Source organism: Pedobacter riviphilus, assembly GCF_014692875.1.
GTDB lineage: Bacteria > Bacteroidota > Bacteroidia > Sphingobacteriales > Sphingobacteriaceae > Pedobacter > Pedobacter riviphilus.
In genome coordinates, this window is sequence record NZ_CP061171.1 from 4093021 (window position 1) to 4323706 (window position 230686).

At 37.7% G+C, this 230686-nt stretch carries 185 protein-coding genes, 2 tRNA genes and 4 pseudogenes (2 of these 191 running past the window's edge); 74 read left to right on the forward strand and 117 right to left on the reverse strand.

All coding sequences use genetic code 11. From position 1 onward, the window contains the following. From H9N25_RS16775 to H9N25_RS16795, 5 genes are all read left to right on the forward strand, one after another. Positions 1-188, forward strand: the 3' portion of a protein-coding gene (locus H9N25_RS16775; RefSeq protein ID WP_190326616.1) for a hypothetical protein. 79 nt of this gene lie to the left of the window's left edge; 188 of the gene's 267 nt are visible here — the last part of the coding sequence; its start codon lies off the left edge, out of view; its stop codon occupies positions 186-188. 172 nt (positions 189-360) lie between these two features. Further along, a complete protein-coding gene (locus H9N25_RS16780) occupies positions 361-1323 on the forward strand; it encodes a DUF2806 domain-containing protein (protein WP_190326617.1) in 963 nt (320 codons plus the stop codon). A gap of 256 nt (positions 1324-1579) precedes the next feature. After that, complete coding sequence (locus tag H9N25_RS16785; protein ID WP_190326618.1) at positions 1580-2218, forward strand: hypothetical protein; 639 nt, start codon at positions 1580-1582, stop codon at positions 2216-2218. 75 nt (positions 2219-2293) lie between these two features. Then, positions 2294-3415 carry an AbiH family protein gene (locus H9N25_RS16790; RefSeq protein ID WP_190326619.1) on the forward strand — a complete coding sequence of 374 codons (1122 nt, stop codon included), beginning with the start codon at positions 2294-2296 and terminating at the stop codon, positions 3413-3415. Positions 3416-3747: 332 nt separating this feature from the next. Then, a complete protein-coding gene (locus tag H9N25_RS16795; RefSeq protein WP_169502795.1) occupies positions 3748-4827 on the forward strand; it encodes an FISUMP domain-containing protein in 1080 nt (359 codons plus the stop codon). Positions 4828-5208: 381 nt separating this feature from the next. Here the strand turns inward: H9N25_RS16795 and H9N25_RS16800 are convergent, their stop codons facing one another. Beyond that, the gene (locus H9N25_RS16800) at positions 5209-5784 is read right to left on the reverse strand and encodes a dihydrofolate reductase family protein (RefSeq protein WP_190326620.1); all 576 of its coding nucleotides are present in this window, start codon (positions 5782-5784) and stop codon (positions 5209-5211) included. Between the two features lie 344 nt (positions 5785-6128). Here H9N25_RS16800 and H9N25_RS16805 point away from each other — a divergent pair, with 344 nt between their 5' ends. The 8 genes from H9N25_RS16805 (at position 6129) to H9N25_RS16835 (ending at position 12069) form a co-directional block, all read left to right on the forward strand. Next, entirely contained in the window at positions 6129-6734 is a 606-nt protein-coding gene (locus tag H9N25_RS16805; RefSeq protein ID WP_190326621.1) for a hypothetical protein, read from the forward strand. Positions 6735-6781: 47 nt separating this feature from the next. Then, positions 6782-7438, forward strand: a complete 657-nt coding sequence (locus H9N25_RS16810; RefSeq protein ID WP_190326622.1) for a hypothetical protein — start codon at positions 6782-6784, stop codon at positions 7436-7438. Between the two features lie 14 nt (positions 7439-7452). Continuing rightward, positions 7453-7839: a hypothetical protein gene (locus tag H9N25_RS16815; RefSeq protein WP_190326623.1), complete on the forward strand. Its 387-nt coding sequence runs from the start codon at positions 7453-7455 to the stop codon at positions 7837-7839. Position 7840: 1 nt separating this feature from the next. Continuing rightward, the gene (locus H9N25_RS16820) at positions 7841-8590 is read left to right on the forward strand and encodes a hypothetical protein (protein ID WP_190326624.1); all 750 of its coding nucleotides are present in this window, start codon (positions 7841-7843) and stop codon (positions 8588-8590) included. A gap of 66 nt (positions 8591-8656) precedes the next feature. Further along, positions 8657-10000, forward strand: coding sequence for a DEAD/DEAH box helicase (locus H9N25_RS24675; protein ID WP_223833418.1), 1344 nt, complete (start codon positions 8657-8659; stop codon positions 9998-10000). A 17-nt stretch (positions 10001-10017) separates the two neighbouring features. Then, positions 10018-11370, forward strand: coding sequence for a DEAD/DEAH box helicase (locus tag H9N25_RS24680; protein WP_223833419.1), 1353 nt, complete (start codon positions 10018-10020; stop codon positions 11368-11370). After that, positions 11361-11777, forward strand: coding sequence for a hypothetical protein (locus H9N25_RS16830; protein WP_190326625.1), 417 nt, complete (start codon positions 11361-11363; stop codon positions 11775-11777). The genes H9N25_RS24680 and H9N25_RS16830 overlap by 10 nt, the downstream gene beginning before the upstream one ends. Further along, complete coding sequence (locus tag H9N25_RS16835; RefSeq protein ID WP_190326626.1) at positions 11770-12069, forward strand: hypothetical protein; 300 nt, start codon at positions 11770-11772, stop codon at positions 12067-12069. Before H9N25_RS16830 ends, H9N25_RS16835 begins: the two co-directional genes overlap by 8 nt. 363 nt (positions 12070-12432) lie before the next feature. On the opposite strand, the gene H9N25_RS16840 is transcribed toward H9N25_RS16835, so the two are convergent. The 5 genes from H9N25_RS16840 to H9N25_RS16860 form a co-directional block, all read right to left on the reverse strand. Next, positions 12433-12795, reverse strand: coding sequence for a hypothetical protein (locus H9N25_RS16840; protein WP_190326627.1), 363 nt, complete (start codon positions 12793-12795; stop codon positions 12433-12435). Between the two features lie 106 nt (positions 12796-12901). Then, positions 12902-15349 (reverse strand): outer membrane beta-barrel family protein, encoded by a 2448-nt coding sequence (locus H9N25_RS16845; RefSeq protein ID WP_190326628.1) that lies wholly within the window; start codon positions 15347-15349, stop codon positions 12902-12904. 137 nt (positions 15350-15486) lie between these two features. Then, a complete protein-coding gene (locus tag H9N25_RS16850; RefSeq protein ID WP_190326629.1) occupies positions 15487-17940 on the reverse strand; it encodes an outer membrane beta-barrel family protein in 2454 nt (817 codons plus the stop codon). A 169-nt stretch (positions 17941-18109) separates the two neighbouring features. After that, positions 18110-19852 (reverse strand): PspC domain-containing protein, encoded by a 1743-nt coding sequence (locus tag H9N25_RS16855; protein ID WP_190326630.1) that lies wholly within the window; start codon positions 19850-19852, stop codon positions 18110-18112. A gap of 17 nt (positions 19853-19869) precedes the next feature. Beyond that, a complete protein-coding gene (locus H9N25_RS16860) occupies positions 19870-20205 on the reverse strand; it encodes a PadR family transcriptional regulator (protein WP_029275299.1) in 336 nt (111 codons plus the stop codon). 539 nt (positions 20206-20744) lie between these two features. On the opposite strand from H9N25_RS16860, the gene H9N25_RS16865 reads away from it, so the two are divergent. Beyond that, complete coding sequence (locus H9N25_RS16865; protein WP_190326631.1) at positions 20745-22193, forward strand: amino acid permease; 1449 nt, start codon at positions 20745-20747, stop codon at positions 22191-22193. Between the two features lie 213 nt (positions 22194-22406). Then, positions 22407-22571, forward strand: a complete 165-nt coding sequence (locus H9N25_RS16870) for a hypothetical protein (protein ID WP_167297083.1) — start codon at positions 22407-22409, stop codon at positions 22569-22571. 15 nt (positions 22572-22586) lie between these two features. Here the strand turns inward: H9N25_RS16870 and H9N25_RS16875 are convergent, their stop codons facing one another. The 3 genes from H9N25_RS16875 to H9N25_RS16885 form a co-directional block, all read right to left on the reverse strand. Further along, positions 22587-23483: an NAD(P)/FAD-dependent oxidoreductase gene (locus H9N25_RS16875; protein WP_190326632.1), complete on the reverse strand. Its 897-nt coding sequence runs from the start codon at positions 23481-23483 to the stop codon at positions 22587-22589. A 74-nt stretch (positions 23484-23557) separates the two neighbouring features. Continuing rightward, entirely contained in the window at positions 23558-24184 is a 627-nt protein-coding gene (locus tag H9N25_RS16880; RefSeq protein WP_190326633.1) for a class I SAM-dependent methyltransferase, read from the reverse strand. An 84-nt stretch (positions 24185-24268) separates the two neighbouring features. Next, positions 24269-25168 (reverse strand): UbiA prenyltransferase family protein, encoded by a 900-nt coding sequence (locus H9N25_RS16885; protein ID WP_223833420.1) that lies wholly within the window; start codon positions 25166-25168, stop codon positions 24269-24271. Positions 25169-25335: 167 nt separating this feature from the next. Between H9N25_RS16885 and H9N25_RS16890 the strand changes: the two genes are divergently transcribed. Next, entirely contained in the window at positions 25336-25752 is a 417-nt protein-coding gene (locus H9N25_RS16890) for a VOC family protein (protein ID WP_190326634.1), read from the forward strand. A 205-nt stretch (positions 25753-25957) separates the two neighbouring features. Here the strand turns inward: H9N25_RS16890 and H9N25_RS16895 are convergent. The 3 genes from H9N25_RS16895 to recO all read right to left on the reverse strand — a co-directional run bounded on the left by H9N25_RS16895 (position 25958) and on the right by recO (position 26984). Next, positions 25958-26035: transfer RNA gene (locus H9N25_RS16895), tRNA-Val, on the reverse strand. Positions 26036-26087: 52 nt separating this feature from the next. Beyond that, positions 26088-26164 (reverse strand) — tRNA-Val (locus H9N25_RS16900). A 94-nt stretch (positions 26165-26258) separates the two neighbouring features. Further along, a complete protein-coding gene (recO, locus tag H9N25_RS16905; protein ID WP_167297088.1) occupies positions 26259-26984 on the reverse strand; it encodes a DNA repair protein RecO in 726 nt (241 codons plus the stop codon). Positions 26985-27103: 119 nt separating this feature from the next. Here recO and H9N25_RS16910 point away from each other — a divergent pair, with 119 nt between their 5' ends. Then, complete coding sequence (locus H9N25_RS16910) at positions 27104-29455, forward strand: efflux RND transporter permease subunit (RefSeq protein ID WP_223833421.1); 2352 nt, start codon at positions 27104-27106, stop codon at positions 29453-29455. A gap of 85 nt (positions 29456-29540) precedes the next feature. Here the strand turns inward: H9N25_RS16910 and H9N25_RS16915 are convergent, their stop codons facing one another. The 8 genes from H9N25_RS16915 to H9N25_RS16950 form a co-directional block, all read right to left on the reverse strand. After that, positions 29541-31397, reverse strand: a complete 1857-nt coding sequence (locus H9N25_RS16915) for an STN and carboxypeptidase regulatory-like domain-containing protein (RefSeq protein WP_190326635.1) — start codon at positions 31395-31397, stop codon at positions 29541-29543. 6 nt (positions 31398-31403) lie between these two features. Then, complete coding sequence (locus H9N25_RS16920; RefSeq protein ID WP_190326636.1) at positions 31404-32354, reverse strand: FecR family protein; 951 nt, start codon at positions 32352-32354, stop codon at positions 31404-31406. A 63-nt stretch (positions 32355-32417) separates the two neighbouring features. Further along, positions 32418-32924: an RNA polymerase sigma factor gene (locus H9N25_RS16925; protein WP_223833422.1), complete on the reverse strand. Its 507-nt coding sequence runs from the start codon at positions 32922-32924 to the stop codon at positions 32418-32420. Between the two features lie 49 nt (positions 32925-32973). After that, on the reverse strand, positions 32974-33765 hold the full coding sequence (locus H9N25_RS16930; RefSeq protein WP_190326637.1) for an SDR family NAD(P)-dependent oxidoreductase: 792 nt from the start codon (positions 33763-33765) through the stop codon (positions 32974-32976). Between the two features lie 142 nt (positions 33766-33907). Continuing rightward, positions 33908-34912, reverse strand: a complete 1005-nt coding sequence (locus H9N25_RS16935; protein ID WP_190326638.1) for an NAD-dependent epimerase/dehydratase family protein — start codon at positions 34910-34912, stop codon at positions 33908-33910. A 1-nt stretch (position 34913) separates the two neighbouring features. Next, positions 34914-35579 carry a DUF6134 family protein gene (locus tag H9N25_RS16940; protein WP_190326639.1) on the reverse strand — a complete coding sequence of 222 codons (666 nt, stop codon included), beginning with the start codon at positions 35577-35579 and terminating at the stop codon, positions 34914-34916. 339 nt (positions 35580-35918) lie between these two features. Beyond that, positions 35919-36191: an isoleucyl-tRNA synthetase gene (locus tag H9N25_RS16945; RefSeq protein WP_190326640.1), complete on the reverse strand. Its 273-nt coding sequence runs from the start codon at positions 36189-36191 to the stop codon at positions 35919-35921. Further along, on the reverse strand, positions 36188-36376 hold the full coding sequence (locus H9N25_RS16950) for a hypothetical protein (RefSeq protein ID WP_113947778.1): 189 nt from the start codon (positions 36374-36376) through the stop codon (positions 36188-36190). Before H9N25_RS16950 ends, H9N25_RS16945 begins: the two co-directional genes overlap by 4 nt. Positions 36377-36460: 84 nt before the next feature. On the opposite strand from H9N25_RS16950, the gene ileS reads away from it, so the two are divergent. The 4 genes from ileS to H9N25_RS16970 all read left to right on the forward strand — a co-directional run bounded on the left by ileS (position 36461) and on the right by H9N25_RS16970 (position 41955). Further along, positions 36461-39862, forward strand: coding sequence for an isoleucine--tRNA ligase (gene ileS / locus H9N25_RS16955; RefSeq protein WP_190326641.1), 3402 nt, complete (start codon positions 36461-36463; stop codon positions 39860-39862). A 30-nt stretch (positions 39863-39892) separates the two neighbouring features. Continuing rightward, entirely contained in the window at positions 39893-40276 is a 384-nt protein-coding gene (locus tag H9N25_RS16960) for a TraR/DksA family transcriptional regulator (RefSeq protein ID WP_025144123.1), read from the forward strand. After that, positions 40276-40878, forward strand: coding sequence for a lipoprotein signal peptidase (locus H9N25_RS16965; RefSeq protein ID WP_167297096.1), 603 nt, complete (start codon positions 40276-40278; stop codon positions 40876-40878). The genes H9N25_RS16960 and H9N25_RS16965 overlap by 1 nt, the downstream gene beginning before the upstream one ends. Positions 40879-41274: 396 nt before the next feature. Continuing rightward, positions 41275-41955, forward strand: coding sequence for a 3-keto-disaccharide hydrolase (locus H9N25_RS16970; RefSeq protein WP_190326642.1), 681 nt, complete (start codon positions 41275-41277; stop codon positions 41953-41955). A gap of 88 nt (positions 41956-42043) precedes the next feature. Here H9N25_RS16970 and H9N25_RS16975 read toward each other — a convergent pair whose 3' ends face one another. The 4 genes from H9N25_RS16975 to H9N25_RS16990 all read right to left on the reverse strand — a co-directional run bounded on the left by H9N25_RS16975 (position 42044) and on the right by H9N25_RS16990 (position 48095). Beyond that, the gene (locus H9N25_RS16975) at positions 42044-42433 is read right to left on the reverse strand and encodes a ribosomal maturation YjgA family protein (RefSeq protein ID WP_190326643.1); all 390 of its coding nucleotides are present in this window, start codon (positions 42431-42433) and stop codon (positions 42044-42046) included. Positions 42434-42532: 99 nt separating this feature from the next. Beyond that, positions 42533-43762 (reverse strand): 2-oxoglutarate dehydrogenase complex dihydrolipoyllysine-residue succinyltransferase, encoded by a 1230-nt coding sequence (odhB, locus tag H9N25_RS16980; RefSeq protein ID WP_167297099.1) that lies wholly within the window; start codon positions 43760-43762, stop codon positions 42533-42535. A gap of 75 nt (positions 43763-43837) precedes the next feature. Beyond that, positions 43838-46633 (reverse strand): 2-oxoglutarate dehydrogenase E1 component, encoded by a 2796-nt coding sequence (locus H9N25_RS16985; protein WP_190326644.1) that lies wholly within the window; start codon positions 46631-46633, stop codon positions 43838-43840. 187 nt (positions 46634-46820) lie between these two features. Further along, positions 46821-48095, reverse strand: coding sequence for a DASH family cryptochrome (locus tag H9N25_RS16990; protein ID WP_190326645.1), 1275 nt, complete (start codon positions 48093-48095; stop codon positions 46821-46823). Positions 48096-48265: 170 nt separating this feature from the next. On the opposite strand from H9N25_RS16990, the gene H9N25_RS16995 reads away from it, so the two are divergent. Beyond that, complete coding sequence (locus tag H9N25_RS16995) at positions 48266-49168, forward strand: TIGR01777 family oxidoreductase (protein ID WP_190326646.1); 903 nt, start codon at positions 48266-48268, stop codon at positions 49166-49168. Positions 49169-49294: 126 nt separating this feature from the next. Then, complete coding sequence (locus H9N25_RS17000; protein WP_190326647.1) at positions 49295-50596, forward strand: cryptochrome/photolyase family protein; 1302 nt, start codon at positions 49295-49297, stop codon at positions 50594-50596. On the opposite strand, the gene H9N25_RS17005 is transcribed toward H9N25_RS17000, so the two are convergent. The 8 genes and pseudogenes from H9N25_RS17005 to H9N25_RS17040 all read right to left on the reverse strand — a co-directional run bounded on the left by H9N25_RS17005 (position 50586) and on the right by H9N25_RS17040 (position 59431). Next, positions 50586-51494, reverse strand: a complete 909-nt coding sequence (locus H9N25_RS17005; protein WP_190326648.1) for an FKBP-type peptidyl-prolyl cis-trans isomerase — start codon at positions 51492-51494, stop codon at positions 50586-50588. The two genes, H9N25_RS17000 and H9N25_RS17005, sit on opposite strands and share 11 nt — an antisense overlap. A gap of 3 nt (positions 51495-51497) precedes the next feature. Next, entirely contained in the window at positions 51498-51986 is a 489-nt protein-coding gene (locus tag H9N25_RS17010) for an FKBP-type peptidyl-prolyl cis-trans isomerase (protein ID WP_223833423.1), read from the reverse strand. A gap of 60 nt (positions 51987-52046) precedes the next feature. Then, positions 52047-52493: an FKBP-type peptidyl-prolyl cis-trans isomerase gene (locus H9N25_RS17015; protein WP_190326649.1), complete on the reverse strand. Its 447-nt coding sequence runs from the start codon at positions 52491-52493 to the stop codon at positions 52047-52049. Between the two features lie 299 nt (positions 52494-52792). Beyond that, complete coding sequence (locus tag H9N25_RS17020; RefSeq protein ID WP_190326650.1) at positions 52793-54586, reverse strand: acyl-CoA dehydrogenase family protein; 1794 nt, start codon at positions 54584-54586, stop codon at positions 52793-52795. Positions 54587-54727: 141 nt separating this feature from the next. Next, a pseudogene (locus H9N25_RS25490) lies at positions 54728-55077 on the reverse strand (four helix bundle protein). 110 nt (positions 55078-55187) lie between these two features. Further along, the gene (locus tag H9N25_RS17030; protein WP_108198048.1) at positions 55188-56363 is read right to left on the reverse strand and encodes an acetyl-CoA C-acyltransferase; all 1176 of its coding nucleotides are present in this window, start codon (positions 56361-56363) and stop codon (positions 55188-55190) included. A gap of 153 nt (positions 56364-56516) precedes the next feature. Then, positions 56517-58922: a 3-hydroxyacyl-CoA dehydrogenase/enoyl-CoA hydratase family protein gene (locus tag H9N25_RS17035; RefSeq protein WP_190326651.1), complete on the reverse strand. Its 2406-nt coding sequence runs from the start codon at positions 58920-58922 to the stop codon at positions 56517-56519. Positions 58923-58996: 74 nt separating this feature from the next. Further along, a complete protein-coding gene (locus tag H9N25_RS17040) occupies positions 58997-59431 on the reverse strand; it encodes a MarR family winged helix-turn-helix transcriptional regulator (RefSeq protein ID WP_167297109.1) in 435 nt (144 codons plus the stop codon). 124 nt (positions 59432-59555) lie between these two features. Between H9N25_RS17040 and H9N25_RS17045 the strand changes: the two genes are divergently transcribed. Next, positions 59556-60518 carry a hypothetical protein gene (locus H9N25_RS17045; protein ID WP_190326652.1) on the forward strand — a complete coding sequence of 321 codons (963 nt, stop codon included), beginning with the start codon at positions 59556-59558 and terminating at the stop codon, positions 60516-60518. A gap of 236 nt (positions 60519-60754) precedes the next feature. Here H9N25_RS17045 and H9N25_RS17050 read toward each other — a convergent pair whose 3' ends face one another. The 5 genes and pseudogenes from H9N25_RS17050 to H9N25_RS17070 form a co-directional block, all read right to left on the reverse strand. Then, positions 60755-62077, reverse strand: a complete 1323-nt coding sequence (locus H9N25_RS17050) for an OmpA family protein (RefSeq protein ID WP_190326653.1) — start codon at positions 62075-62077, stop codon at positions 60755-60757. A 385-nt stretch (positions 62078-62462) separates the two neighbouring features. After that, positions 62463-64172, reverse strand: coding sequence for a DUF885 family protein (locus H9N25_RS17055; protein ID WP_223833424.1), 1710 nt, complete (start codon positions 64170-64172; stop codon positions 62463-62465). Between the two features lie 116 nt (positions 64173-64288). Further along, on the reverse strand, positions 64289-66625 hold the full coding sequence (locus tag H9N25_RS17060) for a GAF domain-containing protein (protein ID WP_190326654.1): 2337 nt from the start codon (positions 66623-66625) through the stop codon (positions 64289-64291). An 83-nt stretch (positions 66626-66708) separates the two neighbouring features. Then, complete coding sequence (ggt, locus tag H9N25_RS17065) at positions 66709-68430, reverse strand: gamma-glutamyltransferase (protein WP_190326655.1); 1722 nt, start codon at positions 68428-68430, stop codon at positions 66709-66711. Continuing rightward, positions 68402-70176 (reverse strand): annotated as a pseudogene (locus tag H9N25_RS17070) (AMP-dependent synthetase/ligase). Before H9N25_RS17070 ends, ggt begins: the two are co-directional and overlap by 29 nt. 254 nt (positions 70177-70430) lie before the next feature. On the opposite strand from H9N25_RS17070, the gene H9N25_RS17075 reads away from it, so the two are divergent. Beyond that, positions 70431-70895 (forward strand): hypothetical protein, encoded by a 465-nt coding sequence (locus H9N25_RS17075; protein WP_167297115.1) that lies wholly within the window; start codon positions 70431-70433, stop codon positions 70893-70895. Between the two features lie 127 nt (positions 70896-71022). Here H9N25_RS17075 and H9N25_RS17080 read toward each other — a convergent pair whose 3' ends face one another. Both H9N25_RS17080 and H9N25_RS17085 read right to left on the reverse strand, forming a co-directional pair. After that, on the reverse strand, positions 71023-71448 hold the full coding sequence (locus H9N25_RS17080) for a hypothetical protein (RefSeq protein WP_190326656.1): 426 nt from the start codon (positions 71446-71448) through the stop codon (positions 71023-71025). A 116-nt stretch (positions 71449-71564) separates the two neighbouring features. Further along, positions 71565-73343 carry a M61 family metallopeptidase gene (locus H9N25_RS17085; protein WP_223833425.1) on the reverse strand — a complete coding sequence of 593 codons (1779 nt, stop codon included), beginning with the start codon at positions 73341-73343 and terminating at the stop codon, positions 71565-71567. Between the two features lie 425 nt (positions 73344-73768). Between H9N25_RS17085 and H9N25_RS17090 the strand changes: the two genes are divergently transcribed. The 11 genes from H9N25_RS17090 (at position 73769) to H9N25_RS17140 (ending at position 83139) form a co-directional block, all read left to right on the forward strand. Further along, positions 73769-74866, forward strand: coding sequence for an efflux RND transporter periplasmic adaptor subunit (locus H9N25_RS17090; protein ID WP_190326658.1), 1098 nt, complete (start codon positions 73769-73771; stop codon positions 74864-74866). Next, on the forward strand, positions 74863-75258 hold the full coding sequence (locus H9N25_RS17095; RefSeq protein ID WP_190326659.1) for an efflux RND transporter permease subunit: 396 nt from the start codon (positions 74863-74865) through the stop codon (positions 75256-75258). Before H9N25_RS17090 ends, H9N25_RS17095 begins: the two co-directional genes overlap by 4 nt. Beyond that, positions 75258-78368, forward strand: coding sequence for an efflux RND transporter permease subunit (locus tag H9N25_RS17100; protein ID WP_190326660.1), 3111 nt, complete (start codon positions 75258-75260; stop codon positions 78366-78368). Before H9N25_RS17095 ends, H9N25_RS17100 begins: the two co-directional genes overlap by 1 nt. A 1-nt stretch (position 78369) precedes the next feature. Beyond that, entirely contained in the window at positions 78370-79680 is a 1311-nt protein-coding gene (locus H9N25_RS17105) for a TolC family protein (RefSeq protein WP_190326661.1), read from the forward strand. Between the two features lie 16 nt (positions 79681-79696). Then, positions 79697-80581 (forward strand): N-acetylglucosamine kinase, encoded by an 885-nt coding sequence (locus H9N25_RS17110; protein ID WP_223833426.1) that lies wholly within the window; start codon positions 79697-79699, stop codon positions 80579-80581. A gap of 95 nt (positions 80582-80676) precedes the next feature. Beyond that, entirely contained in the window at positions 80677-81069 is a 393-nt protein-coding gene (locus H9N25_RS17115; protein ID WP_051691826.1) for a response regulator, read from the forward strand. 104 nt (positions 81070-81173) lie between these two features. Continuing rightward, on the forward strand, positions 81174-81716 hold the full coding sequence (locus tag H9N25_RS17120; RefSeq protein WP_190326662.1) for a DUF4241 domain-containing protein: 543 nt from the start codon (positions 81174-81176) through the stop codon (positions 81714-81716). A gap of 96 nt (positions 81717-81812) precedes the next feature. After that, positions 81813-82043, forward strand: coding sequence for a hypothetical protein (locus tag H9N25_RS17125; protein WP_190326663.1), 231 nt, complete (start codon positions 81813-81815; stop codon positions 82041-82043). 159 nt (positions 82044-82202) lie between these two features. Beyond that, a complete protein-coding gene (locus tag H9N25_RS25495; protein WP_407947458.1) occupies positions 82203-82262 on the forward strand; it encodes a hypothetical protein in 60 nt (19 codons plus the stop codon). 11 nt (positions 82263-82273) lie between these two features. Further along, entirely contained in the window at positions 82274-82498 is a 225-nt protein-coding gene (locus H9N25_RS25500) for a transposase family protein (RefSeq protein ID WP_190326664.1), read from the forward strand. Positions 82499-82806: 308 nt separating this feature from the next. Next, positions 82807-83139 carry an ISAs1 family transposase gene (locus tag H9N25_RS17140; protein WP_190326665.1) on the forward strand — a complete coding sequence of 111 codons (333 nt, stop codon included), beginning with the start codon at positions 82807-82809 and terminating at the stop codon, positions 83137-83139. Between the two features lie 332 nt (positions 83140-83471). Here H9N25_RS17140 and H9N25_RS17145 read toward each other — a convergent pair whose 3' ends face one another. Both H9N25_RS17145 and H9N25_RS17150 read right to left on the reverse strand, forming a co-directional pair. Continuing rightward, positions 83472-86570 (reverse strand): lantibiotic dehydratase, encoded by a 3099-nt coding sequence (locus H9N25_RS17145; protein ID WP_190326666.1) that lies wholly within the window; start codon positions 86568-86570, stop codon positions 83472-83474. Between the two features lie 95 nt (positions 86571-86665). Further along, positions 86666-87838: a lanthionine synthetase LanC family protein gene (locus tag H9N25_RS17150; protein WP_190326667.1), complete on the reverse strand. Its 1173-nt coding sequence runs from the start codon at positions 87836-87838 to the stop codon at positions 86666-86668. Positions 87839-88518: 680 nt separating this feature from the next. On the opposite strand from H9N25_RS17150, the gene htpG reads away from it, so the two are divergent. Next, positions 88519-90405, forward strand: coding sequence for a molecular chaperone HtpG (gene htpG / locus H9N25_RS17155; protein WP_223833427.1), 1887 nt, complete (start codon positions 88519-88521; stop codon positions 90403-90405). Between the two features lie 160 nt (positions 90406-90565). Here the strand turns inward: htpG and H9N25_RS17160 are convergent, their stop codons facing one another. Together H9N25_RS17160 and H9N25_RS17165 are read right to left on the reverse strand one after the other, a co-directional pair. Beyond that, positions 90566-91042, reverse strand: a complete 477-nt coding sequence (locus H9N25_RS17160; RefSeq protein ID WP_167297123.1) for a type I restriction enzyme HsdR N-terminal domain-containing protein — start codon at positions 91040-91042, stop codon at positions 90566-90568. 28 nt (positions 91043-91070) lie between these two features. After that, on the reverse strand, positions 91071-91445 hold the full coding sequence (locus H9N25_RS17165) for a hypothetical protein (RefSeq protein WP_167297124.1): 375 nt from the start codon (positions 91443-91445) through the stop codon (positions 91071-91073). A 377-nt stretch (positions 91446-91822) separates the two neighbouring features. On the opposite strand from H9N25_RS17165, the gene H9N25_RS17170 reads away from it, so the two are divergent. Together H9N25_RS17170 and H9N25_RS17175 are read left to right on the forward strand one after the other, a co-directional pair. Next, positions 91823-92566, forward strand: coding sequence for a LytR/AlgR family response regulator transcription factor (locus tag H9N25_RS17170; RefSeq protein WP_190326668.1), 744 nt, complete (start codon positions 91823-91825; stop codon positions 92564-92566). Positions 92567-93225: 659 nt separating this feature from the next. Continuing rightward, positions 93226-93975, forward strand: coding sequence for a sensor histidine kinase (locus H9N25_RS17175; protein ID WP_190326669.1), 750 nt, complete (start codon positions 93226-93228; stop codon positions 93973-93975). Here H9N25_RS17175 and H9N25_RS17180 read toward each other — a convergent pair. The 5 genes from H9N25_RS17180 to H9N25_RS17200 all read right to left on the reverse strand — a co-directional run bounded on the left by H9N25_RS17180 (position 93972) and on the right by H9N25_RS17200 (position 113543). Continuing rightward, positions 93972-96770 carry a lantibiotic dehydratase gene (locus H9N25_RS17180; RefSeq protein ID WP_190326670.1) on the reverse strand — a complete coding sequence of 933 codons (2799 nt, stop codon included), beginning with the start codon at positions 96768-96770 and terminating at the stop codon, positions 93972-93974. The two genes, H9N25_RS17175 and H9N25_RS17180, sit on opposite strands and share 4 nt — an antisense overlap. 268 nt (positions 96771-97038) lie before the next feature. Further along, positions 97039-99039, reverse strand: coding sequence for an OmpA family protein (locus H9N25_RS17185; RefSeq protein WP_190326671.1), 2001 nt, complete (start codon positions 99037-99039; stop codon positions 97039-97041). An 8-nt stretch (positions 99040-99047) separates the two neighbouring features. Next, positions 99048-100049 (reverse strand): PorP/SprF family type IX secretion system membrane protein, encoded by a 1002-nt coding sequence (locus H9N25_RS17190; protein ID WP_167297131.1) that lies wholly within the window; start codon positions 100047-100049, stop codon positions 99048-99050. A 37-nt stretch (positions 100050-100086) separates the two neighbouring features. Further along, a complete protein-coding gene (locus tag H9N25_RS17195; RefSeq protein ID WP_190326672.1) occupies positions 100087-113202 on the reverse strand; it encodes an Ig-like domain-containing protein in 13116 nt (4371 codons plus the stop codon). After that, positions 113178-113543: a hypothetical protein gene (locus H9N25_RS17200; RefSeq protein WP_190326673.1), complete on the reverse strand. Its 366-nt coding sequence runs from the start codon at positions 113541-113543 to the stop codon at positions 113178-113180. The genes H9N25_RS17195 and H9N25_RS17200 overlap by 25 nt, the downstream gene beginning before the upstream one ends. A gap of 239 nt (positions 113544-113782) precedes the next feature. Here H9N25_RS17200 and H9N25_RS17205 point away from each other — a divergent pair, with 239 nt between their 5' ends. After that, entirely contained in the window at positions 113783-116374 is a 2592-nt protein-coding gene (locus H9N25_RS17205; RefSeq protein ID WP_190326674.1) for a hypothetical protein, read from the forward strand. A gap of 478 nt (positions 116375-116852) precedes the next feature. Here H9N25_RS17205 and H9N25_RS17210 read toward each other — a convergent pair whose 3' ends face one another. The 26 genes from H9N25_RS17210 to H9N25_RS17335 form a co-directional block, all read right to left on the reverse strand. Next, on the reverse strand, positions 116853-117692 hold the full coding sequence (locus H9N25_RS17210; protein WP_190326675.1) for an OmpA/MotB family protein: 840 nt from the start codon (positions 117690-117692) through the stop codon (positions 116853-116855). 107 nt (positions 117693-117799) lie between these two features. Beyond that, complete coding sequence (locus H9N25_RS17215) at positions 117800-118459, reverse strand: DUF2461 domain-containing protein (protein ID WP_190326676.1); 660 nt, start codon at positions 118457-118459, stop codon at positions 117800-117802. Positions 118460-118602: 143 nt separating this feature from the next. Beyond that, positions 118603-119004 carry a DUF983 domain-containing protein gene (locus H9N25_RS17220; protein WP_167297136.1) on the reverse strand — a complete coding sequence of 134 codons (402 nt, stop codon included), beginning with the start codon at positions 119002-119004 and terminating at the stop codon, positions 118603-118605. A gap of 4 nt (positions 119005-119008) precedes the next feature. Continuing rightward, the gene (locus H9N25_RS17225) at positions 119009-119281 is read right to left on the reverse strand and encodes a hypothetical protein (protein ID WP_190326677.1); all 273 of its coding nucleotides are present in this window, start codon (positions 119279-119281) and stop codon (positions 119009-119011) included. 118 nt (positions 119282-119399) lie between these two features. Next, positions 119400-120752 (reverse strand): DUF4302 domain-containing protein, encoded by a 1353-nt coding sequence (locus H9N25_RS17230; RefSeq protein WP_167297138.1) that lies wholly within the window; start codon positions 120750-120752, stop codon positions 119400-119402. 10 nt (positions 120753-120762) lie between these two features. Beyond that, positions 120763-122148, reverse strand: a complete 1386-nt coding sequence (locus H9N25_RS17235; protein WP_190326678.1) for a substrate import-associated zinc metallohydrolase lipoprotein — start codon at positions 122146-122148, stop codon at positions 120763-120765. A gap of 5 nt (positions 122149-122153) precedes the next feature. After that, positions 122154-123623: a RagB/SusD family nutrient uptake outer membrane protein gene (locus H9N25_RS17240; protein ID WP_190326679.1), complete on the reverse strand. Its 1470-nt coding sequence runs from the start codon at positions 123621-123623 to the stop codon at positions 122154-122156. Between the two features lie 12 nt (positions 123624-123635). Then, complete coding sequence (locus tag H9N25_RS17245; RefSeq protein WP_190326680.1) at positions 123636-127259, reverse strand: SusC/RagA family TonB-linked outer membrane protein; 3624 nt, start codon at positions 127257-127259, stop codon at positions 123636-123638. A gap of 349 nt (positions 127260-127608) precedes the next feature. Further along, a complete protein-coding gene (locus tag H9N25_RS17250) occupies positions 127609-128769 on the reverse strand; it encodes a FecR family protein (protein ID WP_190326681.1) in 1161 nt (386 codons plus the stop codon). Positions 128770-128829: 60 nt separating this feature from the next. Further along, complete coding sequence (locus H9N25_RS17255; protein WP_190326682.1) at positions 128830-129429, reverse strand: RNA polymerase sigma-70 factor; 600 nt, start codon at positions 129427-129429, stop codon at positions 128830-128832. Between the two features lie 208 nt (positions 129430-129637). Further along, positions 129638-130183 carry a DUF420 domain-containing protein gene (locus H9N25_RS17260; protein ID WP_167297144.1) on the reverse strand — a complete coding sequence of 182 codons (546 nt, stop codon included), beginning with the start codon at positions 130181-130183 and terminating at the stop codon, positions 129638-129640. A gap of 66 nt (positions 130184-130249) precedes the next feature. Beyond that, positions 130250-130945 carry an SCO family protein gene (locus tag H9N25_RS17265; protein WP_190326683.1) on the reverse strand — a complete coding sequence of 232 codons (696 nt, stop codon included), beginning with the start codon at positions 130943-130945 and terminating at the stop codon, positions 130250-130252. Next, complete coding sequence (locus H9N25_RS17270; RefSeq protein WP_167297146.1) at positions 130945-131298, reverse strand: cytochrome C oxidase subunit IV family protein; 354 nt, start codon at positions 131296-131298, stop codon at positions 130945-130947. The genes H9N25_RS17265 and H9N25_RS17270 overlap by 1 nt, the downstream gene beginning before the upstream one ends. Before the next feature lie 25 nt (positions 131299-131323). Further along, positions 131324-132037, reverse strand: a complete 714-nt coding sequence (locus H9N25_RS17275; protein ID WP_167297147.1) for a cytochrome c oxidase subunit 3 — start codon at positions 132035-132037, stop codon at positions 131324-131326. 31 nt (positions 132038-132068) lie between these two features. Further along, positions 132069-132635: a cytochrome c oxidase subunit 3 gene (locus tag H9N25_RS17280; protein ID WP_190326684.1), complete on the reverse strand. Its 567-nt coding sequence runs from the start codon at positions 132633-132635 to the stop codon at positions 132069-132071. A gap of 15 nt (positions 132636-132650) precedes the next feature. Further along, positions 132651-133559: a heme o synthase gene (cyoE, locus tag H9N25_RS17285; protein ID WP_167297149.1), complete on the reverse strand. Its 909-nt coding sequence runs from the start codon at positions 133557-133559 to the stop codon at positions 132651-132653. 12 nt (positions 133560-133571) lie between these two features. Next, positions 133572-134630 carry a COX15/CtaA family protein gene (locus H9N25_RS17290; RefSeq protein ID WP_167297150.1) on the reverse strand — a complete coding sequence of 353 codons (1059 nt, stop codon included), beginning with the start codon at positions 134628-134630 and terminating at the stop codon, positions 133572-133574. Positions 134631-134711: 81 nt separating this feature from the next. Then, on the reverse strand, positions 134712-136592 hold the full coding sequence (locus tag H9N25_RS17295; protein ID WP_190326685.1) for a cytochrome c oxidase subunit I: 1881 nt from the start codon (positions 136590-136592) through the stop codon (positions 134712-134714). 23 nt (positions 136593-136615) lie between these two features. Beyond that, positions 136616-137845, reverse strand: coding sequence for a cytochrome c oxidase subunit II (locus H9N25_RS17300; RefSeq protein WP_167297151.1), 1230 nt, complete (start codon positions 137843-137845; stop codon positions 136616-136618). Between the two features lie 69 nt (positions 137846-137914). Continuing rightward, the gene (locus H9N25_RS17305; RefSeq protein ID WP_167297152.1) at positions 137915-139138 is read right to left on the reverse strand and encodes a quinol:cytochrome C oxidoreductase; all 1224 of its coding nucleotides are present in this window, start codon (positions 139136-139138) and stop codon (positions 137915-137917) included. Between the two features lie 14 nt (positions 139139-139152). Continuing rightward, positions 139153-139758 carry a c-type cytochrome gene (locus tag H9N25_RS17310; RefSeq protein ID WP_167297153.1) on the reverse strand — a complete coding sequence of 202 codons (606 nt, stop codon included), beginning with the start codon at positions 139756-139758 and terminating at the stop codon, positions 139153-139155. Beyond that, positions 139730-140266, reverse strand: coding sequence for a DUF3341 domain-containing protein (locus tag H9N25_RS17315; RefSeq protein ID WP_090498415.1), 537 nt, complete (start codon positions 140264-140266; stop codon positions 139730-139732). The genes H9N25_RS17310 and H9N25_RS17315 overlap by 29 nt, the downstream gene beginning before the upstream one ends. A gap of 2 nt (positions 140267-140268) precedes the next feature. Further along, positions 140269-141741 carry an NrfD/PsrC family molybdoenzyme membrane anchor subunit gene (gene nrfD, locus H9N25_RS17320; protein ID WP_167297154.1) on the reverse strand — a complete coding sequence of 491 codons (1473 nt, stop codon included), beginning with the start codon at positions 141739-141741 and terminating at the stop codon, positions 140269-140271. A 26-nt stretch (positions 141742-141767) separates the two neighbouring features. After that, positions 141768-144800, reverse strand: coding sequence for a TAT-variant-translocated molybdopterin oxidoreductase (locus H9N25_RS17325; protein ID WP_190326686.1), 3033 nt, complete (start codon positions 144798-144800; stop codon positions 141768-141770). A gap of 48 nt (positions 144801-144848) precedes the next feature. Continuing rightward, positions 144849-146144: a c-type cytochrome gene (locus tag H9N25_RS17330; protein WP_190326687.1), complete on the reverse strand. Its 1296-nt coding sequence runs from the start codon at positions 146142-146144 to the stop codon at positions 144849-144851. A gap of 255 nt (positions 146145-146399) precedes the next feature. Then, positions 146400-147380, reverse strand: a complete 981-nt coding sequence (locus H9N25_RS17335; protein WP_167297157.1) for a deoxyhypusine synthase family protein — start codon at positions 147378-147380, stop codon at positions 146400-146402. 620 nt (positions 147381-148000) lie between these two features. Here H9N25_RS17335 and H9N25_RS17340 point away from each other — a divergent pair. After that, on the forward strand, positions 148001-149131 hold the full coding sequence (locus H9N25_RS17340; RefSeq protein ID WP_167297158.1) for a BamA/TamA family outer membrane protein: 1131 nt from the start codon (positions 148001-148003) through the stop codon (positions 149129-149131). Positions 149132-149413: 282 nt separating this feature from the next. On the opposite strand, the gene H9N25_RS17345 is transcribed toward H9N25_RS17340, so the two are convergent. From H9N25_RS17345 to H9N25_RS17370, 6 genes are all read right to left on the reverse strand, one after another. Continuing rightward, positions 149414-151792 (reverse strand): outer membrane beta-barrel family protein, encoded by a 2379-nt coding sequence (locus H9N25_RS17345; RefSeq protein ID WP_190326688.1) that lies wholly within the window; start codon positions 151790-151792, stop codon positions 149414-149416. Between the two features lie 30 nt (positions 151793-151822). Continuing rightward, positions 151823-152626: a hypothetical protein gene (locus tag H9N25_RS17350; protein ID WP_190326689.1), complete on the reverse strand. Its 804-nt coding sequence runs from the start codon at positions 152624-152626 to the stop codon at positions 151823-151825. Positions 152627-152637: 11 nt separating this feature from the next. Further along, positions 152638-154197: an N-acetylmuramoyl-L-alanine amidase gene (locus H9N25_RS17355; protein WP_169502773.1), complete on the reverse strand. Its 1560-nt coding sequence runs from the start codon at positions 154195-154197 to the stop codon at positions 152638-152640. Then, positions 154194-154562, reverse strand: coding sequence for a BlaI/MecI/CopY family transcriptional regulator (locus H9N25_RS17360; RefSeq protein ID WP_167297162.1), 369 nt, complete (start codon positions 154560-154562; stop codon positions 154194-154196). Before H9N25_RS17360 ends, H9N25_RS17355 begins: the two co-directional genes overlap by 4 nt. A 694-nt stretch (positions 154563-155256) precedes the next feature. Beyond that, the gene (locus tag H9N25_RS17365; RefSeq protein WP_167297163.1) at positions 155257-155928 is read right to left on the reverse strand and encodes a DUF1345 domain-containing protein; all 672 of its coding nucleotides are present in this window, start codon (positions 155926-155928) and stop codon (positions 155257-155259) included. Between the two features lie 3 nt (positions 155929-155931). Then, positions 155932-156714, reverse strand: a complete 783-nt coding sequence (locus H9N25_RS17370; RefSeq protein WP_169502771.1) for an O-methyltransferase — start codon at positions 156712-156714, stop codon at positions 155932-155934. Positions 156715-156758: 44 nt separating this feature from the next. Between H9N25_RS17370 and H9N25_RS17375 the strand changes: the two genes are divergently transcribed. Both H9N25_RS17375 and H9N25_RS17380 read left to right on the forward strand, forming a co-directional pair. Next, positions 156759-157622, forward strand: a complete 864-nt coding sequence (locus H9N25_RS17375) for a transglutaminase-like domain-containing protein (RefSeq protein ID WP_167297165.1) — start codon at positions 156759-156761, stop codon at positions 157620-157622. A gap of 18 nt (positions 157623-157640) precedes the next feature. Beyond that, entirely contained in the window at positions 157641-158765 is a 1125-nt protein-coding gene (locus H9N25_RS17380) for a glycoside hydrolase family 18 protein (protein ID WP_169502770.1), read from the forward strand. Here the strand turns inward: H9N25_RS17380 and H9N25_RS17385 are convergent. The 7 genes from H9N25_RS17385 to H9N25_RS17415 form a co-directional block, all read right to left on the reverse strand. Further along, positions 158760-159242, reverse strand: a complete 483-nt coding sequence (locus H9N25_RS17385) for a CAP domain-containing protein (protein WP_169502769.1) — start codon at positions 159240-159242, stop codon at positions 158760-158762. The two genes, H9N25_RS17380 and H9N25_RS17385, sit on opposite strands and share 6 nt — an antisense overlap. 68 nt (positions 159243-159310) lie before the next feature. Then, on the reverse strand, positions 159311-160138 hold the full coding sequence (locus H9N25_RS17390) for a glycoside hydrolase family 16 protein (RefSeq protein ID WP_208399024.1): 828 nt from the start codon (positions 160136-160138) through the stop codon (positions 159311-159313). A gap of 343 nt (positions 160139-160481) precedes the next feature. Then, positions 160482-161282 (reverse strand): DUF4595 domain-containing protein, encoded by an 801-nt coding sequence (locus H9N25_RS17395; RefSeq protein WP_169502768.1) that lies wholly within the window; start codon positions 161280-161282, stop codon positions 160482-160484. A gap of 41 nt (positions 161283-161323) precedes the next feature. Further along, the gene (locus tag H9N25_RS17400; RefSeq protein WP_190326690.1) at positions 161324-162238 is read right to left on the reverse strand and encodes an alpha/beta hydrolase; all 915 of its coding nucleotides are present in this window, start codon (positions 162236-162238) and stop codon (positions 161324-161326) included. Between the two features lie 10 nt (positions 162239-162248). Continuing rightward, positions 162249-163323 (reverse strand): peptide chain release factor 2 gene (gene prfB, locus H9N25_RS17405; protein WP_167297170.1). Its coding sequence is split into 2 segments (ribosomal slippage): positions 162249-163262 and positions 163264-163323, totalling 1074 coding nucleotides; the frame shifts between segments, so codons are not numbered across the junction. Between the two features lie 154 nt (positions 163324-163477). Then, positions 163478-164782 (reverse strand): amidohydrolase, encoded by a 1305-nt coding sequence (locus tag H9N25_RS17410; RefSeq protein ID WP_190326691.1) that lies wholly within the window; start codon positions 164780-164782, stop codon positions 163478-163480. A gap of 242 nt (positions 164783-165024) precedes the next feature. Further along, complete coding sequence (locus H9N25_RS17415; protein WP_167297174.1) at positions 165025-165531, reverse strand: hypothetical protein; 507 nt, start codon at positions 165529-165531, stop codon at positions 165025-165027. Positions 165532-165687: 156 nt separating this feature from the next. On the opposite strand from H9N25_RS17415, the gene pgi reads away from it, so the two are divergent. The 3 genes from pgi to H9N25_RS17430 all read left to right on the forward strand — a co-directional run bounded on the left by pgi (position 165688) and on the right by H9N25_RS17430 (position 170354). After that, positions 165688-167334 carry a glucose-6-phosphate isomerase gene (gene pgi, locus H9N25_RS17420; RefSeq protein ID WP_190326692.1) on the forward strand — a complete coding sequence of 549 codons (1647 nt, stop codon included), beginning with the start codon at positions 165688-165690 and terminating at the stop codon, positions 167332-167334. Positions 167335-167594: 260 nt separating this feature from the next. After that, a complete protein-coding gene (locus tag H9N25_RS17425; RefSeq protein WP_190326693.1) occupies positions 167595-168908 on the forward strand; it encodes a M16 family metallopeptidase in 1314 nt (437 codons plus the stop codon). Between the two features lie 33 nt (positions 168909-168941). Further along, positions 168942-170354, forward strand: coding sequence for a M16 family metallopeptidase (locus tag H9N25_RS17430; protein ID WP_190326694.1), 1413 nt, complete (start codon positions 168942-168944; stop codon positions 170352-170354). A 54-nt stretch (positions 170355-170408) separates the two neighbouring features. On the opposite strand, the gene H9N25_RS17435 is transcribed toward H9N25_RS17430, so the two are convergent. Further along, the gene (locus H9N25_RS17435; RefSeq protein WP_190326695.1) at positions 170409-170801 is read right to left on the reverse strand and encodes a helix-turn-helix domain-containing protein; all 393 of its coding nucleotides are present in this window, start codon (positions 170799-170801) and stop codon (positions 170409-170411) included. Between the two features lie 149 nt (positions 170802-170950). On the opposite strand from H9N25_RS17435, the gene H9N25_RS17440 reads away from it, so the two are divergent. From H9N25_RS17440 to H9N25_RS17460, 5 genes are all read left to right on the forward strand, one after another. Then, a complete protein-coding gene (locus tag H9N25_RS17440; protein ID WP_190326696.1) occupies positions 170951-171133 on the forward strand; it encodes a bacteriocin-like protein in 183 nt (60 codons plus the stop codon). A 445-nt stretch (positions 171134-171578) separates the two neighbouring features. Continuing rightward, positions 171579-171947 carry a c-type cytochrome gene (locus H9N25_RS17445; protein ID WP_190326697.1) on the forward strand — a complete coding sequence of 123 codons (369 nt, stop codon included), beginning with the start codon at positions 171579-171581 and terminating at the stop codon, positions 171945-171947. 48 nt (positions 171948-171995) lie between these two features. Beyond that, entirely contained in the window at positions 171996-172538 is a 543-nt protein-coding gene (locus H9N25_RS17450; RefSeq protein ID WP_167297179.1) for a YceI family protein, read from the forward strand. Between the two features lie 6 nt (positions 172539-172544). Then, on the forward strand, positions 172545-173492 hold the full coding sequence (locus tag H9N25_RS17455) for a DUF5777 family beta-barrel protein (RefSeq protein ID WP_190326698.1): 948 nt from the start codon (positions 172545-172547) through the stop codon (positions 173490-173492). A gap of 32 nt (positions 173493-173524) precedes the next feature. Then, complete coding sequence (locus tag H9N25_RS17460) at positions 173525-173977, forward strand: QcrA and Rieske domain-containing protein (RefSeq protein ID WP_167297181.1); 453 nt, start codon at positions 173525-173527, stop codon at positions 173975-173977. A 60-nt stretch (positions 173978-174037) separates the two neighbouring features. On the opposite strand, the gene H9N25_RS17465 is transcribed toward H9N25_RS17460, so the two are convergent. From H9N25_RS17465 to H9N25_RS17475, 3 genes are read right to left on the reverse strand one after another with little or no spacing between them, the layout of a single operon-like run. Beyond that, positions 174038-175180: an ABC transporter permease gene (locus H9N25_RS17465; protein WP_190326699.1), complete on the reverse strand. Its 1143-nt coding sequence runs from the start codon at positions 175178-175180 to the stop codon at positions 174038-174040. Further along, positions 175180-176316: a glycosyltransferase family 2 protein gene (locus tag H9N25_RS17470; protein ID WP_190326700.1), complete on the reverse strand. Its 1137-nt coding sequence runs from the start codon at positions 176314-176316 to the stop codon at positions 175180-175182. The genes H9N25_RS17465 and H9N25_RS17470 overlap by 1 nt, the downstream gene beginning before the upstream one ends. Continuing rightward, a complete protein-coding gene (locus H9N25_RS17475) occupies positions 176294-177271 on the reverse strand; it encodes a lysylphosphatidylglycerol synthase domain-containing protein (protein WP_190326701.1) in 978 nt (325 codons plus the stop codon). The genes H9N25_RS17470 and H9N25_RS17475 overlap by 23 nt, the downstream gene beginning before the upstream one ends. Before the next feature lie 41 nt (positions 177272-177312). Between H9N25_RS17475 and ruvC the strand changes: the two genes are divergently transcribed. Next, a complete protein-coding gene (gene ruvC, locus H9N25_RS17480; RefSeq protein ID WP_190326702.1) occupies positions 177313-177900 on the forward strand; it encodes a crossover junction endodeoxyribonuclease RuvC in 588 nt (195 codons plus the stop codon). Positions 177901-178303: 403 nt separating this feature from the next. Here ruvC and H9N25_RS17485 read toward each other — a convergent pair whose 3' ends face one another. The 3 genes from H9N25_RS17485 to H9N25_RS17495 form a co-directional block, all read right to left on the reverse strand. Next, positions 178304-179194 (reverse strand): DUF4349 domain-containing protein, encoded by an 891-nt coding sequence (locus tag H9N25_RS17485; protein WP_190326703.1) that lies wholly within the window; start codon positions 179192-179194, stop codon positions 178304-178306. Positions 179195-180207: 1013 nt separating this feature from the next. Continuing rightward, complete coding sequence (locus H9N25_RS17490) at positions 180208-180426, reverse strand: hypothetical protein (protein ID WP_029278686.1); 219 nt, start codon at positions 180424-180426, stop codon at positions 180208-180210. 57 nt (positions 180427-180483) lie between these two features. Continuing rightward, positions 180484-181251 carry a 5'-nucleotidase, lipoprotein e(P4) family gene (locus tag H9N25_RS17495; RefSeq protein WP_190326704.1) on the reverse strand — a complete coding sequence of 256 codons (768 nt, stop codon included), beginning with the start codon at positions 181249-181251 and terminating at the stop codon, positions 180484-180486. A gap of 172 nt (positions 181252-181423) precedes the next feature. Between H9N25_RS17495 and H9N25_RS17500 the strand changes: the two genes are divergently transcribed. Further along, entirely contained in the window at positions 181424-182056 is a 633-nt protein-coding gene (locus H9N25_RS17500) for a PKD domain-containing protein (RefSeq protein ID WP_190326705.1), read from the forward strand. A gap of 344 nt (positions 182057-182400) precedes the next feature. Here H9N25_RS17500 and atpG read toward each other — a convergent pair whose 3' ends face one another. The 8 genes from atpG to H9N25_RS17540 form a co-directional block, all read right to left on the reverse strand. Further along, the gene (gene atpG / locus H9N25_RS17505) at positions 182401-183297 is read right to left on the reverse strand and encodes an ATP synthase F1 subunit gamma (RefSeq protein WP_190326706.1); all 897 of its coding nucleotides are present in this window, start codon (positions 183295-183297) and stop codon (positions 182401-182403) included. Positions 183298-183384: 87 nt separating this feature from the next. After that, positions 183385-184959, reverse strand: a complete 1575-nt coding sequence (gene atpA, locus H9N25_RS17510; protein ID WP_167297190.1) for a F0F1 ATP synthase subunit alpha — start codon at positions 184957-184959, stop codon at positions 183385-183387. 141 nt (positions 184960-185100) lie between these two features. Then, on the reverse strand, positions 185101-185640 hold the full coding sequence (gene atpH, locus H9N25_RS17515; RefSeq protein ID WP_190326707.1) for an ATP synthase F1 subunit delta: 540 nt from the start codon (positions 185638-185640) through the stop codon (positions 185101-185103). Positions 185641-185701: 61 nt separating this feature from the next. Continuing rightward, positions 185702-186196: a F0F1 ATP synthase subunit B gene (locus tag H9N25_RS17520; protein ID WP_190326708.1), complete on the reverse strand. Its 495-nt coding sequence runs from the start codon at positions 186194-186196 to the stop codon at positions 185702-185704. Between the two features lie 87 nt (positions 186197-186283). Continuing rightward, positions 186284-186499, reverse strand: a complete 216-nt coding sequence (gene atpE / locus H9N25_RS17525) for an ATP synthase F0 subunit C (protein ID WP_113947677.1) — start codon at positions 186497-186499, stop codon at positions 186284-186286. Between the two features lie 42 nt (positions 186500-186541). Then, complete coding sequence (gene atpB, locus H9N25_RS17530; RefSeq protein WP_190326709.1) at positions 186542-187711, reverse strand: F0F1 ATP synthase subunit A; 1170 nt, start codon at positions 187709-187711, stop codon at positions 186542-186544. A 14-nt stretch (positions 187712-187725) separates the two neighbouring features. Further along, complete coding sequence (locus tag H9N25_RS17535) at positions 187726-188115, reverse strand: hypothetical protein (RefSeq protein ID WP_167297193.1); 390 nt, start codon at positions 188113-188115, stop codon at positions 187726-187728. A 216-nt stretch (positions 188116-188331) separates the two neighbouring features. Next, entirely contained in the window at positions 188332-188556 is a 225-nt protein-coding gene (locus H9N25_RS17540; protein WP_167297194.1) for an AtpZ/AtpI family protein, read from the reverse strand. A 110-nt stretch (positions 188557-188666) separates the two neighbouring features. Here H9N25_RS17540 and porW point away from each other — a divergent pair, with 110 nt between their 5' ends. The 3 genes from porW to uvrC all read left to right on the forward strand — a co-directional run bounded on the left by porW (position 188667) and on the right by uvrC (position 195752). Further along, positions 188667-191432: a type IX secretion system periplasmic lipoprotein PorW/SprE gene (gene porW, locus H9N25_RS17545; RefSeq protein WP_190326710.1), complete on the forward strand. Its 2766-nt coding sequence runs from the start codon at positions 188667-188669 to the stop codon at positions 191430-191432. A 104-nt stretch (positions 191433-191536) separates the two neighbouring features. Continuing rightward, positions 191537-193756, forward strand: a complete 2220-nt coding sequence (locus tag H9N25_RS17550) for a transglycosylase domain-containing protein (RefSeq protein ID WP_190326711.1) — start codon at positions 191537-191539, stop codon at positions 193754-193756. 193 nt (positions 193757-193949) lie between these two features. Then, positions 193950-195752 carry an excinuclease ABC subunit UvrC gene (gene uvrC, locus H9N25_RS17555; RefSeq protein WP_190326712.1) on the forward strand — a complete coding sequence of 601 codons (1803 nt, stop codon included), beginning with the start codon at positions 193950-193952 and terminating at the stop codon, positions 195750-195752. A gap of 103 nt (positions 195753-195855) precedes the next feature. Here the strand turns inward: uvrC and porN are convergent, their stop codons facing one another. The 7 genes from porN to H9N25_RS17585 form a co-directional block, all read right to left on the reverse strand. Beyond that, entirely contained in the window at positions 195856-196770 is a 915-nt protein-coding gene (gene porN, locus H9N25_RS17560) for a type IX secretion system ring subunit PorN/GldN (protein ID WP_167297198.1), read from the reverse strand. Between the two features lie 7 nt (positions 196771-196777). Continuing rightward, on the reverse strand, positions 196778-197194 hold the full coding sequence (locus H9N25_RS25335; RefSeq protein ID WP_330221048.1) for a GldM family protein: 417 nt from the start codon (positions 197192-197194) through the stop codon (positions 196778-196780). Further along, a complete protein-coding gene (porM, locus tag H9N25_RS17565) occupies positions 197131-198309 on the reverse strand; it encodes a type IX secretion system motor protein PorM/GldM (protein ID WP_330221049.1) in 1179 nt (392 codons plus the stop codon). The genes H9N25_RS25335 and porM overlap by 64 nt, the downstream gene beginning before the upstream one ends. 42 nt (positions 198310-198351) lie before the next feature. After that, positions 198352-199155: a type IX secretion system motor protein PorL/GldL gene (gene porL / locus H9N25_RS17570; RefSeq protein WP_167297200.1), complete on the reverse strand. Its 804-nt coding sequence runs from the start codon at positions 199153-199155 to the stop codon at positions 198352-198354. 40 nt (positions 199156-199195) lie between these two features. Further along, a complete protein-coding gene (gene porK, locus H9N25_RS17575; protein ID WP_167297201.1) occupies positions 199196-200521 on the reverse strand; it encodes a T9SS ring complex lipoprotein PorK/GldK in 1326 nt (441 codons plus the stop codon). A gap of 224 nt (positions 200522-200745) precedes the next feature. After that, the gene (locus H9N25_RS17580) at positions 200746-201516 is read right to left on the reverse strand and encodes a uroporphyrinogen-III synthase (protein ID WP_190326713.1); all 771 of its coding nucleotides are present in this window, start codon (positions 201514-201516) and stop codon (positions 200746-200748) included. A 14-nt stretch (positions 201517-201530) separates the two neighbouring features. Then, entirely contained in the window at positions 201531-202508 is a 978-nt protein-coding gene (locus H9N25_RS17585; RefSeq protein WP_190326714.1) for a DUF4271 domain-containing protein, read from the reverse strand. Between the two features lie 117 nt (positions 202509-202625). Here H9N25_RS17585 and H9N25_RS17590 point away from each other — a divergent pair, with 117 nt between their 5' ends. The 9 genes and pseudogenes from H9N25_RS17590 to H9N25_RS17630 all read left to right on the forward strand — a co-directional run bounded on the left by H9N25_RS17590 (position 202626) and on the right by H9N25_RS17630 (position 211000). Further along, on the forward strand, positions 202626-202853 hold the full coding sequence (locus H9N25_RS17590) for a hypothetical protein (protein WP_190326715.1): 228 nt from the start codon (positions 202626-202628) through the stop codon (positions 202851-202853). A 231-nt stretch (positions 202854-203084) separates the two neighbouring features. Further along, positions 203085-204143, forward strand: a pseudogene (hemW, locus tag H9N25_RS17595) (radical SAM family heme chaperone HemW); the annotation flags it as partial. A 78-nt stretch (positions 204144-204221) separates the two neighbouring features. Continuing rightward, positions 204222-205004, forward strand: coding sequence for an SDR family oxidoreductase (locus H9N25_RS17600; RefSeq protein ID WP_167297206.1), 783 nt, complete (start codon positions 204222-204224; stop codon positions 205002-205004). A 316-nt stretch (positions 205005-205320) separates the two neighbouring features. Next, complete coding sequence (locus H9N25_RS17605) at positions 205321-205872, forward strand: fasciclin domain-containing protein (RefSeq protein WP_190326717.1); 552 nt, start codon at positions 205321-205323, stop codon at positions 205870-205872. A 256-nt stretch (positions 205873-206128) separates the two neighbouring features. Beyond that, a complete protein-coding gene (locus H9N25_RS17610) occupies positions 206129-207010 on the forward strand; it encodes a cupin-like domain-containing protein (RefSeq protein WP_167297208.1) in 882 nt (293 codons plus the stop codon). Positions 207011-207068: 58 nt separating this feature from the next. Beyond that, a complete protein-coding gene (locus tag H9N25_RS17615; RefSeq protein ID WP_190326718.1) occupies positions 207069-207854 on the forward strand; it encodes a DUF3050 domain-containing protein in 786 nt (261 codons plus the stop codon). Positions 207855-207982: 128 nt separating this feature from the next. Further along, positions 207983-208861: a cupin-like domain-containing protein gene (locus H9N25_RS17620; RefSeq protein ID WP_167297210.1), complete on the forward strand. Its 879-nt coding sequence runs from the start codon at positions 207983-207985 to the stop codon at positions 208859-208861. Positions 208862-208963: 102 nt separating this feature from the next. Further along, a complete protein-coding gene (locus H9N25_RS17625) occupies positions 208964-209578 on the forward strand; it encodes a sugar O-acetyltransferase (RefSeq protein WP_190326719.1) in 615 nt (204 codons plus the stop codon). A gap of 54 nt (positions 209579-209632) precedes the next feature. Beyond that, the gene (locus tag H9N25_RS17630; protein ID WP_190326720.1) at positions 209633-211000 is read left to right on the forward strand and encodes a S41 family peptidase; all 1368 of its coding nucleotides are present in this window, start codon (positions 209633-209635) and stop codon (positions 210998-211000) included. Here the strand turns inward: H9N25_RS17630 and H9N25_RS17635 are convergent. Beyond that, complete coding sequence (locus tag H9N25_RS17635; protein WP_167297212.1) at positions 210997-211422, reverse strand: YybH family protein; 426 nt, start codon at positions 211420-211422, stop codon at positions 210997-210999. The genes H9N25_RS17630 and H9N25_RS17635 overlap by 4 nt on opposite strands. A gap of 93 nt (positions 211423-211515) precedes the next feature. On the opposite strand from H9N25_RS17635, the gene H9N25_RS17640 reads away from it, so the two are divergent. From H9N25_RS17640 to H9N25_RS17660, 5 genes and pseudogenes are all read left to right on the forward strand, one after another. Then, positions 211516-212397, forward strand: a complete 882-nt coding sequence (locus H9N25_RS17640) for a carbohydrate kinase family protein (protein ID WP_190326721.1) — start codon at positions 211516-211518, stop codon at positions 212395-212397. Between the two features lie 309 nt (positions 212398-212706). Beyond that, positions 212707-213803: pseudogene (locus H9N25_RS17645) on the forward strand (vWA domain-containing protein). A 153-nt stretch (positions 213804-213956) separates the two neighbouring features. Next, positions 213957-215444: a sigma 54-interacting transcriptional regulator gene (locus tag H9N25_RS17650; RefSeq protein WP_190326722.1), complete on the forward strand. Its 1488-nt coding sequence runs from the start codon at positions 213957-213959 to the stop codon at positions 215442-215444. A gap of 6 nt (positions 215445-215450) precedes the next feature. Beyond that, positions 215451-216197, forward strand: a complete 747-nt coding sequence (locus tag H9N25_RS17655; RefSeq protein WP_190326723.1) for an AAA family ATPase — start codon at positions 215451-215453, stop codon at positions 216195-216197. 55 nt (positions 216198-216252) lie between these two features. Next, on the forward strand, positions 216253-217515 hold the full coding sequence (locus H9N25_RS17660) for a metallophosphoesterase (RefSeq protein WP_190326724.1): 1263 nt from the start codon (positions 216253-216255) through the stop codon (positions 217513-217515). A 99-nt stretch (positions 217516-217614) separates the two neighbouring features. Here the strand turns inward: H9N25_RS17660 and H9N25_RS17665 are convergent, their stop codons facing one another. The 3 genes from H9N25_RS17665 to H9N25_RS17675 form a co-directional block, all read right to left on the reverse strand. Further along, entirely contained in the window at positions 217615-218304 is a 690-nt protein-coding gene (locus H9N25_RS17665; protein ID WP_190326725.1) for a response regulator transcription factor, read from the reverse strand. 89 nt (positions 218305-218393) lie between these two features. Further along, a complete protein-coding gene (locus tag H9N25_RS17670; RefSeq protein WP_190326726.1) occupies positions 218394-220067 on the reverse strand; it encodes a sensor histidine kinase in 1674 nt (557 codons plus the stop codon). Between the two features lie 3 nt (positions 220068-220070). Further along, entirely contained in the window at positions 220071-221954 is a 1884-nt protein-coding gene (locus tag H9N25_RS17675; protein ID WP_167297218.1) for a S9 family peptidase, read from the reverse strand. A gap of 228 nt (positions 221955-222182) precedes the next feature. Here H9N25_RS17675 and H9N25_RS17680 point away from each other — a divergent pair, with 228 nt between their 5' ends. Further along, positions 222183-224006, forward strand: coding sequence for a tetratricopeptide repeat protein (locus H9N25_RS17680; protein WP_167297219.1), 1824 nt, complete (start codon positions 222183-222185; stop codon positions 224004-224006). Positions 224007-224143: 137 nt separating this feature from the next. Here the strand turns inward: H9N25_RS17680 and H9N25_RS17685 are convergent, their stop codons facing one another. Then, on the reverse strand, positions 224144-224698 hold the full coding sequence (locus tag H9N25_RS17685) for a GNAT family N-acetyltransferase (RefSeq protein WP_190326727.1): 555 nt from the start codon (positions 224696-224698) through the stop codon (positions 224144-224146). Between the two features lie 390 nt (positions 224699-225088). On the opposite strand from H9N25_RS17685, the gene H9N25_RS17690 reads away from it, so the two are divergent. Beyond that, positions 225089-225400 (forward strand): DUF4286 family protein, encoded by a 312-nt coding sequence (locus H9N25_RS17690; protein WP_167297222.1) that lies wholly within the window; start codon positions 225089-225091, stop codon positions 225398-225400. A gap of 45 nt (positions 225401-225445) precedes the next feature. Here H9N25_RS17690 and H9N25_RS17695 read toward each other — a convergent pair whose 3' ends face one another. The 3 genes from H9N25_RS17695 to dtd form a co-directional block, all read right to left on the reverse strand. Continuing rightward, positions 225446-225775, reverse strand: coding sequence for a nucleotide pyrophosphohydrolase (locus H9N25_RS17695; RefSeq protein WP_167297223.1), 330 nt, complete (start codon positions 225773-225775; stop codon positions 225446-225448). Beyond that, positions 225765-227306: a glycosyltransferase family 39 protein gene (locus tag H9N25_RS17700; RefSeq protein ID WP_190326728.1), complete on the reverse strand. Its 1542-nt coding sequence runs from the start codon at positions 227304-227306 to the stop codon at positions 225765-225767. The genes H9N25_RS17695 and H9N25_RS17700 overlap by 11 nt, the downstream gene beginning before the upstream one ends. 89 nt (positions 227307-227395) lie before the next feature. Next, positions 227396-227848, reverse strand: coding sequence for a D-aminoacyl-tRNA deacylase (gene dtd / locus H9N25_RS17705; RefSeq protein WP_190326729.1), 453 nt, complete (start codon positions 227846-227848; stop codon positions 227396-227398). 30 nt (positions 227849-227878) lie between these two features. Between dtd and H9N25_RS17710 the strand changes: the two genes are divergently transcribed. Next, positions 227879-228904: a hypothetical protein gene (locus H9N25_RS17710; protein WP_223833428.1), complete on the forward strand. Its 1026-nt coding sequence runs from the start codon at positions 227879-227881 to the stop codon at positions 228902-228904. Continuing rightward, positions 228870-230686 carry the 5' portion of a hypothetical protein gene (locus H9N25_RS17715; protein ID WP_190326731.1) on the forward strand. The gene runs 640 nt beyond the window's last position, so only the first 1817 of its 2457 coding nucleotides appear in the window; it begins with the start codon at positions 228870-228872; its stop codon lies beyond the right edge, outside the window. Before H9N25_RS17710 ends, H9N25_RS17715 begins: the two co-directional genes overlap by 35 nt.

Sequence of the window (230686 nt, forward strand, 5' to 3'; positions counted from 1 at the left end):
TTTTGGGTTATTATGACAACTTTACAAATACTGGTGAATCAAAGAAATATTTGCCAAATACAACATTATGGCACCCAAACAAATCATCTAACCAAGCAATTAGTGACTTAAAAACAGTTTGCAATAGTTTAGGGGTAATATTAGAAAAGGCAGTTGCCGTAAGAGCATCTGAATTTGTAGGAATCTAAACAAATTAAGCCAATTAGTAGTGTAGTATGGTTTTATTTAGTGTCCCTCCTACCCTATCGCAAGTTTTGGTGCTACAGGCCGGTGCAAAGGACTGACTTGTGCTTTAAAATAATCCTGGAAAGCACAAGTCAACCCGCCCCTGCTATCCCGCCCGCTAAGACTCGCGCTAGAATGGGAAAAGGGAACATGAAGATACCTAATAAAATATTTTTTGTCTATATTGCTGACAAAATATTGCTCTCGATAATGCAAAATCCCTTAATTATAACCGGAAAACCTCTTGAAAAACTTATTACACTCATTGGTGAGGGCATCGGTAGTTTATACGAACCAACAAAAATAAGACGCAAAGCAGATGCCGAAGCATATCGAATTGAAAAGATTGCAGAAGCTAAGGCAAAAGGTCTAATTATTTCATCTAAAGCTGAACTAACAATAGCAGAAAAGGCTCACAATAGGGTAGTGATTCAGGAGATAGATCGTCAAATAAATATCGAAGATATTGCACAAAAGACTGTAAAGTACCTTAAAGAATCGGATGTGCCTGAGGATATCGATCAAGATTGGAAAACCCGTTTTTTCAATAAGGCAAAAGATATTTCAAATGATGAAATGCAAGAGATATGGGCAAACATTCTCGCAAATGAAATAGATAAACCTGGAAAAACAAGTATTAGAACGCTAGAAGTTCTAAGTAATCTCTCTCAAAAAGAAGGTAAAATATTTGAAATGTTTTGCTCATTTTCTTTTGATCACGTTGGAATTTATCACCCTCCAGGAGGTGAAATTTACAAAAAATTCGGATTAAGATATTCTGATTTGCAAATCTTAAGATCGGCCCGTTTAATTCATTCAGCTGACAATCTCGTGTCTCTCCTACCCCTATATGAAGGTGTTAATGGCTGTTTTATTTCGCGTGGAGATAAGATGTATGTTCTTATTCCTGGCACTAATAAAGACTTAACTTTTGATGTTACACAACTAACTCAAGAAGGATTAGAATTAATGAACATCATTAAAACACCGAAAGATGATTCGTATTTTAATTCTTTTTTAGCTGATTGTAAAATAAGTCGGAAGATAGAATTCAGGGAAGCAACAGATGAGGATTTAAAATATTTAAACTTAGAATGATCTCCTACTGCCGCACGTCCTTTAGCTCCAAGCCCAAGTGAAGGCCTCACTTGTGATTTCGTTAAATTAATACATTAATCTCTTTTTAAAAAAATCATAACTAGTTAACTACTGTAAAGCACAAGTCATCCATACCACTGCCCCGCTAAGACTTGTGCAAGTAGCAGATAGACTGAAAAAACCTATTCCAACTTAGGTGCACGACTATATATTAATGACTAATTTTAATTAGTGACACACAATCTCTCGCAAAAAAATGAATACTTTAATAGAATTAGATAATATTTACTTAAAATCTTTCAATAAAATATTTGAAAAATTACAAGAGTCATATATCAATATTGAAAATAATTATCATTTTGACCTTAATAAAACTGAGGTAACTGAAGCTATTATTCAACGCTTGAAAGTATATTATTTAACGCAAGGAAAAATTAAAGATTTTTTAAATAAACGTTACTTAGCTGCTGCATCAGATTATTTCGTAGAAACAATACTCTTCTTTCTAAAACTCTATTTAAAAGAGCTTGGCAATAATTTAGAAGTACATTCAGAAAGACAAATTCGAAAAAATAAAAACTCTATTCGTCCTGATATTTCCATATGGAATGGAGATGAAGTTGTAGCTATTATAGAATGTAAGACACAGCTTGGTTGGAATCGTGATAACTGGGAACAACAATATTTGGATCGACACATTAAATTACAAACTGAATTCCCCAACGCTAAATCTTTATTGTTAGTAATGACCGGAGTTAATTGGGGAGGCTTTGGAAATCACATTGATTTGAGACAAAACTACTTCTGTTTGCTTAAAAACACTTGGCCAGTCGACTTTACTACTTCTGATCAAATTATGACACCTATTGAGGATATGTTTAAGCTTCTTAAGTAGAAAAAGTACAAAGATTAATAATGGAGGTGATTTTTCGGTAAACAAATTAAGTATGACGCAAGTGTATCAAACAGTATGAATAGATTAATTATAATTGGCAATGGATTCGACCTTGCCCACGGTCTAAAAACGAGCTATTGTGACTTCATTAATAATTACCTCACTAATGCCTTAAATATATTTGCAGAAAGTAGGTTTTACGATGATCCTTTGTTAGAGATCACTCATATTAATAAACATCGTTATTATACTAATATTTATCCAGTTCCAGTTACCATTGAAAGTGTTTATTATTCGCTTAGCCAGTTAGGTCCTTCTACCAATACACGCGTTAAGTATAAAAGTGCAATACTAGCTCATTCAATAAATAATACAAAATTCGGCAAGTGGGTAGATCTTGAAAATGAATATTTTGATCAGTTAAAATCATTAACTTCAAATGCTAAGCAAAACGGAGATTACAGCAGTATCTTAACATTAAATGATCAATTAAATTTCATAAAATTGAAGCTTCACGAATATCTATCGATGATTGAATTAGATCTGGAACATTTTGAGCCGTCCAAAGAAATCTTTGATCTTTTTCATGAACAGATAGATTCGGACGACATTGTATTAGAGTTATCAAGCACTGATATCAGCAAAACACTATTCTTGAATTTCAACTACACAAATACTGTAGAAAAATATAGAGGCAACCGTAATTACGGTGCTTCTGTTAGCAATAAAAGAGTGAAAATACCTGATGATATTAATTACATTCATGGCAGCCTAAATACCCCAGGCAATCCAATAATATTTGGATATGGAGATGAGTATGATGATGATTACTTATTATTTGAAAAACATAAGCAAAATCATCTATTTACGCATATAAAATCATTTTCTTATTTTAAAACTGTAAACTACCATTCTTTGATAAGATTTTTAGAAAATGACGATTACCAAGTATTCATAGTGGGTCACTCTTGCGGGCTATCTGACAGAACCATGTTAAAGGAAATTTTTGAACACAGCAAATGTAAATCTATAAAAATATTTTATTATAAACGTCAAGACGGGTCAACAGATTTTACTGAAAAGACTTATGATTTGGCAAGACATTTTACTAGCAAAGGTGAGATGAGAAAGAAAATTGTTTCAGAACCTAACTCGAAACCCTTTCCTCAATACACGAATCCTTCTGCAAAGAAATAACAGTAAAAAAACAGGAATCTGAATTAACATCTCCGCTAGCGCACATATGATGTATGTGAAATTTTGAGAATTGCTAAACACATGAATAAGTTCAAACAACTTTTTGAAAGTAAGAAAGATGAAGTGAATGGGCGTTTTTTTTTTAAAAAAAGACTGCTTCACGCCACCTCACAAACCTTGCCCTTTCGTTCGCAATGACGTACCGTTTCGCCTTATATACCAAAACTTCGCCTCCTAACTTCTCACTACCCTCATAAATATACCCATTAAGGGGTATTGTTTATTTCATATATGATTGGGAGATTTGGCAATAACAAACAAACAATTAAAGTATGAAAATAAACAAACTCCTACTAATGGCACCATTGCTTGTGCTATTGGCAACGGCATCTACTGTGATGGCGCAGGTAAAAAAATCGCCAGCCAAAGCGGCGGTTCCGGTTAAAACCAAATACGGCGCTTTAGCTATAGACCGATCTAATGGTTTTTATTATGGTTTTTCATTCGATCAGCCAAACTTGGCAGAAGCCGAGAAAAGAGCGGTTGACGAATGCAATAAACGTGGCGGATCTTGTAGCATTGTACTCACCTATTCGGGCACAGGTTGTGCAGCCTACCGCACCATAAATGGCAATGTAGGCACCGCATTTGGCTGGGGCATAGCAAAAACCAAAGAAGAGGCTGATGCAATAGCTACAAAAGAGTGTTTAAAAAGAAGCGGCGGCATACAACCTACCAACTTTGTTTGGAGCTGTAATGCAGCACAAGCGGCGCAGTTAAAAGAAATATACAATGCCTCACCTGAAATTACAGGTCCGGTAAAAATTGGCAACCAGGTGTGGACAAGTACCAATTTAAACGTGAGCACCTATAGAAACGGCGAGCAGATTTATTACGCGGCCAACCAAAAAGAATGGGAAAAAGTAAGCAGAGAAAAAATTCCGGCTTATTGTTATCTTAATTTCGATAGCAGTAATGAAAAGAAATACGGAAAGCTTTATAACTTTTATGCAGTTACCGATCGTCGTGGATTAGCACCAGCTGGTTGGCATGTACCTAGCAGCAATGAATTTTTAACACTTATTGCAGCTTTAGGTGGGGAAAAGGTAGCCGGTAAAAAAATGCGTGGAACTACCGGTTGGGACATAAAGGATTCGTACAAATTTGCGCATGGCAATGGCGATAACTCATCAGGTCTCAATTTACTGACCAATGGCAGTGCAGGTGGTGATGAATATGGCGGTGGCCAATCATTCAAATATGGCGTATGGTTAAGCTATTGGTGGTCGAGCACGACCAAATCAAGCGGCGACAGCTTTGCCTACTATCTTGATTTTAACAAATACAGCGAACCGCGTGTAACCGATTATAGTAAAACCACTGGCGCCGCGGTAAGGTTAGTGAAAGATTAATTTGCCCATATCAAATAATACTCATATTTCGGAACCTAAAGGTTAGAAATCACTTACTCAACCGGGAATAATCAAGATTTCCGGTTGATTTTGTTTAAGGGGAAATAGCTATCAAGATTTAGCCTCTCATTTTATCTGTTCTCGAGGTACAGCCCATGGTTAAATAGCCCTGATGGGAGTGCAACGGACAGCAGGACCGAAGCCTACCAAGGATCACTGCCCTTGCGCTCCAAAAACTTTTCCAAATTAATCCTCTTTTCCAAAATCCAAACTTTGGACTATTCCACAATACAGATTGCTTCACGCCACTTCACACCCCCTAGCCTTCAGTTCGCAATGACGTTCCGGCCTCCAAACTCCAAACGCTCAACTCCAAACTAATTAACTTCCCAGCTCTCCAACATATCGATAAGTGTTCAGCTGAACTCCTGTTGGCGTAGTTTTCGTGCTTACAAAAGCCAGCTCGCGTGCATCGGCAGTATCCGAAAAGAAACGTTTGCCCGTGCCCAGCAATACCGGGTATACCATTAGCACAAGCTCGTCAACCAGTCCCTGTTCCAATAACACAGCAACCACCGTCGAACTACCGTACACAATCAGGTCAGGCCCCTCTGTTAATTTGAGATCGCGAATACGCGTTACAATGTCTGTACCTAAATCTTCAACCGGGCCCCATTCGAGGCTCTCGGGCCTATGGGTAGCGACGTACTTTTTGCCATTATTTAAACTGTTTGCCATCGGATTATCGCCTGCTTTTGGCCAGTACTGGGTCCAGCTATCGTAGGTTTTGCGGCCCAACAGCAGATCGATGTGAGTACCCTGAGTTTCCAGTACTGCGGCTAAACCTTCTGCACTCCGGTAAGGTGTTGTCCATCCGCCATGTGCAAAATCCTCGCTGTTTTCGTGCTGCATCACACCATCAAGCGAGATGTGTTCCATTATTTTGATCTTTCTCATGTTATTTTCTATTGATTTGATGATGATAAAGTTACAACGGAAGAGCCACACGCATGAGGGGCAATCGTGACAATATAAAGGCGTTTTTATGACCATTTGCAATTTATTCGTAGGGTTTTCCTCAAGATTATGCGGGTTGAAACTAATCTCCGTTATGTTATAACAACACACTTTGCACTATTCTACATTATTCATATCTTCCCACCAGTTTAAGTAACCTGGATAATGCATCAGCTCTCAACCAACATGCCTGCGCAACTTCGGCAAATATGTATTGATCAAAAAATGATTAAGTCTAACCGCTTATACTTTGCACTAAGCATTAATGAAACAACCAAAAAAATATGAAATCAAAACCAGCGCTTTTTTCGATTATTTTATTGGCAACTGTTTTAATTAGTTTTAAAGACAAAAATGAAATTAAACAATGTTATATTTCATTTAAATCTGCTTCGGGTTTAGTGGCAGCCAATCCAGATCGTCTTCCTGAAGGCACAGAGAAATATAGAACGGTATCAACTGCAAATGGAGGCGTGAACGTAACCCGAACAGACGGTTATCGGATTTTATACAACAACGATAAGAAAGCCCCATTCGTAAACTTAAAAGTTGAGCTTTCTGAAGAAAAGAGTTATAACCTCGATAAAAAGAAGCTGCTCGAAAATTTAATTTTTTTAGCCTCGCACACAACGGGTATGGAAAGTAAGAACCTAATAGAACTTAAATTTAATGGTTATACAGTTTACGGAATTAACAGGGCAACAATTGAAACAGGCAATATACTAGGAACATTTATCTTGTTCCCCGGAAATAACACCACTATTTATTTCTACTTCAACAATATGGAACTCGAATATAGAAACTTTACTTCCCTTAGTGATTATAAAAAACAACGCGACAGGTTTATCAATGAGTATACTAAATATTTAAATACCTGCAAGGGTAAATAGGTACAACTGACTGCATAAAACTCGATACAGATTAAAATTAACGCTCAATGAATCCATTTTCTATTACATTAGTAGCGCTGTGGGCCTATCCTATTTTAAGCTTAATCTTTTTTGCATTAACTAAAAATAAGCCCAAAACAAGGCAATGGGTGGTTAAAATTTCAATTATATTAACCGTTTTAACCACTTTAGCTTTAGTATTTAAGCTTTCAACTATATCGATAATGGTAAACTGGTTATTGGTTTCGGGTTTTTACCTATACCTATCGCTTATATTGTGGTGGTCGCAATTTCAGCCGAATAAATTCTTAAAAATTATCGGCACTTTGCTTATGATAAGCACTTTTGGAATAGGTTATCTTTCGGGCACACTTGGCATTTTGGGCGTAGGATTTATTGTTGCAGATTTCGAAGCGGATGCAGAAAAAAAATTGAGCGATGATATAATTTATAGGGAACGTTCTATTGGTAATGCCATTTCCGATTACAGGGGCACACGTGTAGAAATTTATAAAACTGTTGCATGGTTACCTGTTTTCGAATACCGGATAACCCAAAAGGAATATTACAACGTAATTACCTATCCAAATGAGATAAAAGTTAATTACGAACCTAATAAACACATCATTCATCTATCTGCCCATATCTTTTCGCTAAAGAATGGAGGTAGAGAAAAATGGAGCGATAGCATAAAACTTAAATAACAAATAATAATAATATGAGTTGGGATATTGTAATATTCAGTTCGAAACAAAAAATAAGGGCTGTTGAAGAAGTAGACGAAGAGTTACTTGTAGCAATAGATTTTAACATTATTCTAGAAAAGCATTTTATCAATATTATCGCTAACAAAAATAATAGGGAAATAAAAGGTGAAGGATACATTATAGATTATTTTTTTGATAGCGAACCTGTAAGCAATAAGGTATTCAGCCTTTATGGCGAGGAAGCACTTTTTGTGCTAATAAACGTTGCAAAATTATACGATTGGCAAATATTTGATACGGGAAATGGAGAGATGCTAGACCTTGAACATCCTGAAAAAAACGGTTACAGTAATTTCCAAAGTTATTTACAACACGTTTTAAAAAATACAGGTAATTAATATGAGCAAAGTCAGAAGAAACCAACGACAACAACAGCGCAGTAAAGTTACCTTCTCTAAATTAACCTTCCATAAACTCAACTGGTTAGAATACCTGACCATTGGTTTAAGTGTATGGTTCTTATTTTTCCCAAAACCTTACGAGATCCTTTTTACAGTATTGCTCTGCATGCCAATTATTGGCCTTATATTAAATGGTTTAACAGGCAGGCCAAGTATTGCCAGTTTGGTAGAAATTTGGAAAGACAAGGATGGGAATGATAAATACGATGTAGCCGATTTTATCGACATTGCCGCCTGGGTTATCCTGTTCCGTGTAATTATCGATTATAAATTTGAAAGCTTTTATAGTTTGATCATCCCCGGTACCGTAGCCTTTGCAATCATGCTGATCATTCTTTTTGCTACACATAATCATATCATCAATACCGATAAAAGCAAAAACTGGATTTACCTATCGCTTATTGTTAATGTTTTTCTTTATAGTTATGCAGGCGCTTATGGGGCAAACTGTGTTTACGACAATTCGGAACCGACTGTTTATCAAGCTGAGGTTGTAAATAAAAGGATTAGCAGGGGTAGAAGAGGGTCGAAATCTTATATTCTAAAAGTTACGCCCTGGGGCCATCATTACGATCAGGAAGAAATTTCTGTTACAAGCGATCAGTACAACGGAATCCAGACCGGTCAAACCGTAAATATCGATCTAAAAGAAGGTTTATTTAATATCCCATGGTTTTATGTAGAGTAAGCTGTAACGGCCATGCTTCCATACCATCTAACAAACAAAAAAGCGTTATATTAATCCGTTTAAAAATTGACCTCCTATCCTGAAGAAATAAAATTTATATCCAGTTGGCGAAAGTATCAGCAACGGGTTCTCGATCAATTAGATGATTACATTGCCAATCGGCACCTACATATTATTGCGCCACCGGGTTCGGGTAAAACGGTTTTGGGGCTCGAAGTAGCTATCCGCTTAAACAAACCAACATTGATCCTCGCCCCTACCATTGCCATACGAAACCAATGGATACAACGTTTCTGTGATCTTTTTCTTCAGGTTGAAACCGTGCCAGACTGGATTTCGAAAGATATCAGGAACCCCAAATTTATGACTGTGGTTACTTTCCAGGGTCTCCATGCGGCCTGTAACAATTTACCTGTGCAGGAAGAAGAAATTGATGAAGAAGAAGAGGAAGAAACGATAAAATCATCTAATCCTAATCTTGATAATATAGTAAAGAGATTAAAATTGCAGAACATTAACACGATCGTAGTGGATGAAGCCCATCACTTAAAAAATGAGTGGTGGCAAACCTTAACCAAAGTAAAAGAAAAACTCGATCCAATTATTGTTGGCTTAACCGCCACGCCACCGTACGATGTTACACCAACTGAATGGTTACGCTATATCGAATTTAATGGTCCGGTTGATGCCGAAATATCAGTACCCGAATTGGTGATTGAGGGCGACTTATGCCCACATCAGGACTATGTCCATTTTACCTTTCCAACCGCGGCAGAAAATGAAAACATCATCAAATTCAGGGCAGATATCGAATTGCTGTTTCATGAAATTAAGCATGATGAAACGCTTATAAAAGCCATCGAAGATCATCCCATCTGGGTACATCCAACCGAACATCTCGAATGGATCTATACTAATCTTTCTTGCTATTCGGCCTGTTTAATTTTTCTTCATGCCAATGGCAGGGAAATCCATCAGCTCCATATCAAAGTGGTGGGCGATCAAAAATTAGAAATCCCACCATTGGATTACAATTGGCTGGAAACACTTTTAGATTTCTATTTATTTCAGGAAAAGGAACGTTTCAAGGCATTCGACGAACATCGGAAGCAACTGGAATCAAAGTTGAGGCGATGTGGTGCTATGGAGAAAAGACAGATCAATTTCTCTAACAATAAACGGATTACAAGCTTTTTAACTTCAAGCATAAGCAAACTCAGTGGAATTAGCAGCATTGTAGATTTCGAGTTTAAGCACTTAGGCCATCATTTAAGAATGGTCATCCTATCTGATTATATCCGCAAAGAATTCTATATCAACTCAACAGAGAATCAGCTCGAATTAACCAAAATGGGTGTAATTCCTATTTTCGAAAAACTAAGACGCGAAAACACAACCAATAAAAAATAGGTGTGCTTACCGGTTCGATGGTAATTATACCAAGAACCGCATGTAAAGCATTCGAAGCAAAAGCAGTTAAACTGGGTATTACAAAAATCAGCTTATCTCCTGTTCCTTTCGATCATGATTATATCATTATTGAGCAAACAGAACAGATTAAAAATGCCTTGATCCACCTCGTAACCGAAATTTTTGAGGGAGGAGAAATTGAAGTATTGATCGGAACAAAATCTTTACTCGGTGAAGGATGGGATGCCCCAGCCATCAATTCATTAATATTAGCGAGCTTTGTTGGCTCTTTTGTTTCTTCCAATCAGATGCGCGGCAGAGCCATCAGAACACAAAATGGAAATATGGGTAAGACCGGAAATATCTGGCATCTGGTTACAATCGATCCCACAGCCAAAACAGGAGGAGATGACTTCGCTCTCTTAAAAAGGCGCTTTAAAAGTTTCGTTGGCGTTTCCTTTAAACAGGAACCGGGTATTGAAAACGGGGTGAACAGATTAAATTTATCCGAAAACATTAGCCAGGTAGCAGAAGCAGAGAAAAAGAATATAGAAATGTTTGCCTATGCTGCCGATAGAGAAAATTTAAAACAACGTTGGAAGACTGCGCTCGAAGTGGGCTTAAATCTTGTTGAAGAAATTAAAATCCCATTTCGGGAAGAACAAGAATACCAAGAAGTTAAAGCCATGTACCTGAATAAAACAATTGCCAACCTTTTGGCTACTTTGGGCTCGGGTTTGGCTGGGTTTGGGCTGCAAAGCCTGGAAATCCTTCTTAGAGGAGGTAGGTATTTCAAATCGTCACATGATTTGTACACTCTGCTAGGCATTATTGGTACTATAGGGATGCTCATATTCGGTCGGCTAACCTACAAAACCCTAACACTTTATATTAAGTACCGCGACATTTCAAAAGATATTTATCAAATTGGACAAGCACTTTTGAGTGCATTAATTAAGGCAGGAGTAATCCAAACCGATACTTCACAAATTTATGTGCAAAGTGAGATAGACCAATATGGTGCCATTTTCTGCCATCTAGCAGGCGGAACCACTTTCGAAAAATCGACTTTTATTAATGCACTACAAGAAGTAATTGCACCTATTGATAATCCACGTTACGTAATTATCAGAAAAAACAAATTTATGCTGTTTGTAAAGCAGAAAGATTATCATGCTGTACCAGAGGTTATTGGAAGAAATAAAAACCTGGCCGAACACTTTAAATATCAATGGGAACTATGTGTAGGTGCTTGCGATTTAATATTTACCCGTAGCATCGAAGGCAGAAAATTGATCTTACAATCAAGAATAAAATCATTGGCAGCACAGTTTCAAAGTAAAGTAGAGCATGTAAATAAATGGAGATAGATCACGAAAAACCAATGTCCAAAATTGAAGCAATTTTAAACCCTATATTTTTGTTAAATCTTGTTTCGATTGAAACAATTCAATATTATTCTACAATCGACACATCCATTGAAGATGAAGGGATAGAGAGTAAGGTTGAATTAAAAGTAATGTTATTAAAACCAACAGAAAAAGAACATGAAGTAAACGAGCATTTTTACGAATTAATTTTAACGCATGTAACTAACTATCAGATCGATTTCATGAACGAAGATAATAGGACATTTGAATTTGATACGGATGAGGTACAATTAGAAAGGGATAGCAAATCCGAAGACATGTATATTCTAAGTTTTATAAATGCATCAGTAGATATACATATAAAGTTTAGGGGGTTAGCAATAAAACTTTTGACTTGTAATGAATAGAAATAATATCATGAACGACCCGCAAATAAAAAATTTCATAGAAAACTACAATGTATCTGATACCTTCATCAAATCTTTCAGCTCATTATTGGATCAAAATACGTGTGCAGATTTAGACATTAGTAACAAGAATATTTCTATAGAAATCGAAAAACTTGATTTTGAACTGCTTGATGGAGATGCGATTGCTTTCAAAAGCCAAATCGATCAGGATGGAAATAAAATAGGTTATTACAGATTGGTTTTTGCCTTGAATGGGGCATTAATAGATGATTTTTTTGTGATTTACTAATATAACAAAGACAACATCACAACTTTTGTTCTGCTCTCCAACTTTGCGTCCTCTGCGACTTTCTCTTTGTGTACTTTGCGGTTAAAAAGCCATGGAAGCGCACTGAAACAACTAAAACTAACATTAGCTTCGCTGAACACTACAGGGTTCCCACCTGCTCAGAAATAACCATCGCCTTTAACCTCTGCGCCCATCACCCTAAATCTGCGGGAGAAAAACCAAGAACATCTTAATCATTTCCCGCAGATCACACAGATATCCGCAGATATTTCTTTATAAATTGTCAGGATGAGCGTAGTAGAAAACCATCCAGCTTTGCACGCTCTGCGTCTTCTCTCTGTGATCTTTGCGGTTAAAACACGATTATTCCGTTAATTTCTGCTTAATCCCTTCCGTAAGTTTTTTCACTTTCATATAACCTGCCAAAGAACTGTTCCGTTTATCAAAGTCGATCACTAACCAGCCTTTTTTGGCCTTAAGGTTAAACTTATCGCTGCCATTTAAGTTCACAAATAGATCAATATTCTGATCCAGTGGTAGTTCATTGCTTAAAGCACTGTCCAGGTATTTTTCCAGCTTGCCTGTTTTATCTTCGGCGTACTTTGCTTCAAATTTGAAGTCGCTATTGGTATCTGTAGCACTTATTGATAAATAACCGCCACTATTATGGCATCCATAACCTAAAGTGGTAAATAAAATCGCGATACTGTATACTATATTTTTCATTGTTTTTTGGTTAATTGTTTGAAATGGTTAACTATTTAAACTGGTTATAATTGGGGATTTACCACCCAGACCTCGGACTTCTGACTCTAGACTGAGGACTAAAAAACTAGCCCCCTGCTCTACCTTTAATATCATCGGTAGCTGTATTCCTGGAACGGGCCGATTTCACATTCTGGTTTCCGAAATTGTAGCTGATGCTGAAATTTGCCCTTCGGCTGGTGTAACGGTTCACTACGTTCATATTAATGTTCTGATAAACCAGTTTCCCTTCCCAATGGTTGGTGAGTAAAATATCATCCATGTTTAAACGCAATTTAAGCTTTTTATCCATTAAAGTTTTCTGGATTCCGGCATTTAAAGCACCTTGATAAATGGTGGTTTGTTCTACTCCTGAAACCCTTGGTGAGTTTAGCCATGCACTAATTTCGATACTAAAATTTTGAGGCAGGGTAAAAGAATTAGAAGTAAAAATATTTACCGCAGCTTTACCTGCATTATAAGCAGCTCCTTCGATGTTACCGTCATTAAATTTGCTGTAATAAACGCTTACATTGTTCTGCAGGTTCCACCACTTCGCGATCTTTACCGGAAAATACAAGTCGGCAGAATAGTTCTGGAAACGACCCAGGTTCTGGCGGATTACACTGATCACCCGGGTAGCATCATCCTGCTTACTAATTTGTGTAATCATATCACGGGTATTCGAATAGCTCAACGACAAAGAAGCTTGTTTATAACTGTAACTGATCTGATAATTATCAGTAAACTGAGGCTTCAGATAAGGATTTCCCTGATCAACCGCCAAAGGATCCATATAAAATACAAATGGATTAAGCTGTTGATAATTCGGACGGTCTACCCTTCTGCCATAAGAGTAACGGATGTTATGGTTTTCACTGATCTTTTGGTTTACAAAAACAGTTGGGAATACCGAAAGGTAATTACGGTCTACTTCTTTCTGGTCAGTTACAGAAGTGCCATTAGAGTGTGTATGTTCTGCCCTTAAGCCCAGCTGAATCTGCCACACCTTCCATTCTTTAGAGAAACTACCATAAATGGCGTTAATATTTTCTTTGTACACAAAATTGTTCGATTTACCCAGATCATTTTGCCACACCCCACCAATCAACTGCTCAGAAATAAAATCGTTCTTCGTAACTACGTAGCTGCTTTTTAAACCGGTTTCAATCTTCATTGTTTTAGAAATTGGCAAAGTGAAATCCGTTCTGGCGGCATACACGTTAATCTCGGCATCCGTATTATTTCTTAAACTGGTTTTGTTGGTCGAACTGCCACCTGCATTTAAATAATTGGCTAAAAAATTTTCATCTTTTTTATTGCTGAAACCCGAATAATCTACATCGAAAGTAAGGCCCTTGCCTTTTTTATCGAAATCGTGTTTAATGTTAAAGTTTGCCGTTAAATTACCTACAGGAGAGCTCGAATTGGCATCCTGCAAAATATAACTCAGATTAGAAGCACCATTTTGCACCGCATTGATATTGGTATTGCTAAAGTTCGTCAGCCTGGTATTTACCGTATTGGCATCTAACATTACCCCAAAAACGGTTTTCTCAGAAGCATAATAATCTGCGCCTAATTTTCCCTGAAAACCGACCCCTTTATTTTTGCGGTCGAAATTTTGCGTAAGTGTACTGGCCAAACCTTCAGATAAGGTGGTACGGGTTAAAAAGGTATTGTTAAACTGGGCCTTGCGTGCCACAGCACCATTACCGAAAATATTCCATTTCCCCTGTCTGTGGTTTAAGTTCAGGTTTACACCAGCGCGGAATAAATCGCTGGGCGAATCGGGCATAATACCCTGCCCGGTGTTTAATGAAACTGTACCATTAGTACCATAAGCCTTATTACGTTTTAGTTTGATGTTGATGATCCCGGCATTTCCGGCAGCATCGTACTTGGCAGATGGATTGGTAATGAGTTCGATAGTAGCAATCTGATCGCTGCTCATATTACTCAACAAAGTGGTAACATCAGCACCAGAGAGGAAATTCGATTTTCCATCAATCATTACCATTACACCGCTTTTGTTATTCAGTTTAATCTTATCGTTTTGGCGGTCGATCTGCACGCCTGGGGCTTTCTCCAATACTTCTAAAGCTGTTCCTCCAGTTGCTATAATGCTATTTTCTACATTCAGTACCGTCTTATCAATCTGATGTTCAATAAAAGGTTTTTTGCCCTGAATGCTCACTTCTTGTAATTGTTTGCTTAAACTTTCGATGGTGATGGTCGGCAATTTTAAATCACCATTGACTGAAAGGTGATCCGTCTTTTTACTTTTAAAACCAACAATCGAGATCGACAGTATATACTCGCCACTTTTTAACTGGTCGATTGTAAAAGTACCTTCGATATTGGTGGATACACTTTTAACCACCGTGGTATCAGGATAATTTAAAACCCGAACAATGGCAAACGATACCGGAACAGTTTTTTCATCGACGATTTTCCCCGTCAATGTATTTAATTTTTGGGCAAAAGAAGCCCCACATGCTATTAAGCATGCAACTAGCGTAAGTAATGTTTTCATGGTTTCTTCTTTTTAGGTGTTCTATTTTTAATACTGAGACAAATCTGTTATCGCAAGGCACAGTCTTCCCGGAACTTCTTCCTCCAAGCTCAGCCCCTGGACTCTAAGCTGATGGCTTTAGGCTAAGGACTAAAAAACTACCCCCCAGCTCTTCCCTTCACATCATCAGCCGCTGTTTTCCTATCCTGGTTTGATTTTAAATTCTGGTTACCAAAACTATAACTGATGCTGAATGTCGCTCTTCTGCTGATATAATTGTTCTGCACCCTTAAATTCACATTCTGATAGTCGAGCGTTCCTTTCCAGTAGTTGCTTTGGAAGATATCATCAACATTTAATCTAAGTTTTAAAGCTTTGTTTAAGAAACTTTTTTGTACGCCCATATTTAAGGCCTTTTGGTAAATTATGGTGCGTTCTATCCCGCGCACACGCGGCGAATTTAGCCAGAAATTGGTTTCTAAAGTCCAGTTATCGGGTAAAGTTATAGAACTGTTAATGTTAAAATTGTACATTACTTTACTCAATGTAAAAGGGGCTCCTTCCAGGTTATCGTCTTTAAATTTATTATAAAAAAGATTAAAATTGTTTTGAAGGCTCCACCATTTAGCAATGGTAAGCGGAAAATATAAGCCTGCTGTATAATATTGTCCGCTGCCTATATTGCCCTGTCCAACCGTAACAATCCTGGTGCTATCGTTTTGTGCAGTTTTACTGTCTAAAATAAGATCTTTAGTTTTTGAATAACTTAAAGAAAATGACAATCCACTTTTATAATTATAGCTCACTTCGAAATTATTGGTAAACTGAGGCTTTAAATAAGGGTTTCCTTGCGCAATGGTATAAGGATCCATATAAAAATTAAATGGATTTAATTGCTGGTAATTTGGCCGATCTATCCTCCTGCCGTAGGAATAACGTAAATTACTGCTCTCCGAAATTTTCTGACTAACAAAAACAGTTGGAAATAACGATAAATAATGCTGTTTTACCGATGTATTATTGGTTACCGATGTTCCTGTAGATTGGGTATACTCTGCCCGTAAACCTGCCTGAACTTGCCACTTATCCCAATCTTTTGATAAATTGGCATAAGCTGCATTTACGTTTTCTTTATAAATAAAGTTATTGCTTTGCCCTACAACATTTTGCCATTCATTATTGACCAATGCCGAGGATAAAAAATCGTTATTGGTTTTAACATAAGCACTTTTCAAACCGGTTTCTATCTTTGCAGTTTTCGAAATCGGCCAGGTAAAATCAGTTTTTGCAGCATAAATATCAATAACTGTTTTACTATTATTTTTAATCACTGTATTATTATAAACAGCACCTTTATCATCGTAAAAATTGGTGTTAAAATTTTCCAGTCCCGAATAATCAAAGCCAGAGTAATCGGCATCAAAGTTTAAACTTGCGCCTTCTTTTTTAAAATCATGTCTGATATTAAAATTTGCACTATAATTTTTGTTTGGGGTATTCGCATCCGAATATTGGATTAACGAATTATTGCCGGCAACCGCACCCTTAATTTCGTTTATAAACGTTTGAGAGAAATTATCCAACTTACGTGTATTCGTACTGCCATCAAGCATAATACCAATGGTTGTTTTTTCACCTGCGTAATAATCGGCCCCGAGTTTTGCGGCTAACCGCGATCCTGTATATATTTTCCGAAAATTCTGGTTAAAGTTACTCTGTAAACCATTGGCATTGGTGCTCCGTTCTAAAAATAAATTTGAAAAATTATTGTTTTTTGAAGCGTTGGCATTGGTGAAAAAATTCCACTTTTCTACACGGTGATTTAGGTTGAAGTTAAGCTCCGATCCGTAAATATTGGTGGGTAAGTTAGCCCTTATTGCATTACGATAGGTTGATGAAACACTTCCGTTAGTACCAAATGCCTTATTCTTTTTTAGTTTGATATTGATGATACCAGCATTGCCAGCAGCATCATATTTAGCCGATGGGTTAGTGATAATTTCAATGGTAGCAATCTGGCTGCTGCTTAAGCCATTTAGATAAACCGTTAAATCGGCACTCGATAAAAAGTTGTTCTTTCCATCAATCATTACCATTACACCCGATTTATTGTTCAATAAAATCTGGTCATTTTGCCTGTCTAACTGTACACCAGGCGCCTTCTCTAAAATTTCGAGCGCCGTACCGCCTGTTGCAATAATGCTGTTCTCTACATTAAGTACCATTTTATCAATCTGATGTTCAATAAAAGGTTTTTTGCCCTGAACGCTCACTTCTTTTAATTGTTTGCTTAAACTTTCGATCGTAATGGCCGGTAATTTCAAATCTTCGCTAAGCGCAAAGTGATTAGTCTTTTTACTTTTAAAACCCACTATTGAGATCGATAACACATATTCACCACTTTTCAACTGATCGATTGCAAACTCCCCTTCAATATTGGTCGATACACTTTTAATCACTGTGGTATCAGGATAATTTAAAACCCGAACAATGGCAAACGACACCGGAACAGTCTTTTCATCAATAATTTTCCCTGTAAGTTTATTTAATTTTTGGGCAAAAGAAGCCCCACACACCATTAGGCATGCAATTAGCGTAAATAATGTTTTCATGGCTTCTTCTTTTTTAGGCGTTATTTTTTACGGAGATAAAATCAGTGATTGTCAGCTTTTTCACAGCAACGTGATCGTCTTTCCCGCGCAGGCAGGAACCACGTAGTGTTCAGCGAAGCTAATCTTAATGCCAATTTGCATGGGAATGATTAGGCTTCGCCGGCCAGGATTATTGCTCAGGCTCAATACCCAACTCTTTTCTAACTTCCTTAATCCGGTTTGAAACAGAATCCTGATAAAGGGTATCATTAGGTTTATCTTTGTGCAAATGGTCTAAATCACGTAACTCTTGCTCTAACTGTTCCTTTTTTAGGGCCTCTTCTTTCAATTTTGCAACACATTTCAAACCATCATCTGTCATCACCCATATACTAGAATCGTTATGGTCATTTTCGCTGTCGTTACATTCCCAGGTCCAGTAATTATTAACGTAACGGTAAGCATCCTGCTTTAAAATTAATTTTGTACCCACCGGAATTTCAAGATTTAGCCTTACTTCCTGGTTTCGCCAGATGGCTCCCTTTCTCAATTGAAACCTCGGACTAAAAATCAGTTCCGAATCTTTCATTACATAATTGTAGCTAATGTTCTGTGCATTTTGCAAGGCACTTTGAAAGGTTTTGCCCTGCGATTCATATTTCTGTGTTAAACGGGTAACACCAGTTTCGCTTTTATTAATATCAATACGGATACGGTTCGGCGAAACAAACGGTCCGTCTTCAAAATCATCAACTACAATCTGGTGGCGGTTGTTCGCATCAATGTGGTAAGCCACGCTATCCTCTTTACTGAAATATTTACTTTTATCGATATTGATGGTGTACACAGGATAAGCTTTCAGGTCGGTTGTTTGTGTTAACTCCGCATGTTGCTTAAATTCTGATAAAATCTTTGCAACCTGATAGCCTGTTACTGCTACACCTACCAACCAGATAATTAACAGGGCGAAAGAAAGTGTTTTATTAGTAGTCTGTTTGTTAAAGGCAATCCTGATCGAGAATAACACCAAAGCCAAAACCGGAACAAAACATACAATAAATGCACCAAACAAAATGATCCCTCTATTGCCTTCATTAACAATGGAGAATGGGAAATATTCATAAATACTTGCATCCCAAAATCCTTGAAATATAGCTGTGCCAGTAATTAGTGCCAGTAAAAAGAGTACGCCAAATACAACGATAACACCTGCAATTACTTTAAAAATTACTTTTCCGGTGCCCGATATAAAGCGGCCGAGCCATTCGAAAAACTCACCGATAAAATTACCTAGTCGGGCAAATATCGGTTGCGCATGTTTATTTACTTCCCCCAAACGCTCCTTAACTGCCAGCAATTCTTCATCCAGGTTCTTTTGAAAACCCTGAAGGTTGGCCGGCTCGCCTTTCATTTCCATACGCTCAATACGCGATTTGGCCTTCGGCATGATGATCCAAAGTAAGGCATACACTAAAATACCCGATCCACCTAAGAAAAAAGTAAGCACCGTTGCCACCCTGATCCATTTTGGATCGGCGTTTACATAATGTGCTATACCTGCACAAACGCCTGCTACTACGCGGTCGTCCATATCGCGGTATAATTTTTTCTCGGCATACTGGTGCTGATAAGTATTATTGATTACAGGCTCTTCTTCACCTTCTTCTACTGTATCAAAATCCTTTACCTTTCCCATTTGCGCAATAACAGAATTTACGTTGGCCGAATCTACCACTTGTTTTTTCTGCTCTTCCAATTGCTCGGTTAATAGTTCGGCAATCCGGTTTTCAATATCCGTTACAATTTCAAGGTCGTCTGCATGGTTGGCAAAATATTGCTTTACTTCGTTTAGGTAAGCCTTTAAGAGCTCGTAAGCACTTTCTTCAATGTGAATAATCGTGTTTCCTATATTGATGATGATGGTCTTTTCCATTTCCTTTTTACTAATGATTATGAATTGGCTCCTTTTTGTGAAATACCTACAGCATAAGCCAGCTCCTGCCAGGTTTGATCTAGTTGAGATAAAATGCCCCGACCATCTTCGGTTAAGGTATAATATTTACGCGGCGGGCCTGAGGTAGATTCTACCCAGTTGTAGCTTAACAAACCGTTGTTTTTAAGCCTTGTTAATAATGGATATAGTGTGCCCTCAACCACCAATAGCTTTGCCGTCCTTAATTCGGCAATAATATCCGAAGCATATATTTCGCCCCGCGAGATGATTGATAAAACACAGTATTCCAGAATTCCCTTCCGCATTTGTGTTTGCGTATTTTCTGCTATCATATAACAAAGATATATGTTTTATATACTACCATGCAATACATAGTACTAAAATAAATCAAAGTAAATTTGTAAATCAATGATTATCAATGAGATAATTTTAAATAAAATTTTGTGTTTAGGAAATAATTCCTTAAAAGCTGAAAATTTTTAATGTTTTTTTTAGAAAAGCAAGGCTTTGTAATGCTTCGGTTCCTACAGTCCTGCTATCACCTATAGTCCCGATTTAGATACCTTTTAAATATAAAATATTCAATAAAATCGGGAGCTATTTGGTTCTATCAGGTTTAAGATGGAGCGGGTTGGTGTTACTATTTGTGGTTTTGGAACAGTCCCCTGTAAATAAACCCCACAGAGCGGGACTGCTGTACCCATGAAAAGCAGCACGTGGTTTTCCTAAAAAGAAGAAATTCATCTAACCGTTTAGATTTTTGAAATCGGCCCGTACACACGATACCTAAACTTTATATTATCCTCTATAATATATAAATACTATAGATTTAATATATTTTAATAATTTTGCAGCGTCTTAACTTATTTTCATGAAAAAATCTATTGCCAGCATTGTTGCTGAGGCAAACGAAAGCGGCGAAGGAACGCTCAAAAGAACTTTAGGCCCTATCAATCTTATTTTAATTGGCGTAGGCCTAACGCTTGGTGCAGGTTTATTTTCGATTACAGGCTTGGCAGCGGCCAATCACTCTGGGCCAGCAGTTACATTATCTTTTGTAATCGCGGCATTGGGCTGTGGTTTTGCGGCCCTATGTTACGCTGAATTTGCATCCATGATTCCGGTTGCGGGCAGTGCCTATACCTATTCTTATGCAACCATGGGCGAACTTTTCGCCTGGATTATAGGCTGGGATTTAGTATTGGAATATTCTGTAGGCTGTGCTACTGTCGCCATTAGCTGGTCACAGTATTTAACCAAGTTTTTAGCCAGCTTGCATATTTATCTCCCTCCGCAATTAACCTTATCCCCTTTCGAAACTGCTAAACTTGCCGATGGCTCAACCGTTAATGGTATTATTAACATCCCCGCAGCATTGGTGGTGGTATTAATGACCGCCATATTGATCCGTGGTACCAAAGGATCAGCCATTGTAAATGGAATTATTGTATTTCTTAAAGTTGGTGTGGTATTGGTTTTTATTGCGCTGGGCTGGCAATATATCGATCCGGCAAACTACCATCCATACATCCCCGAAAATACCGGAACGTTTGGTCAGTTTGGATGGAGTGGTGTTCTACGTGGTGCGGGTTTAGTGTTTTTTGTATTTATAGGCTTCGATGCCGTAGCGGCTTCGGCACAGGAAACAAAGAATCCAGCGAGAGATTTACCAATCGGTATTATTGGATCGTTGGTGGTTTGTACGGTTTTATTTGGGCTGTTTGGGCATGTAATGACGGGCCTTGCCAATTATAAAGAATTTGCCAACAGCGGTGCCCCGGTAGCCATTGCCATCGAAAAAACACCTTACGCCTGGTTAAGTCAGGCTATTATTCTGGCTATTTTGATCGGTTATACTTCAGTAATTTTAATTGATTTAATGGCACAGTCGCGAATGTTCTACTCCATTAGTAAGGATGGCCTACTGCCAAAGATGTTTTCTGATGTACACGCAAAATTTAAAACGCCGTACAAATCGAACATTATACTTTGTGTATTTATTGGACTTTTTGCGGCATTTGTCCCCATGAATGTGGTCGGCGAAATGACAAGCATTGGTACATTGTTGGCTTTTTTAATGGTTTGTATTGGCATCTTGATCTTAAGAAAAACAAATCCCGAAGCTAAACGCCCATTTAAAGTTCCTTTCGTACCATTAATCCCTATTTTAGGCATTTTAACCTGTATTGCCATGATGGTATTCCTACCTTGGGAAACCTGGTTGAGGCTGGCCATATGGTTAATTATTGGCTTAGCCATTTACTTTTGGTACGGTAAAAAGAATAGCAAATTAAAAGCACTGAAAGATAAGGCAGAATAACAGGTAATAAACTCATTATTACATACATAGCATGATTAAGCTGTTTGATTTTCTAGACAGCTTAACCATCTGTTTCTCCTCTCAATTGTATTGATAAACTTATAAATATCAGTTGAATAACAGAAAAATGTAAGTTATTAACAATTCAACATTTTTCTTGATTTTTGGCTTGGGATTTGTCTTAAGAAAATTAACCTTATTAAACTCATCTCTATGCTTATTAAATTAGACACATCCGTTTTCAGGCTTTCCAGGCACAAAGCAGAAACGATAAAAAAAAGTGTTACACCACTTACTAGAGCGCAATGGATCACGGCCGATAGAATTGTGATTGCAGCTATATTTATTGCTACTATTGTTGGTGCGATCTTATTTTAAATTTCCGATGATTGATCAAAAATCTTCAGAAATCATTTCCTTATTCATGACCACTGCAGCCATTGTTCCTGCAGCTGTTACGATAGATAGCGACCTGAATAAGGTTGCACAATCTCCTGCGGCATAAACGCCTTTGGCAGTGCTTTGCTGCTGCTCATCTACTTTTATTGTTTTTAAATCTGTTAATTCAAATCCAAGTTGCTCGTTGAAGTTGTAATGTTGTTCAACATCCGATTTAACGTATATCGCCTTTAAGGCTATTTTTTCACCATTTTTAAAAACAACATGGTCGAGATAACCATTGTTGTGCAGTAGTTCAACAACTTCATCTTCTATAATGATGATGGATTTAGATCGCAGTTTTTCAGTCTGTTCGGCACTTAACTGCGATTTACCATTAGTTAAAATCGTTAAGTCTTTATTCCAAAGATGTAAATTTTTGGCCATCTCAAACGCATAATCACCATTCATTAACAGGCCTATTTTTTCATTCTTCACCTCGTAGCCATGGCAATAAGGACAGTGTATTGCAGAAATGGCCCAACAATCAGCTAAACCCTTAATATTAGGCAATACATCTTTTAAACCAGTGGCTAACAATATTTTCCGTGCAGTAAAATTTTCTCCATTTTCTACGCCAATACTAAAACCTCCATCTATTTGCCTGGCCAAAATAGCTTTTCCTTCTAAAAATCTGACTGTTGGGTATTTCAGCACTTCTACCTTCGCAGCTTTAGCAATATCGGCAGGTTTATCGCCATCGTGCGTTAAAAAATTATGTGAATGTGGGGTCTGCTTGTTGCATGGCTTACCAGCGTCGATTACCAAAACATTTCTGGTCGCCCTACTCAAAGCTAAAGCAGCAGATAAACCAGCGTAGCTCCCACCAATTATGATTACATCAAAATCCATATCTAAATCTTTTCATGCAAAGATCTAAAACGAATCATCAAACGCAACATTATTGCATTAAAATAAAGTCATTTTTATTTCCTGAAGATTGTTGCCTTGATAAAACCGCTATAATAGAGCCTTTCCTCAACAATCTGATAATTAGCTTTGAAAAAATAAGGGGGCATATCGATCAGTTTATCTGCCTCTACAATACCCAGCAATTTAAAAAAGCTATACATCAATCCGAGCATCAGTCTCTTCCACCAGTTTCCATTGACTTTATTGAGCGAAAAATCGACCAGAAACCATAGTCCGTTTTTCTTTAAATATTCATTTAACTGTCTAAACACCTTTGCAGCACGTTGCTCAGCAAAATTATCGAATAGAAAAGGTGTTAAAATTATATCAAATAACATGTCAGTTTTAAAATTCTCTATGCCAACATTCATAAATTCGACCTGGTTGTCTTTATAGTTTCGTTTTTGAGAAAGCGCAATCATTTTAGCAGATATTTCTACATAAACGATCTTTAAGCCATTGGTATAAATCTTCGCGAGTTCTTCCAAGATCCACCCGGTTCCACCACCTACAATTAGTACACGGCTATTTTCCTGAATGTACGGGAGTTGATTGATCTGTGCATTAACCTGGGATTTAAAAAACACCAAACGACTTAAAGTATCGTAATGATTGGCTATTTTATCGTAGTTGTTAAGCATAGTATCGGGTATTGAGTATCAAGTATTCAGAATTAGGTATCAAGACAGGGCTTTCAAATATAAAATTTGCTTAGATCTTTCAACCTACTGTACAAACTGCATCCCGATTATTCCACAGATGGCCTTAAACAGGATCAATCCATCAATTACCATCAGATAATAAAGGATATTTTTTCTGCGGTGCATGGAATAGGCCACGTAAATGGTCAGGATGAATGGCAACACATTAAATAAAACCTGTGGCACTCCAAATCCTTTGTAACTGGCAAATATACCTAAAGAAACTAAACCTATAATCAGCAATGGAATGAGGATACTGAAGATTGTTCTGCGCAAACCATAACGTACAACAAAGGTTCTTAAATGTTTATTCGCATCGGTTGGGTAATCTTTAATATCAAAAATGATTGCATTAACCGTGCAGAACATCCAATTTTTAATAAATAGCCAAGTCCACAATACAGAATCATGGTAACCCACTCCTGTCTCAATTTTAAGCATAATTAGCGGTAACACATTGGCACAACAGGCCCATACGAAACCGATTACAAAAGCTTTTAACCAGCCCGTATTCCGAAGATTAAATTTGAGGAAAGACCTGGGCAATAAACCGTAGTATAACCCTCCTGCAGTGATGATAATCAATATCGCTATCCAATAACTAAGCGGAAGGGCCAGAATATGCTGAAAGTTTTGGTAGAGGAGATTAATAGCCAACAGCATACAGCTTACAAAAAGTATTGCCTGGCTCCAATTGATAAATTGCTTATGCTTGAAATACCATTGATTGCGGGGATTGGTTGAGGATGGTGCAGTAGAAACTTTATTGTAGGCGTAAGTATAATAGATGGTTGGTGCCAGAAAAAGCAATAGGTAGTAATTTAATGAATTAAATGGTAGCCTTAGTTGGAAGGTAGCTTCGAGTGTTAGGGCAACAGCCAGAATACCCACGAAGTAGTTTCCAAAAAAAACGAACCTGATCATTTTACCCAACATTTGCTACTGTTTATCGACAGGCAATTTCGGATATATAATTGAATAAGGTAAATAATAAAGTTGATTTTCTATTATCTTAGAGTTAACAACAAAAGCGATTAATAAATAGCTATTGCCAATTGGTTAAATTTATAATTCAAAAAGCTAACAACGATATGGAAGATTTAAAAAACTCAACTTCAACTGCCGATACCACCCCAAAAGTAACAGGGATTGGTGGCATTTTCTTTTTCTCAGACAATCCAAAAGAAACAAAAGACTGGTATGCGAAAAACTTAGGGGTAGAAGTTAACGCATGGGGATCAGTGAGTTTTGACTCCAGGAATATCAACAACCCTGATGAAGTTGAAACCTTGCAGTGGAGTCCGTTTAAAAAAGGGGATGAATATTTTTCGCCATCAAAAAAGGAATTCATGATCAATTATCGTGTTCAAAATCTTGAGGCGCTATTGGAGAAACTTAAAGAAAACGGTGTAACCATACTCGATGAAGTTGCCACTTATGATTTTGGAAAATTTGTCCATATTATGGATGCAGAAGGCAATAAAATTGAGTTATGGGAGCCTAGATAACATGTTTAATCCATTTTATCCTCTGGTTGGATAGCTATCTGTTAAACCCAGCATTGCAAATAAGAGGTGAATGTATATTGAACTATTGGCTTTGAGTAGGAAATGACCACAATCTGAACAACGCTCCATGCGTAACTTAGCACTCGTAAACAAACCGAGTTAATTTTTTGGATATAAAAAAAGTCTTCCAATAAATTGAAAGACTTGGTGGGAAATGAGGGGTTCGAACCCCCGACCCCCTCGGTGTAAACGAGGTGCTCTGAACCAGCTGAGCTAATTTCCCTTCTTTGTATATGTAAGTTTGATAAAAAAGCCCTTCAGTTTCCTGAAAGGCTTGGTGGGAAATGAGGGTTCGAACCCCCGACCCCCTCGGTGTAAACGAGGTGCTCTGAACCAGCTGAGCTAATTTCCCTTTTTATATTTGTCAAACTTAATGCCCCATCCTCCGTTTGGGAATGCAAATATAGCGCTATAAAACTGTTCTGCAAATCTTTTTTTCTTTTTTTTCAACTTAACAAAGTTTCGAGGATTTTATGCGATTGTACTACCCCGAATGAGGCAGTGTGTAAGGTATAGAATACCAACACCTTATCTAACAAAAACCGGCGCTGTGTATTGCTCATTTTTATTTCGGAAATTTTTTCGAGTGGTGTATGAAAAAGCGAAATAAACCCGATAGCATCTTCCAATTGAAGGTAATTGGAATGAATGGGCAGTCTGGAGGTAAACTCTCCCTCCTGCAGATCGAAATAAATCTGATCATTTCTTCTTTTCTCATTAGGAGAAAAACCTAAAAACCGGGTAAGTTTCAATAAAAACGACAGGTGAAAATTCGGATTGATCTCTTCAACTTCATCAAACCAGGCGATAGAATTAAAAATATAATCGAATAGATGCTCATCGGCCGATTGTTGCCTGATACTTTTATACAGTACCTCATTTAAAAAAATAACGATACTGGTTTTAATCATATCATATGGGATACTTTTAAAAACTGGCGTTTGCCTAACTTCAGATACCCTTTGAATGTTGGTATTTGCTTTATGATAAACTACCATATCCAACAAATGGAGCGATTGCAGCATATTCATCTTAATCTTCGCCTTTGGCTTTTTAACACCATTAATGAGGTAAGACTGCATACCAAATTTATCAGTAAGCACCTGCACCACCACACTGCTTTCGCTGTAGTTTGTAGTCTTTAAAACTATGCCCCTAACTTTGTGCAACATCCAATCAAAACAATTTTTTCAAAAGTATGTTATTTGTGCAAATTTAATTGTGCAAAAAGTAATCACGTTTTACAAATAAGATTAGTTTTGCCATTAATATTATTAAAACTAAGCTGCACATGTGGGTTAAGCTATCGAGATTTATTCTTCAGAACCGTATCGCAATCATCGTATTTTTCGTATTAGGAACAATTTTTATGGCTTATCAGGCCAAAAATGTAAAACTCTCCTACACCGGGAGTAAAATCCTGCCTGTTACCGATAGCGCTTTCATCAAATACAATGCCTTTAAAAAAACTTTCGGGGAAGATGGAAGTGCGATGGTGTTAGGGATACAATCGCCTGATATTTTTAAAAAAGAAGTTTACAACCAATGGGTTCAGCTTTCGAACGAGATCCAGAAATTAAAAGGCATTAAGCAGGTTTTATCTTCAGGAAGGATTTTTCAACTGGAAAAAGATACTGTAAACCAAAAATTTATTTTAAAACCGTTACCTGGTGGCCTGGTTAAAACCAATACTGAGATGGATTCGATTAAGAACACCATTTATAGCAATCCTTTTTTTGAGGGGCTGGTTTACAACCGTCAGAATGCTACCTTAATGGCCATTACTTTTGATACCAAAATCTTAAATACTGCTGAGCGTAACCCTATTTTAAAAGAGATTGAGGCAAAGGCAAAGGCTTTTCAAACGACTACAAAAATTCAGGTGCATATTTCGGGCCTACCTTATATCCGCACTGCTGTAAGTAAACTGGTGAGTAACGAGTTTGTGTTGTTCTTAGGTTTATCAATATTGGTTTCTGCCCTGATCTTATTGTTTTTCTTCAAGAAATTCTATGCGGTGTTCTTTCCTATTTTAGTGGTAGTAATGGGGGTAATCTGGAGTATTGGCACATTGGTACTGTTTGGTTTCGAACTTACTATTTTAACAGGGCTGATTCCACCACTTATTGTAATTATCGGTATTCCAAACAGTATTTTGTTGCTAAATAAATATCAGAATGAGCTCAGAAAGCATGGCGATAAACAAAAAGCTTTAAGCATAACCATCGAACGGATTGCTATTACCACGCTGATTGCGAACATTACTGCGGCTATCGGATTTGGGGTATTATATTTTACCGGAAGTGAACTTTTGATGCAATTTGGTAGTGTAGCCTCTATTAACGTAATGGTTACCTGGTTAATGTGTTTATGTCTGATCCCGATTATTTTTAGCTACTTACCAGCGCCCAAACTTAAGGCACAAAACCACGTTGAAGAAGGCTTTTTGCATAAATTATTAGTCAAAACCGATACGCTGGTGCAGCATAAAAGTGGATTGATTTATATCGGAACGATTATCATATCCATCATTGCCTTTATTGGTGTGATGAAAATTAATGTTAATGGTTATGTGGTTGATGACCTACCTAAAAACTCGGAGATTTTAACGGATTTAAAGTTCTTTGAGAAAAATTTTGAGGGCATTTTACCCTTAGAAGTAAGCGTAGATACCAAGAAAAAGAATGGTGTTTTCAATTTAACCAATCTGAAAAGAATGGAGAAGCTGGAAAAGATGATTTCTTCCTATCCTGAGTTTTCGCGTTCTATTTCGGTAAACATGGGCTTAAAATATGCTACTCAAGCCTTCTACAATAACGATTCTACCTTTTTCCGTTTGCCGGATAATTTAGAAAAGAATTTTATTTTGGCCTATATTGCCAATGGCGGCAAAGGAAATGCAAGTTTGTTAACCAACTTTATCAGCAAAGGAAATCAAAGTACGAGGATCAGTTTTCAAATGGCTGATGTTGGCTCGAAACGTTTAGACGCTATAATGGCCGAGTTAAAACCGCGTATCGATAGTATCTTACCTCCATCTAAATTTGATGTAGAACTTACTGGCTCGAGCATTATCTTCTCGAAAGGGACTGATTATATGTTAAGGCATTTAGTAGAAAGCATTGCACTTGCTATTGTATTAATCTCTCTTTTAAGACTAGCACAGTTTAAGAGTTTGGGCATCATGTTTATTTCGCTATTGCCCAACATTGTTCCTTTAATTATTACCGCAGGGATTATGGGTTATTTTGGAATCTCCTTAAAACCTTCTACTATATTAATTTTTACCATCGCCTTTGGTTTAGCGTCCGATCAGACCATTTATTTCTTAACGCGTTATCAGCAGGAATTAAACCTGACCAATTTCAGTGTACCAAAAGTAATTACCGATACCATTACCGAAACAGGCGTGAGCATGACACATATCGCTTTAATCTTATTCTTCGGCTTCGGAATATTTACCGCCTCTACTTTCGGAGGAACGGTAGTACTTGGCCTGCTCCTATCCATAACCCTATTGGTGGCTTTAATTTTCAATTTAACTTTATTGCCAGCACTGGTATTATGGTTAGACAAAAAGAAAGTAAGGAAACTGGTATCTGATGAAGAATCCGCAAAAAATATTGGTGAGTTTGACCACTAATGAGTTGGCAGTTTGGGGTTCAGGGGCCTAACTTAAAACAGAATAAACATCATTCATAGCCTTGGGTTTAAACCCAAGGCTATTTTTATAAAACCACCAAGCCCACATTCCATCCTAGCCATCCTGTATATCTCGAATCGTTGAACGTGAAATCTTTATGTTTTTCCTGCAATAGTCCAAAATCACCAATTTTCGTATTTTGTTTGGTATGGTACACATTAACCGATGGGCCACCCTGAATGGCCAGCCATTTATTTAACCTGATGTTTATCGGGAGTTCAAATTTGTTTAGCAGATTAATATAATCCCAGCTGCCTTGGTATACAAATTGGCAGCTGATTTCGGGATTTAAGGAAACACTATTGAACAATTTCATTTCTTTTCCAAAACCCAGTCCACCGGTGTATATTTTTTCGACAGATTTTTTGTTCATACCGAACATCAGCATATTGTACAAACGTTTACTACCTCCTTTGTAGGTAAAGTTGTAAGTGGTACTTTCATTGGTACCAACACTAAATTTGTGATAGCCCTTTAATGCAACATTAATGAGCCCAATTGAATAGCCATCATTTTGATTTGAAATATTAAAAACTCCAAGCTGAACACCTTTTAAATTTTTAGCGTAATTGATTGCACCTGTTTGTAATCCACTTGCGGTATTTGCAGTATAATTTCCGAGTCCTGCTATATTTAATCCATTAGATTCTTTATTCAAGTTGACTATTCCGGCAATCTGCATACCATGCGATTCTCCGTTCACGATATTGCTGGCAAGCCCAATTTGAACGCCTTCCTGTTTTTCAGGGATAAGGTTTAGCGTCCCAATCTGAAAGCCATTAAAGTTTTTGCCAATATCATTTAAACCTAATGACACCTGCATCCCCCTGAAATCCTGATTCACTTTGTTATAAATCCCACCTATCTGAAAGCCTTCAAAACTCTTGCCTACACGGTTATAAGCTAAAGCAATCTGAGCGGCCTGGACATCGCCTATTACATCATTAAAAAAGCCAGCTATCTGTGCTCCGCGTACATTTCCCCCAACCAGGTTAAAAGCTCCGGCAAACTGGAAATACTGCACATTGCTTTTGTTGATATTGAAAATAAAACCAATTTCACCCCCATCTACCCCTGCGCTATAAGCGCCAATAACATTAAGCGAAAATTTGTTCACTACCTGACCGCTCAATGAGCCATGTGAGTTTAAACTAGGAATAAGCGAAAACTGAAACGGGGCTTTAGAGATAAAACCACCGATATTAATCGACTGGATTTTCTGTTGTGCCGTAACCAAAGTATTACCCAACCAGGTCCTTTCTACATCGCCCAAATTGCCACTCAAAAATCTTTCGTCAGAGTCTTCCTTTCTATTGGTAATGTTCACTTCAGCCAGGAAATGAGTAACAGTAGACTTATAATTTTCTTTACTTACCGTTAACGATATAGGCTGTGTGATGTTTTTTAACCGCATCAAAAAATAACCGTTCCCATCCGATATTTCGGAAACCAACAGATTTCGCTCGTAAATACTAGCATCTCGGATTGGTTTATTGGTCTGTTTATCTACCACCTGGCCCGTAATGGTATAATGCTCGGGGTTACCAACCGATTCGTTAACCAACAAAACCAGTTCGAGCGGCGCATACCTGATAATCACAAAATTACCAGATTGGCGGTATTCGAACTTATGATTTAATATTTTATCGAGCGTTTCGGCAATATTTAAGTTGTTTTCGTGAATACTGATTAAACTGTCTACAGGTAATATATTACTGTTGTAAGAAAATCTGAATCCGCCTCTCTCCTCTATCATCGCCAATACTGAACCTAGTTTTTGCTGCTCGATATTGAGGGAGATATTTCTGGATAAATTGGATTGTGCTTTTATGTTGGAACTGAAAAAAAGGAGAAAAATAACAGTGATTTTGAGCGTACGCATTGGTTTTTACTTAAGTTTAATTATACCCTGTCCGTATTCTACCTTAATCTTAAAAGTTTCGGCAATTACATTCAGGATTTCTTTAAGCGATTCGTTTTTAAATGTTGTACTGATTGGAAGCGACTTTAATGCAGGATTTACAATAACAATATTGGATTTAAATTTTTCATTAAGTACAGCCACAAGATCGTTAAGCGGCGTTCCATCGCAAACCAATTCATTCGAATAATAGTAATTGTACAGTTTGCCCTGATTTTCTCCCTTAGATAAATGCCGTTGATCTTCACTAACTTCTACCCGCTCTCCAGCAGTTAAACGTACACTATCATTTTGATTGTTTACCTTAACGATCCCGCTTTCTACAATTACTACAACATCTTTTCCGTTACTTTTCACATTAAACGCCGTACCTACAACAGTTACCTGAACATCGTTAACGCTGATGATAAAAGGCTTCGATTTGTCGGCACTGACCTTAAAAAAAGCCTCTCCTTTTAATTTCACGTCACGGGTTTTATTAAAAAATCCACCTACAAAAGAAAGTGCAGATTGTTTATTCAGTATTGCGGTAGAACCATCAGGCAGCGCTTGTGTTAAAGTGCTTTCTCCACTATTTACATTTATTTTATTACCGATTAAATTGTTGTAGAAAAATAAGCCGGCACTAAAAAATATAAATACCACAGCCACCCAACGTAAAATAAATGTATTGCTGATTGTTTTTTTTTCGGTTTCTAAACGAGCATTTAATCGTGCTAAAGCCTGCTGTTCGTCAATTTCAGGATCGATCTGAAGTTTGCTTTTCTCCAGTATTGTCTTAAAATCTTCTAGTTGCTTGCGGTTATCCAGATTTGATGCTGCCCAAGCTTCAACCTGCTCAATTTCGGGCACAGTAGCTTCTCCGAGCAAGTATTTTGCCAGTAAATCATCATTAATATTTGTATAATTTTTATTCATAAGCTTATTTCAATAAAATAAAAATGAGGATCAGAAAATCTACTACCCTAAGGCGCAAAATCTTTAAGGCTTCCCCATCTGGTTTTCTACCGTTTTGATAGAAATATTTAGTGCATCGGCGATTTCCTGATATTTCATCTGGTCGAACCTGCTCAACTGAAATACATTTCTGCATTTTTCGGGCAGCTCGTTTATTGCCGAATGGATATTTTTTTCCAGTTCTGTAGCCACAATCTCTGTATTTAAGTTTCCTATATCGTTTTTCACAGCATCGGCATAATGAATGTTAAAATTTGATCTTACTTTTTGATGTTTCAAATAATTTAGGCTTTCGTTATGCACCGAACGGTAGAGAAATGATTTTAAAAACCCATCTGTTTTAAGTTGCGCTCTTTTTGTCCATATGCGCACAAACACGTTTTGAACGATCTCTTCAGCATCATCTTTTTCTTTAATTATGGTAAAAGCATAGGCATGCAGGCTTTTGAAATGCTTCAAAAACACTTCGTCGAAAGCCTGTTTATTACCGCTTTTAATTAATCCGATAAGATGGGTATCGTTACTCTCCATAAAGCTAAACCTGCAAGATTTTTAAACCTTACAGATTTGGGGTTAAAATCTAAGTTGTTAAAATCGATTTCAATTTACGTCTAATTATAATTTCTTTTAAAAAGGCTGGTATAATTTTATCCAACACCAATAAAAAACGATTGGCCAACCCCGGTATAATTTCTTTCTTGCCTTTCAGCATACCATCCATGGCTATCTGGGCTACATAATCGGCTTCCAAAATTGTAGCTTTGGCAAAACCTTTCAGCTCATTGTTCATTACCAATAATTCTGGCTTGGTATTAATTCCGCCAGGACTAAGCAAACTGATGTGCACATTAGTGCCACTTAATTCAAGTTGTAAACAACGGGTAAAATAACCTATAAAAGATTTGGTAGCTCCGTAAACCTGTTTTTTTGGAACGATAAAATGTCCACCTAAACTCCCTACATTTAAAATATAGCTTGCCTTACTTTTATCGATATGGTTTAAAAATAACCGTGTAAGCAAAACCGTATTGGTAATATTAAGCTCGATCTGTGTTCTATAAAAATCGACATTTTTATCTTCAAACCAGCTCCAGTTTCCTAAGCCTGCATTGTTGATCAAAACATTAACCTCGATCTTGTTTACCTTTAATTTCTCAAATATTTCGGCAGCAGAAGTACTTTTAGTTAAATCTATTTCGATACAGAATACCTTACTGTTAAAGTTTACACGCAGATAATTTGCTAAATGTTCCAGTCCACTATTGGGCAAAGAGACTAATACCAAGCCAAGTCCGCGTCTGGCAGATTCGATGGCGAAAGACTTACCCAACCCCTCACTTGCACCGGTAATTAATGCTGTTAATTGTTTCATTTTTATATTTTCTATATATCGTCCCTTTTATAATGGGGATGTAGGAGAACGTCGATTGTATCGACTTTTAATAATCCTATAATCCACATTACAAATGTGGCTCTCAACCACCCTCGTTACAAACGAGGACGATAATTTTAACCTAATTAGATTTAAAGTGATTAATGGTTTTACCTAAACCTATTGCAAAAGGTGTTATCCGATAATTTAGTTCAGTAATGGCTTTATTGCTCGAATATTGTTGATTGCATTTCAACCTATCGGCAAACTCTGGCAGAAAAAATGGACTAAGATTAAAGAGTTTCGACTTTAAATATTCAAGCAAACTATACGTTTTAATAATGCTTACGGGAATTTTATACAAATTTCTTTGTTTACCCGTGATCCGTCTTAACATGCCGAAAAACCCATTAAAAGAAACATCAGCACCACCCAAAATGTATCGTTCGCCATTCCTGCCATATTGCATGGCCGCAATATGCCCATCCACCACATCATCTACAAAAGCATAGTTGGCAATTGCTTTTCCATCGCCCGGAATAAAATGCCAGGTACCCTTTATATAACCCGTAACCATTTTACTCACCGTATTACTATCCGTAATTGGTCCATCACCATATACTCTTGATGGGTTTACAATTACCACGTCCAATCCCTTTTTCACAAATTCTTTCACCTCTAACTCAGCCAGGTATTTTGTACGTTCATAACTGATGGGAAAACCAACTGCCCTTGGGTCGTTCTCCGAAATCGGTAAATTTAATGTTGGGCCCCACACACCACAGGTTGAGGTATGCACTACCCTTTCTACGCCTACTTTCAATGCACAATTGAGTACATTTCTTGTCCCAATTACATTTACATCGTAGAAATCCTGTTCGTTTCTGCACCACATTTTAGCCATCGCCGCGGTATGATAAACCTGATAACAATCTTTCATTGCTTTTTCTAAGCTTTCAGGATTTAAAACATCACCTTTTACAAACTGGATATTTCTGTGCTGAATAAGAAACGGATGATTGATATCTCTACAAAGGGCTACTACATCGTAGCCCATTTCTGCCAGGGCAAAACTTAATTTACGGCCGATAAAGCCTGATGCACCCGTAACCAAAACCTTAAGGTATTTATTTGCTACTGTTTCCATACTAAACCCTTTCCATTCTAATGGTGTACAATGAATGATTTACAACGACCAGTTTGCATATTCCGTTTTCGAAATAGTAATCGTTATAATTCCCGTCCGGAAGATTGACCCTGTACTGGTGGGCTCCATTTTTTTGAATGGGAATAAAACACTGAAAATTATCTGAATAAATTTCGGGGATATTAACTGGTTCTTTAACATATAAAAGCATCATATTATAACTGATGGATTGGGTTATTATACTTGCTTTATCGCCTGTTTTAAGCTGATAAACATTATTTACCCAACTTGTTTTCTTAGCTTCTTTGGTATTGCCATTTACCACTCTATTTACATTTGAACTGAGCAGCTTGCCATTCTTAAAATGTGCCAAATCTTCTGTTTCTACATTAATTTTGATTAGAAATCGGGTTTGAACCTTTGAAGTTATTTTTAGATAAACATCATCTCCCTCATCTTTCTGCTGAAAATGCATCTGACCAATTACTTCGCCATTGCGCTTAATGTTAAATTTACTTTGCTGTGCAAAAGCCGATGAAAATGAACAGATAAGAAAGAGCACCGAAGCAACACTTTTTGGATTGATTAGGCTTTTGGAGGAGAATGTTTTGTAGGTTTTTGGAGCAAAATATTTCTTGCAAAGCCAAATAATTAATGCAGGAATCATAGTTATCTCTATTTGTTATTTAGAGCTAATACAACTCACAGGAAATTTACCCCTACGTGGATTTTATTTTTTTTTAAAACATTTAATTGGCTTTGGAAAGGAGTGCCTTTATTTCTTACACAGGCCCAAGTTACCTAAACCTGATGGTAGCGACAGCCCCGAAGCATGAGGGCTACAGCGTACAGCAGGGCGAACATCAAAATAAATGCAGGCCTTGCTTTACAAAACCTCTCTCTATCCAAGTTAGTGGTTAAACGCAGAAACTACATCTCCCTCTCCTTGAGAAGAGGGCTCTAAGAGATAGATGATAAAGCAAAAAAGCGTAGATAGGGTGAGGGTTTATTCTGTAGCAGGTTTTTTCTCCTCTTCATCTACCGGAACTTCTACTGTTGGATCGGTAATGATTTCTGCATTGCCATCGTTATCTTTTTTGGCAAATAAAATTGGATATAACAGCCACAACGCACCAATAATAATCAGCACGCCCGCCAGCATTTGAAAATAGATACTTCCTTTTACCTCATTTGCATCTAAAATCTTGTAGGCGATAAAAGAAAGTACGCCAGCGATGAGGATGAAAACGGCTTTCTGCAATTTTAAGAGCTTAATCATGGGTTCTTTCTTTTAAGTGTAACAATATGTACTAAAACAAAGATGAGCCCGATTAGTTCGAGCAGGCCGCAGAAATAAAATGCATAAAGTACAAAATCGCGGTTTGCCGGACTGATCACCGCAACAATTGGCAGCGCAATTACGGCCACAATCATCAATGCAAGCCCGATATTAAATAATTTCACGTTAAAAGTATTTACATCAAAACTACCAAAATTCAGGCAAATCTGTTAACTTTGCAACCTTTAATTTTTTGAGGTACTTGATTGATGTATAGCGAATTTAAACAATTGGAACTTGCCAAAATAGGGCAAGAAATACTGGATTTTTGGAAAAAGGAAAATATCTTTGAAAAAAGTATTTCATCCCGTCCTAAATCTAATCCGTTTACTTTTTACGAAGGACCACCGTCTGCAAATGGCATGCCGGGCATCCACCACGTAATGGCGCGTGCAATTAAGGATATTTTTTGCCGCTATAAAACAATTAAGGGTTATCAGGTTAAAAGAAAAGCTGGCTGGGATACCCATGGTTTACCTGTTGAGCTTGGCACTGAAAAGGAATTAGGAATTACTAAAGAAGATATTGGTAGAACTATTTCTATTGAAGACTATAACGAAGCCTGTAAAAAAACAGTAATGCGCTACACTGACGTGTGGAACGACCTGACTGAAAAAATGGGCTATTGGGTAGATATGGATGATCCATATATTACCTACAAATCGAAATATATGGAGTCGGTTTGGTGGCTTCTGAAACAGATTTACGATAAAGGGTTAATCTATAAAGGTTACACGATCCAGCCCTATTCTCCAAAAGCCGGGACAGGATTGAGCTCGCATGAGGTAAACCAGCCTGGAGCTTACCGGGATGTTACAGACACAACGATTGTTGCTCAATTTAAAGCACTAGCCGATACGCTACCAAGTTTCTTACAGGGATTTGATGATATTTATTTATTGGCCTGGACAACAACACCCTGGACTTTACCATCAAACACGGCTTTAACGGTTGGACCAAAAATTGACTATGTTTTAATCAAAACGTTTAACCAATATACATTCTTGCCAACAAATGTAATTTTGGCAAAAAACCTGGTTGGAAAGCAGTTTAGTAAAACTTTCTTCGAAAGCAATGAAGTTGAAGATTTTACAAATTTTAAAGCGGGCGATAAAAAAATCCCTTATCAGATACTTGCCGAATGCAAAGGAAGTGAGTTGGTTGGAATTAAATATGAACAACTATTAACTTATGTATTGCCATATCAAAATGCTGAAAACGCATTTAGAGTAATTTCCGGAGATTTCGTAACTACTGAAGATGGTACTGGTATTGTTCATACTGCCCCTACTTTTGGTGCAGATGATGCTAAAGTAGCTAAAGAGGCCATTCCGGAAGTACCGCCAATGTTGGTATTAGATGAGAATGATACCCCCGTTCCATTAGTAGATTTACAGGGTAAATTCACTAAACATGTTGGTCCTTTTGCAGGCAAATATGTGAAGAACGAATATTACAATGCTGGCGAAGCACCTGAAAAATCGGTTGATGTAGAAATTGCTATTTTATTAAAAGAAGAGAACAAAGCTTTTAAAGTAGAAAAGTATGTTCACAGTTACCCACACAGCTGGAGAACTGATGAGCCACTTTTATATTATCCTTTAGATTCGTGGTTTATTAAAGTTACGGATGTTAAAGACAGAATGTTCGACCTTAATGAAACCATTAACTGGAAACCAAAATCAACTGGTGAAGGGCGTTTTGGAAACTGGCTAAAAAACGCTAACGATTGGAATTTATCACGTTCGAGATACTGGGGAATTCCTTTGCCGATCTGGAGAACTGAAGATAAAAAAGAGGAAGTGTTAATTGGTTCTGTTGAGGAACTTTATAACGCCATTGAAAAATCTATAGCAGCAGGTTTCCAGAAAGAAAATCCTTTTAAGGGATTTGAAATCGGGAACATGTCTGAAGAGAACTATGATTTGATCGACTTACATAAAAATGTGGTCGATAAGATTGTTTTGGTATCTCCATCAGGCAAACCGATGAGCCGCGAAAGTGATTTAATTGATGTTTGGTTCGACTCTGGTGCTATGCCTTATGCGCAGTGGCACTATCCTTTTGAAAACAAAGAAACCATCGACGGAAATGAAGATTTTCCGGCAGATTTTATTGCAGAAGGTGTAGACCAAACCCGTGGCTGGTTTTATACCCTGCATGCGATCTCTACATTGGTTTTTGATAAAGTAGCGTACAAGAATGTAGTGTCGAATGGACTGGTACTAGACAAAAACGGACAAAAAATGTCTAAACGTTTGGGTAATGCTGCTGATCCATTCCAAACCATTAATGAATATGGTGCTGATGCAACGCGTTGGTACATGATTTCTAATGCAAATCCTTGGGATAACCTAAAATTTGATATTGATGGAATTGCTGAAGTGCGCCGTAAATTCTTCGGAACACTTTACAACACCTACGCTTTCTTTGCCCTGTATGCCAATATCGATAAATTCGAGATCGATAAAAACAACCTGAGCAAAGTTGAAGACAGGACGGAATTAGACCGCTGGATTTTATCGTTATTGCAAACCTTAATCAACGAAGTTGATGAAAGTTACAATACTTACGAACCAACGAAAGCTACCCGCGCTATTCAGGCTTTTGTTGATGAACATTTGAGTAACTGGTACATCAGGTTAAGCCGCCGTCGTTTCTGGAAAGGCGAAATGACTGATGATAAACGTGCAGCTTACGAAACATTATATACTTGTTTAGAAACCTTAGCACAGTTGATGAGTCCGGTTGCGCCTTTCTTTGCCGACTGGTTATACAGAAACTTAACGATTACCGATGCGCATGCGGAACAATCTGTCCACTTAACCTTATGGAAAGAGGCTGACCAAAGTTTGATTGATACCGATTTGAATGAGCGTATGGTTTACGCCCAGGATATTTCATCGATGGTTTTATCGCTGCGTAAAAAATCGGGCATCAACGTGCGTCAACCACTTGAGAAAATCTTAATCCCATCTTTAAGTGGTGATTTCGAACAAAAAATCTCAAAAGTGGCCGATTATATCCTTTCTGAAACAAATGTAAAACATATCGAGTTCATTACCGATACACATGGCATTGTGAAGAAAAAGCTGAAACCGAACTTTAAATCGTTGGGTAAAAAAGTTGGAAAAGATATGAGCCTGGTTAAAGCGGCTTTAGAAAATTCAAATCAGGATGATATCCAGCGTTTAGAAAATGATGGCTTCATCATCGTAGTTGGCAATAATGGTGAAGAATTTACCATCAATTTAAATGATGATGTAGAAGTTTTTGCGGAAGATATTCCCGGATGGCAGGTAACCAACCTGGGCAGCTTAACCGTTGCTTTGGATGTTACCATTACCGAAGAGCTGAAACAGGAAGGTATTTCGCGCGAACTGGTTAACCGTATCCAAAATTTAAGGAAAGAATTAAATTTTGAGGTGACCGATAGGATTAAAGTTTCGTTACAAAATGATAACTTGGTGGCCGATGCAGTTGCAAAAAACAAGGGTTACATTTGCGCCGAAATATTAGCCGACGAATTTGAATTAACAGATACTGTAAATAATGCAAACAAAATCGTGATTGATGATGTTGAGTTAAGCATTTCAGTAACTAAAATATAAATCCATATATTAGAAAATTAGAAAAAGAACATGGAAAACAGCAACAAAACACGCTACTCAGACAGTGAATTACAAGAATTTAAAGAATTAATTCAAGATAAATTACGCATGGCGAAAGAGGAACTGAACTCTTTAACCACTTCTTTAAGTAATCCAAATGCCAATGGAACAGAAGATACTTCAGGTGCATACAAAACCTTAGAAGACGGTTCTGCAACAATGGAAAAAGAGCAAATCAATCAATTAGCTGCCCGTCAGAAAAAATTTATTGATAACCTGGAGAATGCTTTAGTGCGTATTGAGAACAAAACTTATGGTATTTGCCGTGAAACAGGTAAATTAATTCAAAAAGAGCGTTTACGTGCTGTACCTCATGCAACGTTAAGCATGGAAGCTAAATTAAAGCAAAGTTAATGAAAGGCTATACAAAACCTTTAATTGTTATCTTTTTAGTTTTACTGGCCGACCAGCTGGTTAAAACCTGGGTTAAAACACATATGTACCTTGGCCAGGAGTTTCATATCATTGGTAAATGGTTTATCATCCATTTTACCGAAAATAATGGGATGGCTTTTGGGATGGAGTTTGGTGGCGAATTTGGTAAATTAGCTTTATCACTTTTTCGTATTGCCGCCGTTGCAGGAATTGGTTATGGCTTACATTATCTAATTAAGCATAAATATCACCGGGGTTTAATTCTAAATGTTGCACTGATCTTTTCTGGCGCACTTGGAAACATTATAGATTCTGTATTTTACGGAAAGATTTATGGTTACGAAAGCTGGTTTCATGGGCGTGTGGTAGATATGTTCTACTTTCCAATTGCAGAAGGCCACTTCCCTACTTGGGTACCAATTTGGGGAGGCGAAGAGTTTGTTTTTTTCAGACCTGTTTTTAACCTTGCAGATGCTGCCATTTCAGTTGGCGTGATACTCATCCTCATTTTCCAGAAAAACTACTTTAAAGAAGATGTAAAGGATGATGTAAGCATCAACAGTGAGATTGTAGAAGATTAAATTTTGCGTCTCGTCATGCTGAACTTGATTCAGCATCTTAAACGTTTGAAATATACAAACCCATTTCTTAACTGAAATGGGCTTTTTTTTGTAAGATTATTACTGAAATTTGATTCCTGCTGTTATTTTGAACGCAGTGAAGAATATACCTATCTATCCGTAGAGTTCCGAAGGGCTCTACGGATTACAGCATGGAAAAGAGTCTCCGACTCGCTGTTGAGTTGCAAAATTTAATTCAACAATCCTCAATCTGAACGTAGTTTAGAATACAAGATAAAGAAAATACAAGCATCCGAAGTATAGAATAAAGATCATTCATTCCTTCAGGATCACAACCATCACTATGGTTTTCTAATTTTTTAAAATATATTTGGGATACGAAAAACCAAATATATCATGAAACGCTATTATGCCTTTTTACTGCTATTTATGATTAGCAGCTCAACATTTGCACAAAAAAGCCTTTTTAACGGAAAAAACCTAAACGGCTGGCATGTAGATGTACCTGCAATGGACAAAAAGCCTGACACCATTAATCCGTTTATTGTACGCAATGGTATGCTGGTGAGTTTAGGTACACCGGGCGGGCACTTAATAACCGATAAAATTTATAAAAATTACCAATTAACTGTACAATACCGCTTTGCTGGTAAACCAGGTAATTGTGGCGTTTTAGTTCATGCATCAACACCAAGAGCATTGTATGGCATGTTTCCAAAATCGCTGGAAGTTCAGATGCAACATAATGATGCTGGCGATTTCTGGTGTATCGAAGAAGATATTACAGTACCCGATATGCTTGCCAGACGTGGACCTCAAGAAAACTGGGGTATAAATGGGAATAAACTCCGCAGGATAAAAAATTTAACAGACGACAGTGAAAAACCTGTTGGCGAATGGAATACCATGATCATACAATGCCTAAATAACGAAGTTAAAGTTTGGGTAAACGGTACATTGGTAAACTATGGCACCAATTGTACAGCAAGTAGCGGGCAGATTGCCTTACAGGCAGAAGGTAGCGAGGTAGAGTTTAAACAGCTAGATCTAAAACCAATTAAAACGTTGTCTAAATAGCTTTATTTCTTTTAATTTATACTTATTTAGTCCAATGCGATCGTCATGCTGACCTGTAGCGCAGCGGAAAGCTACGCAGTAAATTTATTTAAGCATCTTTCCTGCTTGATAGCCCCTGAAATGAATTCAAGGTGACGACCACTAAATAACCTACAAAATAAGCGAGCAGATCATAAGCGCTAAAGGAGGTACCCAATATGGTGCGCATTAATTTGTTGTTTTCCCAACCAAACCAGGAAACATAATTTGCCTTTTGGAGAAACTCGATTGCGAAAGAAAAAATTAAGATGCCTAAAGCTAACTTCTTATTATCTGTTTTAAGGAAAATCCTAAAAAATACGTAAATCAAGATAACAACCAATACGTCGCCACCAAATGGGCGAATAAATGCATCATGAAGATATTTTGCGATTAAGATTTCAGTTAAGAATATCGCAAGAAAAATAAAGAGGAATTTTGAGTTAAACGTTAATTTCATTTTTCGGGTATAAAAAAGAAGTCAAGTTTTTATAGCACTGGCCATTAAAACTTGACTTCTTTAATAAATATATCTAAGTCCCTTTAGGGATTTAGGAGTCTAGACACCTAATAATAATCTAGCTGGATCTTCTAACAGTTGTTTTACACGAACCAAGAAACCAACCGACTCACGTCCATCAATAATTCTGTGATCGTAAGATAAGGCAACGTACATCATCGGACGGATTACCACTTCACCTTTTTCAGCGACCGGACGCTCAACGATGTTGTGCATACCTAAAATAGCCGATTGTGGCGCATTAATAATCGGTGTAGACATCATCGACCCAAATACACCACCGTTAGTGATGGTGAATGTTCCGCCAGTCATTTCTTCGATAGTTAATTTGCTATCACGTGCTTTCAAAGCCAATTCTAAAACTGATTTTTCAATCTGAGCTAAAGTCATGCTTTCTGCATTACGGATTACCGGAACGACTAAACCTTTTGGTGCAGAAACAGCAATCGAAATATCAGCAAAATCATTGTAAACCAATTCTTCGCCTTCAATACGGCCGTTAACCGCAGGAAAATCTTTCAAAGCTTCGGTAACGGCTTTAGTGAAAAAGCTCATAAAACCTAAACCAACACCAAATTTTTCTTTAAACTGATCTTTATATTTTCCGCGTAAATCCATAATCGGCTTCATGTTAACTTCGTTAAAAGTAGTCAACATTGCGGTTTCATTTTTAACAGCAACTAAACGTTTTGCAACCGTTCTACGTAGTGGAGACATTTTCTCACGACGCTCGCCACGGCTACCTGCAGGAGCAGCTGCTGCTGCAACCGGAGCACTCGCTTTTGGTGCTTCTGCTTTTTTACCAGCCTCTGCTTTAACAGCATCATCTTTGGTAATGCGACCATCAACACCAGTACCTTTTACAGCGCTAGCCTCAATCCCTTTTTCTGCAAGAATTTTACCGGCAGCAGGAGAAGGGGTTCCTGTAGCATAGCTTTCGCCTGATTTTTCGGCAACCGGAGCTGCAGTTTTATCTTCAGCAACAACAGCCTTTTCTTCAGTTTTTGGTGCATCAGCTTTCGCTGGAGCAGCGCCACCATCTTCAATTTTACAAACTACTGCACCAATGGCTAAAGTATCGCCTTCGGCTGCTATGGTTTTTAAAGTTCCAGCTTGTTCTGCAGTTAATTCGAATGTTGCTTTATCCGATTCTAATTCGGCAATAACTTCATCCATTTCAACAACATCGCCATCGTTTTTTATCCAACGTGATAAAACAACTTCGGTTATTGACTCACCTACAGGTGGAACTTTTATCTCTAAACTCATTTTTGTAATGTTATGTTTTTTATCTTCTAATAATCAATATCAAACGCTATGCGCCAAACGCTTAGCACAATGCACTTAATCGATCTGAACTAATTTTTTTGTTGCTTTTTTGGCAATATCCTTTACATCATCCGTTACCGAAATCTCTAAAGCTTTTGCTAAAATATAAGCCTGTTGGTTAGCATGTTGTTTTGCAAAACCTGTTGCGGTACTGCTGCTTTCTCTCCTCGAAATTACATCAATGCCCTTTAAAGCCGTTTTGTACAACTTACGGAACAGATATGGCCATGCCCCCATGTTTTCTGGCTCTTCTTGTACCCAGAAAACTTCTTTAGCGTTTTTATATTTCTTCTGGATGGCCTCCATCTGATCAACCGGAGTTGGGTACAACTGCTCTACACGAACCAAGGCTACGTGTTTCAATTTATCAGCCTGTTGTTTCTCCAATAACTCGTAGTAAATTTTACCGCTACAGAAGACAATACGTGTTACATCTGCAACTTTAACATTTACATCGTCAATTACTTCTTTAAAGCCACCTTCGGTAAATTCCTCTAATTTAGAAACACAGGCTGGGTGGCGTAATAAACTTTTAGGAGTAAATACAACCAATGGTTTACGGAAATCGCGTTTAAACTGGCGACGTAAAACGTGGAAGAAGTTTGCCGGAGTTGTACAGTTGGTTACCTGCATGTTGTAATCGGCACAAAGCTCCATAAAACGCTCAATACGTGCTGATGAGTGCTCTGGTCCCTGGCCTTCGTAACCGTGAGGCAATAACATAACCAAACCGTTTTCGCGTTGCCATTTGGTTTCGGCACTTGCAATATACTGATCGACAACAATCTGTGCTCCGTTAAAGAAATCGCCAAATTGTGCTTCCCAAATGGTTAATGCGTTTGGATTTGCCATAGCATAGCCATACTCGAAACCTAAAACGCCGTATTCTGATAAGTGTGAATTGTAAATATCGAAAGCAGCTTGTTGATCTGAAATGTTTGCCAACGGTACATATTCTTCCTCACTATCTTCTAACGTTAGTACCGCATGACGGTGAGAGAATGTTCCTCTTTCTACATCCTGACCGCTTAAACGAACACGTTTACCTTCTGATAACAAAGTACCATAAGCCAACTGCTCGCCCATTGCCCAGTCGAAAACATGTGTTTCGTTAACCATTTTGGTCCGCTCAAGAAATAATTTTTCAATTTTCTTGAAGAACTTTTTATTTGATGGTAAAGTAGTAATGCGTTTACCGATTTCTAATAAAGTAGATTTTTTAACCGCAGTAACCGGTGAAGATTCGAAATCTTTAGGTGTAGCCATACGCAAATCTGCCCATGCACCACCAAATTTAACTTCGGCATTACCCGCAACAAATTCTTTAGCTTCGTTTAAACGTTCCTGCAAAATATTACGGAAATCTTTTTCCATTTCTTTTGCCAAACCAGCTTCTAATTTACCTTCTTTGGTTAACTGATCGATATAGATTTCCCTTGGATTAGGGTGTTTTTCGATGGTTTTGTATAATAATGGCTGCGTGAACTTAGGTTCATCAGACTCATTATGCCCAAAGCGACGATAGCAAAGGATGTCAATAAAAACATCATTTTTATATTTCTGACGGTATTCCATTGCCAGGTTAATTGCATAAACCAAAGCCTCGGGATCATCACCATTTACGTGGAAAACCGGAGATAAAGTTACTTTAGCAATATCGGTACAATAGGTACTGGTACGGGCATCTTTATAATTGGTGGTAAAACCAATCTGATTATTAATTACCAAGTGAATAGTTCCACCAGTTTTATAACCTTCAAGACCTGCCATCTGAATTACCTCGTAAACAATACCTTGTCCGGCAACTGATGCATCGCCATGAATTAAAATTGGTGCTAAGCGACTATTATCGCCACCATATTTGAAATCGATTTTCGAGCGGCTCATTCCTTCTACCACACCGTCAACTGTTTCTAAGTGCGATGGGTTAGGACATAAACTTAAGTGAACGCTTTTGCCCGAAACGGTAGCAACATCTGTAGAGTAACCTAAGTGATATTTCACATCGCCACCAAATGGGGTATCTGGATTGTAGCTTTTACCTTCAAACTCAGCAAAAATATCTTTGTATGTTTTTTGCATGATATTGGCCAGCACGTTTAAACGACCGCGGTGTGCCATACCAATTACAAATTCTTCAATTCCCAGTTCAGCACCTTTTTCAATTACTGAATCTAAAGCAGGAATTAAAGCTTCTGCACCTTCTAATGAAAAACGTTTTTGGCCCAGAAACTTTGTACCTAAGAAATTTTCAAAACTTACTGCTTCGTTTAATTTCCGAAGAATACGTTTTTTCTCATCGATCGAGAAATTAGGGGTATTACGCGCACTTTCCATTTTTTGCTGAATCCAGTTCAACACTTCAGGTGTACGTAAAAACTTAAATTCGGCTCCGATAGAACCTGCGTATGTTTGTTTTAAAAAGGCTACAATATCTTTCAATTTTGCTGCACCGATACCAATTTCCACACCAGAGTTGAAAACGGTTTCCAAATCGGCATCAGATAATCCAAAATTTGCCAGATCTAATGTTGGTAAATGTTTACGTCTTTCGCGAACCGGATTGGTATGTGTAAACAAGTGACCGCGGCTGCGATAGCCATCAATCAGATTTAAAACATTAACCTCTTTTAAAAATTGTTCAGGAGTTTCTGCTGTTACTGCAGGGGCTTCTGATCCTCTTCCAAAATCGAAACCTTCGAAAAATTTCTGCCAACCAAATTCAACAGACTCAGGATCTTGTTGATAGGATTGATATAAAGACTCTATATATTCGGCGTTTGCGCCATTAAGATAAGATAATTTATCCATTATTAACTGTTTACTATAAGCATTACAAAATTAGAATTTTACCTTATATAAATGGCAAAAATCTCGATTAAAATGAGAATTATTGAGTGAGAGAATTATTGAATAAGAGAATGATAAAAATATGACTTGTATTAATCGATAAAATTTCAAATTCATTCATTCAGTGCTCAATCATCAATCATTACAACTATGATGCCCAAGTTAAGGAGTAATTGCCTTTTGGGTCGAGATTTTTGATATTTTTATCAAGGTCGAAAACACTTTTTGATTTCTGATCGTTACCTACACCGGCTACATTAGCCCAGTTCCCCCAATTACTTGCCGGGTTGTAATCGATCAGTTTTTCTTCGAAATATGCTGCACCAAAAACCCAGCTTACCTCTAAATTATTGATCAGATATAAAGCTGCTGTTTGCCTGGCGATATTCGAGATGAAACCGGTTTGATTTAGCTCTGTCATCACCGCATCTACCACAGCAAAACCTGTTTGCGCATTCTTCCATTTACTAAAGTTATCCTGCTCATTTACAACATCAATAAGCCCCTGGCTACCAAATCCATCCGGACTAAAAAACGTATTACCATATTTCTTAAACATGAAACGGAAGTAATCTCTCCAAAGCAGACCTAATAAAATATGATTGAACATGGCCTTGGTATTGGGCACACCTTCCATTTTTTTAATTTCCCAGTACACTTTTCGTGGCGATAAACTGCCCATGGCCAGCCATGCCGATAGTTTTGAAGCCAGAATTAAATTCTTGGTTGTTGCAGCCTGTTGCATAGCTACAATCACTTTTTGAAGATGGGCCAAACCCTCGGCCTCGCCACCAACAAATTCAAAATCAGCACGCTGATCTTTTTGTTGTGGCAAAAGGTTAAGTTCTTCTAGCGATGACAATACTCCCCAATCAATCACTTCGGCTACATTAATGCGGTCGGGCGCAGCAAAACAAGGTTTGATAATCGAATCGCGCTCAATCTTTTTCTTAAACTGATTAAAGGCATCTGGAATATCCTTAATTGGAAAAGGTAAATCTTCTTTATTATATAAGGTATGACCGATAAAATGTTTCAGGTTGATGCGTAATTTCCAAAGTGCATTTTCTACCAAAGTTGAAACATGCGTTTCTTCCCTTGCAACTTCGCGGTGATGGTAAACTTCGGTAATCTCATATTCCTGAGCAAGTTGCGGAATAATATCTTCGGGATTACCTTCGGCGATAAGCAAGTTACCCCCAATCTGCTTTAACGAACTGCGTAAACCTAAAACACTTTCTAAAATAAACTGCGCTCTAATATTACCCGTTTTTAGCGTACCGTATTTTGTTTCGCCAAAAGAACGGCGATCGAGAATGTAAACAGGTAAAATCGAATCAGACTTAGCAATCGCCTCAACCAGCATTTCGTTATCATGCAAGCGAAGATCATTTCTAAACCAGACTAAAATTTTTTTGGACATCTTTTATCGAAAAGGGTGTAAGAACGCGTTTACAAATTTATCTTATTTTTCTTCTTCATCAAACCCCTATATAATTCTTTACAAATAGGTAACAAAAGAATTAGAGCCGAATTAATATCGTTTTAAATGATAGCATAAAAACCCTTTTGTATCTTTGGTGTTTTAAAAAGATGGCAAAGAAGATTCTGATTACCGGGGCTACAGGACTTGTGGGTACTGCGCTGAAAAAACATCTGCTAAGCAAAGGTTATGAGGTGAATACACTTTCGCGAAAGAAAGACAATAATCCCAATAATTTTGTGTGGGATGTTTACAAAGGAACGCTTGATGCTGATTGTTTGAATGGTGTAGATGCCATTATCCATTTAGCGGGAGAACCAGTTGCCGATAAAAAATGGACCGATGAACGCAAAAAACAGATCATCGATAGTCGCGTAAAATCAACCGAATTACTCTTTAAAACCATAAAATCTAAACCCGACCATCAGCTAAAATCGTTCATTTCTGCTTCGGCAGTTGGTTTTTATGGCGATTGCGGTGATGAAATTTTAACAGAAGAAAGTTTAAACGGTTACGGATTTTTAGCCGAATGCTGTAAACTTTGGGAAGATGCAGTAGATCAGGGCAAAAAACTAAGCCTCCGGATTGTAAAACTCCGTACGGGAATCGTTTTAAGTAATCATGGAGGGGCTTTACCACAGCTCGATAAACCGGTAAAGTTATTTACCGGAGCCGCTTTAGGTACGGGCAAACAATGGACGCCCTGGCTGCACATTGATGATATGGTAGAAATGTACATTGAGGCCATTGAAAATCTTAAAATGGAGAATTCATATAATGCTTGCGCGCCGTTTCCCGTAACTAATAAAGCGTTAACCAAAGCCATTGCCAAAAGGCTACACCGACCTTTTTGGCCTGTTAAGGTCCCCAAAAAAGCATTGGAATTGTTATTAGGAGAGCGTGTTGAGGCCGTATTAATGAGCAACAATACTTCAGCCCAAAAAATTCTAGATGCGGGATTCAAATTTAAATTCACACATCTGGAGGACGCGTTGAAAGATTTATACAAATAGCTTAAATTGGATAACTGGCCGTCATCCTGAACTTATTTCAGAATCTTATCTCTATAACTGTACTACTATAAAAGATGCTGAAACAAGTTCAGCATGATGTAAATCATTAATTTGTAATCCCCCTCAATGACTTCAATATCAATTCTATGGTTCCGTCGCGATTTACGTTTAGCAGATCATGCTGCATTATATCATGCCCTTAAAAGCGATTATCCTGTTCTTCCGCTTTTCATTTTTGACCAGCATATATTAGATAAACTCCCGAAAGATGATGCCCGTGTAACTTTCATTTATCAAACCATTGAAGATTTAAAGAGAGAACTTCAGCAATATGGATCAGATTTATTGATTAAATATGGCAAGCCCGAAAAAATATGGCCTGAAATTTTAAAGGAATACGATGTTAAGGGCGTATATACCAATCATGACTATGAGCCTTATGCCTGCGAACGTGATGATAACATGGCCGAATTTTTAACCAGCGAAAAAATAATATTCAAAACATATAAGGATCAGGTTATTTTCGAAAAAAACGAAATTTTAAAAGCCGATAAAACACCCTACACTGTTTTTACTCCTTTTTACAAACAATGGCATGCCAAGTTAAACGATTTTTATGTAGAGGCCTATCCTACTCAAAAATATCTCAAAAATTTATTGCAAATCAAACATTTACCTTACCCAGGTTTGTATGAAATGGGCTTTGAAAAGCGTAAGCTGGATTTTCCGAAAATCAGTTATCAAAACAAACTTGATGATTATGCAAAAAAACGTGATTTCCCTGGACTTGATGGTACCACTCATATTGGACTGCATTTACGTTTTGGAACGTTAAGCATTAGGAAAGCGGTTAAGGATGCATTGGAAGCGAAATCGGATGTCTGGCTTTCTGAATTGGCATGGCGCGAATTTTATATGACCATACTTTGGCATTTCCCTCACTCAGCTTCCAATTCGTTCAAAAAGCAATATGATAAAATTAAATGGCAAAACAACGAAGATGAATTTAAAGCCTGGTGCGAAGGCAATACTGGTTACCCTATTGTAGATGCCGGCATGAGGCAGCTTAACCAAACCGGCTGGATGCACAACCGTGTACGCATGATCGTGGCCAGTTTTTTAACCAAACATTTACTCATCGACTGGCGCTGGGGAGAAGCGTATTTTGCAGAAAAGTTATTAGACTACGAAATGGCAAGCAACGTGGGTGGCTGGCAATGGGCTGCAGGATCAGGAAATGATGCCGCACCTTATTTTAGGATTTTTAACCCTGAACTCCAGACTAAAAAATTCGACCCTAAGTTCGAATATATTAAAAAGTGGGTACCAGAATTTGGAACAAAAAAATATGCCCAACCAATAGTTGAGCATACTTTTGCAAGGGAAAGGGTTTTAAAAGTTTTTAAAGAGGCTTTATCTAATTTGTAACCTTTACAATTTCAATATCGAAATCCAATACAGCATTAGGTGGAATAGAGGTATGTCCACCAGTTCCATAAGCGAGATCAGAAGGGATGAAAAGCCTAACCTTTGTTCCTGCTTTAAACTTAGTAAGTAATCCCCATCCAGCTATTACGCTATTCAATGTCGTTGAGAAAGTTCCATCTGTTGAAGAGTCAAAACTGGTGCCATCTAAAAATCTTCCTGTATACTTAAGTATGAGTGTACTTTCATTGGTGATTACATCCGAACCAGTGCCTTCGGTTCCAACAATATAGTATACTCTGCTTAAATCTTTAGTTGCTGTTAAATTTTTAGCAGTTAAATAACTTTGGATCTTTGCATCATCAAATAACCACTGTTTGCGGTATGGATAAGTTTTAACTATAAAATCAAGATTTTCGTTTGAGGGAATAGGACCAGCACCATTTTTACCAAAGCCTAAATAAGATGGCAACAAAATCCTAGCTGTACCTCCTGGTTTTAATTTAAGCACAGCTGTTCTTATAGCGGGTATATTATAGGTAATGGTTGTTGATAAAGAAGATTGGAAAAAGCTATTTAAATATCCAACATATGTACCCAAATTGCCGTTCGATGGAGACTGGAGATAAGTTGTGCCATTCGTCATAGATTTAACTGTTACATCATACAATACTGAATCTGTATTTAAGAAAAACGAACCATCAGTAGGGTTTGTAACCTGAAAATAAAATCCTGTTTTAGCAGAATCAGGTTGCATTTGAGTTAGATTGTTTTTTGATATATATGCTTTTATAGCCGCATCATCTATAGTTTGAGCAGAATCGTACTCTTTTTTACATGAGCTGAAGATTGTAGTAGCCAATAAAAGTGTGAATAGGCTAAGTTGAGTAAATTTGTTCATTTATTATTGTACGTCTGTAAGTGTTATGGTAAAATCAAGCACTGAATTTGCCGGAATTAATGCGGATGGCGACTGTGTTCCGTAAGCGAAGTAAGATGGGATAATTAACCTGATCTTTCCTCCTTTTTGTATTTTTTGAATCCCAAACTGCCATCCTAAAATTACATTTCCTAATTTAAAAGAGGTTGGGGTTCCTTTGGTGCTATCGAAAATAGTACCGTTTAATAATCTGCCTTCATAATCTGCAGTAATCACTGTAGAGGTGAGATAACTTACGTTTCCCGTCCCAGGAGTTATAATCTGATAAAAAATACCACTAGCATCTTTTGTTGCCGGGATATTATTGGTCTTAACAAAAGTGCTTATTGCAGCAGTATCGGCCTTAAATTGTGGAGTAGGATCGTAATCATCTACCGGCACATTTTTTTTACAGGCTGCTAAGCACCCTGCAAGGCAGATCATGAGTATAAAATATTTAAACTTAACCATCATCCGCAAAAATAAGCTTTTAATACGGATGCTACAATTTTTAACCTATTTTAACAAATAAGCTTATTGCGTATTCGAAAGCTGAATTGTAAAATCCAATACCGAATTACCTGGAATAGAGCCTACAGCACCACTTCCATAACCCAAGCTAGGCGGAACGATCAACCTGATTTCGCCACCTTTTTGAATTTTAGGAATACCGATTCTCCAGCCTTCAATCAACTCTGCAAGATTAAATGTTTGCTCTTTGCCACCGCCATTATCAAATACACTGCCGTTTAATAATCTTCCCTCATATTTAATGGTGATTTTAGTATTATTCGGATAAGTAAACGAGCCAGAACCAGGTTTTATAACCTGATAATATAAGCCAGAATCATCTCTAACGGCATTAATATTATTTTGTTTGATGAAATCGGAAATCTGTTTTTCAGGATCCTCATTCTTTTTACAAGATGAAAACGCAGCTAAACATAAAAAGAGTATGGTAAGAAATCTAAATTTAAACATGTGCGAAAATAAGATTTTAATAACATAAAGCTAATGGGTTATGTTTTTTTTGAAGCGCAATCTTCTACTGCTTGGGATGCGGTAGTCCTGCTTTGCACTTTTATCTTTTTTGTAGAATTATGTATAAAGAAAAATTTCCATCTACAAAAAAGGATAACGTTTCAATCAGGGCTAATTAGGCAAGTTCCGTGGTGCTGTTAACCTACATCGCCCAAACCTCATTTCACAAAACAAGAAAAGGGTTTAAAATCTGGATTATACACCCAAACCTTAAACCCTCAACTTTTTAAGCTTTACGCTTAAAAAATATACTTATTTGCCTCAATAAGCTGTTGGGCAACTCTTTGACGGGCATCTTTAACATTAAACGGTTCCACTTTTGTAAAGCGGCGTAAACCAACCAACATCATACGCTGCTCATCTCCTTCGGCGAAAGCCCAAAGTGCTTCTTTACCAGCTTTAGCAATACCATCAACCGCCTCTACCAAATAAATGCGTAATAAATCCAGCTGACCTGCTGCTGCTTCTTCTCCACGGGTGTGCACTAACTTTTCTGTCCTTAATAAAGCCGATTCAAGCACATAAACATAACTGGCCATGTCGGCAATGTTCATTAAAATTTCCTGTTCTTTACTTAAGGTCATCATCAATTTTTGAACCGCAGCACCAGCCACCATTAAAGTCGCTTTTTTCAAATTTGAGAGCACCTTTTTCTCTGCAGCAAATAAGGTGGTATCTTCTTCGCCAAAATCAGGAATGCTCATCAGTTCAGCTGCAACTGCTGTAGCAGGGGTCATTAAATCCAGTTCGCCTTTCATGGCACGTTTCAGCATCATATCAACGGTTAACAAACGGTTAATTTCGTTTGTACCTTCGAAAATTCTATTGATACGTGCATCACGATACGCCCTATCCATTGGTGCATCGGCACTAAAGCCCATACCACCGTAAATCTGTACACCTTCATCTACAGTATAATCTAAAGCTTCTGAGCCCCATACTTTTAAAATGGCACACTCTACTGCGAATTGTTCAACAGACTTTAATCTCGCTTTACCAGATTCCATTCCACCTGCAACCAGTTGATCGTAAGTATCATCAATATTTTGTCCGGCACGATAGTTCGCTGAATCAACAGCGTAAAGTTTAGCAGCAATTTCTGCAATTTTAAAACGGATAGCACCATATTTGGAAATCGGGCGGCCAAACTGGATCCGTTCATTCGAATAATTAATCGCCGTATTTAGAGTTGCTTTTGAAGCGCCAATAGCTGCCGCTGATAATTTAATACGGCCGATATTTAAAATATTAACCGCGATTTTGAAACCATTTTCCCTATCACTCAACATGTTCTCAACGGGCACTGGGCAATCGTTAAAGAAAACCTGACGGGTTGAAGAACCTTTAATACCCATTTTATGCTCTTCCGGATTCATGGTGATGCCACCGAAATCTTTCTCCACAATAAATGCGGTTAAGTTTTTATCATCATCAATTTTCGCAAAAACAATAAAAACATCGGCAAAGCCGCCATTAGTAATCCACATTTTCTGACCAGTGATGATGTAGTGTTTACCATCATCGCTCAGCTTAGCTTTGGTTTTACCAGAGTTGGCATCCGAACCGGAGTTTGGTTCGGTTAAGCAATAAGCAGCCTTCCACTCACCCGAACCGAGTTTAGGAATATACTTTGCTTTTTGTGCTTCGTTACCATAATATAAAATTGGCAATGTACCAATTCCAGTATGGGCAGAAAGCGCAACAGCAAAAGAGTGGCCTGCACCTACCACATCTGCAACCAGCATGGAAGTATTGAAGTTTTTGCCAAAACCTCCGTATTCTTCAGGAACCGAAACGCCTAAGATGCCCAGTTCGCCAGCTTTGGTTAAAAGTGTTGGCATGAGCTCTGGGTCTTCCTGCTTATCAATTTTATCTAAATTAGGATAAACTTCAGCCGCCAGAAAATCGCGACAGGTTTGCGCAATCATCTGCTGTTCTTCATCAAATTCTTCAGGGATAAATACTTCCTGATAAGTGGTATCCTTAATTAAGAATTCACCACCTTTAATTGTCTTTTTTTCAGTTGTTTCCATTTTAATAGTATCTAGTAGCGAGTATTAAGATTTGAGTATCAAGACATCAGTATCAAGACAAAGTCTATATCAAAAAAAATTTACTATTGTATAATCCAATCTTGATACTTGATACTCACATCTTTCTTCCTAATACCCACATCAAATTAATTTTCTTTCCAGGGCATAAATCATTTTTTGAACTTCAGTAACTTTCTCAATTAATCCCGTTGACAAGATGTCCTCTAATAACCCAAGTTGATTTGATATAATTAGCTGTGTTTCCAACTCGAATGCTGAACCTTGACTAATCGTTAAAAATATTTAAACTGGGGACCACTCCCTCTACCAGCCCCCTCAGCAATATTCGAGGCAATTGAAACTGAACATCTTTTCATTTGTGAAATCAATCCAAATCTTTCCTCATTTGGCAAGAGCGATGTCGCTTTATAAACTTCAACAGCTAAGTCGATTGATTTTTGCCAAACTTTTAGTTCTTTAAAATTATGCATATATATTATATTAGTATTAGTGACTGAGTAATATGTCGGGATGATTTTATAAACTGGCTTATTCGCCTGCTATTAAATCTTGATACTATATACTCATATCTCGATACTAATTAAAGTAACTCAAAAATCCCCGCTGCACCCTGCCCTGTTCCTACACACATGGTTACCATTCCGTACTTTTTGTTCTGTCTTTTAAGTTCGTTCATGATTTGCACCGTAAGTTTTGCACCTGTACAGCCCAGCGGATGCCCTAATGCAATTGCACCACCATTTACGTTAATTACATCAGGATTTAAATCTAATGTTCTGATTACAGCTAACGATTGTGAGGCAAAAGCTTCGTTCAGTTCGATTAAATCGATATCTTCTTTTTTCAAACCCGCTTGTTTCAATGCTTTTGGAATCGCCTCAATCGGACCAATACCCATAATGCGCGGCGGAACTCCTGCGATACCGTAGCTTACCAACCTGGCAATCGGTTCTGCATTTAATTCTTTCATTTTCTTTTCAGATACCACCAAAACAAAAGCTGCTCCATCAGATGTTTGCGATGAGTTACCCGCAGTTACACTTCCAACCGCATCGAATACGGGTTTCAGTTTCGCCAACTTATCTAAGGTGGTATCTGCACGCGGACCTTCATCAGTATCAACCACATAAGAACGGGTTTTCTTTTTCAGGTTGGCATCAAGATAATTTTCGTTTACCGTGATTGGCAGAACACCATCTTTTAAATGACCATTTTTTATAGCGTGAATGGCTTTCTCGTGAGATTTTAACGAAAAAGCATCCTGATCTTCACGGCTCACATTATACTCTTTAGCTACTGCTTCTGCGGTTAAGCCCATGCCCCAATACCAATCTGGATTGTTTTTTGCAACTTCTGCATTCGGCACGAGTTTCCATCCGCCAAAAGGCATTCCGCTCATTACTTCTACGCCACCGGCGATAATACAATCGGCCATACCTGCTTTAATTTTAGCAACTGCAGTGGCAATGGTATCTAAACCTGATGCACAATAGCGGTTTACGGTAACCCCTGGTACTTTATCGGTATCCAAACCCATTAATGAGATCATACGGCCAATATTCAGCCCCTGTTCTGCTTCTGGTGTAGCGTTACCCACTATTACATCATCAATTTGTTCGTTATCTAAATTCGGAACCGATGCCACTAAAGCCCTGATTACTTCTGCGGCTAAATCATCAGCTCTTGTAAAACGGAATACGCCCCGGGGTGCTTTGCCCACAGCTGTACGATATCCGGCTATAATATATGCTTCCATTCTTTTAGTATCTAGTAGCCAGAATCAAGTATCGAGACTTAATTCTAGCATTATTATTTTATTTGTTATTTACTATGAGTCATTTTTTTTCGACAATCATATCTTGATACTTGATACTCTTATCTTGATACTCATATCTAAATATTTAACTCACTAATTCCTCAACGGTTTCCCCTTTGTAATAATACTTTGAATCCTTTCTAAACTCTTCCGCTCACCAGCAAGTGATAAAAATGCTTCTCTTTCCAGATCCAATAAATATTGTTCGGTTACTTCTGTTGGATAAGATAAATCTCCGCCGCACATTACATAACCTAATTTTTCAGAGATTTTTTTATCATGCTCGGAGATGAAATGCCCAGCATACATGCTATTTGCACCTGCATAAACAATTCCCAATCCTTGCTTGCCTAAAACTTTGATGTCGTTACGCTGAACGGGTTTGGTATAGCCAGCATCGGCCAGTTCAATAGCTTTGGCTTTTGCATCGGCCAATAAACGGTTGCGGTTCATCGAAATCGAGAATTTATCTTTTTGCAGATAACCCAGTTCGTAAGCCTCGTAACCTGACGTAGAAACTTTGGCCATTCCGATAGTTAAGAAACGGTCTTTCAGTGCATTTTGCACAATCTGATCATCCTTAAATTCATCAGATGCGCGTAAAGCAAATTCTTTAGTACCGCCGCCACCAGGGATTACGCCAACACCAAATTCAACCAAGCCCATGTAAGTTTCGGCAGAAAGCTGTACATGATCGGCATGTAAGCTAAACTCGCAACCACCACCCAATGTTAAATTATGCGGAGCTACTACAACCGGGATAGAAGAATAACGGATGCGCATCGAAGTATTCTGGAACATGCGGATAGCCATGTTCAATTCATCCCACTCCTGTTCTACGGCCATCATAAAAATCATTCCCACATTTGCGCCGGCAGAGAAATTTGCACCATCGTTGCCGATTACCAAACCACGGTAATCTTTTTCGGCCATATCAATTGCTTTATTAATCCCCGAAATCACATCACCGCCAATAGTATTCATTTTGGTGTGGAATTCTACATTTAGAATGCCGTCGCCCAGATCGATAATCGAAACACCTGAATTTTTCCAAAGGGTTTTATTTTCCCGAAGGTTATCCAAGATGATGAACTCATTGGTACCAGGTAAAGCTTTATAACTTTTAGAAGGGATATCGTAATATTTTTTAACGCCGTTTTCTACTTTATAGAATGAAGTATTTCCGGCATTGAGCATTTCATGCACCCAGGCCGCAGCTTTATTGCCATACTGCTCCATTCCTTCAATGGCTTCTTTTACGCCAACGGCATCCCATAATTCGAAAGGACCAAGTTCCCAGCCAAAGCCTGCACGCATCGCATCATCAATACGGTACAGCTCATCAGAAATTTCAGGGATTCTATCTGATACATATTCAAATAAACCAAATGAAGAATGGCGGAACAATTCGCCTGCCTTATCTTTTCCTTTGGCAAAAATCTTCATACGCTCGCGAAGGTTCTCCACCGGCTTAGTCATTTCTAAGGTAGCCGATTTTACTTTTTGCTGAGGTTTATATTCCAGGGTTTTTAAATCTAAAGCCAAGATTTCGGTTTTACCATCGGCTGTTTTGGTTTTTTTATAGAAACCCTGCTTGGTTTTATCGCCAAGCCATTTGTTCTCTTCCATTTTTTGCACATATGCAGGAAGTTTAAACAAATCGTGCGCTTTATCATCCGGGCAGTTATCGTAAAGCCCTTTAGCCACTTTAATCATGGTGTCTAAACCTACCACATCGGATGTGCGGAAAGTAGCCGATTTTGGTCTACCCAATGCTGGCCCTGTAAATTTATCAACCTCCTCTACGGTTAAATCTAATTTTTCGACCAAATGCAAAAGTGCCATAATCGAATAAACACCTACCCTGTTTGCAATAAAAGCTGGGGTATCTTTACATAAAACGGTTGTTTTTCCTAAAAATTTATCACCATACTGCATCAGGAAATCAACAATTTCTGGCTGCGTATGCGGCGTAGGAATAATTTCCAATAATTTTAAATAACGCGGTGGATTAAAAAAATGTGTTCCACAGAAATGTGATTTAAAATCATCACTTCTTCCCTCGGCCATTAAATGAATAGGAATACCAGAAGTATTTGAAGTGATTAAGGTACCAGGCTTACGGAATTGCTCTACCTGTTCGAAAACTTTTTTCTTGATATCAAGATTTTCGACCACGACTTCAATTACCCAATCATAGCCGGCAATTTTCGACATATCATCGTCGAAGTTTCCGGTTTTGATTTTATTTAATACTTTTTTGGTATAAACCGGCGATGGATTTGTTTTCACAGCCGTTTGCAAAGCTGTATTCACAATCCGGTTTTTTACAGCTGGGTTATCCAGTGTTAATCCTTTTGCCTGCTCTTCAGGGCTTAAGTCTTTTGGGGCAATATCCAACAGCAAAACCTCTACGCCAATATTGGCGAAGTGGCATGCAATACGCGACCCCATAATACCTGAACCTAAAACAGCAACTTTATTAATGCTTCGTTTCATTACTTTATATATTTTTCTTTAGGCCTGATTAAACCTGTACAAAGTGAATTTATTTTGCCTCAGATTACATCCTGTTAATCAACAGTATAGGCTACCGTGATCTCATTTAGTTTTATCAATAGATTAATGAATGTTTCTTTTTCTTTTTTGGTAAAGTGCTCATCCAGGTATTCATTAAATTTTCGAACAACCCCTTTGGCCAATTGTTTTTTCTCTTTACCAAAATCAGTTAGGAAAACTTTTACCGAACGTTTATCGCCTGCAGATGTTTCACGATAAATGAGGTTGGCCTCTTCCATATTATTTAACATACGGGATAAACTGGTTGCCTTAACTCCAAGCAAGCCAGCTAAATTTGAAACCGCAGTTCCCTCAGCATCATCTATATTAATAAGCATGTAACCAATGGCCTGTGTAATCCCAAAACCGGATGCCATTTGATTGTACTTATTAAACATATTTTGCCAGGCAAACTTAACGTGGTAATCTATGGTTTGTTGTTGTTTCATTTTCACTAATTTATTATGCTTGCATAACAAAGCTAACGAATGTATTTTGTTAATGCAATAGAAAAATTCAAAATATTTGTCAAATTTTTCTTATCATAGTCATACACAAAATGAAACACTCGATATGTTAACAGTAAAACAAATACTCTTGTTTAGTCTATTTATTTTATGGGCTACGATTTGCCAAAGTCAGGTATCGTATTTCGGGGCTGCTCTTTTAAACAGTCAAAAATTAGCAGTTTTCAAAAAAACAACTACCTTATTTACATTACAATATACTGATTATGCCGAATTGGAGAAATTTGATCAGGCTATTAAAAAAAACTGGACAGTTACACCTTATAAAATTATTAAGCCCGAAGAGCTTGCGCGCTACGACACAGTAAAAAATTATTCTTTTTTTTATTTCGACAGTTATGCAGAGAAGTTAGACAGTACAACTAACGTAAATGTGGTTTATACACTAAAATTAATAACGCCATCTAAAAACCCTAAGCTAAAAGAAGAAAGTATATTGGCAACAGTTGCACTTTTTGCTGACCCTAACACCAATCTGTTGGTCAGAACACAAGATCAACAATATGGCAGCAAAAGAAGTGTAAGAAATAATATTTTATCATATTTCTATAACAAGTCTAATTTCTTCAACTGGTCGCCCGGCTTTTTAACAGGTTATTTAAAACAGATTAATGATGGATTGCTTGCAAATGAAAATTGCAATATAGACTACCAATTTTATAATAAGGTACGCCTACCCGAGCTGGCTAAGGAAACGCTATACATACCTGAATACATTAAGCAGGTGTTTTCTTCGAGATTAGCACTTGTGCCACAATCGGGCATAATTTCTGAACCTTATAATTACAAACTCAAATTTGTATCGTACAAAGCACTTGATAGTTTAATTCTGAACAAAACCACTAATGTTAAATATGTGGTTTACACGCAACGATCTGGAGATAAAATAATTAGTGTATACGATAGTAAAGACGATAAAATTATTTATCAAAGATTTTATCCTCAATCACTAAGTTTTGAGATGAATGACTTAAGTGAGATTAAAAAGGTAATTGTTTCGCTTAAATAAGCTGAGTTAAAATTATAACTATTGCACTGTCATTCTCAACACCAGACCAATTGGCCTGGTTATTTTAGAAGCCTATTGCACCAAAATCAATCTAACTAAGATCCTTCACGGTGTTCAGGATAACAAATCCGCTTTATGAATATTAGCTAAATAGTAGTCAGCTTTTAGAACAAAACCTCTTAAACTAAAAAAGTCCCGATTTTCACCGGGACTTTTTATAATATGATTAAAACAGACTAGTAAAGTGTAAACTCTACACGACGGTTTTGTTGACGACCAGCCGCTGTTTTGTTAGTAGCAATTGGTTGGCCCATGCCATAACCTGTAGCTTCAATACGTGATGCATTTGCACCTTGAGAAACTAAATAAGCTTTTACCGATTCTGCTCTATCTTTTGATAAACGCAAGTTTAATTCTTTTGAACCTGTATTATCTGTATGACCAGCTAATTTTAAGCTAAAGTTTTTCTGAATCAACAATGCTGCAACTCTATTTAAAGAAGCATAAGATTTAGAACGGATAGTTGCTTTACCTAAATCGAATTCTAAGTTTTTAATCGCTTCGTTAACAACTTTACGATCCTCTTCTGTTACGATTACTTTTTCTACAACTTTTTCAGGAGTTTTTAATGGACAACCAGAACCATCAACAACAGTACCTGCTGGTGTATCAGGGCATTTATCTAATTTATCTGCAACACCATCACCATCTGAATCTTTTAAGATATCATTTAATTCTGAACGTAATTTTGCATTATCAGCTTTTTGGGCATTTAATTCAGATTTTAAACCTTCTGCAGTTTGTTTTGCTTTTAAAGCTTCATCATAAGTTAAAGCTACCGGATTATGGAAAGCCAATTGTTTTCCGCTACCTAAGGCAAACTCTAGACCAGCATAAGCATAGTTGTATTTATCGTTTCCATTTCTGTAATAACCATCTAAATTATCACCATCAACAAAATTGATGGTCCAACCTAAATCGAAATTAACCGCATCAGAAATTTTAAATTTTGCACCTAAACCTACAGGAATAATTAATTCGTGGATGTTATCGTCACCACTAAATTTTGAGGTTCCTGCTGCTGTAGTAATAGTCGGTTTATAGGCCGCAATACCTGCTCCGGCAGAAGCATAAAGCTGCAAAGTATTCTCTTTTTTAAACATATCAATGTTGAACATGTTTACCACGGCATTTAAACTTCCTGAATAAGACAAATCTGTATCGAAGGATTTTACAGGAGAGTTATTTACCAAACCACTTTTATAAGGTTCGGTATTATCTCCTTTTAATTTACCACGAACTCCATCTAAACGAAGAGAGAAATAAGGTGTAAATTGTTTTTTAATGTAAAGACCGTAACCTAAACTTGATTTGTTATTACTGAAATCATTTTTTCCACCCAATGGAGACAGTGGAGTAAGTACACCGGCGTTTACACCGATAGACCATGTTCTTAATGTTGTTGATGAAGTTGCCGTGCTTTCCTGAGCTGAAGCAACCGACCCGATGAGTAAACCAGCGAGTGCAACTGGGAGTGTTTTAAATAGCTGTAATTTCATAAATTTTCTATTAACGTTGAATAAGCGTTTTCCAAGTATTACAATAGCCATACCAAAAATACAGGCTTGTAAAAATACTTATCAACTTTTCAACACTAATACCTAACGTAATACATCAGACAAACTAAAAAATACGTTAGAACATAATGGGCGCATCTCTTTCAATCCGTTTAAGCTAATTCTTCCAAAATCAGATTTTTAAGTTTGGGCTTCAATATACTTTTTCATGTTAATATTTGTGAATGAAAAAATTGTCAGTATTGCTCTTTAAAATAGGTCAATGCCAACTTATCAGGTGGATAAGCTCTTCTTGCGAATCATGGAAAAAGCCCCATTTTGGATCATTCATTTCATAAAGTTATAAATACATCTGCCAGATATTCTACTATTTAATATCGCCGGCAAATTTCCATCGGGTGCCGAAATTTTCGGGCAATATTTGGTTGGTTAACAAAGCTCTTACCATTTCTACTGGCATGTTGTTTTCGTGTAATATACGATCGTGAAACTGAATATTAGTCATCTTGCCGCTTTCTACCAGCTCTTTGTGCAATGCTCTAAACTGCAATCCACCCAACATGTACCCGATTTGATACAATGGGCCATAACCTCCAGTAAACGATCTACGTACCTCAGCTTCTGCATTAGCACGTTCAAATCCCACACGGTCTACTAAAAAGTCTATACACTGCTTGGGCGTCCAATTCCCCAAATGGTAGTTCATTGAAAAAATAATACGTGCACAGCGGTGCATACGCCAAAAAAGCATACCAATTTTATCTTCCGGAGATTTCGCGAAGTTCTGGTCCCACAACAGCATCTCCCAGTACAACGACCAACCTTCCGTCCAGAAAGGTGTACCAAATACTTTGCGGTAAGGTTTGTATCGGCTTTGCATAAAATATTGAAGGTTGTGTCCGGGAATAAGCTCATGAAAAACTACAGCTCTAGAAAAATGCCTGTTATTGCCGCGAAGGGTCATCATTTTGGCCTCCTCCGTCATGTCTTCTGTTGGATAGGCAATTAATACCGATTCACCACCCAGAAAAAACGGTGCAAACAATTGTTCCTGCGGGCTTAACATGCGCATACGCCAACCTTCTTTGGCCAGGGACGGAATAGCGATGAGTTTATTTTTCTCTACAAAATCTATGGCCTCATTGGCCAATTCATAAACCAGTTCGGGCTGTTTTCCCAATTCAGGATAATCGGTTTTAACCTTTTCCAATGCTTTTTTCCAATCGTTGCCAAAGCCCATTTGTTGCGAGGCTTTAAGCATTTCGGCATCACACCAGGCAAACTCCCTCATGGCAATAGCCTCAATCTGCTCAGGTGTATAGGCAATCATCTCATCATTTAAATTGCTCAGCAAAGCAGTTCTCCCAATCGGATTACCAATAATACCACTCCCATCGTCTTTCGCATTTGAGGGTTTAGCTATTTTGCCCAGTACAGCAGCATAATCCTTTATTGCATCTACTACATCGGGGTAAACTGCTTTTGTGGCTTTGGTAAATTGCGGATCGTAGCCATCATAAAACTTATAGGCTTCAGTAAATACAGATAAGTACTGATTAGCAGTTTGTTGTGCCCAAGAAGCCTGTACCGGTGTAACAGCTAAATCTTTGTTTTCCACTGCCTTTGTGGTTTTCTGAATATTCGCTTTAAGCTGTTCGAATTGTTCTTGGGTAATTTTACCGTCTTGTTGTTGGCCAACTCTGCGCTTCGCCTCAAAATCTAATAATGTTTTGGCAAAAGGCAACATAAAAATACAGCTTTTAAATTCGGCGTATTGCTGTTGTAAACTTGCTGAATCTGACCGGATATCGCGTTTAAGCAAAATATAATCTACCCTTTCATTTACAGTTAGCTTGTTAAAAGTCAAATCCTTTAATTGTTTTTGCCAGTCTGTATAAAATCGTTCCATCCGTTTAAAATATTCCTCAGATCGCTTGAGTGCATATTTTCGGTTAAGCATGGTCTCGTCTGATTGGTATTGATTAATCAGCGGACTCACGAGGCTGGCTTCATTAGTTTGAGCGTGTAATTGTACTGTAACTGTTAGCAACAAAAACAGATAAAATAGTTTGCGCATAGCGATTGGGGCATTTTGAATTAGTTGATGCAATATAGCTAACCATTAAGTATTTGCTGTAGGGTACCTGTGTAACTTATTGAAGATATTAGATTAAAGGTAGCCTAATTAAACATTTATAAAATAGTTAAGCGCAATGCCTTTAATCCGCTTAGCCCCTGTAAATCTTCCAAATCAAGATCCTCGGTTTCTGGCTTCAACACCCCTGTTTCCTGCAAATATTTTACAAATGGAAAGTAATCGTCAATATCTCTTTTATTGAAATAGATTAATGCCAGTTTATCGGGCTGGGTAAGGCGCTCCTGCGAGTTACGAATGAGTATCTTATCGATTCTTTTTTTGATCATCTGATACCTGATATTGTAAGCTCCTTCTACATCGAACTTTCGCTCATCGATCCTAAAGCTAATGTCTATTGGATGGTTGTGAATAAAGATAAGTTGTGTAGTGGCCAGCTTAACGGTCAAATCGGGCTGGAGTTGCTGAACCATTTTGGCAATCTCAGCCATTGACGACAGTTGCCATAACCTTAAGTTTTTAAGATGGAAGTGATTAAAAATCCGATCGGGCGCAATAGACTGCCCAATATAAATATCGTACTCAACACCATCCGTTCTGAACTTCTCAAAATAGCAGGGATAAGAATCTTGTAGTTTTTCGCGTTCGGTTTCAAAATAATTGTTAATGGCAGTATTAATTAGCTGCATGGATGTTTCCAAAGCCTGGCGATGCTTATATACCTCGCCATAAGGTGCTGAAATGCGGTCGAGATATTTATTGATTATCTTTTGAGTATTAGGGTGCGATTGGGAAATGAGCCTTAGGTAATCACTGGTTTCTTCTTTAAGGAAAATATTGAGGCTGTTTTCATCAGTTGTATTTAGTTCGTCGCCCTGTAAAATATCACTCCATTTATTGCAGTTAAAAATAATTTCTGCCAACAATGCATCGCTATAAGTTTTGCCCAGCTCTTCTAGCGTTTCACGAAACAGGCTTAGGTGAAAGCTTAAATCGGCTTTACTGGCTACATTGCGTTCTGCAGTAGAATTTCTAATATCTATTGCGCCATAAAAAGGGTAAACATCTGCAAAACTTATATCCTCATTACGCTGTGGCAAATTCTTTTTCTTATTGTAAAGATGATGCCAGGCTGCTTCATTAAACTTCCATTGTACCGCTGGTTGGATAGAGGTATATTTTTCTTTAATGATATTTTCGATCTCGAGATTAAACTCATCTATATATACTTGTAAGAGTTGAGCAATAGGTGCTAAAACAGGCTCCAATAAGGTAATTTTCTTTTCATCGAAAGTTTCGCCAACCCAGGTATGCATGCCCAATACGCCAACTAAAATCTGGTTATGAAATACTGGTATAAGCGCCATCGATTTTACGTTTAGCTCCCTAAATCTGTCTAACCAGGGAAACATTTCTTTACTTTCTGCCCAAATATCGGGCGAGTAAAAAGAATTAGGGTTCGCGGCATAACCTTCGGCAATCTGCTGAAAGGCTTCGGGGCTCAAGGTTTCTTCGCCCCACACCGAAAACAGTAGGCCACTGCCTCCTTTTACATAGCCATAAACCATTTTGTTGTTTACCCTTACGAAAGGGAAAAGATCGAATTGGATATTGGCATTTTGCACCAGCACTTTTAACGATTGTATCACTTCTCCATAAGCGACACTCTCGCTGCCTGGTATGCGGCTCAACCTTACATTTTTAATATTTTCTACTGCCTGTTTTGCGGTAACATCAGTAATGGTAAGCACAGAAATACCGTTGAGCTCAAAAAGCGACAATGGCAGCACCTGTTGAAGTTTATCCAATCCAGATTCTTCATTCAAATATTGTTGTAACTCGCGGTAGCTAAGATCTGGTAACGGCTGTTTCACCTTAACTTCGATGAAACTGGCATTTACTCCAATATGGAAATAACCCGGCAAACCAGTATCTGCATTGATACCCGAATGGTATTTTTCTTTTAAAGGTGAGTGGAACGCATATAATTCGTTAAGAATGAAGGAATAGATAAAATAAAGGTGATCATGTTCACGTTGTTTCAACGTTTTTGAACCAACAAAACTGTTCTGGTCTTTTTCTTCGTGCTCGAGCAGCTCGTACATCAGCTCCGTTCCATAAAAAGTAATGGGCTGCATTGGTGCACAAAGCCCCCAAGCCTGATGCTCTTCTGTCAACAGCGCAGGCGAAAGACAGGCATACATATGTTCCAACAGTAACTCGTGCTGATAAATATCATCTATAGCGATAGCCTGGTCATCAATTCCCTGTTTTTTAAATTCTTTTAAGGCATTCCTATAAAGAATAGATTTTACAGTCTGTTCTTCTTTAATTTTTCGCTGCAGGTATTTGATAAAAGGACCAAAAGAGATTGCTGAATTTACCTTTGGTAAATCTGGATAATTTTGGGCAAGATTAAATATGCGCTTCTCCATCTCTTTAAACTTTGAATTAGAAAAACTAATTGAATGGCAAAAGATTGACTACTGCTAAGATAAAAAAATAGATTGAGAAGTTGCTACCAGCCGATGGCCTTATCATCTCCCCTAGGATCGGCGCCCCCCTGATAATTGCCCCACTTGGTTTTTAAGATGGCATCTACCCGGCCAATTGGGCCTCTAGGCACGATTTTATAGCCTTTTGCTTTTAATTTTTCTATTGTTAAACTATCGATGGCATCTTTTTCTACATACACCTCATCTGGTAACCATTGGTGATGAAACTTTTTAGCAGCTACAGCCGATTGCATAGACATATCGAAATCGATTACATTAATAATAGTTTGAAATACAGATGTAATGATGGTTGAGCCGCCCGGTGTACCTACCACCATAAATAATTTTCCATCTTTCTCTACAATACTCGGTGTCATAGAGCTTAACATTCGTTTATTGGGTGCAATGGCATTGGCTTCGCCACCAACTAAGCCATACATATTGGGCGCTCCAGGTTTAACAGAAAAGTCATCCATTTCGTTGTTCAACAGAAATCCAGCTCCTTTCACTGCAACTAACGATCCGTAAGAACCATTTAAAGTAGTAGTAATTGAAACGGCATTCCCATCGCGGTCTACAATAGAGAAATGTGTGGTTTCTTCGTGCTCTGCTCCTTTTATTTCGCCGGCCAAAACAGCGCTACTTGGTGTTGCTGCTGCCCAGCTAAAGTTTGCCATGCGGTTTTTGTTATAATCGGCATTCAACAGCTGTTGTTGTGGAACAGCATAAAAATCAGGGTCGCCTAAATGTGTTGCCCGGTCGGCATACACTCTTCTTTCGGCTTCTACAATTACCTGAACTGTAGAATCTGCATTATGTCCCCATTTTTTTAAAGGATAAGGCGCTACAGATTGGAGCAATTGGATCAGGGCAATACCTCCACTCGAAGTAGGTGGCATGGTAATAATTTTGTAGCCCCTATAGTTACCTGTTATGGGTTTACGCCAGGTTGCGTGGTAATTTTTTAAATCTGCTCTTGTAATGAGTCCTTTGCCCCGCTGCATTTCGGCCACCAGCGAATCGGCTACGGCGCCTTCATAAAAACCTGCCCTACCTTTTTCCTGTATTAGTTTTAACGTATTGGCCAACTCTTTTTGAACAAGCACATCATTTTCCTGCCAGGTGCTTTCCAAATTTACAAAAGCAGTTCCACCAGGGTTAAATTCCATAAATTTACGATGCAAACTATTCAACTCCCCAGCTTGTCGCTTGGTGATCTTGAAACCGTTTTGAGCGAGGTTTATCGCTGGTTGCAATACCTGTGCCCAGGAAAGCTTTCCATATTTTTTGTGAGCCTCTACCATGCCATCTACTGATCCTGGCACGCCTGCAGCTAAATGGCCATAAAGGCTTTTATCAACAATTGGATTGCCAACAGCATCCAGATACATATCTCTGCTGGCTGCCGCAGCTGCTTTTTCTCTAAAATCTAAGGCATTTATTTCGCCGTTTGTACCACGATATACCATAAAACCACCCCCACCAATGTTCCCCGCGTTAGGGTAAACTACGGCAAGCGCAAACTGAACCGCAACAGCAGCATCAACGGCATTCCCCCCCTTTTTTAAAATATCTATTCCTACTTGCGACGCTTCTGGATGGGCAGAAACCACCATCCCATTTTTATATTCGCCACTGTTGTTTTTACCCAATTGTCCGGTTACGCAACCAGCCAATAACAGTACAACACTTAAGTATATTAACGATTTTTTAAGGTTATTGAGGGGCTTTATAGTTTTCTGCATCTTTATATATTTTTTCGATTACCTCGTTATTTTTTTCGGTTATCACTTTTCTTTTCAAACTTAATTTTGGGGTAAGCTCACCGCCATCTATGCTCAACTCTTTAGGTAACAATGCAAATCTTTTTACCTGTTCCCACTTACCAAAGCCCACATTTGCAGCTTCGATAACCTCGTTGTATTTAGCGAGCACCTGTTCATTTTTAATAATCTCTTCGTTCGAGTTAAAAGTAATGCCTTTTCTGCCTGCCCAGGTTTTTAAGGTTTCGAAATTTGGAACAATCAGTGCAGACGGGAATTTCCTGTTCTCGCCCAAAACCATAATCTGTTCAATAAAAATCGATTCTTTATATTTATTCTCGAGCATTTGTGGGGCAACGTATTTACCACCAGCAGTTTTAAACATTTCTTTTTTACGGTCGGTAATTCTTAAAAAGCGGCCATCAACCAATTCACCAATGTCTCCGGTATGAAACCACCCTTCTTTATCTACCGCCTCATCGGTTAAATCAGGTCGGTTATAATAACCTTTCATTACCTGATGTCCCGGGTTAAAACTTCGCCATCTGGTGCAATTTTAACTTCTACACCTTTAATTACCTCGCCAACAGTACCGAACATGGTTCCGCCAAAATGATTAACAGTAATTACCGGTGAGGTTTCTGTTAGTCCATATCCTTCAAAAACAGGCATACCCGCAGCCCAGAAAATTCTGGCCAAACGCGGATTTAGCGCTGCTCCTCCTGATACGATCACTACAATTTCGCCGCCCAGCGCTTCCTGCCATTTTTTAAAAACCAGTTTACGGGCAATTCCGAGTTTGAAGTTATACCAGGCGCCCGCATTAATTGTATATTTCTCAGCTAAAGCTACCGACCAGAAGAAAATACCTTTTTTAATTCCTGTTAATGCTTTTCCTTTCTCCATGATCTTATCGTACACTTTTTCGAGAAGCCTTGGAACGGTAGAAAACACATTGGGTTTTACATGCTGAATATCGGCTACAATGGTTTCCATACTTTCGGCATAATAAATTCCGGTATAATTAAACAGGTATAAATAAATAATCATCCGCTCGAAAATGTGCGAAAGCGGCAAAAAGCTTAAGCCTTTTTTAACACCTTCGGGTATTACCACAGCCGAGTTAACAAAATTTGCAACCAGGTTATGATGCGTTAGCATTACACCTTTTGGCGTACCCGTAGTGCCAGATGTATAAATTAGGGTTAATATATCTTCGGGGGCAACTTTAGCACGATGTTCTTCCAAATCAATGTCTGTACTCGCTTTGCCTAATTCAATTAATGTATTCCAGTTTTCGGCTTCTGCAATTTCATTAAAACTGTAAATCTTAATGGCTGAATTAATTGCATCGGCACAAGGCTTAATTTTTTTATACAAATCTTCGTCGGCTACAAAAATAATGGCGATTTCTGCATCTTTCAGGATAAACTGAATATCGTGTTCAGCTAAGGTTGGATATAAAGGAATCTGATAAGCGCCAATCTGGTTGGCCGCAAAATCGGCAATATTCCATTCAGGCCGGTTATGCGACATTACAGCAACCCTGCCTCCTTTGCCTATGCCTTGTTTAATTAATCCACGGCTTAGGTTATCTACAGCGGCACAAAAATCGGCTGTACTATAATTTATCCATTTTCCGTTAATTTTTCCGCTGATGAATTCTTGCTTAGGATTTTCGAGGCTGTATTTCAAAAGATCAAAAACCCGTTTAATTTCTGCCGCCATATGAATTGTATATTATTTGGTTAAGTTAAAAAATCAAACATAAAGATTAACATCTATATGCCTTTTTAATGAAAATAATACCACGTAGTTAATAAAACGCTGTATTTACTTTCTGTAAAAAATATTTAAATAAACTTAGCAATTACAAAATTACTATGCAAGCATTGTTTTTTATCCTAACGGATTTTTACCAAAAAAACAGAAACGGCATTAAAGTTGTTAAGCTGATAATTATTTTACAAAACATTTAAATTATGAAAAAGTTATTTACAATTTTAGGATGCATTGCATTGTTTGCCCTTACTACAACAACCGTTAAAGCTCAAAACTATAAAACCGGACTTGGTTTAGGTATTGACTTTGGAGATGGCGCTACATTGGTAGGTCCATCTATCAGACACCACTTTAGCCCAAAAGCAGCTATTCAAGGCGATGTATTATTTGGCGGAAACTCTACTATTATCCAAGGCTTCCTTCAATACAATTCATCAATTCCAGGTGCCAGAGGTTTAGATTGGTATCTTGGTGGTGGTCCGTCAATCCAATTGTATGATGGAGGTTCTAACTTTTTCCTGGTTCCGATGGTTGGTTTGGATTATAAATTTAGCGGTGCGCCATTGGCTTTGGCTTTAGACTGGAGACCAAGAATTTATTTGGGCAGCAACGACAGCGATTTTAACGCTGGAAGATTCGGCCTAGGTTTTAGATATACCTTCTAGACAAAGCGTATGGCGCTCGGCGCGAAGCGTAAACTTAAAAAACATAAAAAAATCCCATAAGATTAATCTTATGGGATTTTTTTATATAAACAGGTTCTAATTATAATTTAATATTTTAATTAGTATATCACAAGGTAACCCGTGTTCGATAGCTCATTGCTACTTTTTTATGGTTACACTGTGCGGGTTCCCAATTTGGACAGGCCTTTAATAATTTTATCATGTTACGATCCAATTGTGTATAATCTTTAGGTAGCTTCTGGTAAATGCCTATGCTTTTGACGTGGCCAGAGGTATCAATTATAAAAGTTGGAAAAACATCTGATTGCAAGGGCTCTTTATCTGTTCCTTTTAGTGGTACATTAGAGATAAACTTATAAAATTTAGTCATTCCTCCAGGAAATTCGGGCATTTCATCAACTTCTGTATATACGAATAGATGCGATTCGGTATCGTAATAGCCCTTACAAGAAGTTTGCTGTACAAAGCCCTGCTTATCTTTTAAAAAAGAAAAGCTTAAAAGACATAATATAAAGCCTAAATGTTTTATCATATGCTGGTTTGTAACTGAACAAATATCTGAAATAAAAAATCCCGTAAGAAATTAATCTTACGGGATTTTTTATGGAGTTTTAAACTGCAAGTTGAAAACTTTTAACTGCGAACTGCCTATATGCCTGTCCATTTTTTTAACACTGCTTTTTGAGCTGGCGTTGCATTTTCGTTTACGGTTGCTTTTAAGCGTACACTTGGATTTTCTTTCAAGCTTAAAGAAATTTCTTTTTCAATTCCGTCGCGAATTACCTTAACGGTTAGCTGATCGCCGATTTTTTTATCCGTAATGGCAGGTAAAATATCTAATGAAAATTTCGGTTCTTTTAATTTCACATTTTTCAGCGCATCACTCAATGATGAGCCATCAATCAGAACAATTATATCGTTAACATTTAAACCACTTACCCAAGCGGCTGAGTTTCTGGCAACCGAAGTTACTTCTAAACCTTTAGTAGCCAATTGAACCGCTGCACCAGTAACCGGTTTACCAGGAGTTGCATTTTCTGTAGAAACATCAACACCTGCATACGCGAAATATTTTACATAATCTACGTCATCTACGCCGTTAACATATTTTGCCCAAAAGTTAGTAAAGCTAATTCCTGATATCTTTTCAACCATGGCTTTAAATTCTGCATCAGTATAACCACGTTTTAAGGTTTTGCACTGCAAATACATGGCTTTCATTACATCGTCTAAACTTTTGGCACCTTTAGTGGCATTTATGATTTCGAGATCCATTAGAATACCAATCACTTCTCCTTTATTGTAGTAAGAAATGGAATTGTTTTTTGAGTTTTCATTCGGGCGGTAACCAATAATCCATGCATCATAACTGGATGAAGCAGCCGACTGATATTTCGCACCAGGCGTATTCAACACCGTACCTACACCGTCAGCAAGATCTTTCAAAAATTCATTTACATCAGTAAAACCTGCTCTATGCAAATACTTATTTTCGTAATACGAAGTAAATCCTTCAGCCACCCAGAGGTTGGTCGTGTAATTTTCGTTGTCATAATCAAAAGGGCCTAGTGCTATCGGACGTAAGCGCTTAACATTCCAAAGGTGGTGATACTCATGAGCAACCAGGCCTAAAAAGCCTTTATAACCTTCAGCTGTATTGTATGCATTTCTGGTTGCACCTAAGGTTGTAGAGTTTAAGTGTTCTAAACCACCGCCACCTTTTAAGAAATTATGGACAATAAAGAGATAATATTTATTAGGATTTTCGCCATAAACTGCAGTTTCTTTTTCTACAATTTTAGCCATATCTACTTTTAGTTTTTCCTTATCGTAATTACCGCCACCGTACATGGCTACCTCATGGCGAACACCAGCAGCTGTAAATTCGAAAATATCCTGATTACCCACCTCAATAGGGCTATCGTAAAGAATATCAAAATCAGTAGCTTTATAGGTAAACTGCTCACCTACAACCGGGGTTAACCCGGTAGAAACTTTAGTCCAGGTATTAAAAGGAACAATTTTTACAGTACTTGGCGATTTGATCATGCCATCAGGATGCATAAAAATTCCTGTTGGAGATAAGAATGCGTGAGATTCGTCGATAAAAGGCGTACGCACCGAGATTTCGAATGCATAAACACGGTAACTGATCTGGATATTGGCAGCCTTAGCTGAGAAAATCCTCCAGGTGTTTTTCCTTACTTTTTCAACTTTTACGGCTTTACCAGCTGCAGTAGCCTTAAATTCTTCTACACTTTTTTCAAACTCGCGGACCAAATAAGAACCCGGTGTCCAAACTGGCATTTTTACATCTACATAATCTTTTGCCAAGCCAGAAATATTCATCTGAACTTCGGCATAGTGTGCCTGTGGCTCTTTAAAAGAAACCTCAAAGCCTATTTTTACCTGCGCCTTCGCTGCCATAATACACGTTAGTAGTAAAACTAAACTTAAAATTGATTTTTTGTTAAACATATTGATATTGACTGTGTTTTGTTGCAAATTTAGATTTATTGATGGGGTTTTAGAACAAAATAGCTAAATGTGGTGTAAAATAGTTGTTTCGGTTTCATTGGTTCATGGCTGATGGCTGATGGTTTTTACGCTAACTAAACCCAAAAATAAATTGGCTTTCGCATCTTTAATTGAGTTATGAGGATATAAAAGCTAGTAATATTATATCTTCAGACAGATTTACTCAAAACTGAAAGCTGTCCGTTCCAAACTGAAAATCGGTAACATCCTTAATACAACAAATTTAGGACTAAACTATTTGAATATTTTTACGCTCTAATTCTAAACATTAATTTCGTTTTAATGTTGGAATACGCACAACACAAATAATAAACATGAAGAAAAGGTATATTATCTATGCTGTTTTAGCTATAGGCTTGGCTTATTTGGTCTATTACAGAATTAACGCAAATAAAAAACTCGAAGGGAAAGGCGGTGCATCTGGGGCGGGAAAAGGCAAAGGTGATGGTAAGGGAAGTGCTTCTGCTCCATTGGTAGTTGATGGAATTGTGGTAAAACCAGTATCGTTTGATAACGATTTGGAAGTAACCGGCGCCATTGATGCCAACGAATCGGTTGTATTGAAAAGTGAAGTATCGGGATTGGTTACCGGAATTTATTTTCAGGAAGGTACAACCGTATCAAAAGGAAGTGTATTGGTAAAAGTAAACGACAGAGATATACAGGCACAATTACAGGATGCACTAACCAAGCAAAAACTTTCATCAACAAATGAAAACCGTGCAAAACAGCTTTTGGCCAAAGGCGCTATTAGCCAGGAGGAGTACGATACTGCTCTGGCCGATTTAAAATCCCTACAGGCGCAAGCACAATTAATTCGGGCGCAACTCGCCAAAACCGCTATCCGTGCACCTTTTACCGGTAGAGTAGGCTTGCGTAGCATCTCGGCCGGAACCTATTTAACACCAGCAACTGTAATAGCCAACCTGGTAAGTACCAATCCGGTTAAAATTACTTTTTCTGTTCCGGAGAAATATGCGGGACAGATTAAAGTAAATTCAGAAATTATATTTACGACCGATGGCTCTTCCAAAGAAAATAAAGGAAAAGTTTACGCAATAGAACCGGGGATTAATGCGGCTACCAGAACGTTACAGATTAGGGCTTTGGCACCTAATGCAGATAATGCTTTATTACCAGGTTCTTTTGCCAAAATTAAACTGGCTTTAAATACGGTACAAAATGCCATATTAATTCCTAACGAAGCCGTAATACCTGTGTTAAAAGGCAAAATTGTTTATGTACAAAAAGACGGAAAAGCGCAGGAAGTAAAAGTAGAAGCAGGTACCCGTACCGATGAAAATATTGTAATTACGTCAGGATTAAAAGTTGGCGATACGGTTTTGACAACCGGGTCGATGGCATTGAAGAAAGATGCCCAGGTAAAAGTTCATTTGGTTAAACAATTATGAGTATCTCAACCACGGGTTTAAAAAAAGTAACCTTTATTGCCCTCGCGACTATAGTCTTTGGCTTCGTTGGCTGCAAGCAAAGCCCTAAAGAGCGTGCCGTGATGCAGGTATATGTATCCTATAAAGAAGCCGATTCGGCTACAGTAATGAAAGTTTTAGATCCTTTGCAAAAAGAAATTTCAAAGATCAGCAATATCCATAAAATATCAACATCATCCCAAAAAGGTGCTGGCAATATTATAGTTGAATTTAATATGGATAAAAATATAGATAGTGCGGCTATTGAAGTACAAAACAGACTAACTATAGCTAACACCGGTTTACCAAAAGAAGCCAAAATATATTGTTTTAGAGTGAACAACGAGCATAAAAAAAATAAATACAATCAATAATGAGTATTTCAACCACGAGTATAAAAAGGCCGGTTTTGGCCATTGTGATGAACTTATTGATTGTCCTTTTCGGGATAATCGGCTATACCTTTTTAGGTGTACGCGAGTATCCATCTATCGACCCCACGGTGGTTTCGGTAAGAACTTCCTATCCTGGTGCCAACTCAGATATTATCGAATCGCAAATTACCGAACCTTTAGAAAAATCGATCAACTCCATTGATGGGATCCGAAATATTTCTTCATCAAGCAACCAGGGAACAAGCAATATCACCATAGAGTTTAACCTCGATAAAAATATAGAAGAAGCCGCGAATGATGTGCGTGACAAAGTATCGCAGGCTGCCCGTACCTTACCTAAAGATATTGACGGTTTACCGGTAGTAAGTAAGGCTGATGCCAACTCTGACCCGATTTTATCGATGACGATCCAGAGCGATAAACGCAATACACTGGAATTAAGTGATTTTGCTGAAAACGTAATTGCCGACCGTATCCAAACCATTCCGGGGGTAAGTAGTGTACAAATCCAGGGTCAAAGGAAATATGCCATGCGTATCTGGATGGATCCCAATAAACTAAGTGCTTACGGCTTAACCTCGCAGGATATTGTTACTGCATTAGACAATGAAAACGTAGAGCTTCCATCAGGAAAAATCACCGGCGCTACTACCGAACTAACAGTTAAAACCCTGGGAAAACTAACCAACGAAAGCGAGTTTAATAACTTAATCTTAAAAGCCGACAGCAATCAGGTAGTTAAACTAAAAGATGTTGGTTATGCGGTTTTAGGACCAGAAAACGAAGAAACCATTCTACGTGAATCGGGCAGGCCAATGGTGGCCATTGCCATTATCCCTCAGCCCGGAGCCAATTATCTCGATATCAGTAAAGAGTTTTACAAACGTTTTGATAAATTAAAAGCCGATATCCCACAGGATATTAAATTGAAAGTTGCATTAGACAATACCCTTTTCATCAAGCGTTCGGTAACCGAAGTTGCCGAGACTATTGGTTTATCACTGGTATTGGTAATTTTGATCATATATCTCTTTTTCAGAGATTGGGCCATTGCTTTTAGACCTTTAATCGATATCCCGGTATCTTTAATTTTTACTTTCTTCATCATGTACGCCTTCGGCTTTTCAATCAATGTATTGAGTTTATTGGCCATTGTACTGGCTACAGGATTGGTGGTAGATGATGGTATTGTGGTTACCGAAAATATATTTAAAAAAGTTGAAGAAGGCATGTCGCCTTTCGAGGCAGCCATTAAAGGATCAAATGAAATCTTTTTTGCTGTAATTTCGATTTCCATTACCCTTGCGTCCGTATTTTTACCGGTAATTTTCTTACAGGGCTTTGTGGGCCGTTTATTTAGAGAGTTTGGCGTGGTAATAGGTGCCGCGGTACTGGTATCTGCCTTTGTATCACTCACTTTAACACCGATGTTAAATGCCTACCTGATGAAAAAGGGTGAACATAAACCATCCAGATTTTACAACTGGACAGAACCCTATTTTATAAAATTAAATGATGCATACGAATCTAACCTGAACAAATTTTTGGATAAAAGATGGCTTTCCATTCCAATTATTATAGTGTGTATGGGGCTTATTTTCTTATTCTGGAAGGTTTTACCAAAAGAAACCGCCCCTTATGACGATAGAAGTGCAATCAATATCAGTGCAAGCACTCCCGAAGGTGCCTCCTTTGCCTATACTGATCAGTTTATTATGAAACTGAATCAGTTGGTAATTGATTCAGTTCCCGAAAAAAACGTAAACATTACCATTACTTCGCCAAGTTTTGGTGGTTCGGGTGCGGTAAACTCTGGTTTTGTAAGAATGGGTTTAACAGATCCCGAAACGCGTAAACGTTCGCAAAAAGACATTGCCGATATGCTCACCCGGGTAACCAAAAAATATACCGAAGGTAAAACCATTGTGAGCCAACAGCCAACCATTTCAGTAGGTCGCCGTGGCGGATTACCCATCAGTTATATTATCCAGGCCCAAAATTTCGAAAAACTAAGAGAGAAAATCCCTTTGTTTATGGATGCGGTTTCGAAAGACCCAACATTCACCGTATCAGACGTAAACCTGAAATTTAACAAGCCTGAAATTAACTTGACCATCGACAGGGATAAGGCCAAAAATTTAGGTGTTTCTATATCTGCTATTGCACAAACCTTAAATTTAGGATTAAGTGGTCAAAGGTTTTCGTATTTCTTCATGAATGGAAAACAATACCAGGTAATTGGTCAGTTCGATCGTGGAGACCGGAAGGATCCATTAGATTTAAGTTCTGTTTATGTACGTAATGATAAGGGTGAGTTGGTTCAGCTAGACAATGTGGTTACGGCTAAAGAAGAAAGTAGTCCGCCACAGCTGTACAGGAACAACCGCTTTATTGCGGCAACTGTTTCGGCAGGCTTAGCACCGGGAAAAAGTATTGGCGAAGGTATAGATGCCATGGATGCCATTTCTAAAAAAGTATTAGACGAAACTTTCTCTACCGATTTAAGTGGAGAATCTCGGGATTTTAAAGAAAGCTCTTCAAATACCTTCTTTGCATTCGGTTTGGCGCTCCTTCTGGTTTATTTAATTCTTTCGGCACAGTTTGAGAGCTTTAAAGATCCCATTATCATCATTTTAACTGTACCCATGGCCGTTGCCGGTGCATTTTTATCGCTCTGGTTATGTGGCCAAAGCTGGAATATCTTCAGCCAGATCGGTACCATTATGCTTATTGGCTTGGTAACCAAAAATGGTATTTTAATTGTTGAGTTTGCTAACCAGCTAAAAGAAAAAGGGATTGCGATTCCTCAAGCTATACGTGAAGCTGCTGTTTCGCGTTTGCGCCCAATTTTAATGACCAGCTTAGCCATTGCGATTGGAGCTTTACCAATTGCCCTTGCTTTAGGTGCCGCTGCAAAAAGCAGAATGAGTATGGGAACCGTAATTGTAGGTGGAACATTGTTCTCTTTGGTTTTAACCTTATTTGTAATACCAGCCATTTACTCTTACTGGGCCAAACCGTACAAACCGAATAAAGAATTAAAAGAAGCCCATCGTTTTGAACAAGAAGCTTTACATACAGAAGAATAAGATGAGCAAGAAATTAAAAATATTTATCCTGTTGGTAAGTTTATCCCTTTCGGGCTTTGCTCAGGAAAAACTGAGCTTACAGGAGGCGATAACTGTTGCTTTACAGAACAATTACGATATCAAAATCAGTAAAAACCAGATCGATATCGCAAAAAACAATGCCAATATTGGCAACGCGGGTATGTTACCTAATTTAACGGGAAGTTATACCAATGGTGGAAGTATCCAGAATACCAGGCAAACCCCTGCAACTGGTCCTGATCGGGTAATTACAGGCGCAAAAAGTACCAATAACAGTTATGGTGCGGAATTAAACTGGACTATTTTTAATGGTTTTAGCATGTTTGCCAATTATGATCGCTTAAAAGAGTTGCAAAAACAAGGCGAGTTAAACGCCCGGTTAACCATTTTAACTACAGTTGCTGATGTAATTACGGCTTATTACGACATTGTAAGGCAACAACAATTGGTTATTGCTGCCGATAGTGCAATGGACGTTTCTGTATTACGTACCAATATTGCGAAAACAAAATTACAACTTGGCCGTGGCTCTAAATTGGATGTGTTAACCGCACAGGTTGATTACAATACCGATACATCAAACTATCTGCAAACCAAAAATGCCTTACAGGTAGCTAAAGTGCGCTTAAACCAATTGATGGTGAGAGATATCGGTACTTCGTTTTCTGTAGACAACCACATTGATGTAGATAAAGGTATCCTGTTCAGTAAAATGGCCGAAATGGCCGAGCAGCAGAATCCTAATGTGCAGAATGCATTTATTAATCAACGTATTGCATCCTTAAATTTAAAATCTATCCGTGGGGCAAGGTATCCATCTGTAAGTTTAAACTCTGGCTACAGCAGGGCAAACAGTACCAGCCCTACAGGCTTTAACCAAAAATTTGCTGCGAATGGATTTACTTATGGCGTTACGGCAAGTATAAATTTATTTAATGGTTTTTTACAGCGCCAACAAGAGCGTAATGCAAAAATAGAGATCGACAACTCGGCCCTTAATCTGAACAAAACCAAGCTGGATGTAAATTCGCAATTGCTTACTGCTTATCAAAATTACAGCACCTACCTGGATCTGATTAAATTAGAGCAGCGAAATGTAGATATTGCAAAAGAAAACTTAGATATTACCCTAGCAAAATACCGTTTGGGCAGCATAGCCCCTTTAGAACTCAGAGAAGCACAGCGTAATGCTATTGATGCACAAAACCGTTTCATCGAAATGCAATATCAAGCGAAAATAGCCGAAACTACACTGAAAGAAATCAGTGGAAATATAAATTTATCTAATTAATTTTTATATTTAGTCCATGATACTTGTTGCAGATAGTGGCTCATCGAAAACTGATTGGATGGGCTATCATAATGGCGAAACCATTAAATTTAGCACTCCTGGAATAAACCCTTATTTCTTAAGTGAGCAAGAAATTACAAAGCTGATTTCTAAAAATGAATCCTTATTACAATACGCTAATGAGGTAAAAGAAATCTACTTTTTTGGAGCTGGTTGCTCTTCACCCGATAAACATGAAGTAGTCTCAAATGGCTTGTCGGCCGTTTTTGGTAATGCTTTTATTTCAGTTGACCACGATCTTCTGGGCTCGGTATATGCTACCTGCGGAAATGCAGAAGGCTTAAACTGTATTTTAGGCACCGGATCGAATATCTGTTATTTCGATGGAAAGAAAATCCACGATGGGCATCATGGCTTAGGCTACGTTCTTGGCGATGAAGGTTCTGGTACTTTCTTTGGAAAAAAAGTACTTCTAAGCTATTTGTACAATAAAATGCCATCAACCCTAGCTGCAGAATTTAAAAAGTCTTTCCCGGCAGAAAAAGAACAGATTATTACCAATGTTTATCAAAAACCTTTCCCAAATATCTATCTAGCAGGCTTTAGCCGCTTCATGGCCAGCCATAAAGACCATCCATTTATTCAGGACATTTTAAGAACAGGCTTTCAGGAGTTTGTAGATACCAATGTTAAAGATTATCCTAAACACAAAAGTGTTCCATGCCACTTTGTAGGCTCTATAGCCTATTATTATCAGGAAACATTAATTTCAGTGTTATTAGAAAATGGCATTGAACCTGGGAAAATATTACAGAAACCTATTGAAGAGCTATTTAATTTTATTTTAAACAAAGAAGGGATAGTACCAACAAGTGAATTAAAATCGAAGTCTATTTTTTAGCTACTATAAATTTATTGTTAAAATATTCTTAAGATTGTAAACATAACAACATAAACTTTTGTTATATTCTTAACGGCATATAAATGCACACACATATGAAGAGAATACTGGTAGTAGATGACGATATTGAGGTTTTAGAAACCATACAATTAATACTGGAAATCGGAGGATTTAAAGTTTCTGCACTGAATGATGGTGAGGAGATTTTTAACAGAATTGAAAAATTTAGCCCTGATTTAATCTTACTAGACATTTCTCTGGGGCACATCGATGGGCGTGTATTATGCGAACAGTTAAAATCGATTGAAAGCACCTCTAAAATTCCGATTTTGCTTATTTCTGGTTTATATGATCCAAAAGATTTTACAACCTTAAACTACGGCCAGGACGATTTCTTATCGAAACCATTCCAAATGGACGTGTTACTTAAAAAGATCACTAAAATTCTTTCACTGGAAGAAGATAAACCAAGTTTTCTTTTAAATTAATTAAGCTGACATTAAAATAACGAGCCAAGAAGACCTTTAAATTTTCTTGGCTTTTTTATTTTCATAAGAATAAAAAAGCCTCTCTATCGAATAAATTAATGATAATGATACCAAGCAATGAATGGTTAAAAACCTGGAACGAGAAACGTGCTTTACTAGCCTGCCCCAATAACTTGAATGATTATTTTGAGGAAACAACAGTAGCTGGTAAAAAGATAGATCACTTAGAACTGGGAAGTGTTTCTATTCCAACAGGAGAAATTTTGGTTAGAGATCCGCTTGTATATATCCAAAAAGATGCCGAGCCCTATTTAATTAAAGTTCCTAAAGGCGAATTCCCGGTAACTGCAGCTGTAGTAGTTCCTGACGATGAAGATGGTGCCAGATACGCCGCTGTTAAAGTGCAATTTACAGCTTATGATGCCATACGCTTTGAAGAAGCGTTAATCGGCACAGAAGACCTTATTGATTTTAACGAAGGAGAGTTTTTTGGTTTCAATGTAGATGCAGGATTAGCTTGCGTGCTGGATAAAGAAACCTTAAACCATTTTTGTGCATTTCAGGATATTTGCACTATTAAATTCAGAAAAAAAATATCTTCGAACTTGGGCAGACAAATAGAATCAAGTATTTTTGCTTTTTCTTGAAATTTAGCACTTCAGGCATGACCTCAATATCAAAAATTCTATTTAATATTTTTCAAAAAAAAAATGCTACCTTAGGTAAAACTAAATTAATAAGATATGAAAAAAATCAATTTAAATACTTCTTTTCTCAAATTGAGAAAAGAAGAAATCGGTAGTTTTACGTCCTCAGAAATGAAACAAGTGATTGAAGAGTATGAAGGAACAGGACCTGCAGTTGTTTATGTAAAGAGCCTATATGAGGAAAGAGATACAGTTTTATGTACTACTGGAGCAGAATGTATAACAAATGCAAGTGTTCCTTGTAATACGCTGCTAAAATATGTTTAGAAATAGTTTTATAAAGCTGTTTTAATATAAGCTTTTTTTTGTATAAAAAAGACTTATGAGCGACCCAATGAAACATTTTTCATCCCTAACTGATCCCCCGTTGGATAGAACCAAAAGTATTTTTTAGAAGATATTATTTTCATTACTATAGCTGCGGTAATCCGCGGATGTGAGAATTGGAATGAGATAGAATCCTACGGGGAGTCAAAACGGGAATAGCTGCCGAATTTTTGCAATTACCCAGCGGGATTCCCTCTCATGACACTTTTAACCGGATATTTGCAGCTTTAGATTCTTTGGAATTTGAAACTTGCTTTCTGGCCTGGGTAAAAAGTGTAGCCGAGCTTACTGAAGGGGAAATCATCAGCATAGATGGCAAAACCATTCCGCGGCTCCCGTGGCAAAGGTACAAAATCAGCTATGCATATGGTCAGTGCCCGGGCCGGTACAAATAACATGGTTTAGAGCAAGTAAAAACAGCCGACAAATCCAACGAGATTACAGCGATTTCCAAACTATTGAGCGTATTGGGATTAAAAGGCTGTATTGTAACTATTGACGCGATGGGTACCAAACAGCCAAACAGATTAAGGACTCGGGAGCGAATTACGTTATTGCTGTCAAGGACATTTGGAGCAAGATGTGGAAGATACCCTTCGCTTCTGCAGCCACGTATCGCAGCACCAAGAGGTGGATACGGAACATGGCAGGGTAGTAACCCGTACCTGTTCGGTACATACTAACCTTTTCCATGTGCAGCTGCATGGAAAGTACGCGTTACCTCAAAGCTTCTCAGACGGAACAAAAAGAGAAACGTTATTATATTACCAATCGGGATGCTGATGCAGCAAAAATAGGCAGCGCGGTTTGTTTCCATTGGGCCATTGAAAATTCACTGCATTGGCTGCTTGATGTTGCTTTCAATGAGGACAGCAGTAGAAAACGGACTGGCAAAACCGCTGAAAACTTCTCTATCATCTGCAGGATTACACTTAACCTGATCAAAAATGAAACCAGCAAGAAGAGAAGCGTTAAAGGGAAAAGACTTATTGCAAGATGGGACAACGATTATTTACTCAATATTCTCAAAAATTAGATGCGTTTGCCCTGGCCCCTTGTTAAATAAGGAGCTTGAACTGTAAAACACATCGACTGTTCAACAACGAATAAATGTTTTTTGCACTGAAATTAACACGGGGCACCGAGACGCAAAATATCTTGGGCCCCTCAAAACTGGCAATAATCGACACTTGGCTTAGCAACATTTGGCAGCATCAGGCTTGAGGAGTCAATTTTATTCCCACTATCTTAAGTTGATGAAATTTTGTATGAACCTCAGGATATTACTTTTGTTAGTGTTCAATCTAATATAGTTTAGCAAACCCGGTATTGAGAAGCGACTGAACCTTCATGATTCATATAAAATAGTTAGGACTCCAAGTATCCTTTTTTCTTTGATTTAATTGCCTCTTGTGATGAGTAATACTTGTCCAAGAAAGTATAAACCACAAGCTCATACCTACGTTGTTTAGAAATAAATAGCCTATTACAAAACATGTGTATATAGTCGATTAAAAGCTTGTTTTTTGCATCTTCAACATTTCTGCTTTTGAGTTTGCTGGTAATAAGTTCTATGAAGGTTTTATTTTGAGCGGTTCTAATATTCAAGATATCAATAGCTTCTTGAATTTCATTATCTAAGTCCATAGATCTGTCCATATGTGAAAAAAGCACCTTTTGAAGTTTTCTGTATTTATCGTTAAGTGCGTGTTTTAATTGTGGTGCCGCACCATGTTCATTAAAATATGCTGTTGAAAGCCTTTTAGCCAGTACCAGTTTCTCTTCCATTATCAATCCAAAATCATCCAGGAAGGTATCAATGCTTCTTAACACAAAGAGTAAACGATATTTATCTGGCTCTTCAATTTCTCCCAATAATTTGCCCAAACGAAGAGCCACAATTGTATCATGATAAAAAATTGATTCCGAGTCTACAATCAAATCCTCAGAATATCTTTCAAGTTCCCTAACGTAAGTATCAATTACGATATTGCTTATTTGATAGTTTTCTAAAAATGGATTTAGCAGTTTTATAAATTCCCTTTGCAAAAAGGCTTGGTTTTGTAGGTTACTATTGTAAAAACGAATCCTTAAATTACCCCCCAACTTATCTTTATATCTGACAAAGAAGAATTTTTCGTAATTGCCCTGAATATTTTCAGTATTCAAAAATGGGAAAATATAATTTATTAAGATATTTTCAAGAGTCTTTTCACCACCATATATTTTAAAATAAAGCCATTCACTCCCTGGAGCATATTTTCTTTGAACATTTTTATTTTCACTTGCAAGATTACTGATATTTATAGGTTGAGCATATTTTCTTTTGAAAGGAATAACTAATTCGTTTGTATAAGGAGAATTTGCTATATCTCTCACAATGCAATTTTCATTGGTGAAAAGAAATTCTTCAAGCGTGATTTTTTTGTATTTCTTGATGTACTTTAGTAGAATCCCAATAGATACTAGATCTTCGGTATCGATCAATAAAGTGTTATCGCCCTGAACTAACATTATTTTTTTGGGGATCTTTCTTTTAAAAATAAATGCGCTAAAACTTTTAGGCTCAAATTCAGCATCTATGAAGGTTTTTACTTCATTTTCCTCAACAATCCATCTTGCCTTTTTAATAATTATGCTTTTGTAATAGACACGGGGGTAAAAATTTATTTCACCCAAAAAACCCCAGTCCCAAATGATCGGATAGGCTAATCCCTGCCCCTGAAGGTCACATAAGAATCTGTAAATCGGTAAATTAGCAGGTGTTGAAAAATTATGTGCAGATGAAAGTCGTGGAAATATTCTTTTGTTGTGTTTTACACTCCTTAGATTAATGTTGTTGTTATTTACAGAGACGACTATATCATTCAATAAAATCTGATGTTCAACATTCATTCCCGATCGGCCTAGGTAAGGAATTTCATATTTCCTTAAGTGGTCCCGGAGAAGAATATTTCCAACTCTTGCTTGAGGATTGTGTACAATCTCTGCGAATATCGCATTTGGAAACTCCTTTTCCTCCTCTATTAGGGCATCACTTACAAGTTTGCTTAGATGTTTGTCGTTTGAGGTGAATCTACCAAGCAAATTAGCTGCTGATAGCCCAGCGGGAGCATGGAGATCAAAAATATATTCATAAGGGCTTGCTTTATCGCTGTTCAGTATTAAGGATCCAATTAGGTACGAGCTAGTTGAGAACTTAAATTCGGTTAGGTTAAGAGATTCTAGCTCACTATCAGTGATTTCTATTGCCTGTAGGTTATGTTGTATATAATCTTGATATTTTGAAAAAGTAAAGTCGGTAATATGATCTCTATGTTGAGCAATAGATTTGCTTTTTCTCATTGCCAACGGCAAACCTTCGATCCATTCGCTTCCAAGCATTTGTTCAATGTGATCCTTACCATAGCCAATTCCCAGATCACTATCAAGCACCAAATTGAGCGGCATTTCAGCATCACCATATTTTTCTATAAATTGCTCTTTGAAATTTTCCAAATTAGAATTGGTATTCCATCTTGACAACGGAGCCAATTCTTCACAATGACGCAAGATAGTCTTTACTAGTTGTCTACTAAGAAATTTTTCAGAGGTAGCTAGTCTTAAATCCACCTGAAGGATATCTTTTGGCATATGTTCTAAGGGAAAAGCTGAAACTATTTTTGCGGTTAATTCCCCATAATCAGTTCCGGTATGTACGGTTTTTAAAAGAGATCGTACATATTTTAGTTTTTTCACTATTTCATCCGCTGAATTTATCAATGAAAGTTTACCTATAAGATTTTCCAATGGATCACTACCGGTTAAATTTAAGTCTAGATGGCTAGTTAAAAGTTGAGATTTCCAAACTTCCAAAATAAAGTCGCTCGCCTCCTCCTCACTATATGTAGAAAATCTCGATGAAAATGCTGATGAAAGTTCTCCTATCGTTCTGGGTATCCTAGCACAGCTGATAACAAATGAAATGAACTCCGTTTTTTCTACTGATGAAAGTTTATAGTATTTTGTTTCTTCATTTAAAATATATTCTGCATACCTAAATCCTGTTGGGGTTTCATATTGACTGTCATTGTTTATAAACTGTAAATAGGGTATTATCAATGGGTCATTTTCAATTTGAGATTTTATAGCCGTTAGATAGCCCATGTCTAACCTTGCATCAGTAAAATGTCGTTTATTATTTTCAATCTTTAATGAAGTTTCTTGTTCGCTTATGTTTACCAAAGAACTTCCAGCAAAAACACCGAATGGAGTACACCTTGTGCAACTTCGAAGCCAATACTTTTTAAGGCTCGCCTCTAATTTTTCTTTGGCACTACTAGAATCTGCCTTTTGCAACTCATTGTATAATTCTGGAGCGGCGAGCTGAAGACTTGATATAAATTCTTGATTTAAATCGGTTTTTGTTGTTGCTAAAAAAAGGCTTTGCAGTGGTGCTCTTAATAATACAAAATCTAATGGTTCCATGGAATAATTTGAGAGTTTAATTAATTGTAAATTTGTGACACCAACTTAAAAATTTATAAATATTACTAAATTAAAGCTAGCAATAAGAACTTCAATCAGCTATCTAACATCATACAACTGTCCCAAGAACAATCACCCGTAAGAAAACTGATTAATACCAATCCAATTCCAGCACTCCCTTCTAATAACCCTTTACTTGCTACATATTTTTCTTGCACGGGATCATACTTTTTGAACCCAGAGATTGTATCTTGATAAGTACCGTAATTTAATGTTTCATCAATCCAGAATTCGCATTCATCCTTAAATTTTTGGTGTCCAGTTAATTTCCACATTTTATTGTAAATATGGGCTATACCTGACGTGCCATGACAAATACCTGCATCTACAACTTGGTTCTCTTTAGGGTTTCGTCTGTCACGAGATTTTGCAAAAATGGCCAATGAAAAATCAATGATTTTTTGATCCTTCATCTCTACCCCTGCTTGATAAAGTACGAAAGCTATGGTAAGATCCCCATAACACCAAGCCAATCTACTTGCTTGATTAATATTAGTCCCCAACACTATAATGGAAGGGAAGATCGATTTGTCCTGAAATGTATTTGTAGATGATAAAAAGAAATAGGTAACTTTACTCATGAGATCTAAAGCCCTTTCTTTACAGATATTTGATTTATAACACTCAACGGAGAATTTTAAGATACTTGTAATTCCATGGGCAAGGCCTAAGTTTATTCTGGTTTTATCAGGCCTGAAAGTGTTAAAATCAAAATGATAAATCATGTTATCTTTATTTTTCATAAGAAAAAAAAGATGTTCGAAAAATTTTTCAAAAAAATTAACAAGGATGCTTTTGGACTTTAATAAATAATATGCTATTCCCAGCGCCCCATGTAAAAAATCGAAATTTCCTATTTCTATCCAAAATAGTGCTATTTTTGAGAGGATTAGATCATCAGAACACACTTCCCTTTTATCCTCAATTCCCAAATAGCCAATTTCATTTAAATAACTAAAATACCAGTTTATACCTGTTTTCCCAGAACATAGTGTTTTGAAACCACCATCAAATGACTTATTTAGTAAATATTGCAGGTTGTTTATTATTTCACTGGACAGATGATTTTTTCTGAAATGCTTGGAGTACAGAACTCCGAAAAGTGACAACCCGCATTCCCCATTGTAAAGAGAGATATCTTTCTCTATTTGCAAAGTTTCCTGATAAATATGTTCTAGTTTAACCTCAATTAAAATTCGTTCTGGCATAATAAAATATGTACAAATTGACATGATCTGGGAATAAAGGCCATCAACTTATGCTTAGTTCACACTGTGTACTTTCAACTAAGATAGGTTTTTTTGCTTTGATGTTCCTGTCAAGTATAGATTTTTCAACATCCGATTTCCATTAGTATAAAATCCTTATTATTCTTAGTGATCCACATCAATGCGCTTTTAGCGATTATGGCAACAAAGTAACACATTCACAGTCCATCAGTTAGAATGTTGTCATAGGATTTCTAGCCAGTAAACACATTTTATTGAGTATTACTCCCATCTATAACTGTTCCGCGCAAGCTGATTAAGTGAGTCTGTATTTTTATTTTAAGATAAAGAAAAATTGGCAGAAGAGTTCAAAATCCGACTTTAAGACAAACTCTGTCGGCTTTTTTCCATTTCTCTGCTAAGTAGTAATAAGTCAGTCCGTGTCTTTTAAGGATTAGTCTAGTTTTTGGTTGCAATAAACAGGTAAATATTTATCATTATTATGTAGATGAATAAGCCCTGTCAATTTATAAGTTTTATTAGTTAGCCTAACATTGAAAAAGGCCTTATAACAGGGTATAATCACTGCATCCTTCTCCACCTTACTGTCATTTTGGCAAACAAATTCTTTTGGAACAGCCCTTGTTATGCAGGATGTAGATTAAACAATTTATTTACATATGAGCATACAGGAAAAAGGAAATATTTCCATACACACTGAGAATATTTTCCCGATAATTAAGAAGTTTTTATACTCTGATAACGAAATTTTTCTTCGCGAGTTGGTTTCTAACGCAGTAGATGCAGTCCAGAAAATTAAAAGACTAGGTTCATTAGGTCAGTTTAATGGCGAAGTTGGTCAACCATTGGTGCAAGTTGCGGTTGATAAGGATGCAAAAACCATTACCATTAGCGATAACGGTTTGGGGATGACTGCCGAAGAAATTAAAAAATACATTAACCAGGTTGCCTTTTCTGGCGCAAGTGAGTTTGTAGAGAAATTTAAAGATGCTAAAGATGCCAATGAAATCATCGGTAAATTCGGTTTAGGTTTCTATTCGGCCTTTATGGTTGCAGATTTAGTAGAAATTCAAACTTTATCATACCAGGATGGCGCTGAGCCTGCACGTTGGGTTTGCGATGGCAGTACAGAATTTGAAATTACTGAAGGCACTAAAACCACACGTGGTACCGATATTATCCTCCATGTAAACAAAGATTCGGAAGAGTTTTTAGAAGAAAGCAAACTGCAGGAAATCCTTGATAAATACGCTAAGTTTTTACCGGTTCCGATTAAGTTTGGTACGAAAACAGAATCAGTTGAAGATGGTGTAGATGAAGAAGGTAAAACAAAATATAAAGATGTTGAAGTTGATAACATTGTTAACACCACCAACCCGATCTGGACAAAAGCCCCTGCAGATTTGTCAGACGAGGATTATTTAAACTTTTACCGTGAATTGTATCCATTTAGTGAAGAACCATTATTCTGGATCCACTTAAATGTTGATTATCCTTTTAATTTAACAGGTGTATTGTATTTCCCTAAGTTGAAAAACGATTTCGAAATGCAACGCAACAAAATCAAATTATACTCACGCCAGGTATTTATTACCGACGAGGTTAAAGATATTGTTCCTGAATTTTTGATGTTATTACATGGTGTAATCGACTCTCCTGATATTCCTTTAAATGTATCGCGTAGTTTCTTACAGGCCGATAGTAACGTTAAAAAGATCAACAATTACATTACTAAAAAGGTTGCTGATAAATTAGGTGAGTTATTTGCAAAAGACCGTAAAGCTTACGAAGATAAATGGAAAGACATTGGTCTTTTTGTTAAATATGGCATGATCAGTGAAGAGAAGTTTTACGATAAAGCCAAAGATTTTGCTTTAGTAGGTAATACTAAAAATGAGCTTTTTACACTTCCTGAGTACAAAGAGAAGGTAAAGGCTTTACAAACGGATAAAAATGGCACTGTGGTTTATTTATATACCAATGATGCTGCTAAACAAGATGCTTTTATCCAATCAGCCAATAAAAAAGATTATGATGTTTTAGTACTGGATTCGCCAATTGACAATCACTTTATTAATCAATTGGAGCAAAAATTAGAGAAAACATCAATTAAACGTGTTGATTCGAGCGTTGCGGATAAATTAATTGAGAAAGATGAGCAGAACGAGCATGTTTTAACTGAAGATCAAGTAAAAGAAGTAACTGCGATTTTTGAAAAAGCCATTACCAAACCGGGAATGCATGTAGAAATTGTGGCTTTACACCCGGAGGAATTACCAGTTACTATTACCATGGATGAATTTATGCGCCGGATGAAAGATATGGCTGCAATGGGTGGTGGAATGGGTTTTTACGGCCAAATGCCCGACAATTATAAAGTTGCCATTAATGGAAACCATAAATTGGTAAGTAAAATTTTAAAAGCTGAAGGAGAAGAGCAAAGCAACCTGGCTAAACAAGCAGTAGATTTAGCGCTTTTAGCGCAAGGCATGTTAACTGGTGCAGAATTAACAGCTTTTGTAAGCAGAAGTGTAGAATTAATTTAATCAGGAGAAATCCTGTTATAGTTTAAAGGGAGAAACCGAATTGGTTTCTCCCTTTTTTTTGCGAGAGGGCATAAAAAAAAGTCTTGATCAGATCAAGACTTTTAGATAAGAATTTTTCGGGAACTCTTAGATCAAAATTAATATTATTAGCCTATTGCTACTATATGGTTTTATGATCTACATTGAAATAATCTTTGTGATCTTCAATCATTTTAGCAATGGTAGCAGCTTTGGTATCGGTTATTTTAAACTCGAATAATGGTTCTTGGTTTTTCTTTGATCTCACCATTTTCTCTGTGTAAAAGCGGTATACTAAGCCATTGGTTAATAAACCATATTTAGCTTTTGTTTTACGGAAGTATTTAGATAGGCGTGAATCATGAATATCTAAATTATCGTTGTGGTGTTTACATTCAACAAGGATTGTTGGTTCGCCATCTTTCATAATGGTGTAATCAACTTTTTTACTTTTTTTAACCCCGAAGTCTAGAACAGCTTCAGATTGAACTTCAGAAGGGTCAAATCCTAAGATTTGGATAAAAGGCATAACCAACGCATTCCTTGTTAAATCCTCAGATTGAACTTGTGGAAGCATTTTCTTAATTCTTACGGCAAACTGCCCGATTTCGTCTTTCAATTCCATGTTGTTATCTATTATTAGGTCGTTAGTTTTTTAAATTGTATTGGTTAAATACCGAATTTGCAGTGATAATAATTTGATCCAAACTTTGTTTATCAAAAAAGTTTCTGTTCAACATATCAACCATATAAGTTAATTTGTTGATATCAGTAGCGCGCATGGTAAACTGGAAACTTTTCATACCATCTTTAATAGCTTGCTGAACATAATTACGCACAACTAAAAAAGATTTTCTGAATGCGTATTCGCCATCTAATTGGCCTTTAACAGGATTCTGTCCATCAAGATTGCTATATTCATTTTGCATTCTCTGATACATATCTGCGTTGATTCCTTGATTTTTCAGAACTCCCTTGTAGTAGATTTTATTAAGTAAATATTCGTATTCGTTGTTTTTCATGTTGAGGCTTGGTAGATGTAGGGGAATATTTCTTTGCTTTTCGGTATTTTTTGTTTTTTAGTTTTTGTAATCTTACCCAGTATTGTATGGCCTGTTTTTAATTTTATTATCTACAGGCTACACAAGATTGGGCAGGCAGATGTTTTTCACAATTAGTAGTTTTCACTGCTAATTATTTTGTTTTTGGCAAACAGTATAAAGATTATAAAAAGAAGGGGATCAGATAATTTTTTTACATCAACTACCCAGAATATTACACGAAACCCTGGTTTTTTTTAGACGAAACCTGAGATAAGTTTTTTTTGATGCAATTGTTAATTCAATTCATTTTTATTTAACTTGCATTCAAATCAAATAAAACAAACATATTTATACTCATGAATCTAAAATGCGTTGTTATAGACGACGAGCAGCATGCAATTGAAGTATTAACTGACCACATTGCGGAAATGCCTGGTTTAACAGTTTTTAAAACTTTTACCAGTCCGGTCCAGGCACTTACTGAGATAAGTACCGAAGACGAAATTGATTTATTGTTTATGGATATTGATATGCCAGGCATAAATGGATTGGAACTGGCTAAAAATATCAGAGAAAAAGCAAAATATTTGATTTTTACTACTGCACATCCTGATTATGCCTTGCAAGCATTTGATGTACAATCGGATCAATATCTACTTAAACCTATTTCATTTGCAAAATTCGCATTGGGCATAGACCGGATTTTAAAGAAAGAGGCCAATGCAACAAAAGCGACTCCTAAAGAAACTGACCAGGTTGCGGCACTTTATATCAAAGGCGACCATAAATATGCTTTTTCTAACATCGCTATTGATGAAATACTTTACATCAAAGCATTGCAGAATTATATACAGATTATTACTAAATCCGAAATCCACACTACCTACCTTACACTTAAGGAAATAGAAAAGGCCTTAGAAAACCACGCATTTATCCGTGTTAATAAATCGAACATTGTTGCTAAAGCGGCAATTAAAAAAGTAGATGGAAATATAATCCGTTTGGTAAATAACGAGATGATCCAAATTGGCGAAGGTTATAAAGAAGCCTTCTTCAACTATGTACAGAGCAGTTTGTTAAAATCTAATCGAAATCAATAAACTACTAAAGGTCTACGATCCAGCTAGTCATTACTACTGTGTGGCTTTGATCACCTGTAGGTGTAGTTGAATAATTATTTTGAGCTTTGATGCTTTTATAAACAAAAACAGTTTTTTTAGCTAGTTTGGTTGTGTGTTGAGCTTTCATGATATTAGTATTCTAATAGTGATTATTTATTGTTGTTATTAATTTCTGTAAAGATGCAGCGTAAAATTAACCACAACCATTTTTTTACACAAAACCCCAATTTTAGGAGACAAAAACCCTATTTCAATAGATTTAAAGCGAAAAAATGACTTTTTCCACACTCAAAACATTGTATAAAAAATATAAACTCCACCTACTTATCTGGAGTATTTACATCATATATGAAGTATTTATTTTAGGTTATGCATCTAAACAATTCAAACCCCCAGGTATTTACCTTCTCATATATTTAACTAATATTTCTACTTTTTATCTCCATACATTTTTGCTCAAGAAAGTATTAAGTAAAAAGAATACCCCCCTCAGAATTGTAAACATTCTATTACTGATTGCAACAATGTTGGTAACCTATATTGCAGCAAGTTATGTACTCCTTCTATTATTTCAAAAAATTGGGGTCATAGAATTCGATATGGCAAATTTTGTCCCGAGTGATTTCATACTGTCTTGCATGTACAGATCCTTATATTTTATCGGCTTTGCAACGGGTTATGTATATCTAATCAAATCATTTCAAGACCAGAAGAAAGTAGAAGCATTAGAGCGGCAGAACCTGGTTACCCAAATAGAAAAACAGGCTTTAGAAAACGATCTGGTTCAATCGCAAAACAATTATCTGCGCAGCCAGATCAATCCACACTTTCTGTTTAATACTTTAAACTTTATTTATAACGATGCCCGCAAAAAGGCACCCATGGCAGCAGATGCAATTATGAATCTGGCTGAAATGATGCGTTATGCCCTAAAACGCCCTGAAGCATCAGAAATGGTTCCGCTAAGTGAAGAAATTGAGCAGATTGAGCACTTGATCAACCTCCATAAACTCCGAACGGCGAACAACATTAATCTGGAACTTGAAGTAACGGGCGATATGTTCGGATTAAGATTTCCACCGCTTATCTTACTAACTTTGGTTGAAAACATCTTTAAGCACGGAAATGTTTCGCACTCTACGCAACCGGCGTTTATTAAAATTGCTTACGAAAAAGACAAGCTTAATATCAGCACCATAAATATGATTAATGATAATAAAGGCAAACAAACTGAAAGCCATCATGTAGGGATTGATAATATTGGCAAGCGCCTTAATAGTTTTTATGGTAACGACTATATATTCAAATATTACAAAGATCCGCTTAACCGCTATATTACTGAAATAGAAGTAACTGTTGTTAATCCATTGGCCAGGTTAAACCGCTAAATTTTCGTTGCATTTTGACGCTGAATATCTTTTAACAGAAAATAGTACATTACCATTTCATGCGTCCGCTGGTCTTTGTTAAAGAGTCGGTTTACGTGCATATGTATTAAATCGGTTAATAGCTTTAGTGCGTTTTCTGGAGCGCATTGTTTAAGAATTTTGATAAACGAGGCTGAAAACAAGCTAAACCCCTGCTCCTGCTCTACAGTTAACGTTGCCCATTCTGTTTTTCGGAATTCCTGATAATGAATATTTAATTGTTTAAAGTCAGCTGGATCTAATCGATGCTCTTCATTAAAATTATCAGACATTAATCTCACGATCTTATTAACAGCCAGCTTATCTATAACGCCAGATCCGATAATCTTTGAAACCAAAAGACTACACAGCTTATATTTATTGAAATCGTCGGTCTGGGTTTCTAAAAGCGATAATACAAATTCACTATCTGTAGCAAAATGCTGTTCAACATCTTCGATCAAGTTGCTGCCATAACGCTCTAACTCGCGTTTATAGGTTTTAATCTGCACATCTGATACCAAACCTGAATTTAAAAACAATTCTAGCTCATTCATGAGTTCAGATATTAACAACTGCCCATCCCTTGGGTTGTTTAGCTGAACCCTAAACCGAATGTGGTTTCCATTTTCATTGTAACGGATAAAAAACCATGTTTTTACCTGATCTGTATGAGTGGTTAGAAAGGGTGCAATTACTTCTGTCAAAATCTGATCGCTCCGTTGCTGGTGACAATAAATTTCGAAATACAGCCATTCTTTACCTGGCAGGAAAGATCGCGTTACCCCGGTTTCTGTTGGTGTTTTAGCTAAACCGCGATAAATTTGTTCGTTATGACCGATGCTTAAAACAAACTGCGCTAAATAAGGCTTAGCTGTTTCATCAACTACGATACTATTTTGTGGCATTAACATCTCTTCAATGTAAGTATTGCCATGTTTTTGCACGTATTGGAGAAAAGCATTTATATCATCGTCGTTTTGTAGAGCAAAGCATAAAGTTTGATCGGACATACCTGCTTTAAAATATTCGCTAACGCCTAAATTGCTCAAATATGACCTACAGTCGACGACGGATAGTGACTTTTGATCGGCACCTAAAAGGGCTTCTTTTTTAACTCTCCATTTATTACTGCTTAAAACAATATTTTGATATTGTAACCTTGGATAATAGTCCAAATCAGGGAAAACAGTATCAAGTGGAAAGGAAAGATTTGTTTGTATGCCTTGATGTTGCAAATCGCAAAGTAACCTAAATACCGAAAGATCTGAACGGATGTAATTGTATGCAGAAGCCATTCTTGGCATCAACCGCTTATTTAAGTGCTTAGAGCGAAGAATAATCTCTGTGCCCCGAACTGAAATCTGTATATCATTTAAAGCAAGTGGCGATGCTGAGGTATCAAAATTTAAGACTGACAATTGATGCCCATAAATCAGTTTGCGCCTATTTACATTATCTACGTTCGCCTCTACCATATAGGCCACATCAAAAAACAGAACCTCTGGATTTGCTTGTTGTTCTGCCTCTGCAATATCTTTAGCATATTGTGCTACATCATCGGCTGCCATTGTAAACCTTCCGCTTAATGCATTTGATGTTGCTCCTCCGATCTGTTCGATAAAAATCAAATCGTCATGAACAGACATTACCATGCTAAATGAATTAGGTAAGGCGGCTAATTTCTGATTCGGCGTCAAGGTAAGTTTGTTCAGATAAACAGTTTTACCTTTTTCGAATTTTTGTTCCCTCAGGAAGGTTTTTAATGCCGTTTTAATATTTTCTGTCTCCGCTTTTTTAGGCGGCTTACTATTGAAGCGTGTGATAAACTCGCTGTTTTGACCGGCTTGTTCCAACTCATCATAGCCTATACCCATTTCTGGATCTAATGCCAATAGAAGTGGTACTTCCTGATCTTCAAATTTCTTCTTAAACCTAGCACTGAACTGGCTAAGGGCATCACGATCTTTCGCAGGCATTATAGCATGGAGTGTATTGATCAAGCCTGGAATAGCCTGAAGCGAGCGTTCATTAATATTACCTGATAAAACCGTGCGTTGCGCAATAAGATATTTTGGTAGCTCAGCGGTAACAGGGAGGCCTAAACGTTCAAAATAATCATCTCCTATAATATTGGGATCGTAGTTCGTAAAAACAAGCTGTAAATCGTGCATATCCTGTAGTAAACCAAACAGATTCTCGGTTTCAGCATCATTTAATTCTAATTGTTTTACCAGATCGTTAAGCCTAATCGGTTTTAAGCAGGCGGCTAATATTTGTTGTACAAAATCGTCTTGATCTAACTCGGCCAGTTCGAAAACACCATCGGTACAGGCTATATAACGGATACTATTGGGTGTTAAATAATAACTGCTATTACTAAATAAGAGACAGTTTTTTTGCAACAGATCTGCCAATGGCAATTGAATATTATTTTTATAAGGCCAATCAACCAGTTGGCGTACGCTTTGGGCTTCTTCAATTACTATCCTGCTTTCAGCTGGCTTAATGGCATTGTTTAACAAACTAAAACCAGCAAAGGTACCATAAGGGGTTGACCGAAATTTCGCACGGTTAAAATATTTCCAGATGGTAAAATAAACCTTAGGTGGAAGATCTTTGAGTTCGCTTGCCTTTACTTCTTTTATGGTTTCATAAAAAGCAGCGGAAGATATTGAAATGGCTAGCTTTAGTTCCTCCCAACAATCTACAAGTTCGGATTGATATGAAAATTTAGGTGTTCTAAAAATTACGGTTGGTTGGATATTCAGCTTCATTGCATTTATATGAGAAGCGAAAATTACAAAGATTAATTTAAAAAAATTATCAATTGGCAGTTTTCAGTTTTCAGCAGCCAATTTCATGCATGCAATGCTGCGGTGACCTGGGATTTGTAATCCGGTCTAAATGAACTAAGGGTTTTCAATCCTTTAATCGTAGATTAAAAATCCCCAGTATAATAGCTCGGGATTACAGACCTAACCAACATACAAAAAAAGCCATCTTCCTAAAAAGAAGATGGCTCACCGGGATGTTAATTGTATTTTATTTTTTGGTTACTTTAAATTCAGTTCTTCTATTTTTTGCTCTTCCTTCCGGATTATCTTTTTTCTTGCGTTTTACTATGATTTCGTTTGGTGCAATTGGCATCGATTCTCCATAACCTTTTGAAGTTAACCTGGCAGCAGCAATCCCTTTACTTTCTAAATAATCGGTACAAGATTTTGCTCTTCTGTTCGATAGATCTAAGTTATACTCATCTGTTCCGATGTTATCGGTATGAGAGCCCAATTCGATTTCCATTTCAGGATTATCTTCCATAATAGGGATCAGGAAGTCTAATACTTTTTTAGAAGGCTCGGTAAGTTCGGCACTATTAAATTCATAATAAACATTCTCTAAAGCTATTGGAATACCCAATTTGAAAGGACTTAAGCAATAATCTTTATAAATTAAGGTATCTGCTTTTGCCAGTTCTTCGTAAGGATAATTTTTGGTGATTGCGAAATAATTATCTTTTGCAAAAAGCAATTTGATCGGTCTTTTCGAATCTACTTTAAATCTGTAAATACCATCCGTACCTGTAGTCATTTTCTGTGTCCCTTCGGCATTAGTTAAAGTTACATCGGCACCTGCTAAAGGCAATTTAGTTTTACAATCTGTTAAAAGCCCTGCAATAGAAAGGTATTCTTTTTTCACCTCAAACAATTCTAAACAGCAAGATGATTCGCGATCAGAACTAATGTATCCTTTTGTTCCTTTATCATCAGTTGCAGTAAAGTAAAGATCATCTTTTGATGAGTTGAATGGATAACCCAGATTTTTAGGGCTAGACCAATTTACCAAATCGCCTTCTGACTCAAAGAAATCGAGGCCACCAAAACCTATTCTGCCATCGGTACTAAACAATAATTTTTTGGTTAGTGTATTGTAGTAAGGTGCACGCTCATCATCTTCGGTATTAATTGCTGGACCAAAATTTACCGCCTGACCTAATGAACCATCTTCCCGCACGGCACAATACCAAAGATCGTACTTACCATAACCACCGCTTCTATCAGAGGAGAAAAGCAGGAATTTACCATCGCTGGTTACAAATGGTTGAGTTGAATTAAAATCTTTACTATTTACCTGTAAACCAACAGGCTGTGGATCTGACCATTTATCGCCAGTTTTTTTAGAAGAATAAATGGCATATTTTTCTTTATTCTTCCAGGCCGTAAAGTAAGCTGTATTTCCATCTGGAGAAAAAGAAGCAGCAGCAACTTCCATACTTTTAGGGAAAATAATATCGATTTTTCTTACTGCAATATCAGCTGACGTTAGTTCGCCTTTGGCTACATAAATATTATTAATGAATGGATTGGTTTTAGTTGATACCTGAACTTCTCCTGCATCAGTTTTAACCATATCTTTTTTACTCCCTACAGCAATCGGACGAGATGAAGTAAAATACAACTCGTTGTTGATTTTAACAGGAGCATAGTTAGAGCCTAAACCATTTACATTACCAGGTACTTTTTTAACCTGCACCATACGTGGAAAACGCATTTCTTCGATCGCAAATTTGCACGACTCAATTTCTTTTTGCGCATCTTTAGCTAAAGCATCGCCTGGATTTCTCTGGATAAACTGCTGAAAAGCATCGATAGCCAGGTTAAATTTTTTATTTGCTCTTAAGCTTTCTCCGTAATAAAATAGCGCCTTTCTAAAACGTGTATTGGTAAAGGTGATCGCTATGCCATAATATTTTTCGGCTTCGTTAAATTCCCTATACAACCTACTAGATTCAGCAAGGTTATAAATCGATCCTTCATAATCGTCTATCACTTTATCATCAGTAGCTGATTTCCTTTCCATACCGTAAGGTAAAATGGCCTGGGTACTGTCTCCAGTAATTTTTAAGGCTTTTTTATAAAAAGTAGATGCTGCGTAGTAATCCTTATTTTCGAAATAAGTATCTGCTACTTTTTTATAATTCACCACATACTGTGCGTTTGCAAAACCGCCAAATGCCACTAACAAAAAGAGTAATATTTTTTTCATTTGATTAATTATAAACGTGGACAAAAGAAGTTTGGACCAATAAGACCGTTACGGCCAATTAAGGAAATCGAAAGCTCTAAACCACCGTTACTGTTAGAAGCGCGATTAAAAGTAGAGGTATTAATATCGTAACTTAATCCGAACACCATATTCTTTAACTGTAGGCCAACAAAGGCAATTGCAGCATCTTTATTACGGTAGTTACCACCAAACAAAATGTTGGCAGATGGATTAACGTTAAGCTGTGCATAAGCACCTAACGATAGCTCGTTTGTGTTACCCTGGTACATAAACAATGCATTGGGTACAATATCCAATAACTCCGAAGCCTTAATCCGCGCACCGCCATGTGCAGTAAAACGAACAGGGATACGTGAATTTGAACCAGAGAAACGATCCATAGGCCTGGTTAAATGCGCTGCACTTGCGCCTAAGAAAACATTTACGCTCTTATTGGGATTACCATCAAAAAACATGATACCGGCATTTACATCAGGAACCAAAGATGATTGAGATGAAACTGTTTCGCCGCTCATCATACCGCCATCATAACCTGAAATTGGATTAAACTGGTTACCAAACCTGGCCTGAGAGAAATCGAAACTACGGTTAATTATGCCGGCCTGTAAACCAAAGCTCACCATTTGCAAGCCTTCGGCACCAAACCTCAAACGGTACGAGCCCGATACGAGGGCAGACAGGTAGTTAAAATCTAACTCCCCTGCCCTTTGATTTAAAATGGTTGCACCAAATGCGAAGTTCTTTTTGGGAGCCATATCGAACGACGCTCCACCTGTTAAGAAAGAACTGTTTAACGCACTCCATTGCTGTTTAAAGTTTACAGTTGCACGGTAATCCCCGTCTATTACGCCTGTTAAGGCCGGGTTAAGATATAACGGGTTTGCATAATACTGCGAAAAATGCGGATCAGTTTGTGCAAAGGACTTAGCTGTACACAGCAGTAGCCCTAACACTGCAACATATATTTTTAAAGCCGATAGTATTTTCATGGTCTTTGATTTTATCTGTTTATTATTAATCCTCTTCTTATCTAATCAGCGTTACTGTGCCTTTTCTTAATGATGTTGTTCCATTTGTGAATGTAATATCAACCATGTACACATATACACCGATCGGTTGATTTACACCTTTAAAGGTTCCATCCCATCCATTTGCCACATTATCTGATTGGAATATCAATTGACCCCACTGCGTGTAAATACTCATTTTCGCACTTGATATGGTATTACCATAGATTAAGAAGGTATCATTCTTACCGTCGTTATTCGGTGTAAATGCATTTGGTATGTAAACCTGATCTCCAAAAGGATTAGCTGCTTTACCCGTTACCGGAGTAGAATTTGCGCTGGTTTGGCACTCAAGCTGTCCTCTGGCTCTTACAACAATGGTTACACTTTGATCTGGTTTCAAGCCTGTTGCTAAGTAGGTTGTTCCAGTTGATCCGCTTGTTGGATTGATCCAGGTTAAACCGTTGTCTAACGAAACTTCGTAAGCTGTAGCACCTGTAACCGCAGCCCATGCAAAGGTTACACTGTTTGGCGTTGTGCTTTGTACAACAACTACTGGTTTTTCTAATACTGGCAGTACATTAACTGTTACGCTTGCTCTTGTTGGACTTGCACAACCGCCCACTGCTATTGCCTCTACGTAATAGATTGTGGTAGCAGTTAAGTTTGGTGTAGTAAAGGTTATACCTTCTGCCAATACAGAACCACCAGAGCTTGCAGCATACCATCTGTAAACTAATCCTGTTACCGGATTATTAACCGTTAATATAGTTGAGCTACCTGAGCAAAGTGTTCCATTTGCTGCTGTTACCGATGCTGGCGCAACTGGTACTGGCAGTGCAATTACATTTACTGGTGTTCTGGATGATGAGATACAAGTTCCGTTTGCTCCTTCAACATAGTAAGTGATGTTTGCATTAACTGCAGGTGTTGTAAAGCTTACACCTGTTCCTGCTAACGTTCCACCTACTGCTGCAGTGTACCAATTGTATGTTACACCTGTTTGAGGACTTGTTACTGTTAATACAGCTGAACTTCCTGTACAAACATTAACAGATGTTGCTGCTACTGTTGGCACTGTAGGTTTCGCATTTACAGTTACTGTTACTTTAACACGACCACCGTTGTTGTTACAACCACCTGTTCCGATTGCTAAAATGTAGTAATCTGTTGAGGCACTTAAAGCAGTAGTATTATATGTTGTACCAGTGAATAATAAATTACCAGCAACTGCTGCATTGTACCATTCGTAGGTAACTCCAACCTGTGCATTAGTTACAGTTAGTGTAGCTCCATCGCCTGCACAAATACCACCATTCGGACCAGACACTACTGGATTGTTTGGTAATGCATTTACCGTAACGGCAACGGCCCTTGCTGTTGCAGCGCTATTTTCGCATTTGTTATCACCTTTAACTGTTACATAATAGGTTGCGTTTGCGGTTAATACAGGTGTAGTAAACACTGAACCAGTAAATACAACTGTATTTAAAGTAGCATCACTATACCAGGTAAATATTGGGTTGGTAACCGTTGTGCTTGTTGCTGCCAATGTTGCGGCTGTACTTGCACAAACTGAAGTTGATCCATTTACAGTAATATCTGACGCTACAGCACTTGGATTAACAGTAACCGTTACTGTTTTCGCATTAGCTGCAGTGTTTTCACACTTGTTGGTTCCTTTAACAGTTACATAATAAGTTTTAGTAGCTGTTAATATTGGTGTGGTAAATATTGGTCCGGTAAAGGCTACACTTGTTAATGAAGCATCGTTATACCAGGTAAATACCGGATTAGTTACGGTTGTTGAGCTTGCATTGATTACTGCAGTTCCAGAACCACACACCTTAGCTGGAGTAGATAATGTGATATCCGCTGCTGTTGCAACTGCATTTACATTAACGGTAACTACTTTAGCATTTGCAACAGAACTCTCACATCTGTTATCACCTTTTACAGTTAGGTAATATTTGGTGGTTGCAGTTAATGCTGGTGTGTTAAAGGTTGCTCCAGTAAATACAGGTGTTGTTAAAGCAGCATCACTGTACCAGGTAAATATTGGATTGGTTACGGTTGTGGTGCTGGCCACTAAGCTGGCCGATGATCCTGCACAAATGTTTGCATCTGCCGCTGTAACATCAGTTGCCGAAGCTACAGAGTTCACTACAATGTTAACAGATTTAGCTGTGGCAGCACTGCTTTCACATTTGTTATCGCCTTTTACAGTTACGTAATAAGTGGTGTTTGCTGTTAATGTTGGGGTGGTAAATACTGCACCAACAAAAGCTACATTGGTTAAGGTTGCATTGGTGTACCAGGTAAATACCGGGTTAGTAACTGTTGTGCTACTTGCCGTTAGTACAGCTGCAGATCCGCCGCAAATATTTGTTGATCCATTTACAACAATATCACTTGCAACTGCTATCGGGTTAACTTTAATGGTTACTGTTGCTGCATTTACCGCAGAGCTTTCGCATTTATTGGTTCCTTTAACAGTTACGTAATAAGTTGTAGTAGCTGTTAATACTGGTGTGGTAAATATTGGTCCGGTAAAGGCCACGCTGGTTAATGAAGCATCGTTATACCAGGTAAATACCGGATTAGTTACTGTTGTTGAGCTTGCATTGATTACAGCTGTACCCGATCCACACACCAGTGTTGGTGTAGATAAAGTAACATCTGCAGCTGTTGCACCCTGGTTCACATTAACCGTTACCACTTTAGCTGTAATACCCGAGTTTTCACATTTGTTATCGCCTTTAACCGTAACATAGTATTTAGTTGTTGCAGTTAATACAGGTGTAACGAATGATGTACCTACGTAAGTTACTGAAGTTAAAGCAGCATCATTGTACCAGGTAAATGTTGGATTAGTAACTGTTGTTGTACTTGCGACCAAGGTAGTACCAGATCCAGAGCAGATTGTTGCATCAGCAGCAGTTATGTCAGCAGCAGTAGAAACAGGGCTAACCGTTATGGTAATTGCCCTGGCAGTACCTGGTGCATTCTCACATTTATTATCTCCTTTTACGATTACATAATAAGTTGTGGTACTGGTTAAGGCCGGTGTAGTATATGTTGCGCCAATGAAACTTACATTGGTTAATGTCGCATCACTATACCAGGTAAATACTGGGTTGGTTACTGTTGAAGATGTTGCAGTTAATACTGCTGATGATCCTGCACAAGCAGTTGTGCTTCCGTTAAGAATAATATCAGTACTAGTTGCCAACGGATTAACAGTTACTGTTACCGCTTTGGCATCTGCAGCACTGTTTTCACATTTGTTGGCACCTTTAACACTTACATAATAAGTAGTGGTGGCAGTTAAACCAGTTACTGTGAAAGTTGGACCGGTAAATACCACACTTGTTAATGATGCATCGCTATACCAAGTAAATACCGGTTGAGTAACCGTAGTACTCGAAGCCATTAACATTACGGTAGAACCTGAACAAATTTGAGCATTGCTTACTGTAATATCTGCAGATGTTGCAAAATCTTTAACTGTTACCATAACAACCTTAGCATTTGCAGCTAAACTCTCACATTTATTATCACCTCTTACAGTTACATAATAAGTAGTGGTTGCGCTAAGTGCAGGCGTAGTAAAGCTAGCACCTACATGAGCAACTGTAGTTAAAGCAGCGTTGCTGTACCAGGTAAATACAGGGTTAATTACTGTTGTTGTTGACGCAGACAGTGTAGCTGTAGATCCTTTGCAAATAGAGGTAATACCATTAACGGCAATATCTGAATCAGTAGCAGCAGGATTAACCGTAATGGTAATCGATTTTGCACTTGCTGCCGTATTCTCACATTTATTATCGCCTTTAACAGTTACATAATAAGTGGTTGTTACATTAAGTGCAGGAGTAATAAAGTTGGCTCCTGTAAAAGCTACTGTAGTTAAAGCCGCATCGCTGTACCAGGTAAATACCGGGTTGGTTACGGTTGTACTTGTTGCATTTAAAGTAACAGAAGAGCCACCGCAAATAGTACTTGTTCCAGCTAAGTTAATATCAGCTGAGGTAGCAACCGGATTTACCGTTACAGTAACCTCTTTTGCATTACCTGCTGTATTTGCACATTTATTTGTTCCGCTAACGGTAACATAGTATTTGGTAGTTGCGGTAATGGCTGGTGTATTAAATACTGCACCAACAAAAGCAACTTGTGTTAAAGCAGCATCGCTGTACCAGGTAAATACCGGACTAGTTACTGTTGTACTGGCTGCCGTAAGTACTGCTGTACCTGAAGCACATAATGATGTTGTTCCAGTTACCGTTAAATCAGTTGCTAATGATGATGGATTAACAGTGATCGAAACTTTGGTACGTGTTGGGTTTGAACAACCTGTTCCACTTACCGCTTCAACGTAATAATCGTATGTTCCTGCTGCAAGTGATGCCGGCGTAGTAAAGCTACTATTGTTGGTTACCAACATGTTTCCGCCAGAGGCTGCATCGTACCAATTATAAGTGATACCTGCTACTGCCTGTACGCTTAAGGTAGCAGGTGAGCCTATACAAGTTGTAACCGGATTGGTTGTTGATGGAACCGGTACTACTGCTGGAGGTAAAATAGTTACCACTACTTTGGTTCCTAAAGTCTCACAACCATTAGCTGTTGCCGTTACCGAATATGTATAAGTGCCCGCTGTTAAAGCTGGATCTGTTGTGAAAGTTGCTCCATCTTTTCCTGCCTGATAAGTTGAGCCTAAGTACCATTTGTACACTACGCCCGCTTGTGGGTTCTGTACATTTAATGTTGCGGATGAACCTTGACAAGCACTTGCTGTAGCAGCTGTAACTGTTGGTGTGGTGATTACACGCTGTGCATAATCTAAATTAACAGATGTTAATGCCCCTAAAAGACCTGAGCTTAATCTCAATTCTGCTCCATCAAATTTACTGGTTGGAACGAAAGTTAATATAGCAGAAGTACCGCCAGATAATAATTTTAAGCTGATTAATGGGTTAGATATAGAAACCGCATCGTTATTGCTGGTCGTGCCTTGGAAAGTAGTTACCGTTAAATTGTTTAACACCCCTACCGAAAGCAGTACACCTGGGGTGGTAATTTTCACTCTTAGCGTATCGCCAACATTTGATAATCCTGTAAAACCAACCTGGTGATAAACAGATGCACCAAGTAATCCCACTGGGATAACCAAACTAGATCCTGTGTTGATATCGTTATCAACCGCAAAAGTTGGGTTGTAAACTCCGGCCAATACAGCTACTCCAGTTACGCCGCTCGCCACTGTTGTTGTAGCCGCTCCACAAGGTGTAGTTACTGGGGTACCGTTAGGAATTACCGTAACCGTTACGGTTGCCCTGCTTGTTGCAGTACACCCTCCCGGAACAGTTGCTTCTACATAATAAGTAGTAGTTGCGGTTAATTGTGGCGTTACATAAGTTTCGCCAGTAAATACCGGAGTTACTCCATTTGGAGTAGTGTACCAGTTAATGGTTGCACCAGCAGTACTTGATGTTGCTTTTAATACCGCAACAGAACCTTCACTAATGGTAATTGATGGTGGTGTAATAACCGGAACATCAATGGTTCCTAATATAATTTTGCCTTCTGTTCTGGTTGATGACGAACCACAGCCATTAACTGCTGCTACAAAATAACTGGTATTTGCAGTAATTAATGGTGTTGTAAAATTATCGCCTGTAAATACTAAGTTCCCACCTGTTGCAGCATCGTACCAGTTATAAGTTGTACCCACAATTGGGTTTTTAACCTGGAAAGTAACAGATGTATTCGGACAAGTATTAACAGATGCTGATAATAGATCTGGTGCTACCGGTGCTGGGTTTGTAGTTACATTAACTACTGTTTTATAGCTCACACAACCAGTTGCAGAAACTGCGGCAACATAGAATTTAGTATCGCCTGTTAATACTGGTGTGGTAAATATGATACCGTCTTTACCGGTTAAATAAGTGCCTGTAGCATCGTACCATCTGTAAGTTAAACTTGCCGATGGATTACTTACTTCAAGTTGGGCAGTCTGGCCTACACACGCTGTAACATTTGCTGATACTACAGATGGTGCCACCAAAATACGTTGTGCGTAATTTAAGTTGATCGATGTTAAAGCACCCAATAAACCAGAATTTAACCTTACTTCTACCCCATCGAAAACATTCGTTGGTACAAAAGTGATCAGCGCCTGGGTATTACCGCTTAATAATTGAATATTGATTAAGTTATCATTTAACAATCTCGAATCACCATTGCTATTGGTTCCAACATAAGTAGTAATTGAAGCGTTTCCTAATAATGAAAGTGATAACAGTTTTCCTGGCGACGAGACTAAAACACGTACGGTATCGCCAACTTTAGATAATGAACCAAAACCAACCCTCTGATAAACAGATGCACCAAGCGCTCCAACTGGCATTACCAATGAAGATGCAGTTTGTGTATCGTTGTCAATAGCTAATGTTGGGTTAAATACGCCTGATAATAAAGCTACACCTGTAACACCATTAACTTGTGTTGTTGCCGCCTCGCATGGTACAGGATTTGGAGATCCATTTCCATCAACTGTGATGGTAACCTGAACTCGGCTTGCTGAAGTACAACCATTAGTAGAAACAGACTCTACATAATAAGTTGTAGTAGCCAAAAGTGGCGGTGTAACATAAGTAGCACCTACATAAACAGGAGTAGTTGATGTGTTAGAAGTATACCAATTGAAAGTATTGGTTGGATCTGCTGAACTAGCTGTTAAAATTGCAGTTTGTCCTGCACTTACTGTTGATGAACTTGCAGTTACTACAGGTAAAACCGGACGAGGATTTACAGATACTGCCGCAGCAGCACGTGCAGTACTTGTACAATTTCCTTGAGAGGCTTCTACATAATAAGTAGTAGCTGCCGTTAATGCTGGTGTTGGGAATACTGCGCCTGTGAAAACCAGGTTTCCACCTACTGCAGCATCATACCATTTATAAGTTACTGCAGCATCTGGATTAGCAACCGATAAAGTTGCTGATGATCCCTCGCAAACATTGGCAATTGTTGCCAATACCGGCGTTGGTAATGCAGGGGTAACCGTTACTGTTACCGGAACTCTTGTTGTATTCGGGCAACCCGCTTTGCTTACCTGAATATAATAAGTTGTAGTAGCTGTTAAAGCTGGTGTAGTAAATGTTTCGCCAGCGGCCAATTGCGTACCACCTGTTGCTGCATCGTACCAGGCCAATGTTGTACTGCCGTTTGCAGTTGCGGTTAACGTTGCCGTGCTTCCTGCACAAATAGTCTGAGAACCAGCAGTTACTGTTGGGTTAGGATAAATTACGGTTGCGCCATAAACGTCCAAGCTGGTTAAAACTGTAGCTAATGCGCCGAAACTAACCTGTACCCTATCGTATGCACCACCTGCCAATATAGTTGCAGTGAAACGGTTACCTGATAACAACCGCAGATTTAATAGTCCGCCGTTTAACTGTACTGTTTTTACAACTGTAGTACCGTTTAATACAGTAACTGTTACATTGTTTAATAAACCAACATCTGCTAAACCCGTTGGTAATGCTAAGTCTAAACGAAGACTATCTGTAGCTGTTCCAGCAGTAGGGAAAATTAATTGTTGGTAACCCGATCCGCCTACACCTACTGCAAGAGATATTCTTGTAAAGTTAGAAGGATCAGCATCGGTAGAATTTCCTGCGCCAGTTATACCGCACAATAAACAAATTCCGTTTATACCAGAGTTTTGCGAGTTAGCAGCGTTACATGCCGTACCACCACCATTATTTAATACAGTTACGGTTACTGGTACACGGCTTGCACTTTTACAACCGCTTGCATTTGTAGTTTCTACATAATAAGTTGTAGTAGCCGATAATGTTGGGGTAGTAAATGAAGTTCCTGCCCCTACCTGTGTTCCACCTGTAGCCGCATCGTACCATTGAATGGTATTTCCAGCATCAGCCGTTGCCAATAAAGTGGTAGACTGTCCGGCGTTAATTACCTGGCTGTTGGTGGTTACCGTGGCTGCTGTTGCTGGTGGGTTAACCGAAACATTAACTGCAGTTCTTGAACTTACAGCCGTTCCCGATACCGCTTCAACATAAAATACTGTTGGAGCAGTTACAGCAGGCGTTACAAAAACACCTGTATTATTCGTAGCCAATGGTGTACTTCCGGTAGAAGCATACCAATTATACGTTACACCAGCTTGCAAATTGCTAACGCTTAATGTAGCTGGGCTTCCAGAACATACCGTAGCTGCCGCAACCACTGGTGCATCAACCGTTACAGTTAAATTATAAGCTGTTGTTGCTTTATTTCCGTTTGCATCTGTTGCAGTTAAAGAGATGGTAAAAGTTCCACCTAAAGTTGGTGTTCCTGTAATTTCTCTTGTTGCCGTATTAAAACTCAATCCTGGAGGAAGGTTTGTAGCTAAATAAGTGTATGGCGCTGTTCCACCCGTTACCGCTGGCAAAGTTTGCGTTGGGTAAGGTGTACCTACAGTGCCGTTTGGTAAAGTTGCACCAGGTAATGATAATACCCCTATCACTTTAAGGGCATAAGTGTTACTTGCTGTTCTGCCCTCACTATCAGTTGCAGTTACACCAATAGAATAATTACCGGCCTGCGTAGGTGTGCCCGAAATTCCCCTTGTTGCCGGATCAAAAGTTAGTCCCGCAGGAAGATTAGTTGCTACATAAGTATATGGGCCAACACCACCAGTTGCCGAAGGCAAAATTTGAGTGGCGTAAACTGTTCCTTCTGTTCCATCTGGCAAGCTTGCTGCTGGTAACAATAAAGGATCAACCACTACAATTGTATAGTTATTAGTTGCTGTTTTTCCGTCAGCATCAGTAACCGTAACCGGTACAGTAAATGTTCCAGCTTGTGTTGGTGTACCTGAAATTGCTCTTGTAGCCGGATCAAAAGTTAATCCTGGAGGAAGACCAGTTGCAGCATAAGTATAAGGTGTTGATCCGCCTGTTGCAGAAGGAATAGTTTGTGTAGGATAAACAGTTCCTGTAGTTCCATTAGCTAAAGTTGCCGCTGGTAAAACCAAAGGATCGGTTACTTTAAGTGTATAGTTAGCTGTAATGGTATTGCCATTAGCGTCTGTTACGGTTACCGGAATAGTAAAGGTTCCGATTTGTGTTGGCGTACCAGTGATTTCTCTTGTTGCAGGATTAAAGGTTAATCCTGGAGGAATACCTGTAGCCGAATAAGTATATGGACCTGTTCCACCTGTTGCAGCTGGAATTCCGTTTGTAGTATAAGGAGTGCCTGTTACACCGTTAGGCAATGCACCAGGTGCTAAAGCTAAAGCAGGCGTTACGGTTAATGTAAAAGTTGAAGTTGTACTACAGCCTTTAGTATCGGTTGCCACAACATCGAACGTTGGGCTACCAGTTGCAGTTGGTGTTCCGCTTACCAAACCACTTGATGATAAAGTTAAACCAGCTGGTAAAGTACTACCAGCGGCTAAAGCATAAGTATAACCTGGTGTACCTCCAGTAGCTACAGGAAGCTGTTTGCTATAAGGAGATGCAATGGTTGCATTGGTTAAAGTTGTTCCTGCAAATACAATTACCGGGTTAACGGTAATAACCACCGGAACCCTTGTTGTATTTGAACAAGTTCCCTTAGTTACCTGAACATAATAAGTTGTTGTTGTTGTTAATGCCGGAGTAGTGAAGTTTGCTCCTGTACCCACCTGTGTTCCACCTGTTGGTGCATCGAACCAGGTTAAGGTTGTACCACCATTTGCGGTTGCACTTAATGTTGCTGTACTGCCTGCACAAATAGATTGGGCACCAGCAATAAATGTTGGATTAGGATAAACTACGGTTGCACCATAAATATCTAAGCTAGTTAAAGCAGAAACTAATGCGCCAAAGCTAACCTGAACCCTATCGTATGCACCACCTGCTAAAACAGTTGCAGCAAAACGGTTACCCGATAAAAGTTGAAGATTTAATAATCCACCGTTCAATTGTACTGTTCTTACTACTGTAGTACCATTTAATACGGTTACGGTTACATTGTTTAAAAGACCAACATCAGCTAAACCAGTTGGTAAAGCTAAATCTAAACGGATGCTATCAGTTGCAACACCTGTAGATGGGAAAATTAATTGTTGGTAACCTGTTGCTGCAACACCTACAGCTAGAGAAATTCTGGTGAAGTTGTTCGCATCAGCATCAGTTGAGTTACCTGCACCATTTATACCGCATAATAAACAGATACCATTAATACCTGTATTCTGGCTATTAGCTGCATTACAAGCGGTTGCTCCTCCACCGTTAATTACGGTTACAGTTACAGGAACGCGACTTGCGCTTTTACAGCCATTGCTGCTTGTAGTTTCTATATAGTAAATTTTGGTTGCTGTTAAAGCTGGTGTAGTAAATGATGTTCCTGTCCCAACTTGTGTTCCAGCTGTTGCGGCATCAAACCAGGCAATGGTATTTCCAGCATCAGCGGTTGCAGTTAATGTTGTGCTTTGTCCGGAATTAATTACCTGGTTGTTGGTTGTAACCGTAGCTAAAGTTGCAGGCGGGTTAACCGAAACACTAACCGATGTTCTCGAACTAATTGCTGTTCCAGAAACAGCCTCAACATAAAACACCGTTGCCGAATTTACAGCAGGTGTTACAAAAGTACCGTTGTTACCGGTTGCTAATGGGGTGCTTCCTGTTGATGCATACCAGTTATAAGTTACACCAGCCTGAAGATTGCTTACTGTTAAAGTAGCTGTGCTTCCTGTACATACTGTAGCTGAAGCCACAACCGGGGCATTAACCGTTACAGTTATTGCATAAGTGGTAGTAGCTTTATTATTGTTAGCATCTGTAGCTGTTACAGAAACATTATAGGTACCACCTTGTGTTGGTGTTCCGGTAATTTCTCTTGTAGTTGGATTAAACGATAATCCCGGAGGAAGATTCGTAGCGGCATAAGTATATGGAGACGTTCCGCCAGTTACCGCAGGTAAAGTTTGTACCGGATAAGCAGTACCAACAATTCCGTTAGGTAAAGTTTTGGTTGGCAAGGTTAGCGTACCATTTACTTTAATTGGATAAGTGTTGCTTGCTGTTTTACCTTGACTATCGGTAACCGTAACATTTATCGAATAATTACCTGCCTGAGTTGGTGTACCAGTAACTTCTCTTGTTGTTGGATTAAATGATAATCCTGCAGGAAGGTCAGTAGCTACATAAGTATAAGGGCCAACACCGCCTGTTGCAGCTGGTAGAACTTGTGTAGCGTAGGCCACGTTTTCAGTTCCATCTGGCAAAGTTGCCGCTGGCAATACCAAAGGGTTATTTATAGTGATGCTATAATTTGTAGTTGCCGTTTTTCCATCAGCATCTGTAACCGTAACTGGTACGGTATAAGTTCCCGGTGTTGTTGGTGTACCAGTAATGGCTCTGGTTGACGGATTAAATGTTAAACCCGGAGGAAGACCTGTTGCAGAATAAGTATAAGGTGTTGTTCCACCGGTTGCACTAGGAATAATCTGCGTTGGATAAGCTGTTCCTGTAGTACCATCAGCCAGGGTGGCAGTTGGTAACAATAAAGGATCAGTAATTTTTATAGTATAATTTGAAGTAATGGTATTACCGTTTGCATCAACAACAGTAACTGGTATAGTATATATTCCAGGTTGCGTTGGTGTTCCGGTAATTTCTCTTGTTGTTGGATTAAAGGTTAAGCCTGGAGGAACACCGGTTGCAGTATAAGTATACGGCCCAGTTCCACCAGTTGCTGCTGGAATAGTCTGTGTTGGATAAACCGTTCCTGTTAAACCATCAGGAAGTGTACCTGGCGTAAGCACCAATGAAGCTGTTACCGTTAAACTATAAGTTGCAGTTGCCTTACAACCTTTACTATCAGTGGCTACAACATCGAATGTTGAATTACCAGTTACAGTTGGTGTTCCGGTAATTGCACCGGCTGATGATAAAGTTAAACCTGCTGGTAAGGTACTGCCCGCAGCCAAAGCATAAGTATAACCAGCCGTTCCACCTGTGGCTACATCCAATTGTTTAGAGTAGGCAAAACCTGGTGTGGCGTTAGGCAATGTTGCACCGTTAAAAATAATTTGTGGGTTAACTGTAATTACAACAGGAACCCTTGCCGATTCTGCCGTACAGCCTAATCTTCTCGCAGAAACATAATAAGTTTTAGTTGCGGTTAATGCTGGCGTAGTATAGGTACCATTGTAGGCAACCGTTTGTAGTGCTGTGCCACCTTCTACTGCATCGTACCAAATAAGCTCGTTGGTATTGGGCGTAGTTGCGTTTAGAGCTACTGTACTATTATAACATGCAGCAATTGCAGTGTTTGCTGGTGTTGGCCTGCCTGCTGAGCGGGTTACACCATAAACATTAATGGTTTGTGTGAGGTTTAAAGTAAGTACCGAACCGAGGGTAACCTTAACGCGATCGAAAGGTACACCCGGAGAAAATGGTATCGATGCGGCCTGTCCGCTATTTAATAAGCCGAGTAAATCTAAATTTAACAAGTTTGATACCGATGAGGTGTAAACCTGGGTGCCGCCGTTATAAGCTGTTACCGAAATATTTTGTAAAACACCAGCGGTTAAAAGTGCTGGAGTAGAACTCAGTCTTAGGTTGAAATCATCACCGGCATTTGATGGTGTTGTAAAATAAAAATTTTGGCTAATGGACGAAGTCACGCCAAGTATACCTAAACTTAGTTGAGAATAATTATTTGGATCTGCATCAATAGCTCTTTCACTATTGGTTACGCCCGAACTGCCCAATTGCAATGCATCGAGTGTAATACCTGTGCCCTCATAACCTGTAGTAAATGCCTGCGCACAAGGATCAGTTCCTGAAGTATAAAATGAATAATAAACCTTTGTACTATTAGCAACTGAAAGCAAAAGCGCATTGGTTACATCTTTTATAAACACCCTATCGTAAGCCTGTGTAGGGGTTATTGCAATGTAAAAGAAACCATTTGCATCTTTTACTAGTCGTAAATTATCTGAAGAAAATCCGTCTACACTATTTCCGCCTGTTGGGGGTACTGCAGTAGCACCGTTTCTGGCTCCAACCTGGAACGAATGGTTTCCAAGAACTACGGTTCCGCCTACATTAGCCAATAAAGTACCCAAACTCCCCCCAGTAACCTGTTTAGGATATCTCCGTCAAAATCTATCCTGATATAGGAGGTAACTCCCGCAGCAACTGAAGCCGGATATTTTAATTCCAACTCACCACTAAACGACCCTATACCAACAGCAATTCCACCATACGAATTAACTGTAGCAAAGCTATTGTTGTTTAATGTTGCATTTGTTGCATTATCAACATGATCTGATTTAGTAACAGTATTTGCAAAAATTTTAGTTTGCGCATACGATTTAGCGGAGAAGAGCGTTAATACAATGATGATTGCAATACAAGCATTGCGAATTATCCCTATTCGGGACGAGGAAGTATGAGTTTTCATCATGTCAGGCGTTATTTAGGAGACTTACTATGTGTAATGCTGCTGTGGTAAATGTTTTTCAGGGGCATTATATAATTATGACAAATCTAAATCTAGATTAGCATCCTATCCTATCCATTACTATTCATTTTTATGCAATTCATTTCATTCATTTTATTCATACAGGGCTTTCTTCATGAATAGATTTCCTCAATTGTGAAATTATGATGACATTAGCGCTAGTCATCCCCATCTGTTAATTAATGAATGCTAACGATCTCCTTATCGAACTCAGGAAGTTTGTCCTCATAAAATCTGGTTTGAGAAATATCGACCCTGCTCATTGTAAGATTATTTCTGAATATGTATTTCAAGAAACCAAAAATTATGTAAGTGAAACAACTATCAAACGATTCTTTGGCTTTGCGAACACTTTACATAAATTCTCTTTATTTACTTTAAATAGCCTATCACAATATATAGGTTATAACGATTGGGACTCATTTTGTAAAGACAAAGAAAATCAGACAATCTCTGTTCAAAGTATCTGGCAGGATTTAAAGCTAAAAGCGCATGCCATTACAGAAGTATCGTTAATTGCCAGTAAAAATAATTCGGGCGTTCCGTTTAATGCTACCGCCAACAGAAGTTTTTTTTACCCTGATTTTGATTATTTCCTAAAAAACAATTATCAGTTTACAACTATAAGCGCACAGCCCGGCCAGGGGAAATCGATATTACTGGCACATATGGTAGAGTATTTTTTCTTTTCAGAAAATGCCCTCTACAAAAACGATATAGTTTTATTGATTAACTCTACCAGTATCAATACCATTATCCAAAATGGAAATACTTTAAAAGACTGGTTTTTAAAAGAATTTAAATTCGGAAGCCTTACCGAGTTAATCAGTTTTTTTAAAAAAAATCCCGAAAAGAGAGAAGGGCGTTTTATTGTTATTGTTGATGGTATTGATGAACATTTAGCAAGAAGTAATTATTTTAAAACTTTTATCGACTTTTTATATAGCATAGAAGAAAACAATTTTGTTAAGCTTGTATTTGGATTGCGGACTGATAGCTGGATCAATCTTCAGCCTGCTATTTATGGTTCTGCATCTTTAACTAAAGCCTGGTATACGGGCTTGTTTTATGATGAAGAAACCCTAAGTAATGTACCATCCCTAAATGTTGATGAGGTACTCTATACCTTAAGCCATATAGAAAATAAAATTATCAACCGGACAGATGTAAGTCCGCCGCTGTTAACCCAGTTTAAAACACCATTCTGGTTACAGGTTTATTTCAAGCTCAAAGATGAGCACCACCATCTTGAGCTGAATAATCCCCTGTTATGTTATGAATTAATTAGCTATTTCTTAGAAAGGCGCGTATTTCTGGCAAAAAAAAGCACCGAGAAAATATTCCTCCTCAAAAAAATAAGCGATTGCATTTCAGAAGGAAACAAAAAATTAAGGGTTTCTAAAGAAAAAATTCTGAGCTATATCAATTGCTATCCCGATGCATACGAAGAACTTTTACATGCAGGTATTATCATCGAAGAAAAAAGGTTAAGTACAACCATTCCTACAGAAATTGTCCGTTTTTTAAACGACGATATTTATACCTATTTCCTATTTATACAGATCACCGATAAATTTGAATATAGACCCTGTAAATCATTTTTCGAACACATCTTAAACAGTTTCCCTGGTCAAACCTCCCGAAGAGATCATATTCTTAACTGGTCGATCAGATTCTGCATCAACCGGAACGAAATTGCTGCTTTAAAAAACATTTTCAGACTGCCATTTTCCAACCGTGAAAAAAACAGTGCTTTCGATTTTATCTGTTATGTATCGAAATACGAGCTGGGCAAACCCAATTCCAACTTCAATAAATTGAGCATCGGTATAGATTTTATCGATATTATGGCTACAGGGCGAACCATGAGCAGCCTATATAAAGAAACCATCAAAACCATATCTGAGAATGTACTAAATGAAGACGTTCAAATTATGCTGCACGTAATTGAATGTAATGTTAATCTTATTGACGTAGATAAAGTGGCTTTAGCCAATACCATGCAGCTGTTAAAGAGAAATTATAAAAGATTAAACGAACTGTTTCCTATTAACCCTTACGATTTACTCCTTTATTTTCACAATAACCTGATTAACAAACCTAACGAGAGCAAAAGCCTTGAAGATAAAATAATAAAACTCTGCCAGGAGATTGATCGGAGTAAACCACAGAAAAACGAAGAAATCACGTCAGCCGAAATACTCTCTTACAGATTGGTACTGATTACTTTATTTTCTCAAAAAAATTACGCAGAATGCCATCGTTTTATTATGGCTATACTGACTAAATACCCCAATATCTTTTACGTAAGACATTCGGTTTTCTCTCCTTTTTTGTTGCTTCATTTAGGTCAAACCTACATCAAACTCAATTATTTTAAAAAGGCGCAGCGCATTATACAATTCGTAGATAAAATCATCAGCAGCGATTATACCTATTATACCAATTTTATATCAGCTAGCTTTAGTATTTTTAAAGCCAACTTTTACAATGCCACAAATAATTACGAACAGGCGCTTATAGAAACCAATATTGGTTTGGATATTACTAAAAAGAATGATTTTAAGATATTCGAAATAGCCTTATTATTAAGTAAGATCGATACCCTAAAACATACCGAAGAATCGGAAGAAGTATCAAACGTGATTAAAGAACTGCTAAACTTTTTAACAGTGCATAAACTTTCTATGCCCGATTATTCTAACCTAAGCAGCCATGAGTTCGAGCATACCTTTAAGATTTTAAAATCTTATCGCCGGCATCAAAACCTGTAAAAAAGAGTTTGTATTTTTAAATTCGATTCGTCTTGGTTACATTAAGCCATTTTTAGGATTTGCCAAGTGCAGAAACCTTTGTTCCTAAACCCGATTGCAATGGAAAGCCCGCAGCGCAGCGAGGACTTGTAATGAAAAGCGGGACCAACGGCCTCGAAGAACCACAGGCCGCTCATTTCCAAATTTCACGCTTTTACGCTTCGCTGCCTCATTGCTGCAGGGTAATGCCGCAACTGCCCGCCGGCAAGGGGCTAGGTGGCTACAGCTTATTTCATTTTTAGGGCTTGCCAGGTGCAGAAACCCTTGTTCCTAAACCCGATTGGAACGGATGCCGATTTTCCATCAAAATTGGCAGAAGGGAAAGCGGGACTGAAACTGCCAAGAACTGCTGCACTTTCATTTTCTAACCATAAAAAAATTATCCTTAAAATGTCTTGAATTTCGGTTGGTGAGACACCAACCGATAGCGTATTATATCTTATTTAATCAGGTTATAAAGCTCATCTAGCTTAGGCGAAAGTACAATCTCTATCCTTCTGTTTTTGCTTCTTCCGTCTGCATTTGCGTTGGTACCCAAGGGTTGAAATTCTCCTTTGCCTGTAGCCGTCATCCTTACACTTTCTACCTTCTCATTCTCTGTTAAATAACGTACAACCGAAGTAGCCCTTAACACACTTAAATCCCAGTTATCTTTAATCTGCCCCAGGTTATTTATTTTCTGGTTATCGGTATGGCCCTCAACAGCAATATTAATTTCAGGCTGCTGTTTTAGTACGTTTGCCAATTGGGTAAGGGCCTGTTTTCCTTTTTCATCAATAATAATACTTCCTGAAGGGAATAACAGTTTATCGGTTAGCGAAACATAAACCTTACCATTTTTAATTTCTACGGTTAAACCACTTTTGGTAAAGCCCAATAAGGCCTGTTGTAGTTTTTCTTTGAGTGAGTTGGTGGCTTCATCGCGTTTGCGCAGCACCTCTTCTACTTCTTTTAAACGTTTCTCGCGGGCAGCTAAATCGCCTGATAATTTGGTGATCTCACTTGAAGAATTGTTTTTAAGTTTTTTGTAATTTGCATCAACGGTATTGTAGCTATTTTGCAGATCGCGAAGCTCTTCTGCCATTAATGTGGTATCTTTTTTAAGTTTACTGGCCTCCTTTTCTAGGTTTTCAATCTTAATTAAGCCTTCGTTAAAAGCAGTATACAGCGAATCTTTAGTGCCCAATAAAGCTTTGTATTTTTTAGGCGAAAGAACAACACAAGAGCTAATTGAAGAGATAAACAAGAGAAGCGCAAATGCAAAAAAGGTATTTTTCATATTTATTGTCAAGATTTGAGTATCAAGTATCAAGACCGTTATAGTCTGAACATTGACTATCGGTTATTGATTATTTTGGGTATTGGTCATTGAAAATTAACAGTTGGTTATTGCTCAATGGCATTCCGTAAAAATGCAACTAAAGGTTGTACTGTTTTAAAAGAACTTATCAACTTATTAACGAGGTTTGGTTTTAAAAATTCTTCATCGTCGATTTTTGTAGTAGCCTCGAAGCTTTTCAACTTTAAAAATTTGATGTTTGGATCAGCCGGATCATAACCTTTAGGTGCATTTTTAAGTGCGTTATCAACACCTAATTTAAAGTTTTTCTTAAAATCCTTCCCGTTGATAATTTCTTTAAAATCGCCTATATTATAATCAATCTCTTGTCTGATCAATTTTAAATGCGGTGCATCCGGCATCCAATATCCGCCGGCAATAAAGCTTTTCTCTGGTTGAATATGCAGATAATAACCAGGCTCGTTTCCTCCTTTTTTAGTAGAGAACCATATACCGAAATTATTTTTATAAGGGTCTTTGTTTTTACTGAAGCGCACATCGCGATAAATGCGTAAAAGACACTTTTTTGGATCCATTTCTGCCGGGAGCATTGGGTCTACCTTAGCTAACTCTGGGATAATACGGGCTACAAGTTCAAGTACATCAGCCTTTGCATTTTCATAAACTTCTTTGTTGGCGGCAAACCATTCGCGGTTGTTATTTTCGGCAACGTTTTTTATAAAATTTAAGGTTTCTTTTTTTAACATATCCTGAGGTTCATTCGTTCACTGAGCATTAGTTTATTGGTAATTGTAAACTACAAATTGGTTCATTGTTTAATCGTCGCCAAACACGTATCGTTAAGCACCAAACCAACAGTTAACCGATTTATACAGTTTATACAGTTAACCTAATTCTTATCGTAATATGGCTTATACTTAATGTTCGGCGATAAAACATGGAGTAGTATAATTCTCGAATATCGATAGTTAAATGGGTACAGGATAAAACAACCTGCAAAAATAACAATCAGATAGGGCCAGAATGTTTCATCGGTAAGTGGTCCGAAAACTAAATAGGTGATAAAACTGGCGATTAGCATCTCTATTACATTCATGGCATAGCTCACGTACATGGCTGCGTAAAAATAACCGGGTTCAATCTCGATCCGCTGCGCACAATGGCCACAAATTTCTTTGGTATGCTGTATATTCCAGCCATACATGCTACCTGTAAAAATATCACCCCTACGACAATGCGGACATTTACAATGCACAATGGCGTAAACCTTTGAGGTAGTTTGATCAGACATGCTTTTAATTTAAATTAAAAGGTTCTTTTTTCATATTGAGGTGAATATTCTTTTTGCGGTATTTTTTATACCATACCACACCTACAATAACAGCCATTAAATAAGGAAGAGATAAAAGATACAATACGCCTGTATTTAAACCTGCTGTTTGTGTATTACCATTTTTAACACCTTGCTCAGCATTAATGGTACACATAGAACATTGGGCATTAACATTGGGGCTTATTGCAAATGTTAGTACCAATACAAACAGGATAAAAATTGCTTTCTTTTTCATTCGTCACAAATATAAGAATTAAACGCTTGGAGGGGTTTAAAAATTATGTCATAAAAAAACCCTTGCTTTTTAGGGCAAGGGTTACGGGAGAGATGGATTAAAATTTAGATTCTAATAATTATAATGTTCCATATATAAACGAACTGGCATCAGCGGTGCGATAAAGGCCGCCAAGTGTAGGGCTATTCGGGTTAGTACTGGAAACCCAATCAATTTTAAATGGCCCGGAGACTATATAATCTGCTAATGGTTTTACCTGAACCGCTCTTGTTGTCCAGTTATTGTCGGATGTTACCACAGGTATATTATCTAGGGTAATCACGTCCCCGTTCCGTGTATAATTAAAATTAACTGTAGCTGTAAAAGCCGATGTTCCAGACATATATGCCACAGCTACCGAAAATGTAGTGTTACTAGCCAAAGAAAATGTAGTAGAAACAACAGATCTTCCGCTTGCAGTAAACAATGCCAGCATTTGATTGTATGCCGCATTAAATCCTGAGGTAACCCCTGTAGCCAAGCCTGAAGTAGGTATGGTTATTTTTTTATATGGGAAAGTGGTTGGAAACCCGAACAACAATGATAGCGGTGTTAACGGAATCGGGCTCGATTTAATAATGTATTCTTTTCCGGTATTATCGTAAAATGCCAATGTATTTGCGTCTTTCCAACCCATTTTTACAAAGGTTGTTCCGTTATATACTAAACCCGCGCCCAGTAAATCAGCTCCATCGAGCTTAAACGCAAATTTTGCAGTACCCGACGCGGTAGAAGTACCATCGGCTAAAACCCCTGTAAAACTAACTCTTTTACCTGCGGCTAAATTATTGGAGAAGTTTAAAGACATACCGGCTTTTAACGTATTACTTCCATCAGCAACCTCAACATACGGATTTTTGATATTTGCAAAAAAGGCTTTTATTTTATCCATAGATGCCTTTAAACCAGCGGCTTCATATGCCGTTTTTTGTGCAGCAGTAGCTTTAACCAATTTAAATGGCTGCCTATATTTTTTCCCAATAAAAACAATACTGTCGCCGCTCATTCTATCGTATGTAAATTCTATATCACTACTATATCCTATTTTAGAAGCACCTCCAAGTATTGCCGCATTTGGATCGTCTAGCATTGAGATATAGTTATAGGTATCGAAAACAAGCTCTGTACCAATATCCTGCTTAACCCGGTAATTTGATGTGCCTACTACCGATGCCGATTGATCTGTCAAATCACCATACATCGTCGTATTTTGCTGATTATCAAAAGTTATATAAAAAGAATAACCGCCGCCTGCTAATGTTGGTAACGTTGCGATCCAACCATTAGTAGCTGATGTAAGGGTCGATGAAACCAAAGCTATCTGCTCACCAGTCCTTTCTTGGGGAGTTTTCTCAAACACCGCTACATATGATGTCTTTTTGCAGCCTATAAGCGTTGCCAACACTGCAATTAAAAATAATATTTTTTTCATTTTCAATAATTTAGTAGGCTAATGATCCATAAAAATAATTTGTTGCAGCATTTTTTACTGAAAAACCACCATATTTCATGTAGTTGGCTGCATTTATACCAGTAGGCATCCAATCTGCAATAAAAGTTTTACCCGTTAGGTACGCTTGCAACGAATTCGTAAAAGCTGTTGTAAAGAGAGCCGCATTTGCATAGGTCCCTGTTGTACCTGCCTGTGCTACCTTAGTAAAGGTTACCTCACCGGTTGCAGCGTTTACTGTATAAGTAAAAGTATAATCAGCATTAAATTGAGTTCCTCCAGCTGCAGCCGTAAAAGGAATTCTTACAGTAGCCCCCGTTTGTGAATCGAAGAGAATCTGCATGTTATCCATATGATATTTTGCACTGCTACTATAGGCTAAAATTGCTGCTTTCATTTGATTGTAAGGAGTCTTAAAATCATCAGAAATTCCGTAATTAGTGTAAAGATCAGATTCTAAATTAATTGTTAACGACGAAAATTGCTTTCTTCCTAACCAATATGGGAATCTTGATTCATTCAGGTTAATTCCTTTCATATACAATTGAACCTCTCTTTGTAACTCTTTAAAATTTACACCCAAATTATTGAAGTAATTAATTACATTAAGTTCTTTTTGTATCAATCTGTTTTTTCCGTCTGCCGATGCGGTATTAGCCCAGTTATCGTACCACACCTGTCCGTTTATTAATAACCAGCTAATGGTTTCTGCATAATCTTCTGTTGGCTGTCCACTTGCATAACTGGTAACAAATCCATTCTGATGAGCGGTTTCTGTTGGTGTATCAGTATAAGGTTGTTTATAAAAACCTTTTGAGATACTTTCCCAATCAGTTGGAATCGGAATGATTTGATTTAAGATATGTCCAAATTCATGGTGCATAATCCTCTGCCTGTCCCAGGCAAAAAACTGACCTGCCGGAAGCGGCTGATATTCATTTACCCCATATAGCGTGATTCTACGTCCCCCTGAGGCTGTACCCGCTACTCCGGGATCACTAGTATTTGCATAAGAATAAGATCCAAACAAAACCCACTCCTTAGGCATATAAGTTTTGGAGAATGTTGAGCCAGCCACTTTCCGGTAAGGACCAATAAATCCATCCAAAACGATCTGCATAGTTGGCTGGATATTTTCAATTTTGCTTGGCACTACATTAGCAGTATTCCCATGATAATACCGATTGTAACGATAAATTACATCAATATTATATTCATCCAAAAAATTCGATTTTAACCACTGATCCAACGCGGTGTTGGTTCTTGGATCGTCAGCATTAAAGCTGCTATAATCTACATTGAGTGTTTCAGTTTTACGACAAGAAAAGGACACACAAATAAGAAGAATAAGTATGTTAATTTTAAATATATTTTTCATCTTAATTATCTTGGATTTTGTTCAACGCCTGACAATTTAACTTCTACCGGTAACTGAAAAATTCGATGCGGATCCCCAGGCTTTAGTTCTGCAAAAGTTTCAACAGCAGTAATATCTATTGTATTATGAACAACAGTTAAATCACGACGGATAATATCAAACCATCTTAAGCCTTCCTGTAAAAATTCGGCTTTTTTAGCGTCTAAAATAGTCTTAATCAGGCCTTGTTTTGGGCTGGAAATACTTGGATAATAATTAGCAATTTTTGTTAAGTTAATTGCATCGTTAGCCAGGCTATATCCCACTATTCGCACACTGTAAAAATCGTTGATATCCTTCAATGCCTGATCATTCATACCCAGTTCAGCATAAGCCTCAGCTCTGTTCATCAAAGCTTCATCTGTTGTAAATGCTGCAAATGTGAGATAAGGGTAACCTATATCAGGGCTTGTATAAAAGAAATTTTCTTTAAATTTATACATGGTATAGTTTGGTACACTATACTGTAATATAGAATTGGCCAACGTTTTACCTGTAATATTTCCTGCCGCAGAAAACATTTTCTGCAATTTTGCACCAAAGCCATGGCGTGGACTGGTAAAACGGGCATAGGTAGAGTAAGTCCCAATTAACAACAGATTATATTTCTGTCCGCTACCCATATAATTTGTCCTGTGTTCTTCAGCTGTATAGGTTCTTAATGTAGTAGAAACAGGGCGTATATTGTTTACGAAATCATTAGCAGGCACACACAAAGTAGCGTGATCAATAACTTGTTGCCATTTGCCCATAAACAAATAGAAACGAGCAGCAAAAGCATGTGCAGCGGCTGGTGTAAAATGGTATTTTGGAACTTTATAAGCTGATGCTGAAAGTAATTTCATTCCAGTTTCCAAATCTTCCTTAATCCTCGCGTAAGTAGTGGCAACAGTACCTCTGCTATAGGGCTGTATTACTTTTGTTTCTGGCCTGTCAACATAAGGAATACCCGGAGAATCATTTGCTCCATCAATTTGATAAGGCTTCGCAAACAAATTAACCAGCATAAAATGTGCGTAAGCTCTACAAACTAAAGCTTCGCCTTTATACGGTAATGCTCCTGCACCAAGATTATTAGTTTCAATAGACTCCAAAGCCTGATTAGCAGATGCAATTGCTTCATAACACGCATTCCAATATGCAGTAGATGTATTGGTCCCATCACCAATTAAATCTTGCCAAGCATAAGGGATATCAATAGCATCATTAGTAGTACCAATACCAGCTCCCTTATCTTCAGCATTATCTGAGGAAGCTTCTGTAAATGTCAAATAATCTCTTGATGGATAAGCAGTTGAAACCAACTGAGACAGCTTCTCAACAGTATTAATTTCTGCACGATTATCTGGGACTTGTTCTAAATATTTTTTGCACGATGGCATTGAGAACAACAATGCAACGGCAGCTATACTGAGTGATATTTTGTTTAATTTCATAATTTCCTTCAATTAAAACCCAACTTTTAATGATAAGGTGTATTGTCTGGCAACTGGTAAGGCTACACCACCTGAATTATAGAATTCAGGATCCTGACCATTTAATTTTTTATCTGAATAAAGCAGCAATAGGTTATTACCTACAAGCGAAACTGAAGCTGCTGACATGCCAAGTTTAGAATAAATACTCTTAGGCAGGTTATAACTTAAAGATATTTGTCTTAGTTTGATATAATCTCCTTTTGCTACACGCTCGGTCGAAAAGTTATATAAATTATAAGGGTATCTTACATCAACTACAGCACCTTTAGAATCTACAATTTTAGAAGCAGAAAGCGGATCTAAAATAGCAGGAACAGTAGTAAACTTTTCATCGCCTGGCATTACCCATCTGTTCAGTTCATCACGGCTCATCGCAGATATATCGTTAAAATTGCTTTTTACATTAGGATTTAATCTGATCACATTTCCGGCAGAAAACCCAAGCAAAGCTGATAATGTTAAATTCTTATAAGAAAACTGGTTATAAAAACCTCCTGCAAATGTCGCATCTAAAGGTCCTTCATATTTTAGCTGAAGTAAGTTATCATCCTGTAAATTCACATAAGTTGTAGGTTTACCATCGGTTCCCAAAAACATTGGATAACCATAATCATGGTTTAAACCAGCAAACTGGATAGAGAACAAACTGCGTTGCGGGTAGTTAAGTACCGCCGAACCATTATTAGAGACAGATTTGAAAATACTTGGATCGATCTCCAGGTCTTTTACTTTGTTTTTATTGATACCGAAATTAAAATTGGTTGTCCATTTAAAATTTGGATGATCTATTGCCTTACCCATAATGGCCAATTCAAAACCTTGGCCAGACATGGCTCCATAGTTAGCAATTTTGGTGTACTCCCCCCCAATACCCGAGGTTTGTATCGCACCGATTAAATCATAAATATTCCTTTTGTAATATTCGACAGTGAAATTAATTCTGCTTTTTAACAAAGCTAAATCTAAACCGATATTTAAATCCTTAGCTTTTTCCCAGGTTAACTCTGAGTTTTCCAAATTAGAAATAAAAATCTGCGCTTCCTGATCTCCTAAACTAGGTCTTCTTGAAACCTGATTATAAAACACTGCTGCAGAGTTTGTGGCATTACCAATACTCGCTACTAAACCATATGATCCGCGTAATTTAGCACCAGATAGGATATCGCCTTTTGGCCAAAACTTCTCATCGCTAATATTCCAGCTGGCCGATACATTCCAGGTTGGTAACCATCTTGCTGTAGCTGTCCTGCCCAACTTATTTGAACCATCATATCTTCCTGAAAATTTTACGGTGTATTTTTCATCATAGGTGTAAGCCGCATTACCGAAAAAAGCACTATATCTTTCAAATTCGTTGCCCATACTAAAGTAAGGTTTACCTTCTTCGGCAGCCTCTTTAAAATATTTGTAATATGGCGTTACCAAACCCCCGTTATCAAACTGATAGCCCACCCCATCAAAAGCTTCTCTTTGACGATCGATATAACGAACTTCCATGGCACCAAAAGCTACAAAATTATGCTTGGCATTAAAGGTTTTATTAAACAAAAGGTTTTGTCTGAAATAATAACTTTTTAAGTTGTCGGTTGAAGTTTTGTAAAAACCACCACTCGGTAAAACACTAATTGGTAAACTTCCTGGTAAATCCGGGTCCGTATAAAGATTTCCATTACTTTGCGAAGAGGTAGCATCATCAACAGTTCTAAAAGAGGTAGCCATATTTGAGCTTTCTAAAATAGAAATCTGCGATTCAGACTTTACAAAGCGGTAAGCACCATTAACCGAATAGGTTAAGCTAGGAAGGATTTTATAATCGATATTTCCCTGAACTTTAAAATCTAATACACCTAGTTTTAGGTAATTGGTATTTAATTCGTTTAGTATGCTAAAAGGAGCGCTGTTTTGTCTAAAATATTCATAATTACCATTTTCATCAAAAGCCGTAAGCATCCTACTGGTATTTAAAGCGTATGAATAAGGATTAATATCAAAATTGCGGAAATAATTACCATAAACAGGGTCAGATTGTAGCGCTGTTGCGCCCGGTGCTTGTTGATTACGTACCGAACCAGTACTTAAAAGCTCTGCACTCAATTTATGTGTTAAATTAAAGTTTGCGCGATAGTTTCCTGTAAACCTACTTACACTATTACCAATTGTTACGCCATTATCTTTCGTAAAAGAGGTAGAAGCATAACTTTTAAACTTTTCGGTACCTGAGTTTATACTTAAAGAATGTTCTTGTTGCAGTGAATTTTTAAACAATACATCAAACCAATCAGTATTGGCATTAGCATACCTGCTTAAAAAAGCGATCTTATCGGCACTGGTATTTTTTAAGGCAAATGAATTGGTTGCCGGATTATAATCATACAACATGTTGTACATTTTATAAAATGGACCACCGTTAACTCCTCTCGATGCCTCTGGTATCTGATAATACCCTTTATTTTGCATTTCAATTAGAACAGCCATCTGATCGGCTGAATTCAGGATATCAAAATCAGCATAACTTGGTTTTGCATAGGTTGTGAAGTTACCTCTATAGCTGATTTTTGCTGCTCCTTCGGTTAACTTACCTTTTTTAGTCGTTACTACAATTACCCCGTTCATAGCCCGGGCACCATACATACCAGTTGCAGCTGCATCCTTCAGAATGTTGAAACTTTCAATATCATCAGGGTTTAAACCTGCCACAGATGATCCGATTAGTGTACTTGCATCTCCTGTAGTCAAAGCTTCGTTTGAAATATTAACCACATCTTCTAAAATAATCCCATCAACCACCCAAAGCGGCTTATTATCACCTGAAAATGAGGTTGCGCCACGAACACGGATTTTAGGGGCGGCTCCAAAAGTACCGGAAACATTTTGTATCGTTACCCCAGCTACCTGGCCCTCCAGCATCCGGCTTACATCTGTAACCCCGGCTCTTTCGGCATCTGCAGCTTTGATTAGTGTTGAAGCTCCGGTAAAAGTTTTCTTCTCAAGCGTTTGGTAACCGGTTGAAACTACATTTACCTCCTTGAGCTGAGCAGCATCCTCCTCCAAAGTAACATTGATAACGGTTTTGGAACCGATCGGTACCTCGAGTGTTTTATAGCCAATATAATTGAAGGTTAAAACAGCCCCCTCTTTTACCGAAATGGTATAATCACCCGACGCATTAGTTGATACTGCATTAGCAGCCCCTTTTTCACGAACACTGACCCCAGGTAATGCCGACCCACTTTTATCTCTTACTTTACCTGTTATTTTTACCGCAACAAAATACCCAATCACTTTATCTATTAACGATTTGTCTTTGGGCTTAATTAAAATGGTTTTATCTTCAATGGTATAGGTTAAATCATTTCCTGCAATAATTTTGGCCATTACTTCCTCAATGGTCGAATTGCTAAAATTTGCATTAAAGGTAGTGCTACTGCTTATTTTATTGGTAGAGAGCAGTACATCATAACCAGATTGCTGTCTGATTTCCCTGAACATTTTCTCTAATGTCACATTTTTTTCCTTTAATGTAACCAGCTGGCCAAATGAAGCTGCACTTACCTGCATTAACGAGGCAAGCAATATGACCGTAACTAACTTCATAAGCAATAGCAATTTAGGTATGTAGCGTCGATGCGTACATAAAATTCTAATATAAATTTTGTACATTTAATAGTCTGTTTTTGTGCGAAGCGCAATAAAGTTTAGACGCCAAAAAGCGTTTCGCGGTTATCCAAGAAATAATTGATTTTTAATCGATTCCGGTTTACGGAATAGCTAAACAGATAATAAAGGGGGTGTTGCAAGCACTCCTTTTTTATTTATTCAACTTTTGATCGTCAGGAGTTTTGTCGAAGTATATTCATTAGTTGTTAGTGGTTTTTAGGTTATTGTTGATTAATTAGTTTTGTTTTTAGAGATAAAGGTTAGTTACGTCTTCATCTTTTTTCGGTTATTCTTTATAGACAATAACTTTATTGCCTTTAATATCAAAGCGTACTTCACCAGTTTGTTCAAATTTGGTTAGCACTTTCGATATTTTCTCAAAACGGCTTACCGTTCCGTAGTACATTACATTTTTTGCATCTGCATCTGCATATTCTATTTCTACATTATACCAACGGGCAACTTTACGTAAAATACTTTCTTGCCTTTCATTGTTAAACATAAAATAGCCTTTTTTCCATGCTATTGCTTCATCAACATTTACTTCTTTTATCGCTATCCCCGAAACAGATACCAGCGATTGTTCTCCAGGTTTAAGCACCTCATGCTCATTAGTCGTATTATGCGAAACACGTACACTTCCTTCGAGCAAAGTGGTTTTAGTTACCTTTTCATCTTTATAGCTATTAATATTAAAGTGCGTACCCAATACCTCAACAGATTGTTTATCGGTTTCTACAATAAAAGGATGTGCTGCATTTTTAGCTACTTCGAAATAAGCTTCTCCATCTAATTTAACTACACGCTGTTTAGCGGTTCCGATATTTAACGAATATTGGATAGAAGATGCTGCATTTAACCAAACCGTAGAACCATCGGGTAACTGAATCTGCCACTCGCCACCATTTGGAGTCGAAATGGTATTTAATCTGGTATCATTCACATTTTCTGATCCGGCAACATTATACACCAATTGTCCATCGGCAGTTTTAGTAATTGAGAAACCAGCTTCTTTAACCACATCGCCTTTCATCGCGTCTGAAAGTGAAATTTTCTTTCCATCGGCCAGGGTGAGAATAGCCTTATTTTTTCCCGGCGCCACGTCGGTAGCAAAAACATGCTCTTTCTTTTTCTGTAGAGAGAGGTAAGCCGTAAATGAAAACACAATAAAAACAACTGCAGCTGCAGCCCATTTTAAGCTGTTCATTAAAATCCTTTTAGGCGATGCGGTTGGTTTGTCTACCGCCAGAATTTTATTTAAAACCGGATTCCATTTTTCATCAACAACATTAACCGCATGTTCTTCCTCCTCGATAATCATTTTCACGATTTCGTCAGAAAGCAATGAAGTGCTATCTTCCGCCAAAACTAAAAGTTCTTCCCTTTCGGCCTGGCTTAAGGTCTTAGCGGTAAACTGTTGTAAGAGATAATGTATACGTTCTTCCATAAAGATTCTGATACTAAGAAGCAGCAAAAGAAAATTAGGACTACTCGGATATTATTTTTTTTATTTTATTTTCAAAAAGAAAAAAACAATTGGGAAAAAGAATACGATTCCGTGTTGATCGAGGTGTATACGTATCGATTTCAATGCAATTACAAGGGCATTTTTAACCGTATTAGGTGAGATATTGAGTATTTCTGCAATTTCAGGTATAGTTTTACCATCACGCCTGCTCAATTGGTATATATTTTTACGTTGATCAGGCAGTTTTTCGACAGCAATAGCAATAATTTTCGTTACCTCATTTAAATTAATCGTTTCTACAGTATTGTTATGGCTATTTTGTTGCTTGGCCACAAATGCATCAACAACTCTATCTTCTTTTAATTTTTTGCGTAGGTAGCTTAAACATTCGTTAGAAACATATTTATATAGATAAGCTTTCACATTATCCACTTCTGCTAGTTTATCGCGATTTAGCCAAACCCTTAAAAATGAATCTTGAATAATTTCCTCTGCTGCATCATCAGATTTAGTAAACTTAGTAGCAAAGACCTGGAGTACAGGAAGGTATTTAAAGAAAAGAACAGAAAAAGCCTGCTCATCACCTCCTACGATTTTATCAATCAGGGCACGTTCTTTATCCACATTGCTTACTGCCATAAATTAGTTTCATCATAATTGCCTTGTATTTCATTTTCCGAGGCGTAATAGATAAATTAATAGAAAACTAAAACTATTTAGTTTAACCATAATACAACTTTATAACCAAATATACAGATTAAGAAATTTTGCGCGCCAAAAAAATGTATTAAAAATAAAAGCCTTACTTTTAAGATAAGGCTTCATTTATTGTTTAATGCTTCTAAAGCTATTGGTATTGATAATACGGCGAAATCATCAGATAAACCACTACACCGGTTACTGCAACATAAAGCCATAGTGGAAAAGTAATCCTGGCAATTTTTCTATGACGGTCGAAACGCGCTGCCAGTGCTCTTACATAAGTAACCAATACCAATGGAATAATGGCTATCGACAACAGGATGTGCGTTAACAAAATAAAGAAATATACGTATTTAATTGTACCCTCTCCACCGAATTTGGTAGATGGGGTAGTCATGTGATAAGCAATGTACATCACCAAAAATAACAAAGAGCAAGCAATAGCTGTTTTCATTAAATTTTGATGCAGGTTTATTTTGCCGTTTTTAATTGCCCATACGGCCACTACTAATAAAACGGCTGTTATCCCATTAATGGTAGCATATATAGGCGGCAAAAAAGGCAGGGGTGGCGCATCGATACCAAGATCTTTTAGCTTTACCACAAATAAAAATGCTACTGCAACAGGAATAAAAATGGATAGGATAATGATCCATTTACTGTATTTTTTCTCAATCGGGCTATTTTCCATGAGTTTTTTAATCTCTCTTATATTATTATTTTATGTATCGACTTCGGAGTCTGAACGCTAAACCAATTACCTACCGTCTTTAACATTCCTTAGATATTCGGCTATAAGAACTTTTATTTCATCTTCCAACCTAGCATTTGCTTCAGCACTATCTGCATCATAAATACCCCTTATACGGTGTAAATTATCGATAAGCACTATTTTATTGCTAAAGATGAAATTTGTTTTATCTTTCGTTTCATCTGCAACTACATCGAGTAACAAACCTTTTCTAATTAGCGGATAGGTTTGAATGGTATCACCTACCAAAAAATCCCATTTTCCAGCTTTTGCCTTAAACTGTTCGGCAAAATCCCTTATTCTACTTCCATCAAGTGGATCAACAGACAGACTTAAAAACTTAACTAAAGGTTTCTGCTCATAGCCATCAGCTAGTTTTTTAACGTAGTTACTTGTTCCTTGATTGTTTGCACCAGTATAAAATATATTCAGCACCACTATCTTGTTCTCCAGCGATTTCCAGGTAACAGTATCCTTATGCTGGTTTACAAGTTTAAAATCAGGAACCAGGTGATAAATGGTATCAGGAATTTTCTTCCCTTTTACACTATGGAAAGTTGACGCTACTATCTTTTCACCAAAGATTGGTAAACTCTTATACCGGTTTTTAGCGAAGTGTGGCAATAAGTAAAAAAACAAAAATCCCGGTATAGCTAAAATGCTTACCAGGATTATTACCTTTTTTATAGGACTTCTTTTCATTAATGATTCATCATGTGGATATTTAAGAACCCACCTTCTGTTAACATTAAAACAATAAAGTAAATAATGAAAATAAATGATACCGTTAATGCAAGCTGTAAGCCTAATTTCTCATATTTTAAGTGCATAAAGTATGCTACGATATAAAATGCTTTTAATAGGGTTAATACGATATATACATAGTTACCAATATGCTGGGTCATATATCCTTTTGGGATTAATACGAGTGCAATGATAAACTCAATTACGGTGATTAATAAAAGTATACCGAAAACTTTCCAGATTTTACCTTTTGATAAACCTGCGTGATCGTCGTGCCCGTGTTCTTCTGTTGTGTGTGTGTGCTCTGACATAAAAATATTTTTATAATATGATAAATTAAACCAAATAGAAGAATGTAAATACGAACACCCATACTAAATCTACAAAGTGCCAGTATAAACCAACTTTTTCTACCATTAAATAATGTCCTCTCTTCTCGAAAGTTCCATTAATAGTCATGATTAAGATAATGATGTTAATGATTACTCCACTAAATACGTGGAAACCGTGGAAACCTGTAATGGTAAAAAATAAGTTTGCAAATTGTTGTGCAGCAACTAATGATACATCTTCTGGCTTAAGGAAAAAGTGTTTTAATTCTTCTGCCGAAGGAATATGTCCCCACCAGAAACCATCGTGGTGTAAGTGAGTCCACTCAATTGCCTGACAGCCTAAGAACATGAAACCACCAATAATGGTTGCAATCATCCAGCCGATAACTTCTTTTTTAGAACGTCTGTGACCTGCCTCTACAGCTAAAACCATAGTTACCGAACTCATGATTAAGATAAACGTCATGATACCTACGAAAACCAATGGAGCGCCATGTTCTGCAATACCTGGGATAGATTGGAAAACCTTATCTGGAGCTGGCCATGTTAATTTAGAAAAACGCTGAGCGCCGTAGTAGATCAATAAAGATGAAAAGGTAAAAGCATCTGACAAAAGGAAAAACCACATCATGATTTTACCATATTCTACCGACCACGGAGAACGACCACCATTCCATGGTCCGGTTTTAACTTGATCTAATTGTGATACTGCATTCATTTGGAAATAGTATAATAGTTTGTTAACAAATTTAACGGTTCAAAAGTAAAAAAACATACAGATATATCCATAATATATCTATAAAATGCCAAAAAATAGAAGCGATTTGCATTCTATACTGGACTTTGGCAACAGGAAGGCTTTTATAGCTACCTGCTAAAGCATTAATAATAAGGCCAACCCCTGCAATAATATGCAATAAGTGCATACCCGATACCACATAAATAAAAGAAATGGCGGCATTGTTACCCACTAAGGTAGCGCCTGTTCTTACCATGCTTCCCCATGCATTAAACTGCATTACGCCAAAAGCTATGGCCAATATAACGGTAACCCAAAGCAGGTTACGCTGTAAGCTAAAATTAAGTTTGCGTAGCGCCTTAGCCGCTAAAAACAGGGTTATACTGCTTGCTATAATCACCAGGCTCGAGTAAATAAATGCGTCGGGCAATACTAAACCATGCCCTTTACCTTTAGATGCGGCAAACACCAGGTAATAACTGGTAAAGCCCCCAAACATAATGCTAGATGATACTACAAATAGCCAAACAATAAACTTTCTGGGTTTTGGATCAAATGTATCCTGGATTTTTTCCATTGTGATAACCATAAGTTATTTTGCTATAAAATTTAATAATAAACCCAACTGTACGGCCGGGATGTAAAAAAACGAACAGAACATCACTTTCTTTGCATCAATCAGTTCTCTGTTCATTAAAAGTTTAAAAGCCAGCCAGCTAAATATCAATCCGGCTATTAAGGATAAACCTGCAATGTAATAACCGCCAAAACCATAAATGGTTGGCAATAAACTTACCGGAATTAAAATCAGCGTACTTAAAAAAGTAAGCAATGCCGATGTTTTATCTCTTTTTTTGGTTGGTAACAACCTGAAACCAGCTTTTTTATAATCATCATCCAACACCCAGGCAATGGCCCAAAAATGAGGGAACTGCCATACAAACTGGATCAGGAATAAAATAACGGCAATATTGTAGTCGATTGCATAAAACATTTCAGACTTTAAACTACCAAAGGCAGCTAAATAACCGATAAGTGGTGGCAAAGCTCCGGGTATTGCACCTACAAAAACAGCAATCGGCGATTTTCTTTTCAATGGTGTATAGGCAAAAGCATATAACAGGATCGAAAATACGGATAACAGACCGGTTTCGAGGTTTAAATGTCCCAATAACCAGGTACCTAAAAATGCCATAAACACGCCTAAAATTAATCCTTGTCCAGTAGTCATTCTACCTGCTGGCATAGGACGGTCTTTAGTCCGCGACATTAACTTATCCAGGTCTTTCTCTATAATTTCGTTAAAGCAGTTTGCAGCAGCGGTTACTAAAAAACCACCAGCAATTAAGATTAACCAGTTTCCCCAATCAATAGTAGGAATATGACCTCTCCCTACCTGCATTTTCTGTCCGATCAAAAAAGAGATGGATGCCGAAAACACTACCGTAAACGATAGCCTGAATTTGATAAGTTTAGAAAAATCTGAAAGATATTGTTTCAATTTTCTTAAATATTATTGTTTATATGTACTTGTTCGGTAAACCAATAAGTACAGGTAAAACTGTAAACTAAATAACAGCGTAGAGAACAAAATATGCAATGCCTGCGCTGCCGATGGAAAAGCTATATATGCTAATGCAAAACCACTTAATAACTGTATGAGGAGCGTTATTAACATAAACCTTGCGGTTAACAACGGTGCAGCTTTACCACTAAAACGGTCGATAACCATTTTATACACTACTGCATTGGCAATTACTACGAGAATAGCTAAATCACGGTGATAAGAGAATACTTCTCCTACTTTCGAAATCCATGTATGCTTGCTTCCGTAAGAAAGCGATTTTGCAATCACATCTACCGCTTCTCTAACCTCGGTTCCTAAAACAATTTGAACGATACTAATTACAAGGGTAAAGAACAAAAATCCCTTTAGCCACGCTATACGGTACATAATTACAGAAGGCGCTTTGTTTAATTGCTTTGCGTAATTATAGGTATAAATAGATATCGCTAAAATAACTAATGCCAATAACATGTGTACAGTTACCACCCATTGCGTTAGGTTGGTAGAAACTACTATCGAACCTAACCAACCTTGGTAGCCTACTACAAAAAGATTTAAAATACTGAGTACAATAATGCGTTTGGCTGTTTTACGGTAGGCAAAAGAATAAACTACTGTTAAAAACAGGAATATTCCAGCTGCTACCCCAGCCAATCTGTTCAAGTATTCAGTCCAGGTTTTAGTTGGATTAAACTCTTCAGGTACGGTTATACTTTTATCGTGCCTAATACTATCAGCTAAGGCTACTTTACCCATACTTTCCAAGTATTTGGCAAATTTCTCATTCTTTTTTAACCTACCTGCAACGTATTTTTCTTTATAGTTAGCAGGAAGCTGCGATACATCAGTTGGCGGGATATAACGATCGAAACATTTTGGCCAATCCGGACAACCCATACCTGATCCGGTACTGCGTACAATACCACCGGCAAGTATAACCAATAGTGTAACTACGATGGTTATCAGATTAATGCTAATGAAACGTTGTTCTGATCTGCTGACCATATATCTATTAAGATGAAAAGGGTATCCGGATAAGCAGAAACTTAATCAGATACCCCTTTTAAAATTTTATTTTAGCTTAAACTAGCCTTTGTTTTCTGCAACAGGGTTAGCTAATTCCCAATCCTGCTGTATTTTTTCCGCTTCTTCATTTCCTTCAAAATCGTGAGGTAAATTAGAGCTCATCGTTTGAGAGAAAGGAACAGTTTGAGGGATAAAGTCTGCATCATGTCCTGGTTTACTATAATCGTAAGGCCATCTGTAAACAGTTGGGATTTCTCCTGGCCAGTTACCATGTAAGTGTTCAACTGGTGCAGTCCATTCTAATGTATTAGCTTCCCAAGGGTTTTGAGGAGATACTTTTCCTTTGAATATTGAGTAAAAGAAGTTAAATAAGAACGCTACCTGAGCAAGTGCTGCCATAATAGCTGCCCATGTTACAAATACGTTAACCGTTAACCATTTTTTCATAAACTCAAATTCGGTAAATGCATAGTAACGACGAGGTACACCATCTAAACCTAAGAAGTGAAGTGGGAAGAATACCAGGTAAGCTGCAATAAAAGTTAACCAGAAGTGTAAATATCCTAATTTAGCATTCATCATTCTACCGAACATTTTAGGGAACCAGTGATAAACACCTGCAAGCATACCGAAGATTGCTGCAGATCCCATTACCAGGTGGAAGTGAGCAACAACAAAATAGGTATCGTGTAAGTTAATATCTAACGATGCATTTCCTAAGAAGATACCAGTTAAACCACCAGAGATAAAGAATGATACCAAACCGATAGCGAATAACATTGCTGGAGTGAAACGGATGTTACCACGCCATAATGTTGCTAAATAATTAAAGGTTTTTACTGCCGATGGTACTGCAATGATCAACGTAGTAATCATAAACACACCTCCCAACAATGGGTTCATACCGGTTACAAACATGTGGTGACCCCAAACGATGAACGATAATACTGTAATACCAATTAATGAGTAAACCATTGCATGGTAACCGAAGATCGGTTTACGCGAGTTTACAGAGATAACCTCAGATGAAATACCCAATGCCGGCATAATTACGATATATACCTCAGGGTGACCTAAGAACCAGAATAAGTGTTGCCATAAAATTGGAGAACCACCTTCGTTTGGTAAAATATCAGTACCCATTACAATATCCGACAAATAGAAACTAGTTCCAAAACTACGGTCGAATACCATTAATACCACACCAGCTACAAGAACAGGGAATGATAAAATACCTAAAATAGCAGTCAAAAAGAAAGCCCAGATGGTTAATGGCATTTTCCAAAGGTCCATACCTTTAGTACGCATGTTTAAAACTGTACTTACATAGTTAATACCACCCATTAAAGATGATGCTACGAAAAGTACCATACTCACTAACCACAAAGTCATACCCAATCCCGATCCTGGCATTGCCTTGGCAACAACAGATAACGGTGGATAAACCGTCCAACCACCAGATGCAGGACCTGTTTGGATAAAGAATGATGACATCATGATCACACAGGCCATAAAAAAGAACCAGTATGAAAGCATGTTTAAGAATGGCGAAGCCATATCTCTTGCCCCAATTTGAAGTGGAATAAGTAAGTTACTAAATGTACCACTCAACCCGGCGGTTAGTACAAAGAATACCATAATGGTACCATGAATGGTTACCAAAGCAAGGTAGAAATCGGGTTTAATACGACCACCTTCAGCCCATTTACCTAAAAATGTTTCTAAGAATGGGAAGTTTTGATCTGGCCATGCCAATTGAATACGGAATAAAATTGATAAGCCCATTGCTATTACCGCCATGATAATACCGGTAATCAAAAATTGCTTAGCAATCATTTTATGATCCATACTAAAGATATACTTTGAAATCAAAGTCTCTTTATGATGCCCATGATCAGCGTGATCGTGATTGTGTTCGTCGTGTAATGCTATTGTTGACATAATTCGTTCGCTCCTGCTTAATATTATTTATTTAAAGCCATTTGGTTAGTTTTTACAGCTGCTGAATCTTTAGCTGCTGAATCTGCTACTGATTTTACAGCTGCAGGTGCCACTGGCAAATTAAATTGTTTTCTTAAATCATCGTTTAAGTATGTTTTCTGTTCAGCTATCCAAGTTTTATACTCGGCCTCAGAAACTACACGTACAACCTTTTGCATATTGTAGTGACCAGATCCACAGATTTTAGCACAGAAGAAAAGGTACTTGAAGTTAGGATCGTTAGTTTCTTGCTGCATTTCTGCAGTAGTTTTTGTAGGCGTAAACTCAAAGAAAACCCGCATACCCGGTACTGTGTTTAACTGTACTCTGAAGTGTGGCATGTAAAAACTGTGAATTACATCTTTACTGGTTAAAATCAGTTTAACCGGTTTACCAACAGGAATCACCATCTCATCAGCCATTTCGTCATCACGAGAGTTGATATCTTTAAAATCAATACCCAATGGGTTAGTAGCTGTAGTTAATTTGTAGTTTTTGTTCCCAACTATACCATCTGCTCCAGGGTAACGGATAGACCATTTAAACTGCTCAGAAGTAACTTCTATCTGTAAAGGCTTGTGGTTTGGATCTTCGACTTTGAAGAAAATAGATCTCCAGGTTAAGAAACCCATTAATACCAAAACAGTTAATACTAAAGCCGGAATAATCGTCCAGATTTTTTCAATTGTATTATTGTGTGGATAGTAGTAAGCTTTTCTTTTAGCAGAATATTTATAGATATAAGAAAATCCGAACAATAAGATATGTGTAACGACAAATACAATAGTGGTAATGATTAATGTTAAATTAAACATCTTATCAATTTTCTTTCCGTGCTCAGATGCTGCATCAGGAAGTAACATTGACCCATGCACTGTATATTCCCAATATACACCATACAAACCGATCACCAAAAACAGCGCAAATAAACTTGCGTGAACCCTGTTCCAGTTAATGCCAACAGGTTTGCCTTGTGCTTCGCGGCTTAACTCATACACTTTTATTGCTTTACCAATAATTGCAATGAATAAGCATACAGCAAGGAAAACCAGAATATAAAATATTACCGATTTATAAACCTCGCCCATATCAACTTTCGGTGCCGCGGCAGCACCTGCTGCATCTTGCGCAAATACGCTAGTGTTTGCAAAAACAGTAATCAATACTGCTAAAGCTGCGGTCGTTTTATTCGTTATAAACTTTCTTAAACTCATTTTCTTAAAAGTAGTACGCTGTACTGCTAATTATAATAATAATTAAATATTTGCTTTATCTTATCACCTCTACAGTTGATGATGCAAACTTTCTTGTAATAATGGGTGGTTCTTTGCAATTAAAGGTTTTTTGCTTAATGATGTTAAAACCGTAAAGGTAAACAATCCTACGAAACCTAATGCAGTACCTATTTCAATGATACCGAAACCATTATGCCCTTCTTCTACCGTTCCTGGCATAATCATTTGGTAATAATCTACCCAGTGACCTAACAATACCACGATAGCAACGAACAATAATTTTGCATCTGTTCTTTTGTTATCTCTATCCATTAATAATAATACTGGTGCTAAGAAGTTCATGGCAAGGTTTAAGAAAAACCAAAACTTGTAGTACTCAAAGCGCTTGTAGAAATATACCGTTTCTTCAGGCATGTTTGCATAGTAGATCAATAAGAATTGAGCAAACCATACATATGTCCAAAAGATAGAGAAACCAAAAATAAACTGGCCTAAATTGTGCAAGTGGCTATTGTTAACCCATTGCATATAACCCGCTCTTCTTAATAAAATAAGAATAATTGCAATAGTAGCTAAACTGCTTACCCACATAGCGGCGAAGTTATACCAACCGAACATGGTTGAGAACCAGTGTGCTTCTAACGACATGATAGTATCAAAGGCAAATACTGGAGTGGTAAAACCATAAATTACCAGGAAGATACAAGCGTTTTTAAAGCTTTTTCTGTACGAATTTAAACCACCTGCTAAATCTTCATTATAAGAAAACTTAACAAACATGATCGAAAATATACTGTAGATACCTAAGAACACCACTTGGCGGCCTAAGAAGAAAGGCACATTTAAGAATACCGATTTACCAGCAATAATGGCATCGTAATTAGGGCTACCCTCTACGGTTAAACCCTCTGCATGCCAGTGGTGGTATAAGTTATGTGTGTACAAACCTGCCGAAATTACGACAATGAGTATTACAGCTGCAATAGGCAAAGTTTTTGCCATAGCCTGCGGTACACGTAAAATTGATGCAGACCAACCTGCCTGAGCTACATATTGAACAGCCAGGAAAAATGTACCCGACATACAAACGCATGCAAAGTAATATGCCATAAGCAACAGGTTAGCAAAAGTACGCTCGTGCATCACTTTATCCCCAGCTAAAAACCCATAAGCAATAGCTGCGATACCTAGTGCGATACCAACGATGCTTAATGTTTTTACTTTACCTGTAAACTCAAACTGTTCACTAAAATTAATATTGTGAGTTCCCATTTATATTTGCTTTACTATTGTCCTTTTTGTAATTGTTGAACATACATCACCACTTTCCAACGATCTGTTGGTGAGATTTGCGAAGCATGCGAGCCCATGTTATTTACACCATAAGTAATGGTATGGTAAATTTTACCTGCGGTAAGATCGGCCATGTTACCACCTCTAGATGAGGAACCTGTTTGATAAGCAGGTACACCACTAAATTTCTCAATTTTAACTAAGTGTCCCTGTCCATCGCCTTTTTCTCCGTGGCAAGGGCTACAGAAAACGGTAAATAAGTGTTTACCCTGAGCTAAATTAACAGTATCTACTGGTAAAGGGTTAACCATGCTCACACCTGCTGCCTCATATCCTTCTTTTGTATTAGGATACTCATCATATTCAGTAAAACCTACCGGTTTAGTATGTGCAGGTGGCAACTGGGCTGTTTTACCATCTTTAAAATTTTTGTTTGGTTGGTCCGGATTGTAAGCAATCGGATCATACATGTTTCTGGCATATTCTAAGCCAGTACTGCGTTTATCTTTACAAGCAGAAAAGGTAGCTGCAAAAGCGATAGCTAAAAACGCTGTGTAAACAAATTTATTCTTATTCATAGCTAATGTACTTCCTTTCATTATACTTTATTTCTAAAGCACCTGCATCTTTTAATAATCCATCAATTACAGTATGTTCTACATTGTCTTTTGCATCAACTGCAATAACAAAACGATCATCAGTAGCACGTAAATCCATTACTCTTGGTGCTCTTCCTGGAAATAAGTGAGTAGATGCATAATAAGTTAACACCATACCGAAAGCACAGAATAATACTGTAAGCTCGAACATTATCGGAATAAAATCCGGTAATGCAAATGATGGTTTACCACCTATGTTTACTCTCCAATCGATAACTGCGCAGAAATAAATCAAAGCGAATGCACAGCAAGTACCGGTAATACCAAAGCAAAATGCTGCGATATCGATTCTAGATCTTTTAATTCCTAATTTGGCTTCTATTCCGTGTATAGGCATTGGTGTGTATACATCATAAATGCTGATGTTATTTTCCTGAAGTTTTTCGATGCCATGCATCATTTCGTCAGGATCGCCAAAGCTGCCTAAAATATATTTGATATCACTCATTGTTATATTTTTGCGTAATCTTCTTGTTTAACACTATCAAATTTTTCTAAAGACTCTACGTATTCTGCAACGTATTCTTTATTCTCATGCCCTTCTTTAATCTGTTTCATTTTGGCTTGCTCACTTGCAGTTTTTAATAATAATTTAACCTCTGCTATAGCGATTGATGGCAATACTCTTAAGAATAATAAGAATAAGGTAAAGAATAAACCAATTGAACCTACGAATACACTGATATCAACCCATGTTGGATAGAACATTGCCCAACTTGATGGAATATAATCGCGGTGTAATGAAGTAACGATAATTACGAAACGCTCAAACCACATACCTACGTTTACTACGATTGATAGAATCCAGGTAGCTTTAATGCTTAAACGGATCTTTTTGAACCATAACAACTGTGGAGAGATTACGTTACAAGTCATCATCATCCAGTACGACCACCAGTAAGGACCAGTAGATCTGTTGATAAATGCGTATTGCTCATACTCAGAACCTGAATACCAAGCGATGAAGAACTCAGTTAAATAAGCCACACCTACGATTGATCCGGTTAAGATGATGATTTTATTCATCGACTCGATGTGGAACATAGTGATGTAGTTTTCTAATCCCAATACTTTACGTGCAACCAACAATAAAGTTAATACCATCGCAAATCCTGAGAAGATCGCTCCTGCCACGAAGTATGGAGGGAAGATGGTAGTGTGCCATCCTGGAATTACCGATGTTGCAAAGTCCATTGATACAATGGTGTGTACCGAAAGTACAAGTGGCGTAGAGATACCGGCTAAGATTAACGACACCGCTTCGAAACGTTGCCAAGTTTTAACACTTCCACTCCATCCAAAAGAGAAGATAGAATAGATTTTTCTACGTGTACCCACTGCACGGTCGCGGATGGTAGCGATATCTGGTAATAAACCTGTGTACCAGAATAATAATGATACAGAGAAGTAAGTAGAGATCGCAAACATATCCCATACCAATGGCGAGTTAAAGTTTACCCAAAGTGAGCCGAATTGGTTTGGTAAAGGTAAAACCCAATAAGCTAACCATGGGCGGCCCATGTGCGATACCACATAAGTAGCGGCACAGATAACGGCGAAGATAGTCATCGCCTCTGCCGAACGGTTGATGGAGTTACGCCAGTTCTGACGGAAAAGTAATAGTACTGCCGAAATTAGTGTTCCAGCGTGACCGATACCTACCCACCATACGAAACCGGTGATATCCCAAGCCCAACCAACTGTTTTATTTAAACCCCATGATCCGATACCATTCCAGAAAGTGTAGCTTACTGCTACTACCCAAAGTAAAGCACCTAATGCGGCAACGATGAAACCAATCCACCAAGCCTTGTTTGGCTTGTTCTCTACCGGACTTAAAATATCATCTGTAATTTTTGCATACGTGATGTTATCTCCGGTAATTAATGGTTCTCTAAGTATTGATTCGTTATGTCCTGACATAATTTGTATTTTCTTTATACTAAAGCTTACGCTTGCACTGTTGTATCTGTATTTCTAATTTTTGTCATGTAGCCGATACCCGGTTTCACATTGATCTCTTCTAATACGTAGTAGATACGCTCAGAACGTAATGCTTTTGAAACCTCTGAATTTGGATCGTTTGCATCACCAAATACAATTGCATTTGCTGAACAAGCTTCCTGACAAGCCATTTTAATATCGCCATCTTTTAATGGACGTTTCTCCAATTTAGCTTGTAATTTGCCACCTTGTATACGTTGAATACACATAGAGCATTTTTCCATTACCCCTCTAGAACGTGTAGTTACATCAGGGTTTAAAACTAATTGAGTAAACTCGTTATTTAAATAGTTATCGAAACGTGAATCGTTCCAGTAGTTAAACCAATTGAAACGACGCACTTTGTACGGACAGTTATTTGCACAGTAACGTGTACCTACACAACGGTTATAAGCCATGTGGTTTAAACCATCACTTGAGTGTACAGTTGCCAATACCGGACAAACTGTTTCGCAAGGTGCGTGATCACAGTGTTGGCACAACATTGGTTGGTGAACAACAGAAACGTGATCTAAGTCTTCTAACTTAGCAATTTCTTTCTCTCTCGTTACATCACCATCCTTAGTTTCGTAGCTATAGTAACGGTCGATACGGATCCAGTGCATTTCGCGACGACGGCGAACCTCATCACGGCCTACAACAGGAATGTTATTTTCTACGTTACAAGCAACAATACAAGAACCACAACCTGTACAGGCATTCAAATCGATTGCCATAACCCAGTTGTTACCTGGTTTTTCATATTGATCCCAAAGATCGTAATCTTTATGCTCGCCCTTTTCGTTGCCCGCTCCAGGATTTTTCAGATACTCCTTAAAGGTAGCCTCTTTAATCACTGCACGACCTTCGAAAGAGTGGTGAGTTTGTGTTTGAGCCAATTCGTAGTATCCACCTGTTGGAGTGATGGTTACCGAAGTAGCGTATTGCATTGTTCCATTAACAAAAGAAACAAAAGGGAAAGCATTTTTACCTACATCGTTACCGGCTTTACCAGTTTTGGTACGGCCATAACCTACGGCGATAGATGCAGTTCCTTGTGCTTGTCCTGGTTGGATCAATACCGGAAGATCTACTGAATATCCGTTGCTGGCTTTAACAGTTACAACATCAAATTCTTTAACCTTTAATTTTTCAGCAAATTTTGGCGCAATGGCAACAAAGTTATCCCAGGTTACTTTAGAAACCGGATCAGGTAACTCTTGCAGGAACGCGTTGTTGGCATTCTTACCATCACGCATCGGGATGTTTTCGTAAACCTGTAACTCTACTTCTTTAGCCAAAGCTTTGCTGCTATTGGTAATTGAAGTAGCTACTGCAGCTAACGATAAAGTGAAGCTGTAAGCAGCAGCAGCTTTTGCAGCTGTTGTAACCACACCTTTCTCTAACACCTCTTCCCATTTCAAACCTGCAGCTGGTAATACTTTAGCTTCCCAGTTGCTGCGAACAAACTGATAGTAATCTTTAACAGGAGCATCAGCCCAGGTTAATAAACTTTCTTCTGCCTGACGGCTATTGAAAACCGGGTTAATGGTTGGCTGAACGATAGAATAATATCCTTCGTAAGCGTTTGCATCACCCCATGATTCTAAGTAGTTGTGGTTAATGGCAATTGCATCACAAAGCGTAGCCGTTTCATCAGCACGGTCTGAGAATGAAATTTTCGCCGGAACTTTAGCTAAAGCATCAGTAAATGCTTTCGGGTTTGCAGCATCGTAAGCAGGGTTGCTGTTTAAGAATAAAACTGCACCAACTTCGCCACGACCCATTTCAGCAACTAAACCATTAAATTCGGCATCGTTACCAGCATATAGGTAGCAAGGATTATCTAAATCGATAGTAGTACCATAACTTCCGATAGCGGCGTTAATGGCATTTACTAAAATTTGTGTAGAAACATCGTTCGAACCACAAACTACAAGGCCTTTACCTTTAGCTTGCAATAATTCTTTAGCAACCAATTTAATTACTTTATCAGCTGTAGCATTATTACCTAATGTTCCTCCAGGTAAAGCCTGACCAGTAATTGCGTTGTATAAAGCGATTAATGCAGGGCCTTCTTCTGATAATTTAACCGGAATACGGGTATCTGCATTGGTACCTGTTAAGCTCATTCCACTTTCGAACTGAATGTGGCGGCTCATTTTTTTATTTGCTAACGATTTGTAGTTACGGTTAGCTGTATATTGAGCAGTAAACTCTTCTCCGCTAATCCATGTACCTAAGAAATCGGCACTGAAACTTACAATTAAATCGGCCTTATCAAAATTGTATTTAGGTAAAACGGCTTTACCGAAACTGTTTTGGTTCGCCTGGATAATACCAGTATAAGAAACCGCATCATACTGAACCAATTTAGCAGCAGGGTATTTGGTCACAAACTGTGCAATTACTGCATTAGTTGATGGGCTATTTACCGTTGATGCTACAATACGGATTTTCTTCCCACCCGCCTGTGCTTTTGCCAACTCGCCTTTTACATAGCTGTCGATTTTTGCCCAGGTAGTTTCTTCAACCTGCCCACCTTTTACTGTAGCAGGTGCTTTTAGTTTAGATACATCGTATAAATCTAATACAGAAGCCTGCGCTCTTGCATCGGTACCGCAGTTAAACTGACCCGCATTAGGATTTGGTTCAATTTTAATCGGACGGCCTTCTCTTGTTTTAACCAAAATACTCTGGCCATTAAAGCTAGAAGTATAATAGTTAGGAATACCTGGAGTTACTTCTTCAGGTTTTACCAGATAAGGAATTGATTTTTTTAACGGTGTACTTTGGCAGGCAGCTAATGTAACCGCACCTAAACCAAAACCTAACGCCTTTAAAAAGTCGCGGCGTGGGGTAACGGTACTTAACCCTGCTTCATTTAAAACATCTTCTATTGGAAGTGGCTCGGCGAATTCGTTTTTGTTATTCTTAACAAAATCGGGTGTATTGTTATACTCCTCTAAGCCTTTCCAGTATTTTTTATTGCTTTCCATTTAAGCTATATTACTGTTTATCGAACGTTCTTACTAAACTCTAATCTATTAATAGTGGCATTTACCACACTCTAAACCACCCAATAAAGCTGGTGTAATTTTCTCGCCTTTTTTAATTTTTTCGTGCGCTTCGATAACCTTAGCGTAGAAAGCATTGTTTTTCTGACCAGAAATATCTGTTTCTTTATGGCAGTTAATACACCATTTCATGGTTAATGGAGAATATTGGTAAATTTCTTCCATGGTATTAACCGGACCGTGACAAGCGAAACACACAGGCTCGTTTGGTTGTAATCCTTTTGCTTTACGGATTGCATCTTCAGCAACAACTACGTGCTGAGAGTGGTTGAAGTAAGCAAAATCAGGTAGATTGTGTACACGTACCCACTCCATTGGTTTAGCTTTACTTTCATCATATTTCTGTGTTTCCGGATCGTAACCTAAAGCATTGTAGATTTTTTTGATCTCAGGAGAAATCTCACCATCATATTTATCTCTTGCCTGTACCGCTTTATGGCAGTTCATACAAACATTTAATGATGGAATAGATGCATTTTTAGATTTGAATGCTCCAGAGTGGCAATACTGACAATCGATCTGATTGATACCTGCGTGCAACTCGTGCGAGAATTTAATTGGTTGAACTGGTTGGTAACCGGTATGAACACCAGTATTCCACATGCCCATCCAACCGAACGAACCTAAACAGATGATCAAACACAAAATGAAGAACATTACGAACTTCTTGTTTTTGAACATTTTGCGCACACCAACTTTTAATGGCACATCTTCTTCAATCTCGATACCTTGTTTTTGCAGAATTAAACGCTCTAATAATTTAGATGCACGACCTAAAATTACTAAAATAACAATCGCTAATACAACAATGGCTACAATACCAGCAATTGATAAACCCGAAGTTTTATCCTCTTTTGGTGCTGCAGAAACTGCTGCATCGCCAGCTGGCTTTGGCTCGCCTTCTTTAATGTAAGCTAAGATATCTTTTACTTTCGCCTCATCTAACTCAGGGAAGGTAGTCATTGCTACTTTACCATTATCGTTAAATAATTTAACAGCAGCCGGATCACCTGCAGCAATCATTGCCGCGTTGTTCGGGATCCATTTTAACAAGAACGCTTCAGGGTGACGATCGCTTACTCCAGTTAATGCCGGACCAACAACTTTGTGATCTAACGCGTGACACGAAGAACATTTTGCTTTGAAAAGCGTTCTTCCTTCTTTAGCATCCTGCGCATTTACGGTAGAAACCGCTATTACGGAAATTGCTGAAAACACGAATAACGACTTCCAAACGCTTTTTAAAATCATCGAGATATCTCTCATAATGAACACTTTATACTTATTTAATTTACTTTTTGTTGTGAAATTGATGCTGAACTAGGGGTAGCTCCACCAAAACTTGAACAAAAGTATAACTTATTAATAAATCCCATGACATAATAGTGACTGGAAATACAATTTATAATCATTCTAAACAAATGTCATTTCAAGCCATTCAGACAATAAAAATGCCCATTTTTGATAGGTTATCTCCAATGGGCATACTTGAAACCAATTTGGTTTATTTATTTTTTCTGATTATTGTTTTAATATCCAGGCAAACATTAGCGGCGCTACAATTGTTGCATCACTTTCTACGATAAATTTTGGCGTGTGGATATCCAGCTTACCCCAGGTGATCTTTTCATTCGGTACGGCACCAGAGTATGAGCCATAAGAAGTAGTCGAATCTGAGATCTGGCAGAAATAACTCCAGAAAGGAATATTTTCCATTTCCATATCCTGATAAAGCATTGGTACCACGCAGATCGGGAAATCGCCGGCAATACCACCACCAATCTGAAAGAAACCAATTCCTTTCCCTCCACTGTTTGCAATATACCAATCGGCCAACCAGCCCATATATTCGATACCGCTTTTCATTGTACTGGCTTTCAATTCATTTTTCATTACATATGAGGCAAAAATATTACCCATAGTAGAATCTTCCCATCCAGGTACCACAATTGGTAAATTCTTTTCTGCCGCAGCAAGCATCCATGAGTTTTTAGGATCGATTTCGTAATATTGCTCCAAATCGCCGCTTAAAAGCATTTTGTACATAAACTCATGCGGAAAATATCTTTCGCCAGCAGTGTCTGCATCTTTCCATATTTTATGGATATGTTTCTGTAAACGACGGAAAGCCTCTTCTTCAGGGATACAGGTATCCGTAACACGGTTGTAATGGTTTTCTAAAAGGTCCCATTCGTCTTGCGGACTTAAATCGCGATAGTTTGGTACACGTTTATAATGTGAATGTGCTACCAGGTTCATAATATCTTCTTCAAGGTTTGCACCAGTACAAGAAATAATGGCCACTTTATCCTGGCGAATCATCTCTGCAAGTGAAATTCCCAATTCTGCAGTACTCATAGCACCAGCAAGTGTGATCATCATTTTACCACCCTCGTCTAAATGCGTTTCGTATCCTTTAGCCGCATCCATCATTGCCGCTGCATTAAAATGGAGGTAATTACGCTCCATAAACTGAGATATTGGTCCTCTTGTATTGCTCATTTCGTTTTGTATTATTTGCCGCAAAAATAGGTATTTAGGCCGAAAGGTGAAAACGTAAAAGCGATTGTATTAGTCCACAGTCCCAAGTCGGCATCCCTTAGTTAGTTATATCAGATAAATTTTCTCCCACGATTGTCATCCTGAGCATAGTCGAAGGATCTTCATGCAAATAAACAATCACATCTATTTTTTTGAAAAGCAATAACAGTAGCTATTATTAAAGGTAGTCCGGCTTTCTGGTACAAGTCCTCGGTTCGTGCCTCACCTGTGGGCTTTTCCCGTCAATCCGGTTTAGGTGGGCCATATTCTGCTACGATTAAACTTTCCTTACCCCATCCTCAATAAGCTGTATCATGATGCGCTACAAGCTCCAATAGCATGAACAGGCCAGGCCACCTAAACCCGACAATAGCGAGATGCTCCCGTCTGATTTGTTTTTTACTGTGTGCTTGTTTGTTTTACAGGTTTCATCGGAGCAGAAGCGGAGGCGGGACTGTATAACCCCAAATGTTACTGTACCCGCATAAACACTAACCATAATTAACATAGTTGGCAGTTACCAATGAACAAATGACTAGTGAACGAATGAACTATAACTAAATTTCCCTTTCTTTGCCTTGATGAAAAAATACTGTCTAATTATTTTACTTGCGCTCATTTCAGGAAGTTCATTCGCACAGATGAAACTGATCAGGAAAATGCTCTCAAACGAAAAAGATACTACACGTAAAGCGAGCTTTTTACCGTTACCGGCCTTTGGTTATAGTCAGGAAACAGGATTTGAATTTGGTGTCGGGGCCATTTATTCATTCTATATAGACCGGAAAGATACATTGAACCGCAGTTCCAATTTCGCTTTAAACACAACTTATTCTACTAAAAAGACGGCTAATTTTATGCTTAAGGGCGATATGTGGACAAAAGGGAACAAATACCACTTTATCGGTGATATCCGCTTTAAAAACCAGCCCTTTAATTTTTATGGTATTGGCAACAGCGCTACAAAGTCTGATGAAAACAAATTAGATCAAAGGGTTTTTAAAACACTTTTCGATGCCGAAATGAATACTTTGCCCAAAGCTTATACGGGTATTTCATTAGGTTTTGAGAATTATCATTTTATAGACAGACAGCCTGGAGGTATTTATTCCACTAGCCCACAAATTTTAGATAAAGACGGTGGCTCGGTAGCATGGATCGGCGCATCTCAAAGTTACGATACCCGTAACAGCAATAACTATCCAACCAAAGGTTTTTTCGGTAGGGCAACCTATCAATATGCACCAGATTTTTTTGGCGGGGAAAATTTCAATGGCTCACAGATTAAGCTCGACCTTCGTGGTTTCTTTAGTTTAGCCCCGAAAGTGGTTTTGGGTATACAGGGAATTTATTATACCATACAGAGCAAAAGCACACCATTTTATTTATTGCAGCAATTAGGGAACGACCAAATGATGCGTGGTTATTACAGTGGTCGCTACCGCGATGAAAACTTAATGGCTGCGCAGGCCGAAATCCGTTACCGTTTTATGAACCGCTTTGGCATTGTAGCTTTTGCGGGTACCGGCAAAGTATTTGCAAACAGCCAGTTTAATGGCGATGGATTAAAACCAAATTTTGGGCTTGGCGGTCGCTACTTTTTCGATCCGGCAAAAGGTTTGAGCGTTCGATTAGATTATGGTATAGGAGAAAAATTGCCAAATGAAAAACGCCAGGCAGGATTTTACATTAGCTTGGCTGAAGCGTTTTAGGAGATGGGTGATTGAACATTCGCCCAGGCTTATCATTCTGAACGCAGTGAAAAATCTTTATAATAAGATAGGTGCTGAAACAAGTTACCAATGACAGAGTACAAGGAATGGCCGTCTTTCCCGCGCAGGTGGGAATCTTAATGCAAGCTACAAACCCTACTAAGGCATTACGATTCCCAATCAAGTTGGGAATGACGATTCATCAGCACCTTTTCTCCTAAAAATCATCTGGTGTATTAACAGATTGCCCCTATTCCATCATACATTTCACATCTTCCATCCCTAATTACTCCTCTTCCGCTCCTCTTCATTCCCAGGTTTCCTATCCTGCTGTTTAATTTTTTCATTTCCGAAATTATAACGGAAAGTAATCCGCAGCTGCCGACTATCGTAATAATTATTATACTCCTGCCTGATGTTATTAACCAAACTGCTAGAACGGTATCGGTTTGTTTTTAAAATATCGCTGGCAGTAATGGCCAATTGTATTTTTTTATGGAGGAACAAAGTTTTAATGCCCAAATCGAGATTATACTGTTTTTTATTTTTATTCAACCCATCAACTGTTGGAAATTGGTACCAGAAACTTACTTCACCCAAAATAGTTTTCGACGGGTTAAAAACGAATTGGTTAAGCGTAGAAAAATAAGCGCCAAATCCATTTAAACTGCCCAGGGTTTGGGCGATACTGGAATTGGATGCATTGTAAAAAACATCAAACTGGTTAATCGTTTCCCACCCCTTCGCGATGTTAAAATTAATGACATTACTTAACTGATAATGATAGCCTGTTATAAAATTAACCGGTTGAGCAGCCTGGGTATTCGTAGCCGCATCAATAAAATTCACATCATTAAATCCATTTGTGGTTTTGCTGAAAGATAGCGATGTAGTATATATATTATAGGTGTACGAGAGTTCGATGTTATCGTTATAGGATGGCTGCAAAAATGGATTACCCTCGGCATAAGCATATTGGTTGCTGTACCAACGGAAAGGATTTAATTTACGGTAGGCAGGACGGTTGATCCGGCGTCCATAATTAACCGAAAAAGTGCTTTTATCATTTGCACGATAAATAATGAAAAGTGTAGGGAAAAGACGAAAATACTCATTCCGATTTTGTTCATTAACCGATAATCCATCAATCTGTGTATACTCTCCCCTCAGTCCTACCTGAAAATCCCACTGTTTTATTGTCTTGCTGAAATTAACATATAAAGCCTGGGTATTTTCCTGATAGTTGAAAAGGTTGGTTTGGCCAGGATCTAATTCGTAAACCGCATTACGGGCTTTGTAAAAAGCAAGATCGCTTTGGTTGTTGATAAAGCTCAGTTTTGTACCGAAGGATAGTTTAAAGGTTTTATAGGGCAAGTCTACATCAGTCTTTAAGGTAAAAAAATCTATATTTTGTTTGCTGGTTGATAGGTATTCGGCAAAGGAGTGCGGAATAATCTCTCCATTTTGAAAATAGCTCGTATTGTTAAAAAATCTATTTTTATCATCACTATATTTAAACCAATCGCCATTAATGGTCAGTTGTTTCCCTGTAGAATCTAAGGTCTGTTTTAAATAAACATTGGCTGAATGATAATGAGACATGATTTTGGCATTGGCATCAGAATTCAATATCGAGTCTAAACCATTGGTTGGGTTATAAACTGTGGTTTTAATATTTTCTTCAGAATGGAAGCTGGTTACGCCACCATTGTACGATAAACCCAATACTGTTTTTTTGGTGGCCTGATAATCAATTCCGATCTGCCCACTGGGCACCGTTCTAAAATTCCGGTCCTTATTTACAATATTCCAGGTTTGTGCGGGATAAAAAACATCACTTTGTTCAAACGGTACAAGAGATCCTTTTCTAATATTGAAATTAGAAGAAAGTGTGATCTTGTTCCTACGATAATTTAAGTTTCCACCTGCAGATGCGGTTATATAATTTGCCTGCGTTAAAGCCGTATTTACCGAACCTTTAAAACCTTCGGCAGTAGCTTTCTTCAATACAATATTAATCAAGCCATTATTTCCCTGGGCATCATATTTTGCCGGCGGATTGGTAATCACTTCAATCTTGGCAATGGTGCCTGATGGAATTGATTTTAAATAATTCGCCAGTTCATCTGCCGACAAAGGCACCAGTTTATCGTTAATCATCACATTAACCTCACCTTTGCCCACCAGCGAAACCTTATCGTTCAAAACGCGTACACTAGGAACTTTTGAAAGCAGTTCCAAAGCATCTGTCCCGATTGCGGAAATACTATTTTCTACATTAAAAACAGTTCTGTCGATCTTTTTTTCGATCAATGCTTTTTTGGCATTAATCTGAATGTCGACAAGGGTATTCGGGTTACGCATGAGTTGAACATTGATTATAGTATCTTTTATTAAGGTAAATAACTGATTAATGGCTTTAAAATTGAGCGCAGAGAAAACAACAGAATGTTTTCCGGTTTGTAGATTTTTAAAAGTGTAAAAACCTAAACTATCTGTTTGGGTATAATTTACCCGGTTTTGAGGACCAGAAATTTTAACGGTAACAAATGGTAAAGCTTTATACTCTTGATCGGCTACTCTACCAGATAAATTGATCTGAGCTTTTAAGGTTAGCGAAATAAAAATTATAAATATTAAGGCTAAGATTTTGTTTAACATTCAACTTAAATTATCATAGTATAAATGCCTTTAATCTTTTCTTCCAAAAACTTTAGCTTTTGAAGTCTCAATATTTAAATGAATAGAATCGGCTACAATTATACTTTGTTGATCCTTGGTTAATAGTTTTACTTTATTTGCATTAATCGTGTTAAGGTTTTTCGAGTATGTGGCACTAGAAGCTAAAATAGTTAATCCATCATTTATTATTTTAACAACTATGGGGCTAAACCATAAAACGGCTTTAAAAGCCATTAAAATAATTTTATCTATCGAATGGTATTGCTTAACGTGTACCTGCTCATGTTTAAGCAAAACGGATAAATCCGCCGTGCTTAAATCGTTGTGATTTATAAAAACATAGTTAAAAAAGGAACAATTGGTAAAGCCTTCGGTTTTGCTGATCAGCTTTAGGCCATCGCCATTTTTGGTGTAGCTACCGGTATACTTAAGCAAACCCAACAGTTGCCATAGGCAGGCCAACAATAAAAGTGAAGCAGTACCACCATAAATGAAATACATCACCACCATCCAATCGATTTTAGACTCTACTTCTGGCTGGTACTCCAACATCATGGGCCGAATAAGTTGAACAGGTTCTTGAGCAGCGGGTTTTATTTCAGGTATTCTAACCGGAGCCTCAGTTTCCACTACTGTTATTTCGCGCTTAATTTCAAGCTGCAAAGCCGGAATAATAAAACTCAACAATAACGTAACCAGCAAATAAAAACGGTTGATTTTAAAAAAAGTGAGCTTCCTTAAAACCACCACATAAAATCCAAAGAACAACACCGTACAGGCGGTAACTTTAAGCAGGTAGGTTAACCATTCCATAACTATAATTATTAACAGCCCCGTTTCGAAAAAGCTACAAATCCATCTAAAATCAGGTTGCTGATCCTTCGGATATTTTTTTCCTGATTGATATATTCCAGTGTTTTACCATTCGAAATATTTCCAAGTTCGATTAAAACAGCAGGCACTTTAGATTCGCGGAGCAATAACAGGTTTGCGTTTTTTAACGAATCTCTTACTTCAAGCCCATTTAGCTGTTTCAGCTTGCTTAAAATACCAGCACCCAGATCTTCCGCTGTTTTAATATTACTGTTCTGTTTCGAAACATAAATTTCAATTCCGCCGAAAGGCACAGCTGCATTTGCAAGTGTTGCATTATGGTGGATGGAAATAAATGCCATGGCTTCTTGTTTAGGCAAGCGATCTCTAAGTGAAATGAACTGGTCAGCATTTCTTGTTAATATTACTTTAATCCCTCTTTTTGCGGCCTCTTCTTTCAGTATTTTCACCGCTCTTAAGTTCAGGTCTTTTTCTTTTTGTCCATCAAGTGCCGCAACCGATCCATCTTTTCCTCCATGACCGGCATCAACAACCAATACAGGTTCTATTTCTCTAAATGCAGGCTTTGCATTTGGATTAACCTTAATATTGCTGTTTAAGTAGTTCATAGTATAAACATTTGGTCTTGTCGACGCATCTGCAGAAGCCTGGTTTCCAGCTAATGTTTTCTCAACAATAATTTCTTTGCGGTTTATAAATGCCATACAGCAAACCATTAACACCGGAATAATAGCTAAATAAGCAAGCTTTTGCAGCTTTGTATTGGGTTCTTTGTACAACATCATGATTCTATTTTTTAGTGGAAGTTTACTAAAACTATTAATGGCTAAATTTTGGAATGGCATAGCCAGATCTAAAAGTAAAAAAGCATAAATCTTCTTATCTACAACTTTTGAAGTCTCGCGATCGGCCAGAAATTCATGATTATGATCAATGGCATTCCGCCAGAAATAAATAATGGGGTTAAACCAAAGGACGGCGGTAACGAAATTGACTAAAAGTTTGTCGACAGCATGCAGCTGCTCAACGTGAACCGATTCATGTTTTATAACCAGATTCTTTTCTTCATACTGCAAAGTGGAGTCGACAATAATCTGGTTAAAAAAAGAGCAGTTTTTTATGCTTGATTTCGCATCCACCAAGATAATGGCACCACATCTATCAATAGCATACTTACGCAATTGCATCTGAATGCGCGCCATCATAAAAAGCATTCTAAAAATAAGGGCCGCTAAAATGGCACAATAACTGTATATGAGCAATTCATCCAAGTTTAGGTTATGGTTAGCAGAGCTGCCTTTGTCTACAAAATCCTGCTCAACAAAACCATCATTGCTATATGCTATTTTTGAGGGAATCTCTTTGGTGGCTACCGTTACTTCGTGACGGTTTTCGATGGTAACCGCCGGGATACCAAAACTCAGCACCAGCATCATTAATAAATAAGCACGGTTCAGGTTAAAAAATGTGAGCTTAGCCAACAATAACTGATAAGCAGCAAAAAATATCAGCGTACAGGCAGAAACCTTTAACAAATAGATTAAAATCATGGCTTCGAATCTTGATTAATGATTTTCTTAATTTCTTCGATATCCTTTTCACTCAACTTTTCTTCTTTTACCATAAAGGATAAAAGACTGCTTGGAGAGTTATCAAAATAACCTGAGAACAATTTGGAGAAAGTGGTTTTGGCATATTCATCTTTGCTAATGGCCGGAAAGTACTCGTATGTTTTTCCATAAGCCTTGTACTTAACATAACCTTTCTTTTCTAAAAGCCTAACGATTGATGAAATGGTGTTATAGGGCGGTTTAGGCTCCTCTTCCAGTTCATCAATAATATCTTTCACAAATGCTTTTTGCAGTTTCCATAAAATCTGCATAATGCGTTCTTCTGCTTTAGTTAATTCTTCCATACTCAAATCTATAACTTACTTTTCAGTTTTACAACTAAAAAACAAGTTATATTACTGAAAAATCAGTTTAAAAATATAATATCCTGATTATAAGATAAATATATTTAGCTAAAATAAAAAAACAGTATTGCTTGTAATTGAGATCCTGTCATACGCTTTACTTCGTTACACTTTGTGCCTGCTGCTGTCAGATTTATGAGGAAAGGCCCTGCGCCTGACATGGAGCCAGAAGCATTTAACCTTTGTTACTAAACCCGATCGAAGTGGTTCCGGTTCTTCACCGGAAGTAACGAAGAGCGGGACGGAAGCCCGCCAAAAGTAACGAACTGTTCATTTTCTAATTCTTAAAAACATTAACCTTTTTTTGAAAACGAACGGCTTGTGGTGCTTGGCCATTGTAGCCCCGCCATCCGCTTTACTCCGTTGCACTCCGTGTTCGCTGCTGTCAGGTTTATAACCGAAGGGCCTGCTCCCGGCATGTAGCCAAAGGCGCTTATCCACTGTAACTAAACCCGATCGGAGCGAGATGCAACCGATTTTTCATCGGGTGCAGAAGCGGGAGCGGGACTGAAGCCTGCCAAAAGAAATGGAACGCTCATTTTCAAAAAGCCACTATTACTAAAGAATCAACCAAACTTATGAAGTTCTCGTTCGCTCAGGCCTTTCTAAGCTTTGTAAGTTTTCCAAAAAGAAATTATTTGCTTAGTCCTGCTAATGCATTAATGGTTAATGCCACAATTACGGTATTAAATATAAAGGCGATTAAACTGTGTAAAAGGGAAAGCCTTCTAATCTCCCTGCTCGAAATTTCGACATCCGAAACCTGGAAAGTCATGCCCAGAACAAAAGAAAAGTACGCAAAGTCGATAAAATCGGGTTCATCGTTACCTGGAAACTCCAATCCCGAACCACGTTTTTCCGATTTCTCTTTCCGCTTGTCGCCATAATACAAATGGGCATAACGCATGGTAAAGGTGGTATGCACTAAAAACCACGATAAAAACATGCCCAGTATGGCAACGATTAAATCGATCGGCTCGATATCTTTATTAATTAATAGTAGAATTACCGCAAGCAAGCCCGCAAAGGTAGATACTACAACAATGGCAAAAATTTCGCCACGGGTTTCATCCTGCATTTTGGCTTTAAGATGCGTTTCAGCGGGAGAGGTATGAAAAAACATATACCAATGTAGAGTAATCAGCGCTAAACAAAACGCATCCCAACCTAACATGATATGCGTAAGCACATCCATTTCAATAAAAAGCGACACCAAATAAAAAGCAACTCCAAAAAATAAACTAACCAACAAAATAAACAACGCCGATCGTTTCTGAATACCTTCTAACTTGGGTTCTACATTCATCTTTTAAAATTTAAGTTTAAAGTGTTCTTTAGCTTGCCCTTTTTTAAAATAAACCAAACCAATCCAGAATAAATCTACTGTTACGGTAACATCAGGATGGTTTTTAATTTCTGCCCAGGCTTCTTTCATCCCTTCGCTCCAGTAAATATCGTCAAAAATCAGCAGCGAATTTTCATTAACTTTTGGCAAACACCATTTAAAATAATTTAGTGTTGCATCTTTACGGTGGTTACCGTCAATATAAACGAAATCTAAACTGGGCTGCCTGGCAATAATATCGGGCAGGATTAAATCAAAGTTGCCCACATGAAGTTCAATATTCTCTAAATTTAGATCCTGGAAATTTTTTCTAGCTACTTCCGCTGTTTGCGGACAGCCTTCTATAGTAATGACCTCAGTCTCAGAATCCGTTTTTGCTAAATAAGCAGTAGTAATACCCAAACAGGTACCCAGCTCGATCGCACTTTTCGCTCGGGTATTTTTAGCTAACCGATAAATAAGCTTGGCTAACCTTGGGCTTTTTAACGCATTCTTGGCAATCTGACTTACCCTCTTTGTGCGGTTTTTATTGAGGTGAGACCCTGCTCCAAGGTCTGTAACAGTGATTATCGAATCGTCATTAAAAAGTTTTTTTCGCTGTTCTTCTATGTTTTTGTATTCAGATTTGTCGGTAAAATCGTAAATTACCTCATCAGCGAGCTTGTACACGAATGGTGAGTGCGTTCCATGTCGGCTTTTTGCTGTTAAACGGTGTTTAAGGTAATCTGTAATAAATTGAAATAGCATAATATTGCAAAAGTAATTAAACACGGCAAACGTAGGTATGTTTTATGGAAAATAACGCAGAGATAAGTGCTTTAGTAAAACTTTTGGATGACCCAGATGAGGAAGTATTCCATCATGTAGAGAAAAAACTGCTTGAATATGGCGGCGAGGTAGTACATTTTTTAGAAAATGCCTGGGAACAGTCTTTTGATGGCTTGTTGCAGGAGCGAATTGAAAATATTGTTCATCAGATCCAGTTTAAAACGGTTAAAGAAGATTTAAACTTATGGTATTTAAGTGGTGCTTTTGATTTATTGCAGGGTGCATTAATTATTAACCGGTACCAATATCCTGATTTAGATGAGCAAAAGGTAATTAACCAACTGGAAGAAATTAAAAGAGATATCTGGTTGGGCCTTCAATATGAAATGAGTTCGGTTGAAAAAGTAAAACTGATCAACCACGTTTTGTATCAACAGTATGGTTTTGGCGGCAATACCAAAAACCACCACGATCCACAGAATTCTTATTTAAACCAGGTGCTGGAAAGCAAAAAAGGTAACCAGATTTCGCTGGCCATTATCTATTCTACTCTGGCCCAGAAATTAGACCTGCCCGTTTATGGCATCAATTTACCGCAACATTTTATTTTAGGTTATATCGATGATAGCAAACAGGAAGGAACCGAATACGGTGTACTTTTTTACATCAATGCCTTTAACCGTGGTAATATTTTCGGTAAACATGATGTTGATCAGTTTCTTCGTCAGCTTAATTTAGAGGCCCTGCCCGAATACTATAGACCATGTAGCAATACCGATATTATCCGCCGTGTAATCAGGAACCTGATTTCGGCATACGAAAACGCTGGTGCAACAGAAAAAGTGGCAGAACTAACCGAATTACAAAATATTATTGCCGAAAAATAACCGTTTTAATTTTAGTCCGTGCATAAAAGGAATATCTACTACACCACCGCTACATTCAGAATTATTGCTTTTGTAATACTGGGCCAGCTATTAAGTTTTAATGTAAAAGCACAAAAAACAATAAAACCCAATGTAATTGCATATTATACAGGGCAAAATACAGTGATAGACAGCTTCCCAATTGAAAAATTGAGCCACCTGATTTACAGCTTTGGGCACTTAAAGGGCGATAGTCTGAATATCCGATCGGCTAAGGATTCTGCACTGATTTCGAAAATGATCAGTTTAAAAAAGCGTAATCCCGATTTAAAGGTAATGATTGCCATGGGCGGCTGGAGTGCTTGCCAAAACTGCTCTGAAGTATTCAGCAGGGCTAACGGGCGGAAAACATTTGCTAAAACCACTAAAGAAATACTCAACTTTTTCCATGCCGACGGAATAGATATTGATTGGGAGTACCCGGCGGTGTTAGGCTTTCCAGGGCACAGGTATACGGTAGAGGACAAACACAATTTCACTTTATTAATTAAAGAATTACGTAAAAAATTGGGCAAAAAGGCAGAAATTAGCTTTGCTGCCGGTGGTACAAAAAACTGCATCGATTCTTGTTTCGAATGGGACAAAGTCATGCCTCTGGTAAACCGGGTTAATGTAATGAGTTACGATCTGGTAAGCGGGTACGCAACACTAAGCGGTCATCACACCCCATTGTATGCTACCGCAAAACAACCTTTATCAGGCGATTATGCAGTAAAAACACTAATCGATTTAGGCGTACCCACTCAAAAAATTGCACTGGGTGCAGCATTTTATGCCCGTATTTTCGAAAATACCACGGATGCAGGCCAGGGCTTATATCAGCCAACAAAATTTTTAAGAGGTGTTTCTTTTAAGGATTTCAGCAAACAGTTTGCAGCAGAAAATGGCTATACCTATTATTGGGATGAGACAGCCAAAGCGCCATATTACTATAATCCACAAACAAGGTATCTTGCTACTTTTGATGATGCTAAATCAATTTCATTAAAAACCAAATATGTAATTGATCAAAAATTAAATGGCATCATGTTCTGGGAATTAACTGATGATGCTTATAATAATGGCTTACTGGATGTGATTGACAAAACAATTAAAGGATTATAAGGAGCCACCAAAGGTTACTACCCAATAATTTTGTGCTGTACCTGCACCTGCCGCTTTACTTTTAGCATCCATCATGGCTTTACAATGGCTTACACTATTTTTCCACGCGGTAATAACCAGATCAACCTCACTATATCCCTTGGCCAAATTTTCGCCCCTAAAATCGCCTGTGTAACCCGCACCCAATGCGCGCTCGGCAGGGGTACCACCATCCGGAGATAAATGATCAAAATAGTTTTGTTGTGCCATATCTTTCGCATGGCTTATTGCAGCATTTTGCAATTGGATATTTAAAGATAAATCAGGCACTGGTGGCATATATTCAGTACCACAATTACATCCGCGCTGTCTTAGTAAATTAATCTTATCAATCAGTAAGCTCGCATTACTTTCTGGTACCGTTATCTCATCCTTTTTGCACTGCATCAATAAAGCGCAGAGTAACATACCAGCAAACATGATTAGGTATTTTTTCATATTTTATTTTACACTGCAAATGGAGGCAGCTATAATGCTACCTCCAAATTAAATATTTGCTTTATAAACTAGAAAGCCCTTTCTCTACCCAGGTAAATGTTTTTACCTGTATAAAAAGTATTACCAGATGGACCAGGCGAACCACTATCACCTTCCATTTGCATGTTGATGATCAGCCACATGGGTTTGTTTACAGAATTGCTCATGGTATGCTTAGCCACCCAAACATTATCAATATAATAATGGCAGTCTACATCCGTTGCACTTACTTTATTGTACCAGCATTTGTAGTTATGATACGAGCCCGCATTAGAAACCGCTGTAAGTTTATTCTCCCAACCTCCATCGTATGTATTCTGCCAATTGGTGTTGTTGCCTTTAAACTCCATAATATCACTTTCAGGTGGCCACGAATTAACGCCGGTAATCCAGAATGCAGGCCAGGTACCTTTACTCGTTGGTACGGCAAAATCGCCTGAAATGGTATAACTAGGAAACTGATCGTTAATTAGCACCTGTTGCTTGGCATGGCATGCGCCAGAATTATACCAAATAGCTACATTGGTAAAGCCGTTAGCTGTACTATTTCCAGGGGATGAAGCTAAGCGGGTAGCTTTAATGGTTAATACTCCTCCGCTCAACGAGATCTGGTTATGATTGGTACTACTGCCCACCATACGGGCAGATCCGTTATGATCGGTGCCCCAGGGATAATTATAATTCCATTGTGCCTCGAAATTAGTGTAATCGGCGAAAGAGGCGCCATCAATCAATGTTTCCCAGGCTTTAACCTGACCTTTTTCTGCTTTAACTTCAGTCTTATCTTTCTTACAAGATAAAAGCCCGATAAATAGGCATACCAATAGCAGAGACCATTTCATTGTTTCTTTTCTCATTTTTTTGATTTTAGGTAAATATTTGGTTAATTGTAAAAGCTTTATGCTTGATCTTAACTTCATAAAAACCCGAAATACAACCACATTTACAATCAAAAAACTGTAAATCGGCTTGTACTTAATTAGGTAATTTGGTTAGATCACTTGCAGCACATCAAGATTAAAACTGACATGCATGTAAGCAAATTTATACATACCTTCACTAAAAAATAAGGGGCTAAATCGTAAAAATAGAGTGGTAAAATGGGAGTTGTATTTCGTTTCCTGTAAAAACTATAAAAACCATATAAAGCAAAAGCCTGGTCACAAAATTGTGATCAGGCTTTTGCTAGTTGTTTAGAATCTATTTACAGTTATAAACTAAACTCAAAGTAGTTGTAGTTGTATCGTTTGCACTTCCACCATTATTAATGTGGCTTTTGATCACGATCGAAGTTGCATTGCCTTTAGCATCAAAAACATAAGAATATTCCTCTGTCTCTACATTAATCAAGTCGCTCGAAATTGTAACTGATTTTTTAAGTACGTTTTTGGATGCTTTTCCAAAATAATTACCCGGAATGTAATCCACTATAGTAGAAATTGGATCAACCATCTGGCAAGCATTTACCGCAATCTCGCTCGAATATTCATAATTGGTTGTTTCTATACTTCCATCTTCGGCATAGGTTACTTTGATCTGTGTTAAATTACCCCCTGTATAGCTAAGTTCGGCAGTAGAATTCAGTTTATTCAGTAAATAGCTTTTAATTACTGTTACATAACCATCAGCATTATAAGTGTAAGTTCTTGTTGCGCTTACACCCGGAAAAAAGTCAGATAAATAACTGGATACCGCCTTTCCGTTCGCCAGGGTAAGTTCTGTTTTTTCACCACTTGGGAGCATACCCGTAATTTTTGTAGCAGAGTAGGTATAAACCATCGTTTCATTATCGCTGGTTGCACTCACTAACTTACCAGAAGCATCATATTTATAGCTGATGGCAACTTCGCCCAATGCATCGAAATTAGTCTTTAAGCTCATGAGCTTACAACCATTTCCATTAGGATCAGGCTTGGCATTCCAATTAATTTCTTTTTTACAACCCGCTATTGCAATAATTGCAACCAGGGTTACCATCACATATTTAATTGTTTTTTGCATTAAAATTTCCGGTTAAGAGGTTAAAATATTCATCAAAGATATTAAAATTTCTCTTTTTTCATCCAGGCTGCCAACAAGTTAAACCAATCTACATCAGAAGTTTTGTTAATTAAACCAAAACCATGACCACCTTTTTCGTAAAGGTAAATATCGGTATCTACCTTATTCTTTTTCAGTGCCTCGTTCATAAGTACACTATTTTCATAAGGCACGGTTTTATCATCTTTAGCATGTACTAAGAAAGTAGGAGGCGTTTTTTTGTTCACATTTTTATTGGCAGAGAAATAATGTTTTAAACTATCAGCAGGATTTGGTCCCAACAAATTCTTCATGGTACCAGTATGTACTGATTCTTCAAAACTGATTACAGGATAAATTAATACAGCAAAATTTGGCCTCAGCGCTATCTTTTCAGGATCGGTAATTTTAAGATCGTTATAATGTGCAACCAAAGTAGAAGCAAAATGCCCTCCGGCAGAAAAACCCATAATTCCGATCCTATTGGCTTTAATTCCGTATTTTTTTGCATTTTTTCTAATCAGATAAATGGCTTGTTGTGCATCCTGTAAGGGGCCATAAGTTTTATCAACCATAATCTGATCGCTTGGTAACCGGTACTTCAATACAAAAGCAGTAACCCCAATAGCATTAAATCTTTTGGCTACATCGGTTCCTTCATGACTAAATGCCAAAGCACCATAACCTCCACCTGGGCAAATGATTACCGCGGTTCCTGTAGCGATATTTTTAGGTGCTTCGAAAACCGTAAACGTAGGTACCGATACTTTGGTAACACTCAAGGTACCATTTGCACGTACTTCTGTATTTTCTACATAATCAGCAGGTGTGGTTTTAGCTCCGGGAATTTCTCCTGAATACAAGGGCACAACTTCTTGTGCATTAACATAATGAATTGCCATAAGCAACAAAATTACAATGATGGATGATTTTGCCATTATTTTTATTTTAAAATTCCATTAAATATGCTTTTAAAAACCCGTTAATATCGCCATTTAAAACCGCATCAGGATTGGAGGTTTGATAATTGGTCCGATGATCTTTTACCCTTCTATCGTCGAGCACATAACTTCTGATCTGCGAGCCCCATTCAATTTTCTTTTTCGATCCCTCTACCGCAGCAATAGCTTCATTACGTTTCCGTTCTTCAATTTCATATAATTGAGATTTTAATAAACGAATGGCATTCTCTTTATTCTGCAACTGCGATCGCGACTCCTGGTTTTTAATAATAATACCCGATGGTTTGTGGTATAAACGCACAGCTGTTTCAACTTTATTTACATTTTGTCCGCCTGCTCCACCAGCCCTAAATGTTTCGAATTCTATATCAGCAGGATTAATATCAATCTGTATGCTGTCGTCAACCAAGGGGTAAACATAAACAGAAGCGAAAGATGTATGCCTGCGGGCATTCGAATCGAATGGAGAAATCCGAACCAAACGATGCACCCCATTTTCGCCTTTTAGGTAACCATAAGAAAAATCGCCATCAAACTGGAGTGTTACCGATTTTATGCCCGCAACCTCCCCTTCCTGGCTGTCCTGTTCGGTAATTTTATAACCGTTCTTTTCGCCCCACATCATATACATGCGCATCAGCATATAAGCCCAATCACAGCTTTCAGTTCCACCGGCTCCGGCAGTAATCTGTAAAACGGCAGAAAGCTGGTCTTCTTTGCTACGGAGCATATTTTTAAGTTCCAGCTCTTCTACGGCAGTTTTACTGATTTCGAACTGGTCTTGTAATTCTTTTTCAGAAGCATCACCCGATTGAAAAAATTCGAACATTACTGCAGCATCTTCAACCGCATTATTGGTTTGGTTAAAGCCATCCGTCCATTTTTTCTTTGAACTGATTTCGGCAAGAATTTTTTCTGCTTTTTTAGGGTCGTCCCAGAAATCGGGCGCCATTGTTAATTTTTCTTCTTCGCGGATGGCGTAAAGTAGCTCATCAACGTCAAAGATACCTCCTCAGCGACGTTACTCTGTCCCTTAAATCTTGAATATTTTCTTTGGTCATGGCAACAAATATATAAAATCGCTTTGAGCATAATGCATGGCGGAAAGCGATTTCAATTAAACTGACCCCTTACTGTTTATTAATCAATTTTCTTTATTAATCCAGCAGGCACCAGAACTAATTAACTAATGACAAATGAGCGAGTGAACCACTCCTATTTCTTCATCAACATATAATCTAAAGTAAGATTAGAAAGTAATTTAACACCCAATACGAAGCCGCTTTCATCAAGATAAAAATCGGGGGTATGGTGCGACGGCGCTTTTAAAGGATCTTTACCTTTTGGCATTCCTCCTAAAAACACAAATAAGCCTGGCACCTTTTCCTGAAAGAAAGAGAAATCTTCAGCGCCAGTAACGGGAGGCTTTAATTTCACATGGTCCTTACCTGCTGTAGCCTCCATACTTGGCAACATCTTTTCGGTTAACGCAATGTTATTAAAGGTAACGGGATAATGATTACTGTAGGGGATTTTAACTTCGGCTGTAGCCCCACCTGCTTCGGCCGTTTTGGTAGCGATGGTTTTTATACGTTCGATAAACATGGCCTCATCTTCTTTACTAAAGTTGCGTACCGTGCCCAACATTTCTACCTTTTCGGGGATAATGTTCGAGCGTACACCACCATTAATAGCACCAATGGTAACTACACCCGGGTTTTCGGTCACATTTAAATTTCTACTTACAATGGTTTGAAGGTTATTGATAATCTGAGCCGAAATCACCACCGGATCGATACTGCTCCATGGGTAAGCTCCATGCGCCTGTCGGCCGGTAACGGTAATTTTCATATCGTTTACAGCAGCCATTGTTCCGCCCGGACGGTAAGTTACGTCGCCGACCTCGGTTTGAGAATTGATGTGTAAACCAAAAATTACATCAACCTTAGGGCTTTCAAGTACGCCCTCCTTAATCATTAACGCTGCCCCACCTTCATCTCCGGCAGGTACGCCCTCTTCAGCAGGTTGAAATATGAATTTCACCGTCCCTTGAATATCTTTTTGCATAGAAGCCAGCACTTCTGCTACACCCATTAAAATAGCCACGTGGCTATCGTGCCCACAGGCATGCATTACACCTACCTCTTGTCCGTTGTACTGTGTTCTCACTTTCGATGCAAATGGAACATCTACCCGCTCGGTAACCGGCAAACCATCCATATCGGCACGCAAAGCAACTACTGGCCCGGGTTTACCTCCTTTTAGCACACCAACTACTCCTGTTTTGGCCACACCTGTTTTTACCTGTATGCCCAACGATTCTAAGTGTTTTGCAATAATACCAGCTGTTCTTACTTCAGTATTTCCCAATTCAGGGTGTTCGTGAAAATCGCGTCTCCAGGCAATTACTTTTTGTTCTATGGCATCAGCTTTTTTCGAAACCAATGGTCTTAAATCTGATTTTTGGGCAAAAGAATTTAATGCCAGTAGTGAAAAACCGATCAGGAATATTTTCTTCATATTCATAAATGAATGATTTAGTTTAGGTGCCCTAAGCTAAACAATTTTAAGGAGAGATGGAATTTGATCTTAGCTGAACAGATAATAGCAGTACCTCTGCAGGTATCGAAGCTAAGGTTTACAAAATAGATTTTAGAGTTGTCAACTTTAATGGCCTTTTGCTATTAAAAGCCGACAACTCTTCTTAAGTATATATTTACAGGTAAATCTGAAGGAAATAAATCCTAAAAATCAGTAAATATTTAATTAAACATTCCCTTCAGCTTATCCATAATGCCACCACCTGTTTGGCCAGGTTGTTGCGCTTGTCCGCCGCCATTAAACATCCCGATTATATCACCCACATCAAATTTACCATCATCGCCGCCCAAACTTCCCAAAACATCTTTAAGATTAAAAGAGCTATCGTTCGGGTCGTTTGTTTTTTGGGTAAACTTGGCAATCAAACCCGGAATAATACTTGCAGCCAAAGACTTTGCCGTATCGGCATTAATGCCCAAGCCACTCAATTTATCCACAAAACTCCCCGAAGCCTGCTCAGCAACCTGGGTACCTTCCGCTTTGTTACCATTAAATATATCGGTTAATGCACCAATATTACCTGATGATACCTGATCTTTCAGCGTATCGAAAATAGAACCAGATGCAGCCTGGATTACGGCCTCATTTTGTTCATTCGGAATAGCTGTATTGTTTACAACACTTTCCTGTACGTTTTCACGCACCATTTCATTTAAATTTTCTAACATGACGTAGAATTAAAGGTTAAAATAATTGATGTACTAACAGGGACGTTGTATTAAAGTTACAGTGTTTAATCGACATTAAAAATTCTTATTGATTTAGAACATTAAAAAGACCATTTTAAATTTTTGCTTTATTACTTTTACAAAAAAACAAAGATTATGTTACCTAAAGTAAATTTCACAGAAACTAAGGCCTACAAGTATTTAGCCGATCATTTTATAGATATTAATCAAAAAAGCATTAAAGATCTTTTTGCTGAGGATGCAGATCGTTTCAATAAGTTTTCTGTTTTTTTTGAGGATATTCTGCTGGATTACAGCAAAAACCGCGTCAGCGATGAAACATTAGCACTATTAATTCAACTGGCACGCGAGTGTAAATTAGATGAAGCGATAAAGTCGATGTATAATGGCGATAAAATTAATGAAACCGAAGACCGTTCGGTGCTTCATATTGCCTTACGTAATTTAAGCAATACCCCGATTTTAGTTGATGGTAAGGATGTAATGCCAGAAGTAAATGCAGTATTGGCTAAAATGGAGAAATTTAGCAATAGCATCATTAGCGGTGAATGGAAAGGTTATACCGGCAAAGCTATTACAGATGTGGTCAATATTGGTATCGGTGGATCAGACTTAGGTCCGGTAATGGTTACCGAAGCTTTAAAACACTATAAAAACCATTTAAATATTCACTTTGTTTCGAATATTGATGGCACACACATTGCCGAAACATTAGCAGATTTAAATGCAGAAACAACATTATTCCTGGTAGCTTCAAAAACTTTTACTACACAAGAAACTATGACGAATGCACACTCTGCCCGTACATGGTTTTTAGAAAAAGGCGGTAAAGAAAGTGATATTGCTAAACACTTTGCAGCATTATCTACCAATGCTAAAGACGTTTCTGCTTTTGGTATCGATACCGAAAACATGTTTGAGTTTTGGGATTGGGTTGGCGGCCGTTACTCTTTATGGAGTGCAATCGGCTTATCTATCTCATTAAGTATAGGTTTCGACAATTTTAAACAACTATTGGCTGGTGCACACGCAACAGATAACCACTTTAAAACTGCCGAATTTGAAAGTAACCTGCCTGTAATTTTAGGTTTGTTAGGCGTTTGGTATATCAATTTCTATAATGCAGAAACACAGGTTATTTTACCTTACGACCAATATTTGCACCGCTTTGCTGCTTATTTCCAACAGGGAGACATGGAAAGCAATGGTAAACATGTTGATAGAAACGGTAATGAAGTTGATTATGAAACCGGGCCGATTATCTGGGGCGAACCAGGTACAAATGGTCAACATGCCTTTTATCAATTAATTCATCAGGGTACCCGGATTATTCCTGCTGATTTTATTGCTCCGGCACAGAGCTTAAACCCATTGGGCGATCATCATCCAATTTTGCTATCAAACTTCTTCGCACAAACAGAAGCTTTAATGAATGGTAAAACAGAAGAAGAAGTAACAGCCGAATTAAAGAAGGAAGGTAAATCTGATTCAGAGATTAAAAAAATTGCACCGTTTAAAGTATTCGAAGGCAATCGTCCGACTAACTCAATATTATTAAAAAAAGTAACCCCATATACTTTAGGCAGCTTAGTAGCCATTTATGAACATAAAATATTTGTTCAGGGAATTATCTGGAACATCTTTAGTTTCGACCAGTGGGGAGTAGAACTGGGCAAGCAATTGGCCAAAAAGATTCTTCCGGAGCTGGCGGGCAACGAAAAAGTTTCGAGCCACGACAGTTCTACCAACGGCTTAATTAACCAATACAAGGCCTGGAGATAAAATATTATTAAAAAAAGCGAGTGTAAATACTCGCTTTTTTTGTTTAAATCTCATATTTTAGGCCATTCTTATTATTGTTTCACGCTAGTGAAAAATCCAAATTAACTTATTAATGAAATAATTGCCCGCTTTCGCCTTTGATTATTTCTAATCATTAAAAACAAATTATCTATGAAACCATCATAAGCATGTTAATTATAAATAACAAAAAAATATGCTAATGATAGCTTCATAAACCATTAAAAAACAATTATAACCTCATGAAAAAAAGAATTCTTTTTGCTTTGGCCATCTCCGGTCTGTGCTTAAGTGCTTCTGCCCAAAAAGTACAGTTTACCGAATTCGACCTGGACAATGGTCTCCATGTTATCCTCCACCAAGACAAAACCGCTCCCGTTGTTGCCGTTTCAGTAATGTACCATGTTGGCTCTAAAGACGAAGAAACTCAACGCACAGGCTTTGCTCACTTTTTCGAGCATTTGTTATTTGAAGGTTCTGAAAATATTAAAAAAGGGGAGTTTATGAAGCTGGTGAGCAGTAATGGTGGACAAAACAATGCCAATACTACTCAAGACCGTACTTTTTATTATGAACTTTTTCCATCAAACCAATTAGAACTCGGTTTATGGTTAGAAAGCGAAAGAATGTTGCATCCGGTAATTAACGAAAGTGGAGTAAAAACGCAAAATGAAGTCGTAAAAGAAGAAAAACGTTTACGCATAGACAACGCGCCGTATGGAAAATTTACCGAGAAAATTTTCACTCATTTGTTTGATGGTCATCCATACCGTTGGCAACCGATTGGATCAATGGAGCACTTAGATGCTGCAAAACTGAGCGAGTTTATTGCTTTCTTTAAAAAATACTACGTACCCAATAATGCAGTTTTAACCATTGCCGGCGATTTAGATATAGACAAGACTAAAGCTTTGGTAAAATCTTACTTTGCCGAAGTGCCTAAAGGTGCACCCGTTGTTCGTCAAGAATTCAAATTACCAGAAATCACCAAAGAAATTATCGATACTGCTTACGATGCCAATATCCAGATCCCCGCTATCTTTGCAGCTTACCGCGTACCGGGTATGAAAAGCAGAGAGAGCAAGGTTTTAGGGATGATCAGCTCTATTTTATCAGAAGGCGGAAGCTCGAGGTTAAGTACCAAAATGGTTGATCAAAAGAAGACGGCATTACAGGTTGCGGCTTTTAACTATTCGCTTGAAGATTATGGTGCTTATATCACCCTGGCCTTACCCAATAAAAATACTCCGCTTAACGATTTATTAAAAGATATTGACGAAGAAGTTTTACGCCTTCAAACCGATTTAATTAGCGAAAGCGACTATAAAAAACTGCAGAATAAATTCGAAAACAACTATGTAAGTGCAAACAGTAAAATGCTGGGTGTTGCAGAAAACCTGGCGAATGGATATACTTTCCACGATAAGGATGCAAACGATATTAACAAGGAGTTAGAGGTAATTAGATCCATTACCCGCGAGGAGATCAGAGACGTTGCTAAAAAGTACCTGAACAAAAACCAAAGAGTTGTATTGTATTACTTACCTAAGAAATAAGCAGATTGCTTTTTCATTTTAATTATTAAAAACATGAAGAAATTATTTATTATAGCTGCAATTTCCTTATTGGCTCAAGGTATTTCAGCACAAACAATAGATCGAAGCCACAAGCCAAAACCGGGTCCAGCACCTGTTATTACCGTTGGCGATCCTGTTATTTATAAATTAGCAAATGGCATCACTGTTTTGGTTGTAGAAAACCATAAATTGCCAAAAGTATCAGCAAGTTATAGTATCGATGCAGGTCCTATTACCGAAGGTGCAAAAGCGGGCGTTGTTGGTTTGATGGGCAATATGCTGAACGAGGGAACCACAACTAAGACCAAAGCACAATTTGATGAGGCAGTAGATCAGTTAGGTGCCGATGTAGGTGCTGGTTCTTATGGCGGCAGTGCTTCTGCTTTAACCCGTTATTTCCCTCAGGCATTCGCTTTAATGGCCGAGAGTATCCGTAAACCTGCTTTTCCGGCAGAATCTTTCGAAAAACTAAAATCGCAAACCATTACTGGGTTAAAATCTAACGAGAAAAGTGCGAAAGCTATTTCAGCACGTGTGGTAAATGCATTGGCTTATGGCAAAAATCATCCTTATGGAGAGTTTGAAACCGAGGCTTCTATTACGGGCATTACTTTAGACGATGTAAAAGCGGCTTACAAGAAATACATTACCCCATCAAGAGGTTATTTAACTTTTGTAGGCGATATTAAACCAGAAGCTGCCAAAGCTTTCGCAGAGAAAGCCTTTGGCGATTGGAAAGGCACTGCCTTAACTTTACCAGTACTTACTAAAGTTGCTAATCCTGCCAAAACAGAAGTAGACATCGTTAATGTGAGCAACGCAGTTCAATCTGAAATTACGGTTGTGAACTTAATCGACCTGCCAATGAGCAGCCCCGATTATTTTCCAATATTATTGGCGAACCAGATTTTAGGTGGTGGCTCTGAATCGAGATTATTTGATAACCTCCGCGAGAAACATGGCTTTACTTACGGTGCATACTCAAGCACAGGCTCAGGCCGTTTCCAATCTAAATTTTCGGCTACCGCAGCTGTTAGAAATGAGAAAGTTGACAGTGCAGTAGTAGAATTTTTAAGAGAAATTAACACCATCCGCACGACAAAGGTTACTGCTGAAGAATTACAGAATGCTAAAAATCTTTTCAATGGATCGTTTGCATTGGGTTTAGAAAATCCGGCACGTACTGCAGGCTTTGCGAGTAACATTTTAATTAACAACTTACCGAAGGATTTTTACCGCACTTATTTACAAAAAGTAAATGCAGTTACCACTGATGATATTTTAAGGGTTGCCAAGAAATATTACAATTACGATAATACGCGTGTTGTAATTGTTGGTAAAACCGATGCTTTTGAAGCAGGATTGAAAAAAGCAGGATTTACTGTAAATCAGTTTGATAGTTTTTCTAATCCTCTTAAAAAGTAATTAATCATTTTTTAAGAAGCCTAAACATTAAATAGAAGAAAAGGCAAAGTGTAGTTACTTTGCCTTTTCTTCTATTTGTCGTTTCAATTCCTTTATTTTGTTATCTCTTCTAAAAATTTTTTCTTCAAGTATTCGTATACTATCGTCTTTTTGAGTTATAATTTCTCTCATTAAATTTATCTCATTATCAAAATCATCAGTACTTATTTTTATCCCTGTTCCAAAAAAAGCTTCTATTGGTTTATTAAAAATACGTGCCAATTGCGATAAACGATTTGTCGAAATCTTAACCTTTCCAGTTTCTATTCTTTGATAGGTACTTTGTTGGATGTCAAGTTGCCTAGCAACATATTCTTGGCTATAGCATTTTTCATCTCTGTACTTCCGTATGTTTTCACAACTATATAGTCCTTTCAACTCCATTCTTTCTAATTTAACTCCGTTCATCCTTAAAGATAATTAATTATCATACTAGCTTTCTGCATAAACTTATGCAGAAAGCGGATGTTTTTATGCTTAACATAAGATTGACATAATAATCTATTTATTAACTTGGTCAAAAAATTTATAGTAATAATTAGTATTAAAAAAACAAGATGAAAAATTTAAAACCACTTACAAGATCAGAATTGAAAGAAGTTATTGGCGGAAATACACCACCCTTAACAGCCATTGATTTGCTAATGGTTGATTGCTTTGTTGGGTGCATGAATGCTACTGAAGATGCAACTGTACGGGAAATTTGCTATAGCTTATGTAGAAATACACCTCCATATTAAGCATTAATTTTTGATAGTGCTCTAGCAAATTAACTTGAAATGAGTGGTGCTTTACAGTTGGGAAATTGTAGTCCTGCCGTACCTGCAAATCTGGCAGGTGAAAACTTCTTTTAAAGATATAAAAATCAATCCGCCATTAAAGGCCGAAGATTTCAACTAGGTTTTAGATATAATCTATCTCGAAAGCCGTTCCGATGTAAAATCGGAACGGCTTTTTTTATTTTTTTTTATTGCGGGCAACCATTACTGATAAAACTACGTAACGATTAAGATTTCAGTAGAAATTACATAACCATGGTTATTAAAAAAACTGTTATGCTTTCAAATAAACAGAATATACATTGAAAAAATCGGCCATCGCCACAAAAAATTTCAGTTGCACCACAATCAGACATGAGGATATAGAAATGAATCTATCACCAATTTTAATCTTAATTAAATACCTATGAAAAAACAAAATTCAATCTTTTTATTAGCCGCTATTACCGCCTTGCTTTTTGCCTGCTCTAAAAAACAAGCAGAAGAATTAAAGCCAGAAACACCAACACCCAATGGCCCAACGCCTGTAACCACAACGAATGTAACCTACTCAAATTTTGCCGGGGCATTGTTTCAAACCAAATGTAACAGCTGCCATGGGCCTAATGGAGGAGTGAAAGGGGTATGGGCATTAAATGGTTTAGCTTCTATAAAAAATGATGCACGTGTAGCTAATTCTGTCCTGGTTACCAAAACAATGCCAAAAGGCGGATCACTAACTGTTAGCGAAAGAGAGCTATTACAAGCCTGGGTTGATAAAGGCATGCCAGAATAGGCAATCGAAATTGACGCCGGTTTTATTAAGGACTTAAATACATTACAGATGCAAAAATTATTTTTCACATTAACAGCCCTATTTTTATGCACAGGCATAAAAGCCCAGATTTGGGTAAGTAAAAGTGTTAATTCTTCGTTTTTTTCTTCAACACCTGTAGAAGATATCGATGCACAGAGTAAAACAGGTGCTTCGGCACTTAATACCAAAACCAACGATATCATTTTCAAAATCAATAATACTTCTTTTCAATTTAAGAAAAAACTGATGCAGGAGCATTTTAACGAAAATTATATGGAAAGTGATAAGTTCCCTACTTCTGATTTTAAAGGGAAAATTGTAGAACAGATCGATTTTTCGAAACCAGGTACTTATCCTGTTACGGTTAAGGGCAACCTGCAGATCCATGGCGTAACCAAAGAGTATACGACAAAAGGATCCTTGGTAATTACCGGCGATGAAGCAAAAGCCACTTCTACATTCAATGTAAAACTGGCCGATCATGATATCAAAATCCCAACGATCGTTTTTAAACAGATTGCAGAAATCATACAGGTAAAAATGACTGCTATTTATCAACCTAAAAAATAAAATTTCATGAAATATCATCTAAAATCTCTGTTATACCTATTTGCGATCTGTTTGCCGTATTTGGCATCTGCACAAGATTCGCTTGAGAATGCTTTACAGCTACCCGCCGAAAAAAAGAATGTACAGGCTACTTTTAAGGCTACCAAACTGATCAACATCCAAACCAATGAAACCATTTATAAAAATGAACTTGATTTTAGGGTAGATCACCGTTTTGGCGATATTGCAGGTAGCGCAGGTGGTACCAAAAACTTTTTTGGACTGGATCAGTCAACAGATATCCGTATTGGTTTTGAATACGGAATCAGTGATAGACTTTCGGTAGGTTTATCAAGGGCAAAAGGAGCCGGTGTAGTAACACAGCTTTACGAAGGAAACTTAAAATATCGTTTGCTGGAGCAAACCGCTGATGATAAGGTACCTGTTGCGGTAACTTTATTTGGCAGTACTACCCTTTCGGCAACGAAAGCCTCAACAGACCCTACTGCAGCAAATGCATTCAGCGAATTCCAGGACCGTTTGACCTACGTGGTGCAAGCCGTAATTGCCCGTAAATTTAATTCAAACTTCTCGGTATTGTTAATGCCATCGTACGTACACCGCAACTTTACTGTTTTTGGCGATCAGAACGACATGCTCGCGCTGTCGGTTGGTGGTCGTATCAAAATTACCAAACGTATGGCCTTTGTGGCCGATTATACCATTCCGTTCAGGGATAAAAATAAAGAGGCTTATCTCGAAAGCACATTAGGGACACAGTATTATAAGACACTTGGTGCCGGACTGGAGTTTGAAACTGGCGGTCATATTTTCCACCTTAATTTCACCAACGCCACAGCTATACAGGAGTCGCAATTTATTACCGATACTAATACTTCCTGGCTTAAGGGACAATACCGTTGGGGCTTTAGTATTGCCCGAAGGTTCTCTTTCGATAAGAAGAAAGCAAAGTAGATCAAAAACCAACCAATAAAAACTAAATCATTATGGAACGTAACGAATTTATCAAATCATTGGGACTAGGTGTTGCTATGGTTTGTACCGGAGCTTGTTTTTCTGCTTGCGGTAAAAAAAGTGATGCACCAGAACCCAGCAAACCAAACGGTGGCGGTGTTCCTTCCGGAACTACTGCTAGCGTAGATCTGAGCACACAATTACTAACAATTGGTGCATCGCTCACCGTAAACAGCATATTGTTTATCCGTACCGCTGCAGGGAATACCACTACCTCATTTGTAGCCACACAAGCGGTTTGCCCACACCAGGGCGGTGCATTAAGTTTCATCCAGGCCAGCAACTACATTCAATGTGGCTTGCATAGTTCGAGGTATAGCACTTCGGGAAGCATTTTAGCCCAACCAAATGATGGTGGCACCACGAGTGCACTAAAAGTTTATCCGCTTACTGTTTCAGGAAATACACTAACCGCAACAGCCTAAGCTTTTGTTTTTAAGGGTAAAGCAGTATCGTAATTGGTACTGCTTTTTTTATGATACTGATTAAACCGTTACATTTTGCCCTTTTACATCGAAGGCATCTCGTAAGCCTATGGCCAGTACATTAAAAGCATAAACGGTAAGCATAATAGCTAAACCAGGCAAAATGGCAAGATAAGCGGCGTCCATAATGATATAACCATAATGTTCTTTAATCATACTCCCCCAACTTGGCATGGGTGGCTGCGCACCAAAACCTAAAAAGCTTAGTCCGGTTTCTAGCAATATGGCCGAAGCAAAATTAGATGAGGCTACCACTAAAATTGGCCCTGCAATGTTCGGTAATATATGTTTGATAATGGTTCTGCTTGTACTAAAACCCAGGGCTCTTGCTGCTTCTACAAATTCGACCTCTTTTAAAGCCATTACCTGCCCACGCACCAATCTGGCAACATCTACCCAGGTAGATAAACCTACCGCAATAAATATCTGCCAAAAACCTTTACCCAAAGCAAACGATATAGCAATAACGAGCAGTAGGGATGGTAGCGACCAAACAACATTCATAAACCAGCTAATTGCAGCATCTATACGCCCGCCAAAATAACCTGCTATTGCACCCAAACTTACACCAATAAAAAGGGAGATCAGAACAGCCATTAAACCTACAGATAACGAAACTCTGATACCTAAAATTAACCGGCTTAATAAATCGCGCCCATAAATATCAGTTCCCAGCAAATAGCTTTGTTTATAAATATTGTTTTTCTCGAAAAGAATTTGCCGAGTGCCGGCTTTTGAAGGTAAAACACAACTGGGGCATAAATCTTTTAATCTGTATACTGTTTCTTTGGCTTTTTCGTCGTCGCCAATATATTCTTGCACAAAAACTGCCTGATCTTTGATCTTGTAAGAAGTTATCGGGATGCTTTTAAAAGTAGGTGTTTGCCCATGGAGCATTCTCTCGAAAAAGTTAACTTTTTCTACATTGGGGTTCCGGTTGATGATTAAGAAAATAAAAGTACTGCCAGGTTTCTTTTTGTTTAACTGGAGCGTTTGCACATTCGCATTTGGAGAATCATCAGGCATAATTAAATAACCCAAAATACCCATTACCATCAAAAGTAAAATAAAGGCTAATCCGCCAAAAGCAAATTTATTCCGCTTAAATTTTAACCATACTTTTTTCGATGGGCTACTATCCATTATCTAACCATTCTGCCTTTCCAATTGTATTTTCCACTGTTTCCAGCAATGCCGATGTACACCATATAAAGCACATGCAACACATTTAAAACAGGGATTAAAATGAGTAAACTGCGCCTTTTTGCAAAGCCGGTTACATCCCATAAAAATAAGGTTTCTAAAACCATTTTAACCAATAATTGATAAAATGTGATCGCTAAAAACCCTGGAATAAAAAGTCCGGTGATAAAGTTTGCCAGAATAGTGAGGTTAAAGATCCAAATCAGTACCCCCAACACAATAATGGCTTTGTTTTTATAACGGGTGCTCTTCGAGGCCCAGCGTTTACGTTGTTGTATAAATGCACTTAAAGTTTCTTTTGCATGGGTGTATACAATGGCTTCCCTATTTTTGAGGAAACCGATCTGATCTGGATATTTGGCTGCAATTTTATGTAACAGTAGCTCATCATCGCCCGATGCCAGATCATCTATTCCCTGGAAACCACCAACCTCATAAAAAGTTATTTTTTCATAGGCCAGATTTGCACCGTTACAAGTTGATGGTTGCTTGTTTCCAATGGTAGAAGCCCCTAAACCAATAAGATAAAGAAATTCTAAAGATTGCAATCTTTCAAAGAAACTTTTCTCCTGAAAATAAGCTACTGGCGAAGAGATCATTTTATAGTTTTTCTGTTCGTATAGATTTACAATGGTTGCCAGCCAAGCGGAACCCATCCTGCAATCGGCATCAGTGGTAATAATCAGATCGCCAGAGCAGCTACCTATTGCTGTTTGAATAGCTTTCTTTTTGTATGAATTTAAGGCCCTGTCTTCATTTAGTTTGATCAATTTCACATTCCTATCTGCGTAACTCAATACAATTTCACTAGTACGATCAGTAGAGTGATCATCAATAATAATAATCTCTGTTAAAGCTTTAGGATATTGCTGTGCAATCAGATCATCAATGGTTTTGGCGATATTCGCTTCCTCATCCCTTGCCGCAACAATAATAGAAACTTTGGTTTGGGGATCTGACTTTTGTGGCCTAAAATAGACCAGGTTATGCCATCCTCTAATAAAATTAAGCACCAAAAAACCATAAATTAAGGTTAGAGCAGCAGATATAAGACTAATTAGATTTAAGATTTCCAAAAAAATTGAGTTTAAAAACGAAATAAGTGCCTAAGATAGCAGGAATTATAATATTTATGAGCCATATACTTGCAGTACATGCAATAACAGCCACATGTTGATCGGTTACATGTTTAAATAATTCAACGGCAGTAACACTCCGTATACCAACATCAAAAAGATCAAGTGAAGGTAATGCTGATTGAACCAAAAAGAGCAAACAGGTCATCATAATGATATCTGCATAATGCAAACCTGGTATCAACCAGATAAACAGAATGAAATATTGCGAGCTAAATACCAGATAACGGGCAAAACAATAAGTGATGATTTTAAACAACTCTCTTTTTCGGTAACGGCCTAAAATGCTGTAAAACTTCTTGTATTTCCTGGTGAATTTAATAGAGAGCAGAATCCCGTTTAACCAACGGATATTAAAGTAGAAGATCAGAAAAAAAAGGCAAAAAATTACCGCAAAAAATACCAGAGCAATAAATAGTACAGGATCGATAGGGATAAAACGGTATACAAAAAAGCAGACTGCAACGGCTCCAAAAACATTGGTCAGCACTAACTGACCGATACTGCCTACGCTCATGGCCACAATACCCACAATCCTTCTTTTGGGCGAAAGGAAAAATACCCTCCCTCCGTACTCTCCCAATCTGTTAGGCGTAAAAATGGCCAATGTTAATCCGCAAAATACCGATTCAATAGCACGATAAAAGCTGATAGGCTCAATGTGGCTCATTAAGTATTTCCATTTGCCCGCCTCTAAAAACCAGTTTACAAACATAAGGAGCACTACTATCCCGATTATTGTGATAATTTCTATCTGAGGGATATCTTTTAATAAAGTACTGAAATCGTGCAGATTTTTATTCGCAACCAGCTTATGGTAAATAAACCAAAAAGCAAATATTACAATTGCAGCTTTGATGAAGATTGATAATATTTTTTTGTTCTTGCCTGTCAAGATTATCTTTTTAGTTTGCAAATATGCTTAATATTGCTGTAATGTTGAACGAAAAAAAGGAACGGGTTATTATGGGCATAGATCCCGGCACTGCGGTGATGGGTTATGGCGTAATTTTAGAGAAGGGAAATAAAACAGAACTGATCAGTTTAGGCGTGGTAAAGATGACCCATTTAGATGATCCTTTTCTTAAGCTTCAGCGGATATTCGAAAAAACAGTGGTTTTGATCGATCAGTACAAGCCCGATGTTCTGGCCATCGAAGCACCGTTTTATGGAAAAAATATTCAGGTATTGTTAAAACTGGGTCGGGCGCAGGGCATTGCCATTGCAGCTGCACTCTCCAGAAATATCTCGGTGACTGAATATTCTCCACGTAAGATCAAACAATCGATTACGGGTAGCGGAAATGCCACTAAAGAGCAAGTGGCAGCCATGTTGCAACGCTTGTTAAATTTCAAGGAAACACCAGAGTTTTTAGATGCCACCGATGGTTTGGCTGTAGCCGTTTGCCATTCTTTTCAAAAAATTACCTCAGGAGGGAAATCCAAAACCTATTCGGGCTGGGAATCTTTTGTAAGTGATAACAAAACCAAGGTTAAAGGTATCACGGTTAAGGCAAAGAAATAGTTCTCATTTCCAAGTTCCCGTTACCCTGAATTTATTTCAGAGTCTATTTAGCAGGAAAGATGCTGAAATAAATTCAGCATGACGATCGCGTTAGTCAGTTGCCCATAAATAAAAAAACTTTATAAAAAATGGTTCGTGCGAACACGAACCATGGAGAGCGTTGGTGAGCCACCATAATGTTATTGAGTAGATAAATTAAAAACGATGTCATCCTGGGGTACCGGGGTATCGTCATTCCCAACTTGATTGGGAATCCTAATGCTATAAGCTTTAAGATTCCTGCATACGCGGGAATGACGCCCAATTTTAGAATCTATCATTGATAGCCTCGAAAGACGGTGTTGATCTACTACACGTAATGGCCTTCGACTAGGCCCAGACTGACAATTGATAGAACAGATGATTATTGCCGAGCCCGATCAATCATATTTTTAGTCGCTTCATCCATTGCTAATTTATTCTTACGGATAAAATATTTTATAGTGAAGAAGATTGCAATCCCTACCAATATTAACATCCATAAATTGGAAATTGCGATGATAATTTCTTTAAAAATTGTCCAACCATTTACAATGCCCAACCAAAGTCTGTTCATAAATGCCGGACGGTAATCGTACAGATTGTCATTGGCAACAATCATCGTTTTAATGGTATTATCCTGATAAAAATTAAGGGTAATGGTACTGAATTTTACGCGACTATCGATTTGCATATTCTCGATTCTCTTGTCTACATAATCGTCTTTGATGTAAAGAGAAGATTCCACATTGGCACTTTTCTTCGAGGCTACTTTATTGATCTTTTCAATCGCATCGACCCGATTCTGTGCTTTTAGCTTATTGGATAAATAGGCGATACTTTGATCGTCCATCTTCATCGATTGGTTATCCACAAAAACCGCCATTTTTGCAATGGTATTGGTAAATTCATCCAATTTCTCCGACGGAACTTTTGCTACGAGATAACCCTGGGTGCGATAGGAAGTAATTTCTTTAAGCGAATCGGTAGATTGTTTAACCTTATCAGTTTCTTGGATGGTACTTTCGATCGAGAATTCAGCAACAGTCCCTCCTTCGGCTTTAATGGCTTTACTGAGCTGTTCTTTGGTGTTTTGAACGTTCTTAACCCTAAAACGCATGTCAGCAGTTTTAATAATTTTAGCTGTACTTGTACTATCTGTAGGCACTCTTAATTCATTCGCGACGATAGCTTCGGAGCTGGCATACTTTTCATTCGATTTTTGGCAGCCAAAAATTGTTAAAACTATGGCTATAGCAATTATATTCCTTTTCATGATTCAGTGGTTCTAAAAAATTAATCATTTTAAATATCTGCTTCAAATGGCCATTAGAAGTTTTGCGTTTTGGGTTGGTTTGTAACGCTCTTTTCACTTAATACTACAAAGTGATTTAGGTAACCCAAAAAACAAATTGTTTATATAGAGATGTTATATAGCCTACATTTCCATAAAGTAAAAAGGCAAAAACAAAAATGACAGTCACAATGTAAAACCGAAAGCCGCAGAACTGTCGGGTTTTGGATAGGAAAGGTTTGCCTAAGTAATTTAAACCTGGCAGTAGCGGGCACAGAACGAAGGGAGGTAAAGCGGATGGCAGGACTATCGGAACCGATAACCACAGTACCCTGCTTTTCAAAAAAAGAAAGTTATATTTCCAGTAAAACAGTTATTGGTACCAGAAAACCTATTTTATTTTTTTGAAAAGCAAATACAGAAGCGATTGGGCTACAGCAGCCCCGTCATTTGCTTTAGCCCCGATGAAGAATCGGGGGCTGCCGCGGCTGTCGGGTTTAGGATAGAAAGGTCTGCCTAAGTAATTTAAACCTGACAGGAGCGAGCACCGAACGCAGGGAGGTAAAGCGGATGGCAGGACTATCGGAACCGATAACCACAGGACCCTGCTTTTCAAAAAAAGAAGATTACATTTCCAGCAAAACAGCCATTGGTATCAGAAAACCTATTTTATTTTTTTGAAAAGCAAATACAGAAGCGGTCGGGTTTAGTGCGGAAAGGTTGCCCCAAGTAACTTAAACTGCGTAGAGGGTTTGTAACACAGAACTGCTGTTATTAAACCTGATAAAGCGAAAAGCCCACAACGAGGCACGAGTGAGGACTTGAAGCGATAGCAGGACTACAGGCCGCCATTAACAGATTACCAAACGTTTTCAAAAAAATATTTTATTCTTTATCCTAACCATGTAAACTTCTCAGGTTTTGACAGGGCATATAAAACAAAAAAGCCGGTGATGAATGAACATAACCGGCTTTATATTTTGATAGTAGAACGCTTAAGCGTCTAATATTTTGAATACACCTTTAATGGCAATAATTGCACCGATGAACAAAACAATCCAGGATGCTAAAGATACCTGCCACGAATCGTAAGCGAAACGCGCGTAAGTACCTACCATGCAAACCAGTACACCAAAAATCATTAATTTATAAATTCCTGGCTGGTTAGCCGTTTTCATACTTTCTGTATTGTGCTTTAATTCGTTGTTCTCCATAATGTTTATTTTTATGATACTGCAAAAGTAATACTTATTGCTGAATAATTATAAAACTTAGTAACTTTTTAATCGTTCTAATCTTTGTTTCGCTTTATCTTTATCACTAAGTTTTTCTCCCTGATACAAAGGCTTTTCCCAATCGCCATACATGGGGTTTGGCAATACGATATACTTTGTTCCAAATAGGTTCTGATTTGCATTTACCTCTTCAAAGGTATTTTTATTTTCGCGATAAAAAATGTTGCTGAAATCGCTTAAATTATCGCCACATAACAGAAGGATATTATGCGTTTCCGTAATTTTTTGGCGGCGAGGTTCTTTATTTGAGGTTCCTTTCGAGACTACCAAATGTGCATCATCTGCATAAGGAAAGCCAAAGTGTTGCAGGTTTTTCAATGTTGCTGTATAATCTTTTTCATCGCGGTTACTCACATAAAAGGTTTCGATATGCTTTGATGCTGCAAACTTTAAAAAAGCCAAAGCCCCAGGAACGGTATCGGCCTGGGCCAGATTCGTCCATTCGGTCCAATCTGCAGGCAAGTAACTCAGTCCTTTCTTAATTTCATGTCCCTGAAAAGCCGAGTTGTCCAAAACCGTCTCGTCTATATCTACGATCACACAATTTGGCTTCTTACTCGTATCGGCCCATAAAGCTTCCTTTAATGATAAACGGGCAAAGTTGTAAGCTTGGAAACATAAGGCGCGGTATTCGCCCGAGCTTTGTTGCCAAAGCACCGCATTGGTATAGTCTCTCGCTGGATTTTGAGCCACAGCAGCAAATGGCAGCACAAACGATATAATGATGAATAGGTATTTTTTCATGATTTGGAATTAAAATTCAAAGATATAAACTCTTGTGATGCAGCATTCATTTAAACATCATTTAAATCATATTACGATAAATTCACAACAAAAAATCACAAATAGTTCATCTATTAATTTTTTAGTTATAGAAATTTATTAGTTTTGAGTACACACAAATAAAATCATTATTATGAAATCTAAAACCTTATTAGGGCTAGCTATTGCCCTATTTTTTCTAGCGGCTTGCAAGAAACAATCTAATCCAGAAATTAGTACAACCGATTTTAACATTAATAAAAAGTCATTGTATTTAACGCAATCAATTGAGCTTAATGCAAAAGATGCAACTGCAGGTAGCAATTATGTTTGGAATTACGGCGATGGAACTATTGAAACCAAGGGAAGTAAAACTGAACATCAGTACAAAACTTCTGGCATTTTTGAAGTGACTTTGACCGTTTACAACAAGACTAGTAAGATAAAAGTAAGGGTACTTCCCGGAGATATCAGTTACCAAATTAAAAATAACAGCACCTTCGACCTGGATCTGAATTCTTATGTAAACCTACCTGCTAATACAGTGAGATCAGTATTAAAGCCAAATGGGCTCTCTGATACTATTTATGTTAAATTACAGGCTACAGGAAATTTATTGCAGCTTACAAACATTAGTGGCAATGCGAAAGGAAAAGCTTTTCGTTTTGATGATATGTTTTGGCAAAAAGATTCTATGCATAACATCCTATCAGTAAATAACGATACTAAAATTCAGCTTGGCGCACATGGGGAACTAGGAATTAGTTCTACACTTGGGAATTTATAACAATCAGTATAAAACACAAAGCCCGTTCCTAACCGAGGCGGGCTTTATGTTTTATAAAAATTTTAACTGTTTGAAAAGTTTCTGCTACCGCTTACGATAGGGCTAATGTTTCTGCTTCAGTATAAGCTTATTTACAGTTAGAGGATTTTATTTTAACCCTTTCACTTAGGTTCAGCGGCAAAAGATTATTGCTTCTTTTTTTCAATAATCCATAAAAACCATAATGATTTTGGATTACAGACTGTATTAACAACAAAAAACCCATTCCAATTAAGAAATGGGTTTTGTATTTTATATAACCAATACGTACTGCTAACTCAAAACTGTGAGCTGCAAACTAAATGTTATCCGTTCAATGCTGCTGCACCACTTACAATCTCAGTTAACTCAGTTGTAATTGCTGCCTGACGTGCCTGATTATATGAGAGTTTTAAGGCCTTCAATAATTCGCCAGCATTTTCAGTTGCTTTATCCATTGATGTCATACGTGCACCATGCTCAGAAGCATGAGAATCTAACACGGCTTTGTACAACTGGATTTTAATTGATTTAGGAATTAACTGCTCTACAATTTCTTCTTGAGAAGGTTCTAAAATATAATCAACGTTTGTTGTTTTCTTATCAGTTTTTAGATCCGTTGGCGTTTCTTCTGCTTTAGGCAGAGGCAACAACTGCTCAGTAGTAATAAATTGCACTGCTGCGTTTCTAAAACGGTTATAAACTACTTCTACTTTATCAAACTCACCTTTAATAAAACCGGCCATAATCGCATCCGTAATTTTGGTTACGTTTTCGAAAGTTAAAGCCGAATACACTTCGTTATTGTTGCCAATAACGTTGTATTTACGCTTTTCATAAAAGTCTTGAGTTTTCTTACCGATAGAAATAATGCTCACATTACCGTTTTTCAACTGTTCGCTATATTTTTCGGCAATTAAATTGTTGGCCGCTTTAATTACGTTCATGTTAAAAGCACCAGCCAAACCACGATTTGATGATACAGTAACAATTAAAACCTTATTGGGCTCACGTTCCTGGATAAAAGGTGATGAAGAGCCTTCTAAACTTGCTGATAGATTACCTAAAATCTCTTTCAGTTTAGTTGCATAAGGGCGTAAAGCGATAATTGCGTTGGTAGCACGTTTCAACTTAGCCGCCGAAACCATTTTCATAGCTTTGGTGATTTGCTGTGTTGATTGTACCGATGCAATCCGGTTTCTTACTTCTTTTAAATTAGCCATTTTTTAAGTATCGAGTATTAAGTGTCAAGTATCAAGAATGGATTCGTTTATCTGTCTTGATACTTGATACTCATTACTTGTATCTAATTAGTATTTACTTGAAATCTCTTTTGCTACTGTATCTAAAACACCAGTAATGCTGTCATCAAATTTACCAGCTTTTAATGCCGCTAAAGTTTCTGGATGACGTAATTCCAATTGGGTCAAAAATTCAGTTTCAAATTCTTTAACCTTGTTAACCGGAACACTACGCATTAAGTTTTTAGTACCAGCGTAAACAATTGCAACTTGTTTCTCAACAGTAAACGGAGAGAACTGTGCTTGTTTCAACATTTCTACGTTACGTGCACCTTTATCTAATACCGATTTAGTTGCAGCATCTAAGTCAGAACCAAATTTAGAGAAAGCCTCTAACTCGCGGTATTGAGCCTGATCTAATTTTAAAGTACCTGCTACTTTTTTCATCGATTTGATCTGTGCATTACCACCCACACGTGATACCGAGATACCTACGTTAATAGCCGGACGGATACCTGAGTTAAACAAGTTAGACTCTAAGAAGATCTGACCATCGGTAATCGAAATTACGTTGGTTGGGATATACGCTGATACGTCACCTGCCTGAGTTTCGATAATTGGTAAAGCTGTTAATGAACCACCACCTTTAACGATGTGTTTAATCGACTCAGGTAAATCGTTCATGTTTTTAGCGATATCATCGTTAGCGTTGATTTTTGCAGCTCTTTCTAACAAACGACTGTGTAAGTAGAAAACGTCTCCTGGATAAGCTTCACGGCCCGGTGGACGACGAAGTAATAAAGATACCTCACGATAAGCAACAGCTTGTTTAGATAAATCATCATAAACAATTAAAGCTGGTTTACCAGTATCACGGAAAAATTCGCCAATCGCAGCACCTGCAAACGGCGCATAGAACTGCATTGGAGCAGGATCTGCAGCCGAAGCAGCAACAACAACTGTATATGGTAAAGCACCGTTTTCCTCCAGTGTACGTACAATGTTAGCTACAGTAGAGTTTTTCTGGCCGATAGCTACATAAATACAGAACACAGGCTGGCCTGCTTCATAAAATTCTTTTTGGTTGATAATGGTATCGATACAAACGGCAGTTTTACCAATCTGACGGTCGCCGATAACCAACTCACGTTGACCACGACCGATTGGAATCATTGCATCAATTGCTTTAATACCAGTTTGTAAAGGCTCGTTTACCGGCTGACGGTAAATTACACCTGGTGCTTTACGCTCTAAAGGCATTTCGTAAGTTTCACCTAAGATTGGACCTTTACCATCTAAAGGCTCACCTAAAGTGTTCACTACGCGGCCAAGCATACCTTCACCAACTTTAATAGAGGCAATTTTTTTGGTACGTTTAATGGTATCTCCTTCTTTGATCTCGTCTGAAGCACCCAAAAGTACCACACCAACGTTATCTTCTTCAAGGTTTAATACAATACCTTGCAGGCCGTTTGCAAATTCAACTAATTCTCCCGATTGAACTTTAGTTAAACCGTAAACACGGGCAATACCGTCGCCCACTTGCAACACGGTACCAACTTCTTCCAGTTCGGTTTCTGATTTGAAGCCCGCCAATTGCTGTCTGATAATTGCCGATACTTCGTCTGGTCTTACCTCTACCATAATTTTACTTTATATCTTTTTGTAAATGTTTAGTGCTTAGCGCATGGCGCTTGGCATTTATTTGCCATCCGCTTATCGCAATATTTTTTTGTTTGGCGTTTGTCGCATGGCGTTTTCCGCTATACGCTTATGGCCTCGCGCTTACTGCGCAAATTCTTTTCTTAGTTTACTTAAACCGCTGGCAATACTTGCATCAAATTGCTTATCACCAACTTTTAATATAAAACCACCGATTAATTTTTCGTTAATTTTTTCGTTAACAATAACCTGGTTGGCGTTTAATTCTCTTTTTACAATTGCAACAATCTGCTCTTTAGCAGCAGGGCTTAGCGCACTTGCAGTAGTTACATCAGCAGTAACAATACCCTTAATTAAGTTATATTGTTGAACGAACTGTTTAGCGGTGGCAAATAAAATCGCCGAACGGCCTTTGTTTACTACAATCTTGAAAAACGAGATGGTTAGTTTACTTACTTTATCAGCAAAAATACCGTTCAAAATACCAGTCTTTTTATCTAAAGGTACAATCGGGTTTTTTAATATTGCTTCTAGTTCAGGGGTTTCATCAACCACTTTCTCAAACAAAACCATATCATTATAAGAAGCTTCTAACGCATTGTTTTCAACGGCTAGGTCTATTAATGATTTGGCGTATCTGCTTGCAACTTTAATTTCTGACATATCTTTTGGGTTGGCGTTTAGCGGCTGGCGTTTAACACGCTTATCGCTTTACGCAATACGCTTAGTTTAATTCAACGTCTTTTAACAAGTTAGCTACTAAAGTTTCTTGTTTTGCTTTATCATCTAATTGCGTACGTAAAACACGTTCTGCAATTTCTAATGATAAAGAAGAAACCTGGTCTTTAACTTCAGCTAAAGCTGCTTTCTTTTGGTTCTCGATTTCGATTTTAGCTTTCTCGATCAATTTAGCACCTTCAACCTGAGCTTGTTTTTTAGCTTCGTTTAAGATACCATCTTTCAAGGTTTTCGCTTCCTTTAAAATCTCATCGCGTTCTGCACGGGCCTGTTGCATCAAATCCTGATTCTGGCTGGTTAAACGCGCCATTTCTTGTTTGGCCAATTCAGCTTTGTTAAGGGCCTCATCAATGCTTTGCTCACGGTCGTGAATAGCTCCCATAATTGGGGTCCAAGCAAACTTTTTTAGCAATATTAATAACAGTATAAAAGCAATAAAGGTCCAGAAAACTAATCCTATACTTGGGGTAACTAATTCCATTTTATCTAATTTTTTTAATCTTAATCTTCTAATAAAGACTGGAAAATAACCAATCGTTAAATTCCAGCCTTATTTCTTTCAGTGTAATTACGCTGGATTGTTTCCTAAGAACGCAACTACAACACCGAATAAAGCAGCACCCTCAATAAGGGCAGCAGCGATAATCATTGCAGTCTGAATTTTTGATGCAGCTTCTGGTTGACGAGCAATACCTTCCATTGCTTTACCACCTACTTGACCGATACCGATACCTGCACCGATTACTGCTAAACCGGCACCAATTGCCGCGATTGAACCTACCATAACTAATTTAATTTATATTAATTTGTAAAAAATAGTTTTCTGTTAATGATGTTCTTCTACTGCCATACCAATAAACAAGGCAGTTAATAATGTAAAAATAAAAGCCTGTAAAAATGCTACCAGTAACTCCAATACATCCATAAATAAAACGAATGCAACTGAAACCGGAGCGATTCCGAAACTTTTGAAAATAAAGATCAGGGATACTAAACTTAATACGATAATGTGACCAGCGGTAATGTTCGCGAACAAACGTACCATTAAAGCAAAAGGCTTAGAAATTACTCCAATCAACTCTACTGGAATCATGATGATGTACATCCATTTTGGCACATCAGGCAATAAAATATGCTTCCAGTAATATTTATTACCATTTAGGTTAACAATAATCATCGTACATAAAGCCAGAACAAAAGTTACAGCTATATTACCTGTTACGTTAGATCCGCCTGGGAAAATAGGAATCAAGCCCAATAAGTTGTTAATCAAAATAAAGAAAAACACACTCAAAAGAAACGGTAAAAATTTAGCGTATTTATGGCCAATGTTTGGCTTGGCAATATCATCTCTTACAAAAACCATAATTGGCTCTAAGAAAGACTGCAAACCTTTTGGAGCTTTACCAACGCGTTTTTTATATGCACCTGCTACCGAAATAAATATCACTAACAAAAGAGCAACACCCAAAAATAAAGCAGCTACATTTTTTGTAATAGATAAATCAATCAGTTTCGCTGTTGCAGCTTCATCTACGTTGCCATCAGCCCCAACAATTTTAATGTTTTTATTGAAGAAGTTCTGCCCCATCGCTTGTTTAGCAGCATCTGCCACATAACGATATTTATTATGAGCGCCTTGGTAATCTTGTTCTCCATGATGGAAATGGCCCGATGAGAAAACCTCTAAACCATTCGGTGTATATAATATTATTGGCAAAGGCAATGAAGTATGCCCCCAAAGATGCCACACATGCGAATCAGCAATGTGCTCCATAATTACTTCGGTAGGTTCGAATTTTTTTTCTTCATGCCCAGCAGCGCCATGTTCACCCGAAACAGCTTCGGAAGATCCGGCAACAGCACTATCAACAGGTACAACAGCGCTATCAACCTGAGCGAAAGTATCAATTTTGATAGATAAAAACGCGATTAAAAGCGTAAAAACAATAGTTAGCCTTTTAACTTTAGACACAAAAACTCGGTTACAATCCATTTATTGGCAGTTTTTTACTTTAAATTTTGGTGGCGCAAGTTACGTAACAAACAGTAAACTTCAAAGACCGAAAACAATAAATATAAAGAAAAAAAATTAAGCAGAAATACAAGCCCAATTCCCTTTGCTTTTATACTGTAAATCAGCACAAAACCCATACAAAATAACATCTTCACTGCAATTGATCCCATAATAGCCATAATACCCACTTCAGGATCTCGTTTTATCCCTATATCGACAACCATGTAGGCTATATAAGTAATACCAGCCAAAAAGCCGAACATTACCCAAAAGTTATTTACAAAAAGCTGTGTATTGGGGAATAATAAAGGTAAAACGGCGATAACGCCTATTAATAAGCCTACGAAAATGAAATAGATACTGGTAAATTTGGCTAGAGTCAATGGAATAATTTCTTAGCAAATAAAAACTTTTGCAAAGATAAGGTTTTTAGTATCAAGTAACTAATGAAGATTGCTTAATTGTTATTATTGTTTTATTGCTAGATTGTTAGGCGCTTTCGACCAATAATAAAACCATTGAGCAATTTAACAATTGCTTGAAAGTTGCGCTATACAATTTAATCTTACTTGGGGTAACTGAAAATTGCCAACTAAAAACTAATCCCTCGTAGCCTGCCTAATGGCCTGGTACAATGCAATTCCTACCCCTGCCAATGCAAAAGCAGCGGTAATTAAATTGGTTTTACTGTTTCTATGCTCATCGATCTTGTAACCTATAAAAGTAAGCAAACCAATGGTAGCAATCATTTGGAAGCCAATAGCAGAATATTTAGCAGCGGCATTTACCTTTTTCTTTGTATCTTCTTCTTTCTGATTTTCCATTTTTTAATGCAATAATTAAATTAACTTTGAATAATTAAAATTTGTTGCCAAATAAAATATTTTTCTACATATATTGTTTATTGTATATCCACCTAAGAGATTTATCATACTTGAAAAATTACGCTAACAAAAACTTAAATCCCTTCTTCATCTTTTTTAGTGCCCTCCTTATATATGGCTGTGTCGCAAATAAAGATACAGCAATAGATCGTAGGTTTCAGAACTTAACGGCAAGGTATAACTATATTTATAACGCTAATGTTTTATTAACCGAGTATAATGAGAGCCTATTGCAAAGTTATGCAGATAATTATGAAAAAACCCTGTCTGTTTACCTCGATCCTGAGCCCCAGATAAACTTAGTGCTTACACCAGGAATAGCGAATAAACAGCTTGATGATGTGATTGCCAAAGGGCAAACCGTTATAAACGATAAAAGTTTTAGTAATTATATTGATGATGCCTATATGCTTTTGGGCAAGGCTAATTACTTAAAAGGCAACTATTTTATCGCAACAGAATACTTTGATTATACAGCTAAAACCTATAACAATGATCTAAAAACATTTATTATGGCCATGAACTGGAAAGTACGTAGCCAAATGCAATTAAACAATATGGTGCTGGCCGATAAAATTCTCGATACCATGTTGCGTGCTTCTGATGAATTAAAAAAAGACCTGGCAGAACCTTTGGCTACTGCTGCTCAGATGCGCATTTATCAGAAACGGAATAAAGAAGCTATTTTATTTTTAGAGTCGGCCATTGCACTCCCAGCCGAAAAACAGCTTCGTATTCGCTGGCGCTTTATTTTGGCTCAATTACAGGAAAAAGAAAAGAATCTTCAGGATGCCTATGCTAACTTCACCAAGGTAGAAAAAAGCAATGCCCCTTTCGAAATGTATTTTCATGCCAATTTAAACCGTATTAAACTACGTGCACTTTTAAGCGGCGTAAAACTGAACAAGGAAGAACAGCTTCTGGCTTTATTAAAAGATGATAAAAATTTCGATTATACTGATCAGATCTATTATCAGGTTGGTGAGCTTTTCTCTGCGGAAGGAAATTTTGTAAAAGCCGAAGAAAACTACCATAAATCAGTTGCAAAGAGTACAAGAAACCAAACCCAGAAAGCATTGTCTTATTTAAAGATTGCAGACTTAAACTTTAAAGAGTTTAACAACTACATTAAGGCAAAACTGTACTATGATAGCACAGTAATGATTTTACCTAAAAATTTTCCTGATTACGATAACATTGTTAAAAAAGCCAACAATCTTCAATATTTAACCGATCGATATACTATTATCGCCAAAGAAGATACTGCGCAAGCCATAGCAAAACTTCCGACAGGTGAGCGTGAGGCTAAGGTTAAAGCTTACTTAACGCCAAAAGTTGAGGTTAGCAGTACCGGAGGAGTAATTAGCAACCAGTATTTAAACGACCCTGATTTCCCTAATCAATCGTTAAATGCTTCGAACAAAATTGCCGGAAATACCTTCTATTTTAACAATAACACAGCAATAAGTAACGGTTTTGGTGATTTTAAAAAGCGCTGGGGCAATAGGCAGCTGGAAGATAACTGGAGGCAAAGTACCCGATCTTCCGCTCAGGAAACCAATCAGATTTTGGCAGGAGGAAATGTAGCTACTGAAATAAAACCTGCAAATGGAGCACCCAATCAAGCGGCTACTGACCAGACATCATTAGAAAAACAGTTTTTAGATGCCTTGCCTACCACACCAGCACTATTGGCTATATCTGATCAAAAGATTATTGACGCTTATTTCGAGATCGCAAGCTTTTATCAACAGGAGCTGAACGATAAATCAGAAGCAAACAAGATATATCTCGAACTGATTAAAAGATATCCTGAAAATAATCACCTGGTCGCCATTTATTACAGTTTATATCTCAATTATAAAGGTATTGATGAAGCAAAATCAGATCAGTACAAACAGTTGGTACTAACAAAATTCCCTGAATCTAATTTTGCAAAGAATATTTTAGATCCGTCCTACTCTGCCAAACAGACCCAGATGGAGAACATTGCTATTAACAATTACAATGTGGCCTTTGATGCCTATGCTAAAAAAGATTATGCTAATGTGATAAAACAAGCAGATGATAACATTGCTGCTTTTCCTAATAATGATCTGGCACCGCAATACGCCTATTTAAAGGCAATTGCTATTGGCCGCACAGCAAAGGTTGATCCCCTGCTTAACGAATTTAACCAGATTACCACACTTTATCCAAATGATAAAATTATTACCCCATTGGTACGCGATCATTTAAAATATATAGAAGCAAACCTTGAGGAATTTAAAAAAAGACCGCTTGCCCTTATCGATTTCGATGCCAACGCACCACGTTTTGTAGGTCAGGCCACACCGATTACCGTTACAACAAAACCTTTAGTAACAGATAATGCCGCTAAAAAAACTGTTGAATCTGCCCCTGTTGCGAAACCCGTTGAAGTTAAGCCAGTTGATCCGACAAAGCCTGTCAGCATTTTTAGTGCAGCAAAATCGGAAGAATATTATTACGTAATCGACGTGGCCGATGCCACTTTAACCCTGAGTTCATCACGTTTCGGTATAGGCCAATTTAACCGCGGAAATTATCCTGACAATGATTTGGTACATAAATTGGTAGAACTGGATAATGATCAACTGATTTACATCACAAGTTTTGTCGATCTTGAAGATGCAAAAATTTACGAAGCAAGTATTATCGGTCAATTAAAGAACATTATGAAAGTTCCGGCCAGCTTATATAAAGGTTTTATCATCAGCAAAGAAAACTTCGAAAAGCTAACAGACCGTTCGCGTATTAACGAATATCTGGAGTTTTTAAAAGACAATTACAAATAAGGAACATGGTTTAAGCTTGCAGCGAAAAACCTATTCTATAAAAAATTAATAAATTTGCATCCAAAATCTTCTATTCTGGAGATTAATGGAAAATACAACACAAAATGAATAAGTCTCTTTCTGCACAAGAAACAAAAAGATATAGTTTAATCATCTGGAAAATACTGATTGGGGGAATAGCCTTATTTGCGATTTTCATTTCGATGATCGGTTTGGGCCTTTTTGGTGCATTACCTTCTTTCAGGGATATCGAACACCCGAAAAGTAATCAGGCTTCAGAAATTATTGCCGAAGATGGTCGTCCGCTAGGAACTTATTTTGTTCAGAACAGATCGAATGTTACTTATAAAGATATTTCCGAAAATGTAATTAACGGCTTAATTGCAACAGAAGATACCCGTTTTAAAGAGCACTCCGGTATAGATTTTAAACGTACTTTTTCTATTATCGGCTACAATTTAATTGGCAAAAAACAAGGGGCAAGTACCATTACCCAACAATTGGCTAAAAATCTTTTCCCGAGGGAATCGAATCTTAATTTCTTCTCGTTGGTGCTAACCAAGTTTAAAGAGTGGATTGTTGCGGTTAAATTAGAACGCAATTACACCAAGGAGGAAATTATTACCATGTATTTAAATACGGTCGATTTTGGTAACCAGGCTTATGGTATTAAATCGGCAGCAAGGGTTTATTTCAATACCACTCCCGATAAATTAACTTTAACACAGGCAGCAACCTTAGTGGGTATGCAAAAAGGGATTACCATGTATTCGCCAACACGCCACCCTGAGCGATCCAGAGACCGTAGAAATACGGTAATGGCCATGATGGTTAAATCTGATCTTTTAACTCAGCAACAATTTGATGAAGAAAAAGACAAACCTTTAAACCTGCACTTTAATGCCGCAACCGTTAACGATGGTATTGCACCATATTTCCGTTCGGTGTTGAAAAATGATATCAAAAATATTTTTCAGGAGCAATCGATTACCAAACCTGATGGTACACCTTACGATTTAGACCGAGATGGTTTGAAAATTTATACCACTTTGAATTATGACATGCAGGTATATGCAGAAGAGGCACAAAAGGAATACATGAAGATTCTACAGGCGCAGTTTATTGCCAGCTGGAAAGGCAGAAATCCTTTCAAGGACAAAGCTTTACAGATTGAACAGGGCATTAAACGATCAGACCGTTATAAATCGTTAAAACTGGAAGGTAAATCGGAGGATGAAATTAAGGACGATTTTAACACCAAAACCGAAATGACCATTTTTACCTGGAAAGGTAATATTGATACAGTAATGAAGCCGATTGACTCTGTTCGTTACTACAAAATGTTGTTGCGCAATGCCATGATGACGATGGATCCAACAAACGGACATGTGAAAGCATGGGTTGGGGGGATTAATTATGAGCATTTTAAATACGACCAGGTTAAAATGGGAACCAGGCAGGTAGGATCTACAGCAAAACCATTTACCTATGCCGTAGCCATTGAAAATGGTTATTCGCCATGTTACACCGTACCAAATGTACCCGTAACGATAGAAGGTTATGGCGAACCATGGACGCCTAGAAATTCTGGTAAACCATTACCAGGAAGCATTACCTTACAAAAAGCCCTTGCTTACTCTCAAAATTATGTTACCGCCTATTTAATGAAACAGGTTGGTCCGGTTGCCGTATCTACTTTAGCTACCAAAATGGGCATACCTAATGTTCCGGCATTTCCATCTATTTGTTTGGGAACATTCGATTCATCGGTTTATAATATGGTGGGTGCTTATGGTGCTTTCGCGAATAAAGGAACTTACACCAAACCGATTTATTTATTGAGAATTGAAGATAAAAATGGCGTAGTATTGTTTTCTCAAAAGGAAATACCGAAACCAATTATGAGTGAAGAAGTTGCATATGTAATGACCAGAATGCTAAAGGGAGTAGTAATCAACGGAACCGGATCGAGATTGAATTATAAATACCATGTAAATGCACCGATAGGTGCCAAAACAGGAACCACTCAAAATAACTCAGATGGTTGGTTTATGGCCATTACGCCACAGTTAGTAACAGGTATCTGGACTGGTTGCGAAGATAGGGCATTCCACTTTATCAGTACTAACCAGGGTGAGGGTGCCAATACCGCGCTACCAATTTTTGCAGGTTTTATCAAAAGGGTATATGCCAATCCAGCTTTAAAGATTAGTCATGCGGATTTTGAGCCGCCAAAATCTGGTGTTTCGATTACCTATGATTGTAACCAATACCAACAACAGGAAGAAGGCAGCAGCGAACTGGATGAGAAGCTAGGGTTTTAATATACGGGGGGTTGCGTGAAGGATAGCAGCGAAAACCCTTTTGTTGCAAAGTTGAGCGCAGCCGAGATGTAACAAAAGATTGCAACGGAAAGCCTAGCCTTTCGAGCAGCTTAGGGGGTAAGCCCAAATTATAAATACAGCAAATCGGAACATTTAATCAAAATTTCCATCTCGAATATTATTTTTGTTAATAATGAGCAGTTTCGACCATAAAACAGCATTAACCGCAATTCCACATAAACCCGGTGTTTACCAATATTGGGATGCTGATGGGAAGCTCATGTATATTGGAAAGGCAAAAGACCTCCGCAACCGCGTGGGTTCTTATTTTAATAGCGACAGAAACCAGTTTAATGGCAAAACAAGGGTACTGGTATCCAAGATCCGTAAAATTACTTTCACTATTGTTGATACGGAGATTGATGCCTGGCTACTCGAAAATAGTTTAATTAAAAAACATCAGCCTAAATTTAACATCAACCTAAAGGACGACAAAACGTATCCCTGGATTATTGTTAAAAATGAGAATTATCCCCGGATTTACTGGACGAGGAAAGTGATTAAAGATGGCTCTACCTATTTTGGCCCTTATGGTTCTATAGGCATGATGCATACTATTTTGGATCTGATTAAGGAAACCTATCCGCTGCGTACCTGCAGTTTGCCCTTAACAGAGAAAAATATAGCCGAAGGAAAATTTAAAGTTTGTTTAGAGTATCAGATCGGTAACTGCAAGGGGCCTTGTCAAAATTACCAGACCGAAACCGATTACGATAAAAACATAGGTGAGATCAAAGAGATCCTGAATGGTAAAATCGGAAATGTAATCCGCGAGGTCAAAGGGATTATTAAATCGGCATCAGAAAACCTGAATTTCGAGCTGGCGCATCAATACGCAAGGAGATTGGAAGTACTTGAAAAGTACCAGAGCAAATCGACCGTGGTAAATAGCGCCATTACCAATGTGGATGTTGTAAGTATTGCATCAGATGAGCGTTATGCTTTTGTAAATTACCTGAAGGTGATGAACGGAACGATTATCCAAACGCAGACTATTGAGGTTAAAAAACAACTGGATGAGAGCGACGATGAGATTTTAACCCTGGCGATGTTAGAGTTCAGAACAAAATTCAGCAGTACATCAAAAGAAATTATTGTTCCTTTTGAACCTTCATTGGAAGATGAAAGTTTAAAATTTACAGTACCTAAGCTGGGCGAAAAGAAAAAACTCTTAGAACTTTCACAGAAAAATGTATTGTTCTTCAAAAAAGAGAAACTAAATCAATACGAAAAGTTAAATCCCGATTTACGCACCAACCGTATTTTAACGACCATGCAGAAGGACCTGCGTTTAACTCAGCTTCCAAAACATATAGAATGCTTTGATAACTCCAACTTTCAAGGAAAATATCCGGTTTCGGCAATAGTTGTCTTTAAAGATGCTAAACCTTCTAAAAAGGACTACCGCCACTTTAATGTGAAAACAGTTGAGGGTCCTAACGATTTTGCTACTATGGAAGAGGCCGTTTTCCGTCGTTATAGGAGAATGTTAGATGAAAACCAAACCTTACCTCAACTCATTATCATTGATGGCGGTAAAGGGCAGCTTTCGTCGGCTGTGAAGAGTTTGAAATTATTGGGCATAGAAAACAAAGTTACCGTAATTGGCATTGCTAAACGTTTGGAAGAACTGTTTTATCCAGGTGATTCCTATCCTTTGTATCTGGATAAAAAATCGGAAACCTTAAAAGTAATACAACAGTTACGTGATGAGGCCCACCGTTTTGGAATTACCTTCCACCGTAAAAAACGCGATCAAGGGACACTTAAAACAGAACTCGAACAGATTGAAGGTATCGGTAAAACTACTGCGGATAAATTGCTAACCCATTTTAAATCGGTTAAAAAGATTAAAGAAGCAACAGAAAAAGAGCTGGCACAAGTACTGAATAAAAAACAGATAGTTACGCTTCAAGCTTATTTTAGCCAGGAATAAGAGGAATTAAGATTTCTACTCTGAAGGAGGTGTTTTGCAAGACCAGGGTAAAAATGACGATATAGCAAAAAGGCTCCGACAAAATCGAAGCCTTTTAATAAGGTTAGTATTCCCAAAGACCTTGTTCGTAATCAAGAACAGATTTTTTAATCCTTTCTGATTCGTACAACCTTTCTCTAGGATCGGTAATAATATCTCTGATTTTATTGTCTCCAGGATTTGACTCTTTTACAATATAGCTGCTAAATAAGCGGCGGATAAAGAAATCATCAAAACTCAAAGAAGAAGCATCGTTATTGGTATTAATTAAACGTTTCTTCGTTAAAATCTCTCTAGCCTCCGGATAATAAACCCAAAATACCGGTTGCCATTGTTTAGAAACTTCATTGTATTTTAATGGTGCAATACCTACAATACGTGGCTCGAAAACAGAGCGTTTGGTATCGAAAATCCAGTCTTCCTTAATTCTGAATTTCAAGAATAACTCTGGGTTAAAATCATTTACTACAGTAGTAACCGTTCCGGTTTTATTGTTCGAAACCTCTGCTGTTCCCAAAGCCGATTTAGAAGCAGAATCTGCCGACATAGGATTAAGAAAAGCATCATCTTCGTTCAATGCACTATCAATTGGCGAGTATGCGGTTAGTTCGTCTTTCTTAATTGCTGCAATTAGTACATCAATTAGTCGCGATTTAGGCGATTTTAAGACTGAGTTAACCGTATCACGTAAATCAATCTCTCTCCAGATCCGTTTGGCATAAAAAACATCTTCTTCTCTCACATCAGCCAAAGGAACCATCTCAGTACTGTCAATATCCTTACGGGCATAGAAACCATCTTTAGGTGGTACCTTAAGCTTCTTTTTAGCTGTTTTAACAGGCGCTTTAACCGTATCTGCCACAGGAGGTGCGGCAACTACTGGTGCAGCTTTCTTTGGTGCTAACTTGGTTGGCTTTTTTTGTGCAAAAGCAAATGTGGTTAACAAAACTAAAATGGCAATACTTAAAATCCTTTTCATCTTCTTTTTATTTTACACTAAACGCTAATGAAGGCAAAATTTTCTGACGGCCGTCTGGTCCTACAGAAACAATATCTTCAAAAAACACTCTTGTACCAGGTGTAATCGAGTTTATTGCACCTTTAACCGCACCAGCGAAACTTCCACCACTACCCGGAATGGTAACAGCATCAGAACGCGGTTTGATAATTGTTAATTTATAACGCAGTATTTTAAACTTAACATCGAAAGGGAAATCATCCAGATCGGCTTCAATTTCGGTTTCGCTTTTTAGCTGTACCGAAGCCACATCTCCTCCAGCGCGACCACCAACTTTAGCTACCGGAGCAGGGATACCTTTCACCCTGAATTTTTGCGAGCCTAAGCTAACGGTTTTGCCAGCATTACTTGCCGATACATTGATGGATACTTCCTGACCAACCATACTTCCTGGAACATTAACATTATAGTTTCCGTTACCACCAGACATTGAACCCCAGAAATGGAAGCACGAATACTTTCTAACGGGAAACCTGCTGCTGATACTGTAAATGGATTAGGAATACCCGCATAAATTACATTCAGTTTTGTTGAAGAAACAGATGCTGACGGTTTTGCAACTTGATAAGTTTGTGGTTGAGTTTTATATTCCTTTACCTGACCATCAGTTTGGCGAACACGAACCGTACCAACCCATGTAAACTGACCAACACTACTTGTACCACCGGTATAAGTTCCTTTACCATCTTTAACGGATAATTTACTTCCATTAACAGTAATATCAGGAGTTGATCTCGAATCGCTGGCTGTTAAAAATACTTCAGCAGTATAAGGTTGCCCTTGAATTACATAAGAAGTAGGTGCTACTGCAACTGCCGCAAACTGATCCAAATTAACCTGTGCTTTATCCATATTTCCGAATAATTTCTTAACCACCTCTGCTTCAGCATTTTTAGTATCTGTTTGCAGTTTTGTTAAAATCGTCATTGCAGCAGTTAATGGCGTGCCCTCACCAAAGTAAGTTTCTTGCCAGTTTCCTTTTCTTTTTCTTGCAGGATCTTTAGCTTCAAGAGAGAATGAAACATTCGCTCTATCATTTTTGTCTAACAAAGAGATTAATTTTTCGCGTGTGGCATTAATTCTCTTTTTTAATTCATCTGCTTTTTTTTGATTAATCATGATATTCTGTGCAATATCCTGATTTGATCTATTTACCAAATCTTCAGTTTCTGGATCAATTCCATCACCTGCCTTGGTAAATTCTTTTTTAATGCTTTCAATATAATTATTTAAGTCATCAGCGGCCTTCTGTGCTTCTTTTGCCTTATCGTAAATTGGCTGTGCACGGGCTGGCTCTTCTTTCAACTTCGAATTTTCGAAGGCAGAAAATAACTGATTAATGCTTGTATTTACATTGTTTTTAGAAGTATCCAAACTATCATTGATATTTTTGAATGCATCTAAAATGGTATCTGATACGTTTAAGGCGAGCATGGCCAACAATACCAAATACATGATATTGATCATCCGCTGCCTTGTTGTTTCTTTTCCGCCTGCCATGTTTGATGTAGCTTTTCCTTTAAAAATTAAAAACTAAACAAATTATACACGTGGGCCGTTCATAGCCGATAACATATTGCCATAAATTGCATTAAGCGATGATAGGTTTTTAGCCAACTTATTCACCTCTTCTTTAAACTGTTTCGAATCTTCCATCGATTCGTTAAAGTTTTGCATGGTTAATGATAAGTTTGAATAGAATTTATTCATCGATTTTAGATGCGCGCTAGAATCTTGCAATTCTAATTCATATACGGCATTTAATGCTGATAAATTCTTAGCTAAATTACTAACCTGATCATGGTAGGCCTGAGAATCTACACTGCTCTCGCCCATTGCTTTCAAATTAGCTGTAGCTTTATCAAAAGATGCACTTAAATTATCGAAACCAGCAGAAGCAGTTTTAATTTTTCCTGTAAATTCGTTGGTTGCTGTAGATGCATCTGCAACATTAGAAATTGTTGCTACTTTATCGCCAAAAGTACGCAAACCAGAGCCTAAGCTTTCGATCAATTCAGGACCGATTTTAGCATCTGATAACATTTTATCTAAAGCAGCTGTATTAGATGCTGTTGCTGCAACTGGTCTTGCTGATGCAGTTGGCAATTCTCCTTTAAAATCTGCTTTTAGTTCAGGATAAACTCTTTCCCAAGCTGGTTCTGGCTCTGGCGGAAAAAATCCTGTTAAAAAGAATAAAAATGCCTCTACACCAAGACCAAGACCGATCATATAGTTACCCATAATTCCACCAATGTGTAGAATTTTAAATAACGCTCCAATAATTACAATACTTGCTCCCCATGAAATCGCTACGTGTAACCAGCCTGGTTGTTTCTTTGCTGCCATAAAATTTTGATGTTTTTCTTTAGTTTTTAGTTTGTTTGGTTTAATGTCTTAAGTCGGTGCCAGGATAAGATGAAACGCATCTGAAACCAATATATGATCTTTGTGTATCCTGATATTCGTATGTTGATACTGCATTTTGTAGAAAATAGCCAGTATCTTTCCATGAACCGCCTTTTACTACTTTACGCTTTTTGTATTTGCTATCAGTTGCACCGGCATCATAAGTAAAATTCGGGTTTAAATCATGCAATAATGGGCTTGCACCTTTATTATAAGCCGTTAATGTCCATTCGGAAACATTACCTGCCATGTTGTACAAACCATAATCATTAGGGAAATACGACCTTACACCTACTGTATAAATACCACCATCGCTCGAATAATCGCCACGGCCTGGCTTAAAGTTAGCCTGTAAACATCCTTTGGTATTTCTGATATAAGGACCTCCCCAAGGATATTTGGTTTTGGTATTGCCACCTCTTGCAGCATATTCAAATTCAGTTTCAGCTGGTAGTCTATAATCTGATCTAGATCCTGCAGGCAATTTTCTTGCTGTAGCAACACCATCATATAACCTTGTTCTCCAATGCGAGAATGCTTTTGCCTGCTCCCAGCTTACACCAACTACAGGATAATCGTCATACGAAGGGTGGTTATAATAACCACGCACCATTGGATCGTTTTGTGAATAAGAATAATCTGTTTTCCATACCATTGTATCAGGATAAATAGCAATGGTATAACGATCGATATAATCCTGGCGTTTGCTGTTCGGATCTTTATGTCCGGCAGCAGCTTTCTCCATGTTTAATTCGGCATAAGAGTATACGAATTTACGCACGTCAAGTTCTTTTTTCCCCGGAAGTGCATCAAGGCCCGAATAATACATGCCGTCTAACTGGCTTACCTGAGCGGCAGCGGCACCTTTACCCTTATTTCTCCAGATATTTGCACCATTAGGTCCAACTTTTTTCCAGTCGATGTATTTATCCCCACCAACGGCATTTGCAGCATTTCCCTTTGGTGTAATCATAAATTGTTGCGGGTTGCCCATCATTCCGATGGCAATCGAATCGCGTACCCAGTTGGTAAACTGGCGGTATTCTGCATTGGAAATCTCGGTCTGGTCCATAAAGAACGCACTTATCGTAACCATTTTACTTGGCCCATTCTGCGAGAAAGTAATATCTTCATCCGATCCTCCCAGCGGCGTATGCCCTGGTGGCACATAAACCATTCCTAGTGGGATTCTATCGTTTTTAAATTTTCGGTTATAAGCACCAACCAGCTCACCTTGGCCGCCATGGCCACAGCTTGCTAGCATTACAGTTATACCTACAATAGCTAGAAAGTAGATTTTCTTCATATTTTTATAGTGTGCACAGCACGATTAGGAGCAATTTTATCAAAAATCACTGAAATTATCTACAAAAGCAAATATTTTACGTTAAATCATTACTTAAAGGCAATTAAAGTTAGATTAACAATCTTCTAACAACCTTATATTTTGTTCAACAATATGCGTAACTCTCTTACTAACAGTAAAGTTACGCATTTATTGTATTGACTTAGAATAAATTATTTATCGTATTATTTATTAGATATTTTGATATAATTTTCGATGGCCATCGTCATCGATGGAACGCCTGGGGTTGGCGCCGCAATATCCACTATCAGATCCATATCGGTACAAGCCTTACTCGTGTTGGTTCCAAAAGCAGCAATTCGGGTATTATTTTGTTTAAAGTCGGGGAAGTTTTTAAACAACGACTGGATACTTGACGGGCTAAAAAATGCGATAACATCATAGAATACCTCTGCTAGATCAGAAAGATCGCTCACTACTGTTCTAAACAAAACGGCAGGAGTAAAATTATATCCACTTTTTTCCAAAAACTTCATCGTATCTTCGGTAGCCACATCAGAGCAAGGGTATAAAAACTTCTCGTTTGCATGTTTCTTTAGCACCTCTGCTAAATCTGCTGCAGTTTGCTTACCAAAAAAGATTTTACGCTTCCTATACTGAATATACTTCTGTAGGTACAAAGCAATGGTCTCAGACAGACAGAAATATTTCAGCTCTGCTGGCACTTCATAACGCATTTCCTCACAGATTCTAAAAAAATGATCTGCTGCATTGCGGCTGGTAAAAATTACTGCTGTAAAATCGGCCAGGTTAATCTTATCCTTTCTAAAGTCTCTTGCTGGTACACCTTCAACGTGAATAAAAGACCTAAAATCAACTTTTAAATTGTGTTTTTTGGCCAAATCGTAATAAGGAGATTTTTCTGTTTCAGGTTTTGGTAGAGTAACCAAAATACTTTTTACTTTGCGGATTCTAGAGTCGTTCGTTTCTTGCATTTTCCTTTTTCCTGCTACAGCCCTATCGTTTTAATTAGTATTAGAATAGGGCATATTTCGAGGGCGCAAAAGTACAAAATTAAATGCATTCTAGAAAACTTATTATTAGAAAGTATTGTAATTCCTGCCCTTAATAATTGAAATGCAAAAATTATGCCTAACAGTAAGAATGCCAACACGATATATATTGCACCATATTTAAGTGGCGATAGCGCAAAAGCAACAACCAGGGGGATAAATAGCAGTGAAGCATTGAAGTAACTGAGGTACAATATAGAGATGTATTCGCCCACTGGTTTCTGTACATTAAACAAGTATCCCAAAAAGCGCAAAAGAACCAGTTTTAGAGCATAAAAAACAATTATAGTAATGGATATACTGAAAAAAAACTTAAACCCATCTTTAGCCTGATACATATCATTCCACTGCGCAACCAGAAAAAAGAACATTCCAAAAACGAAACCAAACTGCACAAAAAGCAATAAAAATGGCCACGAACTAAACAGGTTATCTTCTTTGTTAATATTATTCAAAATCCTGTTGCTAAAAAACGATTGAACGATTGCCGATAATTGCTTAAAAAAAGCATTTTTTAGAATCGCAAAGATGATGAGCATACCAAAAATAAATCCCAGCAAACCAACATTGCCTTTTGGGATTTTTATGCCAAGCTGATACGGATTCGCCTTTTTCTTTAGGTGCTGGTATTTCTTTTGCCAAGCCAGTAAATCGAGTTTAGGAAAAAGATATTCCTTTTCAATGGTATCGAGCAAAGCCCCCTTATTAATTAAGCTATCAGGAAGCACCCAGGTGTGATGAACAAGCGAATCGGTCGAAAATTTCTGTCTGGCAAGTGTTGCCGAATCGGGCCGGGACCTTCGATACTGATATTGATTTACAGCTACGCTATCTGCTTGAACAGGAATTTCTTGTGCCGCTACAAAATGAGCAGACCATACAAACGCGAACAAGAAGAAAATAAATTTCGGCATGCTGTAAATCAAAACTTAAGGATGCAAAAGTAGTTGAATAATCATTGTTTACCTAAAGAAAATAAATGGATTGATGAATAACTTTAGCAACTATGGAAAAATAGCACGCATTCAATAATGTCCAATTCAAAAAAGAAAACGTCAATATTTGGAATAACAACTGCAACTTCAGAAAAGTTAGATGAAAGGCGATGGAATAAAACCTTTAGAAGGAACGCAAAAATCCAGATTGCTAAACAGAAAGAGTTTCCGCATAAAATTTCGGCTGTTACAAAAGTTTGGGATGGAGATAAAGATGAAAAAAGATATTTAAAAAACTACAGCAGCAAAGAAATGCGAAAGTAATTTCATTCATTTAAGCATTACCGCAAGTAAAGCAATAGCTTTACTTATCAACTAAAAAGTAAAGCTATTACTTTACTATATTTAAAATAACCTACGCACGCTGGCTAACTCATATTTATAACAATAAAGAAAATTTAACTTCACTATCTTTGCTCCAATGTCTGGTATCTATATCCATATCCTTTTTGCAAAAAGGCCTGTCACTATTGCGATTTTCATTTTAGCACTTCTTTAAAATATGCTGATGAAATGGTTGATGCGATCTGCAAGGAAATCAAAATGAAAAAAGATCGGATCAGCGGACAGGTTGGAAGCATTTATTTTGGCGGTGGAACACCTTCTATTTTATCGCAGACGGCTTTGCAAAAGATCTTCGACGCCATTAACCACACTTTTTCGGTTGATGCAAATGCCGAAATTACCATAGAAACCAATCCCGATGATTTAACGGCTCAGAAATTAAAAGAACTGAAACAATTGCCTGTTAACCGCTTTAGCGTGGGTGTACAGTCTTTTTATGATGAAGATCTGATTTGGATGAATAGGGCACACCAGGCCCAAGAAGCGGAAGATTGCATCAGAAGAAGTCAGGATGCCGGTTTTGAAAACTTAACCCTCGATTTAATTTATGGCTATCCTTTGCTTACCGATCAAAAATGGCTAAGTAATATTCAAAAAGCAATTGAGCTTGAGGTTCCACACATTTCGGCCTACGCCCTAACAGTAGAACCCCGGACAGCTTTAGCTCATGCCATTAAAAACAAAAAACAAACTCCGGTAAACGATAACCAAAGTGCTGCTCAGTTTGTAATTTTGATGGAGAAACTGATGGATGCCGGATTTGAACACTATGAAATTTCAAATTTCGCCAAGCCAGATCATTATGCAGTGCATAATACCAACTACTGGAAAGGAATAGATTATATTGGTATTGGCCCATCAGCCCATGGCTTTAATGGCCAGAACCGCTATATGAACCCCGCTAATAACGCCATGTATATGGAAACATTAGGCCATAACAAACTTCCGGAAATTGTTGAAGAACTCAGCCTGAACGATCGGTTTAACGAATATATTATGACTTCGTTAAGAACGATGTGGGGAACCGATTTACAAAAAATAAATACCGATTTCGGGAAAGACTTTTTAACAGAAACAAAACACAACCTTAAAAATTTCGAAGATAAAGACTGGCTAGTGGCTGACGGAGATAACATTTATTTAAGTCAAACCGGAAAATTATTTGCCGATCATATTGCTTCGGAATTGTTTATTATTGAGAATGATTAAAGGAACGAATTAGAGAATGAGTGGATGCTTTTTAAGAGTTTATCATTCAATCATTCTCTAATTCAATAATTATATATTATGTCGAAAATTGTATGGATTACAGGCGCATCATCAGGTATTGGCGAGGCCTTGGTATATGAATATTTTAAAGCTGGTAACAAACTGATCATCTCGGGAAGGAATCGCGATGAACTGTTCAGGGTAAAAGGAAATTGCCAAAACTCTTTTAATATACATGTTTTACCATTCGATTTGAGCGAAACAACTACACTGGACAACAAAGCTGCTGACGCGATCCGTATTTTTGGAAAAATAGATTTACTGATCAATAGCGGTGGTGTAAGTCAGCGGAGTTTAGCATTAGAAACCAATCTGCAAACGGAGCAACAGATTATGGATACCAATTTCTGGGGAACGGTTGTACTGAGCAAAGCAGTTTTACCTTTGATGATTGCCAATGGCGGTGGGCAGATCGTTGTAATTAGTAGTCTTGTTGGGAAATTTGGCACAAAATTCCGTTCCACCTATGCAGCATCAAAACATGCGCTGCATGGTTATTTCGATTCGCTCCGATCGGAAGTTTACGATAAAAACATCGACATCACCATCATCTGCCCAGGTTTTATCAAAACAAATGTAACCTACAATGCACTTACTGCAGATGGTAAGCCCTTAAATAAAATGGGTGATGCACATGAAAATGCCATGACACCTGCTGAATGTGCAAAACAAATTGTACTGGCTGTTAGCAACAAAAAAGAAGAGGTTTATATTGGCGGAAAAGAAACCAGGGCAGTATTATTGAAACGCTTTTTCCCTAAAATTTTTTCTAAAAAGGTAAGAACGGCGAAGGTGAACTAGCACTGCGTTTTGAGGTTGGCGTTAAGCTTAAAACACAAAGTTTATGAAGGATGCAACTAAGGGACGAGCCCAATTTATCTAAACCCGGTTGCAGCGATATCCTTTTGGCATAATTCTGAGCGTAGTCGAAGAACAGCCAAAAGATTAAGCGAAAAACGGGACTAGCCGCCCCGAAGTAACACTACCGTACCTTTACAAATAAAAAAATAAAATACTAACAATCAGCATATTGCAATTTTTTTTTAATTTCTAAAAACCAAGTATCTGTAAGCCATCGTAAATGGAAGCAAATAACAGAAACTTAAAATTAGAAATAATGAAAAATTTAATCTTATCCGCATTTGCCGTAATTACAATGGCATTCACTACTCAAGTTTACGCTCAAAAAAACCCGATGGTTGGAGGAGCAGCAATGTATGCAACTAAAGATATTGTAGACAATGCCGTAAATTCAAAAGACCATACTACACTGGTTGCGGCAGTTAAAGCAGCTGGCTTGGTAGAAACTTTAAAAAGCAAAGGTCCTTTTACCGTTTTTGCACCAACCAATGCTGCATTTGATAAACTTCCTGCCGGAACGGTAGACAATCTTGTTAAACCAGAAAATAAAGCAACTTTAACAACTATTTTAACTTACCATGTTGTTGCCGGTAAAATGGACAGCAAAGCAATTGCAAAAGCAATTAAAGCTGGCGGTGGCAAAGCTGAACTTAAAACTGTGCAAGGTGGTAAACTTTGGGCTTGGATGGAAGGCAAAAAATTAGTGTTAAAAGATGAAAAGGGCGGAACAAGCACCGTAACCATTGCAGATGTTTACCAAAAAAATGGGGTAATCCATGTTGTTGACACCGTTTTAATGCCAAAATAAAATTTATTAGATATCCTTTTAATCAGTATAAAACGTTCTGGCAAAAGTCAGAACGTTTTTTCTTTTATAAAAAATCATCTTTTAAAAATCAGGGATTATAATACAAATCTCCATTCACAAACTTGGTAGCATTTTTTTAATTAAACATACTTTCTGACTTTTTCTGATGAATTGTCAGTTTTTTCTCAAGTTTTCGCATTTGTAATGTATAGTGTTTTTTAACTATTTAATTTTACTGCATTAATAGTTTTTTAACATGAAATTCAATTTATCTCCGATAGATGTAGTTGAAGACATATCTAAATCAGATTTCGAACTGAACTACCTTAAACCACGTAAACCTTTGGTAATAAAAAATATGGCCAAAAAATGGCCTGCTTACCAAAAATGGACAATGGAATACTTGAAAGAAGTTGTTGGCGATAAAACTGTTCCGCTTTACGACAGTTCTAAAGCCGATCCTTCTAAACCGATAAATGCATCTGCAGCCGAAATGAAATTTGGCGATTATATAGACCTGATTAAAGAAACACCAACCGATCTGCGTATCTTTTTGTTCGATCCGATAAAATTTGCCCCGAAGATACTCGAAGATTACATCGCACCAAAAGATTTAATGGGTGGTTTTTTGGATAGCTACCCCAATATGTTCTTCGGCGGTAAAGGTTCGGTAACCTTTTTACACTACGACATTGATTTGGCGCACATTTTCCATACGCACTTTAATGGACGAAAACATGTGATCTTATTTGATTACAAATGGAAAGAACGTTTGTATCAAATTCCATATGCCACTTATGCCTTAGAAGATTATGATGTGGAAAACCCCGATTTTGATAAATTCCCTGCATTAAAAGGCGTTCAGGGTGTTGAAGCTTTTTTAGAACATGGCGATACCTTATTTATGCCAACCGGATACTGGCATTGGATGAAATACCTGGATGGTTCTTTTTCTATTAGCTTAAGGGCATGGGACAAAAGCTGGGCGGTAAAAGCAAAAAGCTTGTATAACTTAACTTTACAGCGTAAATTTGACGACTTTATGAAAGCAAACTACCGTGAAAAGTATATGCACTGGAAAGAAGAACTTGCAGTTAAAAGAGCGAGCAGAGCACTAGAGAAGAATTTACCAAAATAAGAATAAAAGCTAACGATAGGATGAGGCTTGAAAGCCAATGCCCTAACGCAAAATCAATATGCACCATAACATTATAAAAATTCAGCAAGAGATAGAACCACTAAGGCAAGAAATTATTAGCCATAAAGTTTATTCGGCCATTAGTGAAATAGAAGATCTTCGGATTTTTATGGAACATCATATTTTTGCTGTTTGGGATTTCATGTCGCTGCTTAAAGCCTTACAAATTAATTTAACCTGCACTACCTTACCTTGGTTTCCGGTAGGCGATCCTGTTACCCGACAATTGATCAATGAAATTGTGGCAGGTGAAGAATCGGATGTGGATGCTAATGGAGCCATAAAGAGCCACTTTGAACTCTATCTGGATGCAATGGAGCAATGTGGCGCAAACACAAAACCTATCAATATCTTTTTACAGGAACTAAAAAACGGGAAAAGCTTTAATGAGGCTTTCGAAATTGCAAAGGTACCTGCAACTGCAAAAGATTTTGTTAATGCTACTTTCGAAACCATTAACAGTGGAAAAACACATTTACAGGCAGCAAGTTTTACTTTTGGTCGCGAGGATTTAATTCCAAACATGTTTTTTAGCATGGTAAACGACCTGAATAGCACCCAGGCTGATAAAGTTTCGATCTTTAAATACTACCTAGAGCGCCATATCGAAGTAGATGGTGATCACCATAGCCATTTAGCACTCTCCATGACGGAGAAACTTTGCGAAAAAGATGAAACCTTTTGGGCCGAAGCAGAAAAAACCGCAAAGCAGGCGCTACAAAAAAGGATAGACCTGTGGGACGCTGCCTATGCCGAAATTGTTAAAAATAAAGTTGAGGCGTAATTATTAAATTGTTAAGTATTTACTAATTTTAGATTACGTGATTTTAGTCACATTTACCTGTTAGCATCAATTTTATAAAATAAAATTTACACATTTGTTGTTCGGCACAAATAACCGATTTTAAGCGCATGAGTTTCATTTTAAAACCTGTTGATATCGTTGAGAGCATTACTCCCGAAGATTTTAAGAAAAATTATCTGAAAACTAAACGTCCTTTAGTAATCAGGGGCCTAACCAAAGACTGGCCTGCCAGAGAAAAATGGACGACTGAATATTTAAAGGAAATTGGAGGCGAGCTTGAAGTCCCACTTTACGACAACTCTAAAGCTGATCCATCAAAACCGATTAATGCAGCTACGGCGCATATGAAATTTGGCGATTACCTTGACCTAATTAAACGCGAGCCAACGGAACTGCGCATATTCTTTTTTAATCTGTTTAAAAAAGTACCGAGTTTAATCAATGATGTAAAAATCCCGAAAGATTTAATGGGCGGCTTCATCGAAAGCATGCCTGCAATGTTCTTTGGCGGCTCTAACTCCGTAACCTTTTTACATTACGATATTGATTTACCGCATATTTTCCATACACACTTTGGCGGCAGAAAACATATTGTTTTATTCGACAATAAATGGAAAGACAGATTGTATTGCCTGCCAAATGCAACTTATGCTTTAGAAGATTATGATGTGGCCAACCCTGATTTTGAAAAATTCCCGGCGCTGAATGGTGTAGAAGGTTATGAAGTTTTCTTAGAGCATGGCGATACTTTATTTATGCCAACCGGAATGTGGCACTGGATGAAATATTTAGATGGTTCATTCTCTTTAAGCTTAAGGGCATGGGACCAATCGATTTCGCGTAAAGTGGCCAGTGTTTGGAGCTTATTTACCCATGGCGCAATAGATAGCCTGATAAAAATGACCTTCAAAGAAAAATATGCCAACTGGAGAGAGAAAAAAGCAGTTAAAATTGCCGAAAGGGCTTTAGCCAAAGGCAGGCCGTAAAATTTAAAAAGATAAAAATACAACGGGGCATCGGTAACGGTAGTCCCGTTTTTTATTATTATTGCGTTTAAACACCGAGAATTAAAAAATCAGATACTAAAGATGGAAAACAATATCCTTAGCGAAAAACAAAAAATGCTGGCAGGAAAAGCATACCAGGCAGGTGATGCTGAGCTGGCAAAAGAAAGATTGAAAGCCCGCGAAATTGTTTTCGAGTTTAATAACCTGGCTCCAAAATTTATTAAACAGCGCAAGGAATTACTGAAAAGACTTTTCGGCAAAACAGAAAGGATGTTTTACGTAGAACCTCCATTTAGATGCGACTATGGTTACAATATCGAAATCGGCGATAATTTTTACGCAAATTTTAACCTCGTTATTTTAGATTGTGCCAAAGTGAGTATTGGTAACAACGTTTTTATTGCACCAAACGTAGCCATTTATACGGCAGGACATCCTATCCATGCACATTTACGTGATCAGGAGTATGAGTGGGCGCAGGAAATTACTATTGGCAACAGCGTTTGGATTGGGGGCAACGTGGTAGTTAATCCGGGAGTAAAAATAGGCTCAAATGTGGTCATCGGGTCGGGAAGCGTGGTTACAAGGGATATTCCGGATAATGTTTTCGCAGCTGGAAACCCATGCAGGGTAATCCGCCAGTTAACCGATGCAGATAAAGATTATTATTATAAGGATTTTAAACTGGGCGAATAGTTTTTCAATGCAACCTTAACTATTTTTATTCCGTCTTTGTTATAAATTAATGTAATGAAAACCGCCTTACCTTTTTTATTTCTGTTTTTTCTTTTCTCTTCAGGCTTTGCACAGCGAATTTCTAAAGTAGAAGCAATTGAAGATATAGAACTTCTTGATAAAACGATAAGGGCGGTTCATTATAATCCGTTTTTATTTACTTCATCATTCAAATACCTGCAAAAAGTAAATGAGCTAAAACGTTCACTTCCTGATTCGATTGAGACAAGATTTCTCACTTTAAAACTTGGAGAAATTACAGGCATTATTAATGATGCCCATACGGCACCAAGCGTTATACAATCTATTTTTCAGGCAGATTTCAGGAAACCAGTCTTTTTACCGCTGACCTTTGTTGCCGATAAAAATGGTAAAGCTTATTCAGATGGAAAATCTTCTCGGGATATTATTCCTGCAGGTGCTGAAATCATTTCGGTAAATGGAATATCGGTTTCAGAATTTTATAAGGCAAGTGCATTGCGCGTAGGCGGGCTTCAAACTTACCGAAATGAGATTGCAGTTAAAATGATGGGCTACAACCTTTATCTTTCAGGAATAAGGCCACCTTTCAAAGTTGTTTATCGGCATCAGCAGAAAAAAGTGATCAAAGAAATAGAAAAAGGTGCGATTTTACATGATATAATAGGTGATGCATTCCCAAATCTGGTTAATAAACCTTATGCTTTTAACGTATTGAATAATAAAGTTGCACATATCGAATTAAATACCCTGGCTGGCGATTATCACCCCTACCTCAAATTTTTCGATTCATGCTTTACTATAATAAAACAAAAAAACATTAAGGCTGTTGCCATCGATATTAGAAAAAACACGGGAGGCAATTCCATCAACGCAGATTTACTTTTAGGCTTTTTTAACTCAAAGAGATATATGCTCTCTACCGGAAAAAACTGGAAAATAAGCCAGTTGTATAAAGATAAACTGATGAAACAGGGTGATAGCAGCAATCAATATCTGAAAGAGCAAAACAACAGCATTTGGCAGATCAAAACCTGCGAACCTTATGCACCGAAATACACCAGTGAAGATGCATTTTTTAAAGGCCAGGTTTACCTAATTACTGGCCCGATGACATTCTCCAGCGCGAACATGTTTGCTGATGGCGTAAAACAATTTAAGCTGGCTACTTTGGTGGGAGAATCTACCGGCGAAAATACAAACGACTTTGGTGAAGGCTATCGCTTCCAATTACCAAACAGCAAAATCAGTGTCAGCGTTTCTACCAGTTTAGATTTTGGGGCAAATTGTAACGACAAAACCAAACACCCGGTAATACCCGACCGATATATTGAAACAAGCTATCTTGATCAGATCAAGGGTATTGATCCTGTTCTTCAATATATTAAGGCATTAAACAATTAACTGCTATGATCGGCGATCACCTTCCATTCGCCCTTAATTTTTTTGATCAAAAGCGTAAAATATCCTTTTAATTCGTCCTTTTCACGCTTAACATTCCAGCTGCCCAGCACAAAAGCCAGATCGGGTTTCAAAAATTCGACCTTTTTTATACCAAACACCAAAAATCCCATGGCAGATTTATCGGGGTAACCTTTTTTATAATTATCCAATGTTTTTTGCCAGCCATAAGTTGGTCCGTTTTTACCTACAAAAAGTAAACTGTCTGATTTTTCATAACCCTGCATAAAGGCTTCAACATCACCTTTGTTCCAATCTGTTCGTTGTTTTTCGAGTAAATTAAGTATGGCTTGCTTCTCTTTCGCATTTTGAGCAAAAGCGCTAAAGGAAGTTAAAAATAATGCAATTACGAGTATTCTTTTCATGGTTATTTAAGTTGAGGTAAAAATTAAAGATATGAAACAAATTATTTTGTTCCATGCGTAAAAATTCTTTATTTACATATCTATAAATCTGCTATGCAAAATAAAGTAATCACTATTGGCGAAATACTCTGGGATGTTTTCCCGGAAGGTAAAAAAGCTGGCGGCTCGAGCATGAACGTTGCCCTTAATTTACACAAACAAAGTATAGAGAGCAGCTTTATTAGCGCCATAGGCAATGATGAAAACGGAAAAGAGTTATTCAATTTTCTAGCCAGCAATCATTTTGCCACTAATTTGATTCAAGTAAATACCGAATTACCAACCAGTACTGTTGTTGTGCAGCTAGACGAAAATCATCAGGCCACTTATACCATTAAACAACCTGTGGCATGGGATAGTATCAAAATCACCGACGAAAATATAGCAGCCGTAAAACAGGCAGATGCATTGGTATATTGTAGTTTAACCTGCAGGGAAGAAAAATCTAAAAAAACCATTCTTGCGCTTTTAGAAAATGCGAAGATTAAAATATTCGACATTAACCTCCGCGCCCCATTTTATAGCAAAGAATTAATTGATGAGCTTTTGGCCAAAGCGGATATCTTAAAAATAAATGAAGACGAAATTTTATGGGTGAAAGAATCTTTTGGCTTAAGCGGCAATACAGATGAACAACTTTTAAAGCAACTTTCTAATCGGTTTAACATTGAAATGATCTGCCTTACACTTGGCGATAAGGGTGCCTGTGTTTTAAAAGACGGAAAGTTATTTAAACACGCTGGCTATAAGGTACAGGTAGCCGATACCGTTGGTGCAGGAGATGCCTTTTTAGCCACATTTATTGCGTGTTACCTACAAGGTTACCCCATGGAAACCACTTTGGATAATGCCTGTAAGGTTGGTGCTTTTGTAGCTTCGCAAGCTGGTGCAAACCCTGATTATAATAAGAAAATTTACCATATGGCACTGGGGTAATTATCTCTGACCTTATAGGTTTTAAAAACCTATAAGGTCTTATAAATTTATTTTTAAACGGAGGGTTTTGCGTTAGGGATTGTAAGGGTTCAGTGCCGATCCTTCATCGGCACCGGAGCGCAGCGCAGCCCTGAAAAGCCCGCCCCTTGCGCAGCTTGGGGAACGCCCAGATCAATTTGACAGTTTGCAATTGGCAATTTTCACTTCAATCCGTTTCCTGTTTTGGTCGCTCGGTCCTTAAATATGACACCGCGCTTAAATTTATACAAAGCGAAACTTTTATCTTCGATAAATCGTTAATACAAACACATGAGAGGTTTTCGTTTTTCTGATTATAAGCCGGGCGATACGCCAAAGGGTGGGTTCGATGAGTTGCTGAAATTATTTAGCGAACTGCTGAATTATACAGCTGGAGATGCGACAGAGGCTTTAAGCTGGCTGAACGAGCTCGACAAACAATATAAATTAACCAATAACGATTATGGTATCGGTAATTTTATCGATGACCTAAAAGACAAAGGTTACCTAACTGAAGATAATCAATCGGGAGAATTTAAAATTACAGCCAAAACTGAACAGACGATCCGTAAATCGGCCCTTGATGAAATTTTCGGAAAACTAAAAAAATCAGGGCGCGGAAATCACAATAGTAATCAATCAGGCGTTGGTGAAGAAAAAAATGCCGACAGACGTGAATACAGTTTTGGAGATAGTTTGGATCAGATTGATATGACGGCCTCTATCCACAATGCGCAGATTAACCATGGTATTGGCGACTTCACTTTAACAGACCACGATCTGGAAGTAGAGGAAAAGGATTTTAAAACCTTAACCTCTACTGTATTGATGATTGATATTTCGCACTCGATGATTCTGTATGGCGAAGACCGGATTACCCCTGCCAAAAAAGTTGCCATGGCTTTGCCGAACTGATTAAAACGAAATATCCTAAAGACACTTTAGACATTGTGGTTTTCGGAAATGATGCCTGGCCAATTAGCGTAAAAGACCTGCCTTATTTACAGGTTGGTCCTTACCATACCAATACTTATGCAGGATTAGAATTGGCTGCAGATTTACTCCGTCGACGGAAAACGCATAATAAGCAGATTTTCATGATTACCGACGGAAAACCGACCTGCTTAAAGGAAAATGGCAAATACTATAAAAACAGCATGGGTTTGGATAGGAAGGTAATTAACAAAACCTTAAACATGGCTGCCCAGTGTAAGCGACTGAAAATTCCGATTACGACATTTATGATTGCCAAAGACCCTTACCTGCAACAATTTGTTCGCCAGTTTACCGAAATTAATGGCGGCAGGGCTTTTTATAGCTCCTTAAATGGTTTGGGCGAATACATTTTCGAAGATTATATTAAAAACAGAAGAAAAACAGTAAAATAAGGTGGAAGGTAAAAGGCTTAGGGTAAAACCCATCGCCAATCCCTACCCAAATCAACCATAAAAACATTAAAAGAGGGATAGATGTATAGAAGAAGCTTGTTCACTTTGCAAACCTTACATCTTAAACCCTATGCCTTAAACCCAATTTAAAAGATGCAAAACACCACATTAGGCGAATTAAAAACCACAGGATATAAATCGAGATCTGTAAAAGAAGAGCTTAGGGAAAATCTGATTAAAGTGCTCCGTGATAAAAAAACCGAATTTGAAGGCATTATTGGCTATGATGAAACGGTGATTCCGGAGCTGCAAACAGCCATTTTATCGCGTCATAATATTTTATTACTGGGATTACGCGGACAGGCTAAAACACGTATTGCCCGTTTAATGGTAAACCTACTGGATGAGTATGTGCCATATGTTGCCGGAAGTGAGATTTTTGATGATCCCTTGAATCCAATTTCATGGTATGCTAAAAACGAAATTGCTATAAAAGGCGATGATACCGAAATTGCCTGGTTACACCGCAGCGAAAGGTATACCGAAAAACTGGCTACACCCGATGTTACCGTTGCTGATTTAATTGGCGATGTTGACCCCATTAAGGCCGCTACATTAAAATTAACCTATAATGATGAGCGTGTAATCCACTTTGGCTTAATTCCCCGTGCACACCGAAGCATTTTTGTGATTAATGAGCTTCCGGATTTACAAGCACGTATACAGGTTGCGTTGTTTAACATGTTACAGGAGAAAGATATTCAAATTCGTGGTTTTAAACTGCGCTTACCTTTAGATATCCAGTTCGTATTTACCGCAAACCCTGAAGATTATACCAACCGCGGAAGCATCGTTACACCTTTGAAAGATAGGATTGAAAGTCAGATTTTAACCCACTATCCTAAAACCATCGAAATTTCGCGCAAAATTACTTTTCAGGAGGCCAAATTAACGGCTGATCAAAAAGCAAATATAGAAGCCGATGGACTGGTGAAAGACCTGATAGAGCAAATTGCTTTTGAAGCCCGTAAAAGTGAGTACATCGATCAAAAATCTGGCGTATCGGCCAGGCTGACCATCTCCGCATACGAAAATTTAATCAGCACCGCCGAAAGAAGAATGTTGATCTCTGGCGAGAAAAATACGTTTGTACGTTTATCTGATCTAGCTGGAATTATCCCAGCCATTACGGGTAAAATAGAATTGGTTTACGAAGGCGAATTAGAAGGGCCCGCACATGTAGCCACTACCTTGATCGGCAAAGCGGTTAAAACTTTGTTTGCACGGTATTTCCCCGATCCAGAAAAAGCTAAAAAAAGCAAAACGGCTAATCCTTATACTGAAGTAACCGAATGGTTTACAGAAGGTAATAATGTTGATGTTACCGATACCTTAACCAATGCACAGTATAAAAAAGCGCTGATGCTGGTGCCAAGTTTATACGATCTGGTAAAGAAATTTCATCCTAAATTAAGTGAGAACCAAACTTTACTTTTAATGGAATTTGTATTACATGGTTTAGCTGAATATTCACAATTGAGCAAAAACTATTTAAATGGCGGCTTCGGTTTCGCTGATATGTTTGGCAGTTTATTTAACGCCGAATTTGACGAGGAAGAGGATGAAGACGATTTCAGATAAAAATTAATGGATTTTAACGGATATCTTTTATCATTAAGGTTAAAACAAGAGCACCTTCCTAACGGATATCCGTTTAATATTCCATGCTTAAAATCTTTTGAAAAGTTAGACTTTCACCCTAATGTTACCTTTTTTACCGGCGAAAACGGCATTGGAAAGTCGACCCTGACTGAAGCTATAGCAGTTTATCTTGGTTTTAATGCAGAAGGTGGGGGTAAGAATTTCAACTTTAAAAGTACAGCAACACATTCTGCTTTGCATGATTACCTAATTATGACGAAGGGGTATAAAAAAATTAAAGATGGCTACTTTTTAAGGGGAGAAAGTTTCTATAACGTTGCCAGCGAGATTGATAAGCTAGACGAGGAACCTGGCGCACCAAAAATTATAGATTCTTATGGCGGTATTTCCTTACACGAACAATCGCACGGGGAATCCTTTTGGTCGGTATTTATGAACCGATTTTGGGGCAATGGTGTTTATATTCTCGATGAGCCCGAATCGGCACTTTCTGCGACGAAACAAATTGCCATGTTATCCAAAATCAATAATCTGGTCGGCAAAAATGCGCAATTTATTATCGCAACACACTCTCCCATCTTATTATCCTACCCCAATGCCTGGATATATGAAATGACTGAAAATAAAATAGCCAGGGTTAAATATGAAGAATCTGAGGTTTATAGAGTTTATAAATCTTTTTTAGATCATCCTCAACGAATATTAGATAATATATTTACTTCAAATACTTAATTTAGGCAGATTAAATCTGCCTTGTTTTTATACTTAAATCGAATAACCCGATCATATGGGAAGATTACCTTTCATCATTGCCGCCTGCATTTTCATTATTGCATTTGATATTTACTGCTTTAAAGCCATTATTGCTGTTTTTAAAAAATGGAAACCAAATACGAAAAAGGTATTTACTATTACCTATTGGAGCTATAGCACCTTACTGATCATCGGTGTTTTTTGTGGCATTTACCTCAATCTTTTCCTTACACTGAGGGCTATTATCTTAGTGGCCTTCTTTTTAACCGTAGCTTGTAAACTGGCCATGTTGCCCTTTTTGTTACTTGATGATTTACGCAGGTTGTTCATTAAAATTTTCAGGAAAAATAAAAAAACTAAAATTTCAACCGTACCACAAACAGCACAATCTACGGCTGCAGAGCCCATTTCACGATCGGAATTTTTGGTTAAAGCCGGATTGGTGGCAGCAGCAGTACCCTTAACTTCATTAAGTTGGGGTATTATTTCTGGCGCATACGATTACCAGGTGCGACGGGTAAATTTAATCCTCCCTAACCTACCCAAGGCTTTTGATGGTATTACCATGGGTCAGATTTCTGACATCCACTCTGGTAGCTTTTATAACAAAACGGCTGTAAAAGGCGGTGTAGAAATGTTATTGGGTGAAAAGCCCGATTTTATTTTTTTCACAGGCGATTTGGTAAACAACCTCACCAACGAAGTAAGAGATTACCAGGATATATTTTCGAAAGTAAAAGCACCACTCGGTGTATATTCATCATTAGGCAACCACGACTATGGTGATTATTATTTTGGAAAGGAATCATCTCCTGCCAAGGTAAAAAACCTGAAAGATATGGTTGATGTGCATAAAGTAATGGGTTACGACTTACTCATGAACGAAAACCGGAGATTAAAAGTAGACGGAGAAGAAATCGGGATTTTAGGGATTGAAAACTGGGGTATGGGCCGCTTTCCAAAATATGGAAAAATGGAACTGGCCGTTCAAAATACGGATGATTTACCGGTTAAACTTTTGCTCAGTCACGATCCTTCACACTGGCGCGGAGAGGTTTTGAAAAAATACCCGCAAATAGATGCCATGTTTAGTGGGCATACGCACGGAATGCAGTTTGGTGTTCGTTTTAAAGAGGCGCAATGGAGCCCCGTGCAATACATTTACAAAGAATGGGCAGGTTTGTACCAGGAGCAAAAACAACAGCTTTATGTTAATGTGGGCTATGGCTTTTTAGGTTATCCGGGTAGGGTTGGTATTTTACCTGAGATTACAATATTTACTTTGAAGAGGGCTTAGACTAAACATGAGTGAGTTTCGAATGATTGAATGAGAGAATACCGGCATCAGGCCTAAAACATTCGCTAATTCAATCATTCTCTCATTCAAGAATTATATTTATCCCGCGTTAAAGCGATAACCTACCCCCCTCACGGTTTGTAATAACTGCGGATTATCAGGGTTCAATTCTATCTTCTTACGTAAGCGCACAATATGCATATCAAGCGTTCTGGTATTCACATCAGAGTTGTAGCCCCACACCACCAACATCAATTCATCACGGTTGATAACTTTACCCGGGTTGCGCAAGAAATAAAGGAGGATACGGTTTTCCAATATCGTCAATTCGATTTTCTTTCCATCTCTGAATAATGTGTGGATGTTTGGATGATGTTCCATATTACCAAAACGATGAATTTCGGCAGTATCTTTATTCACAATAAATTTCACCTTACTCTCCAACATCGCAACCAAAACATCCATATTAAATGGTTTGGTGATATAATCAGATGCACCAAAGTTGTAGGCATCAATTTTATCCACATCCTGTGCTTTAGCCGTCATCATAATGATCAGGTTTTCGAAACCTTGCTTGCGCACATTCTCACAAACTTCGGCGCCCTGTTTACCAGGCATCATCCAATCCAATAAAACAATATCAGGCTGATCGGCTAAAATCATTCTTTCACCTGCTTCCCCATCATTTGCTTCGAGCGCAGTATAACCTTCAGCCTTTAAACGGTGGGCTACAAGAAAGCGAAGATTTTCATCATCTTCTACGATTAATATTTTTACTTCTTTAGACATTTATGTGTGTGTTACATTGTAATGTTGAAACGCTGCAATGTTTGAAGGTTAATTAACTTTCCAACCTTTAACTTTTCAACCGCTAAAAATTAACTATTATATGGCAGTACAATTTTAAATTCAGTACCACTCCCTACTTTGCTTTTTACAGAGATTTCTCCCTCCATAAAGTTAACCAGTTCTTTGCAGAATGCCAAACCCAGGCCTACACTGCCCATTTGGTTATATTCATTCTGTATCCTGAAAAACTTCTTAAATATATTGTTTAATTCTGACGATGCGATACCTATCCCTTTATCGGCAAACCGGAAAACCAATACCCCTTTAATCAGCTTTGCACTAATGTGCAACTTCTTCTGTTCCGGTTTCGAGTATTTGTAGGCATTCTCTGCCAGATTATCGAATAAACTACCCAATAATACCGGATCTGTAATAAAGGTTTTAAAGCCTACCACCTCATAGGTAATCTTAAAATCGGGATGTTTTAAGGTATGCGATTCAATTGTACTTTCAATAAAATCTACAATATTAACTTCTTCCTGGTTCAGTTTAATGGCTTTATTTTCGATCTGCGTAAAGGCCAGGAGTTTGTTCATTAAACCATTCAGTTTATCAGCTTCTTCATCCAGTATCTTACCATAAAGCTGCTGTTCCCTTTGGCTTAATGTGGTAGCACTTTTAATATTGTTTCCTGCAATCTTAATTACACTTACGGGTGTTTTAAACTCATGCGTAAGGTTATTCACAAAATCGTACTGCAGCTTAAACATTTTGCGGTTGATGTTCAGGTTACGGTAAATCAAAAAAGCAACCAATAAAAGCACCCCATATACCAGCAATAGCACCAAGGCTATTGGCATGAAGTAAATAAAAATTTCTTTCTTGATGTAAGATTTTGATGAAATGAGGTACAACTTAAAATCAGAAAATGCGCCTGGCAGGGCAATTTCGGTATTAATGCTCTCATCAGAAGTATCAATCGGATCATAAGTTAGCGGTTCAATCCTGATTGTTTGGTACAATAATGGCCGCGTATTGATGATCTTGATTTTATGTGCATCGAGATTAAAAACCAGTACATCCTGTTGATAAACAGGTGCCGGATTTAACTTCCGCCTGATCATATCTTTATAGGCTCTTAAATCTTCCCGACGGGGAATATTTAAGTAAGTGATTTTGTTTTCGTTCGAATTAACGATAGAAAAGTTGGTAAACAGTTCTTCTTGCGTAGGTACTGATGCAGTATCCAGATCTTCAACAAAAGTGGCAAGTTTAATGGCGATTGCATTAAAATCACTCCCTACATTAAAAGATCTCGTATCATCTTCTGAATACAGCTTTACCGAATCGGGTTTTACGCCTTTACCAAACTGGAAAATAGATTTTGGGCCAATACCCAGGTGATTTGCATTAATCCCATCTTTAACAGGCACATTCTTTACCTCTGTATCGTAAAAAGTAACCTTCGAGATAAAAGGATATTTTAACATCACGGTATCAACAAACTTCGCTGCTGTAGAAGAGTCTAAAAAGCCACTATAATACGAAATCTCGGGCATTTTATTCTGAAAGAAATCGTTATAAGGTTTAATACTTTGCTCGAGTACATTTACTTTCTCGGAGACAAAATCGTTCTCAATCGATTTTTTGCTATAGTTAAACGCTAAAAAAAGCGACAGGATAAAAAGAATGGAAATGAGTACAATGAAGGTTACGCCGAGCGAGAAATTTTTACGATAACCACTTTTTTTATCTAAGGCCATACCCTATTTCTTACCTAGATTTTCCTGTAAAAATTCTTCTAAAGCTTTGTATAATGCCGTTCTGCTCTGTTGGCGTACTATTGGGTTTGGTCCCTCTTCTTTTTCGATATAGGTAACCTGAACATTCCGTTTTTTCAGTTCCTTAATAAACTGAACGCCCTCTGCTACATTAACACGTGGATCTTTAGGGTTCTGTGCGATAAAAACAGGCGATTTAAAGCGATCGGCATGGAAAACAGGCGATGCAAACCGCATATAATCGGTATCGGTTACCGGATTGCCAACAATTTCATAATACATCTGCAGATTCGCTTTTAAAAACGGTGGAATAGTTTTCAGGTAACTGAATAAATTGATTACACCTGAATTTGATCCACCACATTTATAAAGATCGGGATTTTTATACAAACAATTTAATGCAATATAACCTCCAAAACCGTTGCCATAAATAGCGATTTTTTTAGGGTTGGCAATTTTTTTGGCAATTAACCATTTTACTCCATCATTAACGTCTTCCTGAATTTTATCGCTCCACTGCTTAAAACCAGCGGCATAAAAAGATTTTCCATAGCCCGTAGATCCACGATAGTTTACCTGCAAAACAGCATAACCACGGTTAGCCAGAAACTGTACTTCGGCATTATAGCCCCAACTATTTCTCCCCGCTGGGCCGTTATGCGGCAAAACTACTACAGGCAAATTAACAGCCTTTTTATTTTTTGGCAAGGTTAAATAACCGTTAATGGTTAAATTATCGGCACTCTTAAAACAAATTGGTTTCATAGCACTCATATCGCCCTGTTTAATAGATGGGCTAATATCAGTTAGTTTTTTAAGTTTATTCTCACTAACGGTATAGAGGTAATAAGAACCCGGATTTTTATCGGTAAAGGTTCTTACCACAAAAACTTTATCCATTTTGTCTTTATCCATAATTTTCCATTCGGTACCTGGCAAAAGCCGGTCTATTTTCGAATAGGTAATCCTAGTGCTATCATCAAGGTAATATTTTTCCTTTTTCCAGGTTTCACATGTTACAAAAAGCATTTTCTTTTGTAGGCGTGAGTATTTTGCATCTACTACATTTAAGGTATCATTTGCAAAAAGCACCTGTTTTTCTTTACCATTTTTTAAATCGAGTGCCACTAATGCATTCTTATCCCTGTTTACATTAGAAATGGCATAAAGTATATTCGGCTGGTTTTCTGAGAAAGCAATGGGCTGTAAAGTGGTTTCGAAATTATTGGTAATTACCGGGGCAAAGGCCTGGTTTTCGTTTTCGCGATACATTAAAGTTTCGTTCACTCCATCACTTGCTACAGCAATTTTCAATACTCCTCTATTATCTGTCATCCATTCGGTAATATTACCCGGGTTTTTGGCCGCAATATCCATCTTACCGTTCCGAACATTTAAACGATAAACATCGAAAACTGTCGAGTCGCGTTTGTTGGATGCCACAATAATGTATTTATCATCAATTAACTGATCTTCTATTACCCTTAGCCTGCTTTTCTCGTTGGCACTCAGCTGAACCTGCCTGCTTCCATCTTTATTGATGACGAAAATATCCGATTTACGCTCTTTAGATTCGTCTTCAGTATAATAAATCAGCTCATTATTGCTGGTCCAGAAATGGAAACTGATATTCTTCCCATTCAAATGGGTTAACTGAATGCTATTTCCAGTGGTAAGATCTTCAGCAAAAAGATCAAGTTTTTTATCATGAAGCTTTAAATAAGAAAGACTTTTCCCATCTGGAGAAATGCGATAGTAGGCTTTATCCTGCGTTTTAAAAAAATCGTCTACAGGAATAGTATCATTGTTAGTGCCTTTACAAGCCCAAATCAATGCAACCAATAACAATAGAAAAATCCTTTTTAGCATAAATAAATCCTTTACAGGATGACAAAAATAAGTATCACAACAACTTAACCGTGATTTACACCAACAATGTTACTTATGCAATCAATAATAAGTCGTGGGTCAATTTAGTATTTATAAAATATCTACAAAATAAAATACAGGTAACATTTAAAATACGTTTAATATCACTTAACGGTTTAGCTAAAGATTTATTAAAATGTTACATTTAAAACTTATAATTTAGGGTTTATGAACCGCTTTTTTTTCATCATATTTTTATTTCTATCGCTTGGAGCAAAGGCACAAATCTTTCGCCCCAATCAGCAGATTGCACCTGATGAAAGTAGTCTGGCTATTCAATATTACCAGGATGGAGAATATGAAAAGGCAGTTGTGTTACTGGAAAAACTTTATGCCATCCCCAATAACGAAGCCTATTTCGATATTTACTTTAATACATTGTTAAAATTGAAACGCTATGACGTTGCGGAGAAAGTGGTTAAAAGAGAAGTTAAAAAAAATCCGCAGAACGATGTTTATCCAATAGCGCTGGGTAAGCTTTATCAGGAGAAAGGCGATACACAAAGTTCTAATAAAATTTTCAGCGATGTGATTAGCAATCTTCCTAAGGATGAGTTTAAGATCCGAAATTTAGCCAATAGCTTTTATCGGTTCGAAAATTATGATTTTGCGGTACAAACCTTTAAACAGGGCAGAAAACTATTGGGCAACGATCAAATGTTTACTTTCGAGTTGTTAAACATCTATCGTTTTAAAAAGGATAAACCCATGCTCATGCAAGAGTATCTTGATGCACTTGGTACAATGCCACAGCTTTTGCCACAGGCCGAAGCAGTGTTATCATCTATTTTTGAAGACAAAAATGATTATCAAACCTTTCAGACGGCCATTTTAAGAAAAGTACAGAAAGAGCCCGATGCCGAAATTTATATTCAGTTACTTACCTGGAACTATATTCAACAACAGGAATTTGATATGGCCCTGCGCCAGCTTATCGCATACGATAAACGCACCAAAGCTGATGGGGGTACCTTGTTTAATGCCATTTATACCTTTGTTGATAATGGTGCTTACGAAACAGCGATTAAAGCCTACGATTATCTATTAACCAAAGGGAAAGATAACCAGTATTATCTTCCTTCAAAAATAGAAATGCTGAATACCAAGTATAACCTACGTACCAACGGGAAATATACTGTTGCCGACCTTGATCTGTTGGCGAAAGATTATCAGGCATTATTGGACGAAAACGGCAAGAACAGGAACACGCTTTTTGCCATAAAAAAACTGGCAAACCTACAGGCGTATTATTTAAATCAACCCGGCAGCGCAGAAAAAGAGCTTGAAGAAGCAATAAAAATGCCCGGCATTAATGATCAGGACCTAGGCCAGCTAAAACTCGATTTAGGCGACATTTATATTTTAACCAACCAGCCCTGGGAAGCTTTTTTAGTATATGAGCAGGTGAGCAAACAGTTTGAAGGACAACCCGTAGGAAATGAGGCCCGCTTTAGAAGTGCTAAACTTTCCTTTTACCAGGGTAATTTCGAATACAGCAACGCCCAATGCCTCGTTTTAAAGGCTGCAACTTCGCAGCTCATTGCAAATGATGCCCTGAACCTGAGTTTACTGATCAACGATAATATTCAAACCCCTGCAGATAGTAACGCGCTAAAAATGTATGCTGATGCAGAAATGCTTTTATTCAGAAATCTCCCCGAACGTGCAGTTAAAAAAATGGATAGTATTGCGATAGCCTTCCCGCAAAATAGTTTAACCGATGCGATAATGATGAGCAAAGCAAGGATTCTTATCAAAGCCAACGATTTCCAAAAAGCTGCAGACATCTTAAAAAAAGTAACTGAAGATTTTAAAGATGGAATTTGGACAGATGATGCACTATTTACATTAGGTGATCTGTACGAAAAGAAACTGAACGACATTGCGCAGGCCAAAATCTACTTCCAGAAACTGATTACTGATTATCCAGGGAGCATGTTCAGTGCCGAAGCCAGAAAAAGATTTAGGAATTTACGTGGAGATGGGGTTTAGTTGGTTCGTTAGTTATTGGTGTGTTTAATCGGTTAACTGCATAAATTGATTAATTAAGCGCAAAAAGGACTAATCAATTAATGTAGAAATCGGCTTAACTGACTCCAAACGTTTATCGTTAAACGCCAACTAATCTATCATTCCCAATCCCAAATCACAACATTCCATTCTACATCGCTACTATCGGTATAGGTATGAATAATTTTAAAACCAATACGTTTATGTGCACTCATCGATCGAAGATTGATGCTCGCAATTTCAGTGATTGCGAAATCGTATTTAGAGTTAAAATAATCTTTATAAGCACAATAGCATTGATCGAACAAACCGTTACCACGATAAGCCTGACTAACGCAAACCTGGCCTACAACGATATAAGAATAAGAAGAAACGGATTTACCTTGATATTGGATATGATCGAAACTTTCGTACATTTCAACCAGTCTCGGGATATCGTTTTTAGACTGCTTGGTCATTGCCAACACATAGGCTACAACTAATTCTCCATCTTTTGCAATAATGTTGGACTCATATTGATGCATTTTCTCTAAATCTTCAAGCGAATGCGAAACGGTAACAAAACCCTGTTCTTTTATTTGTTCAGGAGTTAGATCTTTTTTTAGGTTTTGTTTTTGGAGTTCAAGAATTCCTTCAAGCTCCTCCATGTTAGAAGAATTGGTAATGGTAATCATTTCTGAATTGCAGATGACTTAGACATCCATTGCAATAATAGTTAACGTTAGCAACAAAATGAAGCAAATTCCCGCTAAAATTAAAATCCTAGCACCATGTTGTCTATCTGTTAGGGAATAAGAAAACACTTTTTGACCTGTGCTCAGTATTCTCCTTTTCTTCATTATATCCCAACCAATAACCAGCCCCAAAATGCCGCCGAAAATTGCAGTTAGGTAACCAGTATAAATATAATTACGCGTGGAATTGTCTATTTTTTGAGAGTCGTTAGTTCGTATCATGCTTAAAAACAATGGGAATCATCAAATTTAACAGATTAACACAACTTTAAAGAATAAAATCTGCACTCATCAATTTTTTAACATTTATATATTATTTACCTTTGTGCCATGTTTTTATATAATGTTACGCTCATCTTGGATGATGCAATAGCCGAAGAATGGTTACAATGGATGCAGGATATTCATATCCCTGAGGTTATGGCTACTGGGATGTTTGTTTCTAACCGTTTATTGAAGGTGATAGATTCGCCTAACGAAGGGGTAACTTATTGTACGCAGTATGTAGCAGAAACACTCGAACAATACAATAAATACCAGGAAGAATTTGCTCCAGCCCTACAGGCAGATTTAAATGAAAGATATAAAAACCGTTTTGTAGCTTACCGTAGTTTGATGGAGTTTGTACCTCCAACCTCCTAAAAGGAGTCTTAAACCATTAAAAATCTAAAGTCTCCCTTAAGGGATTTAGGGGTTTAGCTTCTCATTATTCTTATGCCTGTCCGCATCGCGGATGCTTTTTTTCTCAAGGTTCTTTTCTAAAGCATCGGTTAGGTTTATACCGGTCTGATTGGCTAAACAGATTAAAACAAACATCACATCGGCCATTTCATCGGCAAGGTTTACCGCTTCATCACTCTTTTTAAACGACTGTTCACCGTATTTACGGGCCATAATACGGGCCACTTCCCCTACTTCTTCCATTAAAATGGCGGTATTGGTTAATTCATTAAAATAACGGATACCTGTGGTATTAATCCAGCGGTCTACCGTTTCCTGTGCTTCGTTAATGGTCATTTTTTTCTTCCTCTATTTCTGATTTTATAATGCTACTCACTTCTGGCTTGGCATCTTCGAGCAAAAACACACCTGCTCCTTCTTCCCGTACATAAGGCGTTTTTATTTCCCCAATTTTAGTAATCTTGCCAAAATATGGTTGCTCTCTCTTTCTTTGCGGATCTTCATCCCTCCATCCGGTAATTATAATTAAACTTTTGATCGGTTTATCCATTTTAAACCAATACAAATAATCAGCATTATACGATACAGCGTTTATATTTTTATATTTCGAATAATAGTTGATTGCGCCAGCCTGTCCATAATTATCGGCACGTACCAACAGGGTAGATTTATCCTTAACCTTTCGGTAAGCAAAATCAACAATTGCAGCCAACTCTTTCCAGCCCCGCATATCGGCATAATCCTGTGGCAACTGGTGATTCTTACCATCTTCCCAGCGCAATGCCCCCACCCGCTCAAACCTTTTATGGTGGGCAATAATTTCATCAGGACTATAAACCGGCATCAAAAGTGGCAACAGATAAATAAATGAACCAATATTAAAGGCAAACAGCAATCCTGTTAATACATATTTCTTTGCTAAAATCCGGCTTAAATAAACAGCCCCGAAAGCCAGTACTATGGGATATAAACCCAGGGCATAATAATCTTTTGCTTTAAAATAGCTAAATATAATTAGGGTAATGAAGTAAGTAATAATAATCCAGCTGTATTTCCTGAAATCTTTATAAAAAATCAAACTACCGATCCCAGCCAGGAGAACAAATATAGAACTGATAAAAAAGAGAAACTGTCCGATAAAAAAATCGATCCGGTTTACATGTACCAATTGGGTAGCCTGCAAGGTTTTCATATGGGTAAGTACCGGAAAGTGATGGTTAATCTGCCAGACTATATTGGGCGAAATAATTACAATTACCAACAAAATAGCCAGATAAAGATGTTTGTCAGCAAATATTTTCCGGTTTGGCGTAATAATTATGGCGGGTAACAGGCCGAGAATCAAAAAAAGGATATTATACTTATTTAAAAAGCCAAAAGCCACAAAAATGGCAAAAGCATAAAGGTATTTGGCTTCGTTTTCATCGAAATATTTTAACAGATAATAAAAAATGGCTGTCCAGGCTAAAACATCAAAAGAATTGGGCTGGTAAAGTATGTTTAACCTAAGCAAAGAAGAACAAATACAAGCCACGGCAACCAGGCATTTGGCCAGTAGATTCCCTTTTAAAAAACCGACAATTTTCCAACAATACAATATCGTAAGTGCCCCTATTAATGCAGGAACAAGTTTTACCATAAAAATACCGTTACCGAAAGCCTTAATCAGCCATGAAAATAGAGAGGTTAAAGGTGGAACAGAGGTAAAGCCCGCAGCCAGGTGATTAGCCTGATCTAAATGCAGAAATTCGTCGCGGTGTAATTCATAAACCGAATTTACCAATACAAAAGATAAAACTACTTTTAAGATCAGAAAAAATACCAGATAACCATATTCAGTTAACCTGTTCAGATTTTTATCATTCATATTAGTTATTGCAAATTTTATTGAAATAGATTAATTATGAATTTTGACAGCCTTTAGCCCAATAAGTTACGCCGTACGTTTAATTTTAACTATTCCTTATCTTTTGTGTCGATCAATATCGTAACTGGCCCATCATTTAGTAGCGCAATTTTCATATCAGCTCCAAAAATTCCGGTTTTTACTTTTTTACCCAATAAAGCTGATAGCTTTTCGATCATTTTTTCGTAAAGCGGAATGGCCACCTCTGGTCGTGCGGCCCTCGTAAAACCCGGGCGGTTTCCCTTTTTTGTAGATGCAAATAAGGTAAACTGGCTAATCAGTAAGATATCGCCACCAACATCGGCAAGCGCTTTATTCATCATCCCGTTTTCATCACCAAAAACACGCATACCGATAATTTTCTGTGCCAGCCAATCCAAATCCTCTAAAGCATCGGCCTCCTCTATGCCTAACAATACTAGAAATCCGGTATCAATCGCTCCCGTTACCTCGCCGTCAACCGTGCAACTTGCCTGTGTAACTCTTTGTAAAACTGCTCGCATTTTATACTACTTTTGCTCAATAAAATTGATATGCGCAAGATAAGTATTTTAGTGATTTCTGTGTTTCTCTTCCTTGGTTGTAAGCAAAAATCAATTGTTCACCCTACTTTTTATTATTGGAAAACGGATTATCAGAACAAAAAGGAAGAAACCAGTTATCTTGATCAATTTAAATCTAAATCTTTGTATGTGCGGATTATGGATGTAGATTTTAACCCCGATCTTCAGCTGCCTGTACCCATTTCGCCGGTTAAATTTTCGGATCCTATACCTAAACAAACCAACATTATACCTGTCGTATTTATTGTTAACCAGGTTTTTAATAAGATTGACACCACGCAAACTATGGTGATGGCCGATCGCATTGCCAAATTTGTTTCCGCTAAGGTAAAACAAGCCGGAAAACAAAATTATCATGAACTTCAGATTGATTGCGATTGGACAAAAGGCACACGAAACAGGTATTTCAAATTTCTTGAACAATTAAAGGCCAATCCGCTTTTAAAGGGTAAAACGATATCAGTAACTCTCCGCCTGCATCAGGTTAAAAATATTGTATCAAGCGGCGTACCGCCTGTAGAAAAGGCCATTTTAATGTGTTATAATATGGGCAACCTACGTAAATATGGCAGACAAAATTCCATATTGGATCAGCATGAAATGGATCTTTACCTAAAAGATTACCTTGAGCAATATCCTTTACCACTTGATGTTGCCTTACCCATTTTCGAATGGGCGGTGGTATTTAGGAACGGGCAATATGCAGGTATCTCCAAGCGGATCGGCAATACACAGATTGCAGATAAAAAGCTTTTCAAACAGCGGGAAAATTCCATCCTTTACGATCTGCTTAAAGATGATCCTGCCGCAGGGTTAAAACAGGGCGATGTAGTAAGATGGGAACAGATTTCTTCAAAAGATTTAATTGCTACCTCTAAATTTTTATCCCGATATTTAGCCCCCAGAGACCGGAATCTTGTTTTCTACCATTTAGACACCGACCTATTAAAACATTTTACCTATGACGACGTTCAAAAAATTATCGCTAATTTTTAGTGTATCCCTGATTACTTTTTTCAGCGAGATTGCCATAAATCTTGCCTGTGGAGGTGAGATAGACCCCTACGATTATTACGTTTCTTATTTCCACAACAATATTGAAGGTGATGAATATTCTCCATTTGCCTACAACCAGCTGGTTTACCTTAACAGTGAAACGGATATAGAAAGTGAGCCCGATATCAACAGTAATGAATGGGCAAAATACCTCAATGTTAAAAAAGAGGATGTGCTAAAAGTAATGTACAAAACAGACAGTGCCACTGATGTAAAATTGGTAAATTTTGATGGCAACATTTCGCAACTACCCGATAGCTTACAACAAAACAGTTTTATCCAAGCCTTGGGTAAACGTAAAGCATCTTTAAAATACTATCAATTCGCCAAAAGCTGCGAACCTTTAGCCAATGTGGATTTTAGTCTTTGGGACCCAAAACCGCGCGACACCACAGCGATGGAATCAAAGGCAAAAGAAGCCCTAAGATTAACGGAAGCTGAAAAAGATGATTTCCTTAAACTCCGTTATGCATATCAATCAGAACGGATGTTCCATTTTGCAGGTAATCATACTGAAAGTAAATCAACTTACGAGAAGTACTTTAAAAACAGCAAGTTAAACAGTGCCGTTAAGGGTTGGGCCTTGGCACTTTATGCCGGATCGACCCGCCGGTTGGGCAACCCTGAAGAATCGGCCTTTTTATTCTCCAAGGTTTTTGCAAGTAATCCTGAGCGGAGAGTACAGGCCTATAAAAATTATTACTATACCAGCTCACCTGTTAATGGTGCATTAAAATATGCCAAAACCAATAACGAGAAAGCCAATATATGGGCGATAAACGGATTTGGCAATGCAGATTCGGGCATAGAAAGCTTAAATAAAGTTTACCAGTACGAACCAAAAAGCCAGCTCAACGGTACGCTATTGGTACGCGAAGTAAATAAATTAGAGCAAGATCTTATTGAGGCAAACGACATTGCCAAAATTGGTTATAATTATTATTTTTCGGATAGCGGCAATGCTAAATATAAAGACAGTTTAAAAAACGTAAACCTAAAACACCTGAATGAAATCAGGAATTTTGCGGTAAAACTGGCTACTGAGAAGAAATACCCACAACCTGAACTCGGTACGTTAACTGCAGCTTATTTATCGTGGATGGAGAATAAAGATTTCTTGGCCACCAATTACCTGGCTATATTAAAACCCGATAAATTACCAGAAAGATTACGCGACCAATACCGTATTATCGATCTATTGATCAAGGCAAAAAACATCAAAAAAGGCAATCCGTTTAATGAAAACGATTTATTGCCGACCTTAAAATGGCTTGACGAAAAACGTTTCGCTGAAAACAGTAGCCAACCAAAAGGCCCCTATTATTATGATGCCGATCGCGCCAGTAAACGTTTTAGCAGAACAACCAGAAACTTTTACCAGCAGATATTGGCTCCAGCTTATTTGAATATGGGTGATACGGCAAAAGCAGCTTTAGCAATGGTTAAAGGCGACCTGGAATACAAAACGTTAAAAGAGAATTCGCTTTTCCAGAATATGAGCTACCAAAGCATCGCTTTTTGGCAGAATAACTTGAGTCCGAAAAGTATGCAGGGCTTAGCGGTTTATAAAACAAAAGCAACAGGCAATGATGTCTCCGCTTTGTTGGCTTCGGCTTTAAACCAACTCAAAAATGATGATTTTTACGAACTTTTTGGTACAACTTATTTGCGTACACATCAATACGATAAGGCTGTTCAAATGTTCGCAAAAGTTTCGGCAGG

Excerpts from the sequence above, each read along its gene's own strand:
- H9N25_RS16855 (WP_190326630.1), bottom strand. The coding sequence starts at position 19,852 with ATGGAAAAGACCATCATCATCAATATAGGAAACACGATTATTCACATT.
- H9N25_RS16845 (WP_190326628.1), bottom strand. The coding sequence starts at position 15,349 with ATGAAAACATTACTTACGCTAGTTGCATGCTTAATAGCATGTGGGGCT.
- H9N25_RS17620 (WP_167297210.1), top strand. The coding sequence starts at position 207,983 with ATGAGTTTCATTTTAAAACCTGTTGATATCGTTGAGAGCATTACTCCC.
- H9N25_RS17315 (WP_090498415.1), bottom strand. The coding sequence starts at position 140,266 with ATGAGTGATATCAAATATATTTTAGGCAGCTTTGGCGATCCTGACGAA.
- H9N25_RS17120 (WP_190326662.1), top strand. The coding sequence starts at position 81,174 with ATGATACCAAGCAATGAATGGTTAAAAACCTGGAACGAGAAACGTGCT.
- H9N25_RS17580 (WP_190326713.1), bottom strand. The coding sequence starts at position 201,516 with ATGCAAGAAACGAACGACTCTAGAATCCGCAAAGTAAAAAGTATTTTG.
- H9N25_RS17425 (WP_190326693.1), top strand. The coding sequence starts at position 167,595 with ATGAAAAAAAGAATTCTTTTTGCTTTGGCCATCTCCGGTCTGTGCTTA.
- H9N25_RS17655 (WP_190326723.1), top strand. The coding sequence starts at position 215,451 with ATGGATTTTAACGGATATCTTTTATCATTAAGGTTAAAACAAGAGCAC.
- H9N25_RS17630 (WP_190326720.1), top strand. The coding sequence starts at position 209,633 with ATGAAAACCGCCTTACCTTTTTTATTTCTGTTTTTTCTTTTCTCTTCA.
- porK (WP_167297201.1), bottom strand. The coding sequence starts at position 200,521 with ATGAAGAAAATCTACTTTCTAGCTATTGTAGGTATAACTGTAATGCTA.
- H9N25_RS16970 (WP_190326642.1), top strand. The coding sequence starts at position 41,275 with ATGAAACGCTATTATGCCTTTTTACTGCTATTTATGATTAGCAGCTCA.
- H9N25_RS17115 (WP_051691826.1), top strand. The coding sequence starts at position 80,677 with ATGAAGAGAATACTGGTAGTAGATGACGATATTGAGGTTTTAGAAACC.
- H9N25_RS17075 (WP_167297115.1), top strand. The coding sequence starts at position 70,431 with ATGAAAAAGTTATTTACAATTTTAGGATGCATTGCATTGTTTGCCCTT.
- H9N25_RS17030 (WP_108198048.1), bottom strand. The coding sequence starts at position 56,363 with ATGGAAGCATATATTATAGCCGGATATCGTACAGCTGTGGGCAAAGCA.
- H9N25_RS17275 (WP_167297147.1), bottom strand. The coding sequence starts at position 132,037 with ATGAATGCAGTATCACAATTAGATCAAGTTAAAACCGGACCATGGAAT.
- H9N25_RS17185 (WP_190326671.1), bottom strand. The coding sequence starts at position 99,039 with ATGAAAAAAATATTACTCTTTTTGTTAGTGGCATTTGGCGGTTTTGCA.
- H9N25_RS17220 (WP_167297136.1), bottom strand. The coding sequence starts at position 119,004 with ATGTCTGATCAAACTACCTCAAAGGTTTACGCCATTGTGCATTGTAAA.
- H9N25_RS17465 (WP_190326699.1), bottom strand. The coding sequence starts at position 175,180 with ATGGATAGTAGCCCATCGAAAAAAGTATGGTTAAAATTTAAGCGGAAT.
- H9N25_RS17540 (WP_167297194.1), bottom strand. The coding sequence starts at position 188,556 with ATGGAAAATCAGAAAGAAGAAGATACAAAGAAAAAGGTAAATGCCGCT.
- H9N25_RS17200 (WP_190326673.1), bottom strand. The coding sequence starts at position 113,543 with ATGATGAAAACTCATACTTCCTCGTCCCGAATAGGGATAATTCGCAAT.
- H9N25_RS17325 (WP_190326686.1), bottom strand. The coding sequence starts at position 144,800 with ATGGAAAGCAATAAAAAATACTGGAAAGGCTTAGAGGAGTATAACAAT.
- H9N25_RS17685 (WP_190326727.1), bottom strand. The coding sequence starts at position 224,698 with ATGATTACCATTACCAATTCTTCTAACATGGAGGAGCTTGAAGGAATT.
- H9N25_RS17255 (WP_190326682.1), bottom strand. The coding sequence starts at position 129,429 with ATGGCAGTAAGCAATGTGGATAAAGAACGTGCCCTGATTGATAAAATC.
- H9N25_RS17635 (WP_167297212.1), bottom strand. The coding sequence starts at position 211,422 with ATGAAAAGAATACTCGTAATTGCATTATTTTTAACTTCCTTTAGCGCT.
- H9N25_RS17100 (WP_190326660.1), top strand. The coding sequence starts at position 75,258 with ATGAGTATTTCAACCACGAGTATAAAAAGGCCGGTTTTGGCCATTGTG.
- H9N25_RS17375 (WP_167297165.1), top strand. The coding sequence starts at position 156,759 with ATGGAAAATAACGCAGAGATAAGTGCTTTAGTAAAACTTTTGGATGAC.
- H9N25_RS17235 (WP_190326678.1), bottom strand. The coding sequence starts at position 122,148 with ATGAAAAATATATTTAAAATTAACATACTTATTCTTCTTATTTGTGTG.
- H9N25_RS16925 (WP_223833422.1), bottom strand. The coding sequence starts at position 32,924 with ATGGAGAGTAACGATACCCATCTTATCGGATTAATTAAAAGCGGTAAT.
- dtd (WP_190326729.1), bottom strand. The coding sequence starts at position 227,848 with ATGCGAGCAGTTTTACAAAGAGTTACACAGGCAAGTTGCACGGTTGAC.
- H9N25_RS17605 (WP_190326717.1), top strand. The coding sequence starts at position 205,321 with ATGAAAAATTTAATCTTATCCGCATTTGCCGTAATTACAATGGCATTC.
- H9N25_RS16910 (WP_223833421.1), top strand. The coding sequence starts at position 27,104 with ATGTGGGTTAAGCTATCGAGATTTATTCTTCAGAACCGTATCGCAATC.
- H9N25_RS16940 (WP_190326639.1), bottom strand. The coding sequence starts at position 35,579 with ATGATTCCTGCATTAATTATTTGGCTTTGCAAGAAATATTTTGCTCCA.
- odhB (WP_167297099.1), bottom strand. The coding sequence starts at position 43,762 with ATGAGTTTAGAGATAAAAGTTCCACCTGTAGGTGAGTCAATAACCGAA.
- H9N25_RS16930 (WP_190326637.1), bottom strand. The coding sequence starts at position 33,765 with ATGAAACAATTAACAGCATTAATTACCGGTGCAAGTGAGGGGTTGGGT.
- H9N25_RS17330 (WP_190326687.1), bottom strand. The coding sequence starts at position 146,144 with ATGAGAGATATCTCGATGATTTTAAAAAGCGTTTGGAAGTCGTTATTC.
- H9N25_RS17020 (WP_190326650.1), bottom strand. The coding sequence starts at position 54,586 with ATGGAAACAACTGAAAAAAAGACAATTAAAGGTGGTGAATTCTTAATT.
- H9N25_RS17180 (WP_190326670.1), bottom strand. The coding sequence starts at position 96,770 with ATGAAGCTGAATATCCAACCAACCGTAATTTTTAGAACACCTAAATTT.
- H9N25_RS16850 (WP_190326629.1), bottom strand. The coding sequence starts at position 17,940 with ATGAAAACATTATTTACGCTAATTGCATGCCTAATGGTGTGTGGGGCT.
- H9N25_RS16815 (WP_190326623.1), top strand. The coding sequence starts at position 7,453 with ATGAGTTGGGATATTGTAATATTCAGTTCGAAACAAAAAATAAGGGCT.
- H9N25_RS17095 (WP_190326659.1), top strand. The coding sequence starts at position 74,863 with ATGAGTATCTCAACCACGGGTTTAAAAAAAGTAACCTTTATTGCCCTC.
- H9N25_RS17270 (WP_167297146.1), bottom strand. The coding sequence starts at position 131,298 with ATGTCAGAGCACACACACACAACAGAAGAACACGGGCACGACGATCAC.
- H9N25_RS17215 (WP_190326676.1), bottom strand. The coding sequence starts at position 118,459 with ATGTTAAAAAAAGAAACCTTAAATTTTATAAAAAACGTTGCCGAAAAT.
- H9N25_RS17415 (WP_167297174.1), bottom strand. The coding sequence starts at position 165,531 with ATGTTAGAAAATTTAAATGAAATGGTGCGTGAAAACGTACAGGAAAGT.
- H9N25_RS17610 (WP_167297208.1), top strand. The coding sequence starts at position 206,129 with ATGAAATTCAATTTATCTCCGATAGATGTAGTTGAAGACATATCTAAA.
- H9N25_RS16975 (WP_190326643.1), bottom strand. The coding sequence starts at position 42,433 with ATGAAATTAACGTTTAACTCAAAATTCCTCTTTATTTTTCTTGCGATA.
- H9N25_RS17360 (WP_167297162.1), bottom strand. The coding sequence starts at position 154,562 with ATGGAAGAATTAACTAAAGCAGAAGAACGCATTATGCAGATTTTATGG.
- H9N25_RS17250 (WP_190326681.1), bottom strand. The coding sequence starts at position 128,769 with ATGGAAGAACGTATACATTATCTCTTACAACAGTTTACCGCTAAGACC.
- atpH (WP_190326707.1), bottom strand. The coding sequence starts at position 185,640 with ATGTCAGAAATTAAAGTTGCAAGCAGATACGCCAAATCATTAATAGAC.
- H9N25_RS17650 (WP_190326722.1), top strand. The coding sequence starts at position 213,957 with ATGCAAAACACCACATTAGGCGAATTAAAAACCACAGGATATAAATCG.
- H9N25_RS16890 (WP_190326634.1), top strand. The coding sequence starts at position 25,336 with ATGGAAGATTTAAAAAACTCAACTTCAACTGCCGATACCACCCCAAAA.
- H9N25_RS17240 (WP_190326679.1), bottom strand. The coding sequence starts at position 123,623 with ATGAAATTAAACAAAATATCACTCAGTATAGCTGCCGTTGCATTGTTG.
- H9N25_RS16860 (WP_029275299.1), bottom strand. The coding sequence starts at position 20,205 with ATGATAGCAGAAAATACGCAAACACAAATGCGGAAGGGAATTCTGGAA.
- H9N25_RS16870 (WP_167297083.1), top strand. The coding sequence starts at position 22,407 with ATGCTTATTAAATTAGACACATCCGTTTTCAGGCTTTCCAGGCACAAA.
- H9N25_RS17340 (WP_167297158.1), top strand. The coding sequence starts at position 148,001 with ATGAAAAAATACTGTCTAATTATTTTACTTGCGCTCATTTCAGGAAGT.
- H9N25_RS17700 (WP_190326728.1), bottom strand. The coding sequence starts at position 227,306 with ATGAATGATAAAAATCTGAACAGGTTAACTGAATATGGTTATCTGGTA.
- H9N25_RS17440 (WP_190326696.1), top strand. The coding sequence starts at position 170,951 with ATGAAAAATTTAAAACCACTTACAAGATCAGAATTGAAAGAAGTTATT.
- H9N25_RS16805 (WP_190326621.1), top strand. The coding sequence starts at position 6,129 with ATGAAATCAAAACCAGCGCTTTTTTCGATTATTTTATTGGCAACTGTT.
- H9N25_RS17230 (WP_167297138.1), bottom strand. The coding sequence starts at position 120,752 with ATGAAAAAAATATTATTTTTAATTGCAGTGTTGGCAACGCTTATAGGC.
- H9N25_RS17035 (WP_190326651.1), bottom strand. The coding sequence starts at position 58,922 with ATGAAACGAAGCATTAATAAAGTTGCTGTTTTAGGTTCAGGTATTATG.
- H9N25_RS17600 (WP_167297206.1), top strand. The coding sequence starts at position 204,222 with ATGTCGAAAATTGTATGGATTACAGGCGCATCATCAGGTATTGGCGAG.
- H9N25_RS17660 (WP_190326724.1), top strand. The coding sequence starts at position 216,253 with ATGGGAAGATTACCTTTCATCATTGCCGCCTGCATTTTCATTATTGCA.
- H9N25_RS17365 (WP_167297163.1), bottom strand. The coding sequence starts at position 155,928 with ATGAATGTAGAACCCAAGTTAGAAGGTATTCAGAAACGATCGGCGTTG.
- H9N25_RS16835 (WP_190326626.1), top strand. The coding sequence starts at position 11,770 with ATGAATAGAAATAATATCATGAACGACCCGCAAATAAAAAATTTCATA.
- porM (WP_330221049.1), bottom strand. The coding sequence starts at position 198,309 with ATGGCAGGCGGAAAAGAAACAACAAGGCAGCGGATGATCAATATCATG.
- H9N25_RS25335 (WP_330221048.1), bottom strand. The coding sequence starts at position 197,194 with ATGGTTGGTCAGGAAGTATCCATCAATGTATCGGCAAGTAATGCTGGC.
- H9N25_RS17050 (WP_190326653.1), bottom strand. The coding sequence starts at position 62,077 with ATGAAATTACAGCTATTTAAAACACTCCCAGTTGCACTCGCTGGTTTA.
- H9N25_RS17485 (WP_190326703.1), bottom strand. The coding sequence starts at position 179,194 with ATGAAAAGGAATATAATTGCTATAGCCATAGTTTTAACAATTTTTGGC.
- H9N25_RS16915 (WP_190326635.1), bottom strand. The coding sequence starts at position 31,397 with ATGCGTACGCTCAAAATCACTGTTATTTTTCTCCTTTTTTTCAGTTCC.
- H9N25_RS17520 (WP_190326708.1), bottom strand. The coding sequence starts at position 186,196 with ATGGAATTAGTTACCCCAAGTATAGGATTAGTTTTCTGGACCTTTATT.
- H9N25_RS17085 (WP_223833425.1), bottom strand. The coding sequence starts at position 73,343 with ATGGCAGCGAAGGCGCAGGTAAAAATAGGCTTTGAGGTTTCTTTTAAA.
- atpA (WP_167297190.1), bottom strand. The coding sequence starts at position 184,959 with ATGGTAGAGGTAAGACCAGACGAAGTATCGGCAATTATCAGACAGCAA.
- H9N25_RS17350 (WP_190326689.1), bottom strand. The coding sequence starts at position 152,626 with ATGGAATGGTTAACCTACCTGCTTAAAGTTACCGCCTGTACGGTGTTG.
- H9N25_RS17430 (WP_190326694.1), top strand. The coding sequence starts at position 168,942 with ATGAAGAAATTATTTATTATAGCTGCAATTTCCTTATTGGCTCAAGGT.
- H9N25_RS17665 (WP_190326725.1), bottom strand. The coding sequence starts at position 218,304 with ATGTCTAAAGAAGTAAAAATATTAATCGTAGAAGATGATGAAAATCTT.
- H9N25_RS17550 (WP_190326711.1), top strand. The coding sequence starts at position 191,537 with ATGAATAAGTCTCTTTCTGCACAAGAAACAAAAAGATATAGTTTAATC.
- H9N25_RS16820 (WP_190326624.1), top strand. The coding sequence starts at position 7,841 with ATGAGCAAAGTCAGAAGAAACCAACGACAACAACAGCGCAGTAAAGTT.
- H9N25_RS17040 (WP_167297109.1), bottom strand. The coding sequence starts at position 59,431 with ATGAAACAACAACAAACCATAGATTACCACGTTAAGTTTGCCTGGCAA.
- atpE (WP_113947677.1), bottom strand. The coding sequence starts at position 186,499 with ATGGTAGGTTCAATCGCGGCAATTGGTGCCGGTTTAGCAGTAATCGGT.
- H9N25_RS16945 (WP_190326640.1), bottom strand. The coding sequence starts at position 36,191 with ATGATTAAGCTCTTAAAATTGCAGAAAGCCGTTTTCATCCTCATCGCT.
- ileS (WP_190326641.1), top strand. The coding sequence starts at position 36,461 with ATGTATAGCGAATTTAAACAATTGGAACTTGCCAAAATAGGGCAAGAA.
- H9N25_RS17435 (WP_190326695.1), bottom strand. The coding sequence starts at position 170,801 with ATGAACGGAGTTAAATTAGAAAGAATGGAGTTGAAAGGACTATATAGT.
- H9N25_RS17245 (WP_190326680.1), bottom strand. The coding sequence starts at position 127,259 with ATGAAGTTAGTTACGGTCATATTGCTTGCCTCGTTAATGCAGGTAAGT.
- H9N25_RS17335 (WP_167297157.1), bottom strand. The coding sequence starts at position 147,380 with ATGAGCAATACAAGAGGACCAATATCTCAGTTTATGGAGCGTAATTAC.
- H9N25_RS16830 (WP_190326625.1), top strand. The coding sequence starts at position 11,361 with ATGGAGATAGATCACGAAAAACCAATGTCCAAAATTGAAGCAATTTTA.
- H9N25_RS17165 (WP_167297124.1), bottom strand. The coding sequence starts at position 91,445 with ATGAAAAACAACGAATACGAATATTTACTTAATAAAATCTACTACAAG.
- H9N25_RS17145 (WP_190326666.1), bottom strand. The coding sequence starts at position 86,570 with ATGGAACCATTAGATTTTGTATTATTAAGAGCACCACTGCAAAGCCTT.
- atpB (WP_190326709.1), bottom strand. The coding sequence starts at position 187,711 with ATGGATTGTAACCGAGTTTTTGTGTCTAAAGTTAAAAGGCTAACTATT.
- nrfD (WP_167297154.1), bottom strand. The coding sequence starts at position 141,741 with ATGTCAGGACATAACGAATCAATACTTAGAGAACCATTAATTACCGGA.
- H9N25_RS16810 (WP_190326622.1), top strand. The coding sequence starts at position 6,782 with ATGAATCCATTTTCTATTACATTAGTAGCGCTGTGGGCCTATCCTATT.
- H9N25_RS17205 (WP_190326674.1), top strand. The coding sequence starts at position 113,783 with ATGAATGCTAACGATCTCCTTATCGAACTCAGGAAGTTTGTCCTCATA.
- H9N25_RS16785 (WP_190326618.1), top strand. The coding sequence starts at position 1,580 with ATGAATACTTTAATAGAATTAGATAATATTTACTTAAAATCTTTCAAT.
- H9N25_RS17005 (WP_190326648.1), bottom strand. The coding sequence starts at position 51,494 with ATGAACAAATTTACTCAACTTAGCCTATTCACACTTTTATTGGCTACT.
- H9N25_RS17670 (WP_190326726.1), bottom strand. The coding sequence starts at position 220,067 with ATGGCCTTAGATAAAAAAAGTGGTTATCGTAAAAATTTCTCGCTCGGC.
- H9N25_RS17080 (WP_190326656.1), bottom strand. The coding sequence starts at position 71,448 with ATGATAAAACATTTAGGCTTTATATTATGTCTTTTAAGCTTTTCTTTT.
- H9N25_RS17175 (WP_190326669.1), top strand. The coding sequence starts at position 93,226 with ATGTACAGATCCTTATATTTTATCGGCTTTGCAACGGGTTATGTATAT.
- H9N25_RS17460 (WP_167297181.1), top strand. The coding sequence starts at position 173,525 with ATGGAACGTAACGAATTTATCAAATCATTGGGACTAGGTGTTGCTATG.
- H9N25_RS17585 (WP_190326714.1), bottom strand. The coding sequence starts at position 202,508 with ATGCCGAAATTTATTTTCTTCTTGTTCGCGTTTGTATGGTCTGCTCAT.
- H9N25_RS16795 (WP_169502795.1), top strand. The coding sequence starts at position 3,748 with ATGAAAATAAACAAACTCCTACTAATGGCACCATTGCTTGTGCTATTG.
- H9N25_RS17305 (WP_167297152.1), bottom strand. The coding sequence starts at position 139,138 with ATGGGAACTCACAATATTAATTTTAGTGAACAGTTTGAGTTTACAGGT.
- ruvC (WP_190326702.1), top strand. The coding sequence starts at position 177,313 with ATGTTGAACGAAAAAAAGGAACGGGTTATTATGGGCATAGATCCCGGC.
- H9N25_RS17260 (WP_167297144.1), bottom strand. The coding sequence starts at position 130,183 with ATGGAAAATAGCCCGATTGAGAAAAAATACAGTAAATGGATCATTATC.
- H9N25_RS17105 (WP_190326661.1), top strand. The coding sequence starts at position 78,370 with ATGAGCAAGAAATTAAAAATATTTATCCTGTTGGTAAGTTTATCCCTT.
- H9N25_RS16995 (WP_190326646.1), top strand. The coding sequence starts at position 48,266 with ATGGCAAAGAAGATTCTGATTACCGGGGCTACAGGACTTGTGGGTACT.
- H9N25_RS17345 (WP_190326688.1), bottom strand. The coding sequence starts at position 151,792 with ATGTTAAACAAAATCTTAGCCTTAATATTTATAATTTTTATTTCGCTA.
- recO (WP_167297088.1), bottom strand. The coding sequence starts at position 26,984 with ATGTTGCACAAAGTTAGGGGCATAGTTTTAAAGACTACAAACTACAGC.
- H9N25_RS17695 (WP_167297223.1), bottom strand. The coding sequence starts at position 225,775 with ATGACCATTAACGAAGCACAGGAAACGGTAGACCGCTGGATTAATACC.
- H9N25_RS17710 (WP_223833428.1), top strand. The coding sequence starts at position 227,879 with ATGCGCAAGATAAGTATTTTAGTGATTTCTGTGTTTCTCTTCCTTGGT.
- H9N25_RS17150 (WP_190326667.1), bottom strand. The coding sequence starts at position 87,838 with ATGCCAGAACGAATTTTAATTGAGGTTAAACTAGAACATATTTATCAG.
- H9N25_RS16780 (WP_190326617.1), top strand. The coding sequence starts at position 361 with ATGGGAAAAGGGAACATGAAGATACCTAATAAAATATTTTTTGTCTAT.
- H9N25_RS17590 (WP_190326715.1), top strand. The coding sequence starts at position 202,626 with ATGTCCAATTCAAAAAAGAAAACGTCAATATTTGGAATAACAACTGCA.
- H9N25_RS17615 (WP_190326718.1), top strand. The coding sequence starts at position 207,069 with ATGCACCATAACATTATAAAAATTCAGCAAGAGATAGAACCACTAAGG.
- H9N25_RS17280 (WP_190326684.1), bottom strand. The coding sequence starts at position 132,635 with ATGGAAAAAATCCAGGATACATTTGATCCAAAACCCAGAAAGTTTATT.
- H9N25_RS17295 (WP_190326685.1), bottom strand. The coding sequence starts at position 136,592 with ATGTCAACAATAGCATTACACGACGAACACAATCACGATCACGCTGAT.
- H9N25_RS17395 (WP_169502768.1), bottom strand. The coding sequence starts at position 161,282 with ATGCAAAAAACAATTAAATATGTGATGGTAACCCTGGTTGCAATTATT.
- H9N25_RS17265 (WP_190326683.1), bottom strand. The coding sequence starts at position 130,945 with ATGAAAAGAAGTCCTATAAAAAAGGTAATAATCCTGGTAAGCATTTTA.
- H9N25_RS17140 (WP_190326665.1), top strand. The coding sequence starts at position 82,807 with ATGGAAAGTACGCGTTACCTCAAAGCTTCTCAGACGGAACAAAAAGAG.
- H9N25_RS17290 (WP_167297150.1), bottom strand. The coding sequence starts at position 134,630 with ATGGTCAGCAGATCAGAACAACGTTTCATTAGCATTAATCTGATAACC.
- H9N25_RS17410 (WP_190326691.1), bottom strand. The coding sequence starts at position 164,782 with ATGAAGAAAATATTCCTGATCGGTTTTTCACTACTGGCATTAAATTCT.
- H9N25_RS17125 (WP_190326663.1), top strand. The coding sequence starts at position 81,813 with ATGAAAAAAATCAATTTAAATACTTCTTTTCTCAAATTGAGAAAAGAA.
- H9N25_RS17055 (WP_223833424.1), bottom strand. The coding sequence starts at position 64,172 with ATGCGCAAACTATTTTATCTGTTTTTGTTGCTAACAGTTACAGTACAA.
- H9N25_RS17640 (WP_190326721.1), top strand. The coding sequence starts at position 211,516 with ATGCAAAATAAAGTAATCACTATTGGCGAAATACTCTGGGATGTTTTC.
- H9N25_RS16840 (WP_190326627.1), bottom strand. The coding sequence starts at position 12,795 with ATGAAAAATATAGTATACAGTATCGCGATTTTATTTACCACTTTAGGT.
- H9N25_RS17400 (WP_190326690.1), bottom strand. The coding sequence starts at position 162,238 with ATGGCAAAATCATCCATCATTGTAATTTTGTTGCTTATGGCAATTCAT.
- H9N25_RS17015 (WP_190326649.1), bottom strand. The coding sequence starts at position 52,493 with ATGTTTAAATTTAGATTTCTTACCATACTCTTTTTATGTTTAGCTGCG.
- H9N25_RS17455 (WP_190326698.1), top strand. The coding sequence starts at position 172,545 with ATGAAATATCATCTAAAATCTCTGTTATACCTATTTGCGATCTGTTTG.
- H9N25_RS16880 (WP_190326633.1), bottom strand. The coding sequence starts at position 24,184 with ATGCTTAACAACTACGATAAAATAGCCAATCATTACGATACTTTAAGT.
- H9N25_RS17450 (WP_167297179.1), top strand. The coding sequence starts at position 171,996 with ATGCAAAAATTATTTTTCACATTAACAGCCCTATTTTTATGCACAGGC.
- H9N25_RS17045 (WP_190326652.1), top strand. The coding sequence starts at position 59,556 with ATGTTAACAGTAAAACAAATACTCTTGTTTAGTCTATTTATTTTATGG.
- H9N25_RS16800 (WP_190326620.1), bottom strand. The coding sequence starts at position 5,784 with ATGAGAAAGATCAAAATAATGGAACACATCTCGCTTGATGGTGTGATG.
- H9N25_RS16960 (WP_025144123.1), top strand. The coding sequence starts at position 39,893 with ATGGAAAACAGCAACAAAACACGCTACTCAGACAGTGAATTACAAGAA.
- H9N25_RS17060 (WP_190326654.1), bottom strand. The coding sequence starts at position 66,625 with ATGGAGAAGCGCATATTTAATCTTGCCCAAAATTATCCAGATTTACCA.
- H9N25_RS16990 (WP_190326645.1), bottom strand. The coding sequence starts at position 48,095 with ATGTCCAAAAAAATTTTAGTCTGGTTTAGAAATGATCTTCGCTTGCAT.
- H9N25_RS17210 (WP_190326675.1), bottom strand. The coding sequence starts at position 117,692 with ATGAAAAATACCTTTTTTGCATTTGCGCTTCTCTTGTTTATCTCTTCA.
- H9N25_RS17390 (WP_208399024.1), bottom strand. The coding sequence starts at position 160,138 with ATGAGAAAAGAAACAATGAAATGGTCTCTGCTATTGGTATGCCTATTT.
- ggt (WP_190326655.1), bottom strand. The coding sequence starts at position 68,430 with ATGCAGAAAACTATAAAGCCCCTCAATAACCTTAAAAAATCGTTAATA.
- H9N25_RS16790 (WP_190326619.1), top strand. The coding sequence starts at position 2,294 with ATGAATAGATTAATTATAATTGGCAATGGATTCGACCTTGCCCACGGT.
- H9N25_RS17690 (WP_167297222.1), top strand. The coding sequence starts at position 225,089 with ATGTTTTTATATAATGTTACGCTCATCTTGGATGATGCAATAGCCGAA.
- porN (WP_167297198.1), bottom strand. The coding sequence starts at position 196,770 with ATGAAAAGGATTTTAAGTATTGCCATTTTAGTTTTGTTAACCACATTT.
- htpG (WP_223833427.1), top strand. The coding sequence starts at position 88,519 with ATGAGCATACAGGAAAAAGGAAATATTTCCATACACACTGAGAATATT.
- H9N25_RS17225 (WP_190326677.1), bottom strand. The coding sequence starts at position 119,281 with ATGAAAAAGAAAGCAATTTTTATCCTGTTTGTATTGGTACTAACATTT.
- H9N25_RS24680 (WP_223833419.1), top strand. The coding sequence starts at position 10,018 with ATGGTAATTATACCAAGAACCGCATGTAAAGCATTCGAAGCAAAAGCA.
- H9N25_RS17500 (WP_190326705.1), top strand. The coding sequence starts at position 181,424 with ATGAAATCTAAAACCTTATTAGGGCTAGCTATTGCCCTATTTTTTCTA.
- H9N25_RS17495 (WP_190326704.1), bottom strand. The coding sequence starts at position 181,251 with ATGAAAAAATACCTATTCATCATTATATCGTTTGTGCTGCCATTTGCT.
- H9N25_RS17680 (WP_167297219.1), top strand. The coding sequence starts at position 222,183 with ATGAACCGCTTTTTTTTCATCATATTTTTATTTCTATCGCTTGGAGCA.
- H9N25_RS16920 (WP_190326636.1), bottom strand. The coding sequence starts at position 32,354 with ATGAATAAAAATTATACAAATATTAATGATGATTTACTGGCAAAATAC.
- H9N25_RS16875 (WP_190326632.1), bottom strand. The coding sequence starts at position 23,483 with ATGGATTTTGATGTAATCATAATTGGTGGGAGCTACGCTGGTTTATCT.
- H9N25_RS17190 (WP_167297131.1), bottom strand. The coding sequence starts at position 100,049 with ATGAAAATACTATCGGCTTTAAAAATATATGTTGCAGTGTTAGGGCTA.
- pgi (WP_190326692.1), top strand. The coding sequence starts at position 165,688 with ATGTTACCTAAAGTAAATTTCACAGAAACTAAGGCCTACAAGTATTTA.
- H9N25_RS17355 (WP_169502773.1), bottom strand. The coding sequence starts at position 154,197 with ATGATTTTAATCTATTTGTTAAAGGTTTCTGCCTGTACGCTGATATTT.
- H9N25_RS17625 (WP_190326719.1), top strand. The coding sequence starts at position 208,964 with ATGGAAAACAATATCCTTAGCGAAAAACAAAAAATGCTGGCAGGAAAA.
- porL (WP_167297200.1), bottom strand. The coding sequence starts at position 199,155 with ATGGCAGCAAAGAAACAACCAGGCTGGTTACACGTAGCGATTTCATGG.
- H9N25_RS16985 (WP_190326644.1), bottom strand. The coding sequence starts at position 46,633 with ATGGATAAATTATCTTATCTTAATGGCGCAAACGCCGAATATATAGAG.
- H9N25_RS17310 (WP_167297153.1), bottom strand. The coding sequence starts at position 139,758 with ATGAAAGGAAGTACATTAGCTATGAATAAGAATAAATTTGTTTACACA.
- H9N25_RS16935 (WP_190326638.1), bottom strand. The coding sequence starts at position 34,912 with ATGGAAACAGTAGCAAATAAATACCTTAAGGTTTTGGTTACGGGTGCA.
- H9N25_RS17300 (WP_167297151.1), bottom strand. The coding sequence starts at position 137,845 with ATGAGTTTAAGAAAGTTTATAACGAATAAAACGACCGCAGCTTTAGCA.
- H9N25_RS17110 (WP_223833426.1), top strand. The coding sequence starts at position 79,697 with ATGATACTTGTTGCAGATAGTGGCTCATCGAAAACTGATTGGATGGGC.
- H9N25_RS17370 (WP_169502771.1), bottom strand. The coding sequence starts at position 156,714 with ATGCTATTTCAATTTATTACAGATTACCTTAAACACCGTTTAACAGCA.
- H9N25_RS17445 (WP_190326697.1), top strand. The coding sequence starts at position 171,579 with ATGAAAAAACAAAATTCAATCTTTTTATTAGCCGCTATTACCGCCTTG.
- uvrC (WP_190326712.1), top strand. The coding sequence starts at position 193,950 with ATGAGCAGTTTCGACCATAAAACAGCATTAACCGCAATTCCACATAAA.
- H9N25_RS17000 (WP_190326647.1), top strand. The coding sequence starts at position 49,295 with ATGACTTCAATATCAATTCTATGGTTCCGTCGCGATTTACGTTTAGCA.
- H9N25_RS16965 (WP_167297096.1), top strand. The coding sequence starts at position 40,276 with ATGAAAGGCTATACAAAACCTTTAATTGTTATCTTTTTAGTTTTACTG.
- H9N25_RS17010 (WP_223833423.1), bottom strand. The coding sequence starts at position 51,986 with ATGATGGTTAAGTTTAAATATTTTATACTCATGATCTGCCTTGCAGGG.
- H9N25_RS16865 (WP_190326631.1), top strand. The coding sequence starts at position 20,745 with ATGAAAAAATCTATTGCCAGCATTGTTGCTGAGGCAAACGAAAGCGGC.
- H9N25_RS17170 (WP_190326668.1), top strand. The coding sequence starts at position 91,823 with ATGAATCTAAAATGCGTTGTTATAGACGACGAGCAGCATGCAATTGAA.
- atpG (WP_190326706.1), bottom strand. The coding sequence starts at position 183,297 with ATGGCTAATTTAAAAGAAGTAAGAAACCGGATTGCATCGGTACAATCA.
- H9N25_RS17090 (WP_190326658.1), top strand. The coding sequence starts at position 73,769 with ATGAAGAAAAGGTATATTATCTATGCTGTTTTAGCTATAGGCTTGGCT.
- H9N25_RS17385 (WP_169502769.1), bottom strand. The coding sequence starts at position 159,242 with ATGAAAAAATACCTAATCATGTTTGCTGGTATGTTACTCTGCGCTTTA.
- H9N25_RS17675 (WP_167297218.1), bottom strand. The coding sequence starts at position 221,954 with ATGCTAAAAAGGATTTTTCTATTGTTATTGGTTGCATTGATTTGGGCT.
- H9N25_RS16885 (WP_223833420.1), bottom strand. The coding sequence starts at position 25,168 with ATGATCAGGTTCGTTTTTTTTGGAAACTACTTCGTGGGTATTCTGGCT.
- H9N25_RS17490 (WP_029278686.1), bottom strand. The coding sequence starts at position 180,426 with ATGGAGAACAACGAATTAAAGCACAATACAGAAAGTATGAAAACGGCT.